The sequence below is a fragment of the Ralstonia chuxiongensis genome, assembly GCF_024158925.1.
Taxonomy (GTDB): domain Bacteria; phylum Pseudomonadota; class Gammaproteobacteria; order Burkholderiales; family Burkholderiaceae; genus Ralstonia; species Ralstonia chuxiongensis.
The window spans coordinates 56,587-287,272 of sequence record NZ_JAMYWC010000005.1 but is presented as its reverse complement, the minus strand read 5'-3'; the positions used below and the strand labels follow the sequence as shown (position 1 = coordinate 287,272).

The 230,686-nt window shown below is 62.9% G+C and carries 202 protein-coding genes and 5 tRNA genes (2 of these 207 running past the window's edge); 128 read left to right on the top strand and 79 right to left on the bottom strand.

Going from position 1 to position 230,686, the window contains the following annotated elements:
- The 15 genes from NKG59_RS18420 to NKG59_RS18350 form a co-directional block, all read left to right on the top strand.
- Positions 1–504, top strand: partial view of a phage tail protein I gene (locus NKG59_RS18420; RefSeq protein ID WP_253539781.1) — the 3' portion only. The gene continues 117 nt to the left of window position 1, outside the view; only the last 504 of its 621 coding nucleotides appear in the window; the start codon falls outside the window, past its left edge; its stop codon occupies positions 502–504.
- Complete coding sequence (locus NKG59_RS18415) at positions 497–2,218, top strand: phage tail protein (protein ID WP_253539780.1); 1,722 nt, start codon at positions 497–499, stop codon at positions 2,216–2,218. Before NKG59_RS18420 ends, NKG59_RS18415 begins: the two co-directional genes overlap by 8 nt.
- Positions 2,219–2,229: 11 nt before the next feature.
- On the top strand, positions 2,230–2,652 hold the full coding sequence (locus tag NKG59_RS18410) for an XkdW family protein (protein WP_253539777.1): 423 nt from the start codon (positions 2,230–2,232) through the stop codon (positions 2,650–2,652).
- 78 nt (positions 2,653–2,730) lie between these two features.
- Entirely contained in the window at positions 2,731–3,894 is a 1,164-nt protein-coding gene (locus tag NKG59_RS18405) for a phage tail sheath subtilisin-like domain-containing protein (protein ID WP_253539775.1), read from the top strand.
- Positions 3,895–3,906: 12 nt separating this feature from the next.
- On the top strand, positions 3,907–4,410 hold the full coding sequence (locus NKG59_RS18400; protein WP_253539773.1) for a phage major tail tube protein: 504 nt from the start codon (positions 3,907–3,909) through the stop codon (positions 4,408–4,410).
- A 23-nt stretch (positions 4,411–4,433) separates the two neighbouring features.
- Positions 4,434–4,754: a phage tail assembly protein gene (locus NKG59_RS18395; RefSeq protein WP_253539771.1), complete on the top strand. Its 321-nt coding sequence runs from the start codon at positions 4,434–4,436 to the stop codon at positions 4,752–4,754.
- Positions 4,755–4,846: 92 nt separating this feature from the next.
- A complete protein-coding gene (locus NKG59_RS18390) occupies positions 4,847–7,159 on the top strand; it encodes a phage tail tape measure protein (RefSeq protein ID WP_253539768.1) in 2,313 nt (770 codons plus the stop codon).
- 11 nt (positions 7,160–7,170) lie between these two features.
- Positions 7,171–8,049, top strand: coding sequence for a phage tail protein (locus NKG59_RS18385; protein ID WP_253539765.1), 879 nt, complete (start codon positions 7,171–7,173; stop codon positions 8,047–8,049).
- Positions 8,024–8,230 carry a tail protein X gene (locus NKG59_RS18380; RefSeq protein ID WP_102079707.1) on the top strand — a complete coding sequence of 69 codons (207 nt, stop codon included), beginning with the start codon at positions 8,024–8,026 and terminating at the stop codon, positions 8,228–8,230. The genes NKG59_RS18385 and NKG59_RS18380 overlap by 26 nt, the downstream gene beginning before the upstream one ends.
- Before the next feature lie 3 nt (positions 8,231–8,233).
- Positions 8,234–9,298, top strand: coding sequence for a phage late control D family protein (locus NKG59_RS18375; protein WP_253539761.1), 1,065 nt, complete (start codon positions 8,234–8,236; stop codon positions 9,296–9,298).
- 116 nt (positions 9,299–9,414) lie between these two features.
- Positions 9,415–10,329, top strand: coding sequence for a hypothetical protein (locus tag NKG59_RS18370; RefSeq protein ID WP_253539758.1), 915 nt, complete (start codon positions 9,415–9,417; stop codon positions 10,327–10,329).
- Between the two features lie 157 nt (positions 10,330–10,486).
- Positions 10,487–11,125: a glycoside hydrolase family 19 protein gene (locus tag NKG59_RS18365; RefSeq protein ID WP_253539755.1), complete on the top strand. Its 639-nt coding sequence runs from the start codon at positions 10,487–10,489 to the stop codon at positions 11,123–11,125.
- Positions 11,126–11,470: a hypothetical protein gene (locus tag NKG59_RS18360; protein WP_045203129.1), complete on the top strand. Its 345-nt coding sequence runs from the start codon at positions 11,126–11,128 to the stop codon at positions 11,468–11,470. It begins immediately after the preceding gene.
- Between the two features lie 264 nt (positions 11,471–11,734).
- The gene (locus NKG59_RS18355) at positions 11,735–12,256 is read left to right on the top strand and encodes a lysis system i-spanin subunit Rz (protein ID WP_253539752.1); all 522 of its coding nucleotides are present in this window, start codon (positions 11,735–11,737) and stop codon (positions 12,254–12,256) included.
- Positions 12,257–12,453: 197 nt separating this feature from the next.
- Positions 12,454–13,377 (top strand): lysozyme inhibitor LprI family protein, encoded by a 924-nt coding sequence (locus NKG59_RS18350; RefSeq protein WP_253539749.1) that lies wholly within the window; start codon positions 12,454–12,456, stop codon positions 13,375–13,377.
- A gap of 668 nt (positions 13,378–14,045) precedes the next feature.
- Here NKG59_RS18350 and NKG59_RS26430 read toward each other — a convergent pair.
- Positions 14,046–14,687 (bottom strand): BRO-N domain-containing protein, encoded by a 642-nt coding sequence (locus NKG59_RS26430; RefSeq protein ID WP_301288188.1) that lies wholly within the window; start codon positions 14,685–14,687, stop codon positions 14,046–14,048.
- Positions 14,688–15,760: 1,073 nt separating this feature from the next.
- Between NKG59_RS26430 and NKG59_RS18335 the strand changes: the two genes are divergently transcribed.
- The 4 genes from NKG59_RS18335 (at position 15,761) to NKG59_RS18320 (ending at position 18,208) form a co-directional block, all read left to right on the top strand.
- A complete protein-coding gene (locus tag NKG59_RS18335) occupies positions 15,761–16,180 on the top strand; it encodes a hypothetical protein (protein ID WP_253539733.1) in 420 nt (139 codons plus the stop codon).
- Between the two features lie 78 nt (positions 16,181–16,258).
- Positions 16,259–16,756, top strand: coding sequence for a hypothetical protein (locus NKG59_RS18330; RefSeq protein WP_253539730.1), 498 nt, complete (start codon positions 16,259–16,261; stop codon positions 16,754–16,756).
- Complete coding sequence (locus NKG59_RS18325) at positions 16,757–17,191, top strand: hypothetical protein (RefSeq protein ID WP_253539727.1); 435 nt, start codon at positions 16,757–16,759, stop codon at positions 17,189–17,191. It abuts the gene before it with no gap.
- A 750-nt stretch (positions 17,192–17,941) separates the two neighbouring features.
- Entirely contained in the window at positions 17,942–18,208 is a 267-nt protein-coding gene (locus NKG59_RS18320) for a CPCC family cysteine-rich protein (protein ID WP_253539724.1), read from the top strand.
- A 10-nt stretch (positions 18,209–18,218) separates the two neighbouring features.
- On the opposite strand, the gene NKG59_RS18315 is transcribed toward NKG59_RS18320, so the two are convergent.
- Positions 18,219–18,560, bottom strand: coding sequence for a hypothetical protein (locus NKG59_RS18315; RefSeq protein ID WP_253539722.1), 342 nt, complete (start codon positions 18,558–18,560; stop codon positions 18,219–18,221).
- Positions 18,561–18,830: 270 nt separating this feature from the next.
- Here NKG59_RS18315 and NKG59_RS18310 point away from each other — a divergent pair, with 270 nt between their 5' ends.
- Positions 18,831–19,616: a DNA adenine methylase gene (locus NKG59_RS18310; protein ID WP_253539717.1), complete on the top strand. Its 786-nt coding sequence runs from the start codon at positions 18,831–18,833 to the stop codon at positions 19,614–19,616.
- Positions 19,617–19,647: 31 nt separating this feature from the next.
- Here NKG59_RS18310 and NKG59_RS18305 read toward each other — a convergent pair whose 3' ends face one another.
- From NKG59_RS18305 to NKG59_RS18290, 4 genes are all read right to left on the bottom strand, one after another.
- Complete coding sequence (locus NKG59_RS18305; RefSeq protein ID WP_253539713.1) at positions 19,648–20,259, bottom strand: hypothetical protein; 612 nt, start codon at positions 20,257–20,259, stop codon at positions 19,648–19,650.
- A gap of 90 nt (positions 20,260–20,349) precedes the next feature.
- Entirely contained in the window at positions 20,350–20,814 is a 465-nt protein-coding gene (locus NKG59_RS18300) for an OmpA family protein (protein WP_253539711.1), read from the bottom strand.
- A 24-nt stretch (positions 20,815–20,838) separates the two neighbouring features.
- Positions 20,839–21,522, bottom strand: coding sequence for a hypothetical protein (locus NKG59_RS18295; protein ID WP_253539708.1), 684 nt, complete (start codon positions 21,520–21,522; stop codon positions 20,839–20,841).
- Positions 21,523–21,577: 55 nt separating this feature from the next.
- Positions 21,578–22,513, bottom strand: a complete 936-nt coding sequence (locus NKG59_RS18290; RefSeq protein ID WP_253539704.1) for an SOS response-associated peptidase family protein — start codon at positions 22,511–22,513, stop codon at positions 21,578–21,580.
- A 1,578-nt stretch (positions 22,514–24,091) separates the two neighbouring features.
- On the opposite strand from NKG59_RS18290, the gene NKG59_RS18285 reads away from it, so the two are divergent.
- A complete protein-coding gene (locus NKG59_RS18285) occupies positions 24,092–26,179 on the top strand; it encodes an acyltransferase family protein (protein ID WP_253539701.1) in 2,088 nt (695 codons plus the stop codon).
- 96 nt (positions 26,180–26,275) lie between these two features.
- Here NKG59_RS18285 and NKG59_RS18280 read toward each other — a convergent pair whose 3' ends face one another.
- A complete protein-coding gene (locus NKG59_RS18280; protein ID WP_253539698.1) occupies positions 26,276–26,614 on the bottom strand; it encodes a hypothetical protein in 339 nt (112 codons plus the stop codon).
- A 196-nt stretch (positions 26,615–26,810) separates the two neighbouring features.
- On the opposite strand from NKG59_RS18280, the gene NKG59_RS18275 reads away from it, so the two are divergent.
- Both NKG59_RS18275 and NKG59_RS18270 read left to right on the top strand, forming a co-directional pair.
- Positions 26,811–27,368 carry a hypothetical protein gene (locus NKG59_RS18275; protein WP_253539695.1) on the top strand — a complete coding sequence of 186 codons (558 nt, stop codon included), beginning with the start codon at positions 26,811–26,813 and terminating at the stop codon, positions 27,366–27,368.
- A 182-nt stretch (positions 27,369–27,550) separates the two neighbouring features.
- Positions 27,551–28,732, top strand: a complete 1,182-nt coding sequence (locus NKG59_RS18270; protein ID WP_253539692.1) for an FRG domain-containing protein — start codon at positions 27,551–27,553, stop codon at positions 28,730–28,732.
- A 177-nt stretch (positions 28,733–28,909) separates the two neighbouring features.
- Here the strand turns inward: NKG59_RS18270 and NKG59_RS18265 are convergent, their stop codons facing one another.
- The 5 genes from NKG59_RS18265 to NKG59_RS18245 all read right to left on the bottom strand — a co-directional run bounded on the left by NKG59_RS18265 (position 28,910) and on the right by NKG59_RS18245 (position 36,942).
- Positions 28,910–30,202, bottom strand: coding sequence for a tyrosine-type recombinase/integrase (locus tag NKG59_RS18265; RefSeq protein ID WP_253539690.1), 1,293 nt, complete (start codon positions 30,200–30,202; stop codon positions 28,910–28,912).
- A gap of 354 nt (positions 30,203–30,556) precedes the next feature.
- Positions 30,557–32,671, bottom strand: a complete 2,115-nt coding sequence (locus tag NKG59_RS18260; protein WP_253539687.1) for a M3 family metallopeptidase — start codon at positions 32,669–32,671, stop codon at positions 30,557–30,559.
- A gap of 94 nt (positions 32,672–32,765) precedes the next feature.
- The gene (folD, locus tag NKG59_RS18255) at positions 32,766–33,635 is read right to left on the bottom strand and encodes a bifunctional methylenetetrahydrofolate dehydrogenase/methenyltetrahydrofolate cyclohydrolase FolD (protein ID WP_009240794.1); all 870 of its coding nucleotides are present in this window, start codon (positions 33,633–33,635) and stop codon (positions 32,766–32,768) included.
- 103 nt (positions 33,636–33,738) lie between these two features.
- Positions 33,739–34,374: a response regulator transcription factor gene (locus NKG59_RS18250; RefSeq protein ID WP_024975528.1), complete on the bottom strand. Its 636-nt coding sequence runs from the start codon at positions 34,372–34,374 to the stop codon at positions 33,739–33,741.
- A 39-nt stretch (positions 34,375–34,413) separates the two neighbouring features.
- Positions 34,414–36,942, bottom strand: a complete 2,529-nt coding sequence (locus tag NKG59_RS18245) for a PAS domain-containing sensor histidine kinase (RefSeq protein WP_253539684.1) — start codon at positions 36,940–36,942, stop codon at positions 34,414–34,416.
- A 363-nt stretch (positions 36,943–37,305) separates the two neighbouring features.
- On the opposite strand from NKG59_RS18245, the gene aceE reads away from it, so the two are divergent.
- From aceE to lpdA, 4 genes are all read left to right on the top strand, one after another.
- On the top strand, positions 37,306–39,996 hold the full coding sequence (gene aceE / locus NKG59_RS18240; RefSeq protein WP_253539681.1) for a pyruvate dehydrogenase (acetyl-transferring), homodimeric type: 2,691 nt from the start codon (positions 37,306–37,308) through the stop codon (positions 39,994–39,996).
- 153 nt (positions 39,997–40,149) lie between these two features.
- Positions 40,150–41,823: a dihydrolipoyllysine-residue acetyltransferase gene (gene aceF, locus NKG59_RS18235; protein ID WP_253539678.1), complete on the top strand. Its 1,674-nt coding sequence runs from the start codon at positions 40,150–40,152 to the stop codon at positions 41,821–41,823.
- Positions 41,824–41,928: 105 nt separating this feature from the next.
- Positions 41,929–42,501 carry an Ntn hydrolase family protein gene (locus tag NKG59_RS18230; RefSeq protein WP_252691464.1) on the top strand — a complete coding sequence of 191 codons (573 nt, stop codon included), beginning with the start codon at positions 41,929–41,931 and terminating at the stop codon, positions 42,499–42,501.
- A 58-nt stretch (positions 42,502–42,559) separates the two neighbouring features.
- Complete coding sequence (gene lpdA / locus NKG59_RS18225; protein WP_253539675.1) at positions 42,560–44,341, top strand: dihydrolipoyl dehydrogenase; 1,782 nt, start codon at positions 42,560–42,562, stop codon at positions 44,339–44,341.
- Positions 44,342–44,447: 106 nt separating this feature from the next.
- On the opposite strand, the gene NKG59_RS18220 is transcribed toward lpdA, so the two are convergent.
- Together NKG59_RS18220 and NKG59_RS18215 are read right to left on the bottom strand one after the other, a co-directional pair.
- Complete coding sequence (locus NKG59_RS18220) at positions 44,448–45,008, bottom strand: hypothetical protein (RefSeq protein WP_253539672.1); 561 nt, start codon at positions 45,006–45,008, stop codon at positions 44,448–44,450.
- 339 nt (positions 45,009–45,347) lie between these two features.
- The gene (locus NKG59_RS18215) at positions 45,348–45,929 is read right to left on the bottom strand and encodes a phasin family protein (protein ID WP_024975535.1); all 582 of its coding nucleotides are present in this window, start codon (positions 45,927–45,929) and stop codon (positions 45,348–45,350) included.
- 357 nt (positions 45,930–46,286) lie between these two features.
- Between NKG59_RS18215 and NKG59_RS18210 the strand changes: the two genes are divergently transcribed.
- The 5 genes from NKG59_RS18210 (at position 46,287) to pbpG (ending at position 51,070) form a co-directional block, all read left to right on the top strand.
- Positions 46,287–47,294 carry a histone deacetylase family protein gene (locus NKG59_RS18210; RefSeq protein WP_253539669.1) on the top strand — a complete coding sequence of 336 codons (1,008 nt, stop codon included), beginning with the start codon at positions 46,287–46,289 and terminating at the stop codon, positions 47,292–47,294.
- Positions 47,291–48,208 carry a DMT family transporter gene (locus tag NKG59_RS18205; RefSeq protein WP_253539666.1) on the top strand — a complete coding sequence of 306 codons (918 nt, stop codon included), beginning with the start codon at positions 47,291–47,293 and terminating at the stop codon, positions 48,206–48,208. The genes NKG59_RS18210 and NKG59_RS18205 overlap by 4 nt, the downstream gene beginning before the upstream one ends.
- A gap of 58 nt (positions 48,209–48,266) precedes the next feature.
- Positions 48,267–48,710 (top strand): acyl-CoA thioesterase, encoded by a 444-nt coding sequence (locus NKG59_RS18200; RefSeq protein ID WP_253539663.1) that lies wholly within the window; start codon positions 48,267–48,269, stop codon positions 48,708–48,710.
- Between the two features lie 15 nt (positions 48,711–48,725).
- Positions 48,726–49,433, top strand: a complete 708-nt coding sequence (locus tag NKG59_RS18195) for a nitroreductase (RefSeq protein ID WP_253539660.1) — start codon at positions 48,726–48,728, stop codon at positions 49,431–49,433.
- Between the two features lie 440 nt (positions 49,434–49,873).
- Positions 49,874–51,070, top strand: a complete 1,197-nt coding sequence (pbpG, locus tag NKG59_RS18190) for a D-alanyl-D-alanine endopeptidase (protein WP_253539657.1) — start codon at positions 49,874–49,876, stop codon at positions 51,068–51,070.
- Positions 51,071–51,137: 67 nt separating this feature from the next.
- Here pbpG and NKG59_RS18185 read toward each other — a convergent pair whose 3' ends face one another.
- Positions 51,138–51,935, bottom strand: coding sequence for an IclR family transcriptional regulator (locus tag NKG59_RS18185; RefSeq protein ID WP_045202972.1), 798 nt, complete (start codon positions 51,933–51,935; stop codon positions 51,138–51,140).
- Between the two features lie 239 nt (positions 51,936–52,174).
- Between NKG59_RS18185 and NKG59_RS18180 the strand changes: the two genes are divergently transcribed.
- The 5 genes from NKG59_RS18180 to NKG59_RS18160 all read left to right on the top strand — a co-directional run bounded on the left by NKG59_RS18180 (position 52,175) and on the right by NKG59_RS18160 (position 55,189).
- Positions 52,175–52,900: a (Fe-S)-binding protein gene (locus NKG59_RS18180; RefSeq protein ID WP_045202971.1), complete on the top strand. Its 726-nt coding sequence runs from the start codon at positions 52,175–52,177 to the stop codon at positions 52,898–52,900.
- Positions 52,901–52,936: 36 nt separating this feature from the next.
- Positions 52,937–54,346, top strand: coding sequence for a LutB/LldF family L-lactate oxidation iron-sulfur protein (locus tag NKG59_RS18175; protein ID WP_045202970.1), 1,410 nt, complete (start codon positions 52,937–52,939; stop codon positions 54,344–54,346).
- On the top strand, positions 54,343–54,624 hold the full coding sequence (locus NKG59_RS18170; RefSeq protein ID WP_252691474.1) for a hypothetical protein: 282 nt from the start codon (positions 54,343–54,345) through the stop codon (positions 54,622–54,624). Before NKG59_RS18175 ends, NKG59_RS18170 begins: the two co-directional genes overlap by 4 nt.
- Before the next feature lie 69 nt (positions 54,625–54,693).
- Positions 54,694–55,008: a TM2 domain-containing protein gene (locus NKG59_RS18165; RefSeq protein WP_232042933.1), complete on the top strand. Its 315-nt coding sequence runs from the start codon at positions 54,694–54,696 to the stop codon at positions 55,006–55,008.
- Positions 55,009–55,021: 13 nt separating this feature from the next.
- Positions 55,022–55,189 (top strand): hypothetical protein, encoded by a 168-nt coding sequence (locus NKG59_RS18160; RefSeq protein WP_253539654.1) that lies wholly within the window; start codon positions 55,022–55,024, stop codon positions 55,187–55,189.
- Positions 55,190–55,192: 3 nt separating this feature from the next.
- Here the strand turns inward: NKG59_RS18160 and NKG59_RS18155 are convergent, their stop codons facing one another.
- From NKG59_RS18155 to NKG59_RS18135, 5 genes are all read right to left on the bottom strand, one after another.
- Positions 55,193–55,957, bottom strand: coding sequence for an arginyltransferase (locus tag NKG59_RS18155; protein ID WP_045202966.1), 765 nt, complete (start codon positions 55,955–55,957; stop codon positions 55,193–55,195).
- Positions 55,944–56,690 carry a leucyl/phenylalanyl-tRNA--protein transferase gene (aat, locus tag NKG59_RS18150; RefSeq protein WP_253539652.1) on the bottom strand — a complete coding sequence of 249 codons (747 nt, stop codon included), beginning with the start codon at positions 56,688–56,690 and terminating at the stop codon, positions 55,944–55,946. Before aat ends, NKG59_RS18155 begins: the two co-directional genes overlap by 14 nt.
- Before the next feature lie 24 nt (positions 56,691–56,714).
- On the bottom strand, positions 56,715–57,302 hold the full coding sequence (locus NKG59_RS18145) for an NUDIX hydrolase (protein WP_253539648.1): 588 nt from the start codon (positions 57,300–57,302) through the stop codon (positions 56,715–56,717).
- Positions 57,303–57,494: 192 nt separating this feature from the next.
- Positions 57,495–57,571: transfer RNA gene (locus NKG59_RS18140), tRNA-Met, on the bottom strand.
- A gap of 28 nt (positions 57,572–57,599) precedes the next feature.
- Positions 57,600–57,676: transfer RNA gene (locus tag NKG59_RS18135), tRNA-Met, on the bottom strand.
- A 229-nt stretch (positions 57,677–57,905) separates the two neighbouring features.
- On the opposite strand from NKG59_RS18135, the gene NKG59_RS18130 reads away from it, so the two are divergent.
- Entirely contained in the window at positions 57,906–58,940 is a 1,035-nt protein-coding gene (locus tag NKG59_RS18130) for a quinone-dependent dihydroorotate dehydrogenase (RefSeq protein WP_253539645.1), read from the top strand.
- Between the two features lie 12 nt (positions 58,941–58,952).
- On the opposite strand, the gene NKG59_RS18125 is transcribed toward NKG59_RS18130, so the two are convergent.
- The gene (locus NKG59_RS18125; protein WP_045202963.1) at positions 58,953–59,192 is read right to left on the bottom strand and encodes a hypothetical protein; all 240 of its coding nucleotides are present in this window, start codon (positions 59,190–59,192) and stop codon (positions 58,953–58,955) included.
- Positions 59,193–59,583: 391 nt separating this feature from the next.
- Here NKG59_RS18125 and NKG59_RS18120 point away from each other — a divergent pair, with 391 nt between their 5' ends.
- Positions 59,584–61,485 (top strand): potassium transporter Kup, encoded by a 1,902-nt coding sequence (locus tag NKG59_RS18120; protein WP_253539642.1) that lies wholly within the window; start codon positions 59,584–59,586, stop codon positions 61,483–61,485.
- Positions 61,486–61,567: 82 nt separating this feature from the next.
- Here the strand turns inward: NKG59_RS18120 and NKG59_RS18115 are convergent, their stop codons facing one another.
- Positions 61,568–62,026, bottom strand: a complete 459-nt coding sequence (locus NKG59_RS18115; protein WP_045202961.1) for a DUF4148 domain-containing protein — start codon at positions 62,024–62,026, stop codon at positions 61,568–61,570.
- 187 nt (positions 62,027–62,213) lie between these two features.
- The gene (locus NKG59_RS18110) at positions 62,214–64,547 is read right to left on the bottom strand and encodes a Tex family protein (protein ID WP_253539641.1); all 2,334 of its coding nucleotides are present in this window, start codon (positions 64,545–64,547) and stop codon (positions 62,214–62,216) included.
- 110 nt (positions 64,548–64,657) lie between these two features.
- Between NKG59_RS18110 and NKG59_RS18105 the strand changes: the two genes are divergently transcribed.
- The 3 genes from NKG59_RS18105 to NKG59_RS18095 all read left to right on the top strand — a co-directional run bounded on the left by NKG59_RS18105 (position 64,658) and on the right by NKG59_RS18095 (position 67,886).
- On the top strand, positions 64,658–65,422 hold the full coding sequence (locus tag NKG59_RS18105; RefSeq protein WP_253539640.1) for a hypothetical protein: 765 nt from the start codon (positions 64,658–64,660) through the stop codon (positions 65,420–65,422).
- A 34-nt stretch (positions 65,423–65,456) separates the two neighbouring features.
- The gene (locus tag NKG59_RS18100; protein WP_024975554.1) at positions 65,457–65,660 is read left to right on the top strand and encodes a DUF465 domain-containing protein; all 204 of its coding nucleotides are present in this window, start codon (positions 65,457–65,459) and stop codon (positions 65,658–65,660) included.
- A gap of 84 nt (positions 65,661–65,744) precedes the next feature.
- Positions 65,745–67,886, top strand: a complete 2,142-nt coding sequence (locus NKG59_RS18095) for a DNA repair helicase YoaA (protein ID WP_253539639.1) — start codon at positions 65,745–65,747, stop codon at positions 67,884–67,886.
- 66 nt (positions 67,887–67,952) lie between these two features.
- On the opposite strand, the gene NKG59_RS18090 is transcribed toward NKG59_RS18095, so the two are convergent.
- Positions 67,953–68,810, bottom strand: a complete 858-nt coding sequence (locus NKG59_RS18090) for an outer membrane protein assembly factor BamD (protein WP_045202957.1) — start codon at positions 68,808–68,810, stop codon at positions 67,953–67,955.
- Between the two features lie 15 nt (positions 68,811–68,825).
- On the opposite strand from NKG59_RS18090, the gene NKG59_RS18085 reads away from it, so the two are divergent.
- Positions 68,826–69,938: an RluA family pseudouridine synthase gene (locus NKG59_RS18085; protein WP_253539638.1), complete on the top strand. Its 1,113-nt coding sequence runs from the start codon at positions 68,826–68,828 to the stop codon at positions 69,936–69,938.
- Positions 69,922–70,731: a peptidoglycan editing factor PgeF gene (pgeF, locus tag NKG59_RS18080; RefSeq protein ID WP_253539636.1), complete on the top strand. Its 810-nt coding sequence runs from the start codon at positions 69,922–69,924 to the stop codon at positions 70,729–70,731. Before NKG59_RS18085 ends, pgeF begins: the two co-directional genes overlap by 17 nt.
- Positions 70,732–70,735: 4 nt before the next feature.
- Here pgeF and NKG59_RS18075 read toward each other — a convergent pair whose 3' ends face one another.
- Positions 70,736–70,972, bottom strand: coding sequence for a hypothetical protein (locus tag NKG59_RS18075; RefSeq protein ID WP_253539633.1), 237 nt, complete (start codon positions 70,970–70,972; stop codon positions 70,736–70,738).
- Positions 70,973–71,242: 270 nt separating this feature from the next.
- Between NKG59_RS18075 and phaC the strand changes: the two genes are divergently transcribed.
- The 9 genes from phaC to NKG59_RS18030 all read left to right on the top strand — a co-directional run bounded on the left by phaC (position 71,243) and on the right by NKG59_RS18030 (position 81,979).
- Positions 71,243–73,036: a class I poly(R)-hydroxyalkanoic acid synthase gene (gene phaC, locus NKG59_RS18070; protein ID WP_253539632.1), complete on the top strand. Its 1,794-nt coding sequence runs from the start codon at positions 71,243–71,245 to the stop codon at positions 73,034–73,036.
- An 89-nt stretch (positions 73,037–73,125) separates the two neighbouring features.
- On the top strand, positions 73,126–74,307 hold the full coding sequence (locus tag NKG59_RS18065; protein ID WP_253539629.1) for an acetyl-CoA C-acetyltransferase: 1,182 nt from the start codon (positions 73,126–73,128) through the stop codon (positions 74,305–74,307).
- Positions 74,308–74,429: 122 nt separating this feature from the next.
- Entirely contained in the window at positions 74,430–75,170 is a 741-nt protein-coding gene (locus NKG59_RS18060) for a 3-ketoacyl-ACP reductase (protein ID WP_024975562.1), read from the top strand.
- A gap of 404 nt (positions 75,171–75,574) precedes the next feature.
- Positions 75,575–76,129 carry a polyhydroxyalkanoate synthesis repressor PhaR gene (gene phaR, locus NKG59_RS18055; RefSeq protein WP_024975563.1) on the top strand — a complete coding sequence of 185 codons (555 nt, stop codon included), beginning with the start codon at positions 75,575–75,577 and terminating at the stop codon, positions 76,127–76,129.
- A gap of 198 nt (positions 76,130–76,327) precedes the next feature.
- Positions 76,328–77,308 (top strand): tRNA dihydrouridine synthase, encoded by a 981-nt coding sequence (locus NKG59_RS18050; RefSeq protein WP_253539627.1) that lies wholly within the window; start codon positions 76,328–76,330, stop codon positions 77,306–77,308.
- Positions 77,309–77,374: 66 nt separating this feature from the next.
- On the top strand, positions 77,375–78,736 hold the full coding sequence (rimO, locus tag NKG59_RS18045; protein ID WP_253539625.1) for a 30S ribosomal protein S12 methylthiotransferase RimO: 1,362 nt from the start codon (positions 77,375–77,377) through the stop codon (positions 78,734–78,736).
- Positions 78,737–78,823: 87 nt separating this feature from the next.
- The gene (gene bktB, locus NKG59_RS18040; protein WP_045202949.1) at positions 78,824–80,008 is read left to right on the top strand and encodes a beta-ketothiolase BktB; all 1,185 of its coding nucleotides are present in this window, start codon (positions 78,824–78,826) and stop codon (positions 80,006–80,008) included.
- Positions 79,983–80,726: a hypothetical protein gene (locus NKG59_RS18035; RefSeq protein WP_253540103.1), complete on the top strand. Its 744-nt coding sequence runs from the start codon at positions 79,983–79,985 to the stop codon at positions 80,724–80,726. Before bktB ends, NKG59_RS18035 begins: the two co-directional genes overlap by 26 nt.
- Positions 80,727–80,767: 41 nt before the next feature.
- Entirely contained in the window at positions 80,768–81,979 is a 1,212-nt protein-coding gene (locus NKG59_RS18030) for a cystathionine beta-lyase (RefSeq protein ID WP_253539623.1), read from the top strand.
- A 74-nt stretch (positions 81,980–82,053) separates the two neighbouring features.
- On the opposite strand, the gene NKG59_RS18025 is transcribed toward NKG59_RS18030, so the two are convergent.
- From NKG59_RS18025 to mfd, 4 genes are all read right to left on the bottom strand, one after another.
- Positions 82,054–83,115: a PDDEXK nuclease domain-containing protein gene (locus NKG59_RS18025; protein ID WP_253539621.1), complete on the bottom strand. Its 1,062-nt coding sequence runs from the start codon at positions 83,113–83,115 to the stop codon at positions 82,054–82,056.
- A 6-nt stretch (positions 83,116–83,121) separates the two neighbouring features.
- Positions 83,122–83,979, bottom strand: a complete 858-nt coding sequence (serB, locus tag NKG59_RS18020; protein ID WP_253539620.1) for a phosphoserine phosphatase SerB — start codon at positions 83,977–83,979, stop codon at positions 83,122–83,124.
- Between the two features lie 112 nt (positions 83,980–84,091).
- Positions 84,092–85,285 (bottom strand): acetylornithine deacetylase, encoded by a 1,194-nt coding sequence (gene argE / locus NKG59_RS18015; RefSeq protein WP_253539618.1) that lies wholly within the window; start codon positions 85,283–85,285, stop codon positions 84,092–84,094.
- A gap of 37 nt (positions 85,286–85,322) precedes the next feature.
- The gene (gene mfd / locus NKG59_RS18010) at positions 85,323–88,754 is read right to left on the bottom strand and encodes a transcription-repair coupling factor (protein WP_253539616.1); all 3,432 of its coding nucleotides are present in this window, start codon (positions 88,752–88,754) and stop codon (positions 85,323–85,325) included.
- A 172-nt stretch (positions 88,755–88,926) separates the two neighbouring features.
- On the opposite strand from mfd, the gene ispD reads away from it, so the two are divergent.
- Positions 88,927–89,685, top strand: a complete 759-nt coding sequence (gene ispD / locus NKG59_RS18005; RefSeq protein WP_253539614.1) for a 2-C-methyl-D-erythritol 4-phosphate cytidylyltransferase — start codon at positions 88,927–88,929, stop codon at positions 89,683–89,685.
- Positions 89,682–90,188 (top strand): 2-C-methyl-D-erythritol 2,4-cyclodiphosphate synthase, encoded by a 507-nt coding sequence (ispF, locus tag NKG59_RS18000; protein ID WP_045202941.1) that lies wholly within the window; start codon positions 89,682–89,684, stop codon positions 90,186–90,188. Before ispD ends, ispF begins: the two co-directional genes overlap by 4 nt.
- An 85-nt stretch (positions 90,189–90,273) precedes the next feature.
- On the opposite strand, the gene NKG59_RS17995 is transcribed toward ispF, so the two are convergent.
- The 4 genes from NKG59_RS17995 to ompR form a co-directional block, all read right to left on the bottom strand.
- The gene (locus NKG59_RS17995) at positions 90,274–90,795 is read right to left on the bottom strand and encodes a carboxymuconolactone decarboxylase family protein (RefSeq protein WP_253539612.1); all 522 of its coding nucleotides are present in this window, start codon (positions 90,793–90,795) and stop codon (positions 90,274–90,276) included.
- Positions 90,796–90,875: 80 nt separating this feature from the next.
- Positions 90,876–91,424 carry a peroxiredoxin gene (locus NKG59_RS17990; protein ID WP_253539610.1) on the bottom strand — a complete coding sequence of 183 codons (549 nt, stop codon included), beginning with the start codon at positions 91,422–91,424 and terminating at the stop codon, positions 90,876–90,878.
- A gap of 281 nt (positions 91,425–91,705) precedes the next feature.
- Positions 91,706–93,067 (bottom strand): ATP-binding protein, encoded by a 1,362-nt coding sequence (locus tag NKG59_RS17985; protein ID WP_253539608.1) that lies wholly within the window; start codon positions 93,065–93,067, stop codon positions 91,706–91,708.
- A gap of 33 nt (positions 93,068–93,100) precedes the next feature.
- Positions 93,101–93,823, bottom strand: coding sequence for an osmolarity response regulator transcription factor OmpR (ompR, locus tag NKG59_RS17980; RefSeq protein WP_004627064.1), 723 nt, complete (start codon positions 93,821–93,823; stop codon positions 93,101–93,103).
- Between the two features lie 190 nt (positions 93,824–94,013).
- Between ompR and NKG59_RS17975 the strand changes: the two genes are divergently transcribed.
- The 4 genes from NKG59_RS17975 to NKG59_RS17960 all read left to right on the top strand — a co-directional run bounded on the left by NKG59_RS17975 (position 94,014) and on the right by NKG59_RS17960 (position 99,728).
- A complete protein-coding gene (locus NKG59_RS17975; RefSeq protein WP_253539606.1) occupies positions 94,014–94,460 on the top strand; it encodes a hypothetical protein in 447 nt (148 codons plus the stop codon).
- Positions 94,461–94,529: 69 nt separating this feature from the next.
- Entirely contained in the window at positions 94,530–96,155 is a 1,626-nt protein-coding gene (locus NKG59_RS17970) for a DUF1800 domain-containing protein (protein ID WP_253539604.1), read from the top strand.
- A 25-nt stretch (positions 96,156–96,180) separates the two neighbouring features.
- A complete protein-coding gene (locus NKG59_RS17965) occupies positions 96,181–97,365 on the top strand; it encodes a DUF1501 domain-containing protein (protein ID WP_253539602.1) in 1,185 nt (394 codons plus the stop codon).
- A gap of 227 nt (positions 97,366–97,592) precedes the next feature.
- On the top strand, positions 97,593–99,728 hold the full coding sequence (locus NKG59_RS17960; RefSeq protein WP_253540101.1) for a glycoside hydrolase family 28 protein: 2,136 nt from the start codon (positions 97,593–97,595) through the stop codon (positions 99,726–99,728).
- Between the two features lie 6 nt (positions 99,729–99,734).
- Here the strand turns inward: NKG59_RS17960 and hpnD are convergent, their stop codons facing one another.
- Complete coding sequence (gene hpnD, locus NKG59_RS17955; RefSeq protein WP_253539600.1) at positions 99,735–100,568, bottom strand: presqualene diphosphate synthase HpnD; 834 nt, start codon at positions 100,566–100,568, stop codon at positions 99,735–99,737.
- Between the two features lie 186 nt (positions 100,569–100,754).
- On the opposite strand from hpnD, the gene NKG59_RS17950 reads away from it, so the two are divergent.
- From NKG59_RS17950 to NKG59_RS17940, 3 genes are all read left to right on the top strand, one after another.
- A complete protein-coding gene (locus NKG59_RS17950) occupies positions 100,755–101,963 on the top strand; it encodes an efflux RND transporter periplasmic adaptor subunit (protein WP_253539598.1) in 1,209 nt (402 codons plus the stop codon).
- Between the two features lie 42 nt (positions 101,964–102,005).
- Complete coding sequence (locus tag NKG59_RS17945) at positions 102,006–105,125, top strand: efflux RND transporter permease subunit (RefSeq protein ID WP_253539597.1); 3,120 nt, start codon at positions 102,006–102,008, stop codon at positions 105,123–105,125.
- A gap of 150 nt (positions 105,126–105,275) precedes the next feature.
- Positions 105,276–105,362, top strand: a tRNA-Leu gene (locus tag NKG59_RS17940).
- Between the two features lie 236 nt (positions 105,363–105,598).
- On the opposite strand, the gene NKG59_RS17935 is transcribed toward NKG59_RS17940, so the two are convergent.
- On the bottom strand, positions 105,599–105,787 hold the full coding sequence (locus NKG59_RS17935; protein WP_027681365.1) for a CsbD family protein: 189 nt from the start codon (positions 105,785–105,787) through the stop codon (positions 105,599–105,601).
- A gap of 220 nt (positions 105,788–106,007) precedes the next feature.
- Complete coding sequence (locus tag NKG59_RS17930; RefSeq protein ID WP_045206272.1) at positions 106,008–107,327, bottom strand: MFS transporter; 1,320 nt, start codon at positions 107,325–107,327, stop codon at positions 106,008–106,010.
- 159 nt (positions 107,328–107,486) lie between these two features.
- On the opposite strand from NKG59_RS17930, the gene cyoA reads away from it, so the two are divergent.
- From cyoA to NKG59_RS17905, 5 genes are all read left to right on the top strand, one after another.
- Positions 107,487–108,539 (top strand): ubiquinol oxidase subunit II, encoded by a 1,053-nt coding sequence (cyoA, locus tag NKG59_RS17925; protein ID WP_253539596.1) that lies wholly within the window; start codon positions 107,487–107,489, stop codon positions 108,537–108,539.
- Between the two features lie 115 nt (positions 108,540–108,654).
- Positions 108,655–110,658 (top strand): cytochrome o ubiquinol oxidase subunit I, encoded by a 2,004-nt coding sequence (gene cyoB / locus NKG59_RS17920; protein WP_253539595.1) that lies wholly within the window; start codon positions 108,655–108,657, stop codon positions 110,656–110,658.
- Positions 110,651–111,316: a cytochrome o ubiquinol oxidase subunit III gene (gene cyoC / locus NKG59_RS17915; protein WP_253539594.1), complete on the top strand. Its 666-nt coding sequence runs from the start codon at positions 110,651–110,653 to the stop codon at positions 111,314–111,316. The genes cyoB and cyoC overlap by 8 nt, the downstream gene beginning before the upstream one ends.
- Complete coding sequence (gene cyoD, locus NKG59_RS17910) at positions 111,313–111,741, top strand: cytochrome o ubiquinol oxidase subunit IV (RefSeq protein WP_253539593.1); 429 nt, start codon at positions 111,313–111,315, stop codon at positions 111,739–111,741. Before cyoC ends, cyoD begins: the two co-directional genes overlap by 4 nt.
- Positions 111,742–111,748: 7 nt before the next feature.
- Entirely contained in the window at positions 111,749–112,174 is a 426-nt protein-coding gene (locus tag NKG59_RS17905; protein WP_253539592.1) for a GNAT family N-acetyltransferase, read from the top strand.
- Between the two features lie 9 nt (positions 112,175–112,183).
- Here NKG59_RS17905 and NKG59_RS17900 read toward each other — a convergent pair whose 3' ends face one another.
- Positions 112,184–113,080 carry a LysR family transcriptional regulator gene (locus NKG59_RS17900; protein ID WP_253539591.1) on the bottom strand — a complete coding sequence of 299 codons (897 nt, stop codon included), beginning with the start codon at positions 113,078–113,080 and terminating at the stop codon, positions 112,184–112,186.
- Between the two features lie 117 nt (positions 113,081–113,197).
- Between NKG59_RS17900 and NKG59_RS17895 the strand changes: the two genes are divergently transcribed.
- From NKG59_RS17895 to NKG59_RS17835, 13 genes are all read left to right on the top strand, one after another.
- Positions 113,198–114,961 carry an acyl-CoA dehydrogenase family protein gene (locus tag NKG59_RS17895; RefSeq protein ID WP_253539588.1) on the top strand — a complete coding sequence of 588 codons (1,764 nt, stop codon included), beginning with the start codon at positions 113,198–113,200 and terminating at the stop codon, positions 114,959–114,961.
- On the top strand, positions 114,958–116,145 hold the full coding sequence (locus NKG59_RS17890) for a CaiB/BaiF CoA transferase family protein (protein ID WP_253539586.1): 1,188 nt from the start codon (positions 114,958–114,960) through the stop codon (positions 116,143–116,145). Before NKG59_RS17895 ends, NKG59_RS17890 begins: the two co-directional genes overlap by 4 nt.
- Before the next feature lie 80 nt (positions 116,146–116,225).
- Positions 116,226–117,632 (top strand): MFS transporter, encoded by a 1,407-nt coding sequence (locus tag NKG59_RS17885; protein ID WP_253539584.1) that lies wholly within the window; start codon positions 116,226–116,228, stop codon positions 117,630–117,632.
- Positions 117,633–117,733: 101 nt separating this feature from the next.
- Positions 117,734–117,928 (top strand): hypothetical protein, encoded by a 195-nt coding sequence (locus NKG59_RS17880; RefSeq protein WP_253539582.1) that lies wholly within the window; start codon positions 117,734–117,736, stop codon positions 117,926–117,928.
- Between the two features lie 292 nt (positions 117,929–118,220).
- On the top strand, positions 118,221–120,239 hold the full coding sequence (mnmC, locus tag NKG59_RS17875) for a bifunctional tRNA (5-methylaminomethyl-2-thiouridine)(34)-methyltransferase MnmC2/FAD-dependent 5-carboxymethylaminomethyl-2-thiouridine(34) oxidoreductase MnmC1 (RefSeq protein WP_253540098.1): 2,019 nt from the start codon (positions 118,221–118,223) through the stop codon (positions 120,237–120,239).
- A gap of 244 nt (positions 120,240–120,483) precedes the next feature.
- Complete coding sequence (gene tig, locus NKG59_RS17870) at positions 120,484–121,827, top strand: trigger factor (protein WP_092970246.1); 1,344 nt, start codon at positions 120,484–120,486, stop codon at positions 121,825–121,827.
- Positions 121,828–121,868: 41 nt separating this feature from the next.
- A complete protein-coding gene (gene clpP, locus NKG59_RS17865; protein ID WP_024975598.1) occupies positions 121,869–122,516 on the top strand; it encodes an ATP-dependent Clp endopeptidase proteolytic subunit ClpP in 648 nt (215 codons plus the stop codon).
- A 197-nt stretch (positions 122,517–122,713) separates the two neighbouring features.
- Positions 122,714–123,988, top strand: coding sequence for an ATP-dependent Clp protease ATP-binding subunit ClpX (gene clpX / locus NKG59_RS17860; RefSeq protein ID WP_009238059.1), 1,275 nt, complete (start codon positions 122,714–122,716; stop codon positions 123,986–123,988).
- A 170-nt stretch (positions 123,989–124,158) separates the two neighbouring features.
- Positions 124,159–126,573, top strand: coding sequence for an endopeptidase La (lon, locus tag NKG59_RS17855; RefSeq protein WP_045206284.1), 2,415 nt, complete (start codon positions 124,159–124,161; stop codon positions 126,571–126,573).
- Between the two features lie 103 nt (positions 126,574–126,676).
- Positions 126,677–127,003 carry an HU family DNA-binding protein gene (locus NKG59_RS17850; RefSeq protein ID WP_394373637.1) on the top strand — a complete coding sequence of 109 codons (327 nt, stop codon included), beginning with the start codon at positions 126,677–126,679 and terminating at the stop codon, positions 127,001–127,003.
- Positions 127,004–127,070: 67 nt separating this feature from the next.
- Positions 127,071–127,146, top strand: a tRNA-Val gene (locus NKG59_RS17845).
- A 44-nt stretch (positions 127,147–127,190) separates the two neighbouring features.
- A tRNA-Asp gene (locus NKG59_RS17840) sits at positions 127,191–127,267 on the top strand.
- Positions 127,268–127,424: 157 nt separating this feature from the next.
- Positions 127,425–129,365, top strand: coding sequence for a SurA N-terminal domain-containing protein (locus NKG59_RS17835; protein WP_253539580.1), 1,941 nt, complete (start codon positions 127,425–127,427; stop codon positions 129,363–129,365).
- Positions 129,366–129,454: 89 nt separating this feature from the next.
- Here NKG59_RS17835 and lepB read toward each other — a convergent pair whose 3' ends face one another.
- Both lepB and NKG59_RS17825 read right to left on the bottom strand, forming a co-directional pair.
- On the bottom strand, positions 129,455–130,147 hold the full coding sequence (lepB, locus tag NKG59_RS17830) for a signal peptidase I (RefSeq protein ID WP_253539578.1): 693 nt from the start codon (positions 130,145–130,147) through the stop codon (positions 129,455–129,457).
- Between the two features lie 84 nt (positions 130,148–130,231).
- Entirely contained in the window at positions 130,232–130,840 is a 609-nt protein-coding gene (locus tag NKG59_RS17825) for an arylesterase (RefSeq protein WP_301288196.1), read from the bottom strand.
- A 73-nt stretch (positions 130,841–130,913) separates the two neighbouring features.
- On the opposite strand from NKG59_RS17825, the gene NKG59_RS17820 reads away from it, so the two are divergent.
- Positions 130,914–131,624 (top strand): ABC transporter ATP-binding protein, encoded by a 711-nt coding sequence (locus NKG59_RS17820; protein ID WP_253539561.1) that lies wholly within the window; start codon positions 130,914–130,916, stop codon positions 131,622–131,624.
- 9 nt (positions 131,625–131,633) lie between these two features.
- On the opposite strand, the gene pgi is transcribed toward NKG59_RS17820, so the two are convergent.
- Positions 131,634–133,253: a glucose-6-phosphate isomerase gene (gene pgi, locus NKG59_RS17815; RefSeq protein ID WP_253539558.1), complete on the bottom strand. Its 1,620-nt coding sequence runs from the start codon at positions 133,251–133,253 to the stop codon at positions 131,634–131,636.
- A 72-nt stretch (positions 133,254–133,325) separates the two neighbouring features.
- Positions 133,326–134,921 carry an NAD(P)H-hydrate dehydratase gene (locus NKG59_RS17810; protein WP_253539555.1) on the bottom strand — a complete coding sequence of 532 codons (1,596 nt, stop codon included), beginning with the start codon at positions 134,919–134,921 and terminating at the stop codon, positions 133,326–133,328.
- A gap of 85 nt (positions 134,922–135,006) precedes the next feature.
- Between NKG59_RS17810 and NKG59_RS17805 the strand changes: the two genes are divergently transcribed.
- The 4 genes from NKG59_RS17805 to NKG59_RS17790 all read left to right on the top strand — a co-directional run bounded on the left by NKG59_RS17805 (position 135,007) and on the right by NKG59_RS17790 (position 145,400).
- Positions 135,007–135,576, top strand: a complete 570-nt coding sequence (locus NKG59_RS17805; RefSeq protein ID WP_009238068.1) for a winged helix DNA-binding protein — start codon at positions 135,007–135,009, stop codon at positions 135,574–135,576.
- 147 nt (positions 135,577–135,723) lie between these two features.
- Positions 135,724–139,824: a phosphoribosylformylglycinamidine synthase gene (gene purL, locus NKG59_RS17800; protein WP_253539552.1), complete on the top strand. Its 4,101-nt coding sequence runs from the start codon at positions 135,724–135,726 to the stop codon at positions 139,822–139,824.
- 290 nt (positions 139,825–140,114) lie between these two features.
- Positions 140,115–144,284: an autotransporter domain-containing protein gene (locus NKG59_RS17795; protein WP_253539549.1), complete on the top strand. Its 4,170-nt coding sequence runs from the start codon at positions 140,115–140,117 to the stop codon at positions 144,282–144,284.
- 222 nt (positions 144,285–144,506) lie between these two features.
- Entirely contained in the window at positions 144,507–145,400 is an 894-nt protein-coding gene (locus tag NKG59_RS17790) for a transporter substrate-binding domain-containing protein (RefSeq protein ID WP_253539546.1), read from the top strand.
- Here NKG59_RS17790 and NKG59_RS17785 read toward each other — a convergent pair whose 3' ends face one another.
- Complete coding sequence (locus NKG59_RS17785; protein WP_253539541.1) at positions 145,401–146,327, bottom strand: LysR family transcriptional regulator; 927 nt, start codon at positions 146,325–146,327, stop codon at positions 145,401–145,403. It lies immediately after the preceding gene.
- A 131-nt stretch (positions 146,328–146,458) separates the two neighbouring features.
- Here NKG59_RS17785 and NKG59_RS17780 point away from each other — a divergent pair, with 131 nt between their 5' ends.
- Positions 146,459–147,223 (top strand): SDR family NAD(P)-dependent oxidoreductase, encoded by a 765-nt coding sequence (locus NKG59_RS17780; protein WP_253539539.1) that lies wholly within the window; start codon positions 146,459–146,461, stop codon positions 147,221–147,223.
- A gap of 874 nt (positions 147,224–148,097) precedes the next feature.
- Here the strand turns inward: NKG59_RS17780 and NKG59_RS17775 are convergent.
- The 6 genes from NKG59_RS17775 to NKG59_RS17750 all read right to left on the bottom strand — a co-directional run bounded on the left by NKG59_RS17775 (position 148,098) and on the right by NKG59_RS17750 (position 155,070).
- Positions 148,098–148,934 carry an ABC transporter permease gene (locus NKG59_RS17775; RefSeq protein WP_045206296.1) on the bottom strand — a complete coding sequence of 279 codons (837 nt, stop codon included), beginning with the start codon at positions 148,932–148,934 and terminating at the stop codon, positions 148,098–148,100.
- Between the two features lie 15 nt (positions 148,935–148,949).
- Positions 148,950–150,218 carry an ABC transporter permease gene (locus tag NKG59_RS17770; protein ID WP_045206412.1) on the bottom strand — a complete coding sequence of 423 codons (1,269 nt, stop codon included), beginning with the start codon at positions 150,216–150,218 and terminating at the stop codon, positions 148,950–148,952.
- Positions 150,219–150,321: 103 nt separating this feature from the next.
- Positions 150,322–151,362, bottom strand: coding sequence for an ABC transporter substrate-binding protein (locus NKG59_RS17765; RefSeq protein ID WP_253539536.1), 1,041 nt, complete (start codon positions 151,360–151,362; stop codon positions 150,322–150,324).
- A 71-nt stretch (positions 151,363–151,433) separates the two neighbouring features.
- Positions 151,434–152,522, bottom strand: a complete 1,089-nt coding sequence (locus tag NKG59_RS17760) for an ABC transporter ATP-binding protein (RefSeq protein WP_253539532.1) — start codon at positions 152,520–152,522, stop codon at positions 151,434–151,436.
- Between the two features lie 440 nt (positions 152,523–152,962).
- The gene (locus tag NKG59_RS17755; RefSeq protein ID WP_253539528.1) at positions 152,963–154,381 is read right to left on the bottom strand and encodes a sensor histidine kinase; all 1,419 of its coding nucleotides are present in this window, start codon (positions 154,379–154,381) and stop codon (positions 152,963–152,965) included.
- Positions 154,378–155,070, bottom strand: a complete 693-nt coding sequence (locus NKG59_RS17750; protein WP_024975617.1) for a response regulator — start codon at positions 155,068–155,070, stop codon at positions 154,378–154,380. Before NKG59_RS17750 ends, NKG59_RS17755 begins: the two co-directional genes overlap by 4 nt.
- Before the next feature lie 207 nt (positions 155,071–155,277).
- On the opposite strand from NKG59_RS17750, the gene NKG59_RS17745 reads away from it, so the two are divergent.
- The gene (locus NKG59_RS17745; protein WP_253539525.1) at positions 155,278–156,351 is read left to right on the top strand and encodes a porin; all 1,074 of its coding nucleotides are present in this window, start codon (positions 155,278–155,280) and stop codon (positions 156,349–156,351) included.
- Positions 156,352–156,435: 84 nt separating this feature from the next.
- Here the strand turns inward: NKG59_RS17745 and NKG59_RS17740 are convergent, their stop codons facing one another.
- From NKG59_RS17740 to NKG59_RS17700, 9 genes are all read right to left on the bottom strand, one after another.
- On the bottom strand, positions 156,436–157,536 hold the full coding sequence (locus NKG59_RS17740; protein ID WP_253539510.1) for a J domain-containing protein: 1,101 nt from the start codon (positions 157,534–157,536) through the stop codon (positions 156,436–156,438).
- A gap of 99 nt (positions 157,537–157,635) precedes the next feature.
- The gene (locus tag NKG59_RS17735; protein ID WP_253539508.1) at positions 157,636–158,430 is read right to left on the bottom strand and encodes an ABC transporter ATP-binding protein; all 795 of its coding nucleotides are present in this window, start codon (positions 158,428–158,430) and stop codon (positions 157,636–157,638) included.
- A gap of 1 nt (position 158,431) precedes the next feature.
- On the bottom strand, positions 158,432–159,340 hold the full coding sequence (locus tag NKG59_RS17730) for an ABC transporter permease (protein ID WP_253539506.1): 909 nt from the start codon (positions 159,338–159,340) through the stop codon (positions 158,432–158,434).
- A gap of 175 nt (positions 159,341–159,515) precedes the next feature.
- Positions 159,516–160,496, bottom strand: coding sequence for an ABC transporter substrate-binding protein (locus NKG59_RS17725; RefSeq protein ID WP_253539501.1), 981 nt, complete (start codon positions 160,494–160,496; stop codon positions 159,516–159,518).
- Between the two features lie 288 nt (positions 160,497–160,784).
- Positions 160,785–161,582 carry a peptidylprolyl isomerase gene (locus NKG59_RS17720; RefSeq protein ID WP_045206305.1) on the bottom strand — a complete coding sequence of 266 codons (798 nt, stop codon included), beginning with the start codon at positions 161,580–161,582 and terminating at the stop codon, positions 160,785–160,787.
- Positions 161,583–161,624: 42 nt separating this feature from the next.
- The gene (locus NKG59_RS17715; protein ID WP_045206306.1) at positions 161,625–161,897 is read right to left on the bottom strand and encodes a BolA family protein; all 273 of its coding nucleotides are present in this window, start codon (positions 161,895–161,897) and stop codon (positions 161,625–161,627) included.
- Positions 161,897–162,469 carry a septation protein A gene (locus NKG59_RS17710; protein ID WP_045206307.1) on the bottom strand — a complete coding sequence of 191 codons (573 nt, stop codon included), beginning with the start codon at positions 162,467–162,469 and terminating at the stop codon, positions 161,897–161,899. Before NKG59_RS17710 ends, NKG59_RS17715 begins: the two co-directional genes overlap by 1 nt.
- 34 nt (positions 162,470–162,503) lie before the next feature.
- Positions 162,504–162,890 (bottom strand): peptide-methionine (R)-S-oxide reductase MsrB, encoded by a 387-nt coding sequence (gene msrB / locus NKG59_RS17705; protein ID WP_045206308.1) that lies wholly within the window; start codon positions 162,888–162,890, stop codon positions 162,504–162,506.
- A gap of 158 nt (positions 162,891–163,048) precedes the next feature.
- On the bottom strand, positions 163,049–164,638 hold the full coding sequence (locus NKG59_RS17700) for a protein adenylyltransferase SelO (protein ID WP_253539490.1): 1,590 nt from the start codon (positions 164,636–164,638) through the stop codon (positions 163,049–163,051).
- A gap of 344 nt (positions 164,639–164,982) precedes the next feature.
- Here NKG59_RS17700 and NKG59_RS17695 point away from each other — a divergent pair, with 344 nt between their 5' ends.
- From NKG59_RS17695 to NKG59_RS17670, 6 genes are all read left to right on the top strand, one after another.
- Positions 164,983–166,611, top strand: a complete 1,629-nt coding sequence (locus NKG59_RS17695) for a 3-(methylthio)propionyl-CoA ligase (RefSeq protein WP_253539486.1) — start codon at positions 164,983–164,985, stop codon at positions 166,609–166,611.
- Between the two features lie 218 nt (positions 166,612–166,829).
- Positions 166,830–168,086: a branched-chain amino acid ABC transporter substrate-binding protein gene (locus NKG59_RS17690; protein ID WP_045206311.1), complete on the top strand. Its 1,257-nt coding sequence runs from the start codon at positions 166,830–166,832 to the stop codon at positions 168,084–168,086.
- A 126-nt stretch (positions 168,087–168,212) separates the two neighbouring features.
- Entirely contained in the window at positions 168,213–169,160 is a 948-nt protein-coding gene (locus tag NKG59_RS17685) for a branched-chain amino acid ABC transporter permease (RefSeq protein WP_045206413.1), read from the top strand.
- Entirely contained in the window at positions 169,161–170,495 is a 1,335-nt protein-coding gene (locus tag NKG59_RS17680; protein WP_045206312.1) for a branched-chain amino acid ABC transporter permease, read from the top strand. It begins immediately after the preceding gene.
- Positions 170,492–171,280: an ABC transporter ATP-binding protein gene (locus tag NKG59_RS17675; RefSeq protein WP_253539483.1), complete on the top strand. Its 789-nt coding sequence runs from the start codon at positions 170,492–170,494 to the stop codon at positions 171,278–171,280. The genes NKG59_RS17680 and NKG59_RS17675 overlap by 4 nt, the downstream gene beginning before the upstream one ends.
- On the top strand, positions 171,280–171,999 hold the full coding sequence (locus tag NKG59_RS17670; RefSeq protein WP_045206314.1) for an ABC transporter ATP-binding protein: 720 nt from the start codon (positions 171,280–171,282) through the stop codon (positions 171,997–171,999). The genes NKG59_RS17675 and NKG59_RS17670 overlap by 1 nt, the downstream gene beginning before the upstream one ends.
- 252 nt (positions 172,000–172,251) lie before the next feature.
- Here NKG59_RS17670 and NKG59_RS17665 read toward each other — a convergent pair whose 3' ends face one another.
- The 3 genes from NKG59_RS17665 to NKG59_RS17655 form a co-directional block, all read right to left on the bottom strand.
- Positions 172,252–175,407: an ankyrin repeat domain-containing protein gene (locus tag NKG59_RS17665; RefSeq protein WP_253539480.1), complete on the bottom strand. Its 3,156-nt coding sequence runs from the start codon at positions 175,405–175,407 to the stop codon at positions 172,252–172,254.
- Between the two features lie 220 nt (positions 175,408–175,627).
- Entirely contained in the window at positions 175,628–177,115 is a 1,488-nt protein-coding gene (locus NKG59_RS17660; RefSeq protein WP_253539464.1) for an amino acid permease, read from the bottom strand.
- Between the two features lie 78 nt (positions 177,116–177,193).
- Complete coding sequence (locus tag NKG59_RS17655) at positions 177,194–178,729, bottom strand: amino acid permease (protein WP_045206316.1); 1,536 nt, start codon at positions 178,727–178,729, stop codon at positions 177,194–177,196.
- 360 nt (positions 178,730–179,089) lie between these two features.
- On the opposite strand from NKG59_RS17655, the gene NKG59_RS17650 reads away from it, so the two are divergent.
- From NKG59_RS17650 to NKG59_RS17595, 12 genes are all read left to right on the top strand, one after another.
- Positions 179,090–181,171, top strand: coding sequence for a 3-hydroxyacyl-CoA dehydrogenase NAD-binding domain-containing protein (locus tag NKG59_RS17650; RefSeq protein ID WP_045206317.1), 2,082 nt, complete (start codon positions 179,090–179,092; stop codon positions 181,169–181,171).
- Between the two features lie 36 nt (positions 181,172–181,207).
- A complete protein-coding gene (gene pncA / locus NKG59_RS17645) occupies positions 181,208–181,846 on the top strand; it encodes a bifunctional nicotinamidase/pyrazinamidase (protein ID WP_253539461.1) in 639 nt (212 codons plus the stop codon).
- A gap of 66 nt (positions 181,847–181,912) precedes the next feature.
- Positions 181,913–183,091 carry an acetyl-CoA C-acyltransferase gene (locus NKG59_RS17640; RefSeq protein ID WP_045206319.1) on the top strand — a complete coding sequence of 393 codons (1,179 nt, stop codon included), beginning with the start codon at positions 181,913–181,915 and terminating at the stop codon, positions 183,089–183,091.
- A 315-nt stretch (positions 183,092–183,406) separates the two neighbouring features.
- The gene (locus tag NKG59_RS17635; RefSeq protein ID WP_253539458.1) at positions 183,407–185,275 is read left to right on the top strand and encodes an acyl-CoA dehydrogenase; all 1,869 of its coding nucleotides are present in this window, start codon (positions 183,407–183,409) and stop codon (positions 185,273–185,275) included.
- A 25-nt stretch (positions 185,276–185,300) separates the two neighbouring features.
- Positions 185,301–186,083 carry an SDR family oxidoreductase gene (locus NKG59_RS17630; RefSeq protein WP_253539455.1) on the top strand — a complete coding sequence of 261 codons (783 nt, stop codon included), beginning with the start codon at positions 185,301–185,303 and terminating at the stop codon, positions 186,081–186,083.
- A 32-nt stretch (positions 186,084–186,115) separates the two neighbouring features.
- Complete coding sequence (locus NKG59_RS17625; RefSeq protein WP_253539452.1) at positions 186,116–186,550, top strand: PaaI family thioesterase; 435 nt, start codon at positions 186,116–186,118, stop codon at positions 186,548–186,550.
- 81 nt (positions 186,551–186,631) lie between these two features.
- Positions 186,632–188,035 (top strand): serine hydrolase domain-containing protein, encoded by a 1,404-nt coding sequence (locus NKG59_RS17620; protein ID WP_253539449.1) that lies wholly within the window; start codon positions 186,632–186,634, stop codon positions 188,033–188,035.
- Positions 188,036–188,080: 45 nt separating this feature from the next.
- Positions 188,081–189,091 (top strand): NADP-dependent oxidoreductase, encoded by a 1,011-nt coding sequence (locus NKG59_RS17615; protein ID WP_024975649.1) that lies wholly within the window; start codon positions 188,081–188,083, stop codon positions 189,089–189,091.
- A 97-nt stretch (positions 189,092–189,188) separates the two neighbouring features.
- Positions 189,189–190,037: a class II aldolase/adducin family protein gene (locus NKG59_RS17610; protein ID WP_253539446.1), complete on the top strand. Its 849-nt coding sequence runs from the start codon at positions 189,189–189,191 to the stop codon at positions 190,035–190,037.
- 27 nt (positions 190,038–190,064) lie between these two features.
- Entirely contained in the window at positions 190,065–191,021 is a 957-nt protein-coding gene (locus NKG59_RS17605) for a glutathione S-transferase family protein (RefSeq protein WP_253539442.1), read from the top strand.
- A gap of 56 nt (positions 191,022–191,077) precedes the next feature.
- Positions 191,078–191,980 carry an SDR family oxidoreductase gene (locus tag NKG59_RS17600; RefSeq protein ID WP_253539438.1) on the top strand — a complete coding sequence of 301 codons (903 nt, stop codon included), beginning with the start codon at positions 191,078–191,080 and terminating at the stop codon, positions 191,978–191,980.
- Positions 191,981–192,016: 36 nt separating this feature from the next.
- A complete protein-coding gene (locus NKG59_RS17595; protein WP_253539435.1) occupies positions 192,017–192,943 on the top strand; it encodes an alpha/beta fold hydrolase in 927 nt (308 codons plus the stop codon).
- A gap of 13 nt (positions 192,944–192,956) precedes the next feature.
- Here the strand turns inward: NKG59_RS17595 and NKG59_RS17590 are convergent, their stop codons facing one another.
- On the bottom strand, positions 192,957–194,105 hold the full coding sequence (locus NKG59_RS17590; protein WP_253539433.1) for an iron-containing alcohol dehydrogenase: 1,149 nt from the start codon (positions 194,103–194,105) through the stop codon (positions 192,957–192,959).
- A 109-nt stretch (positions 194,106–194,214) separates the two neighbouring features.
- Between NKG59_RS17590 and NKG59_RS17585 the strand changes: the two genes are divergently transcribed.
- The 3 genes from NKG59_RS17585 to NKG59_RS17575 are packed head-to-tail and all read left to right on the top strand — an operon-like array spanning position 194,215 to position 196,117.
- Entirely contained in the window at positions 194,215–195,195 is a 981-nt protein-coding gene (locus NKG59_RS17585) for an alpha/beta hydrolase (protein WP_253539430.1), read from the top strand.
- A gap of 22 nt (positions 195,196–195,217) precedes the next feature.
- Complete coding sequence (locus tag NKG59_RS17580) at positions 195,218–195,655, top strand: acyl-CoA thioesterase (protein ID WP_024975656.1); 438 nt, start codon at positions 195,218–195,220, stop codon at positions 195,653–195,655.
- Between the two features lie 9 nt (positions 195,656–195,664).
- Positions 195,665–196,117, top strand: coding sequence for a GNAT family N-acetyltransferase (locus tag NKG59_RS17575; protein ID WP_253539427.1), 453 nt, complete (start codon positions 195,665–195,667; stop codon positions 196,115–196,117).
- Here NKG59_RS17575 and NKG59_RS17570 read toward each other — a convergent pair.
- Positions 196,107–197,012 carry a LysR family transcriptional regulator gene (locus tag NKG59_RS17570; RefSeq protein WP_253539424.1) on the bottom strand — a complete coding sequence of 302 codons (906 nt, stop codon included), beginning with the start codon at positions 197,010–197,012 and terminating at the stop codon, positions 196,107–196,109. The genes NKG59_RS17575 and NKG59_RS17570 overlap by 11 nt on opposite strands.
- Positions 197,013–197,112: 100 nt before the next feature.
- On the opposite strand from NKG59_RS17570, the gene NKG59_RS17565 reads away from it, so the two are divergent.
- Positions 197,113–198,021, top strand: coding sequence for a sterol desaturase family protein (locus NKG59_RS17565; RefSeq protein ID WP_253539420.1), 909 nt, complete (start codon positions 197,113–197,115; stop codon positions 198,019–198,021).
- Between the two features lie 11 nt (positions 198,022–198,032).
- Here NKG59_RS17565 and NKG59_RS17560 read toward each other — a convergent pair whose 3' ends face one another.
- The 3 genes from NKG59_RS17560 to ygfZ all read right to left on the bottom strand — a co-directional run bounded on the left by NKG59_RS17560 (position 198,033) and on the right by ygfZ (position 200,322).
- Positions 198,033–198,848 carry an NRDE family protein gene (locus NKG59_RS17560; protein WP_092970337.1) on the bottom strand — a complete coding sequence of 272 codons (816 nt, stop codon included), beginning with the start codon at positions 198,846–198,848 and terminating at the stop codon, positions 198,033–198,035.
- Positions 198,849–198,976: 128 nt separating this feature from the next.
- Positions 198,977–199,267, bottom strand: a complete 291-nt coding sequence (locus NKG59_RS17555) for a DUF4936 family protein (protein WP_045206335.1) — start codon at positions 199,265–199,267, stop codon at positions 198,977–198,979.
- A gap of 14 nt (positions 199,268–199,281) precedes the next feature.
- On the bottom strand, positions 199,282–200,322 hold the full coding sequence (gene ygfZ / locus NKG59_RS17550) for a CAF17-like 4Fe-4S cluster assembly/insertion protein YgfZ (protein WP_253539418.1): 1,041 nt from the start codon (positions 200,320–200,322) through the stop codon (positions 199,282–199,284).
- 133 nt (positions 200,323–200,455) lie between these two features.
- Between ygfZ and mltG the strand changes: the two genes are divergently transcribed.
- From mltG to NKG59_RS17520, 6 genes are all read left to right on the top strand, one after another.
- Positions 200,456–201,454, top strand: coding sequence for an endolytic transglycosylase MltG (gene mltG, locus NKG59_RS17545; RefSeq protein ID WP_253539416.1), 999 nt, complete (start codon positions 200,456–200,458; stop codon positions 201,452–201,454).
- Positions 201,451–202,068, top strand: coding sequence for a dTMP kinase (gene tmk, locus NKG59_RS17540; protein ID WP_253539414.1), 618 nt, complete (start codon positions 201,451–201,453; stop codon positions 202,066–202,068). The genes mltG and tmk overlap by 4 nt, the downstream gene beginning before the upstream one ends.
- Before the next feature lie 81 nt (positions 202,069–202,149).
- Positions 202,150–203,160 carry a DNA polymerase III subunit delta' gene (locus tag NKG59_RS17535; protein ID WP_253539412.1) on the top strand — a complete coding sequence of 337 codons (1,011 nt, stop codon included), beginning with the start codon at positions 202,150–202,152 and terminating at the stop codon, positions 203,158–203,160.
- Positions 203,161–203,203: 43 nt separating this feature from the next.
- Positions 203,204–203,623, top strand: coding sequence for a PilZ domain-containing protein (locus tag NKG59_RS17530; protein WP_024975666.1), 420 nt, complete (start codon positions 203,204–203,206; stop codon positions 203,621–203,623).
- Between the two features lie 52 nt (positions 203,624–203,675).
- Entirely contained in the window at positions 203,676–204,479 is an 804-nt protein-coding gene (locus NKG59_RS17525; RefSeq protein ID WP_252691575.1) for a TatD family hydrolase, read from the top strand.
- On the top strand, positions 204,463–205,317 hold the full coding sequence (locus NKG59_RS17520; RefSeq protein ID WP_253539409.1) for an ankyrin repeat domain-containing protein: 855 nt from the start codon (positions 204,463–204,465) through the stop codon (positions 205,315–205,317). The genes NKG59_RS17525 and NKG59_RS17520 overlap by 17 nt, the downstream gene beginning before the upstream one ends.
- A gap of 52 nt (positions 205,318–205,369) precedes the next feature.
- Here the strand turns inward: NKG59_RS17520 and egtB are convergent, their stop codons facing one another.
- Positions 205,370–206,674, bottom strand: a complete 1,305-nt coding sequence (egtB, locus tag NKG59_RS17515) for an ergothioneine biosynthesis protein EgtB (protein ID WP_253539406.1) — start codon at positions 206,672–206,674, stop codon at positions 205,370–205,372.
- Positions 206,675–206,914: 240 nt separating this feature from the next.
- Here egtB and NKG59_RS17510 point away from each other — a divergent pair, with 240 nt between their 5' ends.
- Genes NKG59_RS17510 through NKG59_RS17485 form a run of 6 tightly spaced genes read left to right on the top strand, consistent with a single transcriptional unit; the run spans position 206,915 to position 212,573 of the window.
- Positions 206,915–207,985: a LacI family DNA-binding transcriptional regulator gene (locus NKG59_RS17510; RefSeq protein WP_253539402.1), complete on the top strand. Its 1,071-nt coding sequence runs from the start codon at positions 206,915–206,917 to the stop codon at positions 207,983–207,985.
- On the top strand, positions 207,982–209,013 hold the full coding sequence (locus NKG59_RS17505) for an ABC transporter substrate-binding protein (RefSeq protein ID WP_253539399.1): 1,032 nt from the start codon (positions 207,982–207,984) through the stop codon (positions 209,011–209,013). Before NKG59_RS17510 ends, NKG59_RS17505 begins: the two co-directional genes overlap by 4 nt.
- A 2-nt stretch (positions 209,014–209,015) precedes the next feature.
- A complete protein-coding gene (locus tag NKG59_RS17500) occupies positions 209,016–209,867 on the top strand; it encodes an ABC transporter permease (protein WP_253539397.1) in 852 nt (283 codons plus the stop codon).
- A complete protein-coding gene (locus tag NKG59_RS17495; RefSeq protein ID WP_253539395.1) occupies positions 209,864–210,658 on the top strand; it encodes an ABC transporter permease in 795 nt (264 codons plus the stop codon). Before NKG59_RS17500 ends, NKG59_RS17495 begins: the two co-directional genes overlap by 4 nt.
- Positions 210,658–211,719 carry an ABC transporter ATP-binding protein gene (locus NKG59_RS17490; RefSeq protein ID WP_253539393.1) on the top strand — a complete coding sequence of 354 codons (1,062 nt, stop codon included), beginning with the start codon at positions 210,658–210,660 and terminating at the stop codon, positions 211,717–211,719. Before NKG59_RS17495 ends, NKG59_RS17490 begins: the two co-directional genes overlap by 1 nt.
- Before the next feature lie 5 nt (positions 211,720–211,724).
- Complete coding sequence (locus tag NKG59_RS17485; RefSeq protein ID WP_253539391.1) at positions 211,725–212,573, top strand: phosphodiesterase; 849 nt, start codon at positions 211,725–211,727, stop codon at positions 212,571–212,573.
- Here NKG59_RS17485 and NKG59_RS17480 read toward each other — a convergent pair.
- The gene (locus tag NKG59_RS17480) at positions 212,570–213,265 is read right to left on the bottom strand and encodes an FMN-dependent NADH-azoreductase (protein WP_253539389.1); all 696 of its coding nucleotides are present in this window, start codon (positions 213,263–213,265) and stop codon (positions 212,570–212,572) included. The two genes, NKG59_RS17485 and NKG59_RS17480, sit on opposite strands and share 4 nt — an antisense overlap.
- 148 nt (positions 213,266–213,413) lie before the next feature.
- On the opposite strand from NKG59_RS17480, the gene NKG59_RS17475 reads away from it, so the two are divergent.
- The gene (locus NKG59_RS17475) at positions 213,414–214,343 is read left to right on the top strand and encodes a LysR substrate-binding domain-containing protein (protein ID WP_253539387.1); all 930 of its coding nucleotides are present in this window, start codon (positions 213,414–213,416) and stop codon (positions 214,341–214,343) included.
- On the opposite strand, the gene NKG59_RS17470 is transcribed toward NKG59_RS17475, so the two are convergent.
- The 3 genes from NKG59_RS17470 to NKG59_RS17460 are packed head-to-tail and all read right to left on the bottom strand — an operon-like array spanning position 214,332 to position 218,374.
- A complete protein-coding gene (locus tag NKG59_RS17470; RefSeq protein WP_253539384.1) occupies positions 214,332–215,807 on the bottom strand; it encodes an amidase in 1,476 nt (491 codons plus the stop codon). The genes NKG59_RS17475 and NKG59_RS17470 overlap by 12 nt on opposite strands.
- A gap of 20 nt (positions 215,808–215,827) precedes the next feature.
- Positions 215,828–217,039: a M20 aminoacylase family protein gene (locus NKG59_RS17465; RefSeq protein ID WP_253539381.1), complete on the bottom strand. Its 1,212-nt coding sequence runs from the start codon at positions 217,037–217,039 to the stop codon at positions 215,828–215,830.
- Positions 217,040–217,072: 33 nt separating this feature from the next.
- Complete coding sequence (locus NKG59_RS17460; RefSeq protein ID WP_253539379.1) at positions 217,073–218,374, bottom strand: MFS transporter; 1,302 nt, start codon at positions 218,372–218,374, stop codon at positions 217,073–217,075.
- A 221-nt stretch (positions 218,375–218,595) separates the two neighbouring features.
- On the opposite strand from NKG59_RS17460, the gene NKG59_RS17455 reads away from it, so the two are divergent.
- Entirely contained in the window at positions 218,596–219,513 is a 918-nt protein-coding gene (locus NKG59_RS17455; protein WP_204360042.1) for a LysR family transcriptional regulator, read from the top strand.
- 3 nt (positions 219,514–219,516) lie between these two features.
- Here the strand turns inward: NKG59_RS17455 and NKG59_RS17450 are convergent, their stop codons facing one another.
- Positions 219,517–220,536, bottom strand: coding sequence for an AraC family transcriptional regulator (locus tag NKG59_RS17450; RefSeq protein WP_253539376.1), 1,020 nt, complete (start codon positions 220,534–220,536; stop codon positions 219,517–219,519).
- Between the two features lie 74 nt (positions 220,537–220,610).
- Between NKG59_RS17450 and NKG59_RS17445 the strand changes: the two genes are divergently transcribed.
- Entirely contained in the window at positions 220,611–221,822 is a 1,212-nt protein-coding gene (locus tag NKG59_RS17445; RefSeq protein ID WP_253539373.1) for an MFS transporter, read from the top strand.
- Positions 221,823–221,965: 143 nt separating this feature from the next.
- On the opposite strand, the gene NKG59_RS17440 is transcribed toward NKG59_RS17445, so the two are convergent.
- Positions 221,966–222,304, bottom strand: coding sequence for a zinc ribbon domain-containing protein YjdM (locus NKG59_RS17440; RefSeq protein ID WP_045206417.1), 339 nt, complete (start codon positions 222,302–222,304; stop codon positions 221,966–221,968).
- Positions 222,305–222,488: 184 nt separating this feature from the next.
- Complete coding sequence (locus NKG59_RS17435) at positions 222,489–223,475, bottom strand: hypothetical protein (protein WP_253539370.1); 987 nt, start codon at positions 223,473–223,475, stop codon at positions 222,489–222,491.
- Positions 223,476–223,833: 358 nt separating this feature from the next.
- Here NKG59_RS17435 and NKG59_RS17430 point away from each other — a divergent pair, with 358 nt between their 5' ends.
- The 3 genes from NKG59_RS17430 to NKG59_RS17420 are packed head-to-tail and all read left to right on the top strand — an operon-like array spanning position 223,834 to position 225,271.
- Complete coding sequence (locus NKG59_RS17430; protein ID WP_253539366.1) at positions 223,834–224,181, top strand: hypothetical protein; 348 nt, start codon at positions 223,834–223,836, stop codon at positions 224,179–224,181.
- Between the two features lie 7 nt (positions 224,182–224,188).
- On the top strand, positions 224,189–224,398 hold the full coding sequence (locus NKG59_RS17425; protein ID WP_253539363.1) for a DUF1653 domain-containing protein: 210 nt from the start codon (positions 224,189–224,191) through the stop codon (positions 224,396–224,398).
- Positions 224,399–225,271 (top strand): DUF817 domain-containing protein, encoded by an 873-nt coding sequence (locus NKG59_RS17420; RefSeq protein ID WP_253539361.1) that lies wholly within the window; start codon positions 224,399–224,401, stop codon positions 225,269–225,271.
- Here the strand turns inward: NKG59_RS17420 and NKG59_RS17415 are convergent.
- From NKG59_RS17415 to bioA, 5 genes are all read right to left on the bottom strand, one after another.
- Positions 225,240–225,764 carry a hypothetical protein gene (locus NKG59_RS17415; RefSeq protein WP_253539358.1) on the bottom strand — a complete coding sequence of 175 codons (525 nt, stop codon included), beginning with the start codon at positions 225,762–225,764 and terminating at the stop codon, positions 225,240–225,242. The two genes, NKG59_RS17420 and NKG59_RS17415, sit on opposite strands and share 32 nt — an antisense overlap.
- Positions 225,765–225,929: 165 nt before the next feature.
- Complete coding sequence (locus NKG59_RS17410; protein ID WP_024975690.1) at positions 225,930–226,448, bottom strand: hypothetical protein; 519 nt, start codon at positions 226,446–226,448, stop codon at positions 225,930–225,932.
- A gap of 55 nt (positions 226,449–226,503) precedes the next feature.
- Positions 226,504–227,193 (bottom strand): dethiobiotin synthase, encoded by a 690-nt coding sequence (gene bioD / locus NKG59_RS17405; protein ID WP_253539355.1) that lies wholly within the window; start codon positions 227,191–227,193, stop codon positions 226,504–226,506.
- Position 227,194: 1 nt separating this feature from the next.
- Positions 227,195–228,442 (bottom strand): 8-amino-7-oxononanoate synthase, encoded by a 1,248-nt coding sequence (gene bioF / locus NKG59_RS17400; RefSeq protein ID WP_253539352.1) that lies wholly within the window; start codon positions 228,440–228,442, stop codon positions 227,195–227,197.
- Positions 228,429–229,835, bottom strand: coding sequence for an adenosylmethionine--8-amino-7-oxononanoate transaminase (bioA, locus tag NKG59_RS17395; RefSeq protein ID WP_253539349.1), 1,407 nt, complete (start codon positions 229,833–229,835; stop codon positions 228,429–228,431). Before bioA ends, bioF begins: the two co-directional genes overlap by 14 nt.
- 402 nt (positions 229,836–230,237) lie before the next feature.
- Here bioA and NKG59_RS17390 point away from each other — a divergent pair, with 402 nt between their 5' ends.
- Complete coding sequence (locus tag NKG59_RS17390) at positions 230,238–230,405, top strand: hypothetical protein (RefSeq protein ID WP_200869025.1); 168 nt, start codon at positions 230,238–230,240, stop codon at positions 230,403–230,405.
- A 91-nt stretch (positions 230,406–230,496) separates the two neighbouring features.
- Here the strand turns inward: NKG59_RS17390 and NKG59_RS17385 are convergent, their stop codons facing one another.
- Positions 230,497–230,686, bottom strand: the end of a protein-coding gene (locus NKG59_RS17385) for a 1,6-dihydroxycyclohexa-2,4-diene-1-carboxylate dehydrogenase (RefSeq protein ID WP_253539346.1). It continues 593 nt past the right edge of the window; only the last 190 of its 783 coding nucleotides appear in the window; the start codon falls outside the window, past its right edge; the stop codon is at positions 230,497–230,499.

The window sequence follows — 230,686 nt, the reverse complement described above, 5'->3', positions numbered from 1 at the left end:
ACGTGCCCCGTACGGCTGCTGCCCTACCTGGCAAGCGCCCGCTCGGTAGACCGCTGGAATGCCAACTGGCCGGAAGAGGTCAAGCGGCGCGTCGTGCGCGACGCGTTTGCCGTGCACCAGCGAAAGGGCACAGCCGGCGCCCTGCGGCGTGCACTTGAACCGCTGGGCTATCGACTGACGATTCAGGAGTGGTGGCAGACGCAGCCACCCGGCCAGCGGGGCACGTTCTCGCTCGATGTCGGCATTGAAAACACGGGCGTCACAGAGGCCACCTACCAAGAGATCGAGCAGATCGTCGACGACGTTCGGCCGCTCTCGCGCCACCTCACCGGCTTGACGGTCAGCGCCGAGATTGCCGGGTACGTCGGCGCACATGCCGCCTGCGTCGATGGCGACACGGTGACGGTGTACCCGTACATGCCTGAAGTTGTTACCACAGAAGGCCCCACCCATTCCGCGGTGGCCGCCCACGTTGTTGAAATCACTACGGTATCGAATGGCTAAGTACTTTGCGACTTTGACGGAGACGGGCGAAGCCAAGATGGCTCGCGCGCTGCTCTCCAATACGATGGTCCCGCTCACCGAGATGGCCGTGGGCGACGGCGGTATCGACGGCGGCGCAGACGCGGACGTCATGCCGAGCGCCGCGCAACGCGCCCTGGTGCGCGAACGCCTGCGCCGGCCCTTGAACCGCCTCGTTCGCGACGAGAAGAACGCAAGCATCGTGATTGCCGAGGTCTACCTGCCCGAAGAGGTGGGCGGATGGTGGTCGCGTGAGCTCGGCCTGTATGACGAAGACGGCGACTTGTTCGCGGTCGCCAACGTGCCGCCCAGTTACAAGCCCGTGCTCGCAGAAGGCTCCGGGCGTGGTCAGTTCTTCCGGATGATGTTGATCCACAAGGCGGCCGGCAACATCGTTCTGAAGATCGATCCGGCCGTGGTGGTGGCAACGCGCGAGTATGTCGACGAGCAGGTGACTGCCGTTCGAATGGCCGTGACAGGTGATGCGGACAAGCGCTACGCAACCAAGGAATCGGTCGCGGCGCTGTCGCGGCATGTCGATGAGGTCCAAGAGATTGCGGCCGATGCGTTGCCGCGCTCGGGTGGCGTGGTCACTGGCATCGTTGACATCAGCGGCCCATCGAATGAGCTGCTTTTCACTGACACGGCCCAACCCATCACGGTAGGTCGCTTTCGTGTGGTCCCCAGCAACGGGAGCCTCATCATCGATCGCAATACGGCCGCCAAGGGTGATTTCTCAACGTATGCACGTGTGTGCGCAATCGATGGGAACGGCAACATGTCCACTCCAGCCGGCATCGTGGCCGACTTAATCAAGACGCGGGCCAACGTCAACCTGCCGGCCTACAACAACGACGGGCGCGGCTTTCTGGAGTTCGGTGGCGATACCGTTATCTGGCGGCTGTACTCGGTAGGTCCGACCGGCAACCTAATCCTCGGCAGCTACAACGTTGACGGTACAAACCGGCACCAGCCGTTCTACATCAACTACACCACCGGCCAGTGGGCATTTGGGGTACGGCCGAACTTCGCCGGCCATGAGCCTTGGGATACGGGCAACCTGCCCAATCCGATCACAACAGACGGTGGTGGGTTGACCGCAAACCGGGGTTTCAACTTCGGTGTTGGGTACGGCAGGAGCGCGCTGCAGGTTTCCTCGAACGGTACGGATTCCATCGGCGGCGCCTTTTCCGAATGGAACGCCTCCCGCACGCCCGCCCTGCAAATCGATTGCCCCAGCAACGTAGGTGCGTACATGGGCATCCGATGGACGCAGTGGGGAATGCGGCATCTAGCGGCCATTGATTGCTATGCGGGCGGTAGCGATGCAACTGTCCCCTATATCTCCATGCACGTCGGAGGCTGCGTCAACGCTTTCACTTTCGGCGGCAGCGGCACCCTTGTCGCTCAAGGCGACATACACGCTGGCAACGGTGGCGGCATCCTCGCCACCAACGGCAACGTCTACATGTCGTGGGCCGGGCAGTGGCTTTCCACGTACCTCACGAGCCTGAGCGGTGGCAAAGCCAACTCGGGGGCGGTATGCCAATGGAACACCGACATCACTGAGTTTGGTGGCGTCTCTACCGGGTCAAGCTCCGGGGAGGCTGACCTGCCTGCTCCATACGTACTGGTCGGCCTGCGCAACGGCTTCTACACGCACTACCTGCGCGCGGTCCAACTGCGCAACCAATGAGGACACAGCCAATGCTTACCCACGATGAACTGATCTTCTGCCTGCAGCAGAAGTACCCCGATCTCGCTCACGGCGTCGATTTCTGGGTCGGCCAGAGCATGTGCCGCGACACCGGCAAGCAGACCGAAGCCGCCCGCATCATCGCGTGGCACGCAGACGGCCAGCCCACCGACGAAGAAGTGGCCGCGCTGGTCGAGCAGTATCGTGACGCTGCCCGGCTGCATGTGTTGGGACAACGCGCCCGCGAAGAGCGCGATCGCCGCCTTGAAGCAGCAGATGCCATGTTCTACAAGGCCATGGACACCGGCGACGCTAGCAAGGCGCAGCAGGTGGGCCAGTACCGGCAGGCCCTGCGAGAGGTGCCGGAGCTACCCGGTTTCCCGGCCGATTTCACGTGGCCCAGCATGCCGGACGCCGGCGCCGCCCTGCCGTAAGGGCCACTGGCCGCACACCCAAACGAGCCCCGCCACCGCGCGGGGCTTTTTCATTTCTACATCCCATCGAGGAGCCGCATGGCATCTTCATTCTTCCACGGCATCACCACCACGATTGTCGACACCGGCCCGCGCCCGATCTCCGTGCCGTCGTCGTCCATCATCGGCCTGGTCGACACGTACACACCGGGCCCGGATCTCGTGCAGCCCGATGTGCCGGTGCAAATCACCAACCCGCGCGAGGCGGCGCAGGCATTCGGCCAGAACAGCGCCATCACCCGCGCCATCAAGGCGATCCAAGAGCGCACATCGGCCGTGATCGTCGCAACCGGCGTGGCCGAGTCCGACGATGCGGACGCGCTCACCTCCAGCGTCATCGGCGGCACCACGGGCGCCGGCATGCGCACCGGGCTGCAATCGCTGCTCGATGCCAAGTCGCGTTTCAACGTGCAACCGCGCCTGCTGATCGCGCCGGGGTTCTCCGCGCGGCAGCCGGTGGCGACGGCCATGGATGCATTGGCATCCAAGCTGCGCGCCGTGGGCATCATCGATGGGCCCAACTCCACCGACGAAGCCGCGCTCGCGTATGCGCGCAACTTCGGTTCGAAGCGCCTGTACATGGTCGACCCCGGCGTGCGCACGTGGGACACCACCGCCAACGCAGAGGCCGACGCACCGGCATCCGCCTTTGTGGCAGGTCTGTTCGCCTACACCGATGCGCAATACGGCTACTGGGCGTCGCCGTCCAACAAGGAATTCGTGGGCATTACCGGCACTGGCCGGCCCATCGAGTTTCTCGACAACGATCCAGCTTGCCGCGCCAACCTGCTCAACGAGGCCCGCATCGCCACGATCATTCGCGACGGTGGCTACCGGCTGTGGGGCAACCGCACGTTGTCTGCCGATCCGAAATGGTCGTTCGTCACACGCGTGCGCACGCTGGACATCCTCATGGATGCCGCGCAAGCCGGCCACAAATGGGCGGTCGACCGTGGCATCACCAAAACGTACGTGCACGACGTTACCGAAGGGCTGCAGGCGTTCATGCGCGACCAGCGCAACGCGGGCGCGCTCATCAATTTCGAGGTCTATGCAGACCCGGTGCTGAACACCGCCAGCCAGATCGAGCAGGGCCGCGTTGTGTGGAACGTGCGGTTCACCGATGTCATCCCGGCAGAAAACCCAATCTTCCGCTTCGAAGTCACCAATGAGTGGCTGACCGAAGTGCTCGACACCAAATAACGGAGGTGCACGTTGGTACCCGAGACACTCTACAACTTCAACCTGTTTGTTGATGGCACGAACCTCGCCGGCAAGGCGACGGAGGTCACGCCGCCCAAGCTGAAGATCAAGACCGAGGACTACCGAGGCGGCGGCATGGATGCGCCCGTCAAGCTGGACATGGGCATGGAGGCGATGGAAGCGTCGTTCTCGCTCGTCACGCTGTCCACTGCCGTGCTGAAGTTGTTCGGCCTGGCTGATCAGAACGCCTTCAACGGCACTTTCCGTGGCGCAGTGCGCGGCACCGACGGCAAAACGCGCAGCGTCGTCCTTGTCCTGCGCGGCATGCTCTACGAGGTCGACCCGGGCTCATGGAAGCCCGGCGCGATGTCCGAATCCAAGTACTCCGTCAGCGCCAACTTCTACAAGCTGGAGATCGACGGCCGCGTCTGGCACGAGATCGACGTGCTCGGCTGCAAGCGCGTCATCGACGGCGTTGACCAGCTCGCGGAAGTGCGCGCCGCCATTGGCATGTAATGCCCCACAAGAGACACACCAAGATGCAAACCACCACCATCAAGCTGAAGTTTCCCGCCACCGCCAACGGCGTCAAGGTCAGTGCGCTCACGCTGCGCCAGCCCACCGTGCGAGACATGCGCATCGCCGGCCAGCAGTCGGGCGGGGATGAAGAACTGCGCGAGATCCTGCTCTTCGCGTCCGTTGCTAGCGTCGGGCAGGACGACATCGAGGGCCTGACCTACGTCGACTACCAGCGCGTGCAGCGCGGCTACTTTCGGCTGCTGGCCGACCGCGAGGCTGCCGATGCCGGACCTGAAGCGCCTGGCCAAGCGCCTGCTCGCGATGGGCGTCAGCCCGTCTGACATTGACGCCATGACGGTCGACGACATGGTGTGGTGGTTGACCGACTGACGCAGCAACGCGCCCCAAACGCCACCACGCAGCAGGAGAACGGATGGCAACAAAAGACATAGCCCTTGGCATCCTCATCGGCGGCGCGGTCAGCTCAACCCTGGGCCGTGCCGTCAACGAGGTCGGCACCAAGCTGGAGGCACTCAAGAAGCGCGCCGGCGAGGCCCGCGTCTGGCAGAACACCATTGGCGAGACGCAGCGCCTGCAGCGCGAGTTCCGCGATCTGCACGCCGCAGGCGACCGTGCGGCAGACAAGGTGCGCAGCAAGATCGAGCGCAACACCCGCGCACTGCGCGATGCCGGGTTCGAGGTCGACCGGCTCGACCGCTCGTACCAACGGCTCGGCCGCACCGCACGCGGGCTGGAACTGCGTGCGCGCGGTACCGAGCTGTTCGCCAGCGGCCGAGACCGCCTGCGCAACACCATTGGCGACACCGGCAAGTTTGTCGCCGCCGCGGCAGTGCCAACCGCTATCTCTGCCGGCTATGAAGCCATCATCCGCGACATCGCCATCAAGGCGGGTGCGGCGCGCACTGACAAAGAGCGCGAGATGAGCAGCGGCATTGCCGCCTCCGCACAGCAGAGCGGCATCGGCCGCAACGTACTGGCGGATGCCGTCAACCAGATGGTGTCGGCCGGCATGGATATTGACCGCGCGCTGTCGTTCGCCCCGCTGGTGGGCAAGTTCTCCGTCAGCCAGGGCGCAGACCCGAAAGAAACTGCGCGGATGATCCAGGCGCTCGAGCAGAACGCCAAGATTGTCGACCCAGCCAAGATGGCGCAGGCGTTGGAAACCATCGCGTTTCAGGGCAAGGAAGGCTCGTTCGAGTCGAGCGATATGGCGCGCTGGTTCCCGGTGCTGCTGGCCGACATGCAGAAGTTGGGCATCGTCGGCAATTCATCGGTCGAGCAGCTCGGCGCGCTGTTGCAGGTGCAGATGAAAACCGCAGGCAGCGCCGATGAAGCCGCCAACAACACCAAGAACTGGTTCTCCAAGATCGGCAGCCGAGAGACGGCCAGCAACTACGCCAAAGCCGGCATCGACTATCAAGCCAAGATGCGCGAGGCCATCGGCAAGGGCTGGAGCACGATGGAAGCCTCCTTCGTGCTGGCCCGCGCGTACATCGAGCAGGCCGACCCCGAGAAAGCCCAGCAACTCGCCGCCGCGGCCAAGCAGTTCAACGGCGAATCCGACCCCGCCAAGCGCGAAGCGCAGATGCGGGCGTTTGAAGAGACCATGAAGACCGGCGATCTCTTCAACGACATGCAGGTCAAGGCCGCGCTCACGGCCTACATGCAGAACACCGATCTGTACCAGCGCCTGAAGAAGGAGGGCGCCAAGGCCACCGGCGAGATCGAGAAAGACCTGGAAGACCGCCGCGCCAGCTCCAAACAGAAATGGGCCGAAGTCGGGCAGGCGTGGGATGAAGCCATGCGCCGCATTGGCGATGCGCTCAAGCCCGTGACCGATAGCGTGGCGGATCTCGCCACCGGCGCGGGTAACTCCGTCGGCAAGCTGGCGGCGGAATCGCCCAAAGCGACGGTTGCCATCGGCGGCGTGCTGGCGTCGATTCTGGCGTTCCGCAGCGCCCGCGCCGTGTGGTCGATCGGCAAAGGGCTGACCAACCTCGCTCGCGGCACTGCCGTTGCTGCAGGCGTCGGTCGTGCGGCGGAGGTGGCCGGCACTGCCGCCAAGGTTGCACCGGCCGCAACAAAGGCGCCCGGCGTGCTGGGCGCCTCCGGCCGGTTCCTGAAAGGCGCAGCGCCCAAGCTGGGCAAGGTCGGCTCTGTCGCGGGCGTTTTGGCGCTGGTGGGCACGGCTGGCATGGCAAGCGCACAAGCGGCCGACGGCGCCGGCACAAAGGCCGACAAGGCCAAAGCCATCGCCGGCATTGGTGCAGGCCTCGCGGGCGAGCTTGCCGGCGGCGCAGCAGGGCGCGCCATTGGTGCAATCGCCGGCACAGCCATCGCCGGGCCCATCGGCACCGTTGTTGGCGGGCTGCTCGGCGGCATGTTGGGTTCGTACCTTGGCGGCAAGGCCAGCAGCGCCGCAGCCGGGCTCGCCTTGGGAGATACCAAGCCCAAGGCCGAGCTGACCACCGGCAAGCCCGTCTTGCCCGCCGGCGCCGCAGAGGCCCTCGGCACGGTCAGCGCGCTCGCCAAGGCACCACCGGCGGCACCGCCGCAGGTCGACCAACGTTTCGAGTTCGCGCCGCGCATCGCGCTGACGGTACACGGCGACGTCAAAGACCCGCGCCAGCTTGCCGAGGAATTGATGCCGCACCTGCGCCGCCAGTTTGACGACTACGCCGCGCAGCAACGCCGGGCAGCCATGTCAGATCGCCCGCACCTGTAACGGAACACACCATGGATTTTCAGACCTTCGCATCCGCAGCGGCAACGCATGCGGCGCGCGCTGCCGAGCATGTCAGGCAGATGGAGCGATTGCTCGACAAGCCAGACGGCACGGGCGAAGCCAACGCCCAGCGCCGTGAGGCGCAGGCCTTGGGTGACCTGAGCAGCGCCGGTGCCGCGCTCGACGCTGCCGCTGAAGCCATTGGCGGCGTAGGCCGAACGACCGCCGGCAGAGGCGCAGCGCAGCGCGCGCTCGGCCTGACGGATACCGCGCTGGGTGCCATTCAGCGCACCGCAGTGGGCGAGCGCTTCAACACCGTCCTGCGGGCCGCGCAAACCACCGGCGACGCACTGGCAACCGTGCGCCGCCGCCTCGATGCCGTGCTGCCCGCCGTCACGTCCAACGTGCGCAGCCTGGTGCCCAGCTACGCGCTTGGGCCCGACAAGATCCTCGGCGCCGGCCAAGCCGCAGGCGCCACCGAGCGCCTGCTCGTGCTGTCCACTGACGACGGCGAACAATTCCAGTTCGGCCTTAGCACGGCTGCATACGACCGCCTGCGCCGCGAGACCCGCTACAACATCGCCGCGCAAGAGCGCATCCAGCGGCAAGAAGCACTGCAAGCCGTGGGCGCCGGCGGCGACACCATCGCGGTATCGGGCGCCATCTTCACTGCCGGCGGCGCCGGGGCAGGGCAGCTTGATCGCCTGCGCGCCATTGGCGCCGCGCTCAAGCCCGTGCAACTCACCACCGGCTCGGGCGACGTGCTCGGCCGCTACTTCCTCGACCGCGTGGGCGAAGAACAAGACGCGCTGCTGGCCGATGGCACGCCGCGCAAACAGGGTTTTGATTTGGAGTTCCGACGCTATGGCGATGACTATCAGAACATCTGACGGCGACGTGTTGGACGTGCTGTGCTACCGCGCATACGGCACGCTGGCCGGCACGGTGGAAGCCGTGCTCGATGCCAACCCCGGCTTGGCCGCGCGCCGCCAGCCCTACGCCGCCGGCGTGGAGATCTTCCTGCCCGATCTCACGCCCGCGCGTGACGAGCCCATCCAGCTTTGGACGTAACCGATGGAAGCGCAATTTGAAGTTCTGGCAGACGGCAAAGACATCACGGCGCTGCTGCGCGATCGCGTGCTGGAGATCCGTTTGACCGACAAGCCCGGCATGGAAGCCGACCGCTGCGAGATCCGGCTTGATGACCGCGACGGCAAAATCGCGTTCCCGCCCAAGGGCGCCAAGCTGCGTATCTCCTTCGGCTGGGCCGGCAAGGGCCTATCGACGCGCGGCACATACGCCGTTGACGAGATCGAGCTCAGCGGCCCACCGGCCACCATCGTCATACGCGGCAAGCCGGCCGACATGCGTGCCACCGCCAAGGCGCAGCGCAACGCCAGCTACACCGGCACCACGCTGGCCGCCATCGTGGCGAGCGTGGCCGCGCGGCACGGCTGGAAACCCGCCTGCACGATCGAGGCGCAAATCGACCGCGCCGACCAGTTTGGCGAGAGCGATCTGCACTTCATCACCCGGCTCGCGCGCCAATACGGCGGCACTGCAACGGTCAAGGGCGGCCGGCTCATCGTCTCCCCGCGTGGCGGCGGAAAGTCGGCCGATGGCAAACCGCTCGCGGCCATCGTGCTGCGGCCGTCAGACCTCATGCGATACCGCCTGACGTTTCCTGATCGCAGCAGCGTTGGCGGGGTCAGAACCCGCGCACACGATGCCAAGACCGGTCGCAAGATCGATCTGTACATCCCCAACCCGGAAGCGCCCGACGGCGGCCCCGCGCAGGCAACGCATACCGAGCGACACGTGCACGCCAGCGTACCGGCGGCAAGGGCAGCCGCCAAAGCCAAGCTGCAACACATGAACCGCAGCACCGCCGAAGGGGAACTGGAGATGATGGGCCGTGGCGATATCAGCGCCGAGAAGACGCTGCGCCTGCAAGGCTTCAAAGCCCAGGCCGACGGCGACTACCTGGCCGAGACGGTCACGCACATCTACGCCAACAAAAGCTGGCTCGTGAACGTGAGCCTGAACGGCGGCAACACCGGCAAGGCCAAGGCTGGGCAGGGTAAGGCCAAGAAGGCGGCCAAGGTGACCAACCTGGTTATTCCTGTGCCGCCCAAATGAGTCGCTCTTTGGTGATTCGGCGCGGGGCTTTGCAATTAGACGGGGGAGAATTGGCAGATAATCTCCCACACCCCATGAACAGCCCAATCCCAGTCAGCCGGCCTCCCGTAGACGAAATGACCGAAATCAAGCGCGGTTCCGAAGGACGCTGGTTGCTGATTACCGCACTTGTGCTGTGGGTGTTTCTGCTCGCGGTCGCTTCCGTCCATGTGAGCAGGACTGTGCGTCAGCGAGCGGCGGACATTGCTGGCGGCCGGCCATACTGCATCGTCGCCGCAAATGTCTTCCAAGGCCGGCAACGCGTTGCAAGTGGGCTGATGGACACCCTTGGCGGCATCATGTTCGGTCTCGGTGGGCGCAGTCACGCAATCTTGATCGTCGGATACAGTGAATATCCCGAACGCTTCCATTGGTCGTACTTTGCCAACGACTTCGAGCCCGGCGTGCGGGGTCCTATCGATGCATGGTGTGAACATTGGAAGTTTGACTACGCAAAGCTGTCCCCCCGCGACTATGAGGAGCGGGTGTCGTTCAAAGTACATGGAGTCGACTACCGCGTACCGCTTGCATACCAGCCGAGGCACGACGAGGACGGTTTCTACATCCACGCTCGCTATCCGGAATTTGTGGCAACGAAGCAGGAGACGTGGGACACAATCTCCATGGCGTTCGGTACCAAGTACCTCAGAGCGGATATGGCACAACGAATCGCGGCGGGGGCGCCGACGCTGGAAGGTGCGACGGAAATCACAGGTCCGTTGGCATCTGCCAAATCGATGTCCGACTATGCCGCGATGGCACCTTCAGGGATCTTGTTCTCCCGAGATGGCAACGGGCAGGTTCGAACGTTCATCCGGTGCATGTGGTCCCCGATCGCCGGATGCGCGCACGTTTTCCAGCGAGATGGGATGAGCTACAGCATCGGCTACCACAGCACAGACATCGGTTCGTGGCGCGAACGAGAAGAGGCGGTGGTTCGCCTCATCAACAGCCTTCAAGACGGTGGCAACTGGACCGCGCCTGGATCGTAACGTCTTCGCGCTGTCAGCCCACGTGCCGCTGATCTAGCGCATCACTTCTCCCTACCCGGGAACGGCGGTCTCCCCCCAGATTGCCGGTCCTATGCGTCCACCGATGTGGACCAGTCCAAACAGCCCGCCACCCGGCGGGCTTTTTCATTTCCAAGCCATGAACAAACACACCTTCAGCAAGGCAGCAGCCCTGCCGCCCGCGCTCGCCGATCGCTGGTGGCCGCACATCGAGGCCACGTGCAAGCGCTTCGGTATCTCCACGCCCGCGCAGCAGGCAGCCTTTATTGCGCAGATCGGGCACGAGTCCGGCGGGTTCATGCGCGTGACGGAATCCTTCAACTACGCCGTGGCCGCGTTGCCGGCCATGTTCTCGCGCGTAACCCCGGCACTGGCCGTCACGCTCGGCCGCAAGCCCGGCGAGCGTGCCGTGCCGCTCGAGCGACAGATGCGCATCGCCAACATCGCTTACGCCAACCGCTACGGCAATGGCGATGCCGCCAGCGGCGACGGCTGGCGCTACCGGGGCCGCGGGCTGAAGCAAATCACCTTCCTGGCCAACTACCGCGAGTGCGGCCATGCGCTTGATCTGGATCTCGTTACGCACCCCGAGCTGCTCGAGCGCGATGAATACGCCGCGCTCTCCGCCGGTTGGTACTGGTGGGCCTTCGGGCTGGGCAAGCTGGCCGACGCCGGCAAGTTCGACGAAATCACGCGCCGCATCAACGGCCCAGCCATGGAAGGCGCAGAGCCGCGCCGCGCGCGCTGGGCGGTCGCCAAACAAGCATTGGGAGCATGAATGGCAGAGCAGACAGGTTGGGGCGCACTGCTGCGCGTGGTGGACACGATTCTGCCGAGCGCGGCCGGTGCGCTGGTGTCGCTGCGGTTTATTCCGGGCACGCCCGTGCAGCGTGTGGCGGCGCTGCTGCTGGGCATCGTGTGCGCGCATTACCTCGGCAACGGCGTCATCGGGTGGAGCGGCGTGCCAGTCGGGCTGGTGTCTGACGCCATCAAGTTCATCGCCGGGGTGTTCGGGCTGACCATCGTCGGCCACGCATATGGCGAACTTCCGGCGCTGCGGCGCCTGGTGCACGACTGGCTGCAGCAGGCAGCGCAACGCTGGACAGGAGGCCGCAAAGAATGACGATCAGCCAAAACGACGTGCTCACCGCCATCGACATCGTGGCGCTCGTGGCCATCTGCGCGGGCGCGGCGTGGTCTGCGCTCACCCAGGCCATTCCGCATGGGCTGCGCGGCGCGCTGCTGCTGGGCGCCGTCGCCCTGTGCGCGCTCGGCAGCGCCTCCGCCGCGCTCGATGCCACTCCCGACATTGCCACCGTGCAACTGCATTGCGCGCTGGCGGTGGCGGGCCTGTGGGTCACCCACATCATCCGACAAGGCAAAGCCAATGAACTTCGCAATCGTCCGGCTCCTGGCAGTGGCAGCGGTGGCTGCAGCCGCTGCGTGGGGCTGGCAAGCCAACCGCTACGACAAGACCATCGCGCAGATCCAGCGCGACCACGCCATCGAGCGCCAGGCCGCCGTCGATACCGTCGTGACGGCGCTGCAGGCTGCAATCGCCCGGCACCGGCAGCTTACCGACCAGCTCGACGCGCTCGACCGTACCCATTTCTCGGAGATGCAACGTGCCACCGATGAGAACACGCGTCTGCAGCGCGCTCTTGCTGCTGGCGATGTACGGATGTCAGTGCGCGCCCGTTGCCAGCCCGACGCCGGTGCCGGCGCAGGTGAAGATCAGCCCGGCGCCGGCCTGGGCGATGGAGCCGCCGGCCGATGTGAGCTATCTGGAGAGGATGCGGCGGATCTTGTCGATCTCTTCGCCGGGGCTGAGCGGGATGCCCAGAAACTGAGATACTTGCAGGCGCGCGAACGTGCGGTCGAGGGGGCTGGCGTTTGCGTCCAACCATAAAGAGAGCGGAAAGCGCAGAAGTAAGACCTTGTCTGCGCAATCCGAGCCGCAATCGCGCCCAACCGATGAGATCCTCGCTCCTGCTTACAATGCTGTTGTGTGTCGGGCAAGCGGCAATTGCAGCATCCGGCTACCCCAACACAGAATCCATGTCGTCAGACATGGTCGACAAGCAGTCCGCATGGTATCGAGCCTGCATGACTGCGAAGGATGCCGTCCCACCAACCTCGGATCTTCCTTCCGATGTACAGCGGCAGTCTGCCGCCACCTGCGTCCCAGACGACTTCTACTACGACACAAAACACCTTCCCCATCGTACAGACGCCGACTGGGCGCGAGTCAGGGCCTGCGCGTTCGCTAAAGACGATGTAGGCGTGTTGATGATGCTTTACGCGAATGGCTACGGCGTCAAAAGGAGCCCGGCAATTGCGGTGCGGTTTGCCTGCCTTCTCGGTGGGGCGCCCGCAGAGGAAAAGATGCGGGTTTTCCACCTATCGACGATGGACGGTAAAGACGGAGGGGCGGAATTCGATATTTGCGACGACGCTACAAGTGGGTTCATGGCCGGCTATTGCACGCATATTGAAGACCGACAGCGCGCTCAGGAACGAGCCAAAGTCCTCGCGAAGTATGCGCAAAAGTTGAATGGGCGAGAGCGGAGCGCATTCGAACAGCTGCAGACGGCGTTGTCAGCGTTTGCTCAGCGGCGCGGTGATAGCGAGACAGACATGATGGGTACTGCTCGTGCCGCCCTCGCCATTCAAGCTAGCGTCGATGAGTACGACGCTTTCATGAGCCTTCTTGGCAAGGTTGAGGCTGGCACGCTAGAGAAGTCCGACACGGCTAGAGTCAACGACCTCAATCAGGAGATGGACCGGGTACTGCACAAAGTCAGGTTGTCCAAGGGAGTGGAGGCCGACTCCTCAGGCAGAATCGGATATACGACGATTACGAAGGCCAACGTCGTTGAAGCGCAGCGTGCCTGGCTTCAGTATAGGGATGCATGGATTCACTTCATCGGGACCCATAGGACCCCGGACATAGATACTGATTCCCTTGCCGCCCACCTGACAACGCGAAGAGTGGAACAGCTTCGGACCCTACTCGAAGAGGCACAGTAGGATCGGGAAACATGCGGAGCGAACCGGATTCTCCAGGCCCCGGCTGCTCGAATGCTTCTTGGCAGCCGCTTCCGACCAGGAGCGGACGTTCCATCCGGCGGACTGGACGGTGGACAATTGGACTTCGACCGTGGATTGACACGGTGATGTACGACCGCTCGTAGTCATATGTATAAGATCGTCCTTTCACTCGCCACTTTGGCGATTACGATCGTCTGGCTCGCAGGCGTTGACGACGGTTGCGTCGTAGATCTGCCGCGCGCACGGCAGCAGGCAGACGTCATTGCCCAAGAAATACAGAGCCTCAAAGAGCCCGGCCATTCTCCGCAAGAAGAAGGGCGTTTGGTGAAAATAGGCGGCGTGTGGATTACGGCGAGATTGCCCGCACGCGGATATGGCCCAGATGCCGATGCTGACCTCGCAGCGCGTATGCGCGGCCAAGGCTGGTCAGCGGTGGAAGCGCAGCCCCGCGTCTACTGCAAGAATGGGATAAGAGCCGCGTTGGAGCGGGGCCAGAACAGCGACAGCGGGTGGAGCATGGTAACGACCGTATTCGATTTCAGTGGGGCTGGCCCCTGCGGCTGCAGGCGCCCCAGCGCGTCCTGACTGCACCCAAGACCCGCACCGCCGCCAACTCAGCCAGCAATGCGAGCCCCATCCCACCCGCTCTACACCCCCGCCTCAATCAAATCCGAAATCTGCACCGACGCCCGCGCAAAGTCAGTCAGCGCGCGGGCGCGCTTGTGCCGATAGCTGCCGGCGGAGATGACGACGGGCTCTTTGGCGTCGTCGTGCTGCAGGACGATGAGCATGCCGGTGTAGCGGTCTGCCTGGTAGATGTGTTTGTTGAGCAGTTGCAGCGCGCGCTCGACGTCGGCGGGGTAGAGGCTGGCGAGCTCTTCCGGTGTGAGGGCTGCGCGGGGCGCGGCGTCGATGCACGGTTGTGCGGTGAACTGGCCGGTCTTGCGGATGGCCGGCAGGACGATGGACGTGACCCACTTGCGGAAGCGGTGCGGCACGGTGCCGGGCTTCACTGCGTCTCGGCAGCGGAGGACTAGGGCGTACATGCCGGATTCACTGATGACCGCCACGGACTGCATTCCGCCAAGGGTCTGCATTGAATGCAGACCCTTTTCTTCCTCATCCAATCTGCGAATTGCCGTTGCGTCCAAGTGCAGCGCAGCGCAAAGGTCTGTGGCTACAAACCACGGCTCGCCGTCTCGCAAAACAACACGGACGGCGTTTGATTCGAAATTGAAGGTGTTCGGGGTAAGGGCGAGCGCGGACGCGCCAACAGACGTGTTAGTCATAGTTGAATCCTTTGTTTTTTGGCTTTGAGGCCGCCCCCCGACGCCAATCAGGGGGCGGCTACCGAACGGAGTTGGCGTACCGGAAACAAAGGAAACCGGCCCAGCCGAAGCTGGCCCCGCCCGGAGCCGCCATAGGAGCAACTACGAGACACACGCAAACAACAACGCCGCGCGTAAAACGACAGCGCGGCTTGCTTGCGCCTTTGTATTCCGGGACGCCAATCCCGTGTGCCGGTGTTTCCGGCGACCGGCCGAGTATACGGCTGGTGCGGGGAGGGTGCAATGCTCCGTGACAGTGGTTCGCAAATGCGGCTGTGCGCGCCCATGACGCCCATGCATCGCCGAAATTCCGCGACCGGATAGAGAAAACGGCTCAATGGCGTTGGAGCTTGCCGGGGCTATGTTCAACAACGTAGACGCCGGGGTGCCAGATGAACACCGAGCAAACAATATGGATTCCGCGGCAGCTCTCCGCCATATGCGTTGTGGCTGCCGCGATGCTCACGTCTTCGTGCATGGAGCCGTCGTATCAAGAGCGGTCCGACCAATGCAGAAAGTTCTGCCTTGACAGGGGGATGTTCGGCACCCTGAAGCAAAGACCGGGGCCAATGTCTGCGAAGTCGAGTGCGGTTCAATACGACTGTTTCTGTTATTAGCCGAGGCGCCAGATGAGCCCCAAGAAGGAACATTACGTGGCCATGGCTGCTTTGCTCCTGGCATGGGGGGCGAGCGGTTTACTCGGCTACCTCACGCAGTCTCGGTTCTTTATGCTACCGGCGATGGTTTCGTGGGTCGCCTATGCAGTTTGGGCCCTTACGTTCGCATGCCGCAAATGCGGCACGCCGTATCTCTACGAGTCCAAGGGGATTTTTGTCGCCCCCACAGGCTTCCCGAAACAATGCAGGAAATGCGGGTGGCCCACTAATCAAAGGTATGGCGATAAGGATTGCGGCTGAGACTGCAGACCAGGGCACAGCATCTCATTGATGCTGAGCGACAACCGCTGTCGGTACGTTGGAAAGCTGCTCTAATTGGCCGCGGGTATCATCTACCTGCGAAAAATAGGGGGGGCTATGAACAAAAAAGGCCACTTGATTCTTGCTGTGGGTACGTGCCTGTTGCTCGTCTGCTGCTTAAGCGCTGCGGCAGCGCAGTCTAGAACGTTCGAGGAACGACGCCATATAGCTCAGGCGCTGGAAGACAACAGCAAGACTGTGCAGGGTTATCTCTCCAGCGAGATGTATCCTGCGATCGGCAGCGCGATGGCCGACGCAATGCGAAATTGCTTCGAGCGCTCCGGGGCTAGCTCTGAGCCATTCTCGCTGGTCGCAGATGTCTCCCAAGACGGACGGTTTATGCAGATTGCATATGAGCCGAAGTCGAACACTGCTGCATGCTTTGCTAAAGCGATCTCGTCGTTTCGGGTGCCGGCACCGCCCGCTCTTGGGCAGGAGTCATTTCCGATCGTCATGGACATGACGATCAAGCCCTAAGCTGGACTAGCCGCGCGCATTCCGCAATCTAATCGAGGTTATTGACTGTTGGACCAGTTGCCCCGAGGGCATAAGACGATGGAAATCGTAGTCCGTAGGTCGATATGGGCTTCGACCAAGCTCTTCATGGCAAGCGTAGCGATGGCAGCGATGTTCATCCTCGTGTTTTTCGTCAATTCTCTGCCGTTCATTGTCCGCGCGTCGGCGTGCGTGTTCGGCATTGTGTTGTGCATCGGTGTTCTGGGATTGATTGTCAGGCTGGCAAATGGACTCCCGGCCTGCATCATTCGCGACGATGGGATCTTGGTGCCGCGTTTCGGCTTCTCACGGGAGCTATCCCAGATACCGTGGGTTATGGTTCAAAGCGCGGAGCTGATAGACCTGCTTCCCGCTGGTGCACCGATTGGGCGGGAGGGTGCGTTCGGTCAGCCCGTGGTTCGGTTGAATTTGACGAGGCGATTCACTTTCGGAAAGCGCTACACGTTGTTGATAGGGGAGGCAAACCTTCCTGCCGGAGAAATCTACGCTCAAATCCTAAAAAGAATGCAGCATGGCGGCCTTGCGGAGGGGCGATAAATGCGGCGAAAACTCGGGTTCCTGCTTGCTGCAGCGTTCTGTGTCGTGGTGCACGCGGAAGAGGCTGACCAGCCAGCATGGCGCGCCAAGCCGCAGGCGTACGCCGCGGTCAATAACATCTTTGCGGCGCGCGAGCCGTTCAATCGCGCACTTCTTGTCGACCAAGCATTTGTTGAGGCGACACCCGACAAGGGGCTACGCTTCTGGTTTCGTATCTTTGGCCCCAACTACCGCATCTACTCAGAAGCGGGCGAGGCACGAATAATCGCGGAGGGGATGTACCTGTACACCGGAAACGGTGACACGACTTGCGACTTGCTGTTCCGACTTCGGCCTAAGCGCTCCCTTCGCATCGAAGGTCAGCCAACGCCTGACGGTAGCCAAGGTGGCGCACGATTCTGCCCCGGGGCAATCAGTCTTCCGTTTAAGCCTTAACTGGGTGCCGGAATGACGATCAAGTCTCCGCATATTGAGCGCGCTGTGCGCATCGCAGTTGGTGCCGGAAACCCAGTGCGAGAGATTACGGAGGGGTGGACCAAGGTTCACCAAGTCGTACATATGCGCGATGTCTTGGCGCCGGCGCTGCGCGACGACATACAGCGCGAGGTGCCCTCGTTGCACTACTGGTCAACAGAAGGAACTCCGCACAATGCTCCAGAGGAGGGTTTCTTGTGCAACGAATATGGAGTGGGGCTGGTGTTTCCCACTGAGTAGACACCGCCTACCGGCCATGAAACCTACACAATGACCGAACCTAGACGCGAGAATCCGAACAGGAAGCTTCTTCCGCTCGAGCAGCCATATGCAACTGTGAGCCATGACGAGTCGACAGCGAGGGAGTCTGTTGTCGCTGGCCTTACGTCGGGCATGGATTACTGGGCCGGCCTTGCCGTTGGATGGATCGAGAGCGGCCTGCCGCTGGACACCCAGCTCGCAGAACTGCTACTGGATATCGCCAGACTGCGCCATATGCCGCAACGGATACGGCACCGAGCGTTTGCGTTGGCAAAACGATGGCAAAAGGGTGTGCGACCTGACTCAGAAGCCGCCAGGGAATGAGCGCTGATGCTGGGCCCGCCTATAGAGAAAAAAGGGCGACCAACCGGCCGCCCGTGCTGCCCATGCGCCATACCTCCCTATCGCCATTGAGCGAGAATCATTTTTAGCGACGACTGGCGGACCACAATGGATCTCGAGTACCAATGCAATTGCTGTGACTACTTCACCGTGGGCGCGAGAGGGGACTGGGAAATCTGTCCTGTGTGCTTTTGGGAAGATGACGGCTTCGGATTGGATGACCTCGATTCGTGGTCGGGTGCAAACCACGGCCTCACCCTGCGGCAAGCGCGGGCCAATTTTGCGCGCATAGGGGCGTGCTGCGAGGCGATGCGGTCCAAGGTTCTGCCGGTTGATAAGCGGGGCCGCTATCGGTATGTGCCCCGTCAGGTTTGACGCGGCGTTTCTAGATATTGACTCGCATTCGTTCGTCGTATTTGTAAATTGCGAAGTCTTCTATTTCGGTGATCGCGAGAGCGAACTCACTGGACGGCGAGGGGATGATCACCCCCGATATCTCTGCGTTGTCGCGGTAGCTAATTGGCCCGCCGCCATAAGCAGGAACGCTTGAAAGAAGGGCCTTCTCTAGCCCCGGGGACACGACCAAAATGGCCTTGCCTCTATTGTCTCGATCGGTCGCATCCTGGACGAAGTAGCCAACGCCCCGAACCATGACGAAGACGCCCTCTATGGCGATCTTCTTTCCTTCGAATTTCCCGCCTGCCTGGATCAGGTCAGCAACTCGCATAGCGTGATTTTCCTTGGTGTGTGCCTTGATGCGCCCGCTATGTAATCAGCATTGCGCCCAGAGAGAACAAACGTGCGCAGCAACCAGCCTGCGCGCGCTTGAATCGGCTGGCATTCACACCCAGCCGTAAAGACGGGCGACCGCGATGGTGCAGCAACACCATCATGGCCGCCGGACCCACTGTGTGTACCAGTGAGCCAAGCCAAGGCCCGCCTACCTTCCTAGGAGGCGCGTCGATTCTAGCAAAGCACTTAGGCTCAATTGATACCAATGGCAACACCGATCATTCCGTGGATCGGCGGCAAGCGCCGCCTCGCGGATCTCCTGCTTTCCCGCTTTCCCGCCCACAAGTGCTACGTCGAAGTTTTTGCCGGCGGCGCCGCGCTGTACTTCCTGCGGCCCGCTGCCAACGTCGAGGTCATCAACGACATCAACGGCGATCTGGTGAATCTGTACCGCGTTGTGCAGCATCACCTTGAAGAGTTTGTGCGGCACTTCAAGTGGCTGCTGACCAGCCGCGACATGTTCCGGATCCTGCAGGACACGCCGCCGCACACGCTCACAGACATCCAACGCGCCGCGCGCTTCTACTACCTGCAGCACACGTGCTTCGGCGCCAAGCTGGAAGGGCAGACCTTCGGCACCGCCACGACGGCGCCCGCGCCAAACCTGCTGCGCATCGAGGAGTCATTGAGCGCCGCACACCTGCGCTTGGCCGGCACGTACATCGAGAACCTGAACTGGGCCGACTGCATCGAGCGCTACGACCGGCCGCACACGCTGTTCTACCTCGACCCGCCGTATTGGGAGACCGAGGGGTATGGGGTCGATTTCCCGTTCAGCGAGTACGAACGGATGGCAGCGCTCATGCGCGGCTTGAAGGGCAAAGCCATCGTCAGCCTGAATGACCATCCGGATATCCGCAGGTGTTTTGCGGGGTTCGAGATGGAGGCGGTGGAGATTAATTACACCGTGGGTGGAGGGCAGGGGGTGGCGCGGCGGGAGGTGATTATTTACAGCTGGGATCGGGCGGCGGAGCCGGTGGGGTTGTTCTAGCCGCCCGCCAAGTATTTGCGAAGAGCGTCTATCAGCGGTTGGCGTTGAGCACAGATAACGCCCACAGCCGAGCCTCGCGCTGCGCCTCCGCCACGTCGGCCAGTCTGCGGACAATGCGGTAGGTCGACAACGTGACCACCTTGCCTTTGACAAAGAGGGTACTTACGATCATGGCTACCGGGTCGCCTACGTGGCCCGGTACGTTGGACAGCCGGACTGCCTGCGAGCTCATGATCCACTCGTCGGTGTCCTCGTCGATACCCATGAACTTCGCATCGGAAACAATAGGCTCTTCAAGCGTTGTCTTCTCGGCCTCTTTTGTGTGGCTGCGCAGGGCGGCCCTAAGTTGCGCGAAATCCCGCTTCGTCGTCATGACGTTAAGATCGCCGGTCAGAGTCTGCAGCAGCATCCAACTTTTTGAGTTCTGCTCGCCGCTTCTCGGCTGAAAATACTCCAGATATGTCGTGGTGTTATCTGTCCCCTGGGCCAATTTTTCCAGTAGCGCCTGCTTCGGGAGCGCTTCAAAGCCTGGTGGATTGGGCACTTCAATTTCCACGCCACCGAGATCGTACGATTTGGCGACAACGGGCGAGACCAACAACACCATGCAGGCAATACCAGCGCACGCCATCTTCTTCAGCATGTTCGCCTCCTTGGATCGGATGTCATTCTAGATGTGTGTAACAGCATTGACGGACGCTGGTGCGGCTAGGTTGGCGCGGTGCTCAGTAAATCAGCGCCGGTTGGGCACATGGAACCCATACGCATTCTGCGGATAGGGGCAGGGCATTTGGTAACTGCCTCCCACGGCTTCAACTTCCACGATGCCTGTCCAAGGGAGCGGTCTGAAGACGTACTTGTCCGATTCAGCGTAGAGGATGTGTGAGGGAACCCCGAATGCCTTCAGCTCGCTGACGACCTCGTCCGCCCGCTTCTTGGCGAGCGCCGCACGGGCAGGTGCGTCCGCCTCTTCCGTCGCATCGACATGGGCCGACACTCCTACGCCTTCCAGCGGGCACCACTTCTCTTTGATCATCTCAAGCAGGCGGACAAGCTTGACCCGTTCGGCCGTCGTCAATTGAGCAGAGCCTGGCGCGAAAGATAGGTCGACCCCGTTGGTGGGCTTTTCGAAGGCGAGCAGCGCTGCCGGCATGCACAGGGTCACGGCAAGGATCAGGGACGGGAAGGCTGCTTTCATTGTGAGTTGCGGAAAACACCCATATCAAGTGCCGGCTGTAGGTGCAAAGGCTCCGCGCAGCTCTTCATGTGTTTGATGCAACTCGTTATGGCAGCTACGCGGAGTGGAGCGTCCCTCATCGGTAAAGGGCAGATCGAACCATGAATAGGTGAAATCGTACGCACGTGCCGCGAGCTTTCCGGTTTTCAAGTCGTACACCGCATCCCCATATCGCCGCAGACGTAGTTCACCGGGCACCTCGTCGCTGACTGAGAGGTACTGGTAAGTGACTACGTCGTTCGGACTGGCTTCCTGAATGTCATAGCTTGTTTCAAGGAAGACCGCCCCGCCTTTCCAGCGCACGTCATATGCGATGCCTCGCTCCTCAAACCGAGCAAAACTGATTTGTGGGTAGCGACTGGCTAAGGATTTCGCTTCAGACTTTCTGTCCGCAAGCCATCCTGTGTGGGGCTCAAGAGGGTGAAAGACGCGGAGCCCGGCCACCGTACTGCAGTAGTGCTGATGCCGTCGAGCACCTTCGATGTTCTCTGAAAACAGGTAGGCGAGGGCCAGCGCAATGAGCCCCATCGGCACCAAGCCGATCGCGACATAGCGCAGGTGCCACAGCAGCGATTTTTCTTTTTCCATATTTGATGCGGGGTGGCGGCGCCAGCAGGTTTTTGTTTTCGCGTAGCGAGCGCAACGAATATCCGAGAGGGTACCGCGCATGCACTACCGTCGATACCCCTCGTCGACAAGCTTCGAGGGGAATCGATTGCTGCATTCAGGTCGCAATGCGGTGCGCGTAATACGGGCGCAGCTTGTCCTCAAGAATCGCGTCTACCGCATCGAGGTCGCGCGGTTCCGGGTTCAGCCACGCATCAATGTTTTCGGGCTTGATCGGAATCGGGCAACGGTCGTGCCCGGCCTCTGCAATCTCCGGCGGCGGATCGTCGGTGATGATGGCGAACGACAGCAGATCTTTTTCGCCGGGCTTGGTCGCGCGCCAGTGTGACCACACGCAGGCGACGAGCAGCGTCTGCGGCGGATCGGGGCGGAATTCGAGCACGACGTTTTTGCCGTCTGGCCCGGTCACGTTCTCATAGAACGCGTCGACCAGGACAAGGCCGTGCGTGTGGCCGTACTGGCCTTTCCAGAAGCCGCGCAGGTTGTCGCGGCGGGCGTTGTAGGTGCCGGGGTACTGCTCGTCGTAGAAGGCCGGTTTGCCGGCGGGGCGGCACTGATAGCGCATCGGTTTGACGACGCGCCGGCCGTTCTCCATCACCATCACGGGCGCGTACCAGCCGGGGTAGATGCGCGAGTCGCGCGGCTTGAGCTCGGTGCTCTTGAGCTCTTCGAGCTTGCCCTTGGCCGCCGCGATCTTGTTGGTGGCGATGCGGACGTCTTCAGCGGCTTTTTTGGTGGCCTTGGTGGCGAGGGATTGCTGGGCTTTCTCCAGCCGTTCGGTCTGCTTGGCCAGCTCCTGCAGCAGCGCGATTTCGTCTGCGGCTATGCGGGCGCGGATGACCTCGGCGATCTTCTTTTCTTCTTCGGTCTCGGGCGATTCGAGGAAGTGCACGGTCATCGCCTTGGGGACGCGCATCTTCGGGTTGGCGAAGTACTCCATCACCATCCGCGTGAAATCGTCGAGCGACATGATGGCGCCGTACTCGTGTACGAACCGTCGATAGTCGGCTTCGATTTGGGCGGAGTAGCACATGGGTGCGGGGCTCCCGAGAGGGCTGTCTCATCATACGCTGCAGCGACCCGGGAAAACCCCTCCGCCGGAGGGTGGCTGTCCAAACGATAGCGAAAGGGAGTGACAGGTCTGGTCGCATCCAGCGACTGAACATCAGCTAGACTGAACCACCCCAAACCGCTCTCTTCAAGCATGCAAAGCACAGGCAGACGGCTGGCTATGATCGGCATGTTCTTGTTGGGAGGCGCTGCATTGGCTCAGGCATCGCAGGCAGACGAGCCCATCGAGTCAGCGCATCGGGCGGGGCCACAGGGCCTTGAAGGTTGGACGGAGAGCTATCCGGCGGCGCACGGCCAGAGCTACCCCGCCACATTGGTTATCGCCCAGCGGGGGCATGTTATCCGTCGAATCCAAGGGGATCCGTTTGTGTGGAGATGGATGTTTTGGGAAAACGGGAAACAGCTCGCCTATGAGACTGGATCGATACACTTCAACATGGCGTGCAGGCTAGTGGACATCGCAAGTGGCCGACAATTGGCGAATCTTGATTGCTATCACGATCTCGCCGAGGATGCCCCTGCGTGGGAGAAAGCCTTGCGGGAAGCCGAGTAGTTTGGCATCAGCCTGCGCGTTGGAACGATCGCAGTGGGTCGCAGCTGGCGCCAATACGGCAAGCCGACCGTCCAATCTAATGCTATTGAACGTCCGAAGCCGCTCTAATTGGCCGCGGGTATTATCTACCTGGCAAAAATGGAGGGGCTATGAACAAAAATGGCCACTATCTTCCAGGCGTAGGGTCGTGCCTGTTGCTCGTCTGCTGCTTAAGCGCTGCGGCAGCGGAGCCTAGAACGTTCGAGGAACGACGTCATATAGCTCAGGCGCTGGAAGACAACAGCAAGACTGTGTTCACTGTAATGCACCACGTGCAGACTGGCGTCAATTCGAAGGGGGATGCCCTCCTTGAGTTTCTAGGTGGCTTCGCTGGCTTCACAGTGGTATGGGCCATCGCGCTCGGGGTCCTTGGCGTTTTGCTAATGCTTGTAGCCGTGACCGCACTTGCATGTGCCGAGGTGGCCCGGCCGCTATTCCGGCGGCGAAGCTCTCGGCAATGAATGCTGTGCTCGAATTGAGCTTGGTCCATTCGAAGACGGGACTACTTTGCCGACACCGTTGTTGTCATTGACCGCCCCGTGGCCGGGCGCAGAAAACCTCCTACAGAATCGCTCCCCAAATGAAAAGCCCGCCGATTGTTGTTGTGGGGCGGGCCACTTCCGCCCTGCTGCCGACGACCCTAACGCCGCCGGTTTAGGACGCTGCCGAACTACTGTATTCCCGGGGCCAGTGCAACGCTAGCGATCTCGAGATGCCCAACGATCGATTTTCTCGACCCAACTGATGGGTAGTGCCCCCGCGCGGGGCCTGCGTCGGGGCGGCATTCCGGAAGATTATCAAGATTGGCAGCATGATAGACTGCTGGCCGAAAATCTTCGGGGTCGCAACTCGCAACTACTAAGCTCTTCAATTTTCTAAACACCCCCTTTGCACCGCCCGAATTAAGCTGGCTTGGCAGGCGCAGCAAATTCCAGAAGAAAAAGAATCATGTCTCTTCCCCATCTTTCGCATCCCAAGTACCGCCGTGACATTGATGGTCTTAGGGCAATAGCTGTCTTATCTGTTGTTGCCTACCACGCCTCTCCTAGCTGGATGCATGGTGGATTTATAGGGGTGGATATATTTTTTGTTATATCAGGCTTCCTAATATCCACAATTATTTTCGAAAATCTGGATAAAGGGACATTTAGTTTTATTGAGTTTTATCTAAGACGTATAAAGCGGATTTTTCCCGCCCTTACTCTTATTCTGCTTTCCTGCTTTGCCATTGGCTGGTTTATCTTGCTTGCCGACGAGTACCAGCAACTGGGGAAACATATCGCCGGCGGAGCGTCCTTTGTTTCTAATTTTGTGCTTTGGAAGGAGTCCGGCTACTTTGACAATGCCGCCGACACAAAGCCACTCCTGCACCTTTGGAGTTTAGGCGTTGAGGAGCAATTCTACATTGTCTGGCCTCTGTTGTTATGGCTTGCATACAAAGGCAAATTTAATCTATTGAGTTTGGGGGTTCTTGTTGCCTCCATCTCTTTTTATCTGGGTGTTCACCAAGTCGAAACGGATGCTGTGGCGGATTTCTATTCGCCGCAAACTCGCTTCTGGGAACTTATGTTCGGAAGCATCTTGGCATGGTTGAAAATTTATCGACCATCATTTTCTGCTGGTAATGCGAAGAAATTGGACGAATTGCTTGGCAGAATCATCTTCAGGGATGGGGAAATTAACGACGGCAAAATGCTAGCGAGTGTTGTTTCTTTTTCTGGCTTGATATTGCTCGCTTACGGATTTTGGAGAATAAATAAAGACATCGGGTTCCCCGGGAAGTGGGCCCTTGTCCCTGTGTTAGGTGCCGTTCTAATTATTCTTGCCGGCCCGAAGGCATGGGTTAATCGCGTAATTCTATCCAACAAAGTGGTGGTTTGGTTTGGATTGATTAGTTTTCCGCTCTATCTCTGGCATTGGCCACTACTCTCGTTTGCTCGAATTTTCGAGGGCGAACATCCAAGCCGAAGCGTACGGTTCTCGGCTGTACTCCTTTCAATCTTTCTGGCATGGCTGACGTACAGATTGGTCGAGCGCCCCATTCGTTTAGGAAAGCATGAAAAAGCAAAGGTGGCGGTGCTTTCCATTTTGATGGTTGCAATTGGGTACATTGGGTATAACGCCTACAGTAGAGATGGCCTACCTTTCAGATTTGTAGCTCGCCACAGCAACGATGCTAAGACCGCCTCACTGGGGCAAGGCCGTGACCTAGTGAACGACGAGTGCAGCATTCCAGTGCCCAATAAGTACTACCTCCCTTTTTGCCACAGCAACACAAAGAAGCCTCTGCGATACATTGTCTGGGGGGATAGTAAAGCTGATGCTCTGTTTTGGGGACTCGCTCGCAACGATGACAAATATGGATGGGTTATTGCTGCCAGACCTTCGTGCGCACCAATATTTGGCGTTGAGCGAAGCTCTTCTTATGGAAATGATGATCCGAGCGAATGCGTGAAAGCAAACAAGTTCGCAATGGATTCCATATTGGCCAACAATGAATTGAAAACGGTAGTTCTAGTAACCGGGAAGAGAATTCTAACGGATGCGACTTACGTTGACGGAAGTCACGAGGCGCAGAGCTCCCCGAAATCTAGCTACGCTGGCCTCAGTAATTCGATTGGAAAACTCGAATCAGGGGGGAAGAATGTTGTCCTTGTAATCGACAACCCCACCTTGGCAAACTCAAAAGATTGCATGTCTAGAGTCACTGCGATTTCGAGTTTAAATCAAAGTTCGGCGCATAAGAACAATGCCGAATGCTCGATTTCTTACGAAGAACACTTGCGCCGCACGAAGGATTATCGGGATGCGATATTCGAAATAGCTAAGACTCACCCGAAATTGATTGTTTACGACCCCAGTCACTTGTACTGTGATATAAAAAACAACATATGCCCGGTTGCGGTGAATGGGCGATTCCTGTATAGCTATTTTGATCACATCTCGGATTATGCCAATAGCATGGTTGCAAAAGAGCTGGTTGAAATCATCAAAAAATCTGATCAGGAAAGGACTTCTCAAGCAACAACGCAATAAGGTGAGGTGATCCTGAGCAACACCCCCATCTTGTGGAGCTCGTCAAACGTCAGCGAGGGATAGCGCTCGCGGACGGGTTTCGACATGGGCGCACCATCACCATTTGCGAGCGTTGCGCATCGCCCGGCGGTCTTGTGGGGTGGGCTCTTTGGGGAGGGCGGCGCGGTAGGCCTCGCGTTGTGCAAGGTCCTCTTGGAACCATGTCTCCGCCTCGAGCTCGCGGTGCAGCGCCTCGACGGCAATGCCGAACGCGTCTGTTCGACCACCCGGCCCGGCCGCTTCGGCCACCTGGTGCGCGCGAAAGACGAGGTTACGCAGGGCCTGCACTTCCATCACCAACCGACGCACGACGGGGTCGTGGCCATAGCGGTCGCCGATGGTCGTGAGCTGCGCGTTCGTGAGCGCGGGGTATTCGATGCGGAGAGGGTAGGGCATGGCGCGAGTACTGTATGTTTATACAGTATCGTTGGCCGGAATCTGCGCGTCAATGTAGACAATGCAGACGTGGACGATGCGACACGCCGCAAGGAGCCGTCGCTTCGGCGTTCAGACGGCGTAATGACCATTCGACCTCGGATGGACGCGTAGCCGTGGTGATTAGAATGTGATCTGAAGCAACCGAGGAGGAATCATGGCTGCCACAATTAAGAACCCGACGCCAGATACGTCTAAACATGCCGATCCCGATCCCGATCCACAGCAGCAGGTTGAATTCGCAAAGTTTGAGAAGGCAATCGGTGTTCCTAACATGGACCCCGTAATGCTGGTGCTTCGCGCGCATTTGTTTACCGAGGCTTTGTTGGAGCGCCTGATCCTAGTGTCGCTTCCTCGTGGCGACAAAATTGTGGAAGCTGGGAATCTGACGTACGCGCAAAAGCTAGTCCTCGTGGAGGCGCTGCAGAAGCTACCAGACGACATTACATCCTCACTTCGGGGGCTGAACAAAGTTCGCAACCAGTGCGCTCATGAGCTGGGAAAGGAAATTTCGGAAACAGATGTGACACGCATAGGCAGCCCTTTCGGGGCGGCCTTTTCACGAATGCGAGTCTCTGCTGGAGGGAATATGGGCGATCTCCTGTATCGTGCGATTTCCCGTATTTGCGGGTTCATGGCTGCCCGCTGTCATGATTCAGAAACCAGAACTGATCCGAATACGAGTAGCAAGGCTCCAAAGCGTGCGGCAACTTAAACGGCGTTTGCTGTTTGTCCACCACTACCGCGTACAAGATGTGCGCCCTTGGAGGGGGGGCGAACCAGAAACCTATTGTCATTGGCCGCAGAGTGGGAGCGGCATAACGTTCACACGCGAGTCCTTCTGTCCACCTCGGCCCGATATGATGTGTCGCAGGCAGCGCGCCCTTGGAGTGCGATATGGATCAACAGTTGGTAGGCGGTGTAGAGCTAAAGTCGGGCTTGTGCCCTGTCATGTTGAATATCGACAAGGACAAGCCGTCTCACGGCTGGCTGCACGTGTGGGATCAGCAGCCATCCGAAGAGGTTCCCAATCCTGGCGATTTTTGCGTCTGTGTGCAGGTGAGCGCGCCAGACGAGAAGACGCGTGTGCTCAAGGCTAAAGGGCCGGTACGGATCGCAGTGCCTGGTCAAGGCATTGCTACCGTCCCACTCGAACACCCAGACGTAGCAAAGCTGCGTGCGGTGGAGAGCCGGCTAATGCTTAAACGCGATATTTGGTCGGGTAGTTGGACCAATGGGGAAGCTCGCGGCAACATGAGTCTTGGGGGATGGAAAAAGCCATCCGTATCCTCCGCAACGAAACGCACATGCAAATCTTGGGCAGACTTCCGGGACTGGGCGTCGTCCGCGAGCAGCCGGCAAGATGCTTTTGCTTTTCGAGGTCATGGAAGCAACAAATTCACGCTCGAAACGTCTTTATCGCGCATGGGCCGCACCGACGTCTTCCGTTACTGGGACGAGCAATTACGACCCTTTGTGGATTTGGCGACCGCAGTGCTAGACGAAGACATCTCGCTGGCCAACCCCAGCGAAATGTCCAGATTGCTGGCGCTTGCCCAACACCATGGTCTGCCCACGCCCCTTCTGGACTGGACGGAATCGCCTTATGTCGCAGCATTCTTTGCCATCACTGATGCGCTAGAGAACCAGAGCGAACGGGATGTTAAGTACGCGCGGGTGTACGGCTTGACCCGGAAGTTCGCAGAACGAAATTCGCCTCCCCACATCAGCATGCCAAGCATCCGGCCTTTTGCGTCCTTTCTTCGGGTGCCCTCGCGAGGGAATCCTCGTCTCCATGCTCAGCAAGGGCGATTCCTTGTAAGCAACGTGTCGAACCTGGAAGCGTATCTACGAAACAAGGAAGTGGACGAGGGGGCGAACTACCTAGTCACAGCGGATATCCCGCTACACGATGCCAAGGAGGCTCTCCGTGACCTGGACTATATGGGGCTAACCGCCGCTACCTTGTTTCCAGGACTCGATGGAGTGTGCCAAATGCTTCGGAACCGAATGATGTTCAGCAGGGAACCTGCTCCGCGCCTCTCGGAGCCAACACCGTCCGCATCGGCCGGTGCCTAGTACCAAATAGCGCGCGGCGCTACCCATTGCATCAATGGTGCGGGCGACAGTATTTTATAGAGAGCAAAAGGTGGTCGGTCGTCGTACAAGGCAGCTGCCTGAAGGAAGATATGGACGTTGCCGGTGCCCCCCCAAGAGTGGTGTCACAAGATTGATGGGGCCGGCAACACTCGATTTCTAAGCTGCCGACAACATCGGAACGACATTGCTGCTTCGCACCGGCTTAGCGAACTCGGGAGTGGGTGCTCCGTTCTCACAAGCGCAAAGGAACGCCGTCCATCGCTCCAATGCCTCCCGGCGCTCCGGGATTTCCTCCCGCACGTCGTAGATGGCCTCCATGCCTTTCAGGGTGTGGTTGAGGGCGAGCTCGGAAATCTCCCGCGAGACGCCCATATTTCGCATGTGGCCTTTGGCGGTTGACCGGGTGTCGTGCGGCGTGAACCTGCGGATCTCAAGGTCATGTCGATCGAAGGCGCGGCGGATCGCTGCCCAAAGCGTGGTTTGGCAGACATGGGTATCGCATCCCTGATTGCGTCGCCTCCGCTCGTGCCGCGCTGGCAACACGTAGCTCGACTCGCCCGAAAGCTCGATCAGCCCGCGGAACCATTCGATGACTGGCGGTGTGAGCGGGACAAGGAAGCCTTTCCGCGTTTTCACCGACTCGTCTGGGACCCACCAAACGCCCCGATCAAGGTAGACATGTTCTTTCTTGGCCTTGGCCAGCTCGATGCCGCGCACGCATGTTGCGAGTAGGATGCGGAATGCCAGGGCGTTCTCCGTGCCAATCAAGTCGATGTCGGGCAGTAGCTGACGCAGCTCTTCTTCGAGCAGCATGACGCGCCGGCGAATGGGTGGCCGTGGCCCTTTGATTGCCGACAGCTTGATGCCCGTGCAAGGGTTCGCGGGGATGATCTTCAAGCCGCAGGCGTGGTCGAACAGTTGGGACACGGACGTGAGAACTCGCTTGGATGCCGACCACTTACGGTTGCAGTCCGTCATCATCGACACGATGTCGATGGACGTTACGCGCTGGATTTGGCGAGCGCCCAAGTACGGCAAGATGATCTGGTCGTAGTCTCGGTTGCGGCAGTCGATCGTCTCCTGTGCGAACCCGGCAGGGAGCAGGCACTTTTCCCGATAATTGGCGACTAGCTCGTGCACGGTCCATGCCGCCTGAATCCGGGTCTTCTCCTCTTGCTTCTCGATGGCGGGATCGCGCCCCTCATCGATGGCGACGCGAGCGGCCCGAGCCTTCTCGCGGGCGGCCGCGAGAGAGATGTCCGGATAGTTGCCGATGGTGAGCTCGCGGCGGCGGCCGTTCCCGATGCGATAACGCAGAACCCACGTGGCCGTGCCGGCATTGGAAAGTGTGAATGTCAGCCCGTCGCCATCAGAGCGAGCGATGGGCTCGCCTTTCGCGATCCATGCGCGGATCTGGATGTCGCTGAGCAGATGCGTGAGTTTTGCCACTGTGCCGACCCTCTCGTTGGGTGGGTAGCTAGGCAGTGGTGGCGGTCTGGCTACCCACCTAGCTACCCACTGTGTGCGTGATGTGGGGGCGCATGGTGGCACGCAGGGAGAGCGGGGTTCAAGCCTTTAGAGGGCCTGCTGGCGGGGGTGGAACGGGGTGGGATGTAGCGAGGCACCGATTGAGGTCGCAGGTAGCGACTCGCATGAGGGCTCGGTCCTTGCAAATGGCGACGGCGCACAGTTTGGCGCCGTTCAGGGGTGCGATATTGTGCCATCAAGCGCTGCGGGCTCGAATGAAAACGCCGCCTCGGCGCTAGGCACGAAGCGGCGTTGCCCTGGCGGCGGAGCGGACAGTTACGCGGCTTCCGACATCATGCCACCATGGCGCAGCAGTGCATCGATGCTCGGCGCGCGGCCGCGGAAAGCCGTGAACGAGTCGATGGCCGGTCGGCTGCCACCAACGGCCAGCACTTCGCGGCGATAGCGTGCGCCAGTTTCCGCATCGAGCACCGAGCCGCCCAGCTTGCTGGCCTCTTCAAATGCCGCATAGGCATCTGCCGACAGCACCTCGGCCCACTTGTAGCTGTAATAGCCCGCCGCATAGCCGCCCGCAAAGATGTGGCTGAACGTGTTCGGCCAGCGCGACAGCTCGGCCTGCGGCACCACGTGGAAGCGATTGTTGATCTGGCGCGACAGCTCCAGCACCGACATCGTGCCCTTGGGATCGAAGTCCGTGTGCAGGTGCATGTCGAACGTCGAGAACACAATCTGGCGCAGCGTCGCCATGCCGTTCTGGAAGTTCTTCGCGGCGAGCATGCTGTCGTACAGCTTGCGCGGCAGCGGTTCGCCGGAATTCACATGGCGCGTCATGCGCGAAAGCACTTCCCATTCCCAGCAGAAGTTCTCCATGAACTGCGACGGTAGCTCCACCGCGTCCCATTCCACCCCGTTGATGCCCGACACGCCCAGCTCATCCACTTGCGTGAGCATGTGGTGCAGGCCGTGACCGAACTCGTGGAAGAGGGTGATGACCTCGTCGTGGGTGAACAGCGCTGGCTTGTTGCCAACCGGGCCGGAGAAGTTGCAGGTGAGGTAGGCCACCGGGGTTTGCACGCCCGCTTCGCCCAGCAGCTTCCGGCCACGTGCGTCGTCCATCCACGCACCGCCACGCTTGCCTTCGCGCGCGTACAGGTCGATGTAGAACTGTGCGAGCAGCTCACCTTGGGCAGATTCGACACGGAAAAAGCGTACGTCCGGGTGCCATACCTCGGCCGCCTCCGGCTGAATTTTCACCGAGAACAACGTCTGCACAACATTGAACAGGCCGTCCAGCACCGCGGGTTCTGGGAAATACTGCTTCACCTCCTGCTCGGAGAATGCGTAGCGTGCCTCGCGCAGCTTTTCCGACGCGTAGGCCATGTCCCACGGTTCGAGCTTGTCGATGCCGAGCGTGGTCTTGGCGAATGCCTGGAGTTCTTCCCAATCCTTCTCGGCAAACGGGCGGGCGCGGTCGGCCAGCTCACCCAGGAAGCGCAGCACGTCTTCGGGCGAATCGGCCATCTTCGGCACGAGCGATACCTCGCCGAAATTGCGATAGCCGAGCATGTGCGCTTCTTCGGTGCGCAGCGTGAGCTGTTCGGCCATGTTGGCGGTGTTGTCCCACTCGGCCTTGCCGCCGCCGTACTGAGCGCCCAGTTCGGACGCGCGCGTGACGTTGGCTTCGTACATCGTGCGGCGCAGCGCGCGATCATCTGCGTATTGCAGCACCGGGAAGTACGACGGGAAATGCAGGGAGAACTTCCAGCCAGTCGCGTCAGGATTGTCGCGGCGTGCCGCTTCTTGCGCAGCCTGCTTGGCGTCGTCGGGCAGACCGGCGAGGCGGGCTTCGTCGTCGATGACGAGCGCGTAGGCGTTAGTCGCATCCAGGACATGGTCGCTGAAGGCCTTGGTCAGTTGCGCCTGCTGTTCCTGAATGGCCGCAAAGCGCGGTTTCTGGTCTTCGGGCAGTTCCGCGCCGCCCAGGCGGAAGCCGCGCAGTTCGTTCTCAAGCAGCTTTTTGCGGGCGGGCGACAGCGTTGCGTATTCCGCGCTGTCGGCAATGGCCTTGTACTTCTCGAACAGTTCCAGATCCTGACCCAGGCCCGACCAGAACTCGGTCACGCGGGGCAGATTGGCGGCATGGGCCTCACGCAGCTCCGGCGTGTCGGCGACGGCGCTCAGGTGGCTGACGATGCCCCAGGCGCGGCCCAGCGGCTCGGTCGCGTCTTCCAGTGCGGTAACGACGGTGTTCCAGCTCACAGGCGTGGCGGGGTCTTTGACCTGCGCGACCGCCGATGCAGCACGTTCAAGCAACACGTCGACGGCCGGCGTGATGTGTTCAGGGCGGATGTCCGCAAAGCGCGGCAGACCAGAAAAATCGAGCAGCGGATTGTTGGCCGGGGTGGCAACCTTGGGCGAAATGTCGGTCATGGCAGGCTCGGTAGAGAAATTCGGGGGACAAAAAAAGCGTCCGATCCAAGAGGTGGGGACGCTTTTTCCGTTTCCAACTGGATCAAGGTGAAGCTTACGCCGCCAGCGCGGCTCCTTCAGCGGCGCGCTCGGCTGCTTCCAGGGTGTTGATCAGCAGCATCGTGATCGTCATGGGGCCGACACCGCCCGGCACCGGGGTGATGTAGCCAGCGACTTCCTTGACGCCAGCAAAGTCGACGTCGCCGCACAGCTTGCCGGCATCGTCGCGGTTCATGCCCACGTCGATGACGACGGCGCCCGGCTTGACCATGTCGGCGGTGATGATGTTTCGGCGGCCCACGGCGGCGACGATGATGTCGGCCTCACGCGTGTGCGCGGCCAGGTCGCGCGTCTTGCTGTTGCAGATCGTGATGGTGGCGCCGGCTTGCAGCAACAGCATCGCCATCGGCTTGCCGACGATGTTCGAGGCGCCGACCACCACCGCATTGGCGCCGCGCACCGGATAGTTGATCGATTCCAACATCTTCATGCAGCCGTACGGCGTGCAGGGGCGGAACAGCGGGGCGCCCGTCATCAGGGCACCGGCATTGGCCACGTGGAAACCATCGACGTCCTTCTCGGGCGCGATGGCTTCGAGCACCTTGTGGCTGTCTATGTGCTTGGGCAGCGGCAGTTGGACCAGGATGCCGTGGATGCGCGGGTCGCGGTTCAGCGCGTCGATGCGGCCGAGCAGGTCGGCTTCGGACAGGTCAGCGGGGTAGCGGTCGAAGCTGGACAGAAAGCCGTTGTCTTCGCACGCCTTGATCTTGTTGCGCACGTAGACCTGGCTGGCCGGGTCTTCGCCGACGAGGATCACGGCGAGGCCGGGCTGGTGGCCACGCGCTGTCAGGGCGGCAGCGCGTTGCGCGGCCTCGGCACGGAGTTGTTTGGCAAGCGCGTTGCCGTCAATGAGTTGGGCGGTCATGGCTGGGCGGAGGAGGGAGAGGGCAAACCGCGATTATAAATCGCCGCCTTCCTTCCAGCCGCCCTGATCGCCCTGATGGGCACTTGGCCATCCCTGCGGCCAATCAGGCGTTGCGCGACAGGGCCAGGCGCAGCAGGTCTGCCACCGTGTTCACGTTGAGCTTTTCCATGATGTTGGCGCGGTGCGCTTCCACCGTCTTGATGGAAATGCCCAGATCGTCGGCAATCTGTTTGTTCAGACGGCCGGCGACGATACGCTCCAGCACTTGCTGCTCGCGTGTGGTCAGGCGGCCGAGCAGGTCCTTGGCGGCTTTTTGCTCGCGGGCGACAGAGTCTTCGCTGCGGGCCTTGCTGAGCATGCGTTCAACCAGCTCGCGCAGTTCGGATTCGTCGAACGGTTTTTCGATGAAGTCGACCGCGCCTTTTTTCATAGTCGACACGGCCATCGGCACGTCGCCGTGGCCCGTGACGAAAACGATCGGCATGCGGCTGTTTTCGGCCAGCAGGCGATCTTGCAGCTCGGGCCCGCTCATGCCTTGCATGCGCACGTCGAGGATCAGACAGCCGACGCCTTCGCCACGCTTGTCGTCGACCAGGAATTCTTCGGCACTGCGGTAGGTGCGGACGGTGTAGCCGTTGCCTTCGAGCAGCCACGTCAACGAGTCACGCATGGCTTCATCGTCATCGACGACGAACACGGTTTCGTTGCGCGGCGCAACTGCGGCGGGCGTTGTGCTCATGGAGGAGTCCTCGGTCTACGTTCTATGTTTTAAAAACGATTACAGCGGATTCAGCGGCAGGATGATTTTAAACGTACAGCCGATGCCATCGGCATTGTTTTCTACCCAAAGCCTGCCGAGGTGGGATTCTATGATGGAGCGGCAGATATTCAGCCCCATGCCCATGCCGTCGGATTTGGTACTGAAGAACGGTTCGAACAACCGCTCCTTGGTGCTGTCGTCCACGCCCGGGCCCTGGTCGATCACCTCGATCAGCACGGAATTTTCCGGGTCGTTGATCAGGTTGGCGTGCAGGCGCAGGACGCTGGCGGCGCGCAGGCGCGGGTGGGCGGCCATGGCTTCGGCGGCGTTCTTGAGCAAGTTGACGAGCACCTGCTCGATTAGCACCGGATCGACATACAGATGCGGCAGATCGCCCGGCAGGCGCGTGAGGATGGTGATGCCGCGGCGGGTGGCTTCGAGTTCGGCCAGACCCACCGCGTCGGCCACGATATCGCGCAGGTCGGATTCGCGCCGTTGCGGCTGGCTGCGTTTCACGAAGCCGCGGATGCGCTGGATGATGGTGCCGGCGCGCACGGCCTGGGCGGAGGTCTTTTCCAGCACCGGGATCAGCTCTTCCGGCGTGCTCCGCCCGGACTTCAGGCGCCCGACCGCACCCATGCAGTAGTTGTTGATGGCAGCCAGCGGCTGGTTCAGTTCGTGTGCCAGCGACGAGGCCATCTCACCCATCGTCGTCAGGCGGCTGGTGAACTGGATGCGTTCTTCGTGCTGGCGGGTCATTTCTTCAGCGGCCTTGCGTACGGTGATGTCGGTGGCGATCTGCATCTGCGCGAGGTGGCCGTCGACCCACTGGATGTAGCGGCGCCGAACTTCAAACCACTTCTGCATTGATGGCACGTAGATTTCACGTGCATCTGCCGCGTGCGGGGTCAGTTCGGAGGCTGGCAGGCCGGCGTAGGCATCCACCAGGTCCAGTGCATCGCTGGAAACGTCTTCCGTGTTGACGTCGTTGCCGGAGAGCTGCAGGTGGCCGAACGCTTCCCAGCCGAAAAGCTGGCGGTAATAGCGGTTGGCGAACAGCAGCTCGGCCTTGTCGGTCGACAGCACCGACACGGCCGCGTCAAGGCTCTCCAGCACCGTGGTGAAGCGGTCGTGCGCGGCAGCCAGGTCTTCGCGGGCGCGCTTGGGCTCGGTGATGTCCGTGATGGAGCTCATCCAACCGGTGTGCCGGCCGCGTGCGTCAATGAGCGGCGAGACGTACATCCGCGCATAGAAGCTCGTGCCATCGCGGCGCATCATGCGCAATTCCATGCCGTTGGCAGGTGCCTTGCCGCGCAGGGTCAGTTCGATGTGCTTCTGCATCTCGCCGATCTCGTTGGGCGGCCAATACGGGAATGGCGGCATGCGGCCGACCAGTTCGGCCTCGGTCCAGCCGATCATGCGGCAGAACGCGGGGTTCACGTAGGTGATGCGGCCGTTGAGGTCGAGCGAGCGCATACCGATCACCATGGAGTTTTCCATGGCGCGGCGGAACGACGTTTCCGCCAGCAGTGCGCGCTGCGCTTCTGAGCGGCGGCTGGTGTGGCGCCACACGCTCCACAGGCTCCAGATCACGAAGCACGACAGGCCGGCCACCAGCCACATCAGCATGTTGTTGGGCAGATTGGACGGTGCCGGATACGCCTCGGCCCGCAGCGATAGCGAATGCCCTGGCGGATCCAGAAGCACCTCGTACGATGCGGCCGCCTTGGGTACCGGCCGCAACGACGTGCTCGCGCGGATCACGTTGTTCTTGTCGACCAGGGAAAAGCGGTAGCGGTCCGTCAGCTCACCCGGCAGCAGTTGGGTGAGGATGCCCGTGACCGAATACATGGCGCCCACCGTGCCGAGGAATTCGTTGTCGCGCACGATCGGCACTTCCATGAGCATGAAGCTCTCGCCGCGCTCGTTCTGGATGGGGCGCGAATAGACGGCGCGCTGCGTTTCACGGGCGGCGTCGTAGGCGGACTGGATTTCGGGCTCGAGCGGATGGTCGCGCGTTTCGCGCACGCGCGCGGTGAACTCGGAGGTGGCCGGGAACGCCCAGCGCGGGCGACGCGTGGCATCGAGCCAGTTGATGAAGACCAGTTCAGGGTTCTCGCGCAAGAGCTGGCGGGCGGCATCGCGGTAGGCGCTCGGATCAAGCTGCGCGGCACCGATATCGCGCGCCAGGGCGGCCACTTGATCCTGATTGCTTTGCAGGGACAGGCGCACCTTCTGCTCGGCCCAGGCGGCATCACGGTAGAGGGCATCGCGCTGCTGCTGCACCTCGGTGGCGTGCAACTGATACAGGATGAAAATCATCGCGCCGGCAAACAGGACGATTGCCACCAGCGGGATGAACATGAACCAGTTGGTCGACCACAGCCGGCCCAGGCGCGTCAGCCACAGGCGGCGGGGCATGTTCGGGCGCACGATTTCGTCTGAAGGCAATTCAGACGCGTTTGCGGAAATGGGAGCAGGCGCAGCAGGCGTTGGCGGCTCGGACTGGGCGGCCGGGTCCTGCGAAGCGTGGGAGGGGACAAGCATGATGGGCGGACGAACGCCGGAATTCTGCGGAGGTAAAGGAGTGGGCATCTGTGCAACTGCGCAAAACCAAGTGTAACGGCAATCAACTTACGGGTCGCTTGGGGAAACCGATTGGTGAGCTGTCTTGTTCGCTCAGAAAATGCTGCACTGCAATGTCAAAAGTGATTTGTTTTGCGTTGCGGCAATATTCCACATTATAAAAAACCATATCGCAATTTGAAAATTCCGCTTGTGCTGCGTTTGTGGGTGCCCATAGAATCAGCGCAAAAGTCGGGGTGGCCCCTTGCGTGCGTGCAAACGCGCGTGGCTGTGGGGCGCCTCACAAGAGACGCAACTATCGTTACTGCTACCAAGGAGACCGCCATGTCGGCCGTACCAGAACAAGTCCTGGGTGCCACGAGCGCCAGCGACGTTGATCCCCAGGAAACCAAGGAATGGCTGGAGGCGCTTCAAGGCGTCATCGGCGCGGAAGGCCCGCAACGCGCGGCGTTCCTCCTTGACAAGCAGATCGAATACGCGCGCATTAACGGCGTGACGTCTCCGCTGCACGCAGAAACCCCCTATATCAATACGATCCCGGTCGAGAACCAGGACCGCATTCCCGGCAACCAGGAAATCGAGCACCGCATCCGCTCGTACACGCGCTGGAACGCCATGGCGATGGTGCTGCGTGCGAACAAGGACACCAACGTCGGCGGCCACATCTCGTCGTTCGCTTCGGCGGCCACGCTGTATGACGTCGGCTACAACCATTTCTGGCACGCCCCGTCGGACAAGCACGGCGGCGACATGGTTTTCGTGCAGGGCCACTCGGCGCCGGGCGTGTACTCGCGTGCTTTCCTGCTGGGGCGTCTGAGCGAGGAGCAACTCGACAGCTTCCGCCAGGAAGTCGACGGCAAGGGCATCTCGTCGTACCCGCACCCGTGGCTGATGCCGGATTTCTGGCAATTCCCAACCGTGTCGATGGGCCTGGGCCCGATCATGGCGATCTACCAGGCGCGCTTCACCAAGTACCTGGCCAGCCGCGGCCTGATCCAGAACTGGGAAAACCGCAAGGTCTGGGCGTTCCTGGGCGATGGCGAAACCGACGAGCCGGAATCGCTGGGCGCGATCGGCATGGCCGGCCGTGAAAAGCTGGACAACCTCGTCTTCGTGATCAACTGCAATCTGCAGCGCCTGGACGGTCCGGTGCGCGGTAACGGCAAGATCATTCAAGAGCTGGAATCGGAATTCCGCGGCGCTGGCTGGAACGTCATCAAGGTCATCTGGGGCAGCCGCTGGGATCAACTGCTTGCCCGCGACACGAAGGGCCTGCTGATGAGCCGCATGATGGAATGCGTCGACGGCGAATACCAGACCTTCAAGTCGAAGAGCGGCGCTTATGTGCGCGAGTTCTTCTTCAACACGCCGGAACTGAAGGCCATGGTGGCCGACTGGTCCGACGACGACATCTGGGCGCTGAACCGCGGCGGCCATGATCCGCACAAGATCTACGCGGCATTCCAGTCGGCAAGCAACCACAAGGGCCAGCCGACCGTCATTCTCGCCAAGACCATCAAGGGCTATGGCATGGGCGAAGCCGGCGAAGCGATGAACATCGCCCACCAGCAGAAGAAAATGCCGGTGGACGCCATCCGCAAGCTGCGTGATCGCTTCAATATTCCGGTTGCCGACGACCAGCTCGAGCACGTTCCGTACGTCAAGTTTGAAGAAGGCTCGAAGGAGCTCGAATACATGCGCAAGGCGCGCATGGACTTGGGTGGCTACCTGCCAGCCCGCCGCCAGAAGGCCGACCCGCTGCAGATTCCGGCGCTCGCCGCGTTCGATGCGTTGCTCAAAGCCACCGGCGAAGGCCGCGAAGTGTCCACGACGATGGCCTTCGTGCGCATTTTGAACATCCTGCTGAAGGACAAGAACGTCGGTAAGCACGTCGTGCCTATCGTGCCCGATGAGTCGCGCACGTTCGGCATGGAAGGTCTGTTCCGCCAGGTTGGTATCTGGAACCAGGAAGGTCAGAAGTACGTGCCGCAGGATCACGACCAACTGATGTTCTACAAGGAATCGCAGACGGGTCAGGTGCTGCAGGAAGGCATTAACGAAGCGGGCGCCATGTGCGACTGGATTGCCGCCGCCACGTCGTATTCGACGCATGGCGTGGCGATGATCCCGTTCTACATCTACTACTCGATGTTCGGCATTCAGCGTATCGGCGACCTCTGCTGGGCCGCCGGCGACATGCGCTCGCGCGGCTTCCTGCTGGGTGGCACCGCTGGCCGTACCACGCTGAACGGCGAAGGCCTGCAGCACGAAGATGGCCATTCGCACGTGTACCACGCCGCCATCCCGAACTGCATTTCGTATGACCCGACCTTCCAGTACGAACTGGCGGTGGTGATGCAAGACGGCCTGCGCCGCATGTATGTCGAGCAGGAAGACGTCTATTACTACCTGACGGTGATGAACGAGAACTACGAGCACCCGGAAATGCCGGCGGGTGTCGAGGGCGACATCATCAAGGGCATGTACCAGTTCAAGAAGGGCGTCGAGAACAGCAACGCACCGCGCGTGCAACTGCTGGGTTCGGGCACGATCTTCCGTGAAGTGATTGCCGCGGCCGAGCTGCTCAAGAAGGACTGGGGCGTTGAGTCCGATCTGTGGGGCTGCCCGAGCTTTACCGAACTGGCCCGTGAAGGCAACGCCATCGCACGCTGGAACCTGCTCAACCCGACCGAGCCGCAACGCGAGTCGCACGTCGAGAAGCTGCTCAAGAACGCACGCGGTCCGGTCATCGCATCGACCGACTACGTTCGTACTTTCGCTGAGCAGATCCGCGCCTTTGTGCCGCGTCGCTACGTGGTGCTGGGCACCGACGGCTTCGGCCGCTCGGATACCCGCGAGAAGCTGCGTCACTTCTTCGAGGTGGATCGCTACTGGGTGACGGTCGCGTCGCTCAAGGCGCTCGCCGACGAAGGCGTGCTGCCGCGCGAAAAGGTGGCCGAGGCACTGAAGAAGTACAACCTCGATCCGAACAAGCCCAACCCGATGACCGTATAACGGAGCCGCCGGGCGCGTGGGTTGCGTCCCGGCCGGGCACCGCCCCGACAGACTTTCCGCAGCGTGCATTTGCCTGCACGATGCGGTAGCCTGCGGGGCAATGCGTGTCCACCGCCGGAAGCTCTCGCCGCCAGACCCTCTGGAGACAGAAGAATGAGTCAAGTCGTAGAAATCAAGGTGCCGGACATCGGCGACTACAAAGACGTCCCGGTGATCGAAGTGCTGGTCAAGGCGGGTGATACCGTCAACGCCGAAGATTCGCTGGTCACGCTGGAGTCGGACAAGGCGACCATGGACGTGCCCTCGCCCAAGAGCGGCGTCGTCAAGGAAGTGAAGATCAAGGTGGGCGACACCGTGTCGGAAGGCTCGCTGGTGCTGCTGCTCGAAGAGCAGGGCGCTGCTGCCGCGCCGCCCCCGGCGCCCCAGGCTGCACCCGCACCGGCTCCGGCCGCTGCTGCGCCAGTGCCCGCACCTGCCGCACAAGCACCGGCCTCCGCGCCCGCTGCTGCGGGTGGCGGTACGGTTGAGGTGAAAGTGCCGGACATCGGCGACTATACCGACGTGCCGGTCATCGAGATCAGCGTGAAGGTGGGCGACAAGGTGGAAGCCGAGCAGTCGCTGATCACGCTCGAATCGGACAAGGCCACAATGGATGTGCCGTCCCCGGCCGCTGGTGTCGTCAAGGAAATCCGCGTGAAGGTTGGCGATGCCGTGTCGCAAGGCACGCTGATCGTCTTGCTGGAAGGCGCAGGCGGCGCAGTTGCTGCCCCCGCACCGGCTCAAGCTCCGGCACCCGCACCGGTTGCCGCTGCACCGAGCCCGGCCCCTGCGGCTGCGCCCGCAGCTGCTCCGGCCGCAGCGCCCGCTACGTACACCGCAGATACCGTTGGTACGGTCGGCAAGGCTGCCCATGCAAGCCCCTCGGTGCGCAAGTACGCGCGTGAGCTTGGCGTGGACGTCAACCTCGTCGGTGGCACGGGTCCGAAGAACCGCATCACGCAGGAAGACGTGCAGCGCTACGTCAAGGGCGTGATGAGCGGCCAGGCCGCGGCGCCGGGCAAGGCTGCAGCGGGTGCACCAGCTGGCGGTGGCGAGCTGAACCTGCTGCCATGGCCGAAGGTCGACTTCACCAAGTTCGGCCCGATCGATCCGAAGCCACTGTCGCGTATCAAGAAGATTTCGGGTGCGAACCTGCACCGCAACTGGGTCATGATTCCGCACGTCACCAACAATGACGAAGCGGACATCACCGAGCTGGAAGCCTTCCGCGTGCAGATGAACAAGGACCACGAAAAGGCCGGCGTGAAGTTCACGATGCTGGCGTTCGTGATCAAGGCAGTCGTTGGTGCGCTCAAGAAATTCCCGACCTTCAACGCGAGCCTGGACGGCGACAACCTCGTCTTCAAGCAGTATTTCCACATCGGCTTTGCCGCCGATACGCCCAACGGGCTGATGGTGCCGGTGATCCGCAATGCGGACAAGAAGGGCCTGATCGACATCGCCAAGGAAATGGCGGACCTGTCGAAGGCTGCCCGCGAAGGCAAGCTCAAGCCGGACCAGATGCAGGGCGGCTGCTTCTCGATCTCGTCGCTGGGTGGTATTGGCGGCACGAACTTCACGCCGATCATCAACGCACCGGAAGTGGCCATCCTGGGCCTGTCGCGCGGCTATCAGAAGCCGGTTTGGGACGGCAAGCAATTCGTGCCGCGCCTGACGCTCCCGCTGTCGCTGTCGTACGATCACCGCGTGATCGACGGCGCGGAGGCTGCGCGCTTCAACGCGTATCTGGCCAGCGTGCTGGCGGACTTCCGCCGCGTTAGCCTGTAAGCCCATACGGGCCCGGCACGCATCTGGCTTCGGGCCTGTGCGTGCCGGCCCGGCTGGGTTTGCAGCGGTCGGCGGACTGGTCAGTGGACTGATGGCGAGGACGACATGACGACGTGCGTGGTGGTCAAGAAAGACGGCGAAGTAGCGATTGCGGCCGATTCACTGGTGACGTTCGGGGATACACGCTTGGCGCGCGGCTACGAGCAGAACCAGAAGATATTCCAGGTAGGCGATTCGCTGATCGCTCTGGCGGGCACGACGGCCCACTTCCCGGTCATGCGGAGCCTGCTGGCGGGGCTGGCCGATGAGTGCCGCCTCGGCACGCGCGACGACGTCTTCCGGACCTTCCTCAAGGTGCATGAAAAGCTCAAGGACGAGTATTTCGTCAACACCAAGGAAGACGACGACGACCCATACGAGTCGTCGCAGATCACCTGCCTGATCGCCAACGCAACCGGCATCTACGGCGTCTATTCGTACCGCGAAGTGTTTGCATTCGACCGCTTCTGGGGCATCGGCTCGGGGCGCAACTTTGCGCTGGGAGCCATGTCGGCGGTGTTCGATATGCCGGGCAAGTCGGCGGCGGACGTTGCACAGGTGGGCGTGTCCGCAGGTGTGGAGTTCGACAAAAGTTCGGGCGGCCCGATCGAAGTGCACACAGTCCGTCTGCAGGATTGAAAAGCGTCAGCGGGCCCGGGCGATGCCGGGTGCCGACGACAAGAACAAGGAGTCAGGAATGAGCGTGGTGGAAATCAAGGTGCCGGACATCGGCGATTTCGATGCAGTGGAAGTCATCGAAGTGCTGATCAAGGCGGGCGATACCGTGGCGCCCGAGCAGTCGCTGATCGTGCTGGAATCGGATAAGGCCAGCATGGAAGTGCCGTCGGACGTGGCCGGCAAGATCGTCGACGTGAAGGTCAAGGTGGGCGACAAGGTCAGCAAGGGCACGGTGATCGCGACGGCGGAAGCCGGCGCTGCTGCTGCTCCGGCGCCTGCTCAAGCACCGGCTCCGGCCGCGGCGCCTGCTGCCGCACCGGCAGCATCGGCTCCCGCACCGCAAGCCGCCAAGCACGCCGGCGGCGCTGACATCGAATGCGACATGCTCGTCCTCGGCTCCGGCCCGGGCGGCTACTCGGCAGCCTTCCGCAGCGCGGATCTGGGCATGAACACCGTGCTGGTCGAGCGTTTCTCCACGCTGGGCGGTGTCTGCCTGAACGTGGGCTGCATCCCGTCGAAGGCGCTGCTGCACACGGCCGCCGTGATGGACGAAGTCAAGGCGATGGCTGCGCACGGCATTGTCTACAGCGAGCCCACGGTTGATATCAACCAACTGCGCAAGCACAAGGAATCCGTCATCGGCAAGCTGACGGGCGGGCTGGCCGGCATGGCCAAGGCACGCAAGGTGCAAGTCGTGCGCGGCGTCGGCACGTTCCTCGATCCGAACCATCTGGAAGTCCAGCTGACGGATGGCGCCGGCAAAGCGACCACCGGTGAGAAGAAGGTCATCCGCTTCGCCAAGGCGATCATCGCTGCGGGTAGCGAGGCCGTGAAGCTGCCGTTTATTCCGGAAGACCCGCGCATCGTCGATTCGACCGGCGCGCTGGAGCTGCGCGAAGTGCCGGCCAAGATGCTGGTTATCGGTGGCGGCATCATTGGCCTGGAAATGGCCACGGTGTACAGCACGCTGGGTGCCCGTATCGATGTGGTGGAAATGCTCGACGGCCTGATGCAGGGCGCTGACCGCGACCTCGTCAAGGTGTGGGACAAGATGAACAAGAGCCGCTTCGACAAGGTCATGCTCAAGACCAAGACGGTCGGGGTGGAAGCCAAGCCGGACGGCATCTACGTCAAGTTCGAAGGCGAAGCTGCACCAGCCGAGCCGCAACGCTATGACATGGTGCTGGTGGCCGTGGGCCGCGCGCCAAACGGCAAGCGTATCGGCGCGGAAAAGGCCGGCGTGGCCGTGACTGACCGCGGCTTCATCGATGTGGACAAGCAGCAGCGCACGAATGTGCCGCACATCTTCGCGATCGGCGACATCGTAGGTCAGCCGATGCTGGCACACAAGGCCGTGCATGAAGGCCATGTGGCGGCCGAAACTGCGCACGGCGAAAAGGCGTATTTCGATGCCAAGCAGATTCCGTCGGTCGCCTACACCGATCCGGAAGTGGCCTGGGCAGGCCTGACCGAAGACCAGTGCAAGGCGCAGGGCATCAAGTACGGCAAGGGCGTGTTCCCCTGGGCTGCATCGGGCCGCGCGATTGCCAACGGTCGCGACGAGGGCTTCACCAAGCTCATCTTCGACGAGGAAACCCACCGCATCATCGGCGGCGGCATCGTCGGCACGCATGCGGGTGACCTTATCGGCGAGGTTTGCCTGGCCATCGAGATGGGCGCGGATGCTGTGGATATCGGCAAGACCATCCACCCGCACCCGACGCTGGGTGAGTCGGTGGGTATGGCTGCAGAAATCTACGAAGGCGTTTGCACGGACGTGCCGCCGGCTCGCAAGCGTTGAACTGCAATTAACTGCCAGATTTTAGAGCCAACTTCGAAGTCTGGCTGACAAAGAGAAGGGCCGCTCGATTGGGCGGCCCTTTGTCTTTGGCGTGATCGTTGACCGGTCAGTGTCGAGGTTCGGTTCGGCGCCGATGCCGACGTAGCAGGCGCACCGCCGCGATCAGGCGGCGCCATATCTGTTGCATTAACCCATGCCGCCGGGCGCGCCAGACGGCAATTCGCACCTGAAGCGCTTGCCAGGTCGGGGTTGCCTGCAGGGCGGCAATCATGCGCTGCTTCCATGCCAGAAACGCGGATTCCCAGCGCGCATACCACGCGATCGTGTGCAACTGTGGCCGAACGGCGGAATAGATGCGCACGCCCAGCCCCGTACTGACGATTTTCGCTGCGACCAGAACTATGGCGCCTGCAATGAGATGGCCCCGCGCCAGCACGTAGACGGCCGCCAGCTTGAACGGAAGCAATGCGAGCATTGGCAGGGCAAAGGCGCAGAGGGCTTCGATGGGCTCCAGCTGCGCCAACTTCCGCTCCGCCGCTTGGACCCAGGGATGCGCCGCCAGACGGGCGGTTACCCGCTGCATGACGTTCCAGATCCACTCTTCTAACAGCAGGATAAGCGCAGCCGCGACGATCAGACTTCGCTTGGCCATGGATTCGCGAGACATTGGGAAGGAGAGGGGGGCGGCGAACCGCAATACAGAATGGAGCGTCGGCTGCGTGTAAAAGTTCGCAATTTGAAGAGCGAGACGTTTCCCATGCACACAAAAAACCCGGCCGAAGCCGGGCTAAAGGTACCCACTGATCACCACTGAGGACAGGTTTCGATAGCAGGACCGAGGAGACAATCGAACGAACACGGTTGAATGGACCACCGCCCGCGCATTTGGGTTCCGCGCAAATGCGCGCAAACGACGCGTTTGGAGGAGTGGCTCGACAGCCAAAACAAAACGGGCCTCCCGGAGGAGGCCCGCTTGAACAAGCAGGTAACTGCAGCAGCTTAGCGCTTAGGCAGCGGTCGTTGCCGACTTCTTGCCGGTAGCAGCGCGCGCTTGGGCGGATGCTTGGGCGGTTGCCTTGCTGGCAGCGTTTGCAGCAGCGTGGAAGTTGCTTTCAGCCAGTTCCACAGCTTGCTTGGTAGCCTTCTGCACCGAGTCGTAGGCGTTGTTGGCGGCCGACAGAGCCGACTTCACCAGGGCAACTGCCGATTCCGAACCGGCCGGAGCGTTCTTCGACACGTTGTCGACCAGCGCTTGCAGCTTGCGGCTGTTTTCAGCGATTTGCACTTCAGCAGCCTTGCTGAATTCGGTTTGCGTGTCCGAAGCGATTTCGTACAGGTGGCGGCTGTAAGCCAGAACCTTTTCAGCCAGCGGCTGCACGGCGGCGGTTTGCACCGACAGCAGCTCTTGAGCGTCCTTGGCGGTCAGTGCCTTCTTGGCGTGTTCGACGTTCTCGGCCAGGGTAGCCTTGACGACTTGCAGGTTCAGCTCGACCAGCTTTTCGACGCCTTCAAATGCCTTGTTGGTCAGGCCGAAGAACGTTTCCAGGTTGGCCTTGTGCGCCGCAGCGATCTGTTCCTGAGTCAGCATGTTGTCTCTCCAAATACAAAGGTGGGTCGGGGAATCAAAATGAAAATTTAGATCGCCCAGATGTACAAAGCATGACGGTCAGCGTCGGGCCTTCCAGGCGACATCGCGATCAAATTATGGATGGTGCATCGCAACAATTTCATTGTTGTTGAATGTCAAACCAGTGTCAAGCGCCATTTGTGCATCGCACAAAAATCAGAATTCGTTGATTTTTCGTGCACAGGAATTGCGCGACCAACCGTTTGGCGTAATTTTTTGTGGCAGAAAAATGCGCGTCCGTGGTGCAGGTGAAATGCATTTGACCACTTCCGGCGGTAATTCCGTCTCAAAAAACACACGAGTGCAGCGTAGGTTAGGATGCGCCCGAGTGCCATTTTTGTTGCGTTGCGATTTGTTATTCACATGCGGGCGTTCTACACCGACCATTTTGTTTTGCCGCTGCCGCCGGGCCATCGGTTCCCGATGCGCAAGTACAGCGACCTGCGGGCACGGGTTTTGGCCGACGTGCCGGGGTTGTCCCTGGATGAGGCGCCGCGCGCCGAGGACGACGCGTTGCTGCTGGCGCACACGCCCGAATATGTTGAGGCGGTAAGCGCCGGTCGGCTTGACCCGGCGCGCCAGCGCGAGATCGGTTTCCCTTGGTCGCCAGAAATGGTGGAGCGCAGCCGCCGTTCGGCCGGTGCGACGATGGCCGCAAGCGAAGCCGCGTTGGCGGATGGGATTGCCGTCAACCTGGCGGGCGGGACACACCATGCCTATGCGGACAAGGGCGGTGGCTTCTGTGTATTTAATGACGCAGCCATCGCCTCGCGCTGGATGCAGCGCCAATCAGGCAGGTCGCCGGCGGATTTTCCGGTCGCCATCATTGATCTGGACGTACATCAGGGCAACGGCACGGCGTCAATCCTGCGCGATGACGCCACTGTTTTCACCTTGTCACTGCACGGCGAGAAGAACTACCCGTTCCGTAAGGAAGCGTCGGATCTGGACATCGGCCTGCACGATGGCTGTGGCGACGAGGACTATCTGCAGGCGCTGACTGGCGCACTCGACATCCTGGTCGGGCGCTTCAAGCCGCAGTTGATCATCTATCTGGCCGGCGCGGATCCGCATGAAGGCGATCGCCTCGGCCGGCTCAAATTGACCCTGCAGGGTCTGGCCCGGCGCGATCAGGAAGTCTTCGACTTCGCCTATCAACGTCGCATACCGATTGCCGTTACCATGGCGGGCGGCTACGGCAACAATATCGACGATACCGTGGCCGTCCATGCGCAGACCATCGCGCTGGCTGCCCGGCACGCACAGCGTTGGGCAGCTCGCGACGAGGCTGCCGCCGCATCGAACTCTCTGCCGCTTTCCGCATGACCCCAGCGTCTTCCGTCGCGCCAGCCTCAGCGCGCGGCTCCCTGTTTTTCGTCGCCATGCCGTGGCTGTTCGTGCTGATCTGGAGCACGGGCTTTATCGTGGCTAAGTACGGAATGCCGTACGCCGAGCCGATCACGTTCCTGTTTTTGCGCTTCGTTGGCGTGCTGGTGTGCTTGCTGCCGCTGGTATGGCTGGCGCGCGTGCCGCTGCCACGCCGCGCCGGCACGGCCGAGACCGACTGGGCGACCATCGGCCACATCGCTGTGGCCGGCTTGCTGATGCAATGGGGCTACTTGGCGGGCGTCTGGGCAGCGGTCAAGCTCGGCATGCCGGCAGGCATGACGGCGCTGATCGTCGGCATGCAGCCGATTCTGACCGCGCTGTATGTCTCGATGCGTGGGGAGCGCGTGTCGGGCCGACAATGGGCGGGGCTGCTGTGCGGCATCGCAGGCGTGGGTCTGGTCGTGGCCAATAAGCTGCATCTGGCGGGCGTCGGCGTGACGACGCTTGCGCTTTGTGTGGGCGCGTTGCTGTCGATCACCGTCGGCACGCTGTATCAAAAGCGCCATTGCCCGGTGTTCGACCTGCGGATGGGCGCGTGCATCCAGTTCGGGGCATCGGCGCTGCTGTGTCTGCCGTTCATGTTTCTGTTTGAGACGCGCGAGGTGCATTGGACGCTGCCGATGATCGGCTCGCTGGTCTGGTCGGTGCTGGCGCTGTCGATCGGCGCGATCTCCTTGCTGTTTGTGCTGATCCGTAAAGGCGCGGCCACCAAGGTGACGTCGCTCCTGTATCTCACACCGCCGACGACCGCCGTGATGGCCTGGGCGCTTTTGGGTGAACGTTTTCCGCCGCTCGCAGCGCTGGGCATGGTGATTGCCGCGTGTGGTGTGGCGCTCGTCATCCGCAAGTGACCGAGGTTTAGCGGCTGGCGTATCCTGATCACTTTCCACCGTCACCTGCCCGCTGCCCATGAGCACGCCACGCCAGACGCGCGACGACTATCGCCACTTCCACACCATCACCACGCGCTGGATGGACAACGACGTCTACGGCCACGTCAACAACGTCGTCTATTACAGCTACTTCGACACCGTGGTGAACGCCTACCTGATCGAGCAGGGCGTCCTGAACCCCGAGCGCAGCGACACCATCGGCCTCGTCATCGAGACGCAGTGCAACTACTTCGCGCCGCTGTCGTTTCCCGATCTCGTGGTGGCGGGGCTGCGCGTTGCGCGCCTGGGCAACACGAGCGTGCGCTATGAGGTGGGCCTGTTCCGCGGCGACGCGCAAGAGGCCGCCGCGCAGGGCCATTTCGTGCACGTCTACGTCGACCGCGAAACACGTCGGCCGGTGCCGTTGCCCGATGCGCTGCGTGCCGTGCTTGAGCCGCTTGCGTCCAATATCACCGCTTGAATGTTCCGCTTCGCCATGACCGACCGACGTCCCACCTTCGCAGAAGTCGAACTCGTCGATCAGGCAATCACTTCGCGCCGATCCGTTCGCGCGTTCCTGCCGACGCCCGTTGCCCGCGAAGACATCGAAGCGATCCTAGACGTGGCGCGCCGTGCGCCGTCCGGCAGCAATACGCAGCCGTGGAAGGTCTATGTGCTGACGGGCGAATCGAAGGCGCGCTTGTCCGAGTCCGTGTTGGCGGCGTATGACCATCCGGAGGTCGATACGCTGCATCGAGAGGAGTATCCGTACTACCCGCGTACGTGGATTGATCCGTACCAGAGCCGGCGTCGCAAGGTCGGTTGGGATCTCTATGGCTTGCTCGGTATCGAGCGCGCCGACAAGGAACGCATGCACGCGCAGCACGCGCGCAACTTCCGCTTCTTCGATGCTCCGGTTGGCATCATCTTCACGATTGACCGTGTGATGGAGCAGGGCAGTTGGCTCGATTACGGCATGTTTCTGGAAGCCGTGATGGTGGGGGCGCGTGCTCGTGGCATCGATACGTGTCCACAGGCCGCTTTCACGCAGTTCCATCGGATCATCGCCGAGCATCTCGCGCTGACCGATGATGAGATGGTCGTCTGCGGCATGTCGATGGGTTATGCGAATCTCGCTGCCGTCGAGAACACGCTCATCACCGAGCGCGCACCTGTCTCTGACTTCACTCGCTTCCTCGATTGACGTCGTCATCGCGCGATCGCCTGCACGCTACAGCGCACATCTTCGTGCAAAGCGAGAATTGGCGGAGAAAAGTCGTCGAATTATGTCAACAGATACGGCCGATCCGTCGTTAGACTTTGATCTGCGACTCAGCGTGCGACGTGCGCGTGTTGTGAGGAAGTGTTGGAGCTGGTTGTAAACCGTGATTGTTGGCATGCACGACGGAATTCACGGGGTACGCTCTCAGATTCCGGCGCTGATTCCGCACCGCTGGTCATGTGCGGCTTGCGCAACTTTCTTCGCGGTTGGAACACTGCCCCAGCAGACAATTGCGTCGAAATGATGACCGAATGATAAGGCTCCCGAGGTCAAACTTTAAGGCCGTGAGCTAAGTCCTTCATCTTGCTAAGAATTTTGTTTTTGCCTACACTTGCGCCATCTCACGCGCGGGTGATCGAACCATGTCACGGTCTGTTTCCTCATTTTTTCGACGTCTCGGCTTCGTTTCGCTGATGACCGTCGCGCTCGCTGCCGTCTCCGTCGCTACCGTGGCCAACGCCGCCACGACCGACAAAAAGCCCGCTGCCAGCAAGAAAGCCAAAGTCAAATCCAAGGGTAAGACCGTCGTCAATCGCAAGGCCAGCGCCAAAGTCGCGGCGGCGAGCAGCGATGAGGTCGCCTCCACTAAAGTCCGCAAGATCGTCACCGTCAAAGGCAAGCGCCGCGTGATCATGGTCGAGCGCGGTGCACGTCCGGTGCGTGCGTCGTTCGTGCCGGCATCCCCGACGCTTGGTGAAGCGATGGGTCTGCGTTCGACGCCCGATGCGTTGGCGCTGCGTTCCTCCGTCGCGCTGGTGATGGACCAGAACAACGGCGAAGTGCTGTTCCAGAAGAATTCGTCGGCTGTGTTGCCGATTGCCTCGATCACCAAGCTGATGACTGCGTTGGTCGTGACCGACGCTCATCAGCCGATGGACGAGCTGCTTGAAATCACCGATGAAGATCGTGACTACGAGCGCAACACCGGCTCGCGTCTGCGCTTCGGCACGATGCTCACGCGTGAAGACCTGCTGCTGCTGGCGCTGATGTCGTCGGAAAACCGTGCAGCCTCAGCGCTGGGCCGCAACTATCCAGGCGGTCGTCCGGCATTCGTTGCCGCCATGAACCGCAAGGCGCATGAGCTGGGCATGAACGACACGCACTATGTAGATTCGAACGGTTTGTCGAGCAGCAATGTGTCGAGCGCACAGGACCTCGCCAAGATCGTGATGGCTGCCTACAAGGTGCCGCTCATTCGTCAATTCACCACCACCCCTGAGCACACGGTCAACGCCAACGGCCGCACGCTGCACTACGTCAACACCAACCGTCTGGTGCGTGGCGGCGAGTGGGATATCGGTCTGCAGAAGACCGGCTTCATCAACGAAGCAGGCCGCTGCCTAGTGATGCAGGCCAACGTGCATGGCCGCAACGTGGTGATGGTGTTCCTTGATTCGGCTGGCAACCTCACACGCTTTGCAGACGCCACACGCGTGCGCAATTGGCTGGAGCGCAACCCGCACATCGAGCCGGCCACGCAAGCTGCTGCGCCGTTGCGGAATGTACCTGTGTCGACGCAGCCGGCAACCGTGCTGGCTTCGGAGCAGCACGGCGCCTGAATCACGGCATCATCCAACAAAAAAGCGCGTCATCGAACGCGCTTTTTTGTTGGGCAAAACCGGCGGCTCACTCTGCGCGCACGGCGTCCCCTTCGTATGTGTAGCCCATGCCTTTGGAGATCTGTAGGGCGGTGTCCTTGAGGTTGTCGAGCCAACTCTCCTGCAACCGATCTGCCGGCGCAGACAGCGACAGACCTGCTACCAGCCGCCGCGAATCGTCGTAGATCCCGGCAGCGATACAGCGCACGCCGAGTTCCAGTTCTTCATTGTCACGTGCGTAGCCATTGGTGCGTACCCAGTTGAGTTCGCGTTCGAGCTTGGGCAAGTCCGTGATCGAGGTGCGAGTGTGACCAGACAAACCGGTACGCGTGGCATAGGCCCGCACACGGCCGACTTCGTCCGCAGCCAGGAATAGCTTGCCGACCGAAGTCAAATGCAGCGGCGCGCGGCCACCGATTGCGCGCACCACCTGCATGCCCGAGCGCTCGGAATATGCGCGTTCGATGTAGACGATCTCATCGCCCTGGCGCACCGAGAGGTTGACGGTTTGGCCGGTCAGGCGATGCAAGGCGCGCATCGGAACGAGGGCCGCTTCACGCACCGAAAGGCGTGCCTTGACGAGGTTGCCGAGCTCCAGCAAACGCATGCCCAGACGGTAGCTGCCTGGGTCGGAGCGATCGACGAAGCGGCAGGCCACCATGTCGTTCAGGATGCGGTGCGCGGTGGACGGGTGCAGGCCGGTGCTGGCGGAGAGCGCCTTCAGGCTGACCGGATCTGCGTGATCGGCAAGCGCGTCGAGCAGCATCATCATGCGTTCGATGACCTGGATGGACGTCTTGCCGGGGTCCTTGTCTGCTTCTGCCATGGGTGCAGTGGGTTGCGGATGCGATGCAAAATTCTATCCCACGATGTGAAAATGCGCACCATCCCGACGCATGATTCCCGGTATTTTTGAGGATTTTCTCGGTCGGCCGGCAACTGTGCTTGACGGGCCTCGTGAAGCGCACTCACGACTGACATGAGGAAGTTCTGTGCCTTGAGGGTCGCGCCGCACATGGCAGCGAGCGCATAATGGCGGCTTCCCGCAGAACACAAGAGACTCCCATGCGCGTAGGTTTGTTCGTCACTTGCCTCATTGATCTGATGCGGCCCGACATCGGGTTTTCGGTGCTTAAGCTGCTGGAAAAGGCCGGCTACGACGTTGTCGTGCCGCCCGCGCAGACCTGCTGCGGTCAGCCCGCTTATAACTCTGGCGATCGGCCGCTGGCGCGCGATCTGGCGGAGAAAACGCTCAAGGAATTCGAGCAGTTCGACTACGTCGTCATCCCGTCTGGCTCGTGCGGCGGCATGATCCGCAAGGGCTACGCCGATCTCTTTCGAGACGATCCGGAGCTCGCGGGCCGCTACGAGCGCCTGGCGCCGCGTGTATATGAATTGACGGACTTTCTTGTCAACGTGGCACGGGTCGAAACGCTCGATTCCCAATTTCACGGCCACGTCACGTACCACGATTCGTGCTCTGGCCTGCGCGAGCTGGGCGTGAAAACACAGCCGCGAGAGCTGCTCGGCAAACTGGAGGGTGTGCAGTTGACCGAGATGCCCGCATGCGAAGCGTGCTGCGGTTTCGGCGGCACATTCTCGATCAAGTACGGCGATATCTCCACCGCCATCGCGGATGAGAAGTGCGCCAACATCAAGGCCAGCGGCGCCGATGCAGTGGTGCTCGGCGATGTGGGCTGCATGCTCAACATCGAAGGCCGGCTGCGCCGAACGGGCGACACGCAGACGCGTGTGCTGCACATCGCGCAAGTCCTTGCCGGCGACGCGTAAATCGCAACGCCAAGAACACGACGGAGACGCAATCGCATGCAAGTCCGCAGCATGGAATTCAAGGCGCGCGCCGGGCAGAAGCTCGCCGACAAGCGCCTGCAACAGAACCTTACCAAGCTCTCGACCAAGTTCGTCACCGCACGCGCGGCGGCCATCCAAGAGATCGATTTTCCGGCCACGCGCGAAGCGCTGAAGGAGCGCCGCAACCGCGCGCTGGAAAACCTCGACGTCTGGCTCGCCACGTTCGAGGCAGAGGCCACGCGCCGTGGCGCCAAGGTGCTGTTTGCCGAAACCACGGCCGATGCCGCGCGCCTGGTCGCAGAAATTGCTCGCAAGCACGAGGTCAAGAAGGTCATCAAGAGCAAGTCGATGGTGACCGAAGAGATGCGCTTGAACCAGGTGCTCGGCGAGATGGGCGTGCAGAGCATCGAGACCGATCTGGGCGAGTACATCCTGCAGATCAACGACAGCGAGCCGCCGTCGCACATCATTGCGCCGGTGGTGCACAAGGACAAGGAGGAGATCGCCGATCTCTTCGCCAAGACGCACAACAAGCCGCGCCTGACCGACATTCCTGAGATGACGCGGGAGGCCCGCGAAGTGCTGCGGCCCCAGTTTCTGTCCGCTGACATGGGCGTGACGGGCGGCAACTTCATCATTGCCGAGACGGGTTCCGTTGCCATCGTCACGAACGAAGGCAACGAAGGCATGTGCACGATCCTGCCGCGCGTGCACGTTGCCGTGACGGGCATCGAGAAGGTGCTGCCGACGCTCGAAGATCTGGCGACCGTCATGCGCTTGCTGCCGCGATCGGCCACAGGGCAGGCGATCTCGAACTATTTCTCGCTGTTGACTGGCCCGCGGGCGCCCGGCGAGAAGGATGGCCCCGAGCATATGTACTTCGTCATCGTCGACGGCGGCCGCAGCGGCCTGATCGGTGGCGAATTCCAGGAGATGCTGCGCTGTATCCGATGCGGCGCGTGCATGAACCATTGCCCGGTCTATCAGAAGATCGGAGGTCATGCTTATGGCTGGGTGTATCCGGGCCCGATGGGCAGCGTGCTGACGCCAAGCTACGTTGGTCTGTCGAACGCGTTGGACCTTCCGCAAGCGGCCACGCTGTGCGGCGAATGCAATCGCGTGTGCCCTGCGTCCATTCCGTTGTCGGATTTGCTGCGCACGCTGCGCGAGAAGCAAATGGAGCGCGAACTGCGCCCGCAATCGGAGCGCCTTGGCTTGCGCATGTGGGGCTTCATGGCTCGGCGACCGGCACTGTACTCGGCCGGCACCTGGGTTGCCGCACGCGTGCTGCGCTGGATGGGCGGTGATAAGAAGCTGATCCATTCGCTGCCCGTCGGAAAGGGGTGGACCGATACACGAGACATGCCGGCCCCTGCGGGTAAAACGTTCCGCGAGCTGTACCGTGAAAAGAAGGCCCGTGCATGACAACCGCCGAATCCCTCCAGACACTGCGCGACGCGCTTGATCGTCACGCAAAGTCGCCCGACCTGCCGCGCTTGCTCAACCAGTGGCGCGACGATGCAGTGCTCGCGCCGTTGGCGGTCTTGCCGCCGGCGTACGACCAGGTGCGGCGTTCCTTGCTGCAGCGGCTGGACATGGCGGTGTCGTTTGGCGAGGAAAGCTGCTCGTTCTCGCCATCGTCGTTGCTCGCGGAAATGCGTTTGTGGACGGACAAGGCTGAGGCCAAGCTCGCCAGCATGTAATCGAGAGGCGACATGGAACGCGGGATGCGTGCTAGTGTCTGACAGCTTATTCCCGCTTCAGCCCATGCCATGAATCAAACCGCTCGCGAAATCATGCTGTACGACGCCCAGAAAAAGAGTTCGGGCGTAGCCTACCTCTGGTGGTTTCTGTTGGGCTTTCTTGGGGCACATCGCTTCTATCTGAAGCGGCCGGGCAGCGGTATCGCACAGGCCATTGCCAACATCGGGGGCACATGGCTGGCATTTCGTGACATGGGTAACACCGCAGGCTGGGTGCTGGCCGTCATCGGCGGGCTTTGGGTGCTGGTGGACATGTTCCTGATCCCGGGGATGGTCCGCGCATACAACACGGTGCTCGCTGAGCGGCTTTCGACCGCCCCCTGAAAGGAATCGACCTATGAGAGAAATGACTTGGTGGAAGCGTGCCGCGCTGTGGGCGGCCGGTTTGGCTTGCGTGGGCGGGGCCTTGGCAGGTTGTACGACTTCGCGCGATCAGTACAGCCAGGGTTCCAGCATCAGCACGTACGGCGTAGTCGACGTCGGGATCGAACGCACGTCGCGCTGATCATCACTCCGTGGCTGGTGGCGCTACGTCCTCAAACCGTCGCCACTCGCCATTGACGAGCAGTTCCAGCGGCTGGAACAGCGCCTTATAGGCCATCTTCCGGCTCTGTTCGATCCAGTAGCCGAGATAAACGTAGGGCAGGTCCAGCGCCTGCGCCTGGGCGATCTGCCACAGGACGTTGTACGTTCCGTAGCTCGCCCTCTGTTCGATCGGGTCGTAGAACGTGTAGACAGACGACAACCCGTCTTCCAGCACGTCGATCATGCTGACCATCCGCAGCTTGCCAGCCGATGGCGATTCGGGCGGCTCTCGAAACTCCACCAAACGCGAATTCACCCGGCTCTGTAGCAGGAATTGCTCGTATTGATCGCGGCTGTCGTGGTCCATGCCGCCGCCCGCATGGCGGACCGACTGGTACAGCAGATAGAGCTGATAGTGCTCTTCGACATAGGTAAGCGGTGCAACCAGCGCCTCAAGCCCTTGATGTCGCTCGGCGGCACGGCGTTGCGCACGCGACGGCTCATATCGATCAACGACGACGCGGCATGGCGTACATGCATGGCAGTCATCGCAATGTGGACGGTAGGTGAAGATGCCGCTACGCCGGAAGCCGGCGCGCACGAGCTTTGAATAGACGTCGGCATTGATCAGGTGCGCCGGCGTGGCGACCTGCGAGCGCGCCAGGCGGCCATCGAGATAGCTGCATGCGTAAGGCGCGGTGGCATAGAACTGCAATGCCGAGAGGGGGAGTTCCTTAAGCTTGCTCATTGCGCACGGTCCACCGGCGGAGCACCGATTTGTCGAAGTGCCACGGCACAATGGCCGGCGCGTTGGCCGCCTCCCGCACATGTGCGAGAAACGCCTCGCGCGGCACCGGGGCACCGCCCAGCGATGCCAGATGCTCGGTCTCCTGCTGGCAGTCTATCATCGCGACGCCCTGACCGCCGAGGAAGGCGCAGAGCGCCGCCAGCGCGATTTTTGAAGCATCGGTGCGGTGCGCAAACATCGATTCGCCGTAGAACATGCGGCCGAGCGCCACGCCGTACAAGCCGCCCACGCGTTGGCCGGCGTGCCACGCCTCGACGCTGTGCGCGTAGCCGCGGCGGTGCAGGGCGGTATAGGCCTGAATAACGTCTTCGGTGATCCAAGTACCGTGCTGGCCTGGGCGGGCTGTGGTGGCACACGCGACCATCGTTTCGCGGAAGGCGTGGTCGATGCGGATTTCCCAGGCCGGGTCGTCAAGCACGCGGCGCAGCGTCTTGCGAAAGGTAGTTGAGACGCGAAAATCGTCGGGGCGAAGCACCATGCGCGGGTCGGTGCTCCACCACAGCACCGGCTGGCCCTGGGCATACCACGGAAAAATGCCTTGCCGATACGCGATCAGCAGCCGTTGCGGCGATAGCTCCGCGCTGGCGGCCAGTAGCCCCGGCGCTTCGGATTCCGGCCCGAGCGCGCGATCGACCGGCGGGAAGGGATCGTGCGGATCCAGCCAGGCGATCATGATGCAGACAACGTGAGGTAGGCGTTACGGCGTCGTGGCCGGCGTGTCGATCGCGGCTGAGCGCATCGGCTTGTAGATGTCGAGCGTGTGCAGGCGGAAGCTGCCGTCGGCCAGCTTGCCAGCCGCGCGATCGGCGAAGAAGCAACGCAGCGTGTGGATGACAGTCGGGAAGGCCAGATCATCCCAGGGGATGTCAGCTTCATTGAAGAGCGCGACTTCCAGGCTTTCTTCGCCCGGCGCGAAATCCAGATCGTTCAGCTTGGCCAGGTAGAACAAGTGCACTTGATGCACGTGCGGCACGTTGAGTACCGAATACAACTCGCCGATTTCGACGTTGGCGCCGGCTTCTTCCTGCGTTTCCCGATTGGCGGCCTGCGCGGTGGTCTCCCCGATTTCCATGAAGCCTGCGGGTAAGGTCCAGAAGCCGTAGCGGGGTTCAATGGCGCGCTTGCACAGGAGGATCTGATCGTTCCAAACGGGCACGGTGCCGACCACGTTGCGCGGATTCACATAGTGAATCGTATTGCAATGGTCGCAAACGTCGCGCGGTCGGTTGTCACCGGCAGGAATGCGCGAGACGACTGACTGGCCGCAGTTGGAACAGAATTTCATGGGGAATCGTCGCGGGTGGAATATCTCAGTGTATCACCGCGGCGGAGCGGCCCCGCGCGGCGCAGGGTGGGGTGAGAGTATCCACTGAGTTGCACGCAAAACGATGCGTGGAGACGTAGAAAAGCAAAAAGCCCGCTGTGTGCGGGCTTGATGTTTCGGCTCAGGTCTTGGAGCGAGCCGTTCTACTTTGGCTGGTTGCGGGGGCAGGATTTGAACCTGCGACCTTCGGGTTATGAGCCCGACGAGCTGCCAGACTGCTCCACCCCGCGTCCGTAGAAACGCATTCGACTTTCTGGCTGGTTGCGGGGGCAGGATTTGAACCTGCGACCTTCGGGTTATGAGCCCGACGAGCTGCCAGACTGCTCCACCCCGCGTCCGTCGAATAAAAAATTATAGCGACATCCGTGCGGCGATGCAACACTTTTCTCATGCGGCATGCATATTGATGGTGCTCGTTACCCGTGTAACGAGTCGCGAAGCCAAGCTTGGACTGTTCTTTGGACACTTCGTGCCTAGCCGTGTTCGAAAGCGGCGCGCACGGTGCAGAGCGGCGTGCCGGCCGTTTACAATGCCGCCTTTCGCGTTCTTCTCTTGATTCCGATCGTGCTCAACGCCCTGTACCCGCTTGCCCGTCCGCTGCTGTTTTCGATGGATCCCGAAGACGCGCATCACTTCACGTTGAACCAGCTCAAGCGGGCACACGCGATGGGGCTCTCGGGCTGCATCGGTGCGCGCGTAGCCCCGCAGCCGCGCACGGTGATGGGCGTGACGTTTCCCAACCCGGTCGGGCTGGCGGCTGGCTTGGATAAGGACGGTGCGTATATCGATGCGCTCGGCGCGCTCGGCTTCGGTTTTATTGAAGTCGGCACGGTCACGCCGCGCGCGCAGCCAGGCAACCCGCGCCCGCGCATGTTCCGCTTGCCGGCGGCCAATGCGCTCATTAACCGCATGGGTTTCAACAACGGCGGTGTCGATGCATTCATCAATAACGTGAAGGCATCGAAGTGGCGCGAGGCGGGCGGCGTGCTCGGCCTGAACATCGGCAAGAACGCTGACACGCCCATCGAGCGCGCTGTCGACGACTACCTGCATTGCCTCGAGCGTGTGTATCCGCACGCGAGCTACGTGACAGTCAACATTTCGTCGCCGAACACGAAGAACCTGCGTCAACTGCAGGGCGCGAGCGAGCTGGACAGCCTGCTCGGTACGCTGCGCGACGCGCAACAGCGTCTGGCAGACCAGCATAAGCGCTACGTGCCGGTGGCACTGAAGATTGCGCCGGACCTGGATGACGACCAGATTGCCAACGTTGCCGACGCGCTGCTGCGCCACAAAATGGACGGCGTGATTGCGACCAACACGACGATCAGCCGCGAGGCCGTCGCTGGTCTGGCGCATGCGGAAGAGGCGGGCGGCCTGTCGGGTCAGCCCGTGCGTGAGGGTTCGACGCGGGTAATTCGCGCATTACATGGTTTGCTGGGCGATGCGGTGCCCATCATTGGCGTGGGCGGCATCCTCGCCGGCGAGCATGCGCGCGAGAAGATCGATGCTGGCGCCCAGCTGGTACAGCTGTATACGGGGTTGATCTATCGCGGCCCCGCGCTGGTTGCGGAATGCGCCCGCGCACTGGCGCGTTGAAGGCGGCCGCGCTCAGCGGCGAAGCAGGAAGATGATGAGCGCGCTGGCGGCCACCACGGCGGCTGCCAGGTCGTACGGGCCAGCATAATCGGCCCACACAGTGGGGTCGAGCCGCTGCATGAAAGCCGGTTGTGCCAACGGCAGGATCATGCGCGGGATCGCAAACAATAGGGCCGCCACGACCAGCAGCACAATCAGTGCGGTCAGGGAAGGCTTGGAATGCCCCAAGATGCGGATGGATGAGTGGGGCAAGGCCGTCCCCGTTTCGGAAATGCCGGGCGGCTGATTACCAGTCGCTCAACATAATTTTGCAATAAAGGTTTGTCAGGCATTTTCCTACAAAGTTCTGTCAGCTGCAGTCCTACTTTCGGCTATGTGCAGCACAGCATGTATAACGTGTTGCCTGCGAACCAAGGGGACCGACCCGCGCTGCACAATGTGCTTTATTCGGTATCTGTGTGCCAGGGCAATGTTCTTTCGGCCCTGCAGAACGCTTTATCGGTATGGCTGTACAGCGTGATGCACCGCGGCAACGAATGCCCGCCCGAGGGGTTGGCGTGGGGGAGGCGGGGAGTACAATCCGCCCTCATTGTGCAATGCACGATTTTTTGAGCGGCCAGCAATCCGCCCGATTTCCAAGTTCATGAGTCAAGCTCTTACAGCAACAGGGTCGCCCCAGACCAACGTGAACCTGCGCGCCATGGTGATTGGTGCCGTGGGTGTGGTGTTCGGAGACATCGGCACCAGCCCGCTGTATTCGCTCAAGGAGTGCTTCAGCCCCGAGCACGGCATTCCCTTCTCCAGCGGGGCGGTGCTCGGCATCATCTCCATGCTGTTCTGGGCGATGGTGATCGTGGTGTCGCTCAAGTATGTGCTGTTTGTCATGCGCGCCGACAACAACGGCGAGGGCGGCATCCTTGCGCTGATGGCGCTGTCGCTGCGTACGGCCAATACCAATTCCAAACGCATGTCGCTGCTGATGATGCTGGGCGTCTTCGGTGCCTGCATGTTCTATGGCGATGCGGTGATCACGCCGGCCATCTCTGTCCTGTCGGCCATGGAAGGTCTTGAAATTGCCGCGCCAGCATTGACGCCGTTCGTCTTGCCGATCACGCTCGTGATCCTGGCGGTGCTGTTTTTCATCCAGCGAAGCGGCACGTCGGTGGTCGGCAAGTTGTTCGGTCCGGTGATGCTGCTGTGGTTTGCCGCGCTGGCCGCGCTGGGCATGATGAATCTGGTGAAGGCGCCGCAGATCCTGGTGGCCGTTAACCCGATGCATGCGATTTCGTTCCTGCACGACCATGCGCTGCAGGCGTTCATTGTGCTGGGCTCGGTGTTCCTGGTGCTGACCGGCGCTGAGGCGCTGTACGCCGACATGGGCCACTTCGGCGCCCGTCCGATCCGCTGGGCGTGGTTCTTTATCGTGGCGCCGAGCCTGCTGCTGAACTACTTCGGCCAAGGCGCGATGTTGCTGACCGACCCGAGCACCATCGAAAACCCGTTCTACCGTTCGGTGCCGGAAGCGTTGCAACTCCCGATGGTGGTGCTGGCAGCGGCGGCTACCGTTATTGCCTCGCAGGCCGTGATTTCGGGCGCGTTTTCGCTGACGAGCCAGGCGATTCAGCTGGGTTTTGTGCCGCGCATGCGCATTCGCTACACCTCGGAAGCCGAGATCGGCCAGATCTATGTGCCGATGGTCAACTGGATGCTGCTGATCCTGGTGGTGGGCGTGGTGCTAGCGTTCAAGAAATCCGACAACCTAGCCGCCGCCTACGGCATTGCCGTGACGACCACGATGGTCATCACGACAGTGCTGGCGGCAGTGGTGATGCGCTCGGTCTGGCGTTGGCACCCGGCGCTTGTGACGCTCGTGAGCCTTTGTTTCCTGGTGGTCGACATGGCATTCTTCTCGGCCAACCTCTTGAAGATTCGCGATGGCGGTTGGTTCCCCTTGACGCTGGGCGCCGGTGTGTTCTTCCTGCTGATGACTTGGTACAAGGGCAAGAAGCTTTTGCGTGCTCGCAGCCTGGAGGATGGCATTCCGCTCGAACCGTTCTTGGCGGGCTTGCTGGCGCATCCGCCGCATCGTGTCGAGGGCACGGCGGTTTTCCTGACCGGCAATACCGAGTTTGTGCCGGTGTCGTTGCTGCATAACCTCAAGCACAACCGCGTGCTTCACGAGCGCGTGATCTTCATCAGCTTCGTCACGCGCGATATTCCCTACGTGGACGACAAAAACCGGGTCTCCGTGCGCGATCTGGGCAGCGGCATCTACATCGTCAAGGCGGAATACGGCTTCAAGGAAACGCCGGACGTGTACCGCGTGCTCGAACTCGGTCAGCCGCAGATCGGCACGCGCTGCGAGCTGATGGATACGTCGTTTTTCATCGCGCGCGAATCGGTGGTGCCGTCCAAGTTGCCGGGCATGTCGATGTGGCGCGAGCGTCTGTTTGCGTGGATGCATCAGAACGGCGCCAAGCCCTCGGACTTCTTCCACATCCCCGCGAACCGTGTGGTGGAGTTGGGTACGAAGGTCGAGATCTGACCGACCGTATCGCTGCATAACAAACGGCCCGTGCGAGAGAGACGCACGGGCCGTTTTGTTTGGGTGTCAGGCGATGTTCGGGTTAGATCTTCGACGCGTCGTGGTCGCGTTTGTGCACTTCGTGGTTGCGCGCGTGTACGTCGTGGTTGCGATCCTTGACGTCGGCGTGCAGGTCCTTGCGGTCCTGGTGCAAGTCACGGCGGTCGGCATTGACCTGGTGCTGATCTTGAGCGCGTTGCTTGCTCCAGTATTCGGCACCCTTGACGTTGCCGTTTGCCAGGTCGCGGTCTTCGCGGCGTTGCGCGGTGTTGCGCTCGGCGCGTTCGTCAGTCAGGGCGGTCTTGTCTTTGCCGATATCGGCACGGTCGTGGTGAATGTCGCGGTTGTCGTGACGGATGTCACGGTTGTCCTGATGAATCTTCTGATTGTCTTGCTGGACTTGCGTAACAGGCGACACAGGAGCCGGCGGCGTGGTCTGCGCGAAAGCGGCGGTACCGGCTACAGCAAGCAGGGCAGCGATCAGGGTGTGGCTCGTCTTCATGGAGTTTCTCCTCGTGGGTGCCAGGCGGTGTGTGCCTGTGTCTCCATAACGGGCCGATAAGGCGGGTCGACGACGCGCGAGTGTTAGGAAAGATCCATGCGCGTAAGGACTTGTAACGACCGCGCTCAGCCATGAAAAAGCCCGCCGAGTCCGAAAACCGGGCGGGCTCCGCTAAACAGAATCTGCGTTAGCGCTTGAGCTTGGCGAAGGCTTCCGCCATGGCGCCGGATGGTTCCGGCGCGCGACGCTGCTGGCCGCCGTGGCGATTGCCGCCACTGCTCGGGCGATCACCACTGCCGGTACGCGCAGGCGCCTGGCCGGGTTCGTCGGACAGGCGCATCGTCAGTCCAATGCGGTTGCGCTTCACGTCGACTTCCATCACTTTGACCTTGACGATCTGGCCGGGCTTGACCACCTCGTGCGGGTCGCGCACGAACTTGGTCGACAGCGCCGACACATGCACCAGACCATCCTGATGCACGCCGATGTCGATGAACGCGCCAAACGCTGCCACGTTTGTCACCACGCCTTCGAGCACCATGCCGGGCTGCAGGTCCTTGATGTCTTCCACGCCGTCCTGGAACGTGGCCGTCTTGAACTCGGGGCGCGGGTCGCGGCCGGGCTTCTCCAGTTCAGAAAGAATGTCGACCACGGTCGGCAGGCCGAACTTCTCGTCGGTGAAGTCGCGAGCGGTCAGGCCGCGCAGCGCCTCGCGGTTGCCGAGCACGTCGCCGACGCCCTTCTTGATGCTGTCCAGAATGCGCTTGACCACCGGATACGCTTCCGGGTGCACCGACGAGCGATCGAGCGGATTGTCGCCGTCATTGATGCGCAGAAAGCCAGCGGCCTGCTCGAAGGTTTTGTCGCCCAGGCGCGGCACTTTCTTGAGCGCGTCGCGGTTGGTGAACGCGCCGTTGGCATCACGATATTCGACGATGTTCTTGGCAAGAATCGAGTTCAGCCCCGAGACACGCGCCAGTAGCGGGGCAGAGGCCGTGTTCACATCCACGCCGACCGCGTTCACGCAATCCTCGACGATGGCGTCCAGCGCACGGGCCAATTCGCGCTGGTTCACGTCGTGCTGATACTGGCCGACGCCGATCGACTTCGGGTCGATCTTCACGAGTTCGGCCAGCGGGTCTTGCAGGCGACGCGCGATCGACACCGCGCCACGTAGCGACACATCCAGCTCCGGGAATTCCTTGGCCGCCAACTCCGACGCCGAATACACCGACGCGCCAGCCTCGCTCACCACGATCTTGGTCAGCTTCAGCTCCGGCGCATTACGCATCAGGTCTTGCACCAGCTTGTCGGTCTCGCGGCTTGCTGTGCCGTTGCCGATGGAAACCAGTGCCACGCCGTGCTGCTTGGCCAACCGCGCGAGGGTGGCCAGCGAACCGTTCCAGTCGCGGCGCGGTTCGTGCGGGTAGATCGTGGCGGTTTCAAGCAGCTTGCCGGTGTGGTCAACCACGGCGATCTTGCAGCCCGTGCGGATTCCCGGATCGACGCCCATTACTGCCTTGGGGCCAGCCGGCGCCGCCAGCAGCAGGTCGTGCAGATTGCGACCGAAGATCTTGATGGCCTCGGCCTCGGCGGATTCGCGCAGCTGCGTGAGCAGCTCGGTTTCGATATGCGGCTGGACCTTCACGCGCCAGCACCAGCGGCATACATCCGACAGCCACTTGTCAGCCGGGCGGCCCTTGTTTTCGATGCCGACATGGCGCGCGATCATGACTTCGCACGGGTGGGGACTCAGCGCGTCCTGTTCTTCGCCCAAACCGAGCTTGACGAACAGCACGCCCGCGTTGCGGCCGCGGAATAGCGCCAATGCGCGGTGCGACGGCACATTGCGGATCGGTTCGCTGTAGGCGTAGTAATCGCGGAATTTCTCTTCTTCGGCAGTTTCCTTGCCTTCCACCACCGTCGACGAAACCTGGCCCTGATTCCAAAGATGGTCGCGCACCTTGCCCAGCAGCTCTGCCGTCTCGCCAAACTGTTCGGAGAGGATGTCGCGCGCGCCGTCCAGCGCGGCCTTTACGTCGGGGACGCCGCCATCTGCGGTCGGATTGCCGTTGACGAACTTGGCGGCTTCCGCTTGAGGATCGAGCGTCGGGTCGGCCAGCAGGGCCTGGGCCAACGGCTCAAGGCCGCATTCGCGGGCGATCTGGGCGCGCGTGCGGCGCTTGGGCTTGTAGGGCAGGTAGAGGTCTTCCAGCACCTGCTTGGTCTCGGCCGCCTCGATGGTGGTGCGCAGGGCATCGGTCAGCTTGCCTTGCTCTTCAATGGAAGCCAGGATGGCTGCGCGGCGGTCTTCCAGTTCGCGCAGGTACAGCAGGCGCTCTTCCAGGTTGCGCAGTTGCGTGTCGTCCAGGTTGTCCGTCACTTCCTTTCGGTAACGTGCAATGAAGGGCACGGTGGCGCCTTCGTCCAGCAGTTGCACGGCGGCGGCAACCTGCTGCGGCCTGACCGCCAGTTCAATGGCGATGCGGGAGACGATCTTCTGCAACACGGAATCAGTCATTGCTTCCAGAGAGTGCGATGGAAAGCCGCGCATTTTGCCACAACGCGAACCCCGTTCCTGAGCTGAAATCCGTGGCCGCGCGGCGTTTGCCGCACAGGCGCGGTGATAAAATGCGCGTTATGCCTACGCTCCTGTTTTCTGCCCGTCGCCGCGCAGCTGCGCGCCGCGCTTCCCGTCTGGTTCTGCCGGCGTCCATGCTTAGTGTTGCGCTGCTTGCCGCGCCCGCATGGAGCCAGTCTCCGCCGGCCTCCGCGCCAGCCGCTGCGGTGCCCGCCACGCAGCCCGATTTCGGTGCCGAACACGATCGCATCACCAGCGCCAAAGCATGGGCGGAATACCGCTACGCCCAGGCCGAGCGCGCTTGCTACGACAAATTCTTCGTCACGCGCTGCATCGATAAGGCCAAGGATGTGCGTCGCACGGAGCTCCACACCATCCGCGAACGCGAGTTGGCACTGGACGAAGCCGAGCGTGCCGACCGCGCTGCCCGCCGCGACCAGGAGCGCGCCATCCGCGAGGCTCAGTACAACGCCGAGCGTCCCCAGCGCGAAGCCGCCGAGCAGAAGAATCGCACCGATTTCACGAACAAGCAGGAGCAGCAGCGTCTGAATGAAGCGCAGCGCCAGGCCGAAGGGCCGCAGCGCGCCGCCAATGCGCAGGCTGAGGCCAAGAAGCAGGCCGATTACGACGCCAAGCTGAAGGCGGCGCAGGAGCAGGGCGCTGCCAATGCAGCCAAGCGTGCGGAAAGCGTCAAGCAATTCCAGGAAAAGCAGCAAGACGCTGCCAAGCGCCAGAAGGAATTGGATGAGCGCCGCGAACAAACCAAGCACCGCAAAGAGCAAAACCAGAACAACACCAGTCCGCTGGGGTTCTAAACTTCAGCCAAGGCCGGGTTTCCGGAGGAGAGCGATGGACAGCGATCTGAACACGATCTCGCGTCGCATCATTGAATTGCAGATCGAGCACCGCGATCTCGATTTCCTGATCGACCGGCTGGCAGGTACGGCCGGTCACGACGAGTTGCAGCTGCGCCGCCTCAAGAAGCGCCGCCTGAAACTCAAGGACACCATCACCCTGCTACAGTTGCAGCTTGAGCCGGACGTGCCGGCTTAGCGCCTGCCCAAAGTTGGTTCGATTTTCATCCCGAGAGGCCGCAATCACGTGCGGCCTCCGTCATTTGACTCCACGGATTCCGCGTTGACTTCGCTTTCCCCGCTGGCCGAGCCGTCGGCTGATTCCGACGCCGATACCAGCGACGCTTCGGTTCCCGCTGCCTCTCCACCTGCCGATGCCCATCATGTCGAGCTGGCGACGCTCTTTGCCGATGACGGCACGCTGGCCAAGGGTATCGATGGCTACCGGCCCCGCAGTGCGCAGCTGACGATGGCGCAGGCCGTTGCCAACGCCATCGAAGCCGCAGATTCGATCATCGTCGAGGCTGGCACGGGCACCGGTAAAACCTACGCTTACCTGGTCCCGGCGATGCTCTGGGGTGGCAAGGTGATCCTGTCCACCGGGACGAAAAACCTGCAGGACCAGCTTTTCCTGCGCGACATCCCGACCGTGCGCAAGGCGCTGAATGCGCCGGTGTCGGTGGCGCTGCTCAAGGGGCGCGCCAACTACGTCTGCCATTACCACGTCGAGCGCACGTCGCAGAACGGGCGCCTTTCTTCGCGCCAGGACGCCGCGTGGCTGCGCCAGATCAACCTCTTCCTGAAGACAACGAAAACTGGCGACAAGGCCGAACTTGCCAGCGTGCCCGAGAACGCGCCGGTGTGGAACCTTGTCACGTCCACGCGCGACAACTGCCTGGGTTCAGACTGCGCCTATTACAAAGACTGCTTTGTCATGCGCGCCCGCAAGGAGGCGCAGCAGGCCGACGTGGTGGTGGTCAACCACCACCTGTTCTTCGCAGACGTGATGTTGAAGGACACCGGCATGGCCGAACTGCTGCCCGCTGCAAACACGATCGTCTTCGACGAAGCCCACCAGCTGCCCGAAACCGCCACGTTGTTCTTTGGCGAGACCATCTCCACGAACCAGATTCTCGAGCTTGCGCGCGACAGCGTGGCCGAAGGCCTTTCGCACGCACGTGATGCGGTGGATTGGGTTGCGATTGCCGCGCCGCTGGAGCGAGCCGCGCGCGACCTGCGTCTTGTTTTCCGCCAGGACGGATCACGCCTGTCGATCAAGCAGATCGATAATGATGCGGCGCTCGCCAAGCCGTTCTACGAGGTGCTGCCGAAGCTGGAGCAGGCACTTTCCGACTTTACCGGCGCGCTGGAAGCCCAGGCCGAACGCGCAGAGACCATCGAGCAGTGCCATCGCCGCGCCGTGGCGCTGTGTGAAAAGCTTGAGGCGTGGGTCGATCCCAAACCCCCGAAGGCGCCAAAGAAGGAAAGTGACGACGAGGGCGGGGAGGGCAAGAGCGCGGCCCCTGTCGACGAACGTGTGCGCTGGGTCGAGGTGTTCGCCAATTCCGTGCAATTGCATCTGACGCCGTTATCGATCGCGCCAATTTTTTCGCGCCAACGTGCCGGCCAGCCGCGCGCGTGGGTCTTCACCTCGGCCACGCTTTCGGTGCGCGGCAACTTCACGCACTACGCCGCACAGTTGGGCTTGGATCGTGATCGCTCGATGACGCTCGACAGCCCGTTCGATTACGCATCACAAGGCTTGCTGTATGTGCCGCGCGATCTGCCGCAGCCGAGCGAACCGCGCTTTACCGATGCGGTGCTCGACGCCACTTTGCCGCTGATTGAAGCGGCGGGCGGCAAGACGTTTCTGCTATGCACGACGCTGCGCGCCGTGAACCGCGCCGCCGAACGCTTGACGGACGAATTCGCGCAACGCGGGTGGGATTTCCCGCTGCTTGTGCAGGGCCAGGCCAGCCGTACGGAACTGTTGGACCGTTTCCGCGCGCTCGGCAACGCCGTGCTGATCGGCAGTCAAAGCTTCTGGGAGGGCGTGGACGTACGCGGCGAGGCGCTCTCTCTAGTCGTCATCGATAAATTGCCGTTCGCCCCGCCCGATGATCCGGTGCTGAGCGCCCGGATGGAGGCCCTGGAGAAAAAGGGGCTGAGTCCGTTTGCCGTGCACCAATTGCCGCACGCGGTGATCACGCTTAAGCAAGGTGCCGGCCGACTGATTCGCTCGGAGACCGATCGCGGCGTGCTGATGATCTGCGACCCTCGCTTGGTCGAGAAAAACTACGGTCGCCAGATCTGGCAGAGCCTGCCGCCGTTCAAGCGTACGCGCGAGGCCGAGACCGCCGCCGAGTTCCTGCGTTCCCTGCGGCTGGATCCGGATGTTCCGCAGTCGACCGAAACGGATGACTGACCCGCACGCACAAACAAAAAGCCCGGCCAATCGACCGGGCTTTTTGCTGCGCTCTTCAAGCCTTGCTTACCACCACTGGTACCAGGGCTTGTCTTTCTTGCGCTGACCGTAAGCGAGGAAGTCGCTCTTCGGGTAGTTCTGCTTGATGATGCGCTCGGTATCGTCGCGCATGTCTTTCATGCCCAGCGCTTCGTACGACTTCATCATGATGTACAGCGCTTCTTCCACAGCCGGGGCGCGGTCGTAATCCTTGATTGCGTCTTGTGCGCGGTTGACGGCGGCCAGGTAAGCGCCACGGCGATAGTAGTAGCGCGCGGCGCCCACTTCATGCTCGGCCATCGCGTTCACGATGTACTGCATGCGCTGCGTGGCGTCCGGCGTGTATTTGCTGTTCGGGAAACGCGTGATCAGCGTCTTGAACGCGTCGTAGGCGGCGCGTGCGGCCTTCGGGTCGCGCTCGCTCAAGTCCTGGTTCGAGAAGCGGCCGAGCCAGCCCAGGTTGTCGTTGAAGTTGATCAGGCCCTTGAGGTAGTAGGCGTAATCCACGCTGGGGTGATTCGGGTGCAGCTGGATGAAGCGATCAACCGAGGCCAGCGCGGCAGCCGTCTCGCCATCCTTGTAGTTGGCGTAGGCGGTTTCGATCTGGGCTTGCTGGGCGTATGGCCCGAACGGATAGCGGCTTTCGAGCTTTTCGTAGTACTTGACCGCCTTGGCGTAGTCACCGCCGTCGAGCGAATCCTTCGCTTCCGAATATAATTTGTTAGCTGACCAGCCAGCAGTTTCGTCTTGCTGTTCCGGCAGGATGCCGCAGGCCGAGATAGTCAGACATGCAACGCCTGCCACCAACACTGCTCCGATTTGTGCGCGGATTCGACTGCCGATTCGACTGCCAATACGCGCCTGCTTTACGCTCGTGACCGACATGGGCACCTTTTCTGAATGAAAAATCGCATCAAGCATTATAGCCCAAGCCCTGTGTCAGACGACGCACTGGCTGACGTTTCCCTCGCTGCGCCGGAGACGGAAGACGCGCTCGATGATGAAGCGCTCGATTTGCCTGCCGCCGCTGCGGCACCGGCTGCCGAACCGATCATCGTCGAGATTCCCGAAGCCATGCACGGCGAGCGTCTGGACAAAGCGCTTGCCAAGCTGCTGCCCGACTATTCGCGCAGCCGCCTGCAGCAATGGATCGACGCAGGTGCGGTGCGCCTGCGGGGTGAAGTCGTGCGCCCGCGTGCGGCCATCTCAGGCGGTGACCGCATTGAAGTCGTCCCGCAGCGCGCGGCCGACGAAAGTGCCTTCGTTGCCGAGCCCATCGATCTGGATGTGGTGTACGAAGACGACACGCTGCTCGTCATCAATAAGCCCGCCGGGCTGGTGGTGCATCCGGCTGCGGGCAACTGGAGCGGCACGGTGCTCAACGGCCTGCTGCACCGGTATCCCGACGCAGCGGAGCTGCCGCGCGCAGGCATCGTCCACCGCCTCGACAAGGACACCTCCGGCCTGATGGTGGTTGCCCGTACGCTTCCAGCACAGACGGACCTCGTGCGCCAGTTGCAGGCACGTACCGTCAAGCGGACGTATCTCGCGCTGGTGTGGGGCGAGACGCCGGAAGAAGCCACGATCGACGCCCCGATCGGCCGTGACCCGCGTGACCGCACGCGCATGGCCATCATCGAGACGGCCAGCGGCAAGCCGGCGCGCACGCATTTCAAGACGCTAGACGTGGTAGACCTCGGGCGCGCACAGGTATCGCTGGTGCGCTGCCAGCTCGAGACCGGTCGCACACACCAGATCCGTGTGCACTTTGAATCGGAGGGGCATCCGCTGCTTGGCGATCCGGTCTATACGCGCAATTTCCGCCGTGGCAAGCCGCAGACGATCAAGGCGCCGCTACCGGTGCCATTTACGCGGCAGGCGCTGCACGCAGTGCGCCTGGGGCTCGTGCATCCTGCGTCGGGCAAATCGGTGCATTGGGAAGTCGGCGTGCCCGATGATTTCGCCGATCTGCTGGAAGCCCTCGACCTGGATCCCGATGCCGATATCAACTGACTGGATCGTCCCCGACTGGCCCGCGCATCCGCATGTCAAAGCGCTGGCCACGACCCGCGTGGGTGGTGTCAGCACAGGGCCTTACGGATTGGCCGGTGGCTTGCCCGGTGGCCTGAACCTTGGCCTGCACGTCGGCGATGCACCGGAAGCCGTTGAACAGAACCGCCGCATCTTGCGTGCAGCGCTACCCGTCGAGCCGACGTGGATGGAGCAGGTGCACGGCACCGGCGTGGCGGATCTTGATCAACTCGTCGGTACGTCAACGCCTGTGATTGCCGACGCGGCGGTGGCGTCGTGGCGGGATCGCGTCTGCGTGGTCATGACGGCAGATTGCCTGCCTGTCTTGCTGAGCGACGCTCGAGGCGTAACCGTGGGTGCGGCGCATGCGGGCTGGCGCGGTCTATGCGGTGGCGTGATCGAGCGCACGCTGGATGCGATGACGCAACGATTGCGCGCCAGTGGCCAGGAAGCCGATCCAACGTGGTTGGCATGGCTGGGGCCGGCCATTGGGCCATCGTGCTTTGAAGTGGGTGCGGAAGTGCGCCAGGCCTTTATCGACGCCGCTCAGCCCGGTGAATTACCTGCCACCCAGGCGGCTTTCGTGGAAGGCGCATCCGCGGGCAAGTTCTTCGCTGATCTGTATGCGCTCGCCCGGCTGCGGCTGGAACGCGCCGGCTGTACTGACGTGTACGGCGGAGGCCTGTGCACGATGACGGACGCCGAGCGCTTCTATTCGTACCGTCGGGAGCGCACCACGGGCCGCATGGCGACGCTGATCTGGCGGGCAGAGTGAGCGTTCAGGCGGCGCCGTCGCCTGCATCGCTGCTCAGTGTGGGGGCGGTGTCCGCCTTGTCTTGCGCGGCTTCCTTGGCTTTGCGGCGGCGTCTGCGTGCCGGCGTGCCGACAATCCAGAGGAAGAGCGATAGCGGCGCCACGCCGTAGAAGACAAATGTGCCGATGCCGGCAATCCAAGATTGCTCAGTCAAGGACATCATCAACACGACGTAGAGCCAGGCGATGGCGACGATATACATGGGAAAAAGCGGTGCCCGGCGTTGGCGCAATGCAGCAGTCTCGCACGAAATTGCGCAAATTGGACCATAGCCCCGGTTCTGTGCTTAACCATTTGGTCGGAGCCGTTTTCGGCGAATGTGCAAAAACCCGCGCTGGCTCTACGTTTCCGGCCGATCATTAACTAACTCCGATTGACAGCCTTGAAACGGCAAGGCAACAATGCCCCGCAATACTACGAGTTGCGCCGCCGTTCCAACCGGAGCGGCGCATATCGTCGGATCGAGGGCACTATGGCATCGCGTCAATCGACATCATCCAAAGCATCTAGCGCCCACACTCAAGCTCCCTGGCAGGGCTTGTCGGACCCTACGCAGTGGGCAGAGCAGTTCAAGCAATGGCAAGCCTTTGCGGGCGCCTTCGCACAACCCGGTGCCGCGGCGCCGGGTCTTGGCCAGTTCAACGGCGCAGCGATGGGCGAAGGCGCGGTTCCCTTCGCGCTGATCCCGCACGAGCGGCTGGCCGAAATTCAGCAGAAATATCTTGAAGAGTGGCTCCAGATCTGGCGCCATATGAGCACCGGCGAAAGCGCCGAGGCCGTGGCGCCGTCTGATCGCCGTTTCTCGAACGATGCCTGGCGCAAGAGTCCGCTCTACGGCTACGCCGCTGCGTTCTACGTGCTCAACGCCCGCACGCTGATGGAAATGGCAGACGCCGTGCAAGCAGACGCCAAGACCCGCGAGCGCGTGCGTTTTGCCGTGTCGCAATGGACGGCCGCCATGTCGCCGTCCAACTTCCTTGCGACCAACCCAGAGGCCCAGAAGCATCTGATTGAATCGCGTGGCGAATCCCTGCGTACCGGCATCCTGAACATGCTGCAGGACATGGAGCGGGGCAAGATCTCGCAGACCGACGAAACGGCGTTCGAGATCGGCCGCAATGTCGCCAACAGCGAAGGCGCCGTCGTCTTCGAGAACGATTATTTCCAGCTCATTCAGTACAAGCCGCTGACGGCCAAGGTGCATGCGCGTCCGCTGCTGCTGGTGCCGCCGTGCATCAACAAGTTCTACATCCTGGATCTGCAGCCGGCCAATTCGCTTGTGCGCTATGCGGTGGAGCAGGGCAACACCGTGTTCCTGGTGTCGTGGCGCAATCCGGACGCGAGCATGGCGCCCCGCACATGGGACGACTACATCGAAGGCGGCGCGATCGAGGCCATTCGCGTAGCGCGCGAAATCTCTGCGCAGGACCAGATCAATGTGCTGGGCTTCTGTGTGGGTGGAACGATCCTGTCGACTGCACTCGCGGTGCTGGCTGCGCGCGGCGAGCATCCGGCGGCAAGCCTGACGCTGCTGACCACGCTGCTCGACTTTACGGACACCGGCATTCTCGACGTGTTCGTCGATCAAGCTCAGGTGGAAATGCGGGAGAAGACCATCGGCAGCAATGCGCCGACCGGCCCGGGCCTGCTGCGTGGTGTCGAGCTGGCAAACACGTTCTCGTTCCTGCGACCGAATGATCTGGTCTGGAACTACGTTGTTGAGAATTATCTGAAGGGCAAGACGCCCGCGCCGTTCGACCTGCTGTACTGGAATGGCGACTCCACCAACCTGCCAGGCCCGTGGTACTGCTGGTACCTGCGCCACACGTATCTGCAGAACGACCTCAAAACGCCGGGCAAGCTGAAGGTGAACGGCACGCCGGTGGATCTCAGCAAGATCGACGTGCCGGTCTACATCTACGGCTCGCGTGAAGACCACATCGTCCCATGGAAGTCCGCTTATGGCTCCGTGCCGCTGCTCAAGGGCAAGCGGCGTTTCGTGCTGGGTGCCTCGGGACATATCGCAGGCGTGATCAACCCACCCGCGGCCAACAAGCGTTCGCACTGGATCAATGCCAAGCTGCCCGATACCGCCGATGCGTGGCTCGAGGGTGCCAAGGAGCATCCGGGCAGCTGGTGGCCGGATTGGTCTACCTGGCTGGCGTCGCACGCCGGCGCGCAGAAGGCAGCACCCAAGAGCTACGGCAATGCGGACTACCCGGCCATCGAGCCGGCGCCTGGCCGCTACGTCAAACAGAAAGCGTAAGATCGCGCGCATGAACCCCCGTTGCCGTCGCGGCTTCGGCCGCTGACGGTGTCCAACGACCCTCTCTTTCGACAGTGGAAGGTAAGCAAATGACCGATGTTGTGATCGTATCGGCGGTACGCACCGCCGTGGGCAAGTTTGGTGGCTCGCTGGCGAAGATCGCTGCGCCTGAGCTTGGCGCGGCCGTTATCCGCGAAGCACTCGCGCGTGCCAAGGTGGCACCGGACCAAGTGAGCGAAGTCATCATGGGGCAGGTGCTGACTGCCGGCTCGGGCCAGAACCCGGCGCGCCAGTCCGTCATCAAGGCTGGGCTGCCGAACATGGTGCCCGGTCTGACCATCAACAAGGTGTGCGGATCGGGCCTGAAGGCCGTGATGTTGGCGGCCAACGCCATCATGGCGGGCGATGCCGAGATCGTCGTGGCCGGTGGCCAGGAAAACATGTCCGCCGCGCCGCACGTCTTGCCGGGCTCGCGCGATGGTTTCCGCATGGGCGATGCCAAGCTGATCGATTCGATGATTGTGGATGGGCTGTGGGACGTCTACAACCAATACCACATGGGCATCACGGCCGAGAACGTTGCCAAGGAGTACGGCATCACGCGTGAAGCGCAGGACGAGTTTGCCGTGGCTTCGCAGAACAAGGCTGAAGCTGCGCAGAAGTCGGGCCGTTTCAATGACGAAATCGTTCCGATCCTGATCCCGCAGCGCAAGGGCGATCCGATTGCCTTCACGCAGGATGAGTTCGTTCGCCATGGCGCCACGCTCGAATCGATGGCTGGCCTGAAACCAGCCTTCGACAAGGCCGGCACGGTGACGGCGGCCAACGCATCGGGCCTGAACGACGGCGCCGCCGCTGTCGTGGTGATGTCGGCCGCCAAGGCAAAGGAACTGGGCCTGACGCCGCTGGCTACGATCCGCGCTTACGCGAGCGCAGGCCTGGACCCGAAGGTCATGGGCATGGGCCCGGTACCGGCATCGAAGCGCTGCCTGTCGCGCGCCGGCTGGTCGGTTGGCGACCTAGACCTGATGGAGATCAACGAGGCGTTTGCCGCTCAGGCGCTGGCCGTGCATCAGCAGATGGGCTGGGATACGTCCAAGGTCAACGTCAATGGCGGTGCGATTGCGATCGGCCACCCGATCGGCGCGTCGGGCTGCCGCATCCTGGTCACGCTGCTGCACGAAATGCAGAAGCGCGATGCGAAGAAGGGCCTCGCCTCGCTGTGTATCGGCGGCGGCATGGGCGTGGCGCTGGCGGTCGAGCGTCCGTAAGTTTTTTGCAGTGGGATTGGCGTGGGGTGGAACGAATACCGCACACGCCAATCCGAGACACCTGAGCATCCCCTGCCTGGCAAGAGTCCGGGCAGTTCTAACAACAAGGAATAGGAGTGGACATGACCAAACGCATTGCATACGTCACCGGTGGCATGGGCGGTATCGGAACGGCGATTTGCCAGCGCTTGGCGCGCGACGGCTTCACCGTTGTCGCAGGCTGCGGCCCGAACTCGCCGCGCAAGGCGAAATGGCTCGAACAACAAAAGGCGCTGGGTTTCGATTTCGTGCCGTCCGAGGGCAACGTCGGCGATTGGGAGTCCACCAAGGCCGCGTTCGACAAGGTCAAGGCCGAAGTGGGCGAGGTGGATGTCCTGATCAACAACGCCGGCATCACGCGCGACGTGGTGTTCCGCAAGATGACCCGCGCCGACTGGGATGCAGTGATCGACACCAACCTGACTTCGCTGTTCAACGTGACCAAGCAGGTCATCGATGGCATGGCCGATCGCGGCTGGGGCCGTATCGTCAACATCTCGTCGGTGAACGGCCAGAAGGGGCAGTTTGGTCAGACCAACTACTCGACGGCCAAGGCTGGCTTGCATGGCTTCACGATGGCGCTGGCGCAGGAAGTTGCCACCAAGGGCGTGACGGTCAACACGGTGTCGCCCGGCTACATCGCCACCGACATGGTGAAAGCGATTCGTCAGGATGTGCTCGACAAGATTATTGGCACGATCCCGGTCAAGCGCCTGGGCGAGCCGACCGAGATTGCCTCGATCTGCGCATGGCTGGCATCTGAAGAGTCCGGCTTCTCCACCGGCGCGGACTTCTCCCTCAACGGCGGCCTGCACATGGGCTGACGCTCCCACGCCCATGCTGCGGCGATGCTGCAGCATGGGTGCAGCATTTTTCCCCTTGCTTTGCCCTGCATGCTGCGATGCTCGATTGCATCGCAGCAGGCTTTTGCATCCTTTCCGGACAACTGTCCGAGTGCGTGAGCCGCATCAAAATGCTGCGGGTTTTTACCGGGGGAGGTCGCCTTTTCTTTGCAGGGCGATCCGCATAGAATCCAATCACGGAGGCGCTCCGCAGGGAGACACGGGGCGTCCGCTCATAACCGGATGCATCTGCGCTGCTATTGAATGCAGCATTCGCGCGCAGATCGGAACAGCCGGCAACCGCGTATTTTGCTGCATCGCTCGGTGCAGTCATTTCGCACTGCATCGGCTGCACCGCAGCAGCATCGCCAACACGGAAAGGCACGATGGCCACCAGCAAGAAGGGCACCGAACGGCTGATCAAGAAATATCCCAACCGCCGGCTCTACGATACCCAAACCAGCACGTACATCACGCTGGCAGACGTTAAGCAGCTCGTGATGGAAACCGAAGAGTTTCGCGTTGTTGATGCGAAATCCGGTGAAGACCTGACCCGCAGCATCCTGCTGCAGATCATCCTGGAAGAGGAAACCGGCGGTGTGCCGATGTTCTCCGGCGCGATGCTCGCTCAGATCATCCGTTTCTATGGCAACGCCATGCAGGGCATGATGGGCACGTACCTGGAAAAGAACATCCAGGCGTTTGTCGACATCCAGAGCAAGCTGGCCGAAAACTCGAAGGATCTGTACAGCGGCAACTCCTTCAACCCGGACATGTGGTCGCAATTCATGAACATGCAGGGGCCGATGATGCAAGGCATGATGAGCAACTACATCGAGCAGAGCAAAAACCTGTTCGTGCAGATGCAGGAGCAGATGCAGAGCCAAGCCAAGAACATGTTCGGGACATTCCCGTTCAACCAGCCGCCCGAAAAGAAGTAAGTTCGGCGGGCTGGTAAAACAAGGCGAATCGCATGGCGGTTCGCCTTTTTTGTTGGGTGCGCGCGGGTGAGGGCGGCAAGGTAAAATGCTCGGCTTTCGGGTGAGGTGTACGCATCTCCGACCATCACGATTCCCGCTTCGGTCTCCCATGTTTGATGTTCGCCCCCGGCCCGTGCGCCGGCCGTCTTCCGTTTTCGCATGAGCCGTCTTTTGCTTGCCCCCATGGAAGGGGTCGCGGATTACGTCATGCGCGACGTGCTGACTCAAGCTGGCGGCTACGACGGATGCGTCTCGGAGTTCGTCCGGGTGACGGGCTCGTTGCTGCCCGCGCGCACGTACGAACGTGAGACTCCTGAGATCGGCAACGGCGGCTATACCGCCAGCGGCACGCCGATGACCATCCAGCTCCTCGGCAGCGATCCGGAATGGCTGGCCCGCAATGCGGCATACGCGGCGACTCTCACGCCGCATGGCATCGACCTCAACTTCGGTTGCCCGGCCAAGGTCGTGAACCGGCACGGCGGCGGCGCCATGCTGCTCGCCACGCCGGAAGTGCTGTACGACATCGTGCACGCCGTGCGAGCCGCCGTGCCGGCCAACATTTCGGTGACGGCGAAGATGCGGCTCGGCGTTTCCGATACTTCCCGGGCGATTGATTGTGCGACGGCCCTGGCGGAAGGCGGTGCCGAATCGCTCGTCGTGCATGCCCGCACGCGCGACCACGGCTACCGTCCTCCCGCCCATTGGGACTGGATTGCACGCATCGCCGACGCCGTGAGCATCCCCGTGACCGCCAATGGCGAAGTCTGGACCGTGGCCGATTGGGAGCGCTGCCGGGCCGTCAGCGGCTGCAATGACGTGATGATCGGGCGTGGCGCCGTGTCTGACCCGTTCCTGGCCCGGCGCATTCGCGGGCAGATGGACCAAGCGCCGTCTGCGGCGGAATGGCCGGTTGTGCTGGGCTATCTCGCCGATTATCTGAAAAAGCTGCATGCGCGTATCTCGGCCAAGCATGAGCATGGCCGCGTCAAACTCTGGCTGAGCTATCTGAAGCGGACGTGGCCGCAGGCCGCGGAACTGCACGATGCGATCCGCCGGCTGCAGGACGCGCTGGAAATCGAGCGCGTGATTGAACAGATGCAGCTTCGGCTTGGCCGCCCAGGCGCGGCGAACGGTTAAAATACGCAACCGCGCTGCACACCCTGTGTGCACCGCGCAAATCCTCTCCCACATCAGGTTGTTCCCATGTCCGACGTCAGTACCCAGAGCCCCAAGGTGGGGTTCGTCAGTCTCGGTTGTCCCAAGGCCTTGGTCGATTCCGAGCAGATCATCACCCAACTGCGTGCGGAGGGGTATGAGATTTCCGGCACGTATGGCGGGGCGGACCTGGTGGTCGTCAACACCTGCGGCTTCATCGACGAGGCTGTGCAGGAAAGCCTGGATGCGATTGGCGAGGCGCTGGCCGAGAACGGCAAGGTGATCGTGACTGGCTGCCTGGGTGCCAAGAAGGACGCCGCGGGACAGGACATCATCACCAACGTACACCCGAAGGTGCTGGCCGTGACCGGCCCTCATGCGCTGGGCGAAGTGATGGAAGCGGTGCACACGCACCTGCCCAAGCCCCACGACCCGTTCATCGATCTGGTTCCGCCGCAGGGCATCAAGCTCACGCCCAAGCACTACGCGTATCTGAAGATTTCCGAGGGCTGCAACCACCGTTGCAGCTTCTGCATCATCCCGTCGATGCGCGGCGATCTCGTTTCGCGCCCGGTGGCCGAAGTGATGCTGGAGGCGGAAAACCTGCTGAAGGCCGGCGTAAAGGAGCTGCTCGTCATCTCGCAGGACACCAGCGCTTATGGCGTCGATGTCAAATTCCGCATGGGCTTCTGGAATGGCCGCCCGCTGAAGACGCGCATGACCGAATTGGTGGGTGCGCTTGGCGAGTTGGCATCGCAGTACGGCGCCTGGGTGCGTCTGCATTACGTCTACCCGTACCCGAGCGTCGATGAGGTGATGCCGTTGATGGCAGAGGGCAAGGTCCTTCCGTATCTGGACGTGCCTCTGCAGCACGCCCACCCAGACGTGCTCAAGCGCATGAAGCGCCCGGCCAACGCCGAGAAAACGCTGGATCGCATCCGCGCCTGGCGCGAGATCTGCCCGGAGTTGACCATCCGTAGCACGTTCATCGCTGGCTTCCCGGGTGAAACGGAAGAAGAGTTCCAAACGCTGCTCGACTTCATTGCCGAGGCCGAGCTGGACCGCGTGGGTTGCTTCGCGTATTCGCCGGTCGAAGGCGCCACTGCCAACGACCTGCCGGGCGCGCTGCCCGACGAGGTGCGCGAGGAGCGCCGCGCGCGCTTCATGGAAGTGGCCGAGCGCGTGTCTGCGCGCCGCCTCCAGCGCAAAGTTGGCAAGTCGCTGCGCGTGCTCGTGGATGAGGTTAATCAGGACGGCGGCATCGGCCGTTCGTCGGCGGATGCGCCGGAGATTGATGGCCTGGTCTATATCGCGCCGCCGTCGAAGCCATACAAGCGCTACAAGGCGGGCGATTTCGTGTCGGTCAAGATTACCGGCGCCGATGGTCACGACCTGTGGGGCGAGGTCTGATGCCCTTAGGTAGTCGTACCTAAAATTTGCGAACGGTCGTGCGTTTATACTGACCGCCATCCAATTTCGATGGCACAGGAGACAGCAATGGCACGTGAAGTGGTGGTGGTCAGCGGCGTTCGTACCGCAATCGGGACGTTTGGCGGCAGCCTGAAGGATGTGGCGCCGTGCGAACTGGGCGCGCTTGTCGTGCGCGAGGCGCTGGCCCGCGCAAGTGTGAAGGGCGAAGACGTTGGCCATGTGGTGTTTGGCCACGTGATCAACACCGAGCCGCGCGACATGTATCTCTCGCGCGTGGCGGCTGTGAACGGCGGTGTGTCGGCCGAAACGCCTGCGTTCAACGTCAACCGCCTGTGCGGTTCGGGCCTGCAGGCCGTGGTGAGCGCCGCGCAAACCGTTCTGCTTGGCGACGCCGACGTTGCCATTGCCGGCGGTGCAGAAAGCATGAGTCGTGCGCCGTACCTTGCACCCGCCGCCCGCTGGGGTTCGCGCATGGGCGATGCCAAGATGGTCGACATGATGCTGGGCGCGCTGCATGACCCGTTCCACGCTATGCACATGGGAGTGACGGCGGAGAACGTCGCCCGCGAATTCGGTATCAGCCGCGAGCAGCAAGACCAGACCGCGCTGGAATCCCACCAGCGTGCATCGCGCGCCATCCAGGCCGGCTACTTCAAAGACCAGATCGTTCCGGTGACGATCAAGTCGCGCAAGGGCGATATCCAGTTCGATACCGATGAGCACGTCCGCCACGACGCGACCATCGACGACATGACCAAGCTGAAGCCGGTCTTCACGAAAGAGAACGGCACGGTCACGGCAGGCAACGCTTCGGGCCTGAATGACGCGGCTGCCGCGCTGGTGCTGATGGAGCGCTCGGAGGCGGAGAAGCGCGGCCTCAAGCCGTTGGCGCGGCTGGTGTCGTACGGCCACGCTGGCGTGGATCCGAAGATCATGGGTATCGGCCCCGTGCCGGCTACGCGCAAGGCGCTGGAGCGCGCAGGCCTGTCGGTCAATGATCTGGATGTGATCGAAGCCAACGAGGCATTTGCCGCCCAAGCCTGCGCGGTGACGAAAGAACTCGGCCTCGACCCAGCCAAGGTCAACCCGAACGGTTCGGGCATCTCGCTCGGCCACCCGATCGGCGCAACGGGTGCGCTTATCACGGTCAAGGCGCTGCACGAACTGCAGCGCATCGGTGGTCGCTACGCGCTGGTGACCATGTGTATTGGTGGAGGACAAGGCATTGCGGCGGTGTTCGAGCGCATCTGAACGCATTTTCTCGATTGAACGTCTGATTCGGCCCGTCGGCGCGCTGCTCGCGCTGATGCTGGCCGCGGGCGTGGCGCCGGTGTCCGCGCAGACGCCGGCCGCCAACAACGGCTACGACGTGTCGACCGGCAGCGCCAACGTGCAGCCGGGTGACCTCGGCCTGAACCGCGCCATTGCCGATGGCGACAAGCGTCGCGCTCAGGCCAGGAAGGGCGATAACGGGGTCGCCGCCCAGACCGCGCCGCCCCGCTTGCTGCAACCGCAGCCCGACTACGCGAAATATCCCGTCTATACCGGCGTGATCGGCGACATGCCGATCCGCATGCGCCTTGGCCGCAAGACCGGTGAAATCGACAGCGTCCACGGCGAATACGTTGCGGGCAACGCGGCCGGCGTGCGCCTGGTGACCGGCGAATATGAAAACGGCGGTTTTCTCATGGAGGAGTCTGATGACGGCACGCACGTCACGGGTACCTGGGAAGGCGCCATCGACGGTCACGGCATTGTGCGCGGCACGTGGACGGACGTGGCCCACGACGGCCACACGTTGCCCTTTGTGCTGCGGCCCGTCGCGGTGGTGGTGATTCCGCCGTACGATGCCACAGCCAACAGCAATGCCGCAGTGCCCGCAACGCCAATGACGCCGCTGGTTCCCGCCGCACCGGGTCAGATTGCGCCACCGTCCAGCAATCCGACGCGATCAAGCGCGTACTGGTAAGCAGCAGGAAATTGCTCATACGCCATCAAACAGGAAACCACGTGAACGACGACACCAAGCTCCCGCCGATGTTTCCCGCGACCCAGGCTGTCCATCCGGACTTGCATATCCCGCCGGGCTTCACGGCGTTCTCGCATGCCACGCATCGTGCGTCGACGGTGGTGTTCAAGGACCTCGCCGACATGCGCGCCTTCGGCAGCGGTAGCGTGGTGCACTGGCGCTACGGCCTGCATGCCACACCGACCTCCGACACACTGTGCCAAGCGCTGGCGCAGATCGAAGGCGGCTCGCACGCGCTGCTTCTCCCATCGGGGCTGGCGGCGATTTCGCTGGTGTACTTCTCGCTGATCAAATCCGGCGACGATGTGCTGATCCCGGACAACGCCTACGGCCCAAACCGTGACCACGGCGAATGGATGGCGCGCCAGTTTGGTATCACCGTGCGCTACTACGACCCGATGATCGGCGCCGGCATTGCCGACCTGATGCGTCACAACACCAAGCTCGTGTGGCTCGAAGCGCCGGGCTCCGTGACGATGGAAGTGCCCGACTGCACGGCCATCGCGGAGGTGGCGCGCAAGGCCGGCGCCGTCACCGCCATCGACAACACCTGGAGCGGCGGCGTGTACTACCAGCCGTTTGAACACGGCATCGACATCTCCGTGCAGGCGTTGACCAAGTACCAGTCGGGTGGCAGCGATGTGCTCATGGGCGCCGCCATCACCAACGACGAAGCGCTGCACCATAAACTGCTGGCCACGCGCATGCGCATGGGCTGGGGCGTGTCTGCGGACGACTGCTACTTCGTGCTGCGCGGCCTGCCGAGCCTGCCGACGCGTCTGGCTGCGCACGACGCGCACGCCCGCGAAGTGGCCGAATGGCTGGCTGACCGCCCCGAAGTCGTGCGCGTGCTTCATCCGGCGCTGCCCGATTGTCCGGGCCACGAAAACTGGAAGCGCGACTTTACCGGCGCGAGCGGATTGTTCTCGATCGTGTTGCACGAACGCTATTCGCAGGCGCAGATCGATGCATTTATCGAAGGCCTGCGCTACTTTGCGATCGGCTTTTCGTGGGGCGGCGCGCACAGCCTGGCGCTGCCGTACAACATCCCGTCGATGCGCACGGCGACCGCCTGGCCACCGGCCGATTGGGAGAACGCGGGCGGTTTCGTGCGGCTGTATATCGGGCTGGAAGATCCGCGTGATTTGATTGCGGATTTGAAGCAGGCGATGGAGACGCACCTGCGGGCTTGACCTTTCAAGCTTCGGAGGACGGCGATGGCGGGGTGTGCGATTCGATCGTGTCACCCCGTTTTTAATGGCCGCGGCTACAGGGTTTCAAGCAGGCGCGCAATGGTTTCGGGTGAAGGCAACTGGTCCTGCAACTCCTTCGGCAAGCTCTTGGTGATGGCGTAAGTCGCGACGCCAATCGGTTTTCTTGCATCGCGCAGTGCGTATTCGACGATGGTGCGCTTCTTTTCCTTGCACAGGATGATGCCGATCGACGGGTTCTCGTCCTCCTGGCGAACCCGTTCGTCGAGGGCTGCGAGGTAGAACTGCATCTTGCCGACGAACTCGGGTTCAAACTTGCCGATCTTCAGTTCGATGGCGACCAGCGAGCGCAAGCGGCGGTGGAAAAGCAACAGGTCGATGAAATACTCGTCGCCATCTACTTCGAGCCGGTATTGGCTTCCCAGGAAGGCAAACATTCCGCCCATCGCTCGCAGGAAATCTTCGATGCGGGTGATTAGCGCGCGCTCCAGCTCCCGTTCGCTATGCTGATCGCCGAGCTCGAGAAAATCAAAGGCGTATTCGTCTTTTACCGCCAGCTTGGCTTGCGCGCGCAGGGTTGGCGTCAGCGCCTTGTCGAAATTGGTCTGGCCGAGGAGTGATTTTTCGTAGCTCTGGTTATCGATCTGATGGGCCAGAACACTCTTTGACCAACCGAATTTACGCGTCATGCGCAGGTAAAACTCACGCTCTTGAGCGTTTTTGCAGCGCTCAAGGATGAGCAGGTTATGGCTCCAACCGATTTCTCGCACCAGCGGTGCGAGTTTTGTTGCGTCGCGGTAGGTCTCGAAGAATCCCTTCATCCGCCACAGGTTGGATGCTGAAAAACCGCCCGTGCCAGGAAAGCTCGCCTGCAGGTCTGCAGCGAGTTGCTGCACGACAGCTTTACCCCAACCGTCGGTTTGCTGCCGCGCCACGATCAGTTGTCCGATGTCCCAATACAGGCCCACCAGCTCTTTGTTGACCGCCCGTAGGGCAGCATATTGCGCAGCCTGAATGCGCGCCCTGACCTCGGTGAGCAGGGCCGCGTAATCCCGCGCATCCACCGTTTCTCGCACCACCGGTGCGAGTTTTCTGCGGGCAGGTTGGCGAGTCGCCATCGCGGCTTACTGCTGCGGGAACAGATTCAACAACCCATCCAGGCCGACAACGTTGAACGCCACGTCGGCCTGTGCCTGCACGATGGGCTTGGCGCGGAACGCCACCGACAGGCCCGCCACGCCCATCATCTTGAGATCGTTCGAGCCGTCGCCCATGGCGATGGCGTTGTGCGGCGATACGCCCAGATCCTGGCAGAACGCCTTGAGCGTCTGCGCCTTCACATCCGCATTGACGATCTCGCCGAGCACGCGGCCGGTGAGCTTGCCGTCGACGATCTCCAGCGTGTTGGCGCGCGTGCGGTCAAGGCCCAGGCGCTCCTGCAGGCGTGAGGTGAAGAATTCGAAGCCGCCGGATACCAGCAGCGTGCGGATGCCCAGCGCTTGCACAGCCTTGAGCATCTTTTCGGCACCCGGGGAGAGCTGCAGGCGCTCGGCATAGACGCGCTCCAGCACGCTCGCATCCAGGCCCTTGAGCAGTTCGACGCGGCGCGTCAGGCTCTCGTTGAAATCCTTGATCTCACCCCGCATCGACGCTTCGGTGATGGCCGCCACCTGCGGCTTGAGCCCGCAGAAATCCGCAATCTCGTCGATGCACTCGATCGTGATGAGCGTGGAATCCATGTCCATCGCCAGCACGCGAAAGTCGCCGAACGTCCATTCGTCGGGAATCCACGCGTAGTCCATCTTCAGGTTGGCGCAGATGGCATCAAGCTGGACGCGCAATTCGCTGGGCAGTTCGTGCACCCATTCGATGGCGGCGACATTGGGCGCGCGCATCTCGTAAGCGGCGCTGCCAAACAGGCTGCGGATGGATTCAATGTCGCCGGTGGACAGCGGCGACAGGCTTTGCAGAATGACGGGCATGGAGTGGCAGGAGCGGGGAGCGGGCAGTTCGGCGCCGGGGAAGCCCGCTATTGTAGCGAACGCCCCTGGCGGATTGCGCCCCACCAAAAGGTGAGGCGTTGCAGTGTAAGCGTTAGGCGGACGCCGTTTCGACCATCAGGCTGCGCGCCACCTTGGCGAGGAAGCGGTCGCACGCGTCGAGCTGAGCGAGTTCGACGTATTCGTTGGCCTTGTGCGCCTGTTCGATGTTGCCCGGGCCGCACAGCACGGCAGGAATGCCGGCGCGCTGGAAGAGACCGGCTTCAGTGCCATAGGCGACCTTGCGTTTGTCGTTGTCTTCAGTCAGCACACGCACAAGCTGCGTAATGGCGGCTTGCTCGGATGCGTCCAGAGAGGGCGCGGCGGCAATCTCGTCGAGTTCGATGCGGGCATCCGGGTGCTCGCGCTGCATGGCGGGCTCGATGGTTTCGCGCACGTAGTGCTCGACGCGCGCGCGGATGGCCGGCGCATCCACGCCCGGCAGGTTGCGGAACTCAAATACCAGCTCGCACAGCGCGGGGATCGTGTTCAGCGCGATACCGCCGTTGATGAGGCCGGTCGATGCCGTGGTGAACGGCACGTCAAATGCATCGTCGAACGGGCCCTTGGCGCGGAATTCATCGGCCAGGTCGCGCACGAAACAGATGATGCGCGCGGCGTATTCGATGGCGTTGACGCCCTGCGGCGTGAGCGATGAATGCGCAGCGCGGCCGTGCACGCGGCAGCGGTAGGCGTTGATGCCCTTGTGCGCGACGATCGGGCGCATGGCGGTGGGCTCGCCGACGATGCAGCCGGCCGGCTTGATGCCGCGGGCGATCAGGTCTTCGATCATGCGCGGAGCGCCCACGCAGCCGACTTCCTCGTCGTACGACAGCGCAAGGTGCACAGGCTCGCGCAACCTTGCCTGCAGCAGCGACGGCACCAGCGCCAGCGACGAAGCGATGAAGCCCTTCATGTCGCATGTGCCGCGTCCGTAGAGCTTGCCGTCGCGCACTTCCGGCGCAAACGGGTTGCTGTCCCATTTCTGGCCATCCACGGGCACCACATCGGTGTGGCCCGACAGCACGATGCCGCCTTGCACGCCACCGTCCGCTGCCGGAATCGTGGCAAACAGGTTGGCCTTGTTGCCATCGTCGTTGTGCGACAGATGCGATTCGAGACCGACGCCGCGCAGGTAGTCGCGCACGGTTTCGATCAATGCCAGGTTGGAGCCGCGGCTGGTGGTGTCGATGCTGACGAGCTTGTTCGTCCAGTCGAGGGTGGAGAACGGTGTGGGGGCGGTGCTCATGGTGGTGTCCTTGTTCTGATCGGCCGATCCTACCGGATCACGTCAATTGCCGCATGGCGTGGCGAATGGTCTGCGCCAGCGCGCCGAATTCGGCCGGAATGTTTTCGATACGCAGACGATCTTGCCCCGCCAGCTTGATCTGCCGGTTCTTCTGCACGAGATCGATGATCTTGAAGGCATCGACAGGCGGGTTCGGTATGAACTGCAGCGTGACGGCGTTCGTGCCCGTGTCGATCTTGCGGATACCCAGCGGCGCGGCCGCAATGCGCAGCCGGTGCGTTTCGATGAGCGACTGCGCCTGCGGCGGCAGCTTGCCGAAACGATCGATCAGCTCTTCCTGAATGTTGTCGATGGTCTCGCCGCTTTCGCAGTTGGCCAGACGCTTGTACAGCGAGAGGCGCTCCTGCACATCGCCGCAGTAGTCCTGGGGCAGTAGGGCGGGCGTGCCAAGGTTGATTTCGGTTGTGGCCGCAAGCGGCGCCATCAAATCGGGTTCCTTGCCGGCCTTGAGCGACTTCACCGCCTGGTTGAGCATGTCGGTGTAGAGCTGGAAGCCGATCTCGGAAATTTCGCCCGATTGCTTGTCGCCCAGCACCTCGCCGGCGCCACGGATTTCCAGATCGTGCATCGCCAGGTAGAAGCCCGCGCCGAGTTCTTCCATCTGCTGAATGGCTTCAAGACGGCGTTGTGCCTGCTTGGTCAGGCCATCCACATCGTGCACCAGCAAATACGCATACGCCTGGTGGTGCGAGCGCCCGACGCGGCCACGCAACTGGTGCAACTGCGCCAGGCCGAACTTGTCTGCGCGATGGATCAGGATCGTGTTGGCGGTCGGCACGTCAATGCCAGTTTCGATGATCGTCGTGCACAGCAGGATGTTGGCGCGCTGGGCCACGAAATCGCGCATCACGCGCTCCAGTTCGCGCTCGTGCATCTGGCCGTGGGCGACCACCACGCGCGCTTCCGGAATCAGCTCTTCCAGTTTGGCGCGCTTGTTCTCGATGGTCTCGACTTCGTTGTGCAGGAAATAGACCTGGCCGCCGCGTTTCAACTCGCGCAGGATGGCTTCGCGCAGCACGCCGTCTTCCTCGCGGCGCAGGAACGTCTTGATGGCCAGCCGCTTCTGCGGCGCAGTGGCGATCACCGAGAAATCGCGCAGGCCTTCCAGCGCCATGCCCAGCGTGCGCGGGATCGGCGTGGCCGTTAGCGTGAGCACGTCTACCTCGGCGCGTAATGTTTTGAGCGCTTCTTTCTGGCGCACGCCAAAGCGGTGTTCCTCGTCGATGATGACGAGCCCCAGCCGGTTGAACTTCACATCCGGCGAGAGCAGCTTGTGCGTGCCGATCACGATATCGATGGTGCCGGCGTTGATGGCTTCGATCGCGCTATCGATCTCTTTCTTGTTCTTGAAACGCGAAATCTCGGCAATGCGCACCGGCCAGTCGGCAAAGCGGTCGACCAGCGTCTGGTAGTGCTGTTCGGCCAGCAGCGTGGTCGGCGCAAGGATGGCAACCTGCTTGCCGCCCATCACCGCAACAAACGCGGCACGCAGCGCGACTTCCGTCTTGCCGAAGCCGACGTCACCGCAGACGAGGCGATCCATCGGCTTGCCCGACGTCATGTCGGCGATCACGGCGGCGATGGCGGCGGCCTGATCGGGCGTTTCGTCAAAGCCGAAGCTCTCGGCAAAGGTGGCGTAATCCTCGGGCGTGAGCGGGAAGGCGAAGCCCTGGCGCAACGCACGTCGCGCGTACAGGTTCAGCAGTTCGGCGGCCGTATCGCGAATCTGCTGCGCCGCCTTGCGCTTGGCCTTTTCCCACTGGCCGGAGCCGAGCGAATGCAGCGGCGCGGTTTCCGGATCGGCGCCCGAGTAGCGCGAGATCACGTGCAACTGATGCACCGGCACATAGAGCTTGCTGCCCTTGTCGTAGTCGAGGTGCAGGAATTCTTCCTCGCCGTTGCCCATGTCGATGGACACCAGCCCCTGATAGCGGCCGATGCCGTGTTCGCTGTGCACCACCGGATCGCCGATCTTCAACTCAGCCAGATCGCGCACCATCGAATCGACGGCGGTGGCCTGTTCCTGCTTGCGGCGACCGGCGCGGCGCACGGTTTGCGCGTACAGCTCGGTCTCGGTGATGAGCGCGATGCGTTCGTCGCCGAGGATGAAACCCTGGTACAGCGGGGCCACGCCCAGCACGAACTTGGCATCGCCGCTCAGCAAGTCGGCGAAGTCTGCTACGCCTTCGGGGTGCAGGCCGCTGGCGGCAAGCATTTGCGCGAGCGTTTCGCGGCGGCCTGCGGATTCCGCGCAGATCATCACGCGGCAATTGCTGCGCATCAGGAACGATTCGAGATTGACCAGCGGGTCTTCTGCGCGGCGGTTGACGGCAACGTTCGGCAACGGCAGCGAAAGCGGTGCATCGCCGGGCTCGGCGCGCAACACCAGGCGAGCGTGCGGCTTGGCAGCGACGAAGAACGCCTCTTCATCCAGATACAGCGCCGACGGCTGCAGCAGCGGCCGTTCGCGATCGTGGCGCATGAAGTTGTAGCGCTGCGTGGTGTCGGCCCAGAAGCGGCGCACCGCGCCTTCGATGTCGCCCACGAAAGCGAGATGCGTGGCGCCCGGCAGGTAGTCGAACAGCGTCGCGGTTTCTTCGAAGAACAGCGGCAGGTAATACTCGATGCCGGCGCTGGGCACGCCGTTGCCGATGTCCTTGTAGATGGGCGAGCGCGTCGGGTCGCCTTCGAACACCTCGCGCCAGCGTCCGCGGAAGGCGGTGCGCGAGGCCTCGTCCATCGGAAATTCGCGGCCCGGCAGCAGGCGGACTTCATTCACCGGGTAGAGGCTGCGCTGCGTGTCGGGGTCGAACGAGCGAATGGTCTCGATTTCATCGCCAAACAGGTCGAGCCGATATGGCAACGGCGAGCCCATCGGGAACAAGTCGATCAGGCCGCCGCGCACGGAATATTCGCCCGGGCGCATCACGGCGCTGACGTGCTCGTAGCCGGCCAGCGTGAATTGCGCTTTCAGCGCGGCCTCGTCCAGCTTTTCGCCCTTCTTGAAGAAGAACGTGTAGGCGGCCAGGAACGATGGCGGCGCCACGCGTTGCAGCGCCGTGGAGGCCGGCACGAGCAGAATGTCGCACGCACCGTTCTGCAGGTCATGCAGCGTCGCCAGCCGCTCGGAGATTAAATCCTGGTGCGGCGAGAAATTGTCGTACGGCAGCGTTTCCCAGTCCGGCAGCAGCTTCACGCGCGCCTGCGGGGCAAACCAGCGCAGCTCTTCCGCCAGACGCTGGGCATCGACGGCATTGGCGCAGACCACCGCCAGCATCGGCACGGCGGCGCGATGCTGCTCCAGGTAGCGCGCAAGCAGCAGAGCGTCTGCCGCGCCCTGCAGGCCGCTGAAGACGAAGCGCGAGCCCGGTTTGACGGCGGGCAGGGCGGAGAGCGAAAAATCGGACATGAGGTGTCAGGTTCTGTGGGGCACGACTGCAAGACAAAGCACGACACCCCGCCGGCATTTGCAGGCGGGGTGTCGTGACGCAGACCGCTATTATAAAATCCGCGCCAGCCGCGCGCTTGACGAGCACCAAAACCACGCAAATGCCGCGCCCACGTTCACATTCCCGCCTGTCATGTCGATTTCCCTCCCCGGCCGACGCCGTTTTGCGCTGATTCCCTCGGCCGGCACCGGCTCGCGCGCCGGCGGCGATCTGCCTAAGCAATATCAGGTGATCGCCGGGCGGCCGATGCTGTGGCACACGGCGCAGGCGTTCCTGGCCAGCCCCGAAATCGATGCCGTGCTTGTGGTGACGACGCCCGGCGCACAGCCGCTCGTGCAGCGCTTTCCCGACGGCGGTTTCGGCGCGCCCAAGCTGGTCGAAGTCGATTGCGGTGGCGATTCGCGCCACGCATCCGTCGCCCACGGGTTGGCGGCGTTGCGTGGTCTGGGTGCGCACGATGACGATTGGGTGCTCGTGCACGACGCGGCGCGCCCTGGCTTGACGCCCGCCCTGATTGCACGTTTGGTTGCGGCTGTAGAGGCCGAAGGCACGCAAGCTGCGGGGGGCATCCTTGCACTGCCCGTGGCTGACACGCTCAAACGTGCCGATGCAGCCCAGCACATCGGCGCGACCGTGCCGCGCGATGGCTTGTGGCAAGCGCAGACGCCGCAGATGTTTCCGCTTGGCCTGCTGGAGCGCGCCTTGCGGGAAGCGCTGTTGCAGCATCGCATCGTCACCGACGAAGCCAGCGCGATTGAAGCCGCTGGCCATCCGCCGCTGCTTGTTCCTGGTGCGCTGCGCAACTTCAAAGTGACGTATCCCGACGATTTTGCGCTCGCCGAGGCCATCCTCGCGCAGAACGCACAACCCAACGAGGCACCGCAAGCATGAACTGGATGGATATCCGCATTGGCCAGGGCTACGACGTGCACGCGCTGGTGGAGGGCCGCAAGCTGATCTTGGGCGGCGTGGAGATTCCGCACACGCGCGGCCTGCTCGGCCACTCCGATGCTGACGCGCTGCTGCATGCGATTACCGACGCGCTGTTCGGCGCCGCCGGCCTGGGTGACATCGGCCGGCATTTTCCCGACACGGATCCGGCGTTTGCCGGCGCCGACAGCCGTGTGCTGCTGCGCGAAGCTGTGCGCCGCGTGCACAAGGCGGGCTATGCGGTCGGCAATGTCGACGCAACCGTCATTGCGCAGAAGCCGAAACTCGCGCCACACGTGCCCGGCATGGTTGCCAACCTCGCAGAGGACCTGGGCATCGCGCCCGAGCGGTGCAACGTCAAGGCCAAGACCAACGAGAAGCTCGGCTTTGAAGGCAAGGAGGAAGGCATCGTCGCGCAGGCCGTGGTGCTGATCTATCGAGCAGAGGCCGCCGATCAGGACTGACTGAGCTCGCATTGTCATCGCGCCAAGGCAAACGGCAGCACCGGAGCGATCCGGGCTGCCGTTTTCGTTTGCGGAATCGGCGTAGCTATTCGGCCGCGATGACCTGCGCCGCTGCGTTGATCACGGCCGCGATGCGACCAACATCCCGCAACTGCTGCGCGCTCATCCCCTGGTGATTCTTCAGCAATTCGTAATGCGATTTAATGCAGAAATGACACTTCCCGATGATGGAAGCGGCCAGGGCATACATCTCGAACCGGCGCTTGTCGACGCCGCCGTTGTTGGCGTAGGCGTTCATGCGCAATTCCGCCTTCTGCTGCGCAAGGTCGGAGTCGTCGGCCATCTCGACGTACGGATACCAGACGGTGTTCATGCCCATTAGGGCGGCGGCGGTCAGCGCGCCATTCACTTCCTCGGGCGACAGCACCCCGGCATTGCGGATGGCATCGGTCAGCACTTTGCTCTTCGTGGCGAAAGCGGCCGCCAGTGCGACGCCGATCGCATCATTGCCCTCTAGCGACGAGCGCGCGATTGTGCTGTCCAGGTTCAGGCGGATGTCTTTGGCGTAGTCGGGAATCCGGCCCTTGATTGTCTGCGGAAATTCCATCGATTTCTCCTATCAGCGGCAGCGAAAAAATAAAGCCCGCGCAAGGGCGGGCTTCGGCTTCGGAGGGCGTTGCGTGGCCGTTACAGCGTCGCGCCGCCAACCGCGCGGTTACACGGGCACAGCTCGTCCGTCTGCAGACCGTCGAGAATGCGCAGCACTTCGTCAGGATTGCGCCCCACGTTCAGGTTGTTGACCGACACATGCTGGATCACGTTGTCCGGGTCGACGATGAAGGTGGCACGCAACGCAACGCCGGCTTCGTGCTCGCGTACGCCAAGCTGGTCGACCAGCGCGCCGGTCGAATCCGCAAACGACCACTGATTCAGCTTGTTCAAGTCTTTGTGCTCGCGGCGCCATGCAAGCTTGACGAATTCATTGTCGGTCGAACCGCCGAGCACGATGGTGTCTCGATCGGCAAAGTCGTCGTTCAGTTTGGCGAAGGCAACGATTTCGGTGGGGCAGACAAAGGTGAAGTCCTTCGGATAGAAGAAGATGACTTTCCATTTGCCTGGGAACGAGGTCTCGGTGATGTCTTCAAACGCCGACTGGCCGTTCTCCTCGTGATTGTTGAACCCGGGCTTGACGCCGACGACCTTGAACGGTTCGAGCTTGTCACCAATGGTCTTCATGAGCTTCTCCTGGAGTTGTGTGGCAATGGGTACGGAACCCAGACGGGGACTTGCAGACACACGCTCACCGGCCGCCCGGGTCCGACGGGGGAATCGGACGGAGACGAAGAACGCGCAGGCGTGCAGCCTGGCGGCTGGAGTATTGGCGATGAACTCGAAGCCGGCCAATTGATATTCTCAACGCCGGCCATAGTGCCGCCTGCCGCCGCACCTTATCGGCGGCGCATGACAGCGGTGGGAAGCAGGGGATATGCCCGAGGAGATCGAGGCCGTGTGCCGGATCAGACGCGCGCGTAACACGCGCTCACGAGCAGCCCCGTCTCAGGCGGCGTGCGGTTCTCAAGAAGGAGGCGGCCGCCGCTGCGCTGCAAGATGCGATTGACGATCGACATGCCCAACCCGGCGCCCTTGGCTTCGCTGCGTGCCGATTCAAGGCGGTAGAACGGCCGCGTGAGCAACGCAAGCTGATCGGTCGGCACACCCGCACCGCGATCGGCCACGCACAATACAACTTCGTTGCCTTGCAGGAAGGTGCTGACGGTGATCTCCGCGCGGTTCGTGCCCGGGGTCTTACCGTAGCGTCGTGCGTTTTCGATCAGGTTGTCGAGAATGCGCTGCGTTTCCATGCGGTTGCAGCGGGCGATGGCCTCGGGCGCGAGCTTGAGCGTCAGGTCGATATCGTCGTGTGCGGAGTAGACGGGCGCCGTGTCGCGCACGAGTTCGGTCAGGTCCACGTCTTCGAGCATCTCGCCGCTGGGGCGCGCGTAGTCCAGGAACTGGCCGATGATCGCGTCCATCTGTTCGATGTCGGCCACCATCAGTTCGCGCGTTTGCTCGTCGACGGGGCTCATCTCCGTTTCCAGGCGCAGGCGCGTAAGCGGCGTGCGCAGGTCGTGGGAGATGCCGGCCAGCATGACGGCGCGATCGGCCTCAAGCTGTTTGAGGTCGCGCACCATCTGGTTGAAGCTGTGATTCGCCTGCGCCACTTCGGTGCCGCCGCCTTCGGGCAGCGCCTTAGGATCATCTCCCGCACTGATGGCGCGCGCCGTATCGGCCAGGCGCTTGAGCGGCTGATTCACGCGTGACGTAATGAACGCTGCGCCAAGCACCGACAGCACCAGCGCCGCCATCGACCACCACAGCCATTGCAACCCAGGCACGTGCTCAAAACGGTCCGGGCTGATGGCAACCCAGTAGTCGTCGCCCTCGATCTGGAAGCTCACCCACACGCCCGGGATGTCATTGACGGCCGTGGCGATTACCGCGTCGGCGCCGAGCCGGTTGCGGATTTCCTGTTGGACGAGCTGTGTCAGATACGGGTTGGTGTGCGGCTCGCGGTATTCGTCTTCCTTCTCGCGCGGGTAGACCTTGATACCCTCGTTCTGCACGAGATCGAGCAGCAGGAAGCGGCGTCGCGACGGATCGGAATACAGCAGCGCGGCCCGCGTGAGCTTGACCACGCTGACCACCTGCATGGCGATCTGCTGCGCGCGCGGTTCGCGCTCGAAAATACGGAAGCTCTGGAACCACACGCCCAGAGAGATCGCGATGAGCAATGCGATCAGCATGAAGGTTCGCCAGAACAGCGAACCAAACACACTGATCAGCAGACGCCGCAACGCGGCCGGACGCGGAATGCGCAAGTCGGATGCGGAAAAGAAGGGTTGCTCGGATGCTTACTTGGCGCCGTCGGGAATGAACACGTAGCCCAGGCCCCACACGGTTTGGATGAAGCGGGGGTTGCTGGCGTCCGGTTCGATCAGCTTGCGCAGGCGCGAAATCTGCACGTCCAGGCTGCGGTCGAACACTTCGTATTCACGGCCGCGCGCCATTTCCATCAGCTTTTCGCGCGATAGGGGTTGGCGCGGATGGCGTGCAAACACCTTCAGCACGGAGAATTCACCCGTTGTGAGGGTGATCTCTTCGTCGTTTTTCTTGAGCGTGCGCGTGGCCAGATTGAGCACGAAATCGCCAAACGCGAAGGTTTCCGGGGTCTCAGACGGCGCACCGGGAATTTCGGCCGGCCCGCGGCGGCGCAACACGGCGTGGATGCGCGCGATCAGCTCACGGGGGTTGAATGGCTTGGGCAGGTAATCGTCCGCGCCCATTTCGAGGCCGACAATGCGGTCTACGTCTTCGCCCTTGGCGGTGAGCATGATGATCGGCGTCTGATCGTTTGCGCCGCGCAGGCGACGGCAGATCGACAGGCCGTCTTCACCAGGCATCATCAGGTCGAGCACGAGCAGATCGAAGCGCTCGCGCAGCCAGAGTTTGTTCATGGCCGTGGCGTTTTCTGCCACCAGCACGGTGAAGCCCTGTTCCCCGAGGTAACGGCGCAGCAGATCGCGCAGGCGGGGGTCGTCGTCGACGACGAGAATCTTTTGACCGGAATTTTCCATGGCGCTAATGGTAACGACAAAAACATGGGCCCAATGGACAACAGAAGGCAAGAAAAGCCCAATTGAAACAGACGGTTACATTATTTACCGAGTCACGCGAACAGTCTGTAGGACGCGCAGCTACACTGCTCAGGCAGTTCCTCGCAACGGTCTGGGGTCTGTCGACCCCCGCGGAGGGGACTGGCGTGCAATGCGGTTGCCTGTTATCGATTGTCGCGCAATGATGCATGGCGCATCGGTTTCCAGCAACAAAGACGTGGCTTCTCAACTTCCTTTTTCGAAACGCTCGGTGATGTCTCGGCGGCGCGCGGCGCTGTTGACCTGTGTTCTTGCCCTCTGTGCGGCCGGATCGCAGGCGCACGCGCGTGGTGAACGCGGTGGCTTTGGCGGATTCGGCGGCTTCTTCGGCGGCGGGCATGCGATGCACGCCGGCGCGCCTGATAAGAAGGGTGGACAGGGTCCGGCGCGCGGCCGCGGGGGCGAGGAACGTAGCCGCCGCGCCGCTGCGATGGAAAACCGCCGTGGAGAGAATGCCGATCGTGGGGCTCCGCAACGCAAGCTGTCTCCCGAGGAACGCAAGCAATTGCGTCAGAACATCTATGACGTCACGCGGGATATCTACCACCGTGGCGGCTAGGTAAGGGCCGAGGAAAAGCGCGCGAGTCGCTGTCCCGGCGAGGCAGTAGGGTCGTTTCGGGGGACCGACATGCGAATCCGTAGCACCACGATCTTCTTGGCGCTGGCAACCGCCGGCGCGCTTTCACTGCAGACTGCGCATGCGGCAACGCAGGACAAGCCGCATCGCCATACCACGCAAGCCAAGGCGTCCGCCGCCGATGAGCAGCGCCTGGACCGCGACGATGCGCGCTATTTCCTCACCCGCATCGGCTTTGCGCCTTCCGAGAGTGAACTCGATGCCTACGCTGGGCTCACGCACCGCGAAGCTGTCGACCGCGTTCTTGCTCAAACGGGCACCGTTGCCACACAGACGCCGCCAGCTTGGGTGAACGATCCGATCATCCCGTACAACAAGCTGCCGGACGAAGACGCCCGCAAGGCGGCACGCCAGAAGAACGCCGCGCACGAGCTGGAACTGCGCGCGTGGTGGATGGGCGAGATGATCAAGACGCCGTCACCGCTGACCGAGCGCATGACGCTGTTCTGGCACAACCACTTCGTTTCCAGTTCGCAGAAGGTGCCGTTCGCGCAGTTGATGTATCGGCAAAACGTGCTGCTGCGCCAGAACGCCGTGGGCAACTTCGGCACGATGCTGCACGCCATCGGCAAAGACCCGGCGATGTTGATTTACCTGGACGGGGCCGAAAGCCGCAAGGGCAAGCCGAACGAGAACTTCGCGCGTGAGGTGATGGAGCTGTTCACGTTGGGCGAGGGCCATTACACCGAGCAGGACATCAAGGAAGCCGCGCGCACCTATACGGGCTGGAGCATCGACCGCGAGCACGATTTCGCCTACGTCTGGCGGCCGCAGATTCACGACACGGGCGTGAAGACGGTGTTTGGCCAGAGCGGCGATTACGACGGCGACCAGATGCTCGACATCCTGCTGTCTCGCCCCGAGACGGCCAACTTCATCGTCACCAAACTGTGGCATGAGTTCGTTTCGCCGGACGTGGATGCGGCACAGGCGCAGCGCGTGGCCGATGCGTTCCGGGCAAGCGGCTACGACATCAAGGTGGCGTTGCGGGAACTGTTCTTGACGCCGGCGTTTTGGGCGCCGCAATCGCACGCGACGCTGGTGAAGTCTCCGGTGGAGATGATCGTCGGCACGCTCAAGCAGTTCAACGTGCAGTACACCGACCCGACGCCGTTCGCGATCAAGTCCGCGCAGCTCGGGCAGAACCTGCTGGCACCGCCCAACGTGAAGGGCTGGCCCGGCGGCGATGCTTGGATCAACTCGACCACGCTGTTGGGGCGCAAGCAGTTTCTTGATCAACTGTTCCGCTCGACGGAGATGAAGGCGCCCCCGGCCAAGCAACAGGCGCAACAGCAGAAGCCCGGCCTGATGGTGGCGGCCATGCGCGAAGACCTGAAGCAGGGCGGCACCGTGCAGGGCCTGGGCCAGGCGCTCAAGGGCATGGGGCAGGAAGGCCGCTTCAAGCTGGCGCAGTCGCAGACGATGGTGTCGTTCAACTCGGCCAAGTGGCTCGCGCAGTTCGGTGCGGACGGAGATGAGCCGCCGCAACTTGCACCGCGCATCTCAATCCAGCGCGCGGTGTTGCCGATCGAGCCGACCGCGCCCATTCCCGTCAAGCTGGCCGGTACGGCATACCTGCGCACGCTGATGATGGACCCGGCTTACCAGTTGAAATAACGCCATCGCTGCAGGAGCACACATCATGGAACGTCGCGATTTTCTGAAGGCGGGCGCCATGCTCGGCATGGGTGGCGCAGTCCCGGGGATTGTCTTTGCGCAAGGGCAGGACAAGCGCAAGGGCTACGGCAACCTGCTCATCCTCATTGAACTCAAGGGAGGCAACGACGGGCTGAACACCGTGGTGCCGTACACGAGCGCGCAGTACTACGCGCTACGCCCGCGTATCGCCATCAAGCGGGAGCAGGTGCTGCAGCTGGACGACCGCTACGGCCTGCATCCGTCTTTGCAGGCGATGATGCCGCTGTGGCAGGCGGGTGAATTGTCGGTGGTGCAGGGGCTGTCGTATCCGCAGCCGAATCTCTCGCATTTCCGCTCGATCGAGATCTGGGACACCGCCTCGCGCTCCGATCAATACCTGCGCGAAGGCTGGTTGACGCGTGCGTTTGCCGCGCGGCCCGTGCCGTCATCGTTTGGCGCCGATGGCGTGATCATCGGCAGCGCGGATCTTGGCCCCCTCGACGGCGGCGCACGTGCCGTCGCGCTGGCCAATCCCGATGCGTTCCTCAACGAAGCCAAGCTCGCGATGCCTTCCCACGCGATGGGCAACGCCACGCTCGCGCACGTGCTCAAGGTCGAGGCGGACATTGTCAAAGCCGCCGACGGGCTACGTCCAAAGTCCGGCAAGTTTGTGTTCCAGACGCACTTTCCCGACGGCGGGTTCGGCAACTCGATCAAGGCGGCGATGCAGGTGGTGGCGGCGCCAGGCCATGGCGGTGCGGATGTTGCCGTGGTGTGCCTGTCGCTCGGCAGCTTCGATACGCATACCAATCAGCAGGGCACGCAGGCGAACTTGCTGCGCCAGTTGGGTGAGGGCATGGCTTCGCTCAAGAACGCGTTGACGGAGCTGGGCCGCTGGAACGACACGCTGATCGTCACGTATTCCGAGTTCGGCCGCCGCCCGCGTGAGAACCTGAACAACGGTACGGATCACGGCACGGCTGCTGCGCATTTCGTGGCCGGTGGCCGCGTAAAGGGCGGGCTGGCCGGGCAGGGGCCGGTGCTGGAACGCCTGGACGGCGGCGGCGATCTCGACCCGTCGGTCGATTTCCGCTCGCTTTACGCCACGGTGCTGGAGCGCTGGTGGGGGATGGATTCCCAATCGGTGCTGGCGGGCCGGTTTGCGCCGCTGGATCTCATCAAAGCCTGAGCTACGCCTTTCGGGCGGGCAGATTGCCTCTCTGCAGGCGTTAAGCCCGCCCAACTCCAACGATCTTCTCTAAGGGGTTTCGCACTTGCCACGGCAACGCGCGGGAAAACCCTGCCTTGACCATTGATATATCAATAAATAGATTCTGATATATCAAAAAGGCGTGTGTCGACCAGATTGGCGGCCACAAAAACAATGAGGAGATCTTCGTGAGTGCATTGCAGACAATGAAAAAGCGGCGCCGACAATCGGCTGGCTTGATAGCGATGCTGGTTGCAACGGCAATCGGGCTGGCGGCATGCGGCGGCGGCGATGCGACATCGTCGAACACATCGGGCGCCGGCACCGGCAGCCCCGCAGCCGCCGTCTTCCAGGTCGGCACGGCAACCACCGATGCGAACCTGCCGCCCGAGCCAACGCTGCCGACCGATGCGCAGGTCTGCGCGACGCTGCAGGCGAGCAATTCACTCGTGAGCCGGCCGGACGGTGCGCTGCCGCCGGAGGCTGATCCCTCGACAGTTGGCGTGGGTGTTGCAGTGACGACGGCGAAGGCGAACCCAGACCAGGCACGCATCCAGGCCGCGCTCGATGCGTGCGGTGCGTCGGTCGACGCGGAAGTCGGTGCAACCATCGCCGCGGCGGATGCGACTGCCACGGCTGCACAGACGGCGGCTGCAGTTCCCAACGTCAACATCGCCGGTGCGACTGGCGAAGAGCTTGCGAAATCGCAGTACCGCGCGTCCAAGTTTGCCGTGCGTCTTGTTGTGAACCCGAGCGGTCCGGGCAACGCGTTCATCAGCGGCCCGCTGACATTGCCCTCGGGGGTGACGTTGTGGATCGACAAGGGCGTCACGCTGTATGCGTCGCGCGACGTCATGGCGTATTCGCCCAACGCGGCAGGGCCGTACTGCGGCAACACGGCCGTCAGCGCGACAAAGGCTGGGAGCTCCAGCAACTGCACGGCGCTGATCACCGGCACGAATATCGTGAACGCCGCCGTTGTTGGCGATGGGCGGATCGATGGCCGAGGCTACGCAGAAATCGTCACGTCGAATGCCAAGTACCCGCTGATGAAGGTCGACCTGACCTGCTCGAACACGTATGCCGCGTATAAGACCGGCACCGTAGCGGCTGACGGTACGCCTTGCGACAACGGCGGCACGCTGGTCGATTCGAAATCGCCGGCGCGCAACATGACGTGGTGGGATCTGGCCTATCTCGGCAACATGGTCGACAACGGCACGACGGGCGTCGGATCGCAGTCGAACTTCCGCCTGATGGTCTTCAACTATGCGAAGAACCTCACGCTGTATCGCGTCACGCTGAGCAACAGCCCGAACTTTCACGTCGTTCCCAGCGGCGTCGATGGCCTCACTGTCTGGGGTGTGAAGGTGCAGACGCCCAACCTTGCCGCGTTTGCGAATCCGGCCGGCAACGGCAACCCGCTGTACACCGGTGCGACGTTCACGCGCGACAACGTGAAGAACACGGACGCGTTTGATCCGGGTTCGGCCTCGAAGGCGATCTCGGGCAAGTTGTCGACCGGCAGCACGACAACATCAGCCGGGCCCATCTCGTTTGATGGCTACCTGAAGAACTTCGTGTTTGCCTACAACTACGTCAGCACCGGTGACGACGACATCGCGCTCAAGGGAAGCGCCAACCCGTCGCCGGCCGGCTCGGGCCTGTTCGGCGTGGATGGCAACCGTGGTGTGCGATCAGACCGCAAATACGGCATCGTGATCGCGCACAACCATATCTACTGGGGCCACGGCATCTCGATCGGCAGCGAAACGAATGCCGGCGTGACGAACGTGCAGGTCTACGACAACGCGTTCTGGAATTCGGAAGAGGGCCTGCGCATCAAATCGGACTACGCGCGCGGCGGCGAAGTCAGCAACATCCAATACGCCAACATCTGCATTCGAGATGCGACGAACGCGCTGCTGTTCACGCCGTACTACAGCACGAAGGCCGTGCCGTCGGGCGGGCCGCTGTATCCGAATTTCCACGATATTTCGCTGAACAACGTGGTCATTCAGGGCAGCGCGGGGGTGAAGTTGCAGGGCTTTGAAGCGAACACCGGTGGATATGGCGAGCCGGCATTCCCGCTCGGGATGTCGCTGACCAACGTGATTGCCGATACGCCAGCCAGCATTGCGGTGACGTCGTCGGACGCCAACCTGACGCTCAGCAACACGAACCTGCCGCTGTTCCCATCGACGGCAAATCGCGTGGCATTGACGGGCAGCCCAACGCAGTCGATCGATCCGAGCCAGTACCTTGATTGCTCGAAGGCGTACGTGGACTTTCCGGGGATCGATCAGTCGAGCATTTTTGGCACGACCTGGGCTTCGCAATAAGGCGCGTCAGGCGCGGATCTGCGTCTTCCAGGCCAGCCACAGCTTGCGCAGCGGCGTCAGGTCCGTCCGCTGCGTGAGCACCTGGAAGCCGTCGGCTTCCACCTCGTCGAGCAGGCGCATAGCCAGCACGCCGCGAATCAGCGCTGAACGCTGGGCGCGGCGATCTTCTGCCGGCAGCGCGGCCAGTGCTTCCTTGTACATTGCGCGGGCACGCTCGGCCTGAAACGCCATCAGCGGCTTGAAGCCTTCCGCATACCGGCGGTTGAACAGATCGGCGGCCGGTACGTTGAAGCGCTGCAGTTCGTCCACGGGGATGTAGACGCGGTTGTGGCGTACGTCTTCGCCCAGGTTCCGGACGAAATGGACGAGCTGCTCGGCCAGCGCCATCAGCCGCGCGAATTCAAGCGTGCGCGCATGCGTTTGTCCAGCAATGCGAGCCGTCAGCCGACCTGCCACGCCAGCCACTTGATCGCCGTGGCGGCGCAGGTTGGGCCAATCCAGATAGCGGTTTTGCATGGCATCGGCCTCGACGCCGGCCAGTAATTCACCCAGATGCACGGCGCCGATATCGTAGCGGGCTAGATGCGGCTGCAATGCCTTGGCCGCAGGGTGCTCAGGGCGGCCGTCAAACAGCCGCGCCAGTTCTTGCCGCCACCACTGCAGCTTCGATTGCACGACCGCCGGATCGCTTGCATCGCGCACGGCGTCTTCCAGCTCACGGCGCACGGCTTCCAGGGCGATGGTCGCGCGGCGGCGTTCGGGGGCCAGAAACAATACGCTGTAGTACACGTCGCTGCCGGGCGGGGCCGCTTTGTCGGCGCAGTAATCGTCGGGGGTCACGGAAAGGGCCGTCGTGGTGAGGTTTGAAGCAGGGCGGCCATTCTACAGCGCGTTGCAGTGCAGCATGCCGTAAAGCCTTGCGCACACCCTCGCCACGAAAAGTCAATCAGACGCGGCCGTGTCGTTGACCCTGCGCATTGCCGTGGGTATATTACTGACCGGTCAGTTATTTACTGAGAGCGTGTCATGCCAGCGTTGCGTTTGCCGTACCCGCATTCCGACTCCACCGGTTTCTCCGACACGCGGTCTCGGCCGCGCAGGCGTTCATTGCCGATGACGACATCGGCCGCCTTGTTGATCGGCGTGGCGCTGCTGGCCGGATGCAGCAAGGAGGCCCCCAAGGCGCCCGAAGTGCGCCCCGTGCGCACCATGACCGTCACCAGCGAGCAGGGCGCCGGCACGGCCGAGTTCTCAGGCGACGTACGCCCACGCATTGAATCGCGCCTGGGCTTCCGCGTGCCGGGCAAAATCATCGTCCGTCTGGTGGACGTGGGCGCCACCGTCAAGAAAGGCCAGGTGCTCGCGCGGTTGGACCCGACCGATCTGGCCCTCGCCCAGCAATCGTCCCAGGCGCAGTTGTCCGCCGCCAAGACTGACCGCGATCTGGCTGCGGCGGATCTCAAGCGCTATTCCGAGCTGTTCGCCAAGGGCTTCATCAGTGCTGCCGAACAGCAACGCCATCAAGCCAACTATGACGCCGCACAAGCCCGCTACGAGCAAGCCGGGGCCGGCTATCGCAACCAGGTGAATCAAGCCGGATATGCCACGCTTGAAGCCGACGCCGATGGCGTGGTGACGGGCGTCGACGCCGAAGTCGGGCAGGTGGTGTCCGCCGGCCAGCCGGTCGTGCGCGTGGCGCAGACGGCCGAGAAGGAAGTCGTGGTTGGCATCCCTGAGGATCAGGTCGATACGCTGCGCAAATCGCCCGAGGTGAGCGTCAAGTTGTGGGCCGATCAGTCGCGCAGCATCCCGGCCAAGGTTCGCGAGATTGCTCCGTCGGCCGACCCGCTCACGCGCACGTATACCGTGAAGATTTCGGTACCGAATCCGCCGCCGGAACTGAGGCTCGGCATGACGGCAGTGGCCACGTTTGTGCGGCCCGGCGGTGGCGCAGACAGCGGCGGCATGGGTGTGCGCGTGCCGATCAGCGCGCTGCTGCAGGATCAAGGCAAGAACGTGGTGTGGCTGTACGACGCCGCATCGCAAACGGTAAAGCCCGTGCCGGTGACGGTGGGCGCGCCGCGCGACAACGTGCTGCTGGTGACAAGCGGGCTTCAGCCCGGCCAGACCATCGTGACCGCTGGCGTGCACCTGCTCAAGGCCGGCCAGAAGGTGATGCCGATGGCGCCGGCCGATCAGCCGTCGGCGCAGTCCGCCATCACGCCGCGCCGGTAAGCCGCATCCGGCTTCCGCCCCAACACGCCAACCTTCGTGCGTATGGAACACTCCCGTTTCAACCTGTCACGCTGGGCGCTTGAACATCAACCGCTCACGCGCTTCTTGCTGGTGGCGCTGTTGCTCGGCGGCATCTTTGCGTATTCCAAGCTGGGGCAGGATGAAGATCCGCCCTTCACCTTCCGCGCGATGGTCGTGCAGGCCTTCTGGCCCGGCGCCACGGCCGAGCAGATGTCGCGCCAGGTGACCGACAAGATCGAGAAGGCGCTGCAGGAAGTGCCGTACGCCTGGAAGATCCGCAGCTACTCCAAGCCCGGAGAAACGCTCGTAACCTTCCAGCTGGCTGACACGTCGCCCGCCAAGGAAACGCAGCAGCTCTGGTACACCGTGCGCAAGAAGGTGGGCGATATTGCGCCCACGTTGCCGCAGGGTGTGCGCGGGCCGTATTTCAACGATGATTTCGGCGACGTGTATGGCTCGATCTATGCGCTGTCCGCCGATGGTTTTACGTACCGGCAGTTGAACGACTATGCCGACGCGATCCGCCAGCAACTGCTGCGCGTGCCCAACGTCGCCAAGGTCGAATTGCTGGGCGACCAGGACGAAAAGATCTACATCGAGTTCCAGCAGGCCAAGCTGGCGCAGATGGGGATGGACATCAACAGCATCGCCACGCAGATCAGCCAGCAGAACAATATCGGCCCCAGCGGCGTGCTGGTCACGCCCACCGACAACGTGCAGATTCGCCTCTCAGGCCAGTTCTCGGATATCCGCGATCTGGAGAACCTGACGCTGCGCGGCCCCGGCGGCACGACAAACATCCGTCTGGGCGACATCGCTACGGTCAAGCACGGTTACGTGGACCCGCCGCACGCCAAGATGCGCTTCAACGGCAAGGAGGTGATCGGCCTGGGCATCTCGATGACCAAGGGCGGCGACATCATCCAGCTCGGCAAGGACTTGCGCGCGACGGTCGACAAGATCCGCGCGAAGCTGCCCGTGGGCGTTGAGATGGAGCAGGTGCAGAACCAGCCGAAATCGGTGCAGAGCTCCGTGGGCGAATTCGTGCATGTGCTGATCGAGGCCGTGGTGATCGTGCTGGGCGTGAGTTTCCTCTCGCTGGGTCTGCACACCAAGCCCAAGCTGCGCATTGACGTGTGGCCGGGCTTGGTGGTGGGCCTGACGATCCCGCTGGTGTTGGCGGTGACGTTCCTGTTCATGAATATCTTCGACATCGGGCTGCACAAGATTTCATTAGGCGCGCTGATCATCGCGCTGGGCCTACTGGTGGACGACGCGATCATTGCGGTCGAAATGATGGTGCGCAAGCTGGAAGAGGGCTTTTCCAAGATGGAGGCGGCCACCTTCGCGTACACCTCGACCGCCATGCCGATGCTGACCGGCACGCTCATCACCGCCACGGGTTTCCTGCCGGTGGGGCTCGCCCGCTCGACGGTGGGCGAATACACGTTCGGCATCTTTGCCGTGACGGCATTGGCGCTGGTGCTGTCGTGGTTTGCGGCGGTGGTGTTTGTGCCGTATCTCGGCTTCCTGCTGCTACGGACCAAATCGCATGTGGAAGGCGGTGGCCATCACGAGCTGTTCGACACGCCGTTCTACAACCGCTTCCGCGGCTGGGTGAACTGGTGCGTGGAGCACCGCAAGACGGTGATCGTCGTCACGCTGGTGGCGTTTGGGCTGGGCGTGTTCGGCTTCAAGTATGTCGAGAAGCAGTTCTTTCCCGATTCCAGTCGCCCCGAGCTGATGGTGGAACTGTGGTTGCCGGAAGGCTCCAGCTTCAACCAGACCGAAACCGAAGCCAAACGCTTTGAGGCGCTGATGCGCAAGGAGCAGAACGTCGATAGCGTGACGCTGTTCATCGGCTCCGGTGCGCCGCGCTTCTATTTGCCGCTGGACCAGATTCTTCCGCAGACCAACGTGGCGCAAGCCATCGTGATGCCTACTTCGCTGGAGGCGCGTGAGGGTGTGCGGCAACACGTCATCGGATTGCTGAAGTCGCAATTCCCGCATCTGCGTGGCCGCGTGAAGCTGCTGCCGAACGGGCCACCGGTGCCGTATCCGGTGCAGTTCCGCGTGATGGGCCCTGACATTGGCGGCGTGCGCAAGATTGCCGATCAGGTCAAGGCCATCATGAGCGCCAACCCGAACACGGTCGGCGTGAACGACAACTGGAACGAGAACGTCAAGGTGCTGCGCCTGGACATCGACCAGGACAAGGCGCGCGCGCTCGGCGTGTCGACCGGTTCCATCTCGCAGGTCACGCAGACGGTGATGTCTGGCGCGCCCATCGCCCAATACCGCGACGGGGATAAGCTGCTCGACATCGTGATGCGTCCGCAGGAGGACGAGCGCAATACGCTCGACGCCCTGCAGCGTGTGCAAGTCCTGACCAGCAGTGGCCGTACGGTGCCCCTGACGCAAGTGGCGCGAGTTGGCTTTGCGTGGGAACCCGGCGTGATCTGGCGCGAGAACCGCGACTACGGCATCACTGTGCAGTCCGACGTGGTGGACGGTGTGCAGGGCCCGACCGTGACGGCGCAGATCAACCCGCTGCTCGACAAGATTCGCGCTGACTTGCCGCCGGACTATCAGATCAAGATTGCTGGCGCGGAAGAGGAGAGTGCCAACGCGGGTGCGTCCATCGCTGCGCAGATGCCGCTGTGCATCTTCATCATCTTCACGCTGCTGATGCTGCAGCTGCACAGCTTCTCGCGCTCGGTGATGGTGTTCCTGACCGGTCCGCTGGGGTTGATTGGTGCGGCAGCCACGTTGCTGCTGCTGAGGGCGCCGATGGGCTTTGTCGCGCAGCTCGGCATTACCGCGTTGATGGGGATGATCATCCGTAACTCGGTCATTCTGGTGGACCAGATCGAGCAGGACGTGGCGGCCGGTGTCCCAACGTGGAATGCCATTGTCGAGGCGGCAGTGCGACGCTTCCGTCCGATCATCCTGACCGCGGCGGCGGCGGTGCTGGCAATGATTCCGCTGTCGCGCAGCGTGTTCTGGGGCCCGATGGCGGCCGCCATCATGGGCGGGCTGATCATCGCCACGGTGTTGACGCTGCTGTTCCTGCCGGCACTCTATGCGGCGTGGTTCCGCGTCAAGCGGCCCGAGGCGGAGGCGGCTGCGCCGGCAGCCTGACGTTTGCGTTCTTGGAGCAGGTGCCAGGGAGGGGACTCGAGCCCCTCCACCAAGCCACGCAGCGCGGGGGATGGAAACCCCCGAGCGACTGCGATATAATCGCGGGCTTCCTTTCCGGCGCTCCTGCTCAGGGGCGCCGCGATCCATCCGGCGAGGGTGGCGAAATTGGTAGACGCACCAGGTTTAGGTCCTGACGCCAGCAATGGTGTAGGGGTTCGAGTCCCCTCCCTCGCACCAAAACTCCCTTTGAAGATCAACGACTTAGATTTTTAGATCAATAAAAATCTAGCCGTTCTCTTGTCAGATTTACGCGCGGTTTGTCTCGCATCTTGGATGCGAGACCGTGGGCAGTTGCGTGTGCAACGTCCGAATATCTGCACCGCTGCGAGCGGAAAAGAAAGGGCGACCGGTTGGTCGCCCTTTCTTTTCGCAATGCACATCAGCGCCAGGATGCTGTGCCGATGCATGCCGGGTTAACGGGACTTCTTTGCAATGTCCTTCGCCGCTTCCTTGACGTCGCCCGCATCCTTGCGCGCTTGACCACCGGCCTGCTGAAGGTCGCCCTTCAATTCCCGCGCAGGATTGTTCGTCGCTTTACCCACGGCCTCGTTGACCTTGCCCTTCATTTTCTCGACAGTGCCTTTCACTTGATCCTTGTTCATGATCCGCTCCTTTGAAAATGCGCCCTTGCGCACGGGAAAGGAATAGCAGGCAACGTGCCTGCAGACGACTTGATCGGATCGCACGATGGAGCCCTTCCGCGACACGCTCGCATGAAATTGAATTGGGGCGAAGACGCTTCAGCCGTGGTTTGCCCGCCGGCACACGGCTCCACGCCGAAGCGTAGACATTGAGGTCCGGCGGACTCTATGGGCAACTGCACTACGCGTCCGGCGTTCCAAGCGCCTTATTGATCCGCAGCGCCACCAGCGTCCCCACCACGCCTGAGAGCAGGTACAGGCTCACCGCTCCGAGCCCGAACAGCGACGACAAACCTAGGGCCACGAGCGGCGCGAATGCCGCACCGAACAGCCATCCAAAATCGGTCGTCAGCGCAGCCCCGGTGTAGCGGAATCGGCTTTCGAAGTTGGACGTCACCACGCCGGCTGCCTGTCCGTACGACAGCCCCAGCAGGCCAAAGCCGACCAGAATGAAGATGTCCTGCCCAGCAACACCGCCATCGAGCAGCCACGGCGCGGCCAGACTGAAGATACCGATCAGAACGGCCATGGCCGCCAAGGTGGTGCGTCGACCGAAACGGTCTGCGATCAAGCCGGAGACCAGCGTACCCACAAACGCAATCGCTGCGCCGATGATCTGGACGGTCAGCACGGCAGGCACCGTCTGTGTCTTGCGCAGCGACACCCATGACAGCGGAAACACGGTGACCAGATGGAATAGCGCGTAGCTTGCCAGTGCGGCAAAGGCGCCCAGGAAGATGTTGAAACCCTGCGCGTTCACCATCTGCAGGGTGCTAATGGGCTCGAGCTCTTCTTCCTCCAGCAGTTGCGTGTATTCGTGCGTGACCACCAGCCGCAGCCGCGCAAACAGCGCCACCACGTTGATGGCAAAAGCGACGTAGAACGGATAACGCCAGCCCCAATCGATAAATTCCTGAAAACTCAGGCTGGTGTAGAGGAACAGGAACAGAGCGCCAGCAATGATGAAGCCGGTGGGCGCGCCCAGTTGCCCGACCATGGCGTACCAGCCGCGCTTGTTTTCTGGCGCATTCAATGCCAGCAGCGATGGCAGACCGTCCCACGAACCTCCAAACGCGATGCCCTGCATAAAGCGGAACAGCGCCAGCAAATAGATCGCCGAGTGGCCGATCGATGCGTACGACGGCAAGAACGCAATGCCGACCGTGGCCGTGCCAAGCAGGAACAAGGACGCTGTCAGCTTGGTGCTGCGCCCCCATCGGCGCTGGATGCGCATGAACAGCGCCGTGCCGAAGGGGCGGCCGATAAAGGCGAACGAGAAGACCGTGAAGCTGAACAACAGCCCAGCCAGTTCACTCGCAAACGGAAAATAGACCGTAGGGAAAACCAGCACCGAGGCGATGCCGTAGACGAAAAAATCGAAGTACTCCGACGCTCGCCCGATCACGACGCCTATGGCGATTTCTGCCGGTGCAACTTCATGGTGACCTGGTGCCGGAGGTGCAGTGGGCGACGCGCGATGCTGGTGGGTCAGACTTGCCATCGTGGAGTCTCCATCGAGATTTCGGGGGAGGGGGATGTCGTACGGCGATCTAAAAGTCCGTCATCACAAGACCAGAATAGCGCCTAAACTGCAACGACAAGTCGAAAGATCGTTGGGCCATCCCAGCGCGACGTTAACCAAACGCCACTTCCGAGACCCATGCCACGCTTCAATGCAGTAGTGACACCCCTTGGAATTACGGGAAGGTCGCTTTGGCGAGGTGCAGCAATTGCCTTGTTGGTGACCCTTGCTGGTTGTAGCAACGCCGTGCTGTTGTCGCCGGCTGGCGACATGGCGGTGCGACAGCGGGATTTGATCATCATTGCAACATGCCTGATGTTGCTGATCATCGTGCCCGTGATCTTTCTCACGTTACTGTTTGCGTGGCGATATCGGGAGAGCGCCGAAAACGCGAACTACAACCCGGATTGGGACCATTCCACTGTGCTGGAGCTGGCCATCTGGGCTGCGCCGCTGCTCATCATCATCACGCTGGGCGCCATCACCTGGGTCAGCACCCATCAGCTAGATCCGTATCGGCCGCTGACGCGGCTGGATCAGAATCGTCCGGTGCCTGCCGAGACCAAGCCACTCACCGTGGAAGTGGTGGCAATGGACTGGAAGTGGCTGTTCGTCTATCCCGAGCAAGGCATTGCCACTGTCAACGAGTTGGCCGCTCCTGTTGACCGCCCAATTTCGTTCCACATCACGGCCACCACGGTCATGAACGCGTTCTTCGTGCCGTCGCTGGCAGGCATGGTCTATGCGATGCCGGGCATGGAAACAAAGCTTCATGCGGTGATCAACCGGCCCGGCGTTTATGACGGGTTCTCTTCCAACTACAGCGGTGCGGGCTTCTCGCACATGCGGTTCAAGTTCCATGGGCTGTCGAACGAAGAGTTTGACCGGTGGGTCCAGCAGGTCAAGTCGTCGGGCACGCCGTTGTCGAAGGACACTTATCTGAAGCTGGCCAAGCCCAGCGAGAGCGAGCCCGTGCAGCGCTACGCAAGCGTGGCGCCAGACCTGTATGACCGCATCCTGAATCGCTGTGTGGATGGCCAGGCATGCCTGGCAGACACCATGGCGAGCAACCGCAACGTAAGGCGTTTCGACCCGTCGGCGGAAATCTGTACCGCCAGCAACACGGCCGATGCCATGCCGATGTTTGCGCCGGATGCGGCCATCAACGATGGTCGAAGGCTGTTGCGGTAGCCGAGGGCCCCGAGTCGTTTCGGCCCTTTGCGCTTTTCAGCTCTTTCAGTCCCTTTGACGTTTTTCGCCAACATTGATCGGCCAGAATTGGTCAATACAGGCACAGGTGACATCCATGCCCGAGCGTTCCGAACTCGCCAACATGATCTTTGGCCGCCTGACGTGGGAGGCCATTCCGTATCACGAACCCATCCTGCTCGCTACCTTCGCGGTCGTCGCGCTCGGCGGCCTTGTGGTGGTCGGGGCGCTGACGTATTTCCGGCTCTGGGGCTACCTCTGGCGTGAGTGGTTCACGAGCATCGACCACAAGAAGATCGGCATCATGTACGTCGTGCTGGGCATCGTGATGCTGCTGCGCGGCTTTGCCGATGCCGTCATGATGCGGATCCAGCAGGCTGTGGCCTTTGGCGACAATCTTGGCTACTTGCCGCCGCATCACTACGACCAGATCTTCACCGCGCACGGCGTGATCATGATCTTCTTCGTCGCCATGCCGCTGGTGACGGGGCTGATGAATTTCGTCATGCCGCTGCAGATTGGAGCGCGCGACGTGGCGTTTCCGTTCCTCAACAACTTCAGTTTCTGGATGACCACGGGCGGCGCCATCCTGGTGATGATGTCGTTGTTCGTGGGCGAATTCGCACGCACCGGCTGGCTGGCCTATCCGCCGCTATCGGGCATCCTTGCAAGCCCCGATGTGGGGGTCGATTACTACATATGGGCGTTGCAGATAGCGGGCGTCGGGACCGTACTATCGGGCATCAACTTGCTGGTCACCATCGTGAAGATGCGCGCGCCCGGCATGACGCTGATGCGCATGCCGATCTTCACGTGGACGGCGCTGTGCACCAACGCACTGATCGTTGCAGCGTTTCCGGTGCTGACGGCCGCCGTGACGCTGCTCGCCTTGGACCGCTACGTAGGCACCCATTTCTTTACGGTTGAGCAGGGCGGCAGCGCGATGATGTATGTGAACCTGATCTGGATCTGGGGCCACCCCGAGGTCTACATCTTGGTGCTGCCCGCGTTCGGCATCTTCTCGGAAGTGGTCGCCACGTTCTGCCGCAAGCGCCTGTTCGGCTACGCGTCGATGGTGTACGCGACGGTCGTGATCACCGTGCTGTCTTACCTGGTCTGGCTCCATCACTTCTTCACCATGGGCTCCGGCGCCAGCGTCAACTCGTTCTTCGGGATCACGACGATGATCATCTCGATCCCGACCGGGGCCAAAATCTTCAACTGGCTGTTCACGATGTATCACGGCAAGATCCGCTTCGAGCCGCCGATGCTGTGGACTATCGGGTTCATGGTCACGTTCGTGGTGGGCGGCATGACGGGCGTGTTGCTGGCGGTGCCGCCGGCAGACTTTTCGCTGCACAACAGCCTGTTCCTTATTGCGCATTTTCATAACGTCATCATTGGCGGTGTGCTGTTCGGCCTCATGGCGGGCATCACCTATTGGTTCCCCAAAGCGTTTGGGTACCGCCTTGTATCGTCGTGGGGCAAGGCTTCGTTCTGGTTCTGGTTTGTCGGCTTCTACTTCGCCTTCATGCCGCTGTACTGGCTGGGCATGCTTGGCGTAACGCGCCGCATGAACCATTTCGACGATCCCTCCTTGCAAATCTGGTTCCAGATCGCCGCGTTTGGCGCGTTGCTGATCGCTATCGGGATCGCCTGCTTCCTGATCCAGCTCGTGGTCAGCTTCCGGCGCCGCGAGGAACTGCGCGATACGACAGGCGACCCATGGAATGGCCGCACGCTGGAATGGTCAACGTCGTCGCCGCCGCCGCAGTACAACTTCGCATTCACGCCGCTCGTACATGACGCCGATGCCTGGTGGCAGATGAAGCAGTACGGCTACCGGCGTCCGCAGGAGGGCTTCAAGCCGATTCACATGCCCAAGGGCACCGCCGCAGGGATCGTGCTCGCGGGGCTCTCAACGGTGTGTGGCTTTGCGCTGATCTGGCATATCTGGTGGCTGGCCATCCTGTCATTCGGGGCCACGATCGTCTCGGCAATCATTCACACCTTCAACTACAAGCGCGATTACTACATTCCGGCCGAAGATGTGGTCCGGACCGAAGCATCGCGCACCCAACTGATGGCAGGCCATGGCTGACACGACCGCACCTCTGCATGTGAGCGGCCCCACGGGTACCACCACCGTGGATGACGTACCGCCAGGCGGCTACCAGTTCCACGTCACCGAAGAACCGCATGTGCCAAATGGCACGCTGCTCGGGTTCTGGCTGTACCTGATGAGCGACTGCTTGATATTTGCGTGCCTGTTCGCCGCGTATGGCGTGCTCGGCCGCGAGTATGCAGGCGGGCCCACCGGGGCGGAGTTGTTCGAGCTGCCGCTGGTCGCGTTGAATACGTCCTTCCTGCTGCTGTCATCCATAACCTACGGCTTTGCGATGCTGCAGATGCAACAGAACAAAGCCTCGGCCATGCAGGTCTGGCTGGCCATCACGTGGGTCTTCGGCGCTGCGTTTCTTGCGGTGGAGCTTTACGAATTCGCGCACCTGATACACGAGGGCGCGGGGCCCACGCGTAGCGCGTTCCTGACCTCGTTCTTCTCGCTGGTTGGCACGCACGGGCTACACGTCACGTTTGGCCTCATCTGGTTGATCGTGCTGATGCTTCAAGTGTCAAAGCACGGGCTGATCACAGCCAACAAGCGCCGGCTGATGTGCCTGTCGATGTTCTGGCACTTTCTGGACGTTGTCTGGATCGGCGTCTTTACCTTCGTCTACCTGATGGGAACGCTGCCATGAGCGCGCAAGATCAAACGATGAACGGCCACGGTGATACCCACGATGGTCATCACCACGAAGAAGAGATCGGACCGCACGCCACGTTGGGCGGCTACCTGACGGGTTTCGTGTTGTCCGTCTTCCTGACGGCAATTCCGTTCTGGCTGGTGATGGGGAACGTCTTCGACAGATCATCGACCACGGCGGTGGCGATTCTGCTCATCGGCGCGGTGCAGATTGTGGTGCACATGATTTACTTCCTGCACATGAACGCCAAATCAGAGGGCGGCTGGAACATGCTGTCGCTGATGTTCACGCTGGTGCTGGTGGTCATTACGCTCAGCGGTTCGCTCTGGGTGATGTACCACCTGAACGCCAACATGATGCCGCATATGCGTCCGCCAACGCAGTCGAGCCCCGTCAGCCTGCCGGCCCGAACACAGTAGGGCTGGCATGCACGTTCCAGAAATCATCGTCACCAACGCGGCGGATGACGAATCGATCCAGGTCATCGGCAAAGGGCTGAACCACTTCAACGATCAACACGTCGGCTATGGCGACCGGCAACCGCTTGCGGTGCTGGTGCGCGATCCGCAGAGCGGCGACGTGGTGGGCGGCGCGAGCGGCCGGACATCGCTGGGGTTGCTGTTTCTCGATCTGTTTCATCTGCCCGAGACGTTGCGCGGCATGGGCCTCGGCACCGAGGTGTTGCGCAGGTTTGAAGAAGAGGGGCGCCGCCGCGGTTGCCGCTCAGCGGTGGTCTATACGATCAGCTTTCAGGCACCACAGTTTTACGAACGCAACGGCTGGGTACGGTTTGGAGAGGTCCCTTGCGACCCGCCCGGTACGAGCCGGATCTTCCTTAGCAAGACGCTGTGAGTTAAGCCCTCAGGGCTTCACGTTCTCTTGCGCAGCGGCTTCGAGGTACTCGAGAAAGCGGCTTGCTACCGGCTCTGCATCGCCCATGCGTCGCAATGACAGCACGGGCGATTCTTTTTTGCCGCCAGCCAGCGGCACAAAACTGACACGCGCGTCGCCGGCGTGTTGCAGTGTCTTGGGCGCCAGCGCCACGCCCATGCCGAACCCCACCATCGTCACCACCGTTTGCCACAGCCGTGCCTCGTGACGAATCACGGGGCTGAAGCCCGCATCCACGCACAGCGCGATGATCAGGTCGTGATAGTGCGGCGACACCGTGCGCGGAAAGAGGATGAACGGCTCTTGCGCGAGCGCGTCCAGCCCCAGGCTCTTGCGACGCGCCAGCGCGTGACCAGCGGGCAAGCAGGCGACGAAGGGTTCCGAGAAAATCGGCGTGGAAACGACCTCGGCGGGAAACGTGCCCCAGTAGGCGCAGCCCAGGTCGATCTGCTGGCGCTGGATCGCCTGCACCTGCTCGCCAGTGTTCATCTCGCGCAGGATGATTTCCACGGCGGGGTGATCGGCCTCGAAGCGCTCCACCGCGCGGGGCAGGCCGCGATACAGCATCGAATTGACAAAGCCCACGCGAAGCCGGCCCGCCAGACCGTGCGCGGAGCGCTGCGTGATGCGCTCGACTTCCGCCGCTTGCTGCAGCAGCTTGCGGGCCTCGTCCAATAGCACTTGGCCGGCGTTGGTGAGCGCCACGCTCTTGTTGGTGCGCGCAAGCAATTGCACGCCAAGTTGATCCTCGAACTTGCGGATGTCGAAACTCAGCGCGGGCTGCGAGATGAACAGCCGTTGCGCCGCACGCCCGAAGTGCAGTTCTTCCGCCACGGCTACGAAGTAGCGCAGCTGTTTCAGGTCCATGGCTGGCTTGTTTATCAATAAAGGATACTTATCGTACAGGACAAAACCTGTATTGGACGATTATCGATGGCGTTCCTATGCTGGCCGGACAAAACAGGAGACAGCGAGGCCACCCGCATGAACGATATCGCCCGCGAGCCGCTTACGACCCATCCCGGCGGCCATCAAAATATCCCCGACAGCCGGGGCATCAATTTCTTTCACGTCGACCCGGATCTCGGACGCCTCTTGCGGCTGTACCTAGGCGACGCCCGATACCGCGAGCTGGAGCCCCAGCTCAAGTCGCTCGGCCAGCGCGCCTCGGATGAACTTGACGCCTGGGCCATCAGCGCGGATCACAATCCTCCGCAGCTTCGCCACCGCACCCGCCGCGGCGAGCCTTTACAGAGCATCGACAAGCACCCCGATTACATTGCGCTGGAACGCGTCGCCTATGCCGAGCTTGGTCTCGCATCGATGAGCCATGTCGGCGACGCACCGCCTCCGCTGGTCAAATACGCGCTCACCTATCTTTTCGTGCAGGCGGAGTTCGGGCTGTGCTGCCCGGTCAGCATGACGGATTCACTCACGCGCACGCTGCGCAAGTTCGGTGATACGGCGTTGGTGGGGCGTTATCTGCCGATGCTCGCTTCGCGCGACTTTGATGTGCTGTACCAGGGCGCGATGTTCATGACCGAACAGGCGGCCGGGTCGGACGTCGCCCGCATCGCCACGCGTGCCGCCGTGGAAACCGCGCCCGACGGTACACAAACGTGGCGCTTGTACGGCGACAAATGGTTCTGCTCGAACGCCGATGCCGATCTCGCCATGGTGCTCGCCCGGCCGGACGGTGCGCCATCCGGCATCAACGGTCTAGCGCTGTTCCTGTTGCCCAAGACGCTGCCCGACGGCTCGCGCAACCACTACCGCATCGTCCGCCTGAAAGACAAGCTGGGCACGCGTTCGATGGCCAGCGGCGAGATCGTGCTTGAGGGCGCCGCCGCACACCTGATCGGCGAGATCGGCCGAGGCTTCCACCAGATGGCCGACATGATCAATATGTCGCGCCTCTCGAACGGCGTGCGCGCTGCCGGCCTGATGCGTCGCGCCACTACCGAAGCGTTGCACATTGCGCGCAACCGCCAAGCCTTTGGCCGCAAGCTGATCGACATGCCATTGATGCAGCGCCAGCTTTTGAAGATGCTGCTGCCGACGGAGCAGGCGCGGTCGATGTTCATGCAGATCGCGCAACTGCTGCCGCTGGCCGATGCGGGCGACGCGCAAGCCGCCAAATGCGTGCGCATCCTGACGCCGCTCATCAAGTTCCGCGCTTGCCGCGATGCGCGCCGCGTGACCGGAGATGCGATGGAAGTGCGCGGCGGCACTGGCTACATCGAAGAGTGGAGCGATGCGCGCCTCGTGCGTGACGCCCATCTGGGCTCCATCTGGGAAGGTACGAGCAACATCGTCGCGCTTGACATTGCACGCGCTGTGAAGCGCGAAGGCGCGTTGGAGCCGCTGCGCGCCTATCTCGTCGGCATGCTCGATGGCGTCACGCTGCCGCCGCAGAGCGATGCGTTGCTGCGCACCACGCTCGACCGCGTATGCCGCGCAATCGCCAAGGTGGCTGAAGACGGCAGCGACGAACTGGTGCGTCAGGCCGGCTCTGCGCTGTATCACATCACCACGGCTATCTTCATGGCGGTGGAAGGCGTGCGTCTGGCGCCGGAACATCGCCGGCTGGCGCTTGCGCATCTGGTGCTGCGTCACAAGCTGCTGCCGGTCGATCCGCTGGCCTTGCCAGAGAACGACGACGCATTGCTGTTCGATGCACTCGTCAAGCAACGCGAGGTCTCATTTGCGCTGGCCATGCAGGCCTTGCCGACTGGAGACGCTCAATGAGCGCAATCCACGGCGCATTGCACGGCCTGAAGGTCATCGACCTGAGCCGGGTGCTCGGCGGCCCGTATTGCACGCAGGCACTTGCCGATCACGGCGCGCAGGTCATCAAGCTGGAGCCGCCCGTTGGCGACGAGACCCGCACCTGGGGCCCGCCGTTCGACGAGAGCGATACCGCCTGGTACTTCAACGGGGTCAACCGCAACAAGCTCGGTATCTCGGTCGACTTGTCGAACGAAGAGGGCCGCGCCGTGCTCTGGCAATTGCTGGAAGACGCCGATGTGCTGGTCGAAAACTTCAAGCCTGGCACGCTCGCCCGCTGGGGCATGGATTTCGAGCGCGACCTGCAACCGCGCTTTCCGCGTTTGATCCACTGCGCCGTTTCCGGCTTTGGCCCTGACGGCCCGCTCGGTGGCCTACCCGGCTACGACGCCGCCATCCAGGCGATGGCCGGCCTGATGAGCGTCAATGGCGAGCGCGATGGCGGCCCGATGCGCGTCGGTCTGCCGATCGTCGACATGGTGACGGGGCTTAACGCGCTCGCCGGCATCTTGCTCGCGCTGGCCGAGCGCCAGAAGAGCGGGCGCGGGCAATCGATCGATATTGCGCTGTATGACTGCGGCGTGTCGCTGCTGCATCCGCATCTGCCTAACTACTTTGGCTCGGGCGAGGTGCCGCAGCGCAGCGGAAATGCGCACCCGAACATCGCGCCGTACGACAGCTACCAGACCGGCACCGCGCCGATTTTTCTGGCGGTGGGCAACGATCGCCAGTTCGCCAAGCTGTGCGCGCATATCGGTGCAACGGAATTGGCGCAAGACGCGCGCTTTGCCGACAACCGCAGCCGCTGCGCGCATCGCGCGGAGCTGAAGCACGCGCTGGAAGCACAACTGGCGCGCTTCGACTGCGAGACGCTTGCGCAAGATCTGATCCATGGCGGCGTGCCGTGCGGGCCCGTGTTGAGTGTCGATGTGGTGGCGCGCCATCCGCATACGCTGCACCGGCAGATGGTGGTCGAGCTGGGTGAGTACCGTGGGACCGGCTCGCCAATCAAGCTGTCGCGCACGCCGGCGACGTATCGCAACCCACCACCTGCGCTCGGTGCCGATACGGATGCCGTGCTCGCGTCGCTTGGCATTGACGCAGACACCCGGCAGCGCTTGTTCCAGGCCGGCGTACTGAAATGAAATAAAGCAGGTTCACCACAACAAGGCAGACAGCCCAGCAGAGGCTGCGCCAAACCGGCAGTACCACCAAGGAGACAAACATGCCTCACCAGCCTGCGCCCCAGACCGACGCGGCCACAAACCTGCAACCGCGCCGCGCTGCGGTAGCTGCGTTTATCGGCACCACCATCGAGTGGTACGACTTCTACATCTACGGCCTTGCTGCCGCGCTTGTCTTCGGCAAGGTGTTCTTCTCCAAGACGCTGGACCCGGGCATCGCCACGTTACTGTCGTTCGTCACGCTGTGGGCAGGCTTTGCGGCGCGGCCCATCGGCGGGATCATCTTCGGCCACCTTGGCGACAAGATCGGCCGCAAGACCACACTCATCATCACGCTCATCCTGATGGGCGTGGCGACGATGGGAATCGGCCTGCTTCCGGGCTATGCGCAGATCGGCATGTGGGCGCCAGTGGGCTTGGTGGTGCTGCGCGTAATCCAGGGCGTGGCCGTGGGCGGCGAGTGGGGCGGTGCGGTGCTGATCGCCAGCGAGAGCGCGCCCAAGCGCAAGAGCATTCTGTACTCGGCGTTTGCACAGCAGGGTTCCCCAACGGGCAACCTGCTGGCGACGCTGGTGTTCTTTGCACTCAGCGCATTGCCGACACCGCAGTTCTTGCTGTGGGGCTGGCGCGTCCCGTTCCTGCTGTCCGCGCTGCTGGTGATCGTTGGCATGGTCATCCGCCTGAAGCTGGAAGAGTCGGATGACATGAAACGCGTGCTGGCGCAGAAGAAGACCGTCAAACTACCGCTCAAAGACGTGGTGCGTGACCACTGGGGCCTGGTGCTGCTGGGTGCGGGCACGCTGCCGCTCATTCACGTGACGTACCTGAAGAGCAATTTCGCCCTCGCATGGGCGACGAAGGAGCTCGGCTACGCGCAGGAGACCTTCCTCGGCATCATCGCGATTGCGTTGGTGGTGCAGTTCATCACCCAGCCAATCGGTGCATGGCTGGTCTCGCGAATGGACATGCGTCGAGCCATCTGCCTGATGGTGCTACCCGAATTCCTGCTCATGCCGGTGATGTTCTTTGCCATCGAGACCAAGGTGGTCTGGATTGCGCTGCTCGGCATGTGCCTGGCAACAATTCCACATTCGATGTTCTACGGTGCCATCGGCGGCATTCTGGCGCGCGTGTTCCCGACGCGGATTCGCTATACGGGCTTGTCTCTGGCGTATCAACTGTGTTCGCTCGTGGTGGGTGGCGGCACGCCCGTATTTGCGCAGTGGATGCTCAACAGCAGCGGCAATATCGTGGGCGTGGCGGTGTCGTCGGCGCTGTATGCGCTGGTGTCGCTGGCGTGCACGCTGGTGCTGCTAAACCGCACGGGCTATCGCGCAGACGAGTTGTCCACCGCCGAACGTGCAGATGCAATGGATCTGGGGCAGGGTGACGCCGATGTCTCCCGGCCGCTCAACGGCCCCGTGCGCAAGCCGGTGCCCGCTGTCTGAGTTGCTGTGGGCACCGTGTCCTACACGAAATGTGCGGTGGCGCACCTGCCGCGCGTTCCCTACGATGGCAAGGCAAGTCATACGAAACGGGGATGCGTGTCATGTCCATTTTTGACGAGAACGAACATCGCGAGGCCTTCTGGGAAACCGTGCGCCAGGCCATTGAGGCGCGCCACCAAGCCGATGAGGCCCGTCGCGCGGGGAGGTTGACTGGACTGGCAATCGGTCTGTCTGTGGCCGCGCTGGCGGTTGCGTTTATGGCATGGCAGCGCCGATCCCCGGACGATCCGGCCTAGCGCCATCGTGCTGCTCCACGCCAATTCTTAGCGCCCTTCTGGGTTGGCATTTATCGGCCCCGGCAGAGGTGCTGTCCGACACCCTCATGCATGGGCGGGCAGCGCCGTAGAGACCGGCTGAGGGGCCGAACCGCACGCTTATCCGGCCGCGATAACCAAGCATCCGATGATCGTGCAGGTGGTGAGTCTGGACGACCCGGCCGCCGGCCTGAAGACGGCAGGCGGACTGCTTCAGATCAAGGCGCAAGGGAAGGGCGGCGTTACAATTCGCCGCTTCCTCCCAGGGTGTTTCATGCCACGCGGCCTCGTTCTCGCCACGCCTCAGCTCACGTCGGACGGCACGCCGTTCTCCGCGCAATACGACGACGTCTATCACAGTTCCGAAGGCGGTCTGGCGCAGGCGCATCACGTTTTTCTGGGCGGCAACCGCTTGCCGGCTGCATGGCAGGGCAAGACCTCCTTCACCATCGTCGAAACCGGCTTCGGTCAGGGCCTGAATTTTCTGGTCACGTGGGCTGCATGGCGCGACGATCCGCAGCGTTGTGCGCGGCTCGATTTCGTCTCGATCGAGAAGCATCCGTTCGATCGCGCTGGCTTGTCGACTGTGCATCCGAAAAGCGGCGCGCTGGCCCCGCTGGCCGAGACGCTCCGTCAATCATGGCCCGTGCCAGTACCCGGAGTGCATCGCCTGGAGTTCGATGGCGGCCGCGTGACGCTCACGCTGCTGTTTGGGGATGCGATGGAGACGCTGCCCCAACTGTCGTGCGCCGCCGACGCGTTTTATCTCGACGGGTTTTCTCCTGCAAAGAACCCTGATTTGTGGCAGCCGCGCGTGTTCAAGCAGCTCGCGCGGGTCGCTCGCGCCGGTGCGACATTGGCCACGTACACCGCTGCAGGATTTGTGCGACGCGGCTTGCAGGAGGCTGGTTTCGAGGCGCGCAAGGCACCCGGTTTCGGCTCCAAGCGCGACATGACGGTCGCGCAGTTCCCAACCCATTGGCGCACCAGGCGCGGACCAACTGAAGCGCCCGGCTGGAGCCAACATCACGCCATCGTGCTTGGCGCCGGGCTCGCGGGCTGCTCCGTTGCGGAGCGGCTCGCATCGCGCGGCTGGCGCATCACGCTCATCGACGCAAACGACGGCCCCGCGCTCGGCACGTCGGCGCATCGCGCAGCGGCCATGCATCCGCATGTGTCCATCGACGACAGCGTGCTTTCGCGCCTTTCGCGCACCGGCAACTTGCTCGCACGCCGCCATTGGGACGCACTCGATCGCGCCGGCTTCGCCACAGGTTTCCAACCCACCGGCGTGCTCCAACTCGCCGAACATGCCGACGACGCCGTCGAGCAGCAACGCATCGTGCAAGCGCTCTGCTATCCGACGGATTACATCGATTGGCTCGACGTGGACGAAGCCGCCCGGCGCGTCGGCGCCAGCGTGCCGCAGGGCGGCTGGTGGTTTGCGCAAGCCGGCTGGGTGGCGCCGCCTGATGTTTGTCGCGCCAATCTCGCCGCCGCTGGCACCGCAGTTGATGCGCGTTGGAATACGCACGTCGAATCGCTGCGCCAAGTCGGTGATCAATGGAATGCGCTGGATTCCCAAGGCGAGGTGATTGCGAGCGCGCCGGTCGTCGTCCTCGCCAACAGTCTTGGTGCCGCACGCCTGGCTCCGCTCGCATCTGCGTCGCTCAAGCCAGTGCGCGGTCAACTCACCGATGTGCCCATCAGCAGCTTGGAGCCGGGTGCCGCGTGGCCGAAAGCGGTTGTCTGCGGCGATGGCTACTTGCTGCCCGCCGAATCGGGTGCGGAGACGGTGCGTACAGGCTCGTCGTTCCAGCCGGGCGAATCCGATCTGGCTGAGCGCGTCGCCGATCACGCAGCCAATCTCGGGCGACTGGCCAGGTTGCAGCCAAAGCAATCGGGCGCGCTGGCGCAGTTGGATCCTGTAGAACTGCGTGGTTATGTTGGTGTGCGGTGCGTCTCCGCCAATCGATTGCCGTTGATCGGCCCGCTGGTGGATGAGGCGGCGGCCATGGCGCCCGACTTCCGTTTGCGCGGCCCGCATGCGCAATTGCCTCGCCTCGCCGGGCTGTATGCCGCACTTGCGTATGGCTCGCGGGGCCTCACGTGGTCGGTACTGGGCGCGGAGATGCTGGCGGCCCAGATCGACGGTGGTCCGCTGCCGCTGGAATCCGATCTGGCCGCAGCGCTGGATCCCGGCCGCTTTATCCTGCGTGCATTGCAGCATCGACGCGCGCAGGAGCAGTGCGCCTCACCCGCGGAAACCGAAATCGCGAGGCCGCTGGATTAACGCGCCGTTTGAAGGGTTTTCCAAGCGTTCTGACCCAAAAAAGCAGGGCCGCCGAACGTTCCATGCCATAATATGCGTTTTGCGTTTGCCAGCCTGAACGCGCCCGTTGTGCCGTGCATTGTGCAGTCGAGCGGCCCTCGCGCCGCATTCCTGCAAGCCCGGCAAGACCAAGAACTTTGAACCACGGCTGCTGCTGGCGCTGCGCCGTTCGACGCAACCATTTTCTGAATCTGGAATTACGACCATGTCGACTATCGAAAACCTCGGCAAGCTTGATCGCAAAGTGACCCTGGCTGTCCCGAAGGCCGAAGTGGAGCAAGAGAAGCAAAGCCGTCTGGCGCGTCTGTCCAAGACCGTCAAGATGTCCGGCTTCCGCCCGGGCAAGGTCCCCATGAAGATGGTCGAGAAGCAATACGGCCAGCAAGTCGAATTCGAAGTTCGCTACGACAAGGCTGCCCGTCAGTTCTTCGACATCACGAATGAGCAAGGCGTGAAGGTTGCCGGCCAACCGCGCTTCGAGCTGAAGACCGAAGGCGTGGCCGATGATCAAGTCGCGTTCGACGCCACCTTCGAGGTGTATCCGGAAGTTAAGCTCGGCGATCTGGCCGGGGCGGAACTGACCCGCACCAAGACCGAAATCACCGATGCCGAGATCGACAAGACGCTCGACATCCTGCGCAAGCAACGCGTGCACTACCACCCGCGCGGCGAAGCCGGCGAGCACGGCGACGGCGGTGCAGCCGTTGCACAGGATGGCGACCGCGTGACGGTCGATTTCGTGGGCACGATCGATGGCGTGGAATTCGCCGGCGGCAAGGCTGAAGGTTTCAGCTTTGTGCTGGGCGAAGGCCGCATGCTGCCTGAGTTCGAACAAGCCACGCTGGGTCTGAAGCAAGGCGAGTCGAAGAAATTCCCGCTGGCATTCCCCGAGGACTACCACGGCAAGGACGTCGCCGGTAAGACGGCTGAGTTCACCGTCACGCTCAAGCAAGTCGAGTGGGCACACCTGCCGGAAGTCAACGAAGCCTTCGCGCAATCGCTGGGCATCGCCGACGGCAACCTCGACAAGATGCGCGCCGACATCCGCGAAAACCTCGAGCGTGAAGTCAAGCGCCGCACGCACGCGCTGCTCAAGGACCAAGTCATGGAAGCGCTGCTGAAGGTGGCAGAGCTGGACGTGCCGAAGTCGCTGGTCGAGCAAGACCAAGAGCGTCTGGTCGAAATGGCTCGTCGTGACCTCGAGTCGCGCGGCATGCCGAACGCCAAGAACATGCCGATCCCGGCCGAGATGTTCACGCAGCAAGCTGAGCGTCGCGTGAAGCTGGGCCTGGTGCTCGCCGAAGTCGTGAAGGCCAACGGTCTGGAAGCCAAGCCGGAGCAGATCAAGGCTGAGATCGAAGAGTTCGCCAAGAGCTACGAAGATCCGAAGGAAGTCATCCGCTGGTACTACGGCGACCAACAGCGCCTGGCCGAGATGGAAGCCTACGTGCTCGAAAACAACGTGGTAAATTTTGTGTGCGACAAGGCCAAGGTTACTGATAAGGCTGTGTCGTTCGAAGAGCTGACCGCTACCCCGGCGCAAGGCTGATTCGATCGATAGAGTTTCCGAAATAAGCACCGGAGAACCGCATGATCCGCAATGAACTGATCGACCAACTTGCCCGCACTCAGGCTTCCGCGCTCGAAACGCAGGGGCTTGGTCTGGTGCCGATGGTGGTCGAACAGTCTGGCCGCGGCGAGCGCGCCTACGACATCTACTCGCGCCTGCTCAAGGAGCGAGTGATCTTCATGGTGGGCGAGGTCAACGACCAGACTGCCAACCTCGTGGTGGCACAGTTGCTGTTCCTGGAAAGCGAGAATCCGGACAAGGACATCTCGCTGTACATCAATTCGCCTGGCGGTTCGGTATCGTCCGGTCTGGCGATGTACGACACGATGCAGTTCATCAAGCCGGACGTGTCCACGCTTTGCATGGGTATGGCGGCTAGCATGGGCGCATTCCTGCTGGCGGCCGGCGCGAAGGGCAAGCGATTAGCCTTGCCGAACTCGCGCATCATGATTCACCAGCCTCTGGGCGGTGCACGTGGCCAGGCCTCGGACATCGAGATCCAAGCGCGCGAGATTCTGTACTTGCGTGAGCGCCTGAACACCGTGCTTTCGGAAGCGACCGGTCAACCAGTCGACAAGATCGCGCGCGACACGGATCGCGACAACTTCATGAGTAGCGAACAGGCCAAGGAATATGGCCTGATTGACCAAGTCATCGCCAAGCGCTGAAGTGTCAAAATCACGCGTCGATGTGCGCGGTAGGCGGTATTGCCGGTGCGTTCCACGGCACACCGGTTAACCGCGTCAAACATGTCAAGCGGTGTCAAAAACGAGGCCTCGCGCCTCGTTTTTGCTTTGAACAACACCTGCGGATCGTCGCCAGATAATTTGGCGTATGATGCTGCCAAGAACTACTGGTAATCGTTATGGCGGACAAGAAAGGCTCGACTGGCGAAAAGCTGCTGTATTGCTCGTTCTGCGGCAAGAGTCAGCATGAGGTCAAGAAACTGATTGCCGGCCCCTCGGTCTTCATCTGCGATGAATGTATCGACCTGTGCAACGAGATCATCCGGGACGAAGCTGCCATCTCCGAAAAGGAAGGTGGCTTGGCGGTCAAGTCCGATCTGCCCACGCCGCATGAAATTCGCCAAAGCTTGGACCAATACGTGATCGGTCAGGAGCAGGCCAAGAAGATCTTGGCTGTGGCGGTTTACAACCATTACAAGCGTTTGAAGCACCTCGGCAAAAAGGACGATGTCGAGCTGTCCAAGAGCAACATCCTGCTCATCGGGCCGACTGGCTCGGGCAAGACCCTGCTTGCTCAAACGCTGGCGCGTCTCTTGAACGTGCCGTTCGTCATCGCCGACGCCACTACGCTGACCGAAGCCGGTTATGTGGGCGAGGATGTCGAAAACATCATCCAGAAGCTGCTGCAGAACTGCAATTACGAGGTAGACAAGGCCCAGCGTGGCATCGTCTACATCGACGAAATCGACAAGATTTCGCGCAAGTCTGACAACCCTTCCATCACCCGGGACGTTTCTGGGGAAGGTGTGCAGCAAGCGCTGCTCAAGCTCGTCGAAGGAACGATGGCGTCGGTGCCCCCGCAAGGTGGTCGCAAGCATCCGAACCAGGACTTCCTGCAGGTGGATACGACCAACATCCTGTTCATCTGCGGTGGCGCGTTCGATGGTCTGGAGAAGATCATCATGCAGCGCTCCGACAAGACCGGTATCGGTTTTGGTGCGGAGGTGCAGAGCAAGGAAGAGCGCGACGTCAGCGAAGTGCTGCCGCAGGTCGAGCCGGAAGATCTCATCAAGTTCGGTCTGATTCCCGAGTTGATCGGCCGTCTGCCCGTGGTGGCGACGCTGGCCAAGCTCGACGAGGCTGCCTTGATGGAAATCCTGGTCGAGCCCAAGAATGCAATCGTCAAGCAGTACCAGAAGCTGCTGGCAATGGAAGGGGTGGAACTGGAAATTCGTCCGAGCGCGCTTACGGCAATTGCCCGCAAGGCAATCAAGCGCAAGACGGGGGCGCGCGGTCTGCGTTCCATTGTCGAGCACGCCTTGATGGATGTGATGTATGACCTCCCCAACCACAAGGGTGTGCAAAAGGTGGTGATCGATGAAAGTACGATCTCCGACGAAGGCAAGCCCTTGCTGATTTACGAAGAGCAACCCAAGGTTGCAGGTTCCAACTGACGCGAATGCCCGGCCGGGATGCGCCGTATGCGTCCCACGCAGGAAGCCGTTCGCTCGCGAGCGGCTTTTTTTGCTTCGGGAAACCGGGTCGGCATGCGACTTGCAGCAGCGGTCTTGTAAAACCGTCGCTGTGCCCAATTTAGCCCTTACATGACTTTCTGGGGAAAATAATGTCCGGAACCCAACTTTTACCCGCTGAGCAGATTCGCCTGCCGCTGTTGCCGTTGCGTGACGTGGTGGTGTTTCCGCACATGGTGATTCCGCTGTTCGTGGGTCGCCCCAAATCCATCAAGGCGCTGGAAGCTGCGATGGAGGCGGGCAAGAGCATCATGCTCGTGGCGCAAAAGACCGCCGCCAAGGACGAGCCGACCGACAAGGACCTCTACGAGGTCGGCTGTATCGCCAACATTTTGCAGATGCTGAAGCTGCCGGACGGTACCGTGAAGGTGCTGGTCGAGGGCACGCAGCGCGCCAACATCCTTTCCGTTACCGACGACGAATCGCACTTCTTCTGCGAAGCTGTGCCCGTCGGTCCGGAGCCCACTGAATCGGCCGAGACCGAGGCGCTGCGTCGCGCCATCGTGTCGCAGTTCGATCAGTACGTGAAGCTGAACAAGAAGATCCCGCCTGAGATCCTGACCTCGCTGTCGGGCATCGATGAGCCGGGTCGTCTGGCCGACACCATCGCCGCGCATCTGCCGATCAAGCTTGAGCAGAAGCAGAAGATTCTCGAGATGTTCAACGTGACCGAACGTCTGGAGAGCCTGCTGTCGCAACTCGAAGGCGAGATCGACATCCTGCAGGTGGAAAAGCGCATCCGCGGCCGCGTCAAGCGCCAGATGGAGAAGAGCCAGCGCGAGTACTACCTGAACGAGCAGGTCAAGGCCATCCAGAAGGAACTGGGCGAAGGCGAAGAGGGCGCAGATCTCGAAGAGCTGGACAAGAAGATCAAGGCCGCCCGCATGCCGAAGGAGGCCAAGAAGAAGGCCGAGTCCGAGTTCAAGAAGCTCAAGCTGATGTCGCCGATGTCGGCCGAGGCAACGGTGGTGCGCAACTACATCGACACGTTGGTCGGTCTGCCGTGGCGCAAGAAGAGCAAGGTCAACAACGACCTGTCGAACGCCGAGCAGGTGCTGGATCAAGACCACTATGGCCTGGAGAAGGTCAAGGAACGCATCCTTGAGTACCTCGCAGTGCAGCAGCGCGTCGACAAGCTGAAGGCGCCGATCCTCTGCCTCGTGGGGCCGCCGGGTGTCGGTAAGACCTCGCTCGGGCAGTCGGTGGCACGTGCAACGAACCGCAAGTTCGTGCGCATGGCGCTGGGTGGCGTGCGTGATGAGGCTGAGATTCGCGGTCACCGTCGTACCTACATCGGGTCGATGCCGGGCAAGATCCTGCAGAGCCTGACGAAGGTCGGCGTGCGCAACCCGCTGTTCCTGCTCGACGAAATCGACAAGATGGGCGCGGATTTCCGCGGCGACCCGTCGTCTGCTTTGCTCGAAGTGCTGGACCCGGAACAGAACCACACGTTCCAGGACCACTACATCGAGGTGGACTTCGATCTGTCGGACGTGATGTTCGTAGCGACGTCGAACTCGCTGAACATTCCGGCACCGCTGCTGGACCGGATGGAAGTGATTCGCCTGTCGGGCTACACGGAAGACGAAAAGGTCAACATCGCCCGCCGCTACTTGCTGCCCAAGCAGATCAAGAACAATGGTCTGAAGGACGGCGAGATCGAGGTGACCGAAGCCGCGCTGCGCGACATCATCCGCTACTACACGCGGGAAGCTGGCGTGCGTTCGCTGGAGCGCGAGGTCTCGAAGATCTGCCGCAAGGTCGTCAAGCAACTGCTGCTGAAGAAGGAAGCCAATACGTCCGTGAAGGTCGATTCGGAGAACCTGGACAAATTCCTTGGCGTGCGTCGTTTCGACTTTGGTCTGGCCGGCAAGGAAGACCAAGTCGGCCAAGTGACCGGTTTGGCATGGACCGAAGTGGGCGGCGATCTGCTGACCATCGAAGCCGCGCTGATGCCGGGCAAGGGCAACATCACCCGCACGGGTTCGCTGGGCGACGTGATGAAGGAGTCGGTCGAGGCTGCGCGCTCGGTGGTGCGTTCGCGTTCGGCGCGCCTGGGTATCAAGGATGAGATGTTCGAGAAGCGCGATATCCACATCCACGTGCCCGAAGGTGCGACGCCCAAGGACGGCCCGTCTGCGGGTATTGCGATGACGACGGCGCTAGTGTCTGTGCTGACCGGTATTCCGGTGCGCGCTGACGTGGCGATGACCGGCGAAATTACCCTGCGCGGTGAAGTGCTGCCGATTGGCGGCTTGAAGGAAAAGCTGCTGGCAGCACACCGCGGCGGCATCAAGCTGGCGCTGATTCCGGAAGAGAATGTCAAGGACTTGGCGGACATTCCGGACAACGTGAAGAACAGCATCGAGATTCAGCCGGTGCGCTGGATCGACAAGGTGCTGGAACTCGCGCTGGTGCGCAAGCCGGAGCCGCTGCCGGAAGAAGAAGCCAAGCCGGCACCCGCCAAGGGCGACGACGGCAAGTCGCAGGAAATGGTGCATCACTGACACCGTAGCCTGCCAAGGTTGAAGAAGGGCCCGACATGTTCGGGCCCTTTTTCTTTGCGCAGGCTGCGACGTGTGGCACACAGTTCTTCGCCTTGACACGTCGATTGGCGGCCACTTTAATGAATCCACACTAGCGGGTGTTCGGGGAGGTGGAACGATGAACAAGACAGATCTCATCGACCATGTGGCGGCGCAAACTGACATGTCAAAAGCCGCGGCGGGGCGCGCCATCGACGCGCTGATCGACGGCATCAAAGATGCGTTGTGCGAAGGTGGGTCGGTCACGCTGGTCGGCTTCGGTACGTTTCTCGTCGGCAAGCGGTCTTCGCGTAATGGGCGCAATCCGCGTACGGGGGCGGCCATCACGATCGAAGGCGGCAAGGTTGCGAAATTCAAACCTGGCAAAGCGCTGAAAGATGCGCTAAACTAGCGGGCTTTGGTGCTCGTGACTGACAACACGGGCGCCGGACAGTCCGGCTCACGCCGGCAGTACGAACGGGTGCTTAGCTCAGTTGGTAGAGCAGCGCCCTTACAAGGCGCGGGTCGGGAGTTCGAGCCTCTCAGCACCCACCATCGTTCGTATTGCCGCTCCAGCGTCGGATGGTCCGACCCAATTTGGAGCGGTAGTTCAGTCGGTTAGAATACCGGCCTGTCACGCCGGGGGTCGCGGGTTCGAGTCCCGTCCGCTCCGCCAAATCCTGTGCAAAGGCCCGATTCGTTCGGGCCTTTGTCTTTTCAGCGGCGAATGCGTTGCAGGTCATGCTTGCACGCTGTGCCGCGATTGTCCGGAATGTCGGCGGCACCTGATAGAATCGCCGGATTTTCCATCTTCCATTCACCTCCGGTCCAGCATGCTTGATTTCGTACGTACGCATCGGCGCTTGATGTTTCTGGTGCTGCTGATTCTGGTGTTCCCTTCGTTCGTGTTCTTCGGCGTGCAGAGCTATTCGAGCTTCATGGACAGCTCGCATGACGCGGCCAAGGTCGACGGCAAGGTCATCTCCACCAACGAAGTCGACGCGCGCGTGCGCGAGCAGACAGAGCGTCTGCGCCAGATGCTTGGTGCGCAATATGATCCGCGCCAGTTCGAAGGTCCGCAGATGCGCCGCGATGTGCTCGACGGCATCATCCAGCAACGCGTCTTGGCCAATGAGGTTGTGCGTGCAAACCTGACCATCTCGAACGAGAAGATTCGCGACACGATCCTGCAGATTCCGGCCGTGGCAGCGCTGCGCAAGCCGGATGGCTCGTTCGATCAGGAAGCCTACGTCCGCCTGCTTTCCGCGCAAAACATGACGCCCGAGCAGTTGGAAGGCAATCTGCGTTTTGAGCTGTCGCAGCAACAGATTCCGCAATCGATCGTGTCGTCGGCGTTCGTGCCGAAGTCGCTGGTGGAGCGACTGATCCAGGTACGCGATCAGCAACGCGAAGTGCAGGCGCTGCTGTTCAAGCCGGCTGACTACACTGCAAAGGTCAACCCGGACGACAAGGCGATTCAGGCTTATTACGACGCGCACCAGCAGGAGTTCTCCGTGCCGGAGCAGGTCAAGGCCGAGTATGTCGTGTTCTCGGGCGAAGACATGATGAAGCAGATCCCGGTCACGCCTGAGCAGATCAAGGAGTACTACGACCAGAACGCTGCGCGCTTCAAGACACAGGAAGAACGCCGCGCCGCGCACATCCTGATCAAGCTGCCCGACAACGCCAAGCCTGCCGACAAGGAAGCCGCCAAGAAGAAGGCCGAGGAAGTCCTTGCCGAGGTGCGCAAGAACCCCGCGAGCTTTGCCGAGTTGGCCAAGAAGTACTCGGGCGATCCGGGTTCGGCTGCGCAGGGCGGCGAACTGGGCTTCCTGGGCAAGGGCGCGACCGTGCCTCCGTTCGAGAACGCTTTGTTTGCGCTCAAGCAGCCGGGCGACATCAGCGATGTGGTCCAAAGCGATTTCGGTTTCCACATCATCAAGCTGGAAGAAGTGAAGGGCGGCGGCGTGCAGCCGCTGGAAGCCGTCAAGCCGGAGCTTGAACGCGAACTGCGTACGCAACTCGCCAACAAGAAGTATTCGGAGCTGGCTGATGCGTTTTCCAACACAGTGGAAGACCAGTCCGACAGCCTGAAGCCGGTGGCTGACAAGCTCAAGCTGCAGATTCAGACGGCCGACAACGTGACCCGCACGCCGAGCCCGGCGCAGTCCGGCAGCCCGATCGGCAATGACAAGGTGCTCAAGGCGCTGTTTGCAGATGACGTGATCAAGAACCACCGCAATACGGCCGCCATCCAGGTTGGTCCGACCACGCTGGTCGCGGCGCGTGCGGCGGAGTATCGTCCCGCCACGGTCAAGAAGCTGGCCGACGTGCGTGAGCAGGTCAAGGCTAAGGTGATCGCCGAGCAAGCGGCTGCGCTGGCCAAGAAGGCTGGCGAAGAGAAGCTGGCCGCAGTGAAGCAGAGCAACAGCGCCGATGGCTTCAGCGCAGCACAGACGGTCTCGCGCCAGCAGGCACAGGGCACGTCGCCCGCTGCACTGACGGCAATCTTGCGTGCTGATGCGACCAAGCTTCCGGTCACCATCGGCGTGGACCTGGGTGCCCAAGGCTACGCGCTGTATCGCATCAACAAGGTGCTGCCGCCAGCCAACGTGGACGAGGCGCGCCGCGCTGCCGATGCTCAGCAACTGGCTCAGGCCGCTGGCCAGACTGAGTTCAATGCCTACTACGAAGCACTGAAAGCGCGCTCGAAGGTGAAGATCAACAGTAACGTGATTGACGCCAGCAAACCTGCCAATACGGCAGAGGACTGATACGGCACGCTGCGAGTAGCCTGACGAAAAAGCCCCCTCGATGTTGAGGGGGCTTTTTCTTTGCGTACTTTCTTTGGGGGGGGGGGCGACTAGTCCAGCGGCTTGCCGATGCGGGCGAGGCGCGGCATGTACCAGTGGTCCGGATCGAATGAGAGTGCCACGTGGGAAGCGCGGGCAATCAGGTTCTTGCGCGGCACGAGGCCGAAATAACGCGAGTCTCGGCTGTTGTCGCGGTTGTCGCCCAGCATCAGGTAGTGGTCTTGAGGGACGGTAATAGGGCCGAAGCTGCGCAATGCTCGCACTTCCGGCAAGACCATCACCGTGTGCTCGCGACCGGGCAGCGCTTCGGACCAGAGTTCGTGCGGCAGCGTCGCCGTCGCTTGGGGCAGCGCTCCGGGCGCGACGTCCGGCAATGGGGTATAGGCGATGCGCTGGTGATTGATGTAGAGCGCTTCGCCGCGCATTTCAACGACATCGCCAGGTAGACCGATCAGCCGCTTGACGAGCTTCGTGCCATCTTCCGGCGAGGAGAAGACGACAACATCACCACGTTGAGGCTCGCTGCCGCGTTTGAGCCAGACGGTGGTGGCCGGTACGCGCACACCGTAAGCTAACCGGTTCATCAGGATGTAGTCGCCCTCGATGAGGGTGGGGTTCATTGAGCCGCTGGGCACGACTGCCCAGTCGGCAATGCAGGCGCGGAAGGCAAAGAGCAACGACATGCCGACCAGGAACCGCTTGTTGTCGCGCGCTGCACGCAGCCCGTTTGCCAGAAGCTTCATGGTGTCCGCCCGTGTGAGATGTGGCCGCGCATGCGACTCAGGAACCCAATGCGCCTGTTGGCGCAAGTCGGCGCGGCAGAATTGTCATCTTCCGACACGGGCTTTGAGAAGAGGTTCCAGTTTGGGCCACACGTTATCGAGCATCGTCGGTTGCGCTGCGGCAATGGGGTGGATGCGGTCTTCCTGGAACCAATCTGGTCGCTGTGCAACGCCATCAAGCAGGAATGGCACGAGCGGCAGCTTGTACTGCTGCGCCAGCTTGCCGAACATGGCGAAGAAGCGCTCGCTGTAATCCGGGCCGTAATTGGGCGGGATGCGCATGCCCACCAGCAGCACCTTCGCGCCTGCCGCTTGCGAGGCTTCGATCATCGCCTTCATGTTGCCCTCGCTGGACGCAAGCGAGAGGCCGCGCAGCGCATCGTTGCCGCCCAGTTCGAGAATCACGACAGAGGGCTTTTCGCGTGCCAGCACGGCGGGCAAGCGTGAGCGGCCGCCGGCCGTGGTGTCGCCGCTGATGCTCGCATTGGCGACGCTATAATCGGGCTTCCGTTCTTTGAGGCGCTTGTCGAGCAACGCGACCCAGCCTGTGCCTTGCGCAAGGCCGTATCCCGCCGACAGGCTGTCACCCAGCACCACCACGCGATGCGATGCCGGCGCGCCTTGTGCTGCAGCCGTCTGCGCGAGTGGCAGCATGCCGAACACTGCGCAGCCAAACGCTGCTACAAGTGACTTCACGCTGCGTCTTCTACTACCTACCAGTCCAATCATGTCGTCTTCCGCTACCTGGGTGATTGAAGTCGATTCGCTGCACAAGACTGTGCGCGATGCCACCGGTGAGTTGCCTATTCTGAGCGATGTTGCCTTCCGTGTGGAAAGGGGCGAGACATTGGCGATTGTTGGCGCTTCCGGTTCGGGAAAATCGACGCTGCTTGGGTTGCTCGCAGGCCTGGACTTGCCGACGTCGGGTTCGGTCAAGCTGCTGGGCAACGACCTGTTCAAGTTGGATGAAGATGGCCGTGCGGCGGTGCGTGGCAGCCACGTGGGCTTTGTCTTCCAATCCTTCCAGCTGCTGCCCCATCTGACGGCACTTGAAAACGTGATGCTGCCGTTGGAGTTGCGTGGCGATGTCAGCACCGCCGAAATGCGCCGTCGCGCCACGGTTCTGCTGGAGCGCGTTGGCCTGGGGGCACGGCTGTCGCACTATCCCAAGACGCTGTCCGGTGGCGAGCAGCAGCGCGTGGCCCTGGCACGCGCGTTCGTGACCGAGCCCGCCATTCTCTTTGCCGATGAACCGACGGGCAGTCTCGACACCGCCACGGGCGAGGCCGTAATCGCGCTGATGTTTGAGCTCAACCGCAGTGCCGGCTCCACGCTGGTGCTGGTTACGCACGACCGCTCCGTTGCGGCGCGTTGCAGCCGTATTCTCACCATCGAAGCCGGGCATCTCGTCGGCGACGAGACCGTCACCGAACTCTGAACGTTTGCGTCAGAGCGCGGCTTTGGCGCGGCGGATCAGCGCCGCCGTCGACGCATCGTGCGCCACAGAGGCGGGCGCACCTTCCAGCTCTGCCTGGATCGGCTTGGCGAGCTTCTTGCCAAGCTCCACGCCCCATTGATCGAACGAGTTGATGTTCCACACCGCACCCTGCACGAAGGTGCGGTGCTCGGCGCAGGCGATGAGTGCCCCGAAGGACGCGGCGTCGAGCCGTTCCATCAGGATGGTCGTGCTCGGACGATTGCCTTCGAACACCATGTGTGGCACCAGCGCTTCGTCGGTGACGCCGCCGGCGCGGACTTCATCGGCGGTGCGGCCGAGCAGGAGCGCCTCGCCCTGTGCGAAGCAATTGGCGAGCAGCTTGGCGTGGTGGCCGGGCAGGCTGCGCACCGGCTCCAGCGTGGTGATGAAATCCACCGGCACGATCTGCGAGCCTTGGTGGATCAGCTGGAAATACGCATGCTGTCCGTTGGTACCAGCCGTGCCCCATACGATGGGACCGGTGTCGGTATCGATGGCTGCGCCGGTACGCTGCACGGATTTGCCGTTGCTCTCCATCTCGAGCTGTTGCATGAAGTCGGTCAGCAGCTCCAGTGGCGCGCAGTACGGCACGGTACAGGCACTCGCCGCGTCGAAGAAGCCGCGATACCAGACCGACAACATCCCGAGAATGAGCGGTAAGTTTTCGCGCGGCGCGGCTGTGGCGAAGTGACGGTCCATCGCGCGCGCGCCGTCGAGCATCGCTTCAAATTGCCGCGGCCCGATCGCCAGCACGATCGACAGGCCCACCGCCGACCACAGCGAGAACCGCCCGCCAACCCAATCCCAGAACGTGAACATGTTGTCCGGGTCGATGCCGAACTGGACGACCGCCTCGCGGTTGGTAGAGACGGCGACAAAGTGGTGCTTGAGCTGGCTTTCCGCCACGCCATGCTCGACAAACCAGCGGCGCATGCTGTGCGCGTTGGCCATTGTCTCGAGCGTGGTGAACGTCTTGGAGCAGACGATGGCGAGCGTGGTGTCCGGGTTCAGATGGTCGAGCGTTTCGGCCAAGTCCGTGCCGTCGACGTTGGAGACGAAATGCACGCGCACCTGCGGCACGGCAAGGTGGTCGAGTGCGCGGCACACCATGCGCGGGCCGAGGTCAGAACCGCCGATGCCGATATTGACGATGTCCGTGATGCGCTGGCCGGAATGGCCCGTCCACGCGCCGCTATGCACGCGGTTGGCGAAGTCGTGCATCTGGGCCCGCACGCGCAGCACTTCGGGCATGACGGGCTCGCCGTCTGCGCGATAGTCGTCTTCCGCTTGTCCGCGCAGGGCCATGTGCAAGACAGAGCGATGCTCGGTGTTGTTGATCCGGTCGCCGTGCAGCATGGCATCGCGCAGCGTGAGCACGCCGGTCTCGTCGGCCAGTTGCAGCAGCAGGGCGAGCGTCTCAGGGGTGATGCGGTTTTTCGAGTAGTCGACCGTCAGGCCTGCCGCTTCCAGCGTGAAGGCGCGTACCCGTTCCTCGGCGTCCGGCGCGGCAAACCAGTTGCGCATATGCGTCGCGCGAATCGATTCAGCATGTTGCGTCAGGGACTGCCAGGCGGGTAGGGCTGTGGGCATACGGGCGGGATGTGACGTGAGATTGGTGCGGGAAAACGAATGCGCAGTATAACGGCGCTGTATGACGGCTTTCTATCGGCGAACGTCCGACGCCAGCAGGGCGTTGAGCGCACGTCGTGCCGGCGCGCATAGCTCGCTGGCGTGCAAGCCGATGGGGCCGACACCCGCCTGGACAAGATCGTCAGCAGCGCGACCATGCAGCCACACGGCCGCGAGTGCGGCTTCGCGCGCACCCATGCCTTGCGCAAGCAATGCGCCGATCATGCCGGTCAGCACATCGCCTGTCCCACCAGTGGCGAGTCCGCCGTTGCCGGTGGGATTGACGGCCGGCGAGATGCCCGGCGCCGCAATGACCGTGCCCGAGCCCTTGAGCGCGACCACCGCGCCCGTCCGATTGACAAGCGCCTTGGCGGCGGCCAGCCGATCGCGCTGCACGGCGTGCGCATCGGTATGCAACAGGCGCGCAGCTTCCAGCGGATGCGGTGTTAGCACCAGAGGGACACCGCTTCCGGCCAATTGCGTGAGGCGCGCGAGCAGGGCCGGCGTTTTCGCAAATAGGTTGAGTGCATCGGCATCGAACACGGCGGGCGTGCGCGCCGAGAGCAGGCGGTCCAGCAGATGGTCGAGCGCGACTTCTGACTCTTTGCCGGTACCCATGCCGGGGCCCACCGCCAGCGCCTGCATGCCGCCCAGGTCGAGGGCACCCCAGGTGTGCAGCATCAATTCAGGTTGCGCGGGATCGACACGCGGTGCATCGGTGGCAAGCGAGACCACGTGCACCTTGCCCGCGCCCAGATAGAGCGCTCCGCGGGCCGACAGCAGCGGCGCTCCGACCATACCGGCCGCGCCGCCCACGATTGCCGCACTGCCGTACGTGCCTTTGTGGCCGTTATGCCGGCGGGGTGGCACGTGCGCGAGCCAGCGTGACGGCGTGTTGACGCATGCGTCCGCTTCGATCACGCCGTCATAAGCGGGCTGCGCGGCTTGCAGGTCGGCCAGCGCAATGTCGCCGGAGGCATCGCGGCCATCGCCCGTCAGCAAGCCCGGCTTGACGGCGAGAAAGGTGATGGTGGCGCGCGCCTGGATAACGGGCGAATCTGAGGCGGGCGGCTGGCCCGTATCGCCGTTCAAGCCCGAGGGAATGTCCAGTGCGTACACCGGCAGGCCGCTGGCGTTGATGGTGTCGACCAGCGCCGCATGCAATCCCGTCAGCGGCCGGGCGAGTCCAATACCAAAGAGGCCATCGACGATGGCTGAGGTGGCCGCCGGCACGGAAGCCGTCGCGTGCAAACGTTCGATCGGGACATTGGCGGCACAAGCCTCCGTCCAGGCGCGGCGCGCATCGTCGGGCAGCTTGGCGGGGTCTGCGGCAAGCCACACCGTGACGGCGCGCCCGGCCAGATGCAGTACCGTCGCCGCAACGAGTGCATCGCCGCCGTTGTTGCCTGGGCCGGCAACGAGCAACACGTGCCCATGTGGCGCGCGCGTCTGTAGCCAATCGGCGGCAGCTTCGCCCGCGCGCGCCATCAGGGTGAAAGGTTCGAGGGATCGGTAAGCCGCCGCTTCCAGTGCGCGGATGCCGGCCGTGCCGAAGAGCAGGTCGGCGCCGGTGTGTGCGGCCAGGGCACCGTCGATCAGGATTTCGCGCCAAGCGGGGTGTGAGGACATGGCAACTACGCTTTCCACTGTGCAGACATGACGATCTATTCTCTTACAATAGCCCGCGTTTCTGGTCCTTTCCCAGCCCGTTGCAATGTCCAAATCGCCGACCACCCCGAAAGCTGATCTGCCGCAATCCGCAGCCAATGAAGACGCAGGCAAGGGCGGGCCGATCGTGTCTTCGTCGCATCTGGTGTCGGCGCGCAGCCCGGAGCTGTCGGAGTTCGAGTTTGCGCTCAACACCGCCTACAACGCCTACAACCGCTGGTGCGTGCGCTGCATGGCAGCCGCCGGCGTGCGCGACCTGACCTTCCTCGATGTGCTGGTGGTGCACCACGTCAACCACCGCGGCCGCGCCAAGCGTCTGGCCGACATCTGCTTCGTGCTCAACGTGGAAGACACCCACCTTGTGACGTATTCCCTCAAGAAGCTGCAGGGAATGGAACTGGTGGAGGGCACGCGCAACGGCAAGGAAGTCACGTACACCACCACCGAAGCCGGAGAAAAGGCCTGCGCCCGCTACCGCGAGATCCGCGAGCAGTGCCTGACCAGCAATATTTCGCCCAGCGGCGAGGAAAATGCCGAGATTGGCGAGCTGGCGCGCCTGCTGCGGGTGCTGACGGGCCTGTACGAGCAGGCCGCACGGTCCGCCACGTCGCTGTAAAACGGGCGTTTGCAGTCGGTTGCAGCCGAGGCAGCGCCATTTTCGGCCGATTTGAGGGTCGGTAACGAGGGCAGGGCAAGGTACAATAGCGGTTTCCCCGCGCACGCCGGGAACTCCTCCTTCCAGCTACTGCCTGCCTTGCCCACCATGGCGCATTTCTCGTGCTTTCCCGGCGCTCTCGCGCTGTCCGCCTTCCGTCAGCAACGCCTGCTTTCCACCCTCAAGCGCATCGATCCCGATATCGATGCCGTCAGTGCCCAATACCTGCATTTCGTGGCCGCCGACACGCCGCTGTCGGCCGATGAATCTGCCCGTGTGCAAGCGCTGCTGACCTACGGTTCGCCCGCTCCGGCCGATGTCGAGGGCGACCGCTTTGTGGTCATCCCGCGCTTCGGCACGATCTCGCCTTGGGCCAGCAAGGCGACGGAAATTGCCCGCCACTGCGCACTGCCGCAAATTCACCGCATCGAGCGCGGCGTGGAATTTACCGTCACGTGCAAGAAGGGCCTCATCCGCAGCCTGACCGGTGCCGCCAAGCACCTGGACGACGCCACCCGCGCCGCCGTGGCCGAGCACTTGCACGACCGCATGACGGAAACCGTGATCGACACGCGCGAAGCCGGCTATGGCCTGTTCGACGTGTTGCCCGCTAAAGCATTGCGCTTTGTGGACATTGGCGGCGGCCATGATGCTGGACGTCGTGCGCTGGAAGCCGCCAACGTCGAGATGGGCCTGGCCCTGTCCGATGATGAAATCGACTACCTGGTCGACGCCTACCGCAAGCTCGAACGTAACCCGACCGACGTCGAGCTGATGATGTTCGCGCAGGCCAACAGCGAGCACTGCCGCCACAAGATCTTCAACGCCGACTGGACCATCGACGGCCAGACGCAGGACAAGTCGCTCTTCGCGATGATCCGCAACACGCACCAGCTCGCGCCGCAGGGCACGATCGTCGCGTATTCGGACAACGCCGCCGTGATGGAAGGCGGCATGGCCGAGCGCTGGTTCCCGCACGCAGGCACGGAAGGCACGACGGGCGTGCCGCAATACGGCCGCCGCGAAGCGCTCACGCACACGCTGATGAAGGTGGAGACGCACAACCACCCGACCGCCATCTCGCCGTTCCCGGGCGCGTCGACCGGCGCCGGCGGTGAAATCCGCGACGAAGGTGCAACGGGCCGCGGCGCCAAGCCCAAGGCGGGCTTGACCGGCTTTACCGTGTCGAACCTGCTGCTGCCGGAAGCGGTGCAATCGTGGGAAAACGCCCGCGATACGGCGCAGCCCGTGGCACACCGCAACCCGAATGAAGCCGCACCTGGCCCGGTCGGCAAGCCTGACCGCATCGCCTCGCCGCTGCAGATCATGATCGAAGGTCCGATCGGCGGTGCTGCGTTCAACAACGAATTCGGTCGTCCCAACCTGGGCGGCTATTTCCGCGTCTACGAGCAGAACGTTGGCGGCACCGTGCGCGGCTATCACAAACCGATCATGATTGCTGGCGGCATCGGCAATATCGACGCTGGGCACACGCACAAGCACGGCCTGCCGGCCGGTACGCTGCTGATCCAGCTGGGCGGCCCCGGCATGCGCATCGGCATGGGCGGCGGCGCTGCCAGCTCGATGGCCACTGGCACCAATACCGCTGACCTGGACTTTGATTCGGTCCAACGCGGCAACCCCGAAATGCAGCGCCGCGCGCAGGAAGTCATCAACGCGTGCTGGGCACTGGGCGAAGACAACCCGATTCTGTCGATCCACGACGTGGGCGCGGGCGGCATCTCCAACGCTTTCCCGGAAATCGTCGACGGCGCCGAGAAGGGCGCGCGCTTCGACCTGCGCCAGGTGCATTTGGAAGAATCCGGCCTCAGCCCGGCAGAAATCTGGTGCAACGAATCGCAAGAGCGCTACACGTTGGCGATTGCCCCCGGCGATTTCCCGCGCTTCCAGGCCATGTGCGAGCGCGAGCGCGCGCCGTTCTCGGTGGTCGGTTTCGCCACGGATGAACAGCAACTGCAAGTCGTCGACAGCGACACTGCACCCGATGTCGCAGAGCACTTCCCCGTCAACATGCCGATGGACGTGCTGCTCGGCAAGCCGCCGCGCATGCACCGTGACGTGCACCGCGTCGCGCAGGAATTCCCGGAAGTCGATGTCACCGGCCTGGACCTGGAAGTCGTCGCGCGCGACGTGCTGCGCCACCCGACCGTTGCCAGCAAGTCGTTCCTCATCACCATTGGCGACCGCACCGTTGGCGGCCTGAACACGCGCGACCAGATGGTCGGCCCGTGGCAGGTGCCGGTGGCCGACGTGGCCGTCACCACGCTGGACTACAAAGGCTACGCCGGCGAGGCGATGACGATGGGCGAGCGTACGCCGCTGGCCGTCATCAACGCGCCCGCATCGGGCCGCATGGCCATCGGCGAGTCCATCACGAACATCGCCGCTGCACCCATCGACTCGCTCACGCAACTGAAGCTGTCGGCCAACTGGATGGCCGCCTGCGGCGTGAACGGTGAAGACGCCCGCTTGTACGACACCGTCAAGGCCGTCGGCATGGAGCTGTGCCCGGCGCTGGGCATCAGCATTCCGGTGGGCAAGGACTCGTTGTCGATGCGCACCAAGTGGGAAGACGAGGGCGCTGCCAAGGAAGTCGTGGCGCCCGTGTCGCTCATCGTCTCGGCGTTCGCGCCGGTGACGGACGTGCGCAAGACGCTCACGCCGCAGCTCAAGCAGGTTGAATCGGCCAACGCGCCGGCCGACACCACGCTGATCCTGATCGACCTGGGCCGCGGCAAGAACCGCATGGGCGGCAGCATCCTGGCGCAGGTCACGGAGCAGATCGGCAACAGCGTGCCCGACGTGGACGACGCCGAAGACCTCAAGCGCTTCTTTGCTGCCATCCAGCAACTGAACGCGAGCGGCTCGCTGCTGGCGTACCACGACCGATCGGACGGCGGCCTGTGGGCGACTGTCTGCGAAATGGCGTTTGCGGGCCACTGCGGCGTGTCGATCAACGTCGACATGCTCACGCTGGACGACGCAGCCGACCATGGCGACGCCAAGAACTGGGCGCAGCAAGTCTCCGGCCGCCGTGCCGACCTGACGCTGCGTGCGCTGTTTGCCGAAGAGCTTGGCGCCGTCATCCAGGTGCCCCTGGCTCAGCGCGACGCTGTGTTCGCGGTGCTGCGCGAGCACGGCCTGGCCGGCTGCAGCCACGTGATTGGCGCGCCCAACGCCAACGACCACATCGAAATCTGGCGCGACGCCAAGAAGGTGTTCAGCGCGCAGCGCACGGAACTGCAACGCACGTGGACGGACGTCTCCTGGCGCATCGCCAGCCTGCGCGACAACCCCGAGTGCACGCAGAGCGAGTACGACCGCATTCTCGACGCGCAAGACCCGGGCATCTCGCCCAAGCTCACGTTCGACATTGCGGAAGACGTGGCCGCACCGTTCATCGCCACGGGTGCCCGCCCGCGCATGGCGATCCTGCGCGAGCAGGGCGTGAACTCGCAGATCGAAATGGCCTACGCGATGGACAAGGCCGGGTTCGACACTTACGACGTCCACATGAGCGATCTGCTGGCAGGCCGCACCACGCTCGCCGGCTTCAAGGGCTTCGTCGCCTGCGGCGGCTTCAGCTACGGCGACGTGCTGGGCGCGGGTGAAGGCTGGGCGAAGACGATTCTCTTCAACAGCATGCTGGCCGAGCAGTTTGCGGCGTTCTTCAACCGCGCCGATTCGATCGCCCTTGGCGTGTGCAACGGCTGCCAGATGATGGCGAACCTCGCCCCGATCATCCCGGGCGCCGGCGCATGGCCGAAGTTCACGCGTAACCAGTCGGAGCAGTACGAAGGCCGGCTGGTGACCGTGCAGGTCGAAGCATCCCCGTCGATCTTCTACGCGGGCATGGAAGGCAGCCGCATTCCCATCGTGGTTGCGCACGGCGAAGGCTATGCCGATTTCTCGCAGCAGGGCGACATTGGCAAGGTGGCCGTTGGCCTGCGCTACGTCGACAACCGCGGCGAAGTCACGCAGACGTATCCGCTGAACCCGAACGGATCGCCGCAGGGCATTGCCTCGGTGACGACGCATGACGGCCGTTTCACCGCGCTGATGCCGCACCCGGAACGCGTATTCCGTGCCGTGCAGATGAGCTGGCATCCGAAGGAATGGGAAACCGCCGGCGACGGCAGCAGCCCGTGGATGCGGATGTTCCGCAATGCGCGGAAGTGGATGGGCTGACCTGTCTGCTGCACCAGAAAAAAACGCGCCGGGGTGACTCGGCGCGTTTTTTTTTGCCCTTGGCGAGGGCAGCAGACCTGGCACAGCAGGGCTTACCAATGGCCAGGGCAATATTTCCTAGGCAAGTGTTATATTTCGCGCGCATGCGCCCCCATCAATAAGTCGAAAAAAGACGGTATCCACCGGACGGCGCGCCAGAGAACAACAAACAAAAATGGGTCGATTGCGCCGCGGTCCTGCCTCTCAGTGGCCAGCGCCCGACCCATGGGTCTATGCAACGAGGGGTCAACATGAACCGGGTCTATCGGCTGGTCTGGAGCCGCACCTTGCGTGCTCCGCAAGTGGTATCCGAACTTACGAGGGCGTCGCACGGGGGCGTTGACGCCAGCCACGACACGGCGCCCGCGCGTCGGCGCGCATCCATCATTTCAATCGGGGTGTCACTCGGTCTGGCCGGCGCGGCGCTGCCGGGTTGGGCCGCGACCTGTTCGTCGAGCACGATCGCAAACTGCAGCGCTGCTGGCGGTAACGGTATCCCGAACCGCAGCGGCAATGGTGGCAGCGGCAACGGCGGTGGCGGCGGTGGGTCCGCTCTGGGTGGCGGCACCTCCACCGTCCAGGTTCCGGGCGGGCCGACTTCCGGCGGAACGGGCGGTACTGGTGCCGCGAACGACAGTGGCCAAGGCGGCCCCGGAGGAGCCCCCGATGTGGTGCTCGCTGGTGATGCCGTGATCAACGCGAACGCGCAGGGCGGGGCTGGCCAGGGCTTCGATGGATTCAATTTCGCGGGGGGCGGCGGAGGCGGAGGCGCCGGCGTGTATTCCACCGGCACCAGCGTCACTGTCAACGGCGGCGTGACCGTGCAAGGCGGAACCGGCGGAAATGGCGGTGCCGGCACATCGGGGTCGGCCTCCAACGGCGGTGGCGGCGGCGGTGGCGGCGCAGCGTTTGTCATGGTGACGCCGGCTGCCGACGTGAACAACCAAGGCACGCTGGTGGGCGGCAATGGCGGTAACGGAGGTGGCGGCGGAAACCCGGGCGGCGGAGGCGGAGGCGGCGACGGTTTGCTGACCTTGGGTTCCGGCACTCAGGTGACCAACATTGGGACGATCGTGGGCGGTGTAGGCGGTGCCAGTGGTGGCGGCGGCAGCACGGCCGGGACCAGCGGCGCGGGCGTCAATCTGGCTGCCGGGTTCAACGTGCTTTCCAACGTCGGCACGATCACTGGCGGGGCCGGCAATGGCGGTGCCGCGGGCGCGGGCGTCATTTCCAACGGTGACGTCATCGTCAATGGCGGCACCATCAGCGGTGGGCTGTACAGCGACGGTGTCACGCGGGCGGCTGCCATCCAGTTCAACGGGGCGAACAACACGCTGCAACTGCTGACGGGTTCCAACATCATCGGCAACCTCGACGTGGCGGCGGGGGCAGCAGCCAAGATCACGGCTGGCAGTGCAGGCCTTGCGCTGTCCAACAACGTCACGCTGGGCGACGCCACGTCGCGCGTCACGCTCGATGCGACCACGACGAACCTCGTGGTGTCTGGCGTCATCTCGGGCGCGGGCAGTGCGGCCGTTACCGGCAGCCGAACGATCACGCTGACAGGCAATAACACCTATACGGGCGCTACCACCATCACCACTGGCACGCTCGCGCTGTCCGGTGCCGGAAGCATTGCGGCGTCCTCGGGCGTGGTCAACAACGGCACCTTCGATATCTCTGCGACGACGTCTGGCGCCACCATCAGTGCGCTGACAGGCTCCGGCGCAGTCGCCCTGGGTGGTCAGACGCTGACCTTGTCCAACGCCGCCGGCACGTTCAGCGGCGTTATCGGCGGCGCAGGTGGGCTGACGGTGGCGGGTGGCACGCAAACGCTGTCGAACACAAACGTCTTTACCGGCGCAACGACCATCAACGCGGGCACGCTAGCACTATCGGGTGCAGGCAGCATTGCGACCTCCGGCGGGGTGGTCAACAACGGCACGTTTGATATTTCTGGGACGACGTCCGGCGCCACCATCAGCACCCTGACGGGCTCTGGTGCAGTCGTGCTGGGCGGCCGGACGCTGACTTTGGCGAATGCGGTCGGGACGTTCAGCGGTGCGATCGGCGGTACGGGCGGCCTCACTGTTAGCGGCGGAACACAAACGCTGTCGGGCGCGAACAGATTTGCTGGTGCGACGACGATCAACGCCGGCACGCTGGCGCTCTCGGGTGCCGGCAGCATTGCCGCGTCCTCGGGCGTGGTCAACAACGGCACGTTCGATATCTCGGCGACGACCTCGGGCGCTACCATCAACGCCCTGACAGGCACGGGCGCCGTCGCCCTGGGTGGCCAGACGCTGACCTTGGCGAATGCAGCGGGTACGTTCAGTGGCGCGATCGGCGGGACGGGCGGCCTCACGGTCGGCGGTGGCACGCAAACGCTGTCGGCAGCGAATGGGTTCTCCGGGGCAACAACCATCAATGCAGGGACACTCGCGCTGTCAGGTGCCGGCAGCATTGCTGCGTCCTCGGGCGTGGTCAACACCGGCACGTTTGACATCTCCGGTACGACGTCCGGCGCAACCATCAATGCCCTGACGGGCTCCGGCGCAGTCGCCCTGGGCGGCCGGACGTTGACCTTGGCGAATGCCTCTGGCACGTTCAGTGGCGCCATTGGCGGTACGGGCGGCCTCACGCTGGATGGCGGCACACAAACGCTGTCCGGCGTGAATACGTATAGCGGGGCCACGACCGTCAACGCCGGCACGCTGGCGTTGTCGGGTGCTGGCCGCCTGGCGTCGGTTACGACCGTCGCGCTCGCAGGGGCAACGTCGGCACTCGATCTGTCTGCTGGTGTGAACCAGACCGTGGCGCATCTCTCCGGCGTCACGGGTAGCCGCGTGGTGCTGGGCGGCGCGCTCACGCTGGCTGACGACTCATCCCAAACCTTCAGCGGCAGCCTGAGCGGCAACGGCTCGTTGATCAAGCAGGGCACGGGCACGCTCACGCTCAATGGCGTTAGCAGCGGCTTCGCCGGGTCGACCACGGTAGCGGGCGGCACGCTGGCGGTCGGCGATGCGGCAAACGCCAGCGCCGTGCTTGGCGGCAATGTCCTGGTGAACGCGCTTGGCACCCTGCGCGGCCATGGCACGGTTTCCGGCGATATCAGCAGCAGCGGGGTGGTCGCGCCGGGCGGCTCCATCGGAACGCTCTCAGTGGGCGGCAATTACACGCAAGGCTCGACTGGTGCGCTCGCCATCGAAGTCAGCCCGACGGAGGCATCGCAACTGCGTGTGGGCGGTGCTGCAGCGCTTGGCGGCTCGCTCGCCATCATGTTCGATCCGGGTACCTATACCGCCCGCCGCTACACCGTCCTGAGCGCAGCCAGTGGCCTGACAGGGCGCTTCGCAAACGTCAGCACAGCAACGGCGGGAGCCAACCTCGGCACGCTGCAGACATCGGTGGACTACGGAACGAATACGGTCGACGTGCTGCTCGCTGAAGCAACAGGGCCCGGCACCCCCGGCAGCCCGACCGTCGTGGCGCCAACAAAGACCTCCATCTATACGGCGCTGGGTACGACAGCACTGCTGCAGGCACAGGGCGTCAACTCAACGCTGCTCGGCCGGTTGTTGGGGCCGCAGGATGCCCCGGGCGGCTCCAACGATGTGTGGGTCACGGCCAGCGGTTCCAGCACAAAGGTGGGCGGTACGGGCAATGCGCCGGGCTTCCTCACGCACGCCTATGGCTTCCTCGCGGGCGCGGAGGGCCGCCTTGGCGCTGCCACCGTGGGCGCGGCGGGCGGCTACACGCACACCACACTGGGCGAAGACACCACCGGCGCATCGGGCGCCATCGACACCCTGCGCGTTGCGCTTTACGGGGCGCAGCCGATGGGCGCCGTCAACCTCTCGGCCACGGTCGGCTACGGGCTCGATTTCTTCTCGCAGAAGCGGCCGTTTGGCAGCGTTGGTACTGCCGAGGGCGATCATCTGGCGCACGAATTCACCGCCGCCACGCAAGCCAGCTTGCCGATGGAAGCAGGCGGCATCCGGCTCGCGCCGCATGTGGGCCTCCGATATGCCTACGTGCGCGGCAGCGGCTTCGGCGAGAACGGCGCCAACGGCCAGAACCTACAAGTCGGCCCGGACAGCGCGCACAGTCTCCAACCGTATGTGGGCGTCACGCTCGACAAGGCGTTCGGCGATGCCGTGCGCCCCGTCAACGTGCAACTTCGCGTGGGCTACGCGCACGAGCTGATGAACGCCGGCCGCGTCGTCCAGGTCCAGAGCCAGGACGGCACCGTGTTCGCCGCCCCTGGCACCGACCTGCCGCGTTCGTTCCTGACCACTGGGGCGAGCGTCACGCTGCAGGCTGCCAAGGCAACCACGGTGTCCTTGGGCGTTGATGCCACCATCAACACGAGCCATGTGTCTGCGCAGTCCGCCTACGTGCGGGTCAACCACAGGTTCTGACGGAACAGGGCGTGCCGATGCGCACGCTGCGCCGATCGACGAATAACGCGCCAGGGCAACTCGGCGCGTTTTTTTTGCTGAACCACGCGTGTCCGGCATGTTGACCTGCATCAATGGCAAAAACGGCCTGACGCCTAGATTTCCGTAGAGAGGGCGCTGTAGCAGCCAAAGCCGGCAGAGCAACAGAGCAGCAGAACGCGGGGCGCATCCATGGAGACGCAAATGAAGACGATTCGCACACTTGCTTCCACGCTTGTCGTGGCCGGCCTAACGGTTGCTGCAGGAAGCATCCACGCGCAGACGCTCGAGAAGATCGCGGCGGCAGACAAGATCACGGTTGGCTATCGTGAAGCGGCGGTTCCGTTCAGCTACTTGCTAGGCCCGAACAAGGCCGTGGGATTCTCCGTCGATCTGACGCAAGCCATCGTCGACGATGTGCGCGCCCGGTTGAAAAAGCCGTCTCTCCAGGTCGACGCGATTCCGGTCACTGGCACGAACCGGATTCCGTTGCTGGTCAATGGCACTTACGACCTCGAATGCGGATCGACCACCAACACCAGCGCGCGGGGCAAGGAGGTGGCCTTCTCCATCAACTTCTTCTACGCGGGAACGCGCCTTTTGACCAAGCGCGATTCGGGCATCAAGAACTACACGGACTTGGCGAACAAGACCGTCGCCAGCACTGCAGGCAGCACGAACGAAAAAGTGCTGAAGAAATTTGCCGTCGACCACAACATCGACGTCCAGATCATCTCCGGCAAGGACTATGCAGACGGGCTGAAGCTGGTCGAAACCGGCCGAGCGTCGGCATTGGCGCTGGATGACGTGCTGCTATACGGCCTGCGTGCCAATTCTGCGAATCCGGCGGCGCTGGAAGTTGTGGCGGAAACCCTGCAGGTTGAGCCGTACGCCTGCATGGTCCGCAAGGACGACCCCGCCTTCAAGCGGCTCGTGGATGCAACCATCAAACGCCTCATGAAATCCGGCGAATTCACAGCGCTGTACAAGAAATGGTTCGAGTCGCCCATCCCACCCGCCGGTGCAAACCTCGACATGCCGATGAGCGACGCGCTGCGCGCCAATCTGAAGAAGCGCAGCGACAAACCGGCACAGTGACTATCGCCCGCTCGATGCCGTTTCCAGGTACGGCGCCAACAGCTCTGCCATCCAGTTCATGAACACCTGCGCCCGCACCGGCAGATTCCGCCGGTTCGGGTACACCAGTGACACCGGCATCGGCGGCGGCCGAAAGTCGGGCATCACCTCCACCAGCGTGCCGTCCGCAATCGCCGATGACAGCCCCGCATACACCGGTGCCTGGATCATCCCCAGCCCCGCGCGGCACGCCGCGTCGTAGCTCTCCGCCGAGCTGACGGTCACCGCGCCCTTCATCGGGCGGAACGCGGAGCGGCCATCCACCGTGTATTCCCACCCCGGCGACTTCGTGCCTAACGTCTGCACGTAATGGACGATGCGATGGTGGTCGAGGTCTTCGAGCGTTTTCGGCATGCCATAGCGTGCGATGTAACTGGGGCTCGCGCAGTTGACCTGATGCAGCTGGCCGAGCGGGCGCGCGATGAGGCTGCTGTCGGTCAGGTTGCCGATGCGCAATACGCAGTCGAAGCCTTCACGCACTGGGTCCACGCGGCGGTCGGTGCTGGAGAGTTCGATTTCCAGCTCAGGGTGCGCGTCGAGCAGCGCGGGCAGGGCGGGAATGACGATGCGGCGTGCGACACCGACGGGCATGTCGACGCGCAACCGGCCGCGCAGCGCCTGCGGGCTCTGGCGGAACATCGTCTGCAGCTCGTCCATGTCGGCCAGCAGGTCCTGGCAGCGCTCGTAAAAGGTCTGGCCGTCTTGCGTGAGCTGTACCTTGCGGGTGGTCCGGTGCAGCAGCCGCGTGCCGAGCATCGTCTCCAGCTGCTGCACCGCCACCGAGGCGGCCGGCTTGGGAATACTCAGCGCTTCCGCCGCACGCGTGAAGCTGGCAAGTTCAGCCACGCGCACAAAAATCTGCATGGCTTCGAGTCGGTTGGTGGACATGGCGGACGGGTGGATTGTTATCTGTGGGCAAACACAGCGATAGGATAAGCGAGATTTATTCTTTGTTTGTCGCCCAATACCATGCTCTCACGGTGTTCGACACCCATCCCAAACCCAACCGGAGAGCAGACATGACACAGACCCACACCCCCATCGCGATCATCACCGGCGGCAGCCGCGGCCTTGGCAAGAACATGGTGCAGAAGCTGGCCCAGCGCGGCACCGACGTCATCTTTACGTACCGCAGCAACCGTGCTGAAGCCGATGCCCTCGTCGCTGAACTGACTGCCCAGGGCCGCCGCGCCGCCGCCTTGCAGCTCGACGCCGGCAAGATCGCAACGTTCCCCGCCTTTGCTGATGCCGTGCGTGGTGTGCTGGCGCAGTGGAAGGCCGAGCGCTTCGACTTCCTGGTCAACAACGCTGGCGTTGGCGTGCATGCCGCGGTGGCGGAAACCACCGAAGCCCAGTTCGACGAACTGATGAACGTGCACTTCAAAGGCGTGTTCTTCCTCACGCAGATCCTGCTGCCGCTCATGGCCGACGGCGGCCGCATCGTCAATATCTCGTCGGGGCTGGCGCGTTTTGCGATGCCGGGCTACGGCGCGTATGCGGCGATGAAGGGCGCGGTGGAGGTGCTCACGCGTTATCTGGCCAAGGAACTCGGGCCGCGCGGCATTGCCGTGAACGTGGTGGCACCGGGCGCAATCGAGACGGACTTTGGCGGCGGTGCAGTGCGCGACAACGTGAGCCTCAATGCGATGGTGGCTTCCAATACGGCGCTGGGGCGCGCGGGCGTGCCGGATGACATTGGCGGCGTGGTGGCCTCGCTGCTGTCGCCGGATAACCGGTGGATCAATGCGCAGCGCATCGAGGCTTCGGGCGGGATGTTCCTGTAAGCGGCGCGCCTCCCCGCGCATGGGGTTCAGAACGCCAACTGTGGAGTTCTGAACTCCATGCGTCGAGCTCTGAGCTCGGGACGTCGAGCAAAAAGCTCCATGCGTCGAGCTCCGAGCTCGGGACGCCGAGCAAAAAGCTCCGTGTGTCGAGCTCCGAGCTTGGGGCGCCGAGCAAAAAGCTCCATGCGTCGAGCTCTGAGCTCGGGACGCCGAGCAAAAAGCTCCGCGTGTTGAGTTCGGAATTGGGAGCTTGGGGGCTTGATGCTTGACGCGGCGGTTCATCGCCTGTTTCACCCCCTGCCGGGGGCGACTCACTTTCTTTGTCTTGCCAAAGAAAGTAAGCAAAGAAAGGCGCGCCCGAGATGGCGACTTCCCCTTGGATTTTTGTAACCGGGCGGAGACGGGGAAAACTCGCTGCGCTCAGACAGTTCCCCGTCTTTCTTCCGCCCGCTTACAAAAATCCAAGGCGCCATCAAGGGCAGGAACGTCAACGGCCACACCGTCGGTGTGCTGACCTGAGTGGCTCTGGATTGTGTTGTTGTTGCTGGCTTTGCTTCGCGTGGTGTTGTTGGTGCCTGCTGCACTGGTGATCGATGGTTTGGCCTTTGACTTTCCTGCCCTATGCGGCGCCTTGAATTTCTGTTGCAAGGAGGAAAAAGGAAGGGAAACTGTTTGAGCGCAGCGAGTTTTTCCCTTCCCCTCCTTGCGACATAAATTCAAGGAATCTGTCGCCGCTTCGGGCGCGCCTTTCTTTGCTTACTTTCTTTGGCAAGACAAAGAAAGTGAGTCAGCCCCGGCAGGGGATGAAACAGGGGATGCACCACAAGAAACAAACGCCGGCCAGAAGCCCAAACAACCAAAAACCGAAAAAAACTTACGCCACCGCCTTAGCCGCAGCCCGCCCCCGCAGCCACTCAAACGTCAGCAGCAGACCCGTCGAGAACACAATCAGAATCGTCGCCAGCGCCGCAATCGTCGGCGAGATGTTCTCGCGAATACCGGTGAACATCTGACGCGGCAGCGTCACCTGATCCGCCCCCGCAAGGAAGAGCGTGACCACCACTTCATCAAACGAAGTGGCAAACGCAAACAGCGCCCCGGAAATCACGCCCGGTGCAATCACCGGCAGGGTGATGCGGAAGAACGTCATGACCGGGTTGGCGCCCAGCGACAGGCTCGCCCGCACGAGGTTGTGGTTGAACCCTTGCAGCGTCGCCAGCACCGTCGTCACCACAAACGGCACGCCCAGCGCCGCATGCGCGAGGATCAGCCCGATATACGTGTTGGCCAGGCCCAGCGGCGCGAAGAACAGATACATGCCCACGCCGACCACCACCACCGGCACGATCATCGGCGACACCAGCACTGCCATCAGCAAGCCCTTGCCACGGAAGTCGGCCTTGTTTAGACCAATGGCGGCCAGCGTGCCGAGCACCGTTGCGACGATCGTGGCGGCGGGCGCGACGATGAAGCTGTTCTTGGCGGCCATACGCCACTCATCCGACGTGACGAGGTTTTGATACCAGCGCAGCGAATAGCTCGGGATCGGGTACGAGAGGAACGTGCTCGACGAGAACGACAGCGGCACGATCACCAGCACCGGCAGCACAAGATAGAGCAACGTCAGCACAGCCAGGCCGCGCAGCGTGAAGTACCAGATGCGCTCAGTGAGCGAGGTGTGCGGGGCAAACATCGGTTTGGCGAGTTTCATGGTCGATGTTCTCCGTTAGCCGACACGAACCTTGGGCCGCGTAAAGCGCCCGTACACCGCGTACAGCACGAGCGTGGCCAGCAAGAGCAGGGCGCCCAGCGCGCAGGCCATGCCCCAGTTGATGGTGACGTTGGTGAAGTAGGCCACGTAATAGCTGACCATCTGATCGTTCGGGCCGCCCAATAGCGCCGGCGTGATGTAGTAGCCCAGCGCGAGGATGAATACCAGCAGCGCACCGGCGCCGATGCCCGGATACGTCTGCGGCACATACACACGCCAGAACGCGGCAAACGGATGGCTGCCCAGCGACACCGCAGCGCGCTGGTATGTGGGCGGAATCGACTTCATCACGCTGTACAGCGGCAGGATCATGAACGGCAGCAGGATGTGCGTCATCGAGATGTACACGCCCACGCGGTTGAACAGCAGCGCAAGCGGCTCCTTGATGATGCCGAGGTCCATCAGCCCGTGGTTGATGAGGCCTTCGGTCTGCAGCAGCACGATCCAAGCCGCCACGCGCACGAGGATGGACGTCCAGAACGGGATCAGCACCATCACCATGACCAGATTGGCACGGCGCTCCGGCAGCGAGGCGATCCAGTACGACAGCGGGTAGCCCAGCAGCAGTGCGAACAACGTGACCATCGCGCTGATGACGAAGGTGCGGATGAACACCGTCACGTAGATCTGCTCGTCGGGGTCGGTCGCTTCAATATGGCCGAAGGCATCTTGCCGGTGGTCCAGCGCGGCCAGCAGATAGAACGGCGACGTGCGGCTGCTGTTCTTGGCGATGGCCTGCCAGTACGTGACATCGCCCCAGCGGTCGTCGAGTTCGAGGAGCTTGGCGCGGGTCTGGCCGGGCGTCAGCGTCAATGCCTTGCCTTGGTCATCAGCCAGCGGCATGGCGCGCGCCGTCTTGGCGACCAGCGAGCGGAAGCCCGGAATTTCAGTGTTGAGGCGGCGAGCCAGTGCGCCCATCGCTTCACCTTCGCTCACGATCGTGAGGTCTGCGGCAAGCGCGGCGTAGGCGGCGTCGGCCGGCGGGCTCTTGCGGTCCCAGTCTTTGAGGGCGATGACCGTCTTGGGCAGCGCATCGGCCACCTCGGGGTTCTGCACGGCGCGCGTGAGCAGGGCGCCGATCGGCACGACAAAGATGAGCAGCAGGAAGATGGCGAGCGGCGCCACCAGCGCCAGCGCCATGGCACGCCTGCGCGCCTCAGCGCTCTTCAACTCGCGTTTGAGTTTGGCCGTCGAATCAGGAACCGATTCAGCCGCGATCGTCATGGTGTTCAATGCTGCCTCGCCATCGCTACGGGAATTCGTCCGCGCGGTTGCCTTGCCAAGCCGGCAGGGCACCGCGCGGTCACTGCGTTACACCGCTATGCGGTTACTTCGAAGCCCACGAGGCGAAGCGCTGTTCCAGCTCGTCGCCGTGGTCGGTCCAGAATTGCAGGTTCTGCAGCACGGCGTTCTTGGCGTTCTCCGGCGAGTTCGGCATGTTGGCCTGCGTCTTCGCGTCGAGCGCCTTGATGGCCGCTACGTTGGCCGGGCCGTAGGCGATGTGCTTGGCGTACTCCTGCTGCGGTTTCTGCGACAGCGTGTAAGCGATGTACTGCTCGGCCAGCGCCTTGTTGGGCGTGCCCTTGGGGATGGCCCAGTAGTCCAGGTCGTAGATGCTGCCGTTCCAGACCACCTTCAGGTTCTTGCCTTCGCGCTGGGCGGCGTCGATGCGGCCGTTGAACGCGGTGGACATCACCACGTCACCCGCCACCAGGAACTGCGGCGGCTGCGCGCCAGCTTCCCACCACTGGATGTTCGCCTTGAGCTGGTCGAGCTTCTTGAACGCGCGGTTCTGGCCGTCCTTGGTGGCGAGCACCTTGTAGACGTCCTTGACCGGCACGCCGTCAGCCATCAGCGCGAATTCCAGGTTGCCGCGCGCACCCTTGCGCATGCCGCGCTTGCCCGGGAATTTCTTCACGTCCCAGAAATCGGCCCAGCCGGTGGGGGCAGTCTTGAGCTTGTCGGCGTTGTACGCCATCGCGGTCGACCACACGAAGAAGCCCACGCCGCAGGCGCTCGGCGATTCGGGGATCAGATCGCTCTTCTTGGCGATCTTGCTCCAGTCGAGCTTCTCGAACAGGCCTTCATCGCAGCCGCGGCCGATGTCGCCCGATTCGACTTCCACCACGTCCCAGTTGACGTGCTTGGCTTCGACCATGGCCTTGATCTTGGCCTGCTCGCCGTTGTACTCGACCACGGTGACCTTGTTGCCGGTCTGCGCCTCAAACGGCTTGTTGAAGGCGGCCTTCTGCGCGTCGCCATTGGCGCCGCCGAAGTTGACGACGGTGATTTCCGCAGCATGCGCGCCGAATGCAATGGCGAACGCGCCGGCAAGCATGCTCAAACGCGTCTTTGCGATGTGTTTCATTCCTGGCTCCTCTTATTGGCGTGTGGGTACAACGTGTGGTCTTGGCATGCGGGCAGGGTTGCCCGCGTGCGTCATGCAAAAACGCGCAGGTGTTCGGGTGCGAACTCAAGCTGGATCGGTGCTCCCGGCGCGAAGCCTTCGAGCGCGCGCGTGCCCAGCGGCACCTTCACGAAACATTCAGGCTGATCAGGCAGGGCGCAGCGCATGCGCACGTGGTCGCCAAAGTAGACAAGGCCGCGTGTCTGGCCCAGCAGCGCATTGCCGGCAGCAGAGGTGCCCTCGGTCAGGCGCATGCGCTCGGGGCGGATGCAGCCGGTGGCGGTGGCGCCCACATTGGCGCCGGCGATATTGCGGCCCATGATGCGGGCGCCGTCGTTCAGTTGCAGTTCGCAGTAGTCGCCTTCGACGCGGGTGACGGTGCCGCGCAGCGTGTTGCTGTCGCCGATGAAGTTGGCGACGAACTCGTTGCAGGGGCGTTCGTAGAGGCTATCTACCGTGTCGAGCTGCTGCACGATGCCCTTGTCGAACACGGCCACGCGGTCGGACATGGTGAGCGCTTCGCCCTGATCGTGCGTCACGTAGACGAAGGTCACGCCGAGTTTTTCGTGCAGGGATTTCAGCTCGTACTGCATGTGTTCACGCAGTTGCTTGTCGAGTGCGCCCAGCGGTTCGTCCATCAGCACGAGCTTGGGTTCGAACACCAGCGCGCGCGCCAGTGCAATGCGCTGCTGCTGGCCGCCCGAGAGCTGCGCCGGGTAGCGCTTGGCAAAGCCTTCCATACGGACCATCTGCAGGGCCTTGTGCACGCGGTCTGCACGCTCGCTGGCGGGGATCTTGCGCACCGTCAGCGGGTATTCCACGTTCTGCGCCACCGTCAGGTGCGGAAACAGCGCGTAGTTCTGGAACACCATGCCGATGTTGCGCTTGTGCGGCGGCACGTTGTTGAGCAGGGCGCCTTCCAGGCGGATCTCGCCGCCGGTCGGAAATTCGAACCCGGCCAGCATCATCAGGCACGTGGTCTTGCCCGAGCCGGAGGGGCCGAGCAGGGTCAGGAACTCACCCTGGTAGATGTCCAGGTCCAGATGCTTGACCACGAGGGTCTCGCCGTCATACGTCTTGCGTACACCGCGAAAGCTGACGATCACGTCGTCGGTCTTCATTGCTGCCTCCTGCCGTTCTCCGATCCTTTCGGGTCGGTCAACATGCCGTGTTGTGACGAATTGTTGATGGACTATAGCGGCTCATTGTTCTGCAAAGTGGACCCAATCCTGGTTATTTGATGGAGCCATTTTTGGCGGCACCTCACGCGCGGCCTACGGGCGTGCGGCCCGTGGCACCACAATAGGGAAAACCCCGGATGCCTTGCCCGAGCAAGCTCGGCGGCCGATCGTGCAGTCGTGGCGACGTGTTTGAGTTTAGGTCGTATGCCAGCCCACGTGCGGCGGGCATAACAGAGCGCGGATGGAACCAATTTTGGCGGAACAGCGGGCCGCTCGGGGCGCGTGAAAATGGTGCGCCGCGTCGTCACGCAAATGGTGCACGGCGTTGGGGAGGTGTGTGGAGCGCTAGGAAGACAATGTTGTCGTGCAGCAACCTGCGTTCAGGCGGCCGGCTCTTCAGCCAATGCCAGCGCCAGGTAGACGCTTACGGTCAGGCCCCCACCGGGCGTTTCCGACAGCGCGACCGTGCCGCCGTGCAGGCGAGCGATCTCGCGCACGATCGCCAAACCCAGCCCGCTGCCGTCGTGGCCTTCCGATGCCGCACCGCGATAGAAGCGGCCGAATACCGCATCGCGCTCGGGCACGGCAATGCCGGGGCCATCGTCTTCCACTTGCAGCACGGCCTGCTCGCCGAGCATCGCCATCGCCTGCCGTTTGACTCGCAGCGTGACGCGCGCCCCATTTCCGGCGTAGAGGATGGCGTTGTCGAGCAGGTTGCCGATCAGTTCCTGCAGCCATTGCGGCTCGCCGGCCACCGTCACGGGTTCGCCCTCAAAGCCGAGATCGACGCCGGACTTGCGCGCGACGGGCGCCAGTTCCAGCGCGACATCCCCGGCCAGCGTGTCGAGGCGCAGCGGCTGGAGTTGCGGTGCGTAGCCGCTGTCGGTCTCCAGGCGGGACAGCGACAGCAGTTGCTGCACGCCCCTCGCAGCCTCCCGCACGGTGCCGTGCAGCGGCTCAAGATGGCGGCGGATGCGGTCTCCATCGGGTTCGCGCAGCGCGAGTTCAGACTGTGCCTGGATCACGGCCAGCGGCGTCTTCAATTGATGTGCGGCATCGGCAAAGAAGCGCTTGCGGGCGTGGACCATGCGCAGCAGGCGCGCCACATACTGATTGATGGCCTCGACCAGCGGAGCGACTTCCGCCGGCAAGCCCTGCTGCGGTAGCGGGGCAAGCTCATCGGTGCCGCGTCCGGCAACGGTCTCGCTCAGTTGGCGCAGCGGTCGCAGACCCCGCCTGATACCCAGCCAGACAATGCCGACCGCCAGCACCACCAGCAGGCCCTCTTGCTGGAGCGAGCCCGCCAGGATCTCGTGCGCCAGCGCCTCGCGCGGCTCCAGGGTCTCGCCTACCAATAGCCACACGAGCTGAATCTGGGCAGACTGGGCGTCGCGCACCGGCACGGCCTGCGCGGCCAGGCGCACGGGCATGCCCTGGAATTGGCTGTCGTAAAAGACGGAGCGATATGGCGCCGGCCGCCGCCCGGTTGGCATGGGCAGGTCGTCATAACCGGTCAGCGTCTTGCCGTTGGCATCGGTCAGGCGATAGAAGACGCTGCTGCCGGTTTCCGATTGGAGAACGTCCAGCGCGAGGTAAGGCAAGTCGATGGCGAACTGCTTGTCGCGAAGGCGCACGCCCTCGCGCATGGCCTTGAGCGACGCTTCGAGCGTACGGTCGAACGCGGCGTTTGCAGCCGTCATGGCCCGCGCATACGTGAGCCACGCGTCGAGCGCGAGCAGCCCCATGAGCGGTAGCAGCAGCCAGAACGAAAGCTGCCGGCGCAGGGTGGGCGGGCTCATCGGCCTGCGTTCGCCGGCGTGCTGGGCGTGGCTTCCAGCAGATAGCCGAGCCCGCGCAGCATGACGATGGCCACGCCGCTGCCGTCGAGCTTCTTGCGCAGGCGGTGCACGTAGATCTCGATGGCATCGGCGTTGACCGATTCATTGATGCTGAAGATTTTTTCCGAGATGGCGGCTTTGTTGACAGCGCGGCCATCGCGCAGCATCAGCACCTCGAGCACGGCACGCTCGCGACCGGTGAGGGCGAGCAGTTCGCCATGAAGCGTGAAGGCGCCGCTGATGCCGTCGTAGTGCAGCGGGCCGCATTGCAGCTGCGTGCTTTCGTGGCCGTGGCTGCGTCGGATGAGCGCTCGGGCGCGGGCCTCCACTTCGGTCAGGTCGAACGGTTTCGCAAGGTAATCGTCAGCCCCGAGGTTCAGGCCGCGCACGCGCTCTTCCACGGCGCCGTGTGCGGTCAGGATCATCACCGGCAGCGGGTTCTTGCGCGCGCGCAGGCGGCGCAGCACTTCCAGCCCGTCCATGCGCGGCAGACCAATGTCGAGAATGGCGAGCGCGTAGTCCTGCGTGGTGAGCAGCAAGTCGGCCGCGTGGCCGTCATGCACGCAATCGACCGTGAAGCCGGCCTGGCTCAGGGCTTCTTCCAGCGTGCTGGCCAGCTTCAGGTTGTCTTCCACCAACAGGATGCGCATATCGGACGTCTCTCAATCAGCCGCAGAGGAATACAGACATCGCCGCATGTTTTGAAGCTAGGGAAACCCCCGAGAACGCCGCGACACACTGCGCCAATTTCCCGCCAATCGAAAGTGAACTGAAAGTGCGCCCCTCATACGATCCGTCCCGCCCAAAGCCCCTGTGACTGGGGCTCTTGCGCAAGGACAACGAATAAGGGAGACCTGATGAACAAGACTTCGATGGCGCTGGCAGTGGTTGCGCTTGCCACCGCCACCACGGCCGGCACGGCCGCCGCACAATCCTCCAACGTGACCCTGTACGGGATCATGGATTCGGGTATCGAGTATGTGAACCACGCCGGCCCGAACGGCGGCAGCGCCACGCGCCTCGTCTCGGGCGGCAAGAACACGTCGCGCTGGGGCATGCGCGGCACGGAAGACCTGGGCGGTGGCTTGAAGGCCCTGTTCAACCTGGAAAGCGGCATCGCCATCGACACCGGCAAGCTCGACACCGACAACACGCTGTTCGACCGCCGCGCCGTGGTCGGTCTGGCTGGCGGTTTCGGGCAGGTGGTGGCAGGTCGCACGTTCACGACCACGTACGACTTCATGCTGCCGTACGACCCGATGGGCTACGCGCCGAACTACTCGTGGGCCACGTCGTCCACGGCAACGGGCGATCGCAAGGACGGCCTGTTCTCGCGCGCCTCCAACGCCGTGCGCTATGACGGCAAGTTTGGCGGTCTGAAGCTGGGTGCCACCGTGGGCTTTGGCGAGGCGGCCGGCAACTTCAAGAGCAGCTCCAAGTACGACCTGGGCGTCGGCTACAGCGTGGGCGGCTTCTCGGCCGCAGTCACGTGGGATCGTCAGAACGGCGCAGGCACGAGCACCACGCCGGCAGACACGACCGATTACATCCAGGGCATTCACGCTGGTGCCAGCTACGACTTCGGTGCACTGAAGCTGTTTGCGGGCTATCGCAACTACAAGCGCGCCTTTACCACGGCCGCCGCCAGCCTGCGCAGCGATATGTACTGGGCGGGCGCCAGCTACGACGTAACGCCGGCCTTCACGCTGTACGGCGCGGTGTACAAGCAGAACATCAAGGACGGCACGGATGCCGATCCGATCCTGTTCTCTGTGCGCGGCCAGTACGCGCTGTCCAAGCGCACCACGGCGTACCTGTCTGCCGGTTATGCCAAGGCCAAGAACGGCCAGAACGTGAGCCTGTCGCGCGACGTGATCGGCTACGCCAACAACCAGGTTGGCGTGACGATGGGCCTGCAGCACCGCTTCTGATCGGCCGATCGACCGATCGCTGTAACGAACACGGGCACCTTCGGGTGCCCGTTTTGTTGGATCGGCGCGCTGTTCAGCAGGCTATCAGTCGAGCGCCGGGCGGGATTTCAGCATCCGCCGCACGTCTTTGAAATCGTCAAAGGCGGCAAGGTCTTGCTCGATATTGCGGACGTGTTGGCGGAGCGTAGCAATGTCGATGTCGAGCTTTTGCAAAACGGCGTCCGGCGGCAGCGCCCCGAACTGCTGATACCCGTACGTGTACCGAAACGTCGTCTCGACGCGATGGATTTGCCGGTCCAGCTCGCGCACCTGGTCTTTCAGGATCTGGTTGTAATGCGTCAGCCGCGCTTCGCTGATGTGGTTGATTGAACGCTGGTCGATGTGTTCAAGCTCAAGCTGCAACTCCAGCAGTTGCAGGAGGTTGTTCTTGTCGTAAGCCTCGTTGACGCGCTGCATGAGCCGGGTCTTCCGGTCCCGCTCCTGCGGATCGGTTTCCCGGTCGGGGTGCAGGGCGCTGGCGAGCTTGCGATAGACCTCGCGGATGGACAGGCTGATCTTCGCCTGTTCGTCTTCTTCCCGTGCTTCTGCGGTAAGTTGCTTGGGAGATTTCTGCCGGGCGGCCCGGCGGGCTTCACGCTTGCTTGCGGCGGCGGCCTTTTTCTCGGCGCGTTGCTCCATGTGAGCGCGGGCACGTTGCAGCAGCGCTTCCTCTGAATGGTCATCCGCGTCGTCGCCCAGGTCGACGCCGAGTGCCGCTTCCAGCCTCGACTTCATCTCTGCGGCTTGCAGCGCGGCTTCGCGGTCGAAGTCTGTGTCGCTGTATTTGTTGTAAAGCGCCTTGAGGCTGGTGTCTTCATCAATCAGATCGCGCGCCAGATCGACGATGAGGGCGGATATCTTGCGGCGCTCGGCTTTGGTAAAGCCGTCGTGCTCATAGACCTGGTCGAGGCTGCGCACAAGGCGGATCTGCAGCTCGGCGCGGGTTCGCTCCAGCGGCAGGAACTCGCTGGCATATCGACGCTGGAACTGAACGGTGGCCGCCTCCCAATCAGCCAGCCGCTTACGCCGATTCTCAATTTGCTTGATCAGCGCGTTGAATGCTCTCTGGCCCTTCGACAGCGTTGGCGCGTCGTCCGCGTGCTGATTGGGCGCAATGCTGATGGCTGGGCGGTGTGCCTTGGTCATGGAGCGGAAATGTCGCGGGCTCCGCTAAGGGAGCCCGGGCTGTGTGTCATGTGGCGGTGGTGCCGATTCTGAGCGCCGCAGTGGCACTCAGAAACAGGATCAGTCGAGCAACAGCGCGTCGTCGTCCACCTTGGCGCCGCGCGTTTCCTCGAACTTCTGCAGCAGGTGCGGCACGTCCAGGCCGCGGCGTTCCTCGCCTTGCACGTCGAGGATCACGTTGCCCTGATGCAGCATTACCGTGCGATCGCCGTAGTCGAGCGCCTGGCGCATGGAGTGCGTCACCATCATCGTCGTCAGCTTGCTTTCCGAGACGATCTTGGCGGTCAGCTCCAGCACGAAGGCGGCCGTTTTTGGGTCCAGCGCGGCGGTGTGCTCGTCCAGCAGCAGGATGCGCGACGGCTGCAGCGATGCCATCAGCAGACTTACGGCCTGGCGCTGGCCGCCGGAGAGCAGACCAATGCGGTCGGTCAGGCGGTTTTCGAGGCCCAAGTCCAGCCGACGCAGTTGCTCGCGGAAGATCTCGCGCCACTTGCGGTTGGTCGCGAACTTGAAACCACGACGCTGGCCGCGGCACATGGCCAGCGACATGTTCTCTTCGATGGTCAGGTTTTCGCAGGTGCCGGCCATCGGGTCCTGGAACACGCGGGCGACCTTGTCGGCGCGTTGCCACGCGGTCTTGCGCGTGACGTCTTCGCCGTCGATGGTGATGCTACCCGAACCGACGATGTAGTCACCGCTGATGGAGTTCAGGAACGTCGACTTGCCGGCGCCGTTCGAGCCGATCACGGCCACGAACTGGCCTGACGGGATCTCTAGCGACAGACCGCGCAGCGCGCGCGTCTCGATGGGCGTGCCGGGGTTGAAGGTGAGAGTGAGTCCTTGTGCGCTCAGCATGTCAGTTCCCCTTGGTAGCGGTCTTGGCGAACTTGCCGAACACCTTGCGGCGCACACCGGGCAGCACGAGGGCGATCACCACCAGCGCGGCGGTCACCATGTTCAGATCCTGCGCCTGCAGGCCAATGAAATCGCTGTTGAGCGCCAGGGCGATGAAGAAGCGATACAGGATCGCGCCGACCACCACGGCCAGCGTGGTCAGCACCAGGCGGCGTGCCGGCAGCACGGTCTCGCCGATGATGACGGCGGCCAGGCCGATCACGATGGTGCCGATACCCATCGACACATCGGCGCCGCCTTGCGTTTGCGCGTAAAGCGCGCCGGCGAGGGCCACCAGTGCGTTCGACAGCGCCATGCCGGCCAGAGTGGCAGCGCCGGTGGCGATGCCCTGGGCGCGCGCCATGCGCGGGTTGGCACCCGTGGCGCGCAGCGACAAGCCGATCTGCGTCGAGAAGAACCAGTCCACCAGCAGCTTGACGATCACCACGACCACACCCAGCAGCACGGGGCGGAACACGTAGTCGGGCATCCAGTCCGGCTGCAGCAGCGAGAAGACCGTCGGCTCGGAAATGAGCGGCACGTTGGGCTTGCCCATGATGCGCAGGTTGACCGAGTACAGCGCGATCATCATCAGGATACTGGCGAGCAGGTCCATGATTTTCAGGCGCACGTTGAGCCAGCCCGTGATGAAGCCGGCAGCGGCACCGGCCAGCGTGCCACCCAGCGTCGACATGAATGGATCGTGTCCGCCGGCGATGAGCGTGGCCGCCACAGCCCCGCCCATCGGGAAGCTGCCGTCGACAGTGAGGTCAGGGAAGTTGAGGATGCGGAAGGAGATCAGCACCCCGAGCGCCACGAGACTGAAGATCAGACCGATCTCCAGGGCGCCGAGCAATGAAAACAGTGACATGACAGAGTAGGGCGCGGTCGTTGGATACCGGCCTGTATGCAATGAACGGGGACGCTTGTGGGTAGCAGCGTAAGCGCCCGGCCATTATGCGGCGGATAGCCACGTTGCGGCGCGGGCAGCCAGACCCGCGCCAGGCCGGCTCCGTCAGGCGGAGGCCGACCCGGCGCCTTGCGAGTTACTTGATGACTTCCTTGGCGTCTTTCAGCAGGTCCGCCGACAGCGTTACGCCTTGCTTCTTGGCCGCGCCTTCGTTCACGAACAGCTCCAGGTCGGTGCTGCCGGCCGATGCAATCGCGCCCGGCTTCTCACCCTTCAGGATGCGGGCGACGACCTTGCCGGTCTGCTGGCCCAGCTTGTAGTAGTTGATGCCCAGCGCGGCGATGGCGCCACGCTTCACGCTGTCAGTGTCGCCGGCAACCAGCGGAATCTTCGCTTCGTTGGCTACCTTCACCAGCGATTCGTACGCCGACACCACGTTGTTGTCGGTGTTCGTGTAGATCACGTCGACCTTGCCGATCAGGTTCTTGGCGGCCGGGGCGATATCCACGGTACGCGGTGCAGCCGATTCGACCAGCGTCATGCCTTGCGCCGACAGCAGTTTCTTCAGCTCAGTGACGACCACGACCGAGTTCGCTTCGCCCGGGTTGTAGACCATGCCGATACGCTTGGCATTCGGCACCACACGCTTGATCAGGGCGATCTGCTTGTCCAGCGGCAGCTTGTCAGACACGCCGGTCACGTTGGTGCCGGTCGGCGCCCAGCTCTTGACCAGTTGCGCGGCAACCGGATCGGTCACGCCCGAATACACAACGGGGATCGACTTGGTGGCAGCCACAACAGCCTGCGCCGACGGGGTAGCGATGGCGACGATGGCGTCCGGCTTGTCGCCGATGAACTTGCGGGCGATCTGCGCGGCGGTGGCAGTGCTGCCTTGTGCGCTCTGGTATTCCCACTTCAGGTTCTTGCCTGCGTCAAAACCTTCGGCCTTGAGTTGTTCCTTGGCGCCGTCGCGGATGGCGTCGAGCGCCGGGTGCTCAACGATCGCGAGCACTTCGACCGACTTGGTGGCCTGGGCCAGTGCCGGCGCGGCTTGCAGCAGTGCCATCGGAATGGCAGCAAGCGCGGCAATGCGGAAGGCGTGCTTGAACGTGGACATAAGGATCTCCTGTTTCCTTTTGGGTGGTTTCGCTCTGGCGGCGAGCGGGATATGCCCGTGCCGGCGTGGTTGGTTTTTCAGACTCTCTTGATTCTTGAGTGCACCGAAGCAGTGCAATGCCGGCGCACGTGGGCGCACATTATGGGACAAATCGCAATGCTTTTCAGCAAACACTTCAAAAGAACTCGGTGGGCAGAAGGGGGATTCCGGTTGCGTGCGATGCAACGCAGCCATCAAATCAAAAAGGGGCACGAGGCCCCTTTTTTCACTGCCCCAACGGGCTGCTGCTTACTGGATCTTCGCTTTTTCGCGCAGGTCTTTCAGCATCGCCTGGAACTTGCTACGTTGCCAGTTCTGGTCGCCCATCATCATCTCAAGCAGTTGCGGCTTGACGTCTTCGTACGACGGGATCTTTGCGTCGCGCGTGTCGTCCAGGCGGATCACGTGCCAGCCGAATTGCGTCTTGACCGGCGTCTGCGTGATCTGGCCCTTCTTCAGGCCGGTAAGAGCTGCCGAGAATTCCGGCACGTAGGTGCCCGGGTTCGCCCAGTCCAGATCGCCGCCGTTGGCGCCCGATCCCTTGTCCTTCGATTGCGCCTTGGCGATGTCTTCAAACTTCGCGCCGGCCTTCAGCTTGGCAATGATGGCCTTTGCGTCGGCTTCCTTGTCCACCAGGATGTGATGGGCGTGGTATTCCTTGCCGTTGCCGAACTGCGCCTTGATCTTTTCGTACTGCTTGTGCAGTTCGTCTTCGGTGGCGGGGCTGTTCTTGACGTAGTCCTCGAACTCGGCGGCCACGAGCACGTTCAGGCGGGCCGATGCCAGCTGTTCCTGAATGTCGTCGCGCTCCAGCAGACCGCGCTTGGCGGCGTCCTGCTCGATCAGTTCACGGTCGACCAGCATGTCGCGGGCCTTGGCACGCAGCTCGGGCGATTCGGGCTGGCCCGACTTCTTGATCAGCGCGTCCACCTTGGCGCTCGGGATGGCTTTGCCGTTGACCACCGCGGCATTTTGCGCCATGGCCGGAGCAACGGTCGCAGCAAAGGCAACAGCCAGCAGGCTGGCAGTGAGGCTGGAAATCTTCATGGGATTGCGTTCGAGGGAAGGACGAGTGAGCGTGGAATGCGCTTACGTGTTTTCTTCGGGAGTGACCGCGCGGATCGCCAGCGCATGGATTGCCGCCGGCCACAGCGTGTGCAGCGCATCATACACCATGCGATGACGCGCCAAACGGTTCTTGCCAGCAAAGGCAGGGCTGACAATTTCGACGTTGTAATGTCCGCCGCCGGAGGCCGCGCCGGCGTGTCCGGCGTGCTTGGCACTGTCGTCTTCTACGACGAGGTGGACGGGCAGGAATGCCTCGCGCAGGAGGCGTTCGATTTCACGCGGGTCGGCGGCCATCAGCGGTCGTCTCCGATGTTGGCGTCGTTGGCCGCGTTGGCAGGGCGCTCTTGCATATGGCGCGCCAGCCAGACACTTTGCACGAGGATGAACACCACCATCAGCCCCATCGACCCGAACAGCTTGAAGTTGACCCACACGTCGGTGTCGAAGTTGTAGGCCACGTAGAGGTTCAGGCAGCCCATGGCGAGGAAGAACAGGGCCCACACGAGGTTCAGGCGGCCCCACATCGACTCGGGCAGCGATACCTGCTGCTCCATCATGGCGCGGATGAGGTTCTTGCGAACGAACACCACGCTGCCCAGCAACACAACGCCAAACAGCCAGTACAGCACCGTCGGCTTCCACTTGATGAAGGTTTCGTTGTGGAAGATGAGCGTCGCGCCGCCAAACACGCCGATGATGAGCAGCGACAGCCACTGCATGGCGTCGACCTTGCGGTGCTTGAACCACACCCAGGCGATCTGCAGCACGGTGGCGACCATTGCGACGGTGGTCGCCACATAAATACCGGCCACCTTGAAGGCAGCAAAGAACAGGATGACCGGGAACAGATCGAACAGGAATTTCATGCGGGAACGCGCTTAGGTGGGCAGGTGCGGAAGATCAAGCGCCGAATTTTAGCGCAGCCGAGTTGATGCAATACCGCAAGCCGGTGGGTGCGGGGCCATCTTCGAACACGTGGCCGAGGTGCGCGCCGCAGTTCTTGCACTGCACTTCGATGCGCAGCATGCCGTGCGAGCGGTCGGTTTTCTCGGCGATCACCTCGCCGTTGATGGGCTGGAAATAGCTCGGCCAGCCGCAGCCAGCATCAAACTTGGTCGACGATTCAAACAGCGGCGTGCCGCAGCAGACGCAGTTGTAGACGCCCCGGTCCCAGTGGTCCCAGTACTTGCCTGTGAAGGGCCGTTCGGTGGCGGCTTCGCGGGTGACGCGGTATTCGATGTCGGAGAGTTGGTCGCGCCATTCGGCGTCGGATTTCGTGACGGTCATGGTGATGAGACTCCTTGTTGGATTCGGCAACCGCGCAATGGAAGCGATCGGGCGGCTGACGTTGTTTGTCGTGCTGTTGCGGCAATCCTGACAGGCGCGGATTAGAGCATGGTGTCAGTTCCGGCGCATCACGCCTGCCCGCATGTCGGCATGCTGGATCACGACGAGCAGCTCACTTCCAGTGATGACGCCCAATCGGGCGCAGGCTGCGCGTAGTGCTCGAAGCCGGGGTGATCGTCAAACGGGCGGGCCAGCACGGCGCGCAGGTTTTCGACTTCGGAGAAATCCTTTTCCTTGGCGCGGCGGATGGCGATTTCAGCCAGGTGGTTGCGCAGCACGTACTTCGGGTTGACGCGGTGCATGGCTGCTGCGCGCTGGTCGTCGGATTGCGGCTCGGCTTGCAGGCGCTGGCGATAGGCGGCCAGCCACGCGTCTGCGGCTGCGCGATCGAAGAAGAAATCGCGCACGGTGCGCGCTTCTGCCGCGGCGGGCGTGTCGTCGCGGCGCACCTCGGCAAGGTGGCGGAAGAACAACGTGTAATCGGTGCGCTGTGTGTGCAGCAGCTTGAACAGGTCGCCGAAGAGAGCCTCGTCCGCGTCCTGTGCGGTGGAGAGCCCGAGCTTGGCGCGATAACGTGCGTAGAAGGCTGCGCCGTACACGTCGCGGTAGGTCAGCAGCACGTTTTGCGCGGCGTCGATGGCGGGTTGAGCTTGTGCTTCGTCGCTCAAGTTGACGAAAACGTCGGGATCTTCGCCAAACAGCGGCAGCAACGCCTGCGCGAGGCAGAAGAGGTTCCAGTAGCCGATCTGTGGCTGCTGGGCGTAGGCGTAACGGCCGCCGGTGTCGGAGTGGTTGCAGATGTGGTTGGCGTTGAAGCCATCCAGGAAGCCGAACGGGCCGTAGTCGAGCGTGAGGCCGAGGATCGACATGTTGTCGGTGTTCATCACGCCGTGGCAGAAGCCAACGGCTTGCCAGTCGGCCATCAGTTCAGCGGTGCGGCGGGCGAGTTCACGCAGCAGGGCCAGATACGGTTGCGGCTCGCTGCGGCAGGCGGGGTAGAAACGGTCGACGACGTAATCGGCAAGTGCGCGCAGCTGGGGCAGTTGTTCGCTCGCCGCAAAGTGCTCGAAGTGGCCAAAGCGCACGAACGACGGTGCGAGGCGCGTGACAACGGCGGCGGTTTCGATCTCTTCGCGGCGAACGGGGGCGTCAGCGCCGGTCACGCACAGGGCGCGGGTGGTTGGAATCCCAAGGCCGGCCATGGCTTCCGAGCACAAAAATTCGCGGATAGACGAGCGCAGCACCGCCCGCCCGTCACCCATGCGCGAATACGGCGTACGGCCGGCACCTTTGAGCTGGACTTCGCAGGGGCCATCGACGGTCTGCAGCTCGGCCAGCAACAGGGCGCGGCCATCGCCCAACTGCCCGGCCCACACGCCGAACTGGTGGCCCGAATACACGGTGGCGAACGGATCGCTCCAGGGGGCGACGGCGTTCCCGGTAAAGACGGCCAGCCCGGCGGGGGTGTCAAGTTCTGCTCGCGCAAGGCCGAGCGACGCTGCGGCGTCCGGCGAGAAGCCCACCAGATAGGGCTGGCCAATCGGTCCGGAAGGCATGGGCATCGGCGGCAGGCGCGTCAGAAAGCGTTCGCCCAGCGCGGAAAAACCGGGGGCTGCGGTGGGACGGCCACGCCAGTCGAAAGAGCTCGCAAGGGAATCGTCAGGCAAGGCGGTGGGGGAGGCAGTCATGGGATGGGGCGGCAGGGCATGCGGCGGATAGCACAGGAAACGGCGCAAAAACAGTGCCGAACCTTCAAATGTTGTGCGCTTTGCAGCGCAGCAAAATACGCTTTACGTAGGGGAAAACGCCATGTTGAGACGCAGCAACGCTATCGCGTATTGTACTTGCGAGTAAAGAAAGCTGCAGCCTGCGAACCCTTGCACCACAACGATTCACAGGGTTTTTCAGATGGCCGGGTAAACATGGGGGCCGATGTGGCAGCGCACAACAATATCCCGTTGACGTACTTGACGATCACGGGAACAATCGGCCAAAAAATAGAACGGTTGTTCAGTTTTTTCTAGGAGACACCATGGCCCTGATGGGACAAATGATGAGCGCCCCTTTGCTCATCTCGACCATCATCGAACACGCCGCGCGCAATTCCGGTTCGACTGAAGTCGTGTCGCGCCGCGTCGAGGGCGATATCCATCGCACCACGTACCGGCAAGTGCGAGACCGCTGCAAGCAACTGGCAAATGCGCTGGCCGCACTCGGTGTGCAGCCCGGCGAGCGTGTCGGTACGCTGGCTTGGAACGGCTATCGCCACCTTGAGATTTATTACGGCGTGTCTGGCTCGGGTTCCGTATGCCACACCATCAATCCGCGGCTGTTTCCGGACCAGATCGCCTACATCGTCAATCACGCTGACGACCAGTACGTCTTCTTCGACCTGACGTTCGTGCCGCTCATCGAGGGCATTGCACCGCATTGCCCGAACGTGAAGGGCTGGGTGGCGATGACCGATCGCGCGCATATGCCCACCTCCAGCGTGCCGATGCTCTGCTATGAAGAGCTGCTGGATGCGCAGAGCGCCGACTACACCTGGCCGCAATTCGACGAGAACACCGCAGCCGGCCTGTGCTACACGTCGGGCACCACGGGCAACCCGAAGGGCGCGTTGTATTCGCATCGATCGACGGTGCTGCATTCGTATGCGTCTGCGTTGCCGGATGCGCTTGGGTGTTCGGCGCAGGACGTGATCCTGCCGGTGGTGCCGATGTTCCACGTCAATGCGTGGGGGCTGCCGTATTCGGTGCCGCTGGTGGGCGCCAAGCTGGTCTTCCCCGGCCCAAAATTGGACGGCGCTTCGCTGTACGAGCTGTTCGAGCAGGAGAAGGTGACGTTCTCTGCCGGCGTGCCGACCGTGTGGCTCGGCCTGTTGCAACACGTGCAGATCAACAAGCTTCAATTCTCGACGTTCCGCAAGACCGTGATTGGCGGTTCGGCTGCGCCGCCGGCCATGATTCGCACGCTCAAGGAACTGGACGTGGAAGTCATCCACGCGTGGGGCATGACCGAGATGTCACCGCTGGGCACCACGTGCAAGCTGATGGGCAAGCATGCTGACCTGTCGGATGAGGCCAAGCAGCACGTGCTCGAGCGCCAGGGTCGCGCCATCTACGGCGTCGAAATGAAGATCGTCGATGCTGAAGGTCAAGAGCTGCCGTGGGACGGCAAGGCCTTCGGCGATCTCTACGTGCGCGGGCCGTGGACGATCCAGAGCTATTACCGCAACGACAAGTCGCCGCTGGTCGACGGCTGGTTCCCGACGGGCGACGTGGCGAACATCGATGCCGACGGCTACATGCAGATCACCGATCGCAGCAAGGACGTGATCAAGTCAGGCGGCGAATGGATTTCGTCCATCGATGTGGAAAACGTGGCCGCCGCGCACCCCGGCGTGCACATGGCCGCGTGCATCGCGTGCCATCACCCGAAGTGGGACGAACGCCCGCTGCTTGTGGTGATGAAGAAGCCCGGTGTGGAACTCACGCGCGAGGAGATGCTCAAGTTCTTCGAAGGCAAGGTCGCCAAGTGGTGGATTCCAGATGACGTGGTGTTCGTCACCGAGATTCCGCTCACGGCCACCGGCAAGATGCAGAAGCTGAAGCTGCGCGAGCAGTTCAAGGATTATCAGTTCCCCGCTGTACAGGCTTAGCGACATATAGAAACCGCCGCCCGTGCATGGGTCACCCCGGCACGAGGACGGCGGACGTAAGACAACCGGATCAGGGCCGGCCGCCGCGCGACAGACACGTCGACGCGGTGGAATGAAGCCCGGGCGCGTTGCAACCTGGAGACGCAAGCAGCCGCACGCCCACCAGTGGCACGCGGAGAGTGACTCGCCGGCGGCTCCACCACATGAAGGAGACACGCATGACGAAGTTCCGTCCGTTGGTTGTGGCTGTTGCATGTGTTGCGGCAATCGGTGGGGCAGTCCTGCCCACTGCATCGTCCGCCGCCGAAACCGTGAAGATCGCCTGGATCGATCCGTTGTCCGGCCTGATGGGCGCGCTGGGCCAGAACCAGTTGCGCAGTTGGCAGTACATCGCCGATCTCGCCACGCAGAAGAACTGGGCCGGCGACGGCACAAAGTTCGAAGTGGTGGGCTTTGACAACAAGCTCTCGCCGCAGGAAAGCCTGACGGCCCTCAAGCAGGTGGCCGATCAGGGCATCCATTACATCGTGCAGGGCAACGGCTCGAGCGTCGGCATGGCGCTGGAAGACGCCGTGGCCAAGTACAACGAGCGTAATCCGGGTAAGGAAATCGTCTACCTGAACTACGCTGCGGTGGACCCGGACATGACGAACAGCAAGTGCAATTACTGGCACTTCCGCCTGGACGCCAACTCCGACATGAAGATGGAAGCGCTGACCAGCTTCCTGGCGAAAGATCCGAAGGTCAAGAAGGTCTACCTGATCAACCAGAATTATTCGTTCGGTCATCAGGTAGCGCGTGCGGCCAAGGAATACCTCAAGCGCAAGCGTCCGGACATCGAGATCGTGGGTGAAGACCTGCACCCGCTGGCGCAGGTGAAGGACTTTTCGCCGTACGTGTCGAAGATCAAGTCGTCGGGGGCCGATACCGTTATCACCGGCAACTGGGGCAGCGACCTGGCGCTGCTGATCAAGGCCGGCAAGGACGCGGGCCTGAACGCGAACTTCTATACGTACTACGCCTCGACCACGGGCGTGCCGACAGCGATGGGCTCGGCAGGCGCAGATCACGTGAAATACGTGGGCTACTGGAACGTCAACAACGACGGCTACAAGGGCGCCGATATCGTCGAGGGCTACAAGAAGAAGTACAACGACGATTACTACCTCATGGCCTCGTATACCGGCATCGCCATGCTGGCCAAGGCCATCAAGCAGACCAAGTCCATCGAGCCTGCCAAGGTTGCCAAGGCCTTTGAAGGCATGAAGGTCGACAGCCTGAACGGCACCTTCGAGATGCGCGCGTCTGACCATCAGGGCCAGCAACCGCTCTACATCGCCACCTGGGAAAAAACCAACGGCAAGAACGTCAAGTTCGACCAGGAGAACACCGGCTACGGCTGGAAGACCGACGCTGTGCTCGACCAGTACGTCGCGTCGCAGCCGACCTCCTGCCAGATGAAGCGTCCGCAGTAAGGCCGCGGGTGGTGTGCCGAAGGGCTGCCCGATGCTATCGTGCAGCGATGTTTTAAACGGAGTCCATGGGCCACGCATTGATGCGTGCGTCCCATGCTCCGCCGAATCTGCTGGAAGGGCTGCAGCGTGGAATTTCTAGTCATTAATCTCTTGAATGGCATCAGCTACGGGCTGCTGCTGTTCATGTTGTCTTCGGGCCTGACGCTGATCTTTAGCATGATGGGCGTTCTCAATTTTGCGCATGCCAGCTTCTACATGCTGGGCGCGTATTTCGCCTATGTCGTCAGCGGTTATCTGGGCTTCTGGGCCGCGCTGATCGTGGCGCCGCTGCTCGTGGGTGCGCTTGGCGCCGTGGTCGAGCGCTACGGGCTGCGCACGGTGCACCGTTATGGCCACGTCGCCGAACTGCTGTTTACCTTCGGTCTGGCCTATCTGATTGAAGAAGGCGTGAAGCTGGTGTGGGGCCTGCCCGCCGTGGCGTACCGCGTGCCGGACGCACTGGACGGCCCGCTGTTCACGCTGTTCACCTCGTCGTTCCCCAAGTACCGCGCCTTCATGATGCTGGTGTCGCTGCTGATGCTGGTGGGCATCTTCCTGCTGCTCACACGCACGCGTATCGGGCTTGTCATTCAGGCCGCGCTCACGCATCCGGACATGGTGGAAGCGCTGGGCCACAACGTGCCGCGCGTGTTCATGCTGGTGTTCGGCGGCGGCTGTGCGCTGGCTGGGCTGGCGGGCGTGATTGGCGGCAATGCTTTCGTGACCGAGCCATCGATGGCGGCGGCGGTGGGCTCCATCGTCTTCGTGGTGGCGGTCGTGGGCGGCATGGGGTCGCTGGTGGGCGCGTTCATCGCGTCGCTGCTGATCGGTTGCATCCAGACCTTTGCCGTCACGCTTGATATCTCAGTAACCAGCGTGCTGGAGAACATCGGCGTCACGCTCAATCCGGACGTGCCGCTCATCTCTGTCTGGAACCTGACGATTGCGCAAGTCGCACCGGTGCTGCCGTATCTGCTGCTGGTGCTGATGCTGATCTTCCGCCCGCGTGGGCTGATGGGTACGCGGGAGAGCTAAATGGAACGCACCATGCACCAACAAGCGCAACAACAAGCCGCGCTGCCGGCCAACGATCGAGCGCGGACGATGAAATTCAAGCCGGTCAATCTTGCCCGCTGGCTACTCTGGAGTGTCACCGCGCTGGTGATGATCGTGCTGCCGCTTATCTGGCCGCAGGGCTTTGCCATCACGCTGCTCTCGCAGATGGGCATCATGATCATCTTCGCGCTCTCGTACAACATGCTGCTTGGCCAGTCCGGCATGTTGTCGTTCGGGCACGCGGTGTACGCCGGCCTGGGCGCCTTCATGGCTGTGCACGTGCTCAACAAGATCGGCGCCATGCAGACGCTGGGCATCGGCGGACCGCTCGCCGTTGCGCTATTGCCCATTGCTGGCGGCCTGGGCGGCGCGCTGTTCGGCGTGATCTTCGGCTACGTCACCACCAAGAAGGCCGGCACGACGTTCGCCATGATCACGCTCGGTATCGGCGAGATGGTGTTTGCCAGTGCGCTGATGTTTCCGGACTTCTTTGGTGGCGAGGGCGGTGTCTCCACCAACCGCAGCATTGGCGATGCGCTGTTTGGCGTGACGTTCGGGCCTGGGCGCCAGGTGTATTACCTGATTGCCGCGTGGTGCCTGATTTCGATGGCGCTGATGTATGCGTGGACGCAGACGCCGCTGGGCCGCATCGCCAACGCCGTGCGCGACAACCCCGAGCGCGTTGAGTTCATCGGCTACAACACGCAGCGTGTGCGCTTTCTGGTGGTGATTCTGTCTGCGTTCTTCGCGGGCATTGCCGGCGCGCTGTCGTGCATCAACTTTGAGATCGTGACCGCGGAGAACGTGTCGGCCGTGCGTTCGGGCTCGGTGCTGCTGGCGGCCTTCATTGGCGGCATGGGCAGCTTCTTCGGGCCGATCATCGGCGCGGTGCTCACGGTGTTCTTTACCGTGGCGCTGTCGGGCATCACCAAGGCTTGGCTGCTGTACCTCGGTTTGTTCTTTGTGCTGATGGTCATGTACGCGCCGGGCGGCATTGCCAGCCTTCTGGTCATGCACCTGCCGATCATGCGGCGCGGCAAGCTCAAGACGCTGCTGCCGGCTTATGGCGTGGCGATCGTGCCGGCTGTCATTCTGCTGGTTGCGTTGATCTCCACCGTGGAAATGATCTACGCCGTGCAGGACGACGCCTCGGGTGGCGTGGCCACGCTGTTTGGCCTGTCTGTCGAACCGAATACCTTCAAGCCGTGGATCGTTACCGCCGTGCTGTGGCTGGTGGGCGCCTTCGGCCTGCGTGCCGCGGCTGGCAAGCTGCGCACCGCTTGGGACAACGCATTGCAGGAGCCGCAACCATGAGCCAACCGATATCTGGGCCGACCGCTGCGCTCGAGTTGCGCGATGTTCGCAAGCGCTTTGGCGCAACTGAAATCATTCGAGGGGTCAATCTCACCATCGGCAAGGGTGAGCGCCATGCGCTCATCGGCCCGAACGGCGCCGGCAAGTCGACCACGTTCAACCTGATCTCGGGCCGCTTCCCGGCCAGCTCGGGAAGCGTGCGCCTGAACGGAGAAGAGATCAGCGGCCTGGCGCCGTTCGAGATCAACCGCAAGGGCCTGTCGCGCAGCTTCCAGATCACCAACATCTTTCATCGGTTGTCGGTGTTCGAGAACCTGCGCTGCGCGGTGCTCTGGTCGCTCGGCTACAAGTATTCGTTCTGGCACAAACTGGCCGAGCTGCGTGACGCACGCGAGCGCGCTGAAGAAGTGCTCGAGCAGATCGGCATGACGCACCGGCGAGACGCTGCCGCGGGCATGCTGACCTACGCCGAGCAACGGGCGCTGGAAATCGGCGTCACCATTGCGGGCGGTGCCGACGTGATCCTGCTGGATGAGCCGACCGCCGGCATGAGCCGCTCCGAATCCGACCACGCGGTGGACCTCATCCGCAAAGTCACGGTCGGCAAGACGCTGGTGATGGTCGAGCACGACATGAGCGTTGTGTTTGGCTTGGCCGACCGCATCTCGGTGCTCGTCTATGGCGAAGTAATTGCCACCGACACGCCCGAAGCCATTCGCAATAACCGCCGCGTGAAAGAGGCCTACCTCGGCACCACGCTGGACGAACCTGCAGGAGCGCATTGATGGCAACAAATACTCCAATGTTGGAGGTGCGCGACCTGCACGCGTACTACGGCAAGAGCCACATCCTGCACGGCGTCGACATGCACGTAGGCGAGGGCGAGATCGTTGCGCTACTCGGGCGCAATGGGGTGGGGCGTTCGACCCTGGCCAAATCCATCATGGGCATGGTCCGGCACGAAGGCGAAATCCTGCTGCGCGGCAAGAGCGTGAGCGGCCTGCGAACCTTTGAAGTGGCGCACAAGGGCATCGGCTATGTGCCCGAGAACCGAGACATCTTCCCCACGCTGACTGTCCGGCAGAACCTGCTGCTTGGTGAGAAACGCAACCCGAGTCAGCCCAAGCCGCGCTGGCAGGTGGAAGACATGTATCAGATGTTCCCGCGTTTGAAGGAGCGGGAGAACACGGCTGCAGGTGTGCTGTCGGGCGGCGAGCAGCAGATGCTGACGCTGTGCCGCACGCTGATGGGTGACCCCGATTTCATCATCATCGACGAGCCGACCGAAGGTCTTGCGCCGCTGATCGTGACGCTTGTTGGCGAGTACCTGAAGACGCTCAAGGAGCGGGGGATTTCCGTCCTGCTGGTGGAGCAGAAGCTGGCCATTGCCCTGGACATTTCACAACGCGTCTATGTGATGGGGCACGGGCAGATTGTGTTTGAGGGAACGCCCCAGCAGTTGAAAGCGGATGCGAAAGTCCGGCAGGAGTGGTTGGAGGTTTGATCGCAGCTCTCTGATTCGCGTTCGACAGAAAGCCCGCATGGATGATGACCGTGCGGGCTTTTTTCTTTTGTCGATGAGCCGTCGTCAGTTGAAAATTTCTCCTTGAAGCTGGCGCGGCCGCTCGCTAAGAATCGAATGGGCCGTGAATTGGAAATGGCCTGATTCACTCCAATGCGGTCAATCTGTCGACGCTGCGATCAGTCGGGCCGTAATCGCAAGTTGCTGCGCCTCGGCTGGGGCGCAGCAAACGCGTTACTGTTTGACGTACCGCAACCGCCCGCGCTCACCATCGACGAGCGCGCCATCCTCCCCCTGCACAAGCATCATGTGCAGTGGCGAGCGACTGGCAGATTCCGGCAGCGCCAGATCGATACGGATCGAGCGTGCGGCCGGGTCGAGCGCTGCGATATCCACCGCGTGCCAGCGTTCGCCTGAAGGCAGTGGCAGGAACACCGACAGTGCCTTCAGCTTGCCCGGTGCGATAGGCGCAGTCACGCTGTTGGGTTCGGCCAAACTGAAGCCTTTTCCAGACTCAGCCCTGTAGTCAGCTTCCGCTGACGACATGGCCACCTCGACCTTGACGGGGCGGTCTTTCACGTAGACGCGAACCGTCAGCAGATCGGCAGGGTCGTCAGGGGCCGTTTGCGCGCTTACGCCGGCAATGACCGAGATGGGCTCGATGGGCGGCGTATCGAGATAGACGCGTTTGCCGTCGCTGCGCCACGCGCCCTGCGCGAGGATGTCGACCGCGCCATAGCTCATCACGTAGTCAAAGCGGCCGTCTTTGGACAATTGCAGTTCGCCGCCGACTTCACGCACGCCTTGCAGGTAATAGTGGCCGGGCAAGCGGACCACCGTGCCTTGCTTGCCAGTTTCTTTGGCGCTCGGTCGCGTTGTTGCTGGCGTGGCGCAGGCCACCTGCTTGAGCGTTACGCCAGCATTCTTCAGGGTCGTGGAGAACGCTGGGGTGGTATGACAAGCCAGTGTGGTGCTGAAGGATTGGCCAGCCGGCGCGGAGGCTTTGTCAAAGTGGGCGTTGTGTTTCGCCAGCAAGGCCAGCATGTTCGGCTGTCCGGTTTCCAGTGCGACCCAGGCCGCGCTGCGGCCATTTGCGTCGGCGGCATCCGGGCTGGCGCCGGCTGCCAACAGTGCGTCGGCCAGCTCTGTGCGGCCCAGGCGGATCGCGGTGTTCAATGCCGTCGAGCCATCGCGAAGCGTCGCGTTTAGATCCGCACCGGACGCCTTGAGTTGCCGGAGCACATCCACCACGGTGTCGTGCCGGGCCACGGCCAATTGCTGCTCGTTCAACAGACCGAGTACAACGCGCTGCGACAGCGGAACGGCACCTCGCACACACGCATTGCGTGTGCCGGTGAAACCCGCTTCGCGCAGCGCGGCGAAGTAGCCGGGCGTGTCCAGCAAGATGCCTTCGGCACCCGAGAGCAGGCAGGCGTCAGCGGGTGGCTGGCCGTTGGCCTGACTGATGCGACGGAGCGCGGCTGCGTCGCCCGATAGCAGCGCGGCGTTCAACAGCGCATACTCAGCAGGCGCCGTGGGCAGGCGCGGGTCATCCAGCTTGGCGCCTGCCCGTTGCAGACGCTCCAGCATGGCATCGTCCTTCCGTGCGATGACCTGGAACAAGGTGCTCGCACCGTCTGGTGTCAGCCCTAAGGGGTCTGCGCCCTTGGCCAGCAACTGCTCGACGATGGTGTTCTGACCTAGAGAGATCGCCAACTGCAAGGGTGGCGTGTCGGCGCCGGAGTCGCCATATCCCTGGTCCTTCTGCGTTGCGCGGGCCACCGGATTGACTGGCACGCCGGCGTCGATCAGATACGCTGCCAGTGCCTCATCCCGGTTCTCTACGGCATGCAGGATCGCGCTCGAATCCAAGGTCTTCAGGTCTGCCCCCGCGCTTGCCAGTTGGCGCAGCATCTCAACGCTGTGTTTGGAGCGTTTCGCCAAGACGGCATTGACCGGCGAATGCGCGCGGTCGCGCAACAACGTCTTCAGGGCTTCCGGTTTGGATGCGGCCAACAACTGGCGCAGTATGGAAGGGTCGTCGGCTTCCACCGCGATCTTCAGCGCAGACTCCGAGCTGTACTTGCGCTGGAAGAGGGGGTCGGCGCCTGCGGCCAGCAGCACTGTCACAGCCTCGGGGTGATGAGCCTGCATGGCATTCAACAGCGGCGTACGGCCGTACTCGTCGGCGGTATTGCCGTCGACCGGCGCGCCCAGCGCCAGCAGACGCTTCAAGGTTGTGATATCGCCCTCGCTGGCAGCCTGGTTCAGGATGGGGTCGTTGCTCGCCTCGACTTTGACGAACGAGCCCTCGACGCGCTCAGACTTTTGGTCAAACGGCATGTCCTTGCGCAGTAGCTGCCGCGCGATGTCCGGATAGCCTCCAGCCAACGCCGCTTGCGCGGCATCCAGCCAGGCATCGCGTTCGCGCGTGGCGCCATACGCTGTGTTGGGGACCATGCGAGGGCCCAGGTCCATGAGCACCGGCAACGCACCCGTATTGCCGGTGTAGGCGGCCATGATCAGCGCGTTCAGACCTTCTTCGCCGGCCGGCTTGGTGCCGGTTGCGGCAAGCGCCTGCAGCGGTTCAGAGCCTTCGGTCATCTCCACGAAGCGCATCCACGCCAGAAAGTCGGCAGCTGGCCGGACGCGGCCCTCCTTGTCCTTCAGCAGGCTGAGCATTTCTGCATTTGGGTGCTCGTCTATTGACAGGTAAGGCCGCGTGGCACCAGCCCTGAACAGCGCTAGTACCATGCGCGTCATGGTCGCTCGATCCACCAGACGGGGCAGATACGTCATGCGTACGGCGAATTCGAAGTCGCGGCTCAGCAGGAATTCGAGCGGCTTGCGGTAGTCGTCATTTCGCTGATCGGGCTTGGCACCTGCGGCCAGCAGCATGTCCATGATCTGTGGCGTGCCATAGAGCATGGTCAGATGCAGAGACGGCCGGCGCGACTCATAGGTCATGTCATCGAGCGCCGGATGGGTCGCCAACAACGCGGCCAGCATGCGCGTGCGCGCGGGCAATAGCGCTTGCCAGCCTTGGCGGAGACGCGCCGCTTCTTCCGGCGCCATGTCCCAGTAGGTCTGTTCTTTGGAGCGTAGATCGTGCGGCGGCATCAGCAAGGCATGCAGCAGCGGCATGCCTTTCAATGCGTAATCGCCAGGGTGGTCCACCTGCGCCAACGCGGCCGAGAACGCCGCTTCATCACTGGTCTCGACGGCGGTGAACAGCGCGATTGTCTGCGGCGTGTCGGCAGCCTTGTATTCCCGGAAGATGGATTCGCAGGCGCATTGGCTTTGCTGCGCGGGCGCTGTGGCCTTCGCGGCGGCAGGGGCGGGCTGAGCTGCTGTTGCGGTCAGCGCGATAGCGGAAAGCAGGGATGCCACGAGAATCTTCGGTGGCATCGCAGGCAGTTTGCGCTTCGAAATGAGCGGCATAGGGCGGTCTGTTCAGAATTGGGCGCAAGCGTTCAGCCAGCCTTCCTATCGAAAACCAAACCGTCGCTTCTTTTGCCGATGAACGATCTTAAGGATTCCCAGCGCCGGCTAGGTAACGCTTTGATCATCTTTCCGAACGGAACGCCCCGTCAGGCAGGGCTGTGGGCGTTTAGCTGTTGCGTTTGAGATGCTCCACGCTGAACTGCATCTCCGAGTACTTCACGAACCGCGTCCTGAATTTCCAGCGATAAGCCAGCCAGATCGCCACAAACAGGATCACGCCACAGTACGTTGCGATGAAGGCGCCAAAATTATCGACGGGTGCAAACAGCGCTTTGGTGTTCTGCCCAAGAATGATCACCACGCATAGGATCGCCACCATGATTGGCCCGAACGGGAAGAACGGAGACCGATACGCCAGTTGCTCCACGGAATGTCCCTGGCTCGTGAACCCCTTGCGGAACCGGTAGTGCGCCAGCGCAATGCCGAACCACGCGATGAAGCACGTTACCGCAGATGTATTCAGCAGCCACAGGTAGACCACTTGGTCGCCAAACAATGAACTGAAGAAGCAAAGCGCGCCAACGGCGGATGTGGCCAGCAGCGCGCGGTGCGGCACGCCGTTGGTCGACACCTTGGCAAACCAGCGCGGCGCCTGGCCTTCGAGCGACAGGTCGTACAGAATCCGCGTCGACACATAGAGGCTCGACGTGCCGGACGACAGCAGCGCGGTCAGCACCACCGCATTCATCATCCCGGCGGCAAACGCGAGACCCGCATGCTGGAACACCAGCGCAAATGGGCTGACGCCGACGTCCGTCGCTTCATTGCGCAGCAGGTTCGGGTCGGTGTACGGCAGCAGCACGCCGATGATCAGGATCGCCAGCACATAGAACAGCAAAATGCGCCAGAACGTCTGGCGGATGGCGCGCGGGATCGTGCGGGAGGGGTTCTCCGCCTCGCCGGCGGCAACGCCAATGGTTTCGACGCCCTGGAACGAGAACCCGGCAATCATCGCCACACCGACCATGGCCGGTACACCGCCCACGAACGGCGCATCGCCCACGGTGAAGTTCTGCCAACCCGACTGCGGCCCGCCGTGCATGATGCCGCAGATCATCGCCAAGCCGATCAGCAGGAACACGATGATCGTCACCACCTTGATCATCGAGAACCAGTATTCCGCCTCACCAAAGCCGCGCACGGAGAATGCGTTGAGGCCAAACATGAGCAGCAGGAACGCGGCGCTCCACATCATGCCCGACACGCCCGGAAACCAGTACTTCATCACCAGCTGCGCGGCGGCCAGCTCCACAGCCACGGACACGGCCAGCGCAAACCAATAGTTCCACCCGAGGGCAAAGCCGAAGCCTTCTTCCACATACAAGCGGCTGTAAGTTACGAACGAGCCTGAGACGGGTAGATGCACCGCCAGCTCGCCAAGACTCGTCATCAGGCAATAGACCATTACGCCGATGAGCGTGTAGGTCAGCAGTGCGCCGCCGGGGCCAGCCTGCGCAATGGATGCGCCGGACGCGACGAACAGCCCCGTGCCGATGGCTCCGCCCAGGACGATCATCATCAGGTGGCGCGAGCGCAGGCGTCGGCGCAGTTCGGATTGGGCTTCGAGGCCGGTGGGGGTGATGGATGTGTGCATAGCCGGTGGCGCCGGAGCGGGCGTCCCAATGAAAACGCCCGCCGGATGCTGCGCAAACGGCTGGCGGAGCGGGTGTGATTACTGCGTAGAGTTCGCGACGGTTGGCAATTCAGGGCCGGGGTCTTGGCCGGCCAGCGAATCGCGCAGCACGGGCGGGCGCGGGAAGTGCATGTCCTGGTAACGGACAATGCCGCCGCCACGCACGAGCCGGTAGCCGATCCAGATCAGGAAGAACACCGGGATGCCGATATACGTGGCGATCACCGCCGGCCAATCAACGGTGCCTGTGGTGAACGCCTGGTAGTTCTGGCCGAGCGTGATGACCAGGCACAGCCCAAACGCGAACAACGGGCCATATGGGAAGAACTTGGAGCGATACGGCAACTGCGCCGGATCATGCCCTTGCGCCACGAGCCCCTTGCGGAAGCGGTAGTGGCTGATGGCAATGCCAAGCCATGCCACGAAGCCGGTCATGCCCGAGGTGTTCAGCAGCCACAAGTAGACCGTCTTGTCGCCATACAACGAACTCAGGAAGCAGAGCGCGCCGACGGCGGTCGTGGCCAGCAGCGCATTGCGCGGCACACCGTTCCGCGTGAGTTGCGCAAAGATGCGCGGTGCGCGGCCCTCGGTGGCCAGGTTGTAGAGCATCCGCGTGGACGCATACATGCCCGAGTTGCCCGCCGACAGCACAGCCGTCAGGATCACCGCGTTCATCAGGCCTGCGGCAAACGCCAGGCCTGCGTGCTTGAAGACGAGCGTGAAGGGGCTCACGCCAATGTTCGTCACTTCCGTCGACAGCAGATTCGGATCGGTGTACGGCACCAGCACGCCGATGATGAAGATCGCCAGCACGTAGAACAGCAGGATCCGCCAGAACACCTGCTTGACCGCACGCGGAATGGTGCGCGCCGGGTCGGCCGATTCGCCGGCCGCCACGCCAATCAGCTCCGTCCCCTGGAACGAGAACCCCGCGATCATCGCCACGCCGATCATCGCCGGCAGCCCGCCCACGAACGGCGCATCACCCATCGTCAGGTTCTGCAGGCCCGATTGCGGACCACCCTTCAGAATCCCGAAGATCATCGCCAGGCCAATGCCGATAAAAAGGATGACGGTGACGACCTTGATGAGTGCGAACCAGTATTCCGCCTCGCCAAAACCGCGCACCGAGATGGCGTTGAGCAGGAACATGATGGCGAGAAACACAGCGCTCCACAGCACGCCCGGCACATCGGGGAACCAGTAATGCATGACGAGCTGCGCGGCCGCCAGCTCAACGGCAATCGTCACGGCCCAGTTGTACCAATAGTTCCAGCCAAGCGCGAAGCCGAAGCCTTCGTCCACATAAAGGGCGCCGTAGGTGGCAAACGACCCGGAAACCGGCATGTAGGCGGCAAGCTCGCCCAGGCTGGTCATCAGGAAATAGACCATTGCCCCGATGAGGATATAGGCGGCGAGCGCGCCTCCGGGGCCTGCCTGCGAGACCGACGCGCCCGAGGCCACGAAAAGCCCGGTGCCGATCGACCCGCCGATGGCGATCATGGTGAGATGGCGCGCGCGCAAGGTGCGGCGCAAGCCCGGCGTCTCTGAGGACGGGGTAGCGTGTTCTGACATGGATACAGAGTGGTCGATTTTGCTCGGATCGCGAATCAAATCGACGAAATGTGACGAGACGTCCCCGCGCCTGGTAGGCGCCCGGCGAACGAAATGCGCGACTCTATCAAAACCGTCACGTAGCGGGCAAAAAATCCATGCTGCAGCACACGCGTTTGAACCCTGCCGGGGCGTGCCGCATCGCCCGCCAGACGGCGCCGTGCAGCGCAAAAATAAAAATTGAACGACCGTGCTATTTTGTGTATTCTGTGTCGAGTCGCGGCCTTACCGCGCGTTAAAAAAACGATAGTTGAGAGACAGTTCAACCGCGAGGCACGGTGCGCCTGATCTGCCGGCCCTCGCATCACCAAAGGAACCAGCATGACTGCGGAGTACAAGGTCCAGGACGGCGTTGCCGTCATCACGCTCAGCAACCCCCCCGTCAACGGCCTTGGCCACTCCACGCGCCTGGGTATTGTCGAAGGCATGGTCAAAGCTGGCGACGACGCCAACGTCAAGGCCATCGTGATCACCGGTGCGGGCAAAGCCTTCTCGGGCGGCGCCGATATCCGCGAATTCAATACGCCCAAGGCGACGCAAGAGCCGACGCTGCACGCCGTCATCAAAGCCGTTGAGTCGAGCAACAAGCCGGTCGTGGCGGCCATCCATTCGGTGGCAATGGGTGGCGGGCTGGAACTGGCGATGGGCTGTCACTACCGTGTGGCCGCACCGGGCGCGCAGATCGCGCTGCCGGAAGTGAAGCTGGGCATCCTGCCGGGCGCAGGCGGCACGCAGCGTCTGCCGCGCGCCATCGGCCTGGAGCCGGCCTTGAACATGATTGTGTCCGGCAACGCCATTCCGTCGGAAAAGCTGGCCAAGAGTGGCCTGTTCGACCAGATGATCGAAGGCGACCTGATGGCCGGCGCCATCGATTTCGCCCTGAAGGCCGCTGCCGAAGGCAAGCTCCCCAAGCTGCGCGATCGCAAAGTCGAGCACGACAACCCGCAAGGTTTCCTGCAATTCGCGCGCAACACCGTGGCCGCGGTTGCCAAGAACTTCCCGGCGCCGGGCAAGTGCGTCGACGCTGTGCAGGCCGCAGTGGAAAAGCGCTTTGACGACGGCATCAAGTTCGAGCGCGACTTGTTCATCGAACTGGTGAATACGTCGGAATCGCGCGCGCTGCGCCACGCTTTCTTTGGCGAACGCGCTGCGAGCAAGATCCCCGATGTGCCGGAAGACACGCAGGTGCGCAAGGTGGAGAAGGTTGCCGTGATCGGCGCCGGCACGATGGGTGGCGGTATCTCGATGAACTTCCTGAACGCAGGCATTCCGGTCACGATGCTGGAAACCAAGCAGGAAGCGTTGGACCGCGGCGTCGCCACCATCCGCAAGAACTACGAGAACAGCGCCAAGAAGGGCAAGCTCACGCAAGAGAAGGTCGAGCAGCGCATGGCCCTGCTGACCCCGACGCTTTCCTACGACGACATCAAGGACGCCGACCTCGTCATCGAAGCCGTGTTCGAAGAAATGGGCGTCAAGGAAGTCGTGTTCAAGAAGCTGGACGAAGTCGTCAAGCAGGGTGCGATCCTGGCGTCGAACACGTCCACGCTGGATGTCGACAAGATCGCCAGCTTCACCAAGCGCCCGCAAGACGTGGTCGGCATGCACTTCTTCAGCCCGGCCAACGTGATGAAGCTGCTGGAAGTCGTTCGCGGCAAAGAGACCGCCAAGGACGTGCTGGCCACCGTCATGAAGCTGGCCAAGGCCATCAAGAAGACGGCCGTCGTGTCCGGCGTGTGTGACGGCTTCATCGGCAACCGCATGATCGAGCAATACAGCCGCCAGGCCGGCTATCTGCTCGACGAAGGCGCGCTGCCCGAGCAGGTCGACAAGGCCATCGAGAAGTTCGGCTTTGCGATGGGCCCGTTCCGCATGGGCGACCTGGCCGGCAACGACATCGGCTGGGCTATCCGCAAGCGCCGCGCCGTGGACAAGCCGGACATCGTCTATTCGAAGACCGCCGATCTGCTGTGCGAGATGGGCCGCTTTGGCCAGAAGACCGGCGGCGGCTGGTACGACTACAAGGCGGGCGACCGCAAGCCGTATCCGAACCAGCAGGTCAACGACATGATCGTCCAGCATTCGAAGGATCTGGGCATCACGCGCCGCAAGATTTCGGACGAGGAAATCGTCGAGCGTCTGGTGTTTGCGCTGGTCAACGAAGGCGCAAAGATCCTGGAAGAGGGCATTGCCTCCAAGGCGTCGGACATCGACATGGTCTACCTGACCGGCTACGGCTTCCCGCTGTTCCGCGGCGGCCCGATGCTCTACGCAGACACCGTCGGCCTGTACAACGTCGCGCAAACCATGCACCGCTACAGCAAGGGTTACCACGGCGAAGCCTGGAAGGTCGCGCCGCTGCTGCAGAAGCTGGCCGACGAAGGCAAGGGCTTCAACGGCTGATGCGCGGCTAACGCACCAAGCAACTAAGCAACCGCCATGCAACTCACGCCCACCGATTGCCTGCTGATCATCGACGTGCAGAACGACTTTCTGCCCGGCGGCGCGCTGGCCGTGCCGGAAGGCGATCAGGTTATCCCGGTCGTCAACCAGCTCTCCAGGGCATTCGGGCGCGTGGTGCTGACGCAGGACTGGCACCCACACGAGCACGTGTCGTTCGCAGCCAACCATGCGGGAACGCAGCCATTCGGCACGATCGAGCTGCCTTACGGTCAGCAAGTGCTGTGGCCAGTGCACTGCGTGCAGAACAGCGCAGGCGCCGCGCTGGCTGACGACCTGGACGTGCCGCACGCGCAGTTGATCGTCCGCAAGGGCTATCACCCGCACATCGACAGCTACTCCGCATTCTTTGAAGCGGATCGCAAGACGCTGACCGGCCTGCTGGGCTATCTGCGCGAGCTTGGAATCAAGCGCGTGTTCTGCGTTGGGCTTGCCACGGATTTTTGCGTGGCGTGGTCAGCACTGGATGCACGTGCCGCCGGGCTGGAAGTTGCCGTCATCGAGGATGCGTGCCGCGCGATCGACCTGAACGGGTCGCTCGCGCAGGCGTGGCAGCACATGACGGAGGCGGGCATCGCGCGGTTGCAGTCGCCGGACGTTTTGAACACCTTGTCTTGAACGGATAACGGAATACATCGGGCGCTGCCGAAGCTGCGCCCGCCACCAGATACGAGGAGCAACACCATGACCGAAGCAGTCATCGTTTCCACCGCACGTACCGGCCTGGCCAAGAGCTGGAAGGGCGCCTTCAACATGACGCACGGCGCTACGCTGGGCGGCCACGCTGTTCAGCACGCCATTGAGCGCGCCAAGATCGAGCCGGGCGAAGTGGAAGACATCCTGATGGGTTGCGCGAACCCGGAAGGTGCAACGGGCGCCAACATTGCGCGCCAGATCGCCCTCCGTGCCGGCTGCCCTGTGACCGTGCCGGGCGCAACCGTCAACCGCTTCTGCTCGTCGGGCTTGCAGACCATCGCCATGGCCGCGCAGCGCGTGATTGCCGATGAAGGCGACATTTTCGTGGCGGGCGGTGTCGAATCCATCTCGTGTGTGCAGCAGGAGATGAACCGCCACATGATGACCGAAGGCTGGCTCACCAAGCACAAGCCGGAAATCTACTGGAACATGCTCCAGACCGCCGAGAACGTCGCCAAGCGCTACAACATCGCCAAGGACCGCATGGACGAGTACGGCGTGCAAAGCCAGCAGCGCGCCGCCGCCGCTGCTGCTGCCGGCAAGTTCAACGACGAAATTGTCCCGATGACGACGGTGATGGGCGTGGCCGATGCCAAGACCGGCCAGCTCATGACGCGCGAAGTCACGATCTCCGCCGACGAAGGGATTCGCCCCGACACGACGCTTGAGGGTGTGGCAAAAATTCGCTCCGCAGTGCCGGGCGGCGTGGTCACTGCTGGCAATGCCAGCCAGTTCTCCGACGGCGCATCCGCCGCTGTGGTGATGAATGGCAAGGTGGCTGCCGCCAAGGGCCTGCAGCCGCTGGGCGTGTTCCGCGGCTTTGCCGTGGCAGGTTGCGAGCCGGATGAAATGGGTATCGGCCCGGTGTTTGCCGTGCCCAAGCTGCTGAAGAAAGCCGGCTTGAAGGTTGACGACATCGGCCTGTGGGAACTGAACGAAGCATTTGCCGTGCAGGTGCTGTACTGCGCAGACAAGCTGGGCATTCCGATGGACCGTCTGAACGTCAACGGCGGCGCCATCGCCGTGGGCCACCCGTATGGCGTGTCGGGTGCACGCCTGGTCGGCCACGCGCTGATCGAAGGCAAGCGCCGCGGCGTCAAGTACGTGGTCGTGACCATGTGCATCGGCGGCGGCCAAGGCGCAGCCGGCCTGTTCGAGGTGCTCTAAACAGACAGGCTCCCGCATGAAAACGGGAGCCTGTTTTGTTTGTGCCAGAGCTGGCTTGATCGCCAGCCCATGCACCCAGACGGTTTGGCCGTTGCTGTTCTTGCCCTTGATGGCGCCTTGAATTTCTGTAAGCGGGCGGAAAAAAGAAGGACCGCTGTCTGAGCGCAGCGAGTTTCGGTCCTTCTCCGCCCGGTTACGGAAATTCAAGGAATCTTTCGCCATCTCGGGCGCGCCTTTCTTTGCTTACTTTCTTTGGCAAGACAAAGAAAGTAAGTCGGCCCCGGCAGGGGACGAAACACAGGATGCACCAACATCATGTCCTCGAAACTGCTATCCCGCCGCGACCTCAGCTTCCTGCTCTACGAATGGCTCAACGTCGAATCGCTCACGCGCATTCCGCGTTACGCAGACCACTCCCGCGAAACCTTCGACGCCGCGCTCGACACGTGCGAGCGCATCGCAACGGACCTGTTCGCCCCGCATAACAAGAAAAACGACCAGGAAGAACCGCACTTCGACGGCACCAAGGTCCACATCATTCCCGAGGTCAAGGCAGCGTTGGACGCCTTCAACAAAGCGGGCCTGATGGCTGCCGGGCAGGACTTTGAACGCGGCGGCATGCAACTGCCCACCGTGGTCGAAAAAGCCGGATTCGGCTTCTTCAAGGCCGCCAACGTCGGCACCAGCTCATACCCGTTCCTCACCATCGGCAACGCGAATCTGCTGCTCGCGCACGGCACGCCCGCGCAAATCGAGACCTTCGTGCAGCCCGAGATGGAAGGCCGCTTCTACGGCACGATGTGCCTGTCGGAGCCGCAGGCAGGCTCGTCGCTGTCGGACATCGTCACGCGGGCCGAATACGAAGGCGAGTCGCCACTTGGCGCGCAATACCGTCTGACCGGCAACAAGATGTGGATCTCCGCTGGTGAACACGAATTGTCGGAGAACATTGTCCACCTCGTGCTGGCGAAGATCCCTGGCCCGGACGGCAAGCTGATTCCCGGTGTGAAGGGCATTTCGCTCTTCATCGTGCCGAAGTTCCTCGTCAATGCCGATGGCTCGCTCGGTGAGCGCAATGACGTGGTGCTGGCCGGCCTGAACCACAAGATGGGCTATCGCGGCACGACCAACTGCCTGCTGAACTTTGGCGAGGGCACGCAGTTTCGCCCGAAAGGTGCAGACGGCCAGCCGCGCGCCGGCGCCATCGGTTACCTCGTCGGCGAGCCGCACAAAGGCCTCGCGTGCATGTTCCACATGATGAACGAGGCGCGCATCGGCGTTGGCATGGGCGCAACGATGCTCGGCTACACGGGTTATCTGCATGCGGTGGACTACGCGCGCAATCGTCCGCAGGGCCGTCCGGTCGGGCCGTCGGGCAAGGATGCAGCGTCTGCGCAAATCCGTATCGTCGATCACGCTGATGTGCGTCGCATGCTGCTGGCGCAGAAGGCGTACGTGGAAGGCGCGCTGGGCCTGAACCTGTATTGCGCCAAGCTCGTCGACGAAGAGCGTGGCGAAACCGATGCGGCCAAGCGCGCAAAGCTCGGCCTGCTGCTCGACATCCTCACGCCGATTGCCAAGAGCTGGCCGTCGCAGTGGTGCCTGGAAGCCAACAGCCTGGCAATCCAGGTGCACGGTGGTTACGGCTACACGCGCGAATACAACGTCGAGCAGTTCTACCGCGACAACCGCCTGAACCCGATCCACGAGGGCACGCACGGTATCCAGGGCCTGGACCTGCTGGGCCGCAAGGTCGTGATGCAGGACGGGGCAGCCTTCGCCGCGCTGGGTGAGCGCGTGCAGGCCACCGTCGGCCGCGCGTTGGAAACCGACGATGAAACGCTGGTCGGCTACGGCCGCGCGCTCGGCATGGCCACACAGAAATTGGCCAAGGTCACGCAAACGCTGTGGGCCGCTGGCGACCCGCGCGTAACGCTGGCGAACTCCTCGGTCTATCTGGAAGCGTTCGGCCATGTCGTCATCGCGTGGATCTGGCTGGAGCAGGCACTGGCCTCAGCCAAGGCCCTGCCAAACGCGCAGGGCGAAGACGCTGACTTCTATCGCGGCAAGCTGCAGGCCGCGCGCTATTTCTTCCAGTGGGAACTGCCGAAGATCGACCCGCAGATCGCACTGCTGGGCTCGCTCGACACCACAACGCTGGACATGCAGGACGCTTGGTTCTAACTACGATAACGACACAGGAGACACCATGGGTACGCTCAAGCATCTGTTTGATCTTTCCGGCAAGACGGCGCTGATCACCGGCGGCTCACGCGGGCTCGGCCTGCAGATTGCCGAAGCGCTAGGCGAGCAGGGCGCGCGCATTGTTCTGTCTGCCCGCAAGGCCGATGAACTGAAGGAAGCGCAGGCGCATCTGAAGTCGCTCGGCATCGAAGCGGACTGGATTGCCGCCGACGGCGCTATCGAAGCCGACATCCAGCGCTTGGCCGACGAGGCGCTGGCCAAGCTCGGCCATGTCGACATCCTCGTCAACAACGCGGGCGCAACGTGGGGCTCGCCGGCGGAAGATCACCCGGTCGAAGCCTGGGACAAGGTGATGAACCTGAACATCCGCGGCCTGTTCCTGCTCACGCAGCAGATCGGCAAGCGCTCGATGATCCCGCGCAAGTACGGAAAGATCGTCAACGTGGCATCGATTGCAGGCCTGAAGGGCAATCCGCCCGGCTCGCTCGATACGATTGCCTACAACACCAGCAAGGGTGCGGTGGTCAACTTCACGCGCGCGCTTGCCGGCGAGTGGGGCGAGCACAACATCACCGTCAACGCGATTGCGCCGGGCTTCTTCCCGTCGAAGATGACGCGTGGCTCGCTGGAAAAGCTCGGTGTGGACAAGCTGGCCGAGCGCTCGCCTCTGCATCGCATTGGCGACGATGAAGACCTCAAGGGTGTGGCCGCGCTGTTCGCGTCGGATGCCTCCAAGCACATCACCGGCCAGATCCTCGCCGTCGACGGTGGCGTGAGCGTGGTCTAATTTCGGCTGCTTCTCACTCTTTCTGACGCAGCATGAACGCAGACAACAACGGTTTTCCGATCGACATTCCTTTCCTGAAGCTTCTCGGCATGCGCTGCCTGAAGGTGGCCGACGGCGAGGGCGGGGTCGAACTCGCCCTCGAAGCGCAGCACATGAACAGCTGGGAAATGGCCCACGGCGGTGTGACCATGACGATGCTCGACGTCGCCATGGCCATGGCCGGGCGCTCGGCCGACGTGCATGGCCGCGGCGTGGTGACAATCGAGATGAAGACGGCGTTCATGCAGCCCGGGCGCGGCACCCTCAAGGCGAGCGCGCGTTGCGTGCATCAGTCCACCACCATGGCGTTTTGCGAAGGCGAGGTGCGCGACGCAGATGACAAGCTGGTCGCGCGCAGTTCAGGCACCTTCAAGTTCGTCAAGCGTATGCCGCCGCCGCGCACCCCCGAACCCGGCGCGGACGGCTGACCAGACAACACCGCAGTTGCAGTACCCAGTTGCACGCCGGACAGCGTCCGACACACAAAAAGAGCAACCACGGAGACAAGCATGCAACACCCTGCGCGGCGGACGGCGTCTGCCCTTGCCATCACTCTGCTTTGCTGCACCGGACTGACCATGACCCTGGAAGGATGCGCCTCCAACCCCGCGCCGGCCGACGCACCGGCAGCCAGTGCATCGACCGCCGTGCAGCCGCCGCCGGCGCCCAATCCGCCGATGCAGAAGCCGCTCACGGCCGACGAATCTGATCCGAACAAGATGGGCTGGATGCAAGGCTTCCCGCCGCCGCCCGATCGCATCATCCGCTTTGATCTGGCGGGCAACATGTTCCCGCGCACGCGCTATGGCTACAGCCACGTGCGCGAGTTTGTGCCGACGCGCGTGGTGTGGCACGGCGACGGTCCCGTCAGCAAGCTGCCACGCGCAGAGCGTGACATCAGCGGCGTGCTGTTCACCGATCCGAACGGCACGCGCCGTACGTTTGCCGAAGCGCTCAAGCTGACCTACACCGACGGCATCCTCGTCATGCACAAAGGCAAGGTGGTGTACGAGCGCTACTTTGGTGCGCTCGATGCGCATACGCAGCACATCGCCATGTCGGTCACGAAATCGTTTGTCGGCACTCTGGCCGCCATGCTGGTGGCCGACGGCAAGCTCGATCCGGCCGCGCCTGTTACGCAGTACGTGCCGGAACTGAAGGACACCGCCTACGGCGACGCCACCGTGCGCCAGGTCATGGACATGACCGTGGGCGTGCATTACTCCGAAAACTATGCCGACCCGAACGCCGATGTCTGGGCGTACGCCCGCGCCGGCGGCATGCTGCCGCGTCCGGCCGGCTACAAAGGCCCCGACAATTTCTACGATTACCTGACGACGCTGCGCAAGGAAGGCGAGCACGACGCGGAGTTTTCGTACAAGACCGTCAACGCTGAAACGCTGGCGTGGATCGTGCGCCGTGCGTCAAACAAGTCGCTGGCGGCGCTGCTGTCCGAGCGCATCTGGCAACCGATGGGTGCACAGGACGACGCGTACTTCTCGGTCGACAGCATCGGTACCGAATCGGGCGGCGGCGGGTTGAACACCACGCTGCGCGATCTGGCACGCTTTGGCGAGTTGATCCGCAACGACGGCCGCTTCAACGGCAAGCAGATCCTGCCCAAGAGCGTGATCGAAGACATCCGCCGCGGTGGCGACCCGGCCAAGTTTGCCAAGGCAGGCTACACGACGCTGCCCGGCTATTCGTATCGCAACATGTGGTGGGTTTCGAGCAACGACCACCACACGTTCGAAGCGCGCGGCATCCATGGCCAGCGCATCTATATTGATCCGGTGGCCCAGATGACGATCGTGCGCTATGCCTCGCACCCGATCGCAGCCAATGCTGCCAACGATCCGGTCACGCACCGCGCATATGCGGCGCTGGCCGAGTATTTCATGCAACACAAGTAACAACCCGACCCAACACCGATATCCGATATTCAGGAGCGTTTTTTTATGTCGAAGACCTATCAGCGCATCGTTCTGGCTTCGCGCCCGCAAGGGGCCGTGACGCCCGACAACTTCCGCCTGGAGACGGTGGAGATTCCGGAACTGCAGGACGGCCAGGTGCTGGTGCGCAACCATTTCCTCTCGCTCGATCCGTACATGCGCGGCCGCATGAACGACAGCAAGTCGTATGCGCAGCCGCAGCCGCTTGATGAAGTGATGATCGGCGGCACCGTTGGCGTGGTGGAAGCGTCCAAGAACCCGTCGTTTGCCGTGGGCGACAACGTCGTCGGCATGTTCGGCTGGCAAGAAGTGGGCGTGTCGGACGGCCGCGGCATTCAGAAGGTGGATACGCGCCACATTCCGCTGTCGGCGTATCTCGGCTCGGTCGGTATGCCGGGCGTGACGGCGTGGTATGGCCTGAACAAGATCATGCTGCCCAAGCCCGGCCAGACCGTGGCGGTGAGTGCTGCTTCCGGCGCAGTGGGCAGCGTGGTGGGGCAGCTTGCCAAGCTCAAGGGCTGCCGCGCTGTGGGCTTTGCCGGCGGCAAGGACAAGTGCGATTACGTGGTCAACGAGCTGGGCTTTGATGCCTGCATCGACTACAAGGCCGCCAAGGACCCGAAGGAGCTGTACAAGATGCTCAAAGAGGCCACGCCCGATGGCATCGACTCGTACTTCGAGAACGTCGGTGGCTCGATCCTGGATGCCGTGCTGTCGCGCATGAACGCATTCGGCCGCATCGCTATGTGCGGCATGATCGCCGGCTACGATGGCCAGCCGCTGCCGCTGCAGAACCCGCAATTGATCCTGGTGTCGCGCCTGACCATCGAGGGCTTCATCGTCTCCGAACACATGGACGTATGGCCGGAAGCACTGCGCGAACTGGGCGGTTTCGTGGCGCAAGGCAAGCTGAAGTTCCGCGAGAGCGTGGCAGAGGGCTTGGCGAGCGCACCGGAAGCGTTCATGGGCCTGCTCAAGGGCAAGAACTTCGGCAAGCAACTCGTCAAGCTGGTTTGAGTTGAGCCGCACGCGGACTGTCAATCGCTTGACAGTCCGCCGGGCGAGGGCCGTCACAGAATGGCCCCACCCACAACAAACGCGTGAAGGAGACACCATGAACGCACCTGAAACCACGCAAGCCAAGCGGCCCGACAGCATGGCCGCCAGCCTCAGCCCCGAGGCAGCTGCCCGCTATCGCAACCTGCCGCGTCCGCCGCAATTTGCCACCGTGGCCGAAGAGCGCCTGCACCGCAAACAGCGCCTGGCTGCAGCGTTCCGCTTGTTCTCGAAATTCGGTTTCGACGAAGGCGTGGCCGGGCACATCACGGCGCGCGATCCGGAACACCAGGACAGCTTCTGGGTGAACCCGTTCGGTGTGCATTTCAGCCAGGTAACGGTGTCGAACCTCATCCGCTGCGATCACCATGGCAACGTGGTTGAAGGCGATTACCCGGTCAACGCCGCAGCGTTTGCGATTCACTCGCGCGTGCATCAGGCACGACCGGATGCCGTCGCCGCTGCGCACTCGCACAGCACATATGGGCGCGCGTGGTCGACGCTCGGCCGCAAGCTCGATCCGCTCACGCAGGACGTGTGTGCGTTCTACGAAGACCACGCGCTGTATGACGATTTCGGCGGCGTGGTGGTCGAGCTGGACGAAGGCCAGCGCATTGCAGAAGCACTCGGCGACAACAAGGCCGCCATCCTGCAGAACCACGGCCTGCTGACGGTCGGCAAGACGGTCGACGAAGCAGCATGGTGGTTCATCACGATGGAGCGCTCCTGCCAGGTGCAGTTGCTGGCCGAAGGCGCCGCTGCGCGCACTGGCGACGCACCGCGCACGATTTCCGATGCCGCTGCCCGTCAGGCGTATTCCATCGTCGGGTCGGCGCAGGCGGGGTGGTTCCAGTTCCAGCCGCTGTACGCGCGCATCGTTAAAGAACAACCCGATCTGCTCGACTGATCGGCATTGCAAATCCCTGGAGCACGCATGACGGACTTGATCCTGCATCACTACGCCACCTCGCCGTTTTCTGAGAAGGTGCGCTTGATCCTTGGCTACAAGGACCAGCCGTGGAAGTCCGTCACGGTGCCTGTGATCCTGCCCAAGCCGGATGTGATGCCGCTTACCGGCGGCTACCGGCGCACGCCGTTCCTGCAGATCGGCGCGGACATCTATTGCGATACCGCGCTGATCGCGCAGATGCTGGAGTCGATTCATCCCGCACCGACGCTGTATCCCGCAGACCATGCCGCAGCGGTGTTTTCGATGGCGCAGTGGGCCGATACGACGCTGTTCTGGGCCACCGCAACTTTCGTGACGCAGCCGGCGGGCTTCCAGAGCTTGTTCGGTGATGCACCGGAAGCCTTCGTCAAAGCCTTCGTGGAAGACCGCAAGGCAATGCGCGTGGGCGGCACTGGCTTGCGCACGCCGCTGCCGGAAGCCACCTCCACGCTGCAGGTGTTCCTCGCGCAACTGGAGCGGCAGTTTGCAACAGGCGAACGCATCTTCCTGTTTGGCGAGCAGCCCACCGTGGCCGATTTTTCCGTCTACCACTGCCTATGGTTCATCCGCCGTGCAACGGCGGTGGCCGGCATTCTTGACGCGCACCCGGAAGTCGTCGCATGGATGCATCGCGTTGCGGCGTTCGGTCACTCGCAAGCGCAACCGATGACGCCTGCCGAAGCACTGGACATTGCCAAGGCCGCCACACCACGCGCGTTGACTGAAACGAATGCCACCTTCGACGACAGCCACGGCCTGCCCAAAGGCACGCGCGTCACGGTGGCCGCGGTTGACTACGGCGTCGATCCTGTCGAAGGGGACCTCGTGGTCTCCACACGCGACAGTGTCGGCGTGCTGCGCGAAGACCCGCGCGTCGGCCAGGTGGTGGTGCATTTTCCGCGCGTCGGTTATGCCGTGCGCAAGGTTGAGGCGGCAGGCTGACACGGCTTGGCCATCTCGATCGCCTTTCCTATTACAACGACATCAGTGAGACACGTATGAAGCAATTCGCAGGCGGTGTGGCCGTCATCACGGGCGGTGCGTCGGGTTTCGGCAAGGAGTTCGCCAAGATCGGTGCCGGGTTGGGCATGAAGCTGGTGCTGGCCGATATCCAGCAGGATGCGCTGGATGCCGCCGTGGCCGAGTTCTTGGCGCAGGGCGTGGACGTGATTGGCCTGCGCGTCGACGTGTCGAAGGTGGAAGAAGTGCAGGCGCTGGCCGATGCGGCCATCAAGGCGTTCGGTAAAGTGAATCTGCTGTTCAACAATGCCGGCGTGGGCGCCGGTGGCCTCATCTGGGAGAACACCGAGCGCGACTGGGATTGGGTGCTCGGCGTGAACCTGCACGGCGTCATCCACGGTGTACGCATCTTCACGCCGCTGATGCTGGAGGCCGCCAAGAAAGATCCGTCATACGAGGGCCATATCGTCAATACGGCGTCGATGGCGGGGCTGCTGAATGCGCCGGCCATGGGCATCTATAACGTGTCCAAGCACGCGGTGGTGGCGCTGTCCGAATCGCTGTATCAAGACTTGAGCCTGGTGACCGAGCAGATCCATTGCTCGGTGCTATGCCCGTACTTTGTGCCGACCGGCATTACGCAGTCTGATCGCAACCGCCCGCAGGATCTGGCCAACACGGCACCGCCCACAAAGTCGCAGTTGGTTTCACGAGCCATGTCGGAAAAGGCTGTCAGTTCCGGCAAGGTCACCGCCGAGCAGGTCGGCCAGATGACCTTCGACGCGATCCGCAACGCGGGCTTCTATATCTACTCGCACCCGCATGCGCTGGCGCCTGTGCAACATCGCTTTGAAGACATCATCTCGCAGCGCAATCCGTCTGATCCGTTTGAAGGCAAGCCAGACGTGCGTGCGCGTCTGGTCGATGCGCTGCGCGGGTAATTCCACCTCTACGACTGCCACTACTCCGAGATCGCCATGAACACTGCAACGGCTGCCGCCATCACGGAATCGCAATTCGCCGATCTGCCCAACGGCACGCGGCTGCATTACGCCAGCGCCGGCAAACGTGGCGCGCCGCTGATGCTGTTCGTTCACGGCTTTCCGGAGTTCTGGTACGAGTGGGAAGCGCAGCTTGCTGCATTTGGCGACACGCACTTTGCCGTTGCGCCCGACATGCGCGGCTACAACCTGTCGAGCAAGCCGGCGGTGGTGGATGCGTATCGTCCGAAGTTCCTGGTGCAGGATCTGACGCAGTTCATCACGGCGCTGGGCTACGAGCGTGCCATCGTGGTGGCGCACGACTGGGGCGGGGCGATCTGCTGGAACCTTGCCATCCAGCATCCGGAGGTGGTCGAGCGGTTGGTGATCGTCAATTCGCCGCATCCGTGGGTGTTTGCGAATGCGCTGCTGAGCGATCCGGCGCAGCAGGCTTCATCGGCGTATATGAACTGGTTGCGCCAGCCGGGTTCGGAAGATGCGCTGGCCGCCAACGACTTTGAAAAGCTCGAAGGTTTCTTTCACGGCATGGGGCAGCCGGTGGCGGAATGGTTCACGCCCGAGGTGCGAGCGCGCTATCACGCTGCCTGGAGCCAGCCGGGCGAGGGCGGCTCCCACGGCCTGACCGGTGGCGTGAACTACTACCGCGCTTCACCGTTGCATCCGCCTACCGAGGGCGTTGCGCCGTTGCGCATTGACCAGATGCCACCCGAGGCGTTTGTCGTGAAGGAGCCCACGCTAGTGATCTGGGGCGAGATGGACATGGCGCTGCCGAAAAGCCTGCTCAATGGGCTGGAGCGCTTCATTCCCGACATGCGCCTGGAGCGCATTCCCGACGGCACGCACTGGGTCGTGCACGAACAACCGGAGCGCATTACCGCGCTGATCCGGTCGTTCGTTTCCTGAGCGCCTGCGTTAGTTACATCGACTCCGCCAGCATGCGGCGGTAGTCGTCCGCCGTGGCGATGCGCGGGTTGGTCTTGTGGCAGTGGTCGAGCAGGGCGCCTTCCACCACATGTTCCAGCGCATCTTCCGGCACGCCCATCTGGCGCAGGCCCGTTGGCAGGCCGAGGCGCGCCGTCAGGTCATGCACCGCCTGGGCGAGGTCCGCGCCGGCCGGAAGATTCATCACGCGGCGCATGCGCGCGTAGCGGTTGTCTCGCACCACCGTCTCGGCCGTCTCGTTGAAGCGCAGCACCGCCGGCAGCACCACCGCGTTGAGCGTGCCGTGGTGCAGCCCCGTTTTGCCATTGACCTTGACGCCGCCCAGCGGGTGCGACAACGAGTGCACGCACCCCAGGCCTTTTTGGAACGCCATCGCACCCTGCATTGATGCGCTCATCATGTTCAGCCGCGCATCGCGGTCAGCGCCATCGCGCGTGGCGCGCTCGATGTTGGCCCACGCACGCTCGAGGCCATCCAGCGCAATGCCGTCCGCAGGCGGGTTGAACGCGGGTGCGAGAAAGGTTTCGATGCAATGCGCAATCGCATCCATGCCGGTGGCGGCCGTCAACGCAGGCGGCAGACCCAGCGTCAGCTCGGCATCGCAGATGGCTGACTTGGGCAGCAGGTGCCACGAGTGGAAACCAAGCTTGCGGCCGTCTTCCAGGATGATGATCGCGCCGCGCGCCACCTCGCTGCCGGTGCCGGCCGTGGTGGGGATCGCAATCAGCGGTGCCGCCGCTTCGGTGATCTTCGTGCTGCCGCCCTCGATGGTCGCGTAGGTGGTGAGCGGCTCCGGGTGCGTGGCCGCAATCGCAATCCCCTTGGCCAAATCGATCGACGAACCACCGCCGATGGCGATCAGCCCGTCGCAACCGGCGTCTTTGTATTGCGCGGTGGCCTTGAGCACCATCGCCTCGGTCGGGTTGGAAGGCGTCTCGTCGAACACGGTGACGGGCAGGCCGCCCGTGGCGTCAATCGCGCGCTGTGCCAGTCCGGCGGCAGCCACGCCTTTGTCGGTCACGATCATCGGCCGGCGGACGCCGACGCGTGCGCATTCGCTTTTCAGTTCGTTGACGGTGCCAAAACCAAGGTGAACATGGGTGAGGTAGAAGATGAGGGCCATGCTGTCTCCGGATGGTGATTGTCGGCGTCGCCCGTCTTGCCGTGCGGGCGTGGTTCAATGGATACTCCGATGATAGCCAAATTAGAACGATCGTTCAGTTCCCGCCCTCATGCAGCACCCGTCTCTCGACTCGCACGTCGCCCAGTTACTCGATCTGGTTGCGCGTGCCAAGCGTCCGCCGCTGAATGCACTTGACCCCGCCGACGCCAAGATCGCCTACGAAAAGAGCAGTCCTATTGTCGATATCCCGCCCATCCCGCTGGAAGCCGTGCACGACCTGACGGTAACGGCGCGCGATGGCCATGTCATTCCCATTCGCACATACGCGGCGCGCGAGGCCAGCTGGGCAGATCCATTGCCGCTGCTAGTGTATTTCCATGGCGGCGGTTTTACCGTGGGCAGCATCAAGACGCACGACCAGCTTTGCCGGTCGCTGGCGGCCAAATCGGGCGCGATGGTGTTGTCGGTGGATTACCGGCTTGGGCCGGAGTGGAAATTTCCAACCGCAGCGAACGACGCATTCGACGTGCTGCAATGGGTGTTCGATGAAGCCGCCACCATCGGCGCCGACCCGGCACGCATCGCTTTCGGCGGCGACAGCGCGGGCGGAACGCTGGCCGCAGTGACTGCCATCGAGGCACGCAACCGCGGCCTGGCGCCGGTGCTGCAACTGCTGATCTATCCGGGCACCACCGCGCGTGAATCCACGCCGTCGCACCGCGAGTTTGCCGAGGGCTACCTGCTCACGCAGGAGATGATCCACTGGTTCTTCTCCCAATACCTGCGCAGCGACGCTGACCGCGACGACTGGCGTTTTGCCCCGCTGGATGCCGGTGGCCACGGCGCAGACGTCACCGGCGTGTGCCCCGCGTGGATTGCCGTGGCGGGCTTCGACCCAATCCGTGACGCAGGCATCGGCTACGCCAACAAGCTGCGCGCGGCAGAGGTGCCGGTCGAGCTGAAACTGTACGAAGGCATGATTCACGACTTCTTCAAGATCGGGCGCTTCGTGCCGGCCGTCGAAGACGCGCACCGCGACGCCGCCAACGCGCTACGCCGCGCCTTCGGCACCGAGACCGAATCCCCCTGACGAAAGCACAAAAGGAGACCGCATGGCGATCGAGGATTTCCGCCACAGCACGCCCCTGCGCGTGCGCTGGGCCGAAGTCGATGCGCAGAGCATCGTCTTCAACGGCCACTACCTGCTGTACGCCGATGTCTGCATCACCGAATACTGGCGCAGCATCGGCGTGCGGTATCCGGTGGATGTGGTCGACACCTTTGGCGTGGATTTCTACGTGGTCAAATCCACGCTCGAATATCATGCCTCCGCGCGCTTTGACGATGAGCTGGACCTGCGCTGCCGTGTGGCGCGTCTGGGCCGCTCCAGCATGCGCTTTATCATCGAGATGTATCGCGCAGACGAGCATCTCGTCACCGGCGAAGTCATCTACGTGTGTGCAGACCCTGCCACGCAGACCTCCGCGCCGATTCCCGATACGCTGCGCGAACGCATCCTTAACTTTGAAGTTCTGAAGCCTGAAGTGTGAGAATTGAGCATGACTGCCCCTGAATCTGTCCGCCCGCTTGCCGGTGTTGAAGTCGACCGCTGGGACGCCGTGCGCGAAGAAGCCCGCGCCATCCGCTACGACGTGTTTGTCACCGAACAAGGCGTGCCCGTTGAACTGGAATGGGACGAGTGGGATGACCAGTGCTGGCACGCGCTGGCACACGACACGGCCGGGCGCGCTGTCGCCACGGGCCGCCTGCTGCCCGATGGCCATATCGGCCGGATGGCGGTGCGCAAGGAGGCGCGCGGCACGGGCGTTGGCGCGCGTGTGCTGGAAGCCTTGATCGACAAGGCGCAGTCGCTGGGTTACCCCGAGCTGATCCTGAACGCGCAGACCCACGCCATGCCGTTTTACACGCGCGCGGGCTTTACGGCCGAGGGCGAGGAGTTTGAAGAGGCCGGCATTCCGCACCGGACCATGCGCCGCGTGCTTACACGTTGATATCCTGGGCGGCCCTCGCAATGGCTGCGATGGCCACCTGCGCTGCCGGCGACGCGGTTCTGCCGTGCAGCCGCACAATCCCCGTCGTGGATGGCGGCGATAACCAACCCTTCACCGCCAGCCGCATCAGCGCGCCGGTTTCCAATTCCTCCCGCACGGCTGCATCCGTGGCGCCGAGCACGGTGTCCGTCGTGAGCGCCACCGTCTTCAATACGCCGTAGTTGTCGCACTCCAGCGCGATGCTGGCCTCCTGACCTGCCGGCAGGCCAAGCAGCATCGCCAGCTCCACCTTTGAAGGGCTCAGGAGTTTCGGTACGGCAATGCCGTATTCCCAGACTTCACGCAGCGTGTGCGTGCGCGCTGCAAGGGGGTGGCCGGCCCGCACGTAGAGGTGAGGGGGCTGGCCGCCAATCAATTGGATATCGAGCGCGGCGTCTTTCGGCATGTCGCGCACATCGGCGGCGAAGAACTCGATGTTCTCGCTGCGCAGGCTCTCCAGCAGTTGCACCCAATTGCCGACCTCCATGCGCAGTGCGACTTGGGGATGCTGCTGACGCAATTCCTGCAGTGCCTGGGGCATGAGCGTCGCCGTCAGCAGCGGGCCGACACCGAAGGCCGTGTCGCCAAGTTGGCTGTCGCGATACAGATCAACGTCGCGTTGCAGGCAGCGTGCCTCGAACAGCAGGCGCCGCGCGCGTTCGATGACGAATTCGCCGGCCGGTGTGGGACGCACGTCGCCGGTTTCGCGATCGAACAGGCGGATGCCGAGATCGTCTTCAACCGCGCGGATGCTCCGGCTGAATGCAGGCTGGCTCAGATGCACCGCTTGCGCGGCACGCGCGAAGTGCAGCGTGTCGGCAAGGGCAACGACATGACTCAGGCGGCGCAAATCCATAGCGTTGCGTTCTGTGCATTAAATAGATGCTCATTATGCATTGGACGCATTGGATGGGCACTCCTAGGCTTGTCTCCACAACAAAAGCGAGGAGACACCGATGAGTTCACACATGGAGCACGCGCTGATCGTCGCCTGCATCCTTGGATTTGCCGTCATGGAGCTCGTGACGCGGCGCTACCACGGCAACGTGCGCGGCCGCGCAACCGCCAACGATGCCTGGCTCGAGGTGCTGATGTTCATCAGCCTCGTCGCCGTCACCCAGCCGATCGCGCTTTTGGGAAGCAACGCCCTGTGCAAGTGGCTCATTCCGGCGCAGCACAACGCGTGGGTGGATCTGCCTTGGTGGGCGATGACTGGGCTGCTGCTCATCGGCGACGACCTCACGCAATACCTCTGGCACCGTGCTTCGCACACGCCGCTGCTTTGGCCGTTGCACCGCGCGCATCACAGCGCGTCGTACATGAGCGTGCGCATTACGTACCGCAACAACTTTTTCTACTACCTGATGATGCCGGGGCTGTGGATCGGCGGTGTGGCCGTGTATCTGGGCTTTGGGCCCGTCTATGCGGCGTATCTGGTCGTCAAGCTGGCCGTCATTGTTGGCGCACATTGCGCCTGGCCGTGGGATGCGCCGCTGTATCGCATCCGCGCGCTGCGCCCGTTGATGTGGGTGATGGAGCGGACGATTTCCACGCCCGCCACGCACTGGGCGCACCACGCGCTCACAAACGCCGATGGCATCGGTCACTACAAGGGCAACTTCGGCAATCTGCTGTTTTTCTGGGATGTGCTGTTTGGCACGGCGCATATCACGCGCAAATATCCCGCAAAGATTGGCTTGCAGGATGACGTGCTGTTCGGCGCGGAACCCTGGACGGCGCAGATGTTCTACCCGCTGGTGCAGTCCAAGCGCGAACATTCGGCGTTGCGCCCGGGCGGCGCGGCCATCACCGAAATGGAAATGGCAAACGATCAGGCCGCGAACGCCAAGCAGGAAGCAGCCTGAGCGGCCAGCGCTTACGTATCGGCGTGCGTGACGGTGTCGAGCACGCCGAGGTAGCGCGTCTCGCCGATCTGGCCTTCCGCGTCGAAGCGGCGCTCGGTCACGTCAAAGCAGCCGTCGTGACGGATACGCACGATCGTGCTGGCGCGCGTGCCATAGCGCGGCGAGCGGATGAAAGCGGCAGAAAGCAGCTTCTCCCACTCCGGCGCCACGCCCGTGGCGGGTAGGGAGGCGGTCGGCGCTTCACGCGTTTCCGACAGCAGATCGAGATAGCGCGCCACATCCAGCGCATTGCCGTGCCGGCCCGTATCTGCGGCCAGGGCCTCGGCAAAGGCAGCCATGCGATGCCGCACCTTGAACCACGGCGTATCGAGCAGTGCGTTGGACAGCCCGTAGAGGCCCGGCGCGAGCTTGCGCGGTGCTTCGGCGCGGTTGCTCGTCCACCAGAGTTCGTCGCGTGTAGCGGTCAGCAGGTTGTAGCCGTTGTATGCACGGTCGCGAGCGGTGAGGCTATCGAGATAGGCGGGCACCGACATATCGTCCGCCGTCAGGAAATTCGAGACGAGTTCCCCCCGCGAGCGTGCATCGGGCCGGCGCTCGGACGGCGCACGGTAATTCGTCAGCGCGGCAAAGCGGCCGTCGCGCGTCATGCCCATCCACGTACCCGCGTGACCGACCACCTGGGCCATGTCACGCCCGGCCAGCACGTTGGGCGCGTCGCTCCACCACGCAAGCGGCGCGGCAGGGCGGTCATAGAATTCGTCCCGGTTGGCGGCCACCACCAGTGCGTAGTCGGGGTGGGCGTGCCAGGCCGTGAGAATCAAACACATGAGCACTTCCTTTGAACATGCCGCGCAATGAACGGCCAAGGGCCAATGTGACGACCTGTGTTGCGCGGGCTTCGGCCAAGCATAGCAGCCTGCCGAATTTTTGCGATGACGATTGCGGCAGGGCGCCGTCAGCTGTTTTCTAGATCGACAAACAGCTCTGCGTGGCGTTCACCCGCGACGAATTCACGCGGGCCGCCGGTTTCCCACAGAGCCGCCAGCGTGGCAGCAAATGCGGGCGGGACATCGTTGTAGGACTCCATCCACGTGGCCTGGCCGTCGCGTGTTTCCGGACGGCGCATCAACGCGCCCGCCACGCCCGTCGCTTCTTCCACGGTATCGAGCCAACGTTGCCACCGCGGTAGCGCAGCGGCGGCGTCATGCTCGGCGATGCGGAAGTAGACGAACAGGTGGTCGGCCATGATGGAGTCCGGTGTCAGGCGTTTTCTGAAACGGGAATGACGTACGGCAGGTTTTGCAACGTCAGCTCCGGCCCATCCGGTGTGGCCAGGTGGATGACGGTGTCGAGCGCGTCCAGCTTCAGCTCGACCAGCAGATCGGTGCCGCCATCCGGCGCCATGGCTGCGTTGACCACCATGCCACAAGGTTGGTTCGGATCGGTTGCGCTGTAGACCTCGGCGCCGGCCGACGTGGGGGCATTCACGTGCGCACGCTGCATGCGCCGCTTGAGCGTGCCGCGATACTGGCTGCGCGCCACGATTTCCTGCCCCGGGTAGCAGCCCTTGCGGAAATCGACGCCGCCCAGCAGCTCCAGGTTGACCATCTGCGGGACGAACTGTTCTTGCGTGGACAGGGTGATGTGCGGCACACCTGCTTGCAGGCTCAGCCAATCCCACACTTCGGTGCCCACCAGCGACAGGCGCGACGACAGCGTCTTCCAGGCGTCCTGGAAGTGCTCGGCATGGACCATCCACTGATAGCGGGGGCGTCCGTCAGCATCCGGCAGGCGGACAACCGCGCCGAACTGCTGGCCCACCGTGGCGGGCTGCTGCGCCACCGCGTTGACGGCGTCCGGTTCAGGCAGCACGGCACCGGCCTCGCGCAGCGCTTCCGCCGCATCCGGCCCGGCGACGCCGATGGCGATGAACTCATCCATCGGGCGCAGCTTGGCCTTGGCGCGCAGCACGAACATCGACAGGCGCTTGGTCAACGCCGGAGCGATCGCCTTGTCTGTCTGCAGCACGATCGTATCGGCCTGACGCCACACCAGCAGCGTGGCAAGCAGCCGTCCCTTGGGCGAGCAATAGCCGGCCAGGCGCGCTTGGTTCAAACCAAGGCCTGTAACGGCGTTGGTGAGCTGGTTATGCAGGAACTCGGCCGCATCGGCGCCTTCGACGGCGATGCGCGCAAGATCGGTCGGTGCGCAGAGCACGCTGCCGCGCGTGGCGGCGTCAAATTGCACGTCGAGCGGGGGAAAGCTCAGCGTATCGACAAAATCGTGGAAGACATCGTTCATGGTGTGCGGGGCCGCCTTAGATTGACCGGTATTATATTGGGCTGTCTAACGGGCAGCTTGTGCCCTATCTATCCATTTCAAGAGTGCGGAAATCGCCGGGGTCAGCCGGCTCCGCACGCAGATTCACAACAGAATGTTCTCTTTTCTCAAACGCTTGATCCTGCTGGCGATCCTGATTGTGCTGGCAGCAGCAGGCGGTGTGGTGTGGTGGGCCCAGCAACCGGTGAGCCTGTCGGCCTCGCCGCTGGAGGTGGTGATCAAACCGAACTCGAGCGTGATCTCGGTCGGCAAGCAGCTAGCCAATGCCGGCGTCGGCGTGCAGCCGCAGTTGTTTTCGGTGCTGGCGCGCGCCACGGGCAACGCCAAGAGCCTCAAAGCCGGCGGTTATGCGCTGGAAACCGGCGCAACGCCCATGTCCATTCTCGACAAGATGGCGCGTGGCGAGGTGACGCATTACGTCGTTACCGTCATCGAGGGCTGGTCGATGCGGCAGATGCGGGCAGTGGTTGACGCAGAACCTGCGCTCAAGCACGACACGGCCGGCATGTCCGACGCAGACCTGATGCGCAAGATTGGCGCGCCCGAAACCAATCCGGAAGGCCTGTTCTTTCCCGATACCTACCTTTTTGCGCGCGGCAGCAGCGATGTGGAGTTGTACCGCCACGCCTACCAGGCAATGCAGAAGCGCCTGAATGACGCCTGGGCGAAACGCTCGCTGGATCTGCCCTACAAGACGCCGTACGAAGCGCTGACCATGGCTTCCATCATCGAGAAGGAGACCGGCCAGAAGCTGGAGCGCTCGATGATTGCCGCCGTGTTCGTCAACCGGCTGCGAAAGAACATGCTGCTGCAGACCGATCCGACAGTCATCTATGGCCTTGGTGCCAGCTTTGACGGCAATTTGCGCAAGCGCGACTTGCAGACCGACACGCCGTACAACACCTACACGCGGACCGGCCTGCCGCCCACGCCGATCGCGCTGCCGGGCATGGCGTCGCTGCAGGCGGCGCTGAACCCGGCACCGTCGGATGCACTGTATTTCGTGGCGCGCGGCGACGGCAGCAGCCAGTTTTCGACCAACCTGACGGACCACAACCGGGCCGTCAACAAATATCAGCGCGGCCAACCATGACCGGCAAGTTCATCACATTCGAAGGGATCGACGGCGCGGGCAAGAGCACGCACCTCGCGTGGTTTGCCCAGCAGCTGCAGGCGAAGCTCGCTCCCCAGGGCAAAAAGTTGGTTGTCACCCGTGAGCCGGGCGGCACGCCGCTGGGTGAGCGACTGCGCGAAGTGCTGCTGCATGAGCGCATGCACCTGGAAACTGAAGCACTGCTGATGTTCGCCGGCCGTCGCGAGCACATCGCCGAGGTGATTCAGCCCGCGCTGGACGCTGGCGACTGGGTCATTTCCGACCGTTTCACCGATGCCACATTCGCCTATCAGGGCGGGGGCAGGGGCTTGGCGATCGACCGGCTGGAGGCGTTGGAGCGCTGGGTGCAGCAAGACCTGCAGCCGACCAAGACCATCCTGTTCGATCTTGCCCCCGAGATTGCCGCCGCGCGCTTGGCCGATGCCCGGACGCCAGACAAGTTCGAAGCCGAGTCCGCGCAGTTCTTCCTGCGCACGCGTGCCGAATACCTGCGCCGCGCGGCAGCCGAGCCGGATCGATTTGTCGTGCTCAATGCCAACCGGGAGCGAACCGATATCCAGAAAGACTTAGAGAATCTGCTTGCAACGCTCTGATTTTGCAGGCAATTTCGGATACGGAAATAATGGTTTCACGACTAGTTTTTGCATCAATAATCTGACGCAACCCATTGATTCATGATGCTTTATCCCTGGCAATCCGCTGACTGGACCCGCCTGCAAGCCATGCGGGCCAAGTTGCCGCACGCGATCCTGCTCAACGGCCAGGCCGGCACCGGCAAACGCGATTTCGCCATGCATTTCGCGCAAGGCCTGTTGTGCGATACGCCCATCGCAGACGGCCAACCCTGCGGTACGTGCGCGGCCTGCAACTGGTTTGCGCAGGGCAACCATCCGGATTTCCACCTCGTGCGCCCTGAAGCGATGGAAGACGCGCCCGAGACGGAGAAAGACGCCGACGGCAAGAAAAAGGCGCCGAGCAAAATCATCCGCATGGAGCAGGTCCGTAACCTGATCGAAGGCGTGGGGGTTGGTACGCACCGGGCCGGGTTGCGGGTGGTTGTGCTGTATCCGCTCGACGCGTTGCAGACTGAGGGCGCCAACGCGCTGCTCAAGACGCTGGAGGAGCCGCCGCAGAACACCGTGTTCCTGCTGGTGACGGATCGAATCGACCGTATCCTGCCGACCATCCTGTCGCGCTGCAGACAGTTTCCGCTGCAGCCGCCGCAGCCCGAGGCTGCGCGCCAGTGGCTGGAGCAACAAGGCGTGCCCCATGCGCAAAGCCTGCTGGCGGAGTTCGGCAATGCGCCGCTGGCCGCGCTGGCGGCCGCCGAGTCCGAGGACCGCCCGCTACTGCAATTTTTGCTCGAACAGCTTGCCCAGGGCGCGAAGCTGGACGCGCTGGCCACGGCTGATCATTTACAAAAATTGTCGGTCCCGGCCGTTCTCAGTACCATGCACCGGTGGGTCTATGACCTGATGGCGGCGCGGCTGGCGGGGCGTCCGCGCTACTTTCCGGCGCAGCGCGATGCGTTGCAACGTTGCGCAAACACCATCCCGCTGGATCGCCTGGAACGTTTCGCGCGTGCCTTGCCACAACGGCGCCGCACCGAGCAACATCCGCTGGCGGCAAGGCTCGTCATCGAGAGCCTTTTGCTGGATTACCGGCAGCTCTTTCCGACTGCCTGAACCCGAACCCCGCACCTGAACGTTTGCACTCTCTGGACACCCTGTGAGCACTGCACCTCTTCGTACGCCCGGCACTCCTGTCACCCCTGGCACGCCCACTGCGGCCGGCACGGCTCCGGGCGCGCCGACCCGCCCGGGCATCGTCTCGCTAGCCATCAAGGATGAAGCCGGCCTGCATGCCGCGTATATGCCGTTCCTGAAGAACGGCGGTATCTTCGTGCCCACGCAGCGTCCTTATCGGATTGGCGAGGAGGTTTTCCTCGTGCTGTCGCTGCTGGATCGCCCGCAGAAGTATCAGGTGGCCGGCAAGGTGGCCTGGATCACCCCGGTGGGCACCCCCGCCAAGACGCCGGGCATTGGCGTGCATCTTGGCGAAGACGAGCAGTGCCGTGTGCTGCGTCGCGTGATCGAGGAGCTGCTCGGCAAGCAGATCAACTCGCAGCGCCCGACACAAACCCTCTGATTTCTTCCTGATACGGCGCATCAAGTTTGTGCCGTAACTCTCTGATTATTCGATGTTTGTCGATTCCCACTGCCACATCAATTTCCCCGACTTGCGCGCGCGCCTGCCCGAGCTGCTGACACGCATGCGGGAAAACCGTGTCACCCACGCGCTGTGCATTTCCGTCACGCTGGAAGATTTCCCGAGCGTGCTCGAGATCGCCGAGCAGGAGCCGAACGTGTACGCCACCGTGGGCGTGCACCCCGATGCCGAAGCGGACGTTGAAGAAGGCAGATCCATTGAAGAGCCCACGCTTGAGCGTCTGCTGACGCTCGCTGATCACCCGCGCGTGGTCGGCATCGGCGAGACCGGGCTCGACTATTACCGCCTGGGCGACCGTACCGTGGCCGACATGGAATGGCAGCGCGATCGCTTTCGCACGCATATTCGCGCGTCGAAGCAGACCGGGAAGCCGCTGGTGATCCACACTCGCTCGTCGGCTGAGGACACTCTGGCCATCATGCGCGAAGAGGGCGCCGAGGCCGCAGGCGGCGTCATGCATTGCTTTACTGAGACCTGGGACGTGGCCAAGGCCGCGCTGGACCTGGGTTTCTATATCTCCTTCTCGGGCATCGTGACGTTCAAGAACGCGGTGGACCTGCAGGAAACCGCCAAGAAGGTGCCGCTGGACCGCATGCTGATCGAGACCGACTCGCCGTACCTTGCGCCGGTGCCGTTCCGCGGCAAGACGAACGAGCCGGCGTATGTGCGCCACGTGGGCGAATTCCTGGCGACGCTGCGTGGCGAACCGCTGGAGCGAATCGCTGGCGTTACCACCGATAACTTCTTCAATCTATTCAATGCGATACCGCGATAACTTGAAGCAAACAATGAACAAAATCGCATTGGCTGGCGCGTTGACGATGGCGTTGTCGGGTGCTGCACTCGCCACGCCGCAGGACGATCTTCGCAACGCCGTCGAGTACAACCGCCCGGCGCTGGTGCAAAAGTACATTGCGCAGGGCATCGACCCAAACCTGAAGACGCGCGATGGCACGCCGCTGCTGGTGGATGCGCTGAAGGACAAGAACCTCGAGGTGGCCGAGGCGCTCATTCGCGCCAAGAACATCGATTTCGAGCGCACCAACGCCGCCGGCGAAAACGCGCTGATGATGGCCGCCTACCAGGGCCTGCTGCCCATGGTGAAGCTGATGGTGGAAACGTACGACGTGGAGGTCAACAAGACCGGCTGGACCGCGCTGCATTACGCCGCCACCAACGGATACGACGACATTGTCAAATACCTGCTCGACCACGCGGCCTATATCGATGCAGAAAGCCCCAACGCGACCACGCCGCTGATGATGGCAGCCATGGGCGGGCACATCACGACCGTCAAGCTGCTGCTGGATGAAGGCGCCGACATGAACCTGCGCAACCAGCAGAAGATGGACGTGATCGACTTCGCCAAGCGGTATCACCAGGATGAAATTGCAGCGGGGCTGGAGTCGCGCCGGCGCAAGCTGGCGGAACAGGCGGGCAAGCCTGCTCCGGTGGCGGCGCCCCCGGCGGCTGTCCCTCAGCCCGCCAAGGCAAGCGCGCCGGATGCACCCACGCCGATGCCGGCAGCCAAACGGGATGCAACGGCCCCCAGCCCGGCTGGCAAAGATACGATCGGCACCCCAACCAATATGCTGTTTGACAGCAACCGCTAGGCGCGGCCCAAACGGCGCGGCAATGGTGCCGCAGTGCCGGATGTGATGCTCATCACGCCCGCCGCGCCAGCCGCACCCCGGTGAACTGCCACCGCTGGTGCGGATAGAAGAAGTTGCGATACGTCGCCCGCAGATGCCCTTCGGGCGACACACATGATCCGCCGCGCAGCACCATCTGGCTGCACATGAACTTGCCGTTGTATTCGCCCACGGCCCCTTCGGCCGGCTCAAAGCCCGGGTAGGGACCATAAGGGCTGGCGGTCCATTCCCACACATCACCGAACAGTTGACGCAGGCTGCCGGCCTCGGCGATGCCGTGGTCGGGCAACGGACGTAGCGCGCCCCGTCCGGCGAAGTTGCCTTGCACGGGCAGCCCTTCTGCGGCGTGCTCCCATTCGGCTTCAGTCGGGAGGCGGGCGCCAGCCCAGCGGGCGTAGGCGTCGGCCTCATAAAAGCTGACGTGCGTGACGGGCGCATCCAGATCCACCGGCTGTAGGCCGTGCAGCGACATCTGCTGCCAACCTTCTGCCTCGTCCTTGCCGGTGTGCCAGTAAAGCGGGGCGTCAATGCCTTCGCGCTGCACCCATGCCCAGCCGTCGGACAGCCACAGGGTGGGCTGCCGATAACCGCCGTCCTGCATGAAGGCGAGCCACTCGCGGTTGGTCACAGGATGCGTGGCCAATGCATAGGGCTCCAGCCAGACCGTGTGGCGCGGACCTTCGCAATCGAACATGAACTCGGTGTCGGTTCCTGTATCGGTTTTGCCGATCTGTACGGCACCGCCCTGGAAGCTGACCCAGCCCGGTTGTGCGGGAGCCGCGTGCACGCGTGGGGGCAGTGCGTCGGCATAGGCCGGGCATAGCGGGTTCTGCGCAAACAGGTGGAGCAGATCGGTCAGCAGCAACTCCTGATGCTGCTGCTCGTGGTGCAGGCCGAGTGTCACTAGGCGGGCGAGGTCATCGGATACGCCGTCGGCCAGCAAGCGCTGCATGGCCCTATCGACATGGGCGCGATAGGTACGCACCTCATCGAGCGTGGGGCGGGTGAGCATGCCTCGGCGCGGGCGCGGGTGCCGCGCGCCCACGGTCTCGTAGTACGAATTGAACAGGTAGCGGTAGCGCGCATCCGGCGAACGATAGCCCGGTACGTTCGGGCCCAGGATGAACTCTTCGAAAAACCACGTCGTATGGGCCAGATGCCATTTGGCGGGGCTGGCGTCGTCCATGGATTGGACCGTGGCGTCGGCGTCGGACAGCGGCGCGGCCAAGGCGAGGGATTGGGCACGGACTACGCCGTAATGCTGCGTCAGCGCGGGCAGGGCGGTGGTCGGCACATCAAAAACGGGCGATACGCGCATGGGGTCTCCAGGGCAGGCACCGAGAACAGCACAGCAGCAACTGGGCCATGCCGTTGCGGGCGCATTGGCGCACGTCGGTTGCGCATTTTCGTAAGAAGCATATGCGAGCTTTGTAACTTTGCCATGCACAACACTGGCGATGCTGCATTGCGGCGACGCCTGCACTGCAGCATCGATTGTCATGAAATAGTCACTGCGCACACCTAGGATGTAAACGTTTACAAATTCCAGGGGCACGCAGTGGGCAGCAGCATCAAGGACGTGGCGACGCATGCCGGCATTTCGATTGCCACGGTGTCGCGAGCGGTCAACACGCCGGAGCGGGTGAGTGCCTCGACGCTGGCCCGGGTGCAGGCCGCCATGGACGCGCTGCACTATCGCCCGAACGCGCTGGGCCGCCAGTTGCGCGCCGAGCGTACAGGCCTGCTGGGCGTGGTGCTGCCGTCGCTGGCCAACCCCGTGTTTGCCGAATGCATGCAGGGCATCGAGGAAGCCGCGTCCATCACGGGCCAGCGCGTGATGCTCATGACGACGGCCTACGACCGCGAGCGTGAAGCTCGCGCCATCGAGACCATGCTTGAGCAACGCGTCGACGGCCTGATCCTGACCGTGGCCGATGCCGCAGCCAATCCGCATCTCGATCGCCTCGACGCAGAGCACGTGCCTTACGTGCTGGTCTACAACGACACGGTGGGTCAGGCGCGCATTCCTGCCCGCTGCTGCATCACCGTCGACAACCGAGCCGCGGCGCGCGACGCCATTCGCGCTTTGCTCGCGCAGGGGCACCGTCAGATCCGCATGCTCACTGGCACGCTGGCGGCATCGGACCGTGCGGCGCTGCGCCACGACGGCTACCGCGAAGCGCTGGAAGCGGCCGACATTGCGCCGCAGCCGCCCGTCGAAATTGATTTCAATGCCGATGCCATGCTGCCCGCCGAGCTGGCCCGCCTGCTGGCGCCGCCACGGCCTACCGCCATTTTCTGCAGCAACGACCGCCTTGCGCTGCTCACCATCCGCTCGCTGCGCGAGATGGGCCTGCGCGTGCCCGAAGACGTGAGTGTGGTCGGCTTCGATGGCCTGGCGATGGGGCAGTGGCTTTCGCCCACGCTTGCGACGGTGGCGCAGCCGCATCGCCGGATCGGCACCGACGCGGCCATGGCACTGGCCCGCCGCATCGCTGGCGAGGTCGTGCCCTCGATTACGTTGCCGCATCGCCTACTGGCGGGCGGCACGCTGGCCCGTGCGCCGGCTGAAGCGTCTCTCTCCGTTATTTCTTCCCTCACGTCTGATACGCAAGGAGCGTCTCGATGAAACGTCTCGTTCAATGGCTGCGCGCGTGCGGCCTCGTGGCTGCCGGCGCATTCGCCCTGGCTGCGCCGGTGCAGGCTCAGCCTGCCGGCCAGCAGGTCGCCATCTGCTACAACTGCCCGCCCGAATGGGCTGACTGGGCCAGCCAGATCAAGGCCATCAAAGAAAAGACCGGCATCACCGTGCCGTTCGACAACAAGAATTCCGGCCAGGCCATCGCGCAGATGCTGGCCGAGAAGGGGCACCCCGTGGCTGACGTCGCCTACCTGGGCATCACGTCCGCGTATCAGGCCAAGGAAAAGGGCCTGGTCGCCAACTACAAGCCCAAGCATTGGGAAGACATTCCGGCCGGCATGAAAGACCCGGATGGCGCATTTTTCTCGATCCACTCCGGCACGCTGGGCTTCTTCGTCAACAAGGACGCATTGGAAGGCAAGCCCGTGCCGCGCTCCTGGAAAGACCTGCTCAAGCCCGAATACAAAGGCATGGTCGGCTACCTGGACCCGAGCAGTGCCTTCGTCGGCTACGTGGGCGCCGTGGCGGTCAACCAGGCGCTGGGCGGCACGCTCGACAACTTCAGCCCCGCCATCGAGTGGTTCAAGCAGTTGAAGAAGAACGCGCCGATCGTGCCGAAGCAGACGGCCTACGCACGCGTCGTGGCAGGCGAAATCCCCATCCTGCTCGACTATGACTTCAACGCCTACCGCGCCAAGTACAAGGATCACGCCAACGTGGAATTCGTGATTCCGCAGGAAGGCACGATCGCCGTGCCGTACGTGATGAGCCTGACCGCCGGTGCGCCGCATGCCGAGAACGCCAAGAAGGTGCTGGATTTCGTGCTGTCGGACGAAGGCCAGACGCTGTGGGCCAACGCCTACCTGCGCCCGGTGCGCGCCAACGCGATGAGCAAGGAAGCCGCCTCGCGCTTCCTGCCCGCCAGCGAATACGCCCGCGCAAAGACGGTCGACTTCAACAAGATGGCAGCCGGCCAGCAGGCATTTGGCACGCGCTACCTGAACGAGGTCCGCTGAGCATGAGCACCGTCACCCGAACCACCTTGCCCGACGATGCGGTATTGCCCGCACGGTGGCGGGTGGCGTTGCTGGCGCCGGCCGTCGCACTGTTTTGCGCGTTCTGGCTGCTGCCGATGGCGGCGCTGCTGCGTGTGAGCGGCAGCGATGGCCTGATCGCCACATACACGGCCGCGCTGACCACGTCGCGCTATCTGGGCAGCTTGTTCTCGACGGTGGTGCTGTCGGCGGCGGTCACGCTGGCGACGCTCGTCCTCTCGACCATCGCCGGGCTGTTCCTGGTGCGTCACAACGTGCCGGGCAAACGGATGATTACCGCCATGCTGACGTTTCCGCTGGCGTTTCCAGGCGTGGTGGTCGGCTTCATGGTGATTCTGCTGGCGGGCCGCCAAGGCCTGCTGGGCGACGTCACGCACAAGCTCATCGGCGAGAAATGGGTCTTCGCCTATTCCATCGGTGGGTTGTTTCTCGGCTACCTGTATTTCTCGATTCCGCGCGTGGTGCTGACGGTCATGGCAGCGGCAGAGAAGCTCGATCGTTCATTGGAAGAAGCGGCGCGCTCGCTGGGCGCATCGTCGTGGCAGGTCACGCGTGACGTGCTCGTGCCGGGCCTGGCGCCAGCGCTTATCGCCTCCGGCGCCATCTGTTTTGCCACGTCGATGGGCGCATTCGGCACGGCCTTCACGCTTGCCACCGACATCGACGTCTTGCCGATGACGATCTATACCGAGTTCACGCTCAACGCGGGTATTGCGATGGCGGCAGCGCTGTCAGTGGTGCTGGGCGTGGTGACGTGGCTGGTGCTGGCGATTGCACGCACGGCCGCCGGCGGACAAGCGGGGGCGGCGGCATGAAACGCGCCTTGTCTGCTGCGCAGTGGATCATCACGCTACTGCTCTGCCTCTTTCTGATCGTCCCGGTCGTCCTGTCGATGGCCGTGGGCCTGACGCGCAACTACATTCGCGGATTCAAGAGTGGCTGGACGCTCGATTGGGTCGCCCAGGTCTGGGATATGTATCAGGCGTCGATCTGGATGTCGCTGCTGGTGGCGCTGTGCACGCTGGTGATCGTACTCGCGGCCGGTGTGCCGGCCGGTTATGTGCTGGCGCGCCGCCAGAGCCGCACGAGCCGCCTGATCGAAGAATTCCTGACGCTGCCCGTGGCGCTGCCGGGGCTGGCCACGGCGCTCGGGCTCATCGTGGCGTACGGCGGCTTTGGTGGCTTTCGCGAGAGCTTGTGGTTCATCGTCGTCGGCCACGTGGTGTTCACGCTGCCGTTCATGGTGCGCTCGGTCGCAGCCGTGGCTGCTGGCCAGAACCTCAAGACGCTGGAGGAGGGCGCCGCCAGCCTGGGCGCGTCGTTCTGGCAGCGCTTTCGCACCATCGTGCTGCCCAACGTGCAGCCCGGCATCCTGGCCGGCGCGTTGACGGTGGTGACGCTCTCGGTGGGCGAATTCAACCTCACCTGGATGCTGCACACACCAGAAACCAAGACCCTGCCGGTCGGCCTGGCCGATACCTATGCGTCGATGCGCCTGGAGATTGCCAGCGCCTACACGCTGATCTTCTTCGTCATGATCGTGCCGCTGCTGGTGCTGATGCAGCGCTTTGGCGGCCTGCGAGTGAACAACGGAAAGGCTTCCTGATGAGTACCGAATCCCTACACCTCGCGCCCGTGCCAATTCGGCTGCGCGGCTGCGGAAAACACTTCGGCGGCCAGCGCGTGCTGGAGTCGATGGACCTCGACATCGCTGCCGGGGAGACCGTCGTGCTGCTCGGCCCCTCGGGCTGCGGCAAGACCACCACGCTGCGCATCGTCGCCGGGCTGGAAGCGCCCGATGCTGGCGGCACCGTGCAATTCGGCGACGAAGACGTCACCGCACGCCCGATCGAGCGCCGCCGCGTCGGCATGGTGTTCCAGAGCTACGCGCTGTTTCCCAACCTGAGCGTGCGCGGCAATGTGGAATACGGCCTGCGCATCCAGCGCCGGCAGAACGGCTTGTCTGACATGCAGATCAGCGCCCGGGCGAACACGCTGCTGGAGATGATGCACCTCGCGCCGTACGCAGACCGCGGTGTGGATCAGCTCTCCGGCGGGCAGCGCCAACGTGTGGCACTGGCGCGCGCGCTGGCGCCCGAGCCGCGTGTGCTGCTGCTTGATGAACCGCTCACAGCGCTCGACGCCAAGCTGCGTGAATCCGTGCGCGCAGAGATGGACCGCCTGCTGCGCAGCCTCGGCATCACGACCATCTACGTGACGCACGACCAGGAAGAGGCGATGGCGCTAGCGGATCGCATTGTCGTCATGGAAGCCGGTCGCATTGCGCAGATCGGCACGCCGCGCGAAATCTACTTCCAGCCGGCAAACCGGCACGTGGCGGATTTCATCGGGATCATGAACCGCCTTGACGGCACACGGCAGGATGGCGCGTTCGTCTGCGCGGGTGGCCGCGTCGTCGTGCCGGCTGGCGAAGGCAACGCCGTGTTTTTCCGCCCCGAAGATGCTGTGCTGGCCGACCCGGCCGAGGCGGCGCTGAAGGGCACGGTCGAATCGGCGGTGTTTCTCGGTTTCCGCACCCGCGTGCGCGTGGCGGGCGTGTCGGCCATGCCGCTGTTCATCGACGTGCCCGGCCGCCAGCAGTTTGCGCCGGGCCATGCGGTCGGCTTCGATGTTCCGGCAGACCGCCTTCTGACCCTGCAAGCCTGACGCCGATGCATTTCCTGCAACTCACCGATCTTCATATCAAGCGCCCGGGGCGACTGGCGTATCGGCGCGTGGATTCAGCGGCCTATTTGGCACGCTGCGTGGCGCATATCCTGGCGCAGCCGGCGAAACCGGACGCCATCGTGCTGACCGGCGATCTTGTGGATGCCGGCGCGCCTGAGGAGTACGCCCATCTGCGCGCCGTGCTGGCGCCCCTCGATGCAGCTGGCATCCGCATGCTGCCGGTGCTGGGCAACCACGATGGCCGGGATGCTGCGCGCGAAGCGTTTGCCGATTGGCTCGCGCCCATTCCGGCCGATGTGCAGGACACGCGCGCGTTCCAATACTGGACCGACATTGGCGACGTGCGCCTGATCGCGCTCGATACGCTGGACACCGGCCATCCGGGCGGCCGCCTGGGCGTACAGCGCCTGGATTGGCTGGCCGAAGCGCTGGCACGCGAGACGCAACGCCCGACCGTTATCGCGATGCATCACCCGCCGTTCGCCACGGGCATCGGCCACATGGACGTGCAATCGCTCGCCGAGGAAGACATCCCGGCCTTTGCGCAGATCGTGCGTGCCGCCGGCAACGTTGAGCGCATCATCTGCGGCCATCTGCATCGCTCCATTGACGTGCGCTTTGCCGGCACGGTGGCATCGACATGCCCGTCACCCGCGCACCAGGTGGCGCTGGATCTCGACCCCGACGCGCCGCCCGGTTTCGTTATGGAGCCGCCCGCGTACAAGGTCCACGCCTGGGTGCCGGGCCAAGGCCTGGTGAGCCATCTCGCGTACGTGGGCGAGTTCGACGGCCCGCACCCGTTCTTTGAGGCGGATGGGCGGCTGATCGACTAAGCCGCTTCCACGGCGGCAGCGGTCATACGAGCGACCAACGCATCGACATCGTTTTCGGCCGATGCAATCGACGCGCGCAGTCGGTCGTCCGCAAACTCGTCGTATTCGATGGCCACCGATGCCACATCCGTGATGCCGATGTAGCCGAATGCCGTTGCGACGCCGCCTTCCACGTGGTTCATGTGGGCGATGCGCTGGCCAGGGCCGTAACCGAAATCGCCACGCGAGCTGACGATGACCAGGCGCTTGTTCATGCCGGCCAGCAGCGGCCAATAGGGCTCGCCGGTGCGGCTGCGGTCGAAGCCGAACGTGCGGCCCACACGCACGATATTGTCGATGTACGCCTTGAACTGCGCGGGCATGCCGAAGTTGTACATCGGCACGCCGGCCACGATCACGTCGGCGGCAAGCAACTCGTCGATCAGCGCATCGCTTTGCGCAAGGCGATCGTGCATCCAGGGCTCGCGCTGCGCGGGCGGCGTGAATGCGGCATGCACCCAGCGGCCATCCACGGGCGACGGCGGTTCGGCGCCGATGTCGCGATAGACGACCTGCGCATGGGGCGCATGCTCAAGCCAGCGCTGCACGAAGCGCGCAGAAAGCCGACGTGTGTGGGAACCGTGGCGTGAAGTCTCGGAGCTGCCCGGCCGGGCGCTTGAGTCGAGGTGCAGGAGGCGGGTCGGAGAGGTCATTTGCGCATCCGTTTTGAGTTGAGTGGAGGTGTGGCCACTCTACGAACCGCGCTGCACCGCGACAAACGAGTTGTTTTGCGTGCCACAGTTGAGATGGATTCATCCATACCGCCCACGCGGGAAAAACGCTCATGACACAATCCCGCGCATGCGAAAACTGCCACCCCTGAGCGCGCTGCGCGCCTTTGAAGCCACCGCGCGCCACCTCAGCATGAAGCGCGCTGCCGATGAGCTGTCGGTCACGCCCACGGCTGTCAGCCACCAGGTCCGCCGCCTGGAAGACGCGCTGGGCGTTGCGCTGTTCGAGCGCCACGTACGTGCGCTGCGCCTGTCAGCCGCCGGCGAGCAGTTGTATCCTGTGCTCAATACCGGCTTTGACGCGTTTGCGCGGGCGGTCGATGCCATTCGCGGCCCGCAAGCGCAACCGAGCCGCCAGCGCGTCACGCTTACCGCGCCGATGGGACTTGCCGCGCGCTGGCTGGTGCCGCGGCTGGGTGAATTCGCGACGCAGCATCCGGAGGTGGATCTGCGCATTCATGCGTCTGACACCGTGGTCGACCTGCACGGCGGCAGCGCAGACCTTGCGGTGCGCTATGGCGATACGCCCGCCACAAGTAACGGACTCATCAGCGAACATCTTTTTGGCGATGCCTATGCGCCGGTCTGCCATCCGGGCCTGAACGTCCGGTCGCATGACGATCTGGCGCGCGTGCCGCTCATCCACTCCGAATGGCAGCGCACGCTGCCGCAGCCGATTGGCTGGCCGATGTGGGCACGCGCCGCCGGTATCGAGCACACGCTCAAGACCGACACGGGCATCGTGCTGTCCGACGACGGGCACGCCATGTCGGCGGCAATGGCCGGGCAGGGCGTGATCCTGGCGAACCTGCCGCTGGTGCGCGATGCGCTGGAGGCTGGCGCGCTCGTCCAGCCGTTCGCAGCGCCCGTGATTCAGCGCTATGCCTTCTGGACCGTGGCGCCATCTGCGCGGCTTGAAGACGCCGCCGTGCGCTCTGTGTGGGATTGGCTATGCGCGTGCCGCGAAAGCACGGCACGCGTGCATCGCTCAAGGCAATAGCGGCGACGTCGTACGCGCTGGCGCGAACGCTTCGTGCCACGCAGCGGCAAGCTGCAGCAGCGCAAACTCCGAGCGCGGCGGGGCAATGACCTGCAAGCCCAGCGGCAGGCCGTCGGCGGTGAAGCCCGATGGCAGGCTTGCGGCCGGCACACCCGCCAGCGTGGCGCCAATCACGACTTCCATCCAGCGGTGATACGTGTCCATGGCGCGGCCGGCTACCGTCTTGGGCCAGTGTTCTTCCGCGGGGAAGGGCGCAACTTGCGTGCAAGGCAGGACAAGAAAATCGTACTGTGCGAACTGCCCCAGCAGCGTCTGATACCAGCTTGCGCGCGTGGCAATGGCGCGGTTGATGTCGATGGCGGTACGGCTGCGTCCGTGCTCGATTTCCCAGATGGCTTCGGGCTTGAGCAAGTCACGCGTGGCTGCGTTGGCGTAGAGGAGCCCCAGGTTGCCGGATACGCTCAGCGCGCGCAGCGTGCACCAGCATTCCCATAGCGCATCCATGGCGAAGAAAGGCCGTACGGTTTCGACATGGCAGCCCAGCGTTTCGAACGTGTCGAGCGCCTGCTCGTTGACGGCTAGCACTTCGCGGTCGACAGCAAGGTAGCCGCCAAAATCGCCCAGCCAGCCAATGCGCGCTTGCCGGAAATCACGGTGAAGCGGCTGCATGAAGCACGCCGGATCGTCACCCAGTGACAGCGGCGCACGCGGGTCGTAACCGGCCTGCGTGGCCAGCAACCAAGCGAGGTCTTGCGGATTGCGCGCCATCGGGCCTTCGGTGCCCAGTTGCTGGAAGAACACGTCGCCGGTGGGGCCGTAGGGCACGCGACCGAGGCTGGGGCGCAGGCCGTAGATGTGGTTCCAGGCAGCCGGGTTGCGCAGCGAGCCCATCATGTCGCTGCCGTCGGCCACGGGCAGCATGTTCAGCGCCAGCGCAACGGCTGTGCCACCGCTGCTGCCGCCGGCCGAGCGCTCGGGGTTCCAGGCGTTGCGTGTGATGCCGTACACACGGTTGTAGGTGTGCGAACCGAGGCCGAACTCCGGCGTGTTCGTCTTGCCGATCAGTACGGTACCCTGGCGGCGGATGCGCTCGACGACGATGCTGTCGTGTGTCGGCACATTGCGCGCCATGGCAAGACTGCCCATCGCCGTCACCATGCCGGCGGCGGCCGCAAGATCCTTGGGCGCTTGCGGAAAGCCATGCATCCACCCGCCAGACAAGCCCTGCGAGAGCAGCACATCCCGCTCGCGTGCCTGGTCGATGGTCGATTCGGCATCGATGCGGGCCACGACGGCATTCACCACCGGGTTATGGCGATCGATCTGCGCGAGGAACGCTTCCATGACTTCCACGCACGACACATCGCGCGCGTGGATGCGCCGGGACAGCTCAATCGCGCTCCATTGCACGATCTCTTCGTTGGCGACCGCAGGTGTGGCTGCTTGGCTCAGATTGGCTTGCATGGCTTGACTCGAAGTTCACTTCACGCGCTCAGGTAGGTCTGCGCCAGACGCACCCACGCGGCTGCGCCCAGCGGCAACACCTGGTCGTTGAAATCGTAGCCGGGGTTGTGCACCATGCAGCCGCCGAATTCACCTTCGCCATTGCCGAGGATCAGGTAGCAGCCGGGCACCTCGTTCAGCATCCAGGCAAAGTCCTCGCTGCCGTTGAGCCCCTTGGGCGCCTGCGTGACGACGTTGGCCGCGCCCACCAGTTCGGTGCAGACCTGCTGCGCCAGTTGGGTCTCCGCCTCGGTATTGACCATGGGTGGCGTCAATTGACGATAGTCGATCTGCGCCTCGACGCCATGGGCTTGTGCCGTCAGGCTGACGATCTCGCGGATGCGCATTTCCACCAGCGCGCGCGTTTCCGGCCGCGCCGCGCGCACGTTTAGACCGATCGTCACCGATTCGGGAATCACGTTGTGCGTGGCGCCGCCGCGAATGAAACCGACCGACACCACCGCCGTGTCGTCGGGGGCCACGTTGCGTGCGACCACGGTCTGCAACGCGGTGATGATGGCGGCCGATGCGGCAATCGGGTCACGCGCACGATGCGGCATCGCGCCGTGCCCGCCCATGCCCTTGATGGTGACGTCGGCCACGTCGGAAGACAGGCTCACCGGCCCCGGCAGCACGCGGAAGCTGCCGGCCGGGACGCCAGGCATGTTGTGCAAGGCATAGACGGCATCGCACGGGAAGCGCTCGAACAGCCCATCTTCGATCATGGCGCGCGCACCGCACAGGTTTTCCTCGTCGGGCTGGAAGATGAGGTTGAGCGTGCCGTCAAAATCGCGGCTCTCGGCCAGCGCTTTGGCCGCTGCGAGCAGGATCGCGGTGTGCCCGTCGTGGCCGCACGCGTGCATCTTGCCGTGGTTGCGGCTGGCGTAGGGCAGGCCGGTCGCCTCAACGATGGGCAGGGCGTCCATGTCCGCACGAATGCCGAGGCGGCGCGTGCCGTTGCCGAGCTTCAACTGCCCCACCACGCCGCTCTTGCCGATGCCCGCATGCACCTCGTAGCCCCAGCCTTTGAGCAGATCGGCCACCAAGGTGCTGGTCGCGCCCACCTCGAAGCCGAGTTCGGGCTGCGCGTGAATCTGGCGGCGGATGTTGACGAACGTTTCCGCATCGATATGAACGGGCGGCAGCAGATGCGGCAGCAGTTGGAACGGCGTGAGCGTGGGCGCTTTGGTCATGTCGGGCTCCGGGGTTGGCGGTGGGAATTTGGATCAATGAGTTTCGCGCGCTTCGCGCAAGCTCAGCACGGTCAGCAGCGTGATGGCGCTGCACGCCATCATGTAGAAAGCAGGGGAGAGCGGATTGCCGGTGCGGGCCAGCAGCCAGGTCACGACAAACTGGCACGAACCGCCAAACACCGTCACGCCAATCGCATAGATGACCGACAGGCCGCTGGCGCGCACCTTGACGGGCAGCAGTTCCATCATCATGAGCAGCATCGGCGTGGTGCCGAGGTACAGCGTGCCTGTGAGCAATGCCGACAGCGCCAGCACCAGCGGCACGCTCGGGTAATGCGTCATCAGCCAGAAGGCCGGATAGAGCGCCACCACGGTGACCAGCGTTGCGCCCACCACCAGCGGCTTGCGGCGTGGCAGGCGATCGGCCAGCCAACCCGAGAGTAGCGATGCGCCAAAGCTTGTCACCCCCGTCACACAACCGGCAAGCAGCGACAGCGAGGGTGGCAGGTGCAGCTCACGAATCATGTAGGTCGGCATGAAATAGATGACCAGATACGTGCCGACCGTCCCGCCGATGATCGTGAGCACGCCCTTGATGACCAGCCCGCCGTGATCGCGGAACAAGGTGCCGAGCGGGCTCGGTGCATGCGCTTCGGCGGTGTGCGTTTCATCGAGGTGCGAGCGGATATACAGGCCCACCGGCGCAATCAGCAGACCGAGGAAGAACGGCACACGCCAGCCCCAGCTCTGCAGCGCTTCCGGCGACAGGCTGCCGTACAGAATGGCTGCAGTGAGCGCGCCGCACAGGGCTGCAAGGCCCTGGCTGCCCAACTGCCAGCTCACGCGAAAGCCGCGCCCGCGAATACCGCCGGATTCCATCAGCATCGCAGTCGATGCACCGATTTCACCGCCCAGCGAGAAACCCTGCAGCAACCGTCCGGCCAGAATGACCAGCGGACCGAACAGGCCCGCCGTGGCGTACGTAGGCGCTACCGCCAGGCACAGCGTGCCGATGACCATCAACCCGATCGTCAACGTCATCGCGGCCTTGCGCCCGTGGCGGTCTGCGTAGTTGCCGATCACGAAGCCGCCCAGCGGCCGCATCACAAAGCCGATACCGAACGTTGCCACCGCCAGCAGCAGCGAGCCATACGCGCTGTCGGACGGAAAGAACAGCTTGCCGATCATCAGCGCGAAGAAGCTGTAGACCGTGAAGTCGTACATCTCCAGCGCATTGCCGATCGAGCACGCGGCAATCAGTCGTGCCTGGCCGACAGGCTTGGACACAGCAGCGACCGATGCGGTCAAGGGCGGCTGCAGGGTGGCGTCATTCATGAGGGTCTCCATCCGGGGTATTGGTAAGAGGGCTTCTACGAACCCTTGGCGCTTGCAGTATTCCGCCAAGCCGCGGTCCGGAAAAAATCGTAAATATTCATCCCGATAACTAAATAGAATCACCGTCATAACCAGCCTGTATCCGCTATCAGGGAAAGCCCGTGAAGGCGTGAGGCTGGGCGCACACAAAATCGTGTGCGCAAAGAGGAAGGAGAAACCCCGTGAAGCTGCACCAGTTGCGCATCCTGCTTGCCGTGGCACAGCACGGCAGCATCCACGAGGCCTCGCGCGGGCTGCATATCTCGCAGCCGGCGTTATCCAAGGCGATTGCGGAGCTGGAACGGGAGCTTGGCGTCACGCTGCTGTCGCGCTCGGTGCGCGGCGTCAGCCTGACGGCGTACGGGATGGCGCTCGTCAAACGGGCCAGCGTGGTCGAGCAGGAGTTGCGTCACGCGCTGGAAGACATCGAATCCATCCGCGGCCATGCGGAGGCTGAGCTCAATATCGGCTTCACTGCCGTGGCGTCAAGCGGGCCGCTGCCGGATGCAATGGCGGCGCTGCGCAAGCGGTTTCCGAATGTCGCGCTACGCGGTTTCGAACAGCGTCCGCAGCAGATTCTGGAAGGACTGCGCGAAGGGCGGCTCGATATCGGATTGATCTCCAGCAACAGCGGCCCCGGCACGGGGAGTTTTCAGTGGGAGCCGCTGTTTTCGGTGCCGATGCGCCTGGCGGTGCGCCCGGGCCATCCACTACGCCGCGTGCGCCGGCTGCGCCCGCTGCTGGATGCCGATTGGCTCGTGCTCGACCCATTGGAAGACCCGGGCAGCCCGATGGCGAGTCTGATGCGGCTGCATCGTCTCGAAATACCTCGCCGGATCGTGCAAAGCGCGTCGAATCTGCTGGGGCTGCAATTGGCCACAAAGACAGACGTCGTCAGCATGTGGTCGGAATTTGTCTTCAGCGGCACCGGCGGGCCACTGCGCATGGTTCCGGGCTCGCTCGAAGTCTTGCCGATGGAAGACGAACTGCCGGATTTCAACGTCTACATGGTCTACCGTTCGGCCGACCTGATGACGCATGTGTGCGCGGAATTCAGCAAGGAGATTCGGCATGCAGCGCAGGGCTATCGCCATCGCTGAACATCACGCGTCGAGTTCGGCGCCTTCCGCGCGCATGGCCCCGGGCGGCAGCCCGACCACCCGCTTGAATGCGCGGCTAAACGCAGCGAGAGACCCGTAGCCGAGCCGGTATGCAACGGCTTCAATCGCTTCGCGGTCACGCGTAATCCATTGCGCAGCGAGCCGCATCCGCAGCTCGGTCAGATAGCGCACGGGCGTCATTCCGGTGGCTGCGAGGAAGCGCTCGGCAAACACTGAACGCGAAACGCCCGCTTGCGCCGCCAGCTCCGCGACGCTCCAGTTGCGCCCGGGGTCTCGATGCAGCGCGACGATCGCGCGACCAAGTTTCGGCTCGCGCAGCGCCTGCACCCAGCCCGTCGCGTCGCCGCAACCGCATTCCACCCAGCCTCGCACGATGAAAGCCGCCACCACGTCCGCCAGCCGCGCGAGGATGCCCGCAAAACCTGCGCGCTCCGAGCACGATTCACGTTCCATCGCATCAAGCATCGGGCGGATTTCCGGATAGCGCGCGAGCAGGGTGCCGACGTGCATGAATTCGGGCATGGTGCCCACAAGGGGCTGCATGCCGCCCAGATCCAGCTCCATGCAGGCGCTGAAAATGAGCGCATCATCCTGCGCCGATTCCGTACCGGCGCCAACCGACGCCACCGTGTCGCAGATCTTCGCGGCTTCAAAGCCGGCGATCTCGCGGCACGGTGCATCCGGATCGGACAGCAGGGCGTGCGGGGTGCCCTGTGGCAGCAGCACTGCATCGCCAGCCTCAAGTTGCATCGTTGTGCCCGACGCGTCGCGCAGCAGAACCGGCCCGCGCCCAACGAAGTGGAATTGCGCACGGCCCGGCGCCTCGCCAAAGCTCAGCCCGAAGGGCCGCGCTACATGGATACGGCGGTACTGGACGCCGCTCAGCCGCATGCCCAGCAGCAGCTCGCTGACAAGGTCGTGCACGTCGGGCAGGGCAGATGGCGGAGGTGAGGGCATCTCAAAATCCGGACGATTGATCAACAAGGCCGGATTGTATGCCATAGACCGTCCGGCGATCGGGCCCTACCATGCGGCCTTATTGGTACTTTCCCTGATCTTTTTCTACGGACCGACGCATGAATCCCGGAATCTCCACGGCCGCTTCAATCGCGGCTCCACGTGAACCCGCCTGGGGCGCTGTTTTTGCGATGGCGCTGGGCGTGTTCGGGCTCGTCACGGCCGAATTCCTGCCCGCAAGCCTGCTGACGCCCATGGCGGAAAGCCTCGGCGTGACCGAAGGCGTGGCAGGACAGGCCGTCACGGCCACCGCAACGGTTGCGCTGGTCACCAGCTTGCTGACCGCCGCCGTCACGCGTTCCATCGACCGGCGGCGCGTGCTGCTCGCATTTTCGGTGCTGCTCGTGGCATCCAACCTGGCGGTGGCGTTCGCGACGAATCTGACGACGATTCTGATCGGCCGCGTGGTGCTTGGCATTGCGCTGGGCGGCTTCTGGACCATGGCCACCGCTACCGCAATGCGGCTCGTGCCCGCCGCGATGGTGCCGCGGGCGCTGTCGATCATCTTCAGCGGCGTGGCCGTCGCAACGATTGCCGCTGCGCCGCTGGGCAGCTACTTCGGCCATTTGATCGGCTGGCGCAATGTGTTCCTGGCGGCAGCCGGGCTGGGCGTGATCGCATTCGTGTCGCAGGTCGCGACATTGCCATCAATGACGCCAAGTGGCACGACGCGCCTGCGCACGCTGATCGACGTGTTGCGCCGCCCGAGCGTCGGCATCGGGATGTTCGCCACGATCCTGGTGTTCACCGGGCACTTTGCGTTTTTCACGTACCTGCGGCCGTTCCTCGAACAGGTTGCGGGCGTTGGCGTGAACGGGCTGTCGGCGATCCTGCTGGGCTATGGCATTGCCAACTTCGTCGGCACATCGCTCGCCGGCCGTGTGCTGGAACACCGGCTGCGGCCAATGCTGATCGCGATGCCTGCGCTGATGGTTGTGCTCGGCATCGCGCTTGTGGCGCTGGGCCGCGCGCCGGTCATCGATGCCGTGCTCATCGCCGTGTGGGGCATGGCGTTTGGCGGCGTGCCGGTGGCGTGGTCGACATGGGTCACGCGCACCGTGCCTGATGAAGCCGAAAGCGCGGGTGGCCTGATCGTCGCGGCTGTGCAGCTTGCAATTGCAACCGGTGCGGCAGCGGGCGGCGTGGTGTTCGACGCAAACGGCGCGGCGGGTGTTTTCATTGGCGCGGCCGTGGTACTGGCCATTGCTGTTGCGACGATCGTGACGGGCGTACCCAAGCGCCTGGAGGTGGTCCCGGCAATGGCTGAGTGACTGAGTGACATGGTGAGATGCGCGCCGCTGGGCTGATCGGCTATGGGCTGAGTCGGCCCAGTGCGTGCCATCTATATTTCTCATAATTTGCATTATGTTAAATGAATGATCGACCGGCATCCACCGGTCTCACCTCGCACCCACTAAGCCTTCTTCAAAAACTCCGGCTTGAGCAGATAGCTCACACCATCAATCTTGCAGTCGATCGGATGGTCACCCGGGACCAGCCGGATGTTCTTCACCTTGGTGCCCGCCTTGAGCGTGCCCGAGCCACCCTTGAGTTTCAGATCCTTCACTAGCGTTGCAGAATCGCCCGCATTCAGCGGGTTGCCGTTGGCGTCCTTGATGACCGCCTCCGCCTCAACTTCTTCTTGCTGCGCCGACGGATTCCATTCGTGCGCGCAATCCGGGCAGATATAGAGATCGCCGTCCTGGTAGGTGTTTTCGGAGGCGCATTGTGGACAGGCAGGAATCGTAGACATATCGTGTGGCATGAAGCGGCTGAATTGGGGCCCGCACTATACCAGCCGGAACCTCCTGGATGGTTTGACCCTTGTCACGCCGATATGCGCCGCGCCAGCAAGAAAACGGGCCCCCTCGCCAACGGGGCCCGTTTCCATCTCGCTTTTGAGGGCGTCCGGTGCGACGCCCTCAAGGCTGCCGTGCTCAGTTGCCGAACAGGCTCTCCAGCGCGCTGATCGTCGTTGAAAGGGTCGCGGAAACCGTACCCGTTTTCCCGGCATCGATCGCAAGCGCCACATCGCCCGTGGAGGCAAAGGATGCGCTCGCCTGATCCTCCGTGGTGGCAAACGCTACGGAGCCGGCGCTCGGTACGCCCGAGGCGCCCACGACCAACGGTGACGTCGTGGTCAGCAGCAGGTTTTCGTTGCCCGCGGCCGTTGTGAAATTCAGGTTGCCGGAAAGCTTCACCTCATCGGTAAAGGTCAGCAGCGAAAGCGCATCATCCAGACGCCAGCCTGCCAGCATGATGGAATCCTGGACGCCATTGATGTTGCGGTTCACGGTTGCGTCATTGGACGTCGCAATGTATTTCAGCGTGCTGTCGGGCTGCGGAATCGATTTGGAAATCGTCATTGTTCCATTGAATGTCATTGAGGCCGTACCTGCCTGCGCACTGAGATTATTTGCGGTGACGGCCGCGACAAACGAAAAATCCTGCAGGTTTGCTGTCGGGCCCGATGCTGCGTTGATGACAAATGACATTCCGCCATTAAGCGTCGTCAATAACGTTGCGCCGGCAAGTTCAATATTCTGCTGGCAATTCGCGAACGTCATGCTGGCGGTATCGCCTGCCGAGATGCTGCCCGAACCATCGCGATCGTCGAATGTAATAAATGCGGTGCCTCCGCCCGTGCAGTTGGACGAGAAGCTCCCAGGGCCCGCCTGGCTGCCCGCAGCAATGACGGAGAAGAGGCTGATCGCGTAGAGGCTGTACGTATCGCGAGAACCAAAGTACGTATAGGCGGCAGCGGTCCGCGCATTCACGTGACCGTTGGCAGGGTCCGCCAGCCGGATGGAGGAAGGTTGCTGCGGCACGGGGAGAACGGCACCGCCCTCATCATCGCCGCCCCCACACGCGGCCAAAGCCGCTGCCATTGCAGTGATCAGCGCTGTCTGCAGCAATATCTTCATGGCGAACTCCTTAATTTTTTTAACGAAGATTAAGCAATCCATGCTAGAGACATCAGCTTATGCACCGTGGATTTCATTGCATTTGATGATTAAAACTTCATTGATCCACCGCAACACAAAATTCACCTGAAAATAATCTGCAAAAGCAGAATCTGCTTACACTTTCAATTCAATCCATTCATTGAATATCCGACTTTTTTTCGCTTGACCGCCCTCGCCTCTGCGCGTCATTGCCTTCGCTTTTTCGCGGACATCGCCGCTCGTTCAATTTGTGGGCAATCCGTCAAGTGCGCGACAGGCGCCGGTCTTCGTTCTATGATCCAGCCTTCAACGACCGTTGCTGAACAGGAGAACCACCATGGGCGAAGCCAAACGACGCGGCTCACAGGCCGACCGCATTTCTCAGGCGCACGCCCGGTTGGACGCGCTGCGCCCTGAGAAACTGGTCTGCGGCGCCTGCCAAACCGCCTTTACCGAATTCGAGGGGATGGAGCCGCGCGACATGCCCGGCATCCACGCCATTTTTGGCGGCGAATGCCCGAACTGCGGCGAGAGCGTGATCTCGTTCAACGGTGAGCCCGAAGCCGTGGCCGCCGCCATGCTGGCGTACCAGGACGCCATGGAAGACGCCAAGCTCGGCGCGCAGACGCAGGAGGGCAAACACATGCCCTACGTCGACGAAGAAGACAAGCCCACGCAACACTGAAGCCGCCATGCAGAACACGCCAACGCGCCGCTACCGCCACTACAAGGGCGGCGAATACGAATGGCTGTGCGAGGCCACGTACGAGCCCGATCCTGCCATCAAGATGACGGTCTATCGCGCCGCCAACGGCACGATCTGGACGCGTCCGTCAACGATGTTCCACGAGATGGTTGAAGTTGACGGCCGCCAGGTGCCGCGCTTTTCGCTGATGGACTGAATGCCAACCGAAACCATCTCGTTGCGAGCGGGCCTGCGGGCCCGTTTTACGTATTGGCGCGACCGTAGCGGCGCCTGGGCCGCGCGCCATGGCCAATTGGCTGCTGGGCTGCATGAGTTTGTCGTCTTCGGCATCAAACAGGCGTGGGCATGCCTGTTCGGCGGGCTGATGGTCGCCCTGCTGATCGGCACGCATTTCTGGTATCCAGCCAACGCACCGATTGCCCGTTACGACGCCCTGACGATTGCCGCGGTCATCATTCAGATTGCCTTGCTCTGGCTGAGGCTGGAGACGTGGGACGAAGCCAAGGTGATCTTGATGTTCCATGTGGCCGGTACGGGCATGGAGGTGTTCAAGACTGCGGTCGGTTCGTGGATTTATCCCGAGGCGTCGGTGCTGCGCATCGGCGGCGTACCGCTGTTCACGGGCTTCATGTATGCCTCGGTGGGTAGCTATATCGCGCGGGCGTGGCGCGAGTTCGACCTGCGCTTCTCGCAGCACCCGCCGTTGGCCGTGACGGCCCTGCTCTCGCTGGGCATCTACGCGAACTTCTTCCTGCACCACTATTGGTGGGATCTGCGCTACGTACTGATGGCGCTGATTGCGGTGGCATTCCGGCGCTGCTGGATCCATTTCCGCATCGATCGCGTCCACCGGCGCATGCCGTTCCTGCTGGGCTTCACGCTTGTGGCGCTCTTCATCTGGCTCGCAGAAAACATCGGCACGTTCACGCGCACGTGGCTCTATCCAAACCAGTTGCAAGGCTGGGAGATGGTGTCCATCGCCAAGCTCGGCGCCTGGTTCCTCCTGACCATCATGAGCTACGTGATGGTTACGCTGGTCAACCCGCCGCGGCCCGTTTCTGACGCTTGAACCAGGCATGCTCGCCCGGCGCCCAGTCGCGGAGTTCGAAGGTGATGCGCACGCGGCGCGAGAGCTGCAGGTAGACGCCGCACGTTAGCGTCAGTGCCGCTGCAACGGCGACTCCGTCGATAAAGGTGGAGCGTGCTCCTGGAATGCCGCCCGCCATCAGCATGAGCCCGATCAGTGGCGGCAGCAGCGCCATGTGCACGAGCATGGCCGGCCGGAACGCGCTGTCGTGCGTGGTAGCCAGTACCAGGACCGTCACGCAGGAGATCAGATAAAGCAGCGTGGTCAGGTTGATCGCCCCGCTGCCCGGCGCGTTGGCATCAAACAGATCGGCCCCGGCCAGTTGCAGCGCATCCATCGACAACCCCTGCCAGAACACCCACGTTGGCCCGGCGATGGCAATGGCCAGCACCCACGGCAGCCATCCGGCGATGCCGTACAGCGGATGTTGTCCCGCTGCAATCGGGTCGATGTCGACCCAGCGATGCGTCAGCATGATGCACCCCCAACAATGCGCCCCCGTTCTGATGACGGTTGCTTTCGGCAAGCGCCGGCGGCGTCTGCCTCCCCTGCTTTCTAGCTTAGGTCGCTGCGCAAAGCTCGCAATGCGGGAGGAACCCTGAGCGCACAATCGGATTGCGCTACCTCAACTGCCGGTCAGCTATCGGCGGAACAGTCGCGGGCGGTCCGGATCGTAGAGCGGGTCGGGCGTGATCTGCGTGAGCTGCAATACACCGGCGGGGTCGAAGTAGAAATGCATCAGCGACGGCCAGACGTCGTCCGCTTTGAAACGGTATGACCAGACCAGGCGGTCCATGCGCGGGAAATACGCGGTTTCGACTGGCTGGCCAAAATGCCGCAGCACGTCATCTCGGGTCCAGACACCGATCTTGGCCTGGGCAAACTCGAGGCTGCTCAGCACTTGCTTGAAGGCGACGAGCTTTCCGCTGGCATCAAAGTCGGCCGCGTAGGTGAACTGGCCGTACGGTTTGGTCGGATAGAGCCAGCGGGTGCCGCCATCGAGCGGATAGGTTTCGCGCGGGGGCCCAAACTGCGCCTGCACCGCGGGCTCGTCCGCGCCCACCAGGCGTTGGCCCTTGGTGACCGGGGATTCCAATGCCGCACATCCCGCCGTTGCCGCAACCACAATCGCTACCGCCGCCCAACGCATTGCGCGCATGACAACCGCCCTCGCCAAACTGAGTGAAGCCGGTAGTTTACCGCCGCGCGTCAGCTCAACGCGCGAGTAGCGGCGTGATATCGAGGTGCGTTGCGGCAATGCGCGCATCGGCGTGTGGCAATCGCGGGATCGTGCCCAGATGCGGTGCGTTGATCCAGCGGCGCAAGGTGGCGACGTTGTCGTCAAGCCCTGCCATGGCCGAGTCGACCACGTTACCGACCCAGCCTGCCAGATGCAGGCCGCGTGCGGCAATCGCCTCGGCGGTGAGCGCGGCGTGGTTCAGGCAGCCCAGGCGCAAACCGACAACCAGCACCACCGGCAAGCCTAGCGCCACAGCCAACTCTGCGGTATCAAAGTCGTCCGACAGCGGCACCCGGAAACCTCCGACGCCCTCCACCACGACGGCATCCGCCAACGATCTGGCGTGCGCAAACGCATCGAGAATCGGCGGCAGCGTGATCGTCACGCCTTCGCGCGCTGCGGCCAAATGCGGAGACATCGGCGCGTCGAGCAGCCATGGGCACACGGTATCGAGCGGCAGATCGACTGACGCAGCGGCCCGCAGTTGCTCGACGTCTTCATTGGTACGCGTGGGCGCGCCCGCCAGCGTGCCGGCAGCAATCGGCTTGAGGCCTGCGGCGCGGTAGCCAGTGTCAGCCAGCTTGGTCAGCAATGTCGCGCTGACCAGCGTCTTGCCGATCTCCGTATCCGTGCCGGTGACAAAGCAATCGAAGCGCGCGGGCATCTCAGGCTGCCTTGGCCGGCTGCAACGATTGGCCGGCCGCTTCCAGCGCCTGGGCAAGACGTTCGATGTCCGCATCGGTATGTGCGGCCGACAGCGTGATGCGCAGGCGCGCCGTACCCGCTGGCACCGTCGGCGGGCGAATGGCGGCGATGCGGATGCCTTCGCGCTCGAGCGCAGCGGCCAACTCCAATGCGGGTGCGTTCTCGCCAATCACGATCGGCTGGATGGCCGTGGGCGATGGCATCCATTGCCAGCCGAAGCGCGCGGCCAAACGCTGTGCATGCGCACTCCACACGGCGATATGGCGATCGAGGCGCGCGCGACGTTCAGCGCCCTCCTTGCCTGCGATCAGATCCAATGCTGCCTCCACTGCACACGCAATGCCCGGCGGCGTGGCTGTTGTGAAGATGTACGTGCGCGCGCGCTGGACCAGCCAGTCGATCACCAGTTGGTGCGCGACGATGGCCGCGCCCGATCCACCAGCGGCCTTGCCGAAGGTGCCGACATAGATGAGGCGTTTCGAGCGCAGCCCGAAATGCGACAGCACGCCCGAACCTTTTTCGCCGAGCACGCCCAAGCCGTGCGCGTCGTCGACGATCAGCCAGGCATCGTAGCGTTCGGCCAGCGCGAGCAGTTCGGGCAGCGGCGCGATGTCGCCGTCCATGCTGAACACGCCGTCAGTGACGATCAGCTTGTTGCGGCTGGTGCTCGCGACCAGAAGGGCTTCCAACGCAGCCACGTCGACGTGCGGATAGACCTTCACGGGCGCCCGCGACAACCGCGCGCCGTCGATGAGCGAGGCGTGGTTCAGCGCATCAGAAAAGATCGTGCATTCCTCCGCCGGGCGGATGCCGCCGGCCTGCGCCATGGCGCTCACCACGGCCAGATTGGCCATGTAGCCGGTGCAGAAGAACAGCGCGTCTGCCTCGGGAATGTGTTCGGCTTGCAGCGCCGCCATGCGTGCTTCCAGCCGCGCGTGCGCGATCGAATGACCGCTGACCAGATGCGATGCGCCGCTGCCGAAGCCATATTGCTGCGTGCCGTGCGTCACCGCCTCGGCCAAGGCGGGATGCGCTGCCAGGCCCAGATAATCGTTGCCGCAAAAGCCGAGAATGTCGCGCGGTTCGCCACCGGACACGCTGATGCGCTGGCTGCGGTCCGTCGGGCTGTACGCGGTGCGGCGCACGCGGCGCAGGTGTGCGGCGTCGATGGCGTCCAGGCCTGCCTGCAGGTCGTCAAGCAATCGCATAGGTGTGTCCTTCTGTTTCGCCCGTAACTTGGGCCAGCGTGTCTTCAAGCGTCTGCAGCGTGCGTTCGACCAGCAGGTCGGTCTCTTCGTCGCTCAGCACATAAGGCGGCAGCAGATAAACGGTGTTGCCGATGGGGCGCAGCAGCAGCCCCTGCGTGCGTGCCGTCAACGCAAAGCGCTCGGCAAAACGGGCGCCGGCCACTTCGGGGTGCACGTCGAACGCGGTGATCATCCCCGTCTGCCGCAGATGGGCAAAACGCGCATCGTGCGAGAGCGGCGCCAGCCCCTGGGCGATGCGCGCGGCGGTCACGCGATTGCGCGCAAAGACGTCTTCTTCAGCAAACAGATCGAGCGTGGCCAGTGCCGCACGGCATGCCAGCGGGTTGCCTGTGTATGAATGCGAATGGAGGAAGCTGCGCACCGGTGCATCGTCGTTGAAGGCGTCATAGATGGCGTCTCGCGACAGCACGATCGATAGCGGCAGATAGCCGCCGCTGATGCCCTTCGACAAACACAGCAGGTCCGGCCACACGCCAGCCTGCTCGCACGCGAAGAACGTACCGGTGCGACCGCAGCCCACGGCAATCTCGTCCGCAATCCAGTGCACGCCAAACTCATCGCACAGCGCGCGCACGCCGCGCAGATAGCTCACGTCGTGCATGGCCATGCCGGCGGCACACTGCACCAGCGGCTCGATGATGACGGCGGCGATGGTGCCAGCGTTGGTGCTCAGGCAATCGCGCAGCGCGGCCAACGCGCGTTCGGCCACGTCGGCGGCGGTCTCGCCCGGGCCGGCTAGACGCGCGTCCGGCGATGGCACCCGGTGCGATTGCAGAATCAGCGGGTCATACGCATCGCGGAAGATCGCGACGTCGGTCACGCCCAGCGCGCCGAGCGTTTCACCGTGGTAGCCGTGTTCCAGGCAGACGAAACGGCTGCGCGCGCCCTGCCCTGCATTGCGATGGGCGTGGAAGCTCATCTTGAGGGCGATTTCCACGGCAGAAGCGCCGTCGGAGCCGAAGAAGCTGTGGCCCAGCACACCGCCCGTCAGGTCGATGAGGCGCTCGGCCAACTCCACCGCCGGCCGATGCGTGGCGCCCGCCAACATGACGTGCTCCAGTGAATCGAGCTGGGTCTTCAGCGCCGCATTGATGTGCGGATTCGCATGGCCGAAGAGGTTGACCCACCAGGAGCTGGTGCCGTCCAAGTAGCGCTTGCCATCAAAGTCGATCAGCCACGGCCCCTGACCGCGTGCGATCGGCAGCGGCGGCATGGCATCGAGCCGCGCATTTTGAGTGCACGGATGCCAGACGGCCGCGCGGCTGCGCGCCTGCCACGCCGTATTGGCGCTGGGCGCGCCGTCAGCCGGCACCGGGATTGGGGGATACGCCATACGAGGCCTCCTCGAAACAGAAGCGGGGGATTCGGCGGCGTATGGTAGAGGGCATGTTGATCAAACAACAAGCCCGCATGTTTGACTAAATTGACGACACGAAAGCCGACAAAGAGTGAAGAAGCGCACTTCTTCGGCGGACATTCAACGTCCTGCGGGGAACTTGTCGTTAAAAAATCTTTTCCGTGGCAATGAAAAGCGTCTTAAAAATCACATGAAGCAGAGATCCATCAAGCCGACTCAGAAGTTGCGCTAGGGAACAGGAGGGTCTGACGGATTATTTACTTTGAGTGATATTCAGAATGGACTGCACGTTTGCGTTGCGTCATTGCTCTGTCCTAGGGATAACCCTATACTCGGGAAAACCCTAGATAACGCAACGAGAGAAAGAGAGAAAACATCATGATCCAGCAAGCCTATTACACCCCGAAGTTCGCCGGCCAAGCTCAAGTGCAGGCCGCCCGTCGCCCATCGCTGCTGCGCGCAGTGGTCAATTTCTTCCGCAACGGTTGGGATGACAACCTGGTGTACGCAGAAGTGGTTGGCAAGTCGGGTTCGTACCTGGGCTGAACGTCGCGGCCGAATGTTCGGCCATACCGCAAAGGCACGAAAAAAAACGGCGCATTGGCGCCGTTTTTGTTTTGGGGCGTTTCACGCGCACCTAGCCTAAATCCCCGCCGCCCACCGGCAACACCGTCCCGGTGATGTACGAGGCCTCGTCCGAAGCCAGGAACAGGATCGCTCGCACCTGCTCGTCGATCGTTCCATAGCGGTGCATCAGGCTGCTAGCGATGGTCTGGTCAACGATGCCCTGGTACCAGACGGCTTCCTGCTCCGACATGGGCGCCGTG

Excerpts from the sequence above, each read along its gene's own strand:
- NKG59_RS18415 (WP_253539780.1), top strand. The coding sequence starts at position 497 with ATGGCTAAGTACTTTGCGACTTTGACGGAGACGGGCGAAGCCAAGATG.
- NKG59_RS18410 (WP_253539777.1), top strand. The coding sequence starts at position 2,230 with ATGCTTACCCACGATGAACTGATCTTCTGCCTGCAGCAGAAGTACCCC.
- NKG59_RS18405 (WP_253539775.1), top strand. The coding sequence starts at position 2,731 with ATGGCATCTTCATTCTTCCACGGCATCACCACCACGATTGTCGACACC.
- NKG59_RS18395 (WP_253539771.1), top strand. The coding sequence starts at position 4,434 with ATGCAAACCACCACCATCAAGCTGAAGTTTCCCGCCACCGCCAACGGC.
- NKG59_RS18390 (WP_253539768.1), top strand. The coding sequence starts at position 4,847 with ATGGCAACAAAAGACATAGCCCTTGGCATCCTCATCGGCGGCGCGGTC.
- NKG59_RS18385 (WP_253539765.1), top strand. The coding sequence starts at position 7,171 with ATGGATTTTCAGACCTTCGCATCCGCAGCGGCAACGCATGCGGCGCGC.
- NKG59_RS18380 (WP_102079707.1), top strand. The coding sequence starts at position 8,024 with ATGGCGATGACTATCAGAACATCTGACGGCGACGTGTTGGACGTGCTG.
- NKG59_RS18375 (WP_253539761.1), top strand. The coding sequence starts at position 8,234 with ATGGAAGCGCAATTTGAAGTTCTGGCAGACGGCAAAGACATCACGGCG.
- NKG59_RS18370 (WP_253539758.1), top strand. The coding sequence starts at position 9,415 with ATGACCGAAATCAAGCGCGGTTCCGAAGGACGCTGGTTGCTGATTACC.
- NKG59_RS18365 (WP_253539755.1), top strand. The coding sequence starts at position 10,487 with ATGAACAAACACACCTTCAGCAAGGCAGCAGCCCTGCCGCCCGCGCTC.
- NKG59_RS18360 (WP_045203129.1), top strand. The coding sequence starts at position 11,126 with ATGGCAGAGCAGACAGGTTGGGGCGCACTGCTGCGCGTGGTGGACACG.
- NKG59_RS18355 (WP_253539752.1), top strand. The coding sequence starts at position 11,735 with ATGAACTTCGCAATCGTCCGGCTCCTGGCAGTGGCAGCGGTGGCTGCA.
- NKG59_RS18350 (WP_253539749.1), top strand. The coding sequence starts at position 12,454 with ATGACTGCGAAGGATGCCGTCCCACCAACCTCGGATCTTCCTTCCGAT.
- NKG59_RS26430 (WP_301288188.1), bottom strand. The coding sequence starts at position 14,687 with ATGACTAACACGTCTGTTGGCGCGTCCGCGCTCGCCCTTACCCCGAAC.
- NKG59_RS18335 (WP_253539733.1), top strand. The coding sequence starts at position 15,761 with ATGAACAAAAAAGGCCACTTGATTCTTGCTGTGGGTACGTGCCTGTTG.
- NKG59_RS18330 (WP_253539730.1), top strand. The coding sequence starts at position 16,259 with ATGGAAATCGTAGTCCGTAGGTCGATATGGGCTTCGACCAAGCTCTTC.
- NKG59_RS18325 (WP_253539727.1), top strand. The coding sequence starts at position 16,757 with ATGCGGCGAAAACTCGGGTTCCTGCTTGCTGCAGCGTTCTGTGTCGTG.
- NKG59_RS18320 (WP_253539724.1), top strand. The coding sequence starts at position 17,942 with ATGGATCTCGAGTACCAATGCAATTGCTGTGACTACTTCACCGTGGGC.
- NKG59_RS18315 (WP_253539722.1), bottom strand. The coding sequence starts at position 18,560 with ATGCGAGTTGCTGACCTGATCCAGGCAGGCGGGAAATTCGAAGGAAAG.
- NKG59_RS18310 (WP_253539717.1), top strand. The coding sequence starts at position 18,831 with ATGGCAACACCGATCATTCCGTGGATCGGCGGCAAGCGCCGCCTCGCG.
- NKG59_RS18305 (WP_253539713.1), bottom strand. The coding sequence starts at position 20,259 with ATGCTGAAGAAGATGGCGTGCGCTGGTATTGCCTGCATGGTGTTGTTG.
- NKG59_RS18300 (WP_253539711.1), bottom strand. The coding sequence starts at position 20,814 with ATGAAAGCAGCCTTCCCGTCCCTGATCCTTGCCGTGACCCTGTGCATG.
- NKG59_RS18295 (WP_253539708.1), bottom strand. The coding sequence starts at position 21,522 with ATGCGCGGTACCCTCTCGGATATTCGTTGCGCTCGCTACGCGAAAACA.
- NKG59_RS18290 (WP_253539704.1), bottom strand. The coding sequence starts at position 22,513 with ATGTGCTACTCCGCCCAAATCGAAGCCGACTATCGACGGTTCGTACAC.
- NKG59_RS18285 (WP_253539701.1), top strand. The coding sequence starts at position 24,092 with ATGTCTCTTCCCCATCTTTCGCATCCCAAGTACCGCCGTGACATTGAT.
- NKG59_RS18280 (WP_253539698.1), bottom strand. The coding sequence starts at position 26,614 with ATGCCCTACCCTCTCCGCATCGAATACCCCGCGCTCACGAACGCGCAG.
- NKG59_RS18275 (WP_253539695.1), top strand. The coding sequence starts at position 26,811 with ATGGCTGCCACAATTAAGAACCCGACGCCAGATACGTCTAAACATGCC.
- NKG59_RS18270 (WP_253539692.1), top strand. The coding sequence starts at position 27,551 with ATGGATCAACAGTTGGTAGGCGGTGTAGAGCTAAAGTCGGGCTTGTGC.
- NKG59_RS18260 (WP_253539687.1), bottom strand. The coding sequence starts at position 32,671 with ATGACCGACATTTCGCCCAAGGTTGCCACCCCGGCCAACAATCCGCTG.
- folD (WP_009240794.1), bottom strand. The coding sequence starts at position 33,635 with ATGACCGCCCAACTCATTGACGGCAACGCGCTTGCCAAACAACTCCGT.
- NKG59_RS18250 (WP_024975528.1), bottom strand. The coding sequence starts at position 34,374 with ATGAGCACAACGCCCGCCGCAGTTGCGCCGCGCAACGAAACCGTGTTC.
- NKG59_RS18245 (WP_253539684.1), bottom strand. The coding sequence starts at position 36,942 with ATGCTTGTCCCCTCCCACGCTTCGCAGGACCCGGCCGCCCAGTCCGAG.
- aceE (WP_253539681.1), top strand. The coding sequence starts at position 37,306 with ATGTCGGCCGTACCAGAACAAGTCCTGGGTGCCACGAGCGCCAGCGAC.
- aceF (WP_253539678.1), top strand. The coding sequence starts at position 40,150 with ATGAGTCAAGTCGTAGAAATCAAGGTGCCGGACATCGGCGACTACAAA.
- NKG59_RS18230 (WP_252691464.1), top strand. The coding sequence starts at position 41,929 with ATGACGACGTGCGTGGTGGTCAAGAAAGACGGCGAAGTAGCGATTGCG.
- lpdA (WP_253539675.1), top strand. The coding sequence starts at position 42,560 with ATGAGCGTGGTGGAAATCAAGGTGCCGGACATCGGCGATTTCGATGCA.
- NKG59_RS18220 (WP_253539672.1), bottom strand. The coding sequence starts at position 45,008 with ATGTCTCGCGAATCCATGGCCAAGCGAAGTCTGATCGTCGCGGCTGCG.
- NKG59_RS18215 (WP_024975535.1), bottom strand. The coding sequence starts at position 45,929 with ATGCTGACTCAGGAACAGATCGCTGCGGCGCACAAGGCCAACCTGGAA.
- NKG59_RS18210 (WP_253539669.1), top strand. The coding sequence starts at position 46,287 with ATGCGCCCGAGTGCCATTTTTGTTGCGTTGCGATTTGTTATTCACATG.
- NKG59_RS18205 (WP_253539666.1), top strand. The coding sequence starts at position 47,291 with ATGACCCCAGCGTCTTCCGTCGCGCCAGCCTCAGCGCGCGGCTCCCTG.
- NKG59_RS18200 (WP_253539663.1), top strand. The coding sequence starts at position 48,267 with ATGAGCACGCCACGCCAGACGCGCGACGACTATCGCCACTTCCACACC.
- NKG59_RS18195 (WP_253539660.1), top strand. The coding sequence starts at position 48,726 with ATGACCGACCGACGTCCCACCTTCGCAGAAGTCGAACTCGTCGATCAG.
- pbpG (WP_253539657.1), top strand. The coding sequence starts at position 49,874 with ATGTCACGGTCTGTTTCCTCATTTTTTCGACGTCTCGGCTTCGTTTCG.
- NKG59_RS18185 (WP_045202972.1), bottom strand. The coding sequence starts at position 51,935 with ATGGCAGAAGCAGACAAGGACCCCGGCAAGACGTCCATCCAGGTCATC.
- NKG59_RS18180 (WP_045202971.1), top strand. The coding sequence starts at position 52,175 with ATGCGCGTAGGTTTGTTCGTCACTTGCCTCATTGATCTGATGCGGCCC.
- NKG59_RS18175 (WP_045202970.1), top strand. The coding sequence starts at position 52,937 with ATGCAAGTCCGCAGCATGGAATTCAAGGCGCGCGCCGGGCAGAAGCTC.
- NKG59_RS18170 (WP_252691474.1), top strand. The coding sequence starts at position 54,343 with ATGACAACCGCCGAATCCCTCCAGACACTGCGCGACGCGCTTGATCGT.
- NKG59_RS18165 (WP_232042933.1), top strand. The coding sequence starts at position 54,694 with ATGAATCAAACCGCTCGCGAAATCATGCTGTACGACGCCCAGAAAAAG.
- NKG59_RS18160 (WP_253539654.1), top strand. The coding sequence starts at position 55,022 with ATGAGAGAAATGACTTGGTGGAAGCGTGCCGCGCTGTGGGCGGCCGGT.
- NKG59_RS18155 (WP_045202966.1), bottom strand. The coding sequence starts at position 55,957 with ATGAGCAAGCTTAAGGAACTCCCCCTCTCGGCATTGCAGTTCTATGCC.
- aat (WP_253539652.1), bottom strand. The coding sequence starts at position 56,690 with ATGATCGCCTGGCTGGATCCGCACGATCCCTTCCCGCCGGTCGATCGC.
- NKG59_RS18145 (WP_253539648.1), bottom strand. The coding sequence starts at position 57,302 with ATGAAATTCTGTTCCAACTGCGGCCAGTCAGTCGTCTCGCGCATTCCT.
- NKG59_RS18120 (WP_253539642.1), top strand. The coding sequence starts at position 59,584 with ATGAGTCAAGCTCTTACAGCAACAGGGTCGCCCCAGACCAACGTGAAC.
- NKG59_RS18115 (WP_045202961.1), bottom strand. The coding sequence starts at position 62,026 with ATGAAGACGAGCCACACCCTGATCGCTGCCCTGCTTGCTGTAGCCGGT.
- NKG59_RS18110 (WP_253539641.1), bottom strand. The coding sequence starts at position 64,547 with ATGACTGATTCCGTGTTGCAGAAGATCGTCTCCCGCATCGCCATTGAA.
- NKG59_RS18105 (WP_253539640.1), top strand. The coding sequence starts at position 64,658 with ATGCGCGTTATGCCTACGCTCCTGTTTTCTGCCCGTCGCCGCGCAGCT.
- NKG59_RS18100 (WP_024975554.1), top strand. The coding sequence starts at position 65,457 with ATGGACAGCGATCTGAACACGATCTCGCGTCGCATCATTGAATTGCAG.
- NKG59_RS18090 (WP_045202957.1), bottom strand. The coding sequence starts at position 68,810 with ATGTCGGTCACGAGCGTAAAGCAGGCGCGTATTGGCAGTCGAATCGGC.
- NKG59_RS18085 (WP_253539638.1), top strand. The coding sequence starts at position 68,826 with ATGAAAAATCGCATCAAGCATTATAGCCCAAGCCCTGTGTCAGACGAC.
- pgeF (WP_253539636.1), top strand. The coding sequence starts at position 69,922 with ATGCCGATATCAACTGACTGGATCGTCCCCGACTGGCCCGCGCATCCG.
- NKG59_RS18075 (WP_253539633.1), bottom strand. The coding sequence starts at position 70,972 with ATGTATATCGTCGCCATCGCCTGGCTCTACGTCGTGTTGATGATGTCC.
- phaC (WP_253539632.1), top strand. The coding sequence starts at position 71,243 with ATGGCATCGCGTCAATCGACATCATCCAAAGCATCTAGCGCCCACACT.
- NKG59_RS18065 (WP_253539629.1), top strand. The coding sequence starts at position 73,126 with ATGACCGATGTTGTGATCGTATCGGCGGTACGCACCGCCGTGGGCAAG.
- NKG59_RS18060 (WP_024975562.1), top strand. The coding sequence starts at position 74,430 with ATGACCAAACGCATTGCATACGTCACCGGTGGCATGGGCGGTATCGGA.
- phaR (WP_024975563.1), top strand. The coding sequence starts at position 75,575 with ATGGCCACCAGCAAGAAGGGCACCGAACGGCTGATCAAGAAATATCCC.
- NKG59_RS18050 (WP_253539627.1), top strand. The coding sequence starts at position 76,328 with ATGAGCCGTCTTTTGCTTGCCCCCATGGAAGGGGTCGCGGATTACGTC.
- rimO (WP_253539625.1), top strand. The coding sequence starts at position 77,375 with ATGTCCGACGTCAGTACCCAGAGCCCCAAGGTGGGGTTCGTCAGTCTC.
- bktB (WP_045202949.1), top strand. The coding sequence starts at position 78,824 with ATGGCACGTGAAGTGGTGGTGGTCAGCGGCGTTCGTACCGCAATCGGG.
- NKG59_RS18025 (WP_253539621.1), bottom strand. The coding sequence starts at position 83,115 with ATGGCGACTCGCCAACCTGCCCGCAGAAAACTCGCACCGGTGGTGCGA.
- serB (WP_253539620.1), bottom strand. The coding sequence starts at position 83,979 with ATGCCCGTCATTCTGCAAAGCCTGTCGCCGCTGTCCACCGGCGACATT.
- argE (WP_253539618.1), bottom strand. The coding sequence starts at position 85,285 with ATGAGCACCGCCCCCACACCGTTCTCCACCCTCGACTGGACGAACAAG.
- mfd (WP_253539616.1), bottom strand. The coding sequence starts at position 88,754 with ATGTCCGATTTTTCGCTCTCCGCCCTGCCCGCCGTCAAACCGGGCTCG.
- ispD (WP_253539614.1), top strand. The coding sequence starts at position 88,927 with ATGTCGATTTCCCTCCCCGGCCGACGCCGTTTTGCGCTGATTCCCTCG.
- ispF (WP_045202941.1), top strand. The coding sequence starts at position 89,682 with ATGAACTGGATGGATATCCGCATTGGCCAGGGCTACGACGTGCACGCG.
- NKG59_RS17995 (WP_253539612.1), bottom strand. The coding sequence starts at position 90,795 with ATGGAATTTCCGCAGACAATCAAGGGCCGGATTCCCGACTACGCCAAA.
- NKG59_RS17990 (WP_253539610.1), bottom strand. The coding sequence starts at position 91,424 with ATGAAGACCATTGGTGACAAGCTCGAACCGTTCAAGGTCGTCGGCGTC.
- ompR (WP_004627064.1), bottom strand. The coding sequence starts at position 93,823 with ATGGAAAATTCCGGTCAAAAGATTCTCGTCGTCGACGACGACCCCCGC.
- NKG59_RS17975 (WP_253539606.1), top strand. The coding sequence starts at position 94,014 with ATGCGGTTGCCTGTTATCGATTGTCGCGCAATGATGCATGGCGCATCG.
- NKG59_RS17970 (WP_253539604.1), top strand. The coding sequence starts at position 94,530 with ATGCGAATCCGTAGCACCACGATCTTCTTGGCGCTGGCAACCGCCGGC.
- NKG59_RS17965 (WP_253539602.1), top strand. The coding sequence starts at position 96,181 with ATGGAACGTCGCGATTTTCTGAAGGCGGGCGCCATGCTCGGCATGGGT.
- NKG59_RS17960 (WP_253540101.1), top strand. The coding sequence starts at position 97,593 with ATGAAAAAGCGGCGCCGACAATCGGCTGGCTTGATAGCGATGCTGGTT.
- NKG59_RS17950 (WP_253539598.1), top strand. The coding sequence starts at position 100,755 with ATGCCAGCGTTGCGTTTGCCGTACCCGCATTCCGACTCCACCGGTTTC.
- NKG59_RS17945 (WP_253539597.1), top strand. The coding sequence starts at position 102,006 with ATGGAACACTCCCGTTTCAACCTGTCACGCTGGGCGCTTGAACATCAA.
- NKG59_RS17935 (WP_027681365.1), bottom strand. The coding sequence starts at position 105,787 with ATGAACAAGGATCAAGTGAAAGGCACTGTCGAGAAAATGAAGGGCAAG.
- NKG59_RS17930 (WP_045206272.1), bottom strand. The coding sequence starts at position 107,327 with ATGGCAAGTCTGACCCACCAGCATCGCGCGTCGCCCACTGCACCTCCG.
- cyoA (WP_253539596.1), top strand. The coding sequence starts at position 107,487 with ATGCCACGCTTCAATGCAGTAGTGACACCCCTTGGAATTACGGGAAGG.
- cyoB (WP_253539595.1), top strand. The coding sequence starts at position 108,655 with ATGCCCGAGCGTTCCGAACTCGCCAACATGATCTTTGGCCGCCTGACG.
- cyoC (WP_253539594.1), top strand. The coding sequence starts at position 110,651 with ATGGCTGACACGACCGCACCTCTGCATGTGAGCGGCCCCACGGGTACC.
- cyoD (WP_253539593.1), top strand. The coding sequence starts at position 111,313 with ATGAGCGCGCAAGATCAAACGATGAACGGCCACGGTGATACCCACGAT.
- NKG59_RS17905 (WP_253539592.1), top strand. The coding sequence starts at position 111,749 with ATGCACGTTCCAGAAATCATCGTCACCAACGCGGCGGATGACGAATCG.
- NKG59_RS17900 (WP_253539591.1), bottom strand. The coding sequence starts at position 113,080 with ATGGACCTGAAACAGCTGCGCTACTTCGTAGCCGTGGCGGAAGAACTG.
- NKG59_RS17895 (WP_253539588.1), top strand. The coding sequence starts at position 113,198 with ATGAACGATATCGCCCGCGAGCCGCTTACGACCCATCCCGGCGGCCAT.
- NKG59_RS17890 (WP_253539586.1), top strand. The coding sequence starts at position 114,958 with ATGAGCGCAATCCACGGCGCATTGCACGGCCTGAAGGTCATCGACCTG.
- NKG59_RS17885 (WP_253539584.1), top strand. The coding sequence starts at position 116,226 with ATGCCTCACCAGCCTGCGCCCCAGACCGACGCGGCCACAAACCTGCAA.
- NKG59_RS17880 (WP_253539582.1), top strand. The coding sequence starts at position 117,734 with ATGTCCATTTTTGACGAGAACGAACATCGCGAGGCCTTCTGGGAAACC.
- mnmC (WP_253540098.1), top strand. The coding sequence starts at position 118,221 with ATGCCACGCGGCCTCGTTCTCGCCACGCCTCAGCTCACGTCGGACGGC.
- tig (WP_092970246.1), top strand. The coding sequence starts at position 120,484 with ATGTCGACTATCGAAAACCTCGGCAAGCTTGATCGCAAAGTGACCCTG.
- clpP (WP_024975598.1), top strand. The coding sequence starts at position 121,869 with ATGATCCGCAATGAACTGATCGACCAACTTGCCCGCACTCAGGCTTCC.
- clpX (WP_009238059.1), top strand. The coding sequence starts at position 122,714 with ATGGCGGACAAGAAAGGCTCGACTGGCGAAAAGCTGCTGTATTGCTCG.
- lon (WP_045206284.1), top strand. The coding sequence starts at position 124,159 with ATGTCCGGAACCCAACTTTTACCCGCTGAGCAGATTCGCCTGCCGCTG.
- NKG59_RS17835 (WP_253539580.1), top strand. The coding sequence starts at position 127,425 with ATGCTTGATTTCGTACGTACGCATCGGCGCTTGATGTTTCTGGTGCTG.
- lepB (WP_253539578.1), bottom strand. The coding sequence starts at position 130,147 with ATGAAGCTTCTGGCAAACGGGCTGCGTGCAGCGCGCGACAACAAGCGG.
- NKG59_RS17825 (WP_301288196.1), bottom strand. The coding sequence starts at position 130,840 with ATGCTGCCACTCGCGCAGACGGCTGCAGCACAAGGCGCGCCGGCATCG.
- NKG59_RS17820 (WP_253539561.1), top strand. The coding sequence starts at position 130,914 with ATGTCGTCTTCCGCTACCTGGGTGATTGAAGTCGATTCGCTGCACAAG.
- pgi (WP_253539558.1), bottom strand. The coding sequence starts at position 133,253 with ATGCCCACAGCCCTACCCGCCTGGCAGTCCCTGACGCAACATGCTGAA.
- NKG59_RS17810 (WP_253539555.1), bottom strand. The coding sequence starts at position 134,921 with ATGTCCTCACACCCCGCTTGGCGCGAAATCCTGATCGACGGTGCCCTG.
- NKG59_RS17805 (WP_009238068.1), top strand. The coding sequence starts at position 135,007 with ATGTCCAAATCGCCGACCACCCCGAAAGCTGATCTGCCGCAATCCGCA.
- purL (WP_253539552.1), top strand. The coding sequence starts at position 135,724 with ATGGCGCATTTCTCGTGCTTTCCCGGCGCTCTCGCGCTGTCCGCCTTC.
- NKG59_RS17795 (WP_253539549.1), top strand. The coding sequence starts at position 140,115 with ATGAACCGGGTCTATCGGCTGGTCTGGAGCCGCACCTTGCGTGCTCCG.
- NKG59_RS17790 (WP_253539546.1), top strand. The coding sequence starts at position 144,507 with ATGAAGACGATTCGCACACTTGCTTCCACGCTTGTCGTGGCCGGCCTA.
- NKG59_RS17785 (WP_253539541.1), bottom strand. The coding sequence starts at position 146,327 with ATGTCCACCAACCGACTCGAAGCCATGCAGATTTTTGTGCGCGTGGCT.
- NKG59_RS17780 (WP_253539539.1), top strand. The coding sequence starts at position 146,459 with ATGACACAGACCCACACCCCCATCGCGATCATCACCGGCGGCAGCCGC.
- NKG59_RS17775 (WP_045206296.1), bottom strand. The coding sequence starts at position 148,934 with ATGAAACTCGCCAAACCGATGTTTGCCCCGCACACCTCGCTCACTGAG.
- NKG59_RS17770 (WP_045206412.1), bottom strand. The coding sequence starts at position 150,218 with ATGACGATCGCGGCTGAATCGGTTCCTGATTCGACGGCCAAACTCAAA.
- NKG59_RS17765 (WP_253539536.1), bottom strand. The coding sequence starts at position 151,362 with ATGAAACACATCGCAAAGACGCGTTTGAGCATGCTTGCCGGCGCGTTC.
- NKG59_RS17760 (WP_253539532.1), bottom strand. The coding sequence starts at position 152,522 with ATGAAGACCGACGACGTGATCGTCAGCTTTCGCGGTGTACGCAAGACG.
- NKG59_RS17755 (WP_253539528.1), bottom strand. The coding sequence starts at position 154,381 with ATGAGCCCGCCCACCCTGCGCCGGCAGCTTTCGTTCTGGCTGCTGCTA.
- NKG59_RS17750 (WP_024975617.1), bottom strand. The coding sequence starts at position 155,070 with ATGCGCATCCTGTTGGTGGAAGACAACCTGAAGCTGGCCAGCACGCTG.
- NKG59_RS17745 (WP_253539525.1), top strand. The coding sequence starts at position 155,278 with ATGAACAAGACTTCGATGGCGCTGGCAGTGGTTGCGCTTGCCACCGCC.
- NKG59_RS17740 (WP_253539510.1), bottom strand. The coding sequence starts at position 157,536 with ATGACCAAGGCACACCGCCCAGCCATCAGCATTGCGCCCAATCAGCAC.
- NKG59_RS17735 (WP_253539508.1), bottom strand. The coding sequence starts at position 158,430 with ATGCTGAGCGCACAAGGACTCACTCTCACCTTCAACCCCGGCACGCCC.
- NKG59_RS17730 (WP_253539506.1), bottom strand. The coding sequence starts at position 159,340 with ATGTCACTGTTTTCATTGCTCGGCGCCCTGGAGATCGGTCTGATCTTC.
- NKG59_RS17725 (WP_253539501.1), bottom strand. The coding sequence starts at position 160,496 with ATGTCCACGTTCAAGCACGCCTTCCGCATTGCCGCGCTTGCTGCCATT.
- NKG59_RS17720 (WP_045206305.1), bottom strand. The coding sequence starts at position 161,582 with ATGAAGATTTCCAGCCTCACTGCCAGCCTGCTGGCTGTTGCCTTTGCT.
- NKG59_RS17715 (WP_045206306.1), bottom strand. The coding sequence starts at position 161,897 with ATGGCCGCCGACCCGCGTGAAATCGAACGCCTCCTGCGCGAGGCATTC.
- NKG59_RS17710 (WP_045206307.1), bottom strand. The coding sequence starts at position 162,469 with ATGAAATTCCTGTTCGATCTGTTCCCGGTCATCCTGTTCTTTGCTGCC.
- msrB (WP_045206308.1), bottom strand. The coding sequence starts at position 162,890 with ATGACCGTCACGAAATCCGACGCCGAATGGCGCGACCAACTCTCCGAC.
- NKG59_RS17700 (WP_253539490.1), bottom strand. The coding sequence starts at position 164,638 with ATGACTGCCTCCCCCACCGCCTTGCCTGACGATTCCCTTGCGAGCTCT.
- NKG59_RS17695 (WP_253539486.1), top strand. The coding sequence starts at position 164,983 with ATGGCCCTGATGGGACAAATGATGAGCGCCCCTTTGCTCATCTCGACC.
- NKG59_RS17690 (WP_045206311.1), top strand. The coding sequence starts at position 166,830 with ATGACGAAGTTCCGTCCGTTGGTTGTGGCTGTTGCATGTGTTGCGGCA.
- NKG59_RS17680 (WP_045206312.1), top strand. The coding sequence starts at position 169,161 with ATGGAACGCACCATGCACCAACAAGCGCAACAACAAGCCGCGCTGCCG.
- NKG59_RS17675 (WP_253539483.1), top strand. The coding sequence starts at position 170,492 with ATGAGCCAACCGATATCTGGGCCGACCGCTGCGCTCGAGTTGCGCGAT.
- NKG59_RS17670 (WP_045206314.1), top strand. The coding sequence starts at position 171,280 with ATGGCAACAAATACTCCAATGTTGGAGGTGCGCGACCTGCACGCGTAC.
- NKG59_RS17660 (WP_253539464.1), bottom strand. The coding sequence starts at position 177,115 with ATGCACACATCCATCACCCCCACCGGCCTCGAAGCCCAATCCGAACTG.
- NKG59_RS17655 (WP_045206316.1), bottom strand. The coding sequence starts at position 178,729 with ATGTCAGAACACGCTACCCCGTCCTCAGAGACGCCGGGCTTGCGCCGC.
- NKG59_RS17650 (WP_045206317.1), top strand. The coding sequence starts at position 179,090 with ATGACTGCGGAGTACAAGGTCCAGGACGGCGTTGCCGTCATCACGCTC.
- pncA (WP_253539461.1), top strand. The coding sequence starts at position 181,208 with ATGCAACTCACGCCCACCGATTGCCTGCTGATCATCGACGTGCAGAAC.
- NKG59_RS17640 (WP_045206319.1), top strand. The coding sequence starts at position 181,913 with ATGACCGAAGCAGTCATCGTTTCCACCGCACGTACCGGCCTGGCCAAG.
- NKG59_RS17635 (WP_253539458.1), top strand. The coding sequence starts at position 183,407 with ATGTCCTCGAAACTGCTATCCCGCCGCGACCTCAGCTTCCTGCTCTAC.
- NKG59_RS17630 (WP_253539455.1), top strand. The coding sequence starts at position 185,301 with ATGGGTACGCTCAAGCATCTGTTTGATCTTTCCGGCAAGACGGCGCTG.
- NKG59_RS17625 (WP_253539452.1), top strand. The coding sequence starts at position 186,116 with ATGAACGCAGACAACAACGGTTTTCCGATCGACATTCCTTTCCTGAAG.
- NKG59_RS17620 (WP_253539449.1), top strand. The coding sequence starts at position 186,632 with ATGCAACACCCTGCGCGGCGGACGGCGTCTGCCCTTGCCATCACTCTG.
- NKG59_RS17615 (WP_024975649.1), top strand. The coding sequence starts at position 188,081 with ATGTCGAAGACCTATCAGCGCATCGTTCTGGCTTCGCGCCCGCAAGGG.
- NKG59_RS17610 (WP_253539446.1), top strand. The coding sequence starts at position 189,189 with ATGAACGCACCTGAAACCACGCAAGCCAAGCGGCCCGACAGCATGGCC.
- NKG59_RS17605 (WP_253539442.1), top strand. The coding sequence starts at position 190,065 with ATGACGGACTTGATCCTGCATCACTACGCCACCTCGCCGTTTTCTGAG.
- NKG59_RS17600 (WP_253539438.1), top strand. The coding sequence starts at position 191,078 with ATGAAGCAATTCGCAGGCGGTGTGGCCGTCATCACGGGCGGTGCGTCG.
- NKG59_RS17595 (WP_253539435.1), top strand. The coding sequence starts at position 192,017 with ATGAACACTGCAACGGCTGCCGCCATCACGGAATCGCAATTCGCCGAT.
- NKG59_RS17590 (WP_253539433.1), bottom strand. The coding sequence starts at position 194,105 with ATGGCCCTCATCTTCTACCTCACCCATGTTCACCTTGGTTTTGGCACC.
- NKG59_RS17585 (WP_253539430.1), top strand. The coding sequence starts at position 194,215 with ATGCAGCACCCGTCTCTCGACTCGCACGTCGCCCAGTTACTCGATCTG.
- NKG59_RS17580 (WP_024975656.1), top strand. The coding sequence starts at position 195,218 with ATGGCGATCGAGGATTTCCGCCACAGCACGCCCCTGCGCGTGCGCTGG.
- NKG59_RS17575 (WP_253539427.1), top strand. The coding sequence starts at position 195,665 with ATGACTGCCCCTGAATCTGTCCGCCCGCTTGCCGGTGTTGAAGTCGAC.
- NKG59_RS17570 (WP_253539424.1), bottom strand. The coding sequence starts at position 197,012 with ATGGATTTGCGCCGCCTGAGTCATGTCGTTGCCCTTGCCGACACGCTG.
- NKG59_RS17565 (WP_253539420.1), top strand. The coding sequence starts at position 197,113 with ATGAGTTCACACATGGAGCACGCGCTGATCGTCGCCTGCATCCTTGGA.
- NKG59_RS17560 (WP_092970337.1), bottom strand. The coding sequence starts at position 198,848 with ATGTGTTTGATTCTCACGGCCTGGCACGCCCACCCCGACTACGCACTG.
- NKG59_RS17555 (WP_045206335.1), bottom strand. The coding sequence starts at position 199,267 with ATGGCCGACCACCTGTTCGTCTACTTCCGCATCGCCGAGCATGACGCC.
- ygfZ (WP_253539418.1), bottom strand. The coding sequence starts at position 200,322 with ATGAACGATGTCTTCCACGATTTTGTCGATACGCTGAGCTTTCCCCCG.
- mltG (WP_253539416.1), top strand. The coding sequence starts at position 200,456 with ATGTTCTCTTTTCTCAAACGCTTGATCCTGCTGGCGATCCTGATTGTG.
- tmk (WP_253539414.1), top strand. The coding sequence starts at position 201,451 with ATGACCGGCAAGTTCATCACATTCGAAGGGATCGACGGCGCGGGCAAG.
- NKG59_RS17535 (WP_253539412.1), top strand. The coding sequence starts at position 202,150 with ATGATGCTTTATCCCTGGCAATCCGCTGACTGGACCCGCCTGCAAGCC.
- NKG59_RS17525 (WP_252691575.1), top strand. The coding sequence starts at position 203,676 with ATGTTTGTCGATTCCCACTGCCACATCAATTTCCCCGACTTGCGCGCG.
- NKG59_RS17520 (WP_253539409.1), top strand. The coding sequence starts at position 204,463 with ATGCGATACCGCGATAACTTGAAGCAAACAATGAACAAAATCGCATTG.
- egtB (WP_253539406.1), bottom strand. The coding sequence starts at position 206,674 with ATGCGCGTATCGCCCGTTTTTGATGTGCCGACCACCGCCCTGCCCGCG.
- NKG59_RS17505 (WP_253539399.1), top strand. The coding sequence starts at position 207,982 with ATGAAACGTCTCGTTCAATGGCTGCGCGCGTGCGGCCTCGTGGCTGCC.
- NKG59_RS17500 (WP_253539397.1), top strand. The coding sequence starts at position 209,016 with ATGAGCACCGTCACCCGAACCACCTTGCCCGACGATGCGGTATTGCCC.
- NKG59_RS17495 (WP_253539395.1), top strand. The coding sequence starts at position 209,864 with ATGAAACGCGCCTTGTCTGCTGCGCAGTGGATCATCACGCTACTGCTC.
- NKG59_RS17490 (WP_253539393.1), top strand. The coding sequence starts at position 210,658 with ATGAGTACCGAATCCCTACACCTCGCGCCCGTGCCAATTCGGCTGCGC.
- NKG59_RS17485 (WP_253539391.1), top strand. The coding sequence starts at position 211,725 with ATGCATTTCCTGCAACTCACCGATCTTCATATCAAGCGCCCGGGGCGA.
- NKG59_RS17480 (WP_253539389.1), bottom strand. The coding sequence starts at position 213,265 with ATGACCTCTCCGACCCGCCTCCTGCACCTCGACTCAAGCGCCCGGCCG.
- NKG59_RS17475 (WP_253539387.1), top strand. The coding sequence starts at position 213,414 with ATGCGAAAACTGCCACCCCTGAGCGCGCTGCGCGCCTTTGAAGCCACC.
- NKG59_RS17470 (WP_253539384.1), bottom strand. The coding sequence starts at position 215,807 with ATGCAAGCCAATCTGAGCCAAGCAGCCACACCTGCGGTCGCCAACGAA.
- NKG59_RS17465 (WP_253539381.1), bottom strand. The coding sequence starts at position 217,039 with ATGACCAAAGCGCCCACGCTCACGCCGTTCCAACTGCTGCCGCATCTG.
- NKG59_RS17460 (WP_253539379.1), bottom strand. The coding sequence starts at position 218,374 with ATGAATGACGCCACCCTGCAGCCGCCCTTGACCGCATCGGTCGCTGCT.
- NKG59_RS17450 (WP_253539376.1), bottom strand. The coding sequence starts at position 220,536 with ATGGCATACAATCCGGCCTTGTTGATCAATCGTCCGGATTTTGAGATG.
- NKG59_RS17445 (WP_253539373.1), top strand. The coding sequence starts at position 220,611 with ATGAATCCCGGAATCTCCACGGCCGCTTCAATCGCGGCTCCACGTGAA.
- NKG59_RS17440 (WP_045206417.1), bottom strand. The coding sequence starts at position 222,304 with ATGTCTACGATTCCTGCCTGTCCACAATGCGCCTCCGAAAACACCTAC.
- NKG59_RS17435 (WP_253539370.1), bottom strand. The coding sequence starts at position 223,475 with ATGAAGATATTGCTGCAGACAGCGCTGATCACTGCAATGGCAGCGGCT.
- NKG59_RS17430 (WP_253539366.1), top strand. The coding sequence starts at position 223,834 with ATGGGCGAAGCCAAACGACGCGGCTCACAGGCCGACCGCATTTCTCAG.
- NKG59_RS17425 (WP_253539363.1), top strand. The coding sequence starts at position 224,189 with ATGCAGAACACGCCAACGCGCCGCTACCGCCACTACAAGGGCGGCGAA.
- NKG59_RS17420 (WP_253539361.1), top strand. The coding sequence starts at position 224,399 with ATGCCAACCGAAACCATCTCGTTGCGAGCGGGCCTGCGGGCCCGTTTT.
- NKG59_RS17415 (WP_253539358.1), bottom strand. The coding sequence starts at position 225,764 with ATGCTGACGCATCGCTGGGTCGACATCGACCCGATTGCAGCGGGACAA.
- NKG59_RS17410 (WP_024975690.1), bottom strand. The coding sequence starts at position 226,448 with ATGCGCGCAATGCGTTGGGCGGCGGTAGCGATTGTGGTTGCGGCAACG.
- bioD (WP_253539355.1), bottom strand. The coding sequence starts at position 227,193 with ATGCCCGCGCGCTTCGATTGCTTTGTCACCGGCACGGATACGGAGATC.
- bioF (WP_253539352.1), bottom strand. The coding sequence starts at position 228,442 with ATGCGATTGCTTGACGACCTGCAGGCAGGCCTGGACGCCATCGACGCC.
- bioA (WP_253539349.1), bottom strand. The coding sequence starts at position 229,835 with ATGGCGTATCCCCCAATCCCGGTGCCGGCTGACGGCGCGCCCAGCGCC.
- NKG59_RS17390 (WP_200869025.1), top strand. The coding sequence starts at position 230,238 with ATGATCCAGCAAGCCTATTACACCCCGAAGTTCGCCGGCCAAGCTCAA.